The sequence below is a fragment of the Mucilaginibacter psychrotolerans genome, from assembly GCF_004519315.1.
Classification (GTDB): Bacteria; Bacteroidota; Bacteroidia; order Sphingobacteriales; family Sphingobacteriaceae; genus Mucilaginibacter; species Mucilaginibacter psychrotolerans.
This window is the reverse complement of record NZ_SOZE01000004.1, coordinates 57,672-288,357: the sequence shown is the minus strand read 5'-3', so window position 1 is coordinate 288,357 and position 230,686 is coordinate 57,672. Positions and strand designations below refer to the sequence as shown.

The 230,686-nt window shown below is 46.1% G+C and carries 196 protein-coding genes, 1 tRNA gene and 1 riboswitch (1 of these 198 running past the window's edge); of the genes, 90 read left to right on the top strand and 107 right to left on the bottom strand.

Translation table 11 applies throughout. The features are described from left to right. Positions 1-128 precede the first annotated feature (128 nt). The 16 genes from E2R66_RS06830 to E2R66_RS06755 all read right to left on the bottom strand — a co-directional run bounded on the left by E2R66_RS06830 (position 129) and on the right by E2R66_RS06755 (position 27,724). Positions 129-860 (bottom strand): copper homeostasis protein CutC, encoded by a 732-nt coding sequence (locus E2R66_RS06830; protein ID WP_133227545.1) that lies wholly within the window; start codon positions 858-860, stop codon positions 129-131. Between the two features lie 16 nt (positions 861-876). Further along, a complete protein-coding gene (locus E2R66_RS06825) occupies positions 877-1,905 on the bottom strand; it encodes a N(4)-(beta-N-acetylglucosaminyl)-L-asparaginase (protein WP_133227547.1) in 1,029 nt (342 codons plus the stop codon). A gap of 112 nt (positions 1,906-2,017) precedes the next feature. Further along, on the bottom strand, positions 2,018-4,159 hold the full coding sequence (locus E2R66_RS06820) for an alpha-galactosidase (RefSeq protein WP_240049247.1): 2,142 nt from the start codon (positions 4,157-4,159) through the stop codon (positions 2,018-2,020). Positions 4,160-4,230: 71 nt separating this feature from the next. Next, positions 4,231-7,572 (bottom strand): DUF5107 domain-containing protein, encoded by a 3,342-nt coding sequence (locus E2R66_RS06815; protein WP_133227551.1) that lies wholly within the window; start codon positions 7,570-7,572, stop codon positions 4,231-4,233. Positions 7,573-7,581: 9 nt separating this feature from the next. After that, entirely contained in the window at positions 7,582-8,922 is a 1,341-nt protein-coding gene (locus E2R66_RS06810) for a sugar porter family MFS transporter (protein WP_133227553.1), read from the bottom strand. Further along, positions 8,903-9,943 (bottom strand): aldose epimerase family protein, encoded by a 1,041-nt coding sequence (locus tag E2R66_RS06805; RefSeq protein WP_133227555.1) that lies wholly within the window; start codon positions 9,941-9,943, stop codon positions 8,903-8,905. The genes E2R66_RS06810 and E2R66_RS06805 overlap by 20 nt, the downstream gene beginning before the upstream one ends. A 1-nt stretch (position 9,944) precedes the next feature. Then, a complete protein-coding gene (locus E2R66_RS06800) occupies positions 9,945-12,161 on the bottom strand; it encodes an alpha-amylase family protein (protein WP_133227557.1) in 2,217 nt (738 codons plus the stop codon). A gap of 185 nt (positions 12,162-12,346) precedes the next feature. Then, entirely contained in the window at positions 12,347-13,663 is a 1,317-nt protein-coding gene (locus E2R66_RS06795) for a vanadium-dependent haloperoxidase (protein WP_133227559.1), read from the bottom strand. Continuing rightward, a complete protein-coding gene (locus E2R66_RS06790; protein WP_133227561.1) occupies positions 13,660-17,007 on the bottom strand; it encodes a VCBS repeat-containing protein in 3,348 nt (1,115 codons plus the stop codon). The genes E2R66_RS06795 and E2R66_RS06790 overlap by 4 nt, the downstream gene beginning before the upstream one ends. Before the next feature lie 78 nt (positions 17,008-17,085). Then, on the bottom strand, positions 17,086-18,762 hold the full coding sequence (locus tag E2R66_RS06785; protein WP_133227562.1) for a RagB/SusD family nutrient uptake outer membrane protein: 1,677 nt from the start codon (positions 18,760-18,762) through the stop codon (positions 17,086-17,088). A 4-nt stretch (positions 18,763-18,766) separates the two neighbouring features. Next, positions 18,767-21,862 (bottom strand): SusC/RagA family TonB-linked outer membrane protein, encoded by a 3,096-nt coding sequence (locus E2R66_RS06780; RefSeq protein WP_204985876.1) that lies wholly within the window; start codon positions 21,860-21,862, stop codon positions 18,767-18,769. Between the two features lie 441 nt (positions 21,863-22,303). Continuing rightward, the gene (locus E2R66_RS06775; RefSeq protein WP_204985875.1) at positions 22,304-23,158 is read right to left on the bottom strand and encodes an AraC family transcriptional regulator; all 855 of its coding nucleotides are present in this window, start codon (positions 23,156-23,158) and stop codon (positions 22,304-22,306) included. A gap of 401 nt (positions 23,159-23,559) precedes the next feature. Then, entirely contained in the window at positions 23,560-24,414 is an 855-nt protein-coding gene (locus E2R66_RS06770) for an ROK family protein (RefSeq protein WP_133227565.1), read from the bottom strand. A gap of 77 nt (positions 24,415-24,491) precedes the next feature. Further along, a complete protein-coding gene (locus E2R66_RS06765) occupies positions 24,492-26,063 on the bottom strand; it encodes a M81 family metallopeptidase (RefSeq protein ID WP_133227567.1) in 1,572 nt (523 codons plus the stop codon). A 684-nt stretch (positions 26,064-26,747) separates the two neighbouring features. Continuing rightward, positions 26,748-27,488, bottom strand: a complete 741-nt coding sequence (locus E2R66_RS06760; protein WP_133227569.1) for a phage integrase SAM-like domain-containing protein — start codon at positions 27,486-27,488, stop codon at positions 26,748-26,750. A 162-nt stretch (positions 27,489-27,650) separates the two neighbouring features. Then, positions 27,651-27,724: transfer RNA gene (locus E2R66_RS06755), tRNA-His, on the bottom strand. Positions 27,725-27,842: 118 nt separating this feature from the next. On the opposite strand from E2R66_RS06755, the gene E2R66_RS06750 reads away from it, so the two are divergent. Both E2R66_RS06750 and rnhA read left to right on the top strand, forming a co-directional pair. Further along, complete coding sequence (locus E2R66_RS06750; RefSeq protein WP_133227571.1) at positions 27,843-29,933, top strand: heavy metal translocating P-type ATPase; 2,091 nt, start codon at positions 27,843-27,845, stop codon at positions 29,931-29,933. A 93-nt stretch (positions 29,934-30,026) separates the two neighbouring features. Then, the gene (gene rnhA / locus E2R66_RS06745) at positions 30,027-30,485 is read left to right on the top strand and encodes a ribonuclease HI (RefSeq protein ID WP_133227573.1); all 459 of its coding nucleotides are present in this window, start codon (positions 30,027-30,029) and stop codon (positions 30,483-30,485) included. A 93-nt stretch (positions 30,486-30,578) separates the two neighbouring features. Here rnhA and E2R66_RS06740 read toward each other — a convergent pair whose 3' ends face one another. From E2R66_RS06740 to E2R66_RS06725, 4 genes are read right to left on the bottom strand one after another with little or no spacing between them, the layout of a single operon-like run. After that, positions 30,579-31,073: a metallophosphoesterase family protein gene (locus E2R66_RS06740; RefSeq protein WP_133227575.1), complete on the bottom strand. Its 495-nt coding sequence runs from the start codon at positions 31,071-31,073 to the stop codon at positions 30,579-30,581. Positions 31,074-31,076: 3 nt separating this feature from the next. Next, positions 31,077-31,805: a (Fe-S)-binding protein gene (locus E2R66_RS06735; RefSeq protein ID WP_133227577.1), complete on the bottom strand. Its 729-nt coding sequence runs from the start codon at positions 31,803-31,805 to the stop codon at positions 31,077-31,079. A 20-nt stretch (positions 31,806-31,825) separates the two neighbouring features. Next, positions 31,826-33,136: an MFS transporter gene (locus E2R66_RS06730; RefSeq protein ID WP_133227579.1), complete on the bottom strand. Its 1,311-nt coding sequence runs from the start codon at positions 33,134-33,136 to the stop codon at positions 31,826-31,828. Positions 33,137-33,174: 38 nt separating this feature from the next. Next, a complete protein-coding gene (locus tag E2R66_RS06725) occupies positions 33,175-33,864 on the bottom strand; it encodes an aspartate/glutamate racemase family protein (RefSeq protein ID WP_133227581.1) in 690 nt (229 codons plus the stop codon). A gap of 203 nt (positions 33,865-34,067) precedes the next feature. Between E2R66_RS06725 and E2R66_RS06720 the strand changes: the two genes are divergently transcribed. From E2R66_RS06720 to E2R66_RS29105, 3 genes are all read left to right on the top strand, one after another. Beyond that, the gene (locus tag E2R66_RS06720) at positions 34,068-35,402 is read left to right on the top strand and encodes a hypothetical protein (protein WP_240049248.1); all 1,335 of its coding nucleotides are present in this window, start codon (positions 34,068-34,070) and stop codon (positions 35,400-35,402) included. Positions 35,403-35,474: 72 nt separating this feature from the next. Continuing rightward, positions 35,475-35,861 carry a hypothetical protein gene (locus tag E2R66_RS06715; RefSeq protein ID WP_133227585.1) on the top strand — a complete coding sequence of 129 codons (387 nt, stop codon included), beginning with the start codon at positions 35,475-35,477 and terminating at the stop codon, positions 35,859-35,861. Positions 35,862-35,916: 55 nt separating this feature from the next. Next, positions 35,917-36,051 carry a hypothetical protein gene (locus tag E2R66_RS29105; RefSeq protein WP_262710292.1) on the top strand — a complete coding sequence of 45 codons (135 nt, stop codon included), beginning with the start codon at positions 35,917-35,919 and terminating at the stop codon, positions 36,049-36,051. Between the two features lie 55 nt (positions 36,052-36,106). On the opposite strand, the gene E2R66_RS06710 is transcribed toward E2R66_RS29105, so the two are convergent. The 7 genes from E2R66_RS06710 to E2R66_RS06680 all read right to left on the bottom strand — a co-directional run bounded on the left by E2R66_RS06710 (position 36,107) and on the right by E2R66_RS06680 (position 47,945). Next, the gene (locus E2R66_RS06710) at positions 36,107-37,468 is read right to left on the bottom strand and encodes a serine/threonine protein kinase (protein WP_133227587.1); all 1,362 of its coding nucleotides are present in this window, start codon (positions 37,466-37,468) and stop codon (positions 36,107-36,109) included. Then, entirely contained in the window at positions 37,469-38,260 is a 792-nt protein-coding gene (locus E2R66_RS06705; RefSeq protein WP_133227589.1) for an FHA domain-containing protein, read from the bottom strand. Positions 38,261-38,321: 61 nt separating this feature from the next. Continuing rightward, positions 38,322-42,398 carry an FtsW/RodA/SpoVE family cell cycle protein gene (locus E2R66_RS06700; RefSeq protein ID WP_133227591.1) on the bottom strand — a complete coding sequence of 1,359 codons (4,077 nt, stop codon included), beginning with the start codon at positions 42,396-42,398 and terminating at the stop codon, positions 38,322-38,324. Beyond that, positions 42,385-43,857, bottom strand: coding sequence for a PP2C family protein-serine/threonine phosphatase (locus E2R66_RS06695; protein ID WP_133227593.1), 1,473 nt, complete (start codon positions 43,855-43,857; stop codon positions 42,385-42,387). The genes E2R66_RS06700 and E2R66_RS06695 overlap by 14 nt, the downstream gene beginning before the upstream one ends. A 95-nt stretch (positions 43,858-43,952) precedes the next feature. Next, positions 43,953-44,912 (bottom strand): hypothetical protein, encoded by a 960-nt coding sequence (locus E2R66_RS06690; protein WP_133227595.1) that lies wholly within the window; start codon positions 44,910-44,912, stop codon positions 43,953-43,955. Between the two features lie 87 nt (positions 44,913-44,999). Next, complete coding sequence (locus E2R66_RS06685) at positions 45,000-46,397, bottom strand: serine/threonine protein kinase (protein WP_133227597.1); 1,398 nt, start codon at positions 46,395-46,397, stop codon at positions 45,000-45,002. A gap of 162 nt (positions 46,398-46,559) precedes the next feature. Further along, entirely contained in the window at positions 46,560-47,945 is a 1,386-nt protein-coding gene (locus E2R66_RS06680; protein WP_133227599.1) for a serine/threonine protein kinase, read from the bottom strand. Positions 47,946-48,117: 172 nt separating this feature from the next. Here E2R66_RS06680 and E2R66_RS06675 point away from each other — a divergent pair, with 172 nt between their 5' ends. From E2R66_RS06675 to E2R66_RS06660, 4 genes are all read left to right on the top strand, one after another. Further along, the gene (locus tag E2R66_RS06675; RefSeq protein ID WP_133227601.1) at positions 48,118-48,789 is read left to right on the top strand and encodes a response regulator transcription factor; all 672 of its coding nucleotides are present in this window, start codon (positions 48,118-48,120) and stop codon (positions 48,787-48,789) included. A 5-nt stretch (positions 48,790-48,794) separates the two neighbouring features. Beyond that, positions 48,795-50,195, top strand: a complete 1,401-nt coding sequence (locus tag E2R66_RS06670; RefSeq protein WP_133227603.1) for a HAMP domain-containing sensor histidine kinase — start codon at positions 48,795-48,797, stop codon at positions 50,193-50,195. Between the two features lie 144 nt (positions 50,196-50,339). Next, positions 50,340-50,843, top strand: a complete 504-nt coding sequence (locus tag E2R66_RS06665; protein WP_133227605.1) for a hypothetical protein — start codon at positions 50,340-50,342, stop codon at positions 50,841-50,843. Between the two features lie 39 nt (positions 50,844-50,882). After that, on the top strand, positions 50,883-51,806 hold the full coding sequence (locus E2R66_RS06660; RefSeq protein WP_133227607.1) for a bestrophin family protein: 924 nt from the start codon (positions 50,883-50,885) through the stop codon (positions 51,804-51,806). A 54-nt stretch (positions 51,807-51,860) separates the two neighbouring features. On the opposite strand, the gene budA is transcribed toward E2R66_RS06660, so the two are convergent. Beyond that, on the bottom strand, positions 51,861-52,643 hold the full coding sequence (gene budA, locus E2R66_RS06655) for an acetolactate decarboxylase (protein ID WP_158288347.1): 783 nt from the start codon (positions 52,641-52,643) through the stop codon (positions 51,861-51,863). Between the two features lie 212 nt (positions 52,644-52,855). Between budA and E2R66_RS06650 the strand changes: the two genes are divergently transcribed. Continuing rightward, positions 52,856-53,656: a DUF3822 family protein gene (locus E2R66_RS06650; protein ID WP_133227611.1), complete on the top strand. Its 801-nt coding sequence runs from the start codon at positions 52,856-52,858 to the stop codon at positions 53,654-53,656. Then, on the top strand, positions 53,644-54,192 hold the full coding sequence (gene rsmD / locus E2R66_RS06645) for a 16S rRNA (guanine(966)-N(2))-methyltransferase RsmD (RefSeq protein ID WP_133227613.1): 549 nt from the start codon (positions 53,644-53,646) through the stop codon (positions 54,190-54,192). The genes E2R66_RS06650 and rsmD overlap by 13 nt, the downstream gene beginning before the upstream one ends. 108 nt (positions 54,193-54,300) lie before the next feature. On the opposite strand, the gene E2R66_RS06640 is transcribed toward rsmD, so the two are convergent. After that, a complete protein-coding gene (locus E2R66_RS06640; RefSeq protein WP_133227615.1) occupies positions 54,301-55,050 on the bottom strand; it encodes a DeoR/GlpR family DNA-binding transcription regulator in 750 nt (249 codons plus the stop codon). A 62-nt stretch (positions 55,051-55,112) separates the two neighbouring features. Here E2R66_RS06640 and nudK point away from each other — a divergent pair, with 62 nt between their 5' ends. Further along, a complete protein-coding gene (nudK, locus tag E2R66_RS06635) occupies positions 55,113-55,691 on the top strand; it encodes a GDP-mannose pyrophosphatase NudK (RefSeq protein ID WP_133227617.1) in 579 nt (192 codons plus the stop codon). Then, positions 55,688-56,062, top strand: coding sequence for a DUF4406 domain-containing protein (locus tag E2R66_RS06630; RefSeq protein WP_133227619.1), 375 nt, complete (start codon positions 55,688-55,690; stop codon positions 56,060-56,062). The genes nudK and E2R66_RS06630 overlap by 4 nt, the downstream gene beginning before the upstream one ends. 422 nt (positions 56,063-56,484) lie before the next feature. Here E2R66_RS06630 and E2R66_RS06625 read toward each other — a convergent pair whose 3' ends face one another. The 4 genes from E2R66_RS06625 to E2R66_RS06610 form a co-directional block, all read right to left on the bottom strand. After that, entirely contained in the window at positions 56,485-56,982 is a 498-nt protein-coding gene (locus E2R66_RS06625) for a pyridoxamine 5'-phosphate oxidase family protein (protein ID WP_133227621.1), read from the bottom strand. Between the two features lie 238 nt (positions 56,983-57,220). Beyond that, positions 57,221-57,823, bottom strand: coding sequence for a DNA-3-methyladenine glycosylase (locus E2R66_RS06620; RefSeq protein ID WP_133227623.1), 603 nt, complete (start codon positions 57,821-57,823; stop codon positions 57,221-57,223). Then, a complete protein-coding gene (locus E2R66_RS06615; protein ID WP_133227625.1) occupies positions 57,820-58,476 on the bottom strand; it encodes an alpha/beta hydrolase in 657 nt (218 codons plus the stop codon). The genes E2R66_RS06620 and E2R66_RS06615 overlap by 4 nt, the downstream gene beginning before the upstream one ends. Further along, positions 58,476-58,952: a GAF domain-containing protein gene (locus tag E2R66_RS06610; protein WP_133227982.1), complete on the bottom strand. Its 477-nt coding sequence runs from the start codon at positions 58,950-58,952 to the stop codon at positions 58,476-58,478. Before E2R66_RS06610 ends, E2R66_RS06615 begins: the two co-directional genes overlap by 1 nt. A gap of 73 nt (positions 58,953-59,025) precedes the next feature. Here E2R66_RS06610 and E2R66_RS06605 point away from each other — a divergent pair, with 73 nt between their 5' ends. Beyond that, positions 59,026-59,733 (top strand): DUF3291 domain-containing protein, encoded by a 708-nt coding sequence (locus tag E2R66_RS06605; RefSeq protein WP_133227627.1) that lies wholly within the window; start codon positions 59,026-59,028, stop codon positions 59,731-59,733. Positions 59,734-59,830: 97 nt separating this feature from the next. Further along, positions 59,831-60,079 carry a hypothetical protein gene (locus E2R66_RS06600; protein ID WP_133227629.1) on the top strand — a complete coding sequence of 83 codons (249 nt, stop codon included), beginning with the start codon at positions 59,831-59,833 and terminating at the stop codon, positions 60,077-60,079. Positions 60,080-60,299: 220 nt separating this feature from the next. Here the strand turns inward: E2R66_RS06600 and E2R66_RS06595 are convergent, their stop codons facing one another. The 4 genes from E2R66_RS06595 to E2R66_RS06580 form a co-directional block, all read right to left on the bottom strand. Beyond that, positions 60,300-61,013: a Dph6-related ATP pyrophosphatase gene (locus tag E2R66_RS06595; protein ID WP_133227631.1), complete on the bottom strand. Its 714-nt coding sequence runs from the start codon at positions 61,011-61,013 to the stop codon at positions 60,300-60,302. Between the two features lie 122 nt (positions 61,014-61,135). After that, on the bottom strand, positions 61,136-61,816 hold the full coding sequence (locus tag E2R66_RS06590) for an SIR2 family NAD-dependent protein deacylase (protein ID WP_133227633.1): 681 nt from the start codon (positions 61,814-61,816) through the stop codon (positions 61,136-61,138). 119 nt (positions 61,817-61,935) lie between these two features. Next, positions 61,936-62,508 carry a DUF6580 family putative transport protein gene (locus E2R66_RS06585; RefSeq protein WP_133227635.1) on the bottom strand — a complete coding sequence of 191 codons (573 nt, stop codon included), beginning with the start codon at positions 62,506-62,508 and terminating at the stop codon, positions 61,936-61,938. Positions 62,509-62,559: 51 nt separating this feature from the next. After that, entirely contained in the window at positions 62,560-64,503 is a 1,944-nt protein-coding gene (locus tag E2R66_RS06580) for a TonB-dependent receptor plug domain-containing protein (RefSeq protein ID WP_133227637.1), read from the bottom strand. 102 nt (positions 64,504-64,605) lie between these two features. Next, positions 64,606-64,802, bottom strand: a riboswitch (cobalamin riboswitch). Between the two features lie 322 nt (positions 64,803-65,124). Here E2R66_RS06580 and E2R66_RS06575 point away from each other — a divergent pair. The 5 genes from E2R66_RS06575 to E2R66_RS06555 all read left to right on the top strand — a co-directional run bounded on the left by E2R66_RS06575 (position 65,125) and on the right by E2R66_RS06555 (position 70,023). Further along, on the top strand, positions 65,125-65,709 hold the full coding sequence (locus tag E2R66_RS06575) for a hypothetical protein (RefSeq protein WP_133227639.1): 585 nt from the start codon (positions 65,125-65,127) through the stop codon (positions 65,707-65,709). 278 nt (positions 65,710-65,987) lie between these two features. Next, a complete protein-coding gene (locus E2R66_RS06570; RefSeq protein WP_133227641.1) occupies positions 65,988-67,235 on the top strand; it encodes a serine hydrolase in 1,248 nt (415 codons plus the stop codon). Positions 67,236-67,306: 71 nt separating this feature from the next. Beyond that, positions 67,307-68,200: an SRPBCC family protein gene (locus E2R66_RS06565; RefSeq protein WP_158288346.1), complete on the top strand. Its 894-nt coding sequence runs from the start codon at positions 67,307-67,309 to the stop codon at positions 68,198-68,200. 445 nt (positions 68,201-68,645) lie between these two features. Next, positions 68,646-69,191 carry an REP-associated tyrosine transposase gene (locus E2R66_RS06560; RefSeq protein WP_133227645.1) on the top strand — a complete coding sequence of 182 codons (546 nt, stop codon included), beginning with the start codon at positions 68,646-68,648 and terminating at the stop codon, positions 69,189-69,191. A 379-nt stretch (positions 69,192-69,570) separates the two neighbouring features. Beyond that, positions 69,571-70,023 carry a hypothetical protein gene (locus E2R66_RS06555; RefSeq protein ID WP_133227647.1) on the top strand — a complete coding sequence of 151 codons (453 nt, stop codon included), beginning with the start codon at positions 69,571-69,573 and terminating at the stop codon, positions 70,021-70,023. 325 nt (positions 70,024-70,348) lie between these two features. Here the strand turns inward: E2R66_RS06555 and rplT are convergent, their stop codons facing one another. From rplT to thrS, 4 genes are all read right to left on the bottom strand, one after another. After that, entirely contained in the window at positions 70,349-70,693 is a 345-nt protein-coding gene (gene rplT / locus E2R66_RS06550) for a 50S ribosomal protein L20 (RefSeq protein WP_128535117.1), read from the bottom strand. A gap of 76 nt (positions 70,694-70,769) precedes the next feature. After that, positions 70,770-70,970, bottom strand: coding sequence for a 50S ribosomal protein L35 (gene rpmI, locus E2R66_RS06545; protein ID WP_133227649.1), 201 nt, complete (start codon positions 70,968-70,970; stop codon positions 70,770-70,772). Positions 70,971-71,074: 104 nt separating this feature from the next. Beyond that, positions 71,075-71,641, bottom strand: a complete 567-nt coding sequence (gene infC / locus E2R66_RS06540; protein ID WP_133227651.1) for a translation initiation factor IF-3 — start codon at positions 71,639-71,641, stop codon at positions 71,075-71,077. A 1-nt stretch (position 71,642) separates the two neighbouring features. Continuing rightward, on the bottom strand, positions 71,643-73,568 hold the full coding sequence (gene thrS, locus E2R66_RS06535) for a threonine--tRNA ligase (RefSeq protein ID WP_133227653.1): 1,926 nt from the start codon (positions 73,566-73,568) through the stop codon (positions 71,643-71,645). 710 nt (positions 73,569-74,278) lie between these two features. Here thrS and E2R66_RS06530 point away from each other — a divergent pair. Next, on the top strand, positions 74,279-74,881 hold the full coding sequence (locus E2R66_RS06530) for a zinc ribbon domain-containing protein (protein WP_133227655.1): 603 nt from the start codon (positions 74,279-74,281) through the stop codon (positions 74,879-74,881). Between the two features lie 163 nt (positions 74,882-75,044). Here E2R66_RS06530 and E2R66_RS06525 read toward each other — a convergent pair whose 3' ends face one another. Beyond that, a complete protein-coding gene (locus E2R66_RS06525; protein WP_133227657.1) occupies positions 75,045-75,335 on the bottom strand; it encodes a hypothetical protein in 291 nt (96 codons plus the stop codon). Between the two features lie 93 nt (positions 75,336-75,428). Between E2R66_RS06525 and E2R66_RS06520 the strand changes: the two genes are divergently transcribed. Then, positions 75,429-76,556 (top strand): tetratricopeptide repeat protein, encoded by a 1,128-nt coding sequence (locus E2R66_RS06520; protein ID WP_133227659.1) that lies wholly within the window; start codon positions 75,429-75,431, stop codon positions 76,554-76,556. Between the two features lie 157 nt (positions 76,557-76,713). On the opposite strand, the gene E2R66_RS06515 is transcribed toward E2R66_RS06520, so the two are convergent. Continuing rightward, positions 76,714-77,751, bottom strand: coding sequence for a glycosyltransferase family 2 protein (locus tag E2R66_RS06515; RefSeq protein ID WP_133227984.1), 1,038 nt, complete (start codon positions 77,749-77,751; stop codon positions 76,714-76,716). Beyond that, positions 77,751-78,635: a lysophospholipid acyltransferase family protein gene (locus E2R66_RS06510; RefSeq protein ID WP_133227661.1), complete on the bottom strand. Its 885-nt coding sequence runs from the start codon at positions 78,633-78,635 to the stop codon at positions 77,751-77,753. Before E2R66_RS06510 ends, E2R66_RS06515 begins: the two co-directional genes overlap by 1 nt. 38 nt (positions 78,636-78,673) lie before the next feature. Here E2R66_RS06510 and E2R66_RS06505 point away from each other — a divergent pair, with 38 nt between their 5' ends. Together E2R66_RS06505 and corA are read left to right on the top strand one after the other, a co-directional pair. Next, positions 78,674-79,285, top strand: coding sequence for a WbqC family protein (locus E2R66_RS06505; RefSeq protein ID WP_133227663.1), 612 nt, complete (start codon positions 78,674-78,676; stop codon positions 79,283-79,285). Then, complete coding sequence (gene corA / locus E2R66_RS06500; RefSeq protein ID WP_133227665.1) at positions 79,286-80,410, top strand: magnesium/cobalt transporter CorA; 1,125 nt, start codon at positions 79,286-79,288, stop codon at positions 80,408-80,410. It abuts the gene before it with no gap. Positions 80,411-80,511: 101 nt separating this feature from the next. On the opposite strand, the gene E2R66_RS06495 is transcribed toward corA, so the two are convergent. Next, positions 80,512-81,618, bottom strand: coding sequence for an acyltransferase family protein (locus E2R66_RS06495; RefSeq protein WP_133227667.1), 1,107 nt, complete (start codon positions 81,616-81,618; stop codon positions 80,512-80,514). 225 nt (positions 81,619-81,843) lie between these two features. Between E2R66_RS06495 and E2R66_RS06490 the strand changes: the two genes are divergently transcribed. Further along, positions 81,844-82,290 carry a type II toxin-antitoxin system RatA family toxin gene (locus E2R66_RS06490; protein ID WP_133227669.1) on the top strand — a complete coding sequence of 149 codons (447 nt, stop codon included), beginning with the start codon at positions 81,844-81,846 and terminating at the stop codon, positions 82,288-82,290. A gap of 256 nt (positions 82,291-82,546) precedes the next feature. On the opposite strand, the gene E2R66_RS06485 is transcribed toward E2R66_RS06490, so the two are convergent. From E2R66_RS06485 to E2R66_RS06475, 3 genes are all read right to left on the bottom strand, one after another. Next, entirely contained in the window at positions 82,547-82,747 is a 201-nt protein-coding gene (locus tag E2R66_RS06485) for a hypothetical protein (RefSeq protein WP_133227671.1), read from the bottom strand. A gap of 551 nt (positions 82,748-83,298) precedes the next feature. Further along, positions 83,299-84,303: an EamA family transporter gene (locus tag E2R66_RS06480; protein ID WP_133227673.1), complete on the bottom strand. Its 1,005-nt coding sequence runs from the start codon at positions 84,301-84,303 to the stop codon at positions 83,299-83,301. A gap of 336 nt (positions 84,304-84,639) precedes the next feature. Then, positions 84,640-85,095: a DoxX family protein gene (locus tag E2R66_RS06475; protein WP_133227675.1), complete on the bottom strand. Its 456-nt coding sequence runs from the start codon at positions 85,093-85,095 to the stop codon at positions 84,640-84,642. 83 nt (positions 85,096-85,178) lie between these two features. Between E2R66_RS06475 and pdxR the strand changes: the two genes are divergently transcribed. From pdxR to E2R66_RS06460, 3 genes are all read left to right on the top strand, one after another. Continuing rightward, positions 85,179-86,675 (top strand): MocR-like pyridoxine biosynthesis transcription factor PdxR, encoded by a 1,497-nt coding sequence (gene pdxR / locus E2R66_RS06470; RefSeq protein WP_133227677.1) that lies wholly within the window; start codon positions 85,179-85,181, stop codon positions 86,673-86,675. 233 nt (positions 86,676-86,908) lie between these two features. Further along, a complete protein-coding gene (gene proB, locus E2R66_RS06465; RefSeq protein ID WP_133227679.1) occupies positions 86,909-87,988 on the top strand; it encodes a glutamate 5-kinase in 1,080 nt (359 codons plus the stop codon). A 2-nt stretch (positions 87,989-87,990) separates the two neighbouring features. Next, on the top strand, positions 87,991-89,235 hold the full coding sequence (locus tag E2R66_RS06460) for a glutamate-5-semialdehyde dehydrogenase (protein WP_133227681.1): 1,245 nt from the start codon (positions 87,991-87,993) through the stop codon (positions 89,233-89,235). 270 nt (positions 89,236-89,505) lie between these two features. On the opposite strand, the gene E2R66_RS06455 is transcribed toward E2R66_RS06460, so the two are convergent. Further along, positions 89,506-89,946, bottom strand: coding sequence for a DUF5990 family protein (locus E2R66_RS06455; protein WP_133227683.1), 441 nt, complete (start codon positions 89,944-89,946; stop codon positions 89,506-89,508). 161 nt (positions 89,947-90,107) lie between these two features. On the opposite strand from E2R66_RS06455, the gene E2R66_RS06450 reads away from it, so the two are divergent. After that, on the top strand, positions 90,108-90,782 hold the full coding sequence (locus E2R66_RS06450) for a TIGR02117 family protein (protein WP_133227685.1): 675 nt from the start codon (positions 90,108-90,110) through the stop codon (positions 90,780-90,782). 253 nt (positions 90,783-91,035) lie between these two features. On the opposite strand, the gene E2R66_RS06445 is transcribed toward E2R66_RS06450, so the two are convergent. Continuing rightward, on the bottom strand, positions 91,036-91,632 hold the full coding sequence (locus E2R66_RS06445; RefSeq protein ID WP_133227687.1) for an FMN-dependent NADH-azoreductase: 597 nt from the start codon (positions 91,630-91,632) through the stop codon (positions 91,036-91,038). Positions 91,633-91,647: 15 nt separating this feature from the next. On the opposite strand from E2R66_RS06445, the gene E2R66_RS06440 reads away from it, so the two are divergent. From E2R66_RS06440 to E2R66_RS06425, 4 genes are all read left to right on the top strand, one after another. Then, positions 91,648-92,118: a winged helix-turn-helix transcriptional regulator gene (locus tag E2R66_RS06440; RefSeq protein WP_240049246.1), complete on the top strand. Its 471-nt coding sequence runs from the start codon at positions 91,648-91,650 to the stop codon at positions 92,116-92,118. 105 nt (positions 92,119-92,223) lie between these two features. Continuing rightward, positions 92,224-93,312 carry a tRNA 2-thiouridine(34) synthase MnmA gene (gene mnmA / locus E2R66_RS06435; RefSeq protein WP_133227689.1) on the top strand — a complete coding sequence of 363 codons (1,089 nt, stop codon included), beginning with the start codon at positions 92,224-92,226 and terminating at the stop codon, positions 93,310-93,312. Positions 93,313-93,502: 190 nt separating this feature from the next. After that, positions 93,503-95,911, top strand: coding sequence for a type I DNA topoisomerase (gene topA, locus E2R66_RS06430; RefSeq protein ID WP_133227691.1), 2,409 nt, complete (start codon positions 93,503-93,505; stop codon positions 95,909-95,911). Between the two features lie 94 nt (positions 95,912-96,005). Then, positions 96,006-96,410, top strand: coding sequence for a hypothetical protein (locus E2R66_RS06425; protein WP_133227693.1), 405 nt, complete (start codon positions 96,006-96,008; stop codon positions 96,408-96,410). Here the strand turns inward: E2R66_RS06425 and E2R66_RS06420 are convergent. After that, complete coding sequence (locus tag E2R66_RS06420) at positions 96,405-97,916, bottom strand: gluconokinase (RefSeq protein ID WP_133227695.1); 1,512 nt, start codon at positions 97,914-97,916, stop codon at positions 96,405-96,407. The two genes, E2R66_RS06425 and E2R66_RS06420, sit on opposite strands and share 6 nt — an antisense overlap. A 279-nt stretch (positions 97,917-98,195) precedes the next feature. On the opposite strand from E2R66_RS06420, the gene E2R66_RS06415 reads away from it, so the two are divergent. The 11 genes from E2R66_RS06415 (at position 98,196) to E2R66_RS06370 (ending at position 111,368) form a co-directional block, all read left to right on the top strand. Further along, a complete protein-coding gene (locus E2R66_RS06415) occupies positions 98,196-98,585 on the top strand; it encodes a response regulator (RefSeq protein WP_133227697.1) in 390 nt (129 codons plus the stop codon). Continuing rightward, complete coding sequence (locus E2R66_RS06410; protein ID WP_133227699.1) at positions 98,563-99,657, top strand: sugar transferase; 1,095 nt, start codon at positions 98,563-98,565, stop codon at positions 99,655-99,657. Before E2R66_RS06415 ends, E2R66_RS06410 begins: the two co-directional genes overlap by 23 nt. A gap of 5 nt (positions 99,658-99,662) precedes the next feature. Next, complete coding sequence (locus E2R66_RS06405) at positions 99,663-100,343, top strand: TolC family protein (protein ID WP_133227701.1); 681 nt, start codon at positions 99,663-99,665, stop codon at positions 100,341-100,343. Between the two features lie 3 nt (positions 100,344-100,346). Continuing rightward, on the top strand, positions 100,347-102,494 hold the full coding sequence (locus E2R66_RS06400) for an exopolysaccharide transport family protein (protein ID WP_133227703.1): 2,148 nt from the start codon (positions 100,347-100,349) through the stop codon (positions 102,492-102,494). A 45-nt stretch (positions 102,495-102,539) separates the two neighbouring features. Continuing rightward, positions 102,540-102,683 carry a hypothetical protein gene (locus tag E2R66_RS28665; RefSeq protein WP_192901948.1) on the top strand — a complete coding sequence of 48 codons (144 nt, stop codon included), beginning with the start codon at positions 102,540-102,542 and terminating at the stop codon, positions 102,681-102,683. A gap of 99 nt (positions 102,684-102,782) precedes the next feature. Beyond that, positions 102,783-104,192 carry an O-antigen ligase family protein gene (locus E2R66_RS06395; protein WP_204985874.1) on the top strand — a complete coding sequence of 470 codons (1,410 nt, stop codon included), beginning with the start codon at positions 102,783-102,785 and terminating at the stop codon, positions 104,190-104,192. Between the two features lie 24 nt (positions 104,193-104,216). Beyond that, positions 104,217-104,831, top strand: coding sequence for an acyltransferase (locus E2R66_RS29195; RefSeq protein WP_133227707.1), 615 nt, complete (start codon positions 104,217-104,219; stop codon positions 104,829-104,831). 15 nt (positions 104,832-104,846) lie between these two features. Continuing rightward, positions 104,847-106,184: a lipopolysaccharide biosynthesis protein gene (locus E2R66_RS06385; protein WP_133227709.1), complete on the top strand. Its 1,338-nt coding sequence runs from the start codon at positions 104,847-104,849 to the stop codon at positions 106,182-106,184. Continuing rightward, positions 106,181-107,419, top strand: coding sequence for a glycosyltransferase family protein (locus E2R66_RS06380; RefSeq protein ID WP_204985873.1), 1,239 nt, complete (start codon positions 106,181-106,183; stop codon positions 107,417-107,419). The genes E2R66_RS06385 and E2R66_RS06380 overlap by 4 nt, the downstream gene beginning before the upstream one ends. An 11-nt stretch (positions 107,420-107,430) precedes the next feature. Beyond that, positions 107,431-108,618, top strand: coding sequence for a glycosyltransferase (locus E2R66_RS06375; RefSeq protein ID WP_133227711.1), 1,188 nt, complete (start codon positions 107,431-107,433; stop codon positions 108,616-108,618). 110 nt (positions 108,619-108,728) lie between these two features. Then, entirely contained in the window at positions 108,729-111,368 is a 2,640-nt protein-coding gene (locus tag E2R66_RS06370) for a non-ribosomal peptide synthetase (protein ID WP_133227713.1), read from the top strand. Positions 111,369-111,460: 92 nt separating this feature from the next. On the opposite strand, the gene E2R66_RS06365 is transcribed toward E2R66_RS06370, so the two are convergent. Beyond that, positions 111,461-112,798, bottom strand: coding sequence for a hypothetical protein (locus E2R66_RS06365; protein WP_133227715.1), 1,338 nt, complete (start codon positions 112,796-112,798; stop codon positions 111,461-111,463). A gap of 203 nt (positions 112,799-113,001) precedes the next feature. On the opposite strand from E2R66_RS06365, the gene E2R66_RS06360 reads away from it, so the two are divergent. The 3 genes from E2R66_RS06360 to E2R66_RS06350 all read left to right on the top strand — a co-directional run bounded on the left by E2R66_RS06360 (position 113,002) and on the right by E2R66_RS06350 (position 116,035). Then, complete coding sequence (locus E2R66_RS06360; protein ID WP_133227717.1) at positions 113,002-114,627, top strand: hypothetical protein; 1,626 nt, start codon at positions 113,002-113,004, stop codon at positions 114,625-114,627. Between the two features lie 89 nt (positions 114,628-114,716). Next, positions 114,717-115,259 (top strand): hypothetical protein, encoded by a 543-nt coding sequence (locus E2R66_RS06355; protein WP_133227719.1) that lies wholly within the window; start codon positions 114,717-114,719, stop codon positions 115,257-115,259. Positions 115,260-115,261: 2 nt separating this feature from the next. Further along, the gene (locus E2R66_RS06350; protein WP_133227721.1) at positions 115,262-116,035 is read left to right on the top strand and encodes a CPBP family intramembrane glutamic endopeptidase; all 774 of its coding nucleotides are present in this window, start codon (positions 115,262-115,264) and stop codon (positions 116,033-116,035) included. A gap of 4 nt (positions 116,036-116,039) precedes the next feature. Here the strand turns inward: E2R66_RS06350 and E2R66_RS06345 are convergent, their stop codons facing one another. Further along, complete coding sequence (locus E2R66_RS06345; RefSeq protein ID WP_133227723.1) at positions 116,040-116,903, bottom strand: fructosamine kinase family protein; 864 nt, start codon at positions 116,901-116,903, stop codon at positions 116,040-116,042. Between the two features lie 87 nt (positions 116,904-116,990). Between E2R66_RS06345 and lepA the strand changes: the two genes are divergently transcribed. Further along, complete coding sequence (gene lepA / locus E2R66_RS06340; RefSeq protein WP_133227725.1) at positions 116,991-118,778, top strand: translation elongation factor 4; 1,788 nt, start codon at positions 116,991-116,993, stop codon at positions 118,776-118,778. 82 nt (positions 118,779-118,860) lie between these two features. Next, complete coding sequence (locus E2R66_RS06335) at positions 118,861-119,742, top strand: bifunctional 5,10-methylenetetrahydrofolate dehydrogenase/5,10-methenyltetrahydrofolate cyclohydrolase (RefSeq protein WP_133227727.1); 882 nt, start codon at positions 118,861-118,863, stop codon at positions 119,740-119,742. An 80-nt stretch (positions 119,743-119,822) separates the two neighbouring features. Here E2R66_RS06335 and E2R66_RS06330 read toward each other — a convergent pair whose 3' ends face one another. From E2R66_RS06330 to E2R66_RS06320, 3 genes are read right to left on the bottom strand one after another with little or no spacing between them, the layout of a single operon-like run. Next, the gene (locus E2R66_RS06330; RefSeq protein ID WP_133227729.1) at positions 119,823-120,257 is read right to left on the bottom strand and encodes a hypothetical protein; all 435 of its coding nucleotides are present in this window, start codon (positions 120,255-120,257) and stop codon (positions 119,823-119,825) included. Beyond that, complete coding sequence (locus E2R66_RS06325; RefSeq protein WP_133227731.1) at positions 120,258-120,596, bottom strand: Rieske (2Fe-2S) protein; 339 nt, start codon at positions 120,594-120,596, stop codon at positions 120,258-120,260. A gap of 6 nt (positions 120,597-120,602) precedes the next feature. Beyond that, complete coding sequence (locus E2R66_RS06320; protein ID WP_133227733.1) at positions 120,603-121,364, bottom strand: Rossmann-fold NAD(P)-binding domain-containing protein; 762 nt, start codon at positions 121,362-121,364, stop codon at positions 120,603-120,605. A 171-nt stretch (positions 121,365-121,535) separates the two neighbouring features. Here E2R66_RS06320 and E2R66_RS06315 point away from each other — a divergent pair, with 171 nt between their 5' ends. Genes E2R66_RS06315 through E2R66_RS06305 form a run of 3 tightly spaced genes read left to right on the top strand, consistent with a single transcriptional unit; the run spans position 121,536 to position 124,855 of the window. Next, positions 121,536-122,159 (top strand): 7-carboxy-7-deazaguanine synthase QueE, encoded by a 624-nt coding sequence (locus E2R66_RS06315; RefSeq protein ID WP_133227735.1) that lies wholly within the window; start codon positions 121,536-121,538, stop codon positions 122,157-122,159. Positions 122,160-122,198: 39 nt separating this feature from the next. Next, positions 122,199-124,103 (top strand): OmpA family protein, encoded by a 1,905-nt coding sequence (locus E2R66_RS06310; protein WP_133227737.1) that lies wholly within the window; start codon positions 122,199-122,201, stop codon positions 124,101-124,103. Next, positions 124,103-124,855, top strand: coding sequence for a hypothetical protein (locus E2R66_RS06305; protein WP_133227739.1), 753 nt, complete (start codon positions 124,103-124,105; stop codon positions 124,853-124,855). The genes E2R66_RS06310 and E2R66_RS06305 overlap by 1 nt, the downstream gene beginning before the upstream one ends. 64 nt (positions 124,856-124,919) lie before the next feature. On the opposite strand, the gene recQ is transcribed toward E2R66_RS06305, so the two are convergent. Then, positions 124,920-127,115, bottom strand: a complete 2,196-nt coding sequence (gene recQ / locus E2R66_RS06300; protein ID WP_133227990.1) for a DNA helicase RecQ — start codon at positions 127,113-127,115, stop codon at positions 124,920-124,922. Positions 127,116-127,360: 245 nt separating this feature from the next. Between recQ and E2R66_RS06295 the strand changes: the two genes are divergently transcribed. The 3 genes from E2R66_RS06295 (at position 127,361) to E2R66_RS06285 (ending at position 129,178) form a co-directional block, all read left to right on the top strand. Then, positions 127,361-128,446 carry a mannose-1-phosphate guanylyltransferase gene (locus E2R66_RS06295; protein WP_133227741.1) on the top strand — a complete coding sequence of 362 codons (1,086 nt, stop codon included), beginning with the start codon at positions 127,361-127,363 and terminating at the stop codon, positions 128,444-128,446. 154 nt (positions 128,447-128,600) lie between these two features. After that, positions 128,601-128,801: a hypothetical protein gene (locus E2R66_RS06290; RefSeq protein WP_133227743.1), complete on the top strand. Its 201-nt coding sequence runs from the start codon at positions 128,601-128,603 to the stop codon at positions 128,799-128,801. Continuing rightward, the gene (locus tag E2R66_RS06285) at positions 128,783-129,178 is read left to right on the top strand and encodes a type II toxin-antitoxin system VapC family toxin (RefSeq protein WP_133227745.1); all 396 of its coding nucleotides are present in this window, start codon (positions 128,783-128,785) and stop codon (positions 129,176-129,178) included. The genes E2R66_RS06290 and E2R66_RS06285 overlap by 19 nt, the downstream gene beginning before the upstream one ends. 58 nt (positions 129,179-129,236) lie before the next feature. Here E2R66_RS06285 and E2R66_RS06280 read toward each other — a convergent pair whose 3' ends face one another. Continuing rightward, entirely contained in the window at positions 129,237-129,491 is a 255-nt protein-coding gene (locus tag E2R66_RS06280) for a hypothetical protein (protein ID WP_192901950.1), read from the bottom strand. A gap of 10 nt (positions 129,492-129,501) precedes the next feature. Further along, entirely contained in the window at positions 129,502-130,275 is a 774-nt protein-coding gene (gene rlmB, locus E2R66_RS06275; protein WP_133227749.1) for a 23S rRNA (guanosine(2251)-2'-O)-methyltransferase RlmB, read from the bottom strand. A gap of 310 nt (positions 130,276-130,585) precedes the next feature. Between rlmB and dnaB the strand changes: the two genes are divergently transcribed. Continuing rightward, positions 130,586-132,139 (top strand): replicative DNA helicase, encoded by a 1,554-nt coding sequence (dnaB, locus tag E2R66_RS06270; RefSeq protein WP_133227751.1) that lies wholly within the window; start codon positions 130,586-130,588, stop codon positions 132,137-132,139. 74 nt (positions 132,140-132,213) lie between these two features. Here dnaB and chrA read toward each other — a convergent pair whose 3' ends face one another. Further along, entirely contained in the window at positions 132,214-133,413 is a 1,200-nt protein-coding gene (gene chrA, locus E2R66_RS06265) for a chromate efflux transporter (RefSeq protein WP_240049245.1), read from the bottom strand. 11 nt (positions 133,414-133,424) lie between these two features. Continuing rightward, positions 133,425-133,763: a tetratricopeptide repeat protein gene (locus tag E2R66_RS06260; protein ID WP_133227753.1), complete on the bottom strand. Its 339-nt coding sequence runs from the start codon at positions 133,761-133,763 to the stop codon at positions 133,425-133,427. A 67-nt stretch (positions 133,764-133,830) separates the two neighbouring features. On the opposite strand from E2R66_RS06260, the gene E2R66_RS06255 reads away from it, so the two are divergent. The 5 genes from E2R66_RS06255 to E2R66_RS06235 all read left to right on the top strand — a co-directional run bounded on the left by E2R66_RS06255 (position 133,831) and on the right by E2R66_RS06235 (position 139,004). Then, entirely contained in the window at positions 133,831-134,568 is a 738-nt protein-coding gene (locus E2R66_RS06255) for an electron transfer flavoprotein subunit beta/FixA family protein (protein WP_133227994.1), read from the top strand. Between the two features lie 34 nt (positions 134,569-134,602). Then, positions 134,603-135,580 carry an electron transfer flavoprotein subunit alpha/FixB family protein gene (locus E2R66_RS06250; RefSeq protein WP_133227755.1) on the top strand — a complete coding sequence of 326 codons (978 nt, stop codon included), beginning with the start codon at positions 134,603-134,605 and terminating at the stop codon, positions 135,578-135,580. A gap of 27 nt (positions 135,581-135,607) precedes the next feature. Next, a complete protein-coding gene (locus E2R66_RS06245; RefSeq protein WP_133227757.1) occupies positions 135,608-136,207 on the top strand; it encodes a bifunctional nuclease family protein in 600 nt (199 codons plus the stop codon). A 331-nt stretch (positions 136,208-136,538) separates the two neighbouring features. Then, a complete protein-coding gene (locus E2R66_RS06240) occupies positions 136,539-137,804 on the top strand; it encodes a nucleoside permease (protein WP_133227759.1) in 1,266 nt (421 codons plus the stop codon). Between the two features lie 84 nt (positions 137,805-137,888). Next, positions 137,889-139,004 (top strand): DUF3667 domain-containing protein, encoded by a 1,116-nt coding sequence (locus E2R66_RS06235; RefSeq protein ID WP_133227761.1) that lies wholly within the window; start codon positions 137,889-137,891, stop codon positions 139,002-139,004. A 39-nt stretch (positions 139,005-139,043) separates the two neighbouring features. Here E2R66_RS06235 and E2R66_RS06230 read toward each other — a convergent pair whose 3' ends face one another. The 10 genes from E2R66_RS06230 to trpD form a co-directional block, all read right to left on the bottom strand. Further along, the gene (locus tag E2R66_RS06230; RefSeq protein WP_133227763.1) at positions 139,044-140,804 is read right to left on the bottom strand and encodes a glycoside hydrolase family 9 protein; all 1,761 of its coding nucleotides are present in this window, start codon (positions 140,802-140,804) and stop codon (positions 139,044-139,046) included. A 361-nt stretch (positions 140,805-141,165) separates the two neighbouring features. After that, complete coding sequence (locus tag E2R66_RS06225) at positions 141,166-141,765, bottom strand: porin family protein (protein WP_133227765.1); 600 nt, start codon at positions 141,763-141,765, stop codon at positions 141,166-141,168. A 177-nt stretch (positions 141,766-141,942) separates the two neighbouring features. After that, on the bottom strand, positions 141,943-143,283 hold the full coding sequence (locus E2R66_RS06220; RefSeq protein WP_133227767.1) for a TolC family protein: 1,341 nt from the start codon (positions 143,281-143,283) through the stop codon (positions 141,943-141,945). A gap of 13 nt (positions 143,284-143,296) precedes the next feature. Then, complete coding sequence (locus E2R66_RS06215) at positions 143,297-143,974, bottom strand: ABC transporter ATP-binding protein (RefSeq protein ID WP_133227769.1); 678 nt, start codon at positions 143,972-143,974, stop codon at positions 143,297-143,299. Between the two features lie 343 nt (positions 143,975-144,317). Then, positions 144,318-146,723 (bottom strand): FtsX-like permease family protein, encoded by a 2,406-nt coding sequence (locus tag E2R66_RS06210; RefSeq protein ID WP_133227771.1) that lies wholly within the window; start codon positions 146,721-146,723, stop codon positions 144,318-144,320. 178 nt (positions 146,724-146,901) lie between these two features. Beyond that, entirely contained in the window at positions 146,902-149,313 is a 2,412-nt protein-coding gene (locus tag E2R66_RS06205) for an ABC transporter permease (RefSeq protein ID WP_133227773.1), read from the bottom strand. Positions 149,314-149,425: 112 nt separating this feature from the next. Further along, positions 149,426-151,852, bottom strand: a complete 2,427-nt coding sequence (locus tag E2R66_RS06200) for an ABC transporter permease (RefSeq protein WP_133227775.1) — start codon at positions 151,850-151,852, stop codon at positions 149,426-149,428. 244 nt (positions 151,853-152,096) lie between these two features. Then, positions 152,097-153,278, bottom strand: a complete 1,182-nt coding sequence (gene trpB, locus E2R66_RS06195; RefSeq protein ID WP_133227777.1) for a tryptophan synthase subunit beta — start codon at positions 153,276-153,278, stop codon at positions 152,097-152,099. Between the two features lie 5 nt (positions 153,279-153,283). Next, the gene (locus E2R66_RS06190; protein ID WP_133227779.1) at positions 153,284-153,904 is read right to left on the bottom strand and encodes a phosphoribosylanthranilate isomerase; all 621 of its coding nucleotides are present in this window, start codon (positions 153,902-153,904) and stop codon (positions 153,284-153,286) included. A gap of 1 nt (position 153,905) precedes the next feature. Continuing rightward, positions 153,906-154,895 carry an anthranilate phosphoribosyltransferase gene (gene trpD, locus E2R66_RS06185; RefSeq protein ID WP_133227781.1) on the bottom strand — a complete coding sequence of 330 codons (990 nt, stop codon included), beginning with the start codon at positions 154,893-154,895 and terminating at the stop codon, positions 153,906-153,908. Positions 154,896-155,279: 384 nt separating this feature from the next. Here trpD and E2R66_RS06180 point away from each other — a divergent pair, with 384 nt between their 5' ends. Next, positions 155,280-156,227, top strand: a complete 948-nt coding sequence (locus tag E2R66_RS06180) for an ion channel (RefSeq protein WP_133227783.1) — start codon at positions 155,280-155,282, stop codon at positions 156,225-156,227. A 9-nt stretch (positions 156,228-156,236) separates the two neighbouring features. On the opposite strand, the gene E2R66_RS06175 is transcribed toward E2R66_RS06180, so the two are convergent. Genes E2R66_RS06175 through recR form a run of 3 tightly spaced genes read right to left on the bottom strand, consistent with a single transcriptional unit; the run spans position 156,237 to position 158,493 of the window. Next, positions 156,237-157,052 carry an SDR family oxidoreductase gene (locus E2R66_RS06175; protein ID WP_133227785.1) on the bottom strand — a complete coding sequence of 272 codons (816 nt, stop codon included), beginning with the start codon at positions 157,050-157,052 and terminating at the stop codon, positions 156,237-156,239. Continuing rightward, positions 157,036-157,872 (bottom strand): glycosyltransferase family 2 protein, encoded by an 837-nt coding sequence (locus E2R66_RS06170; protein ID WP_133227787.1) that lies wholly within the window; start codon positions 157,870-157,872, stop codon positions 157,036-157,038. The genes E2R66_RS06175 and E2R66_RS06170 overlap by 17 nt, the downstream gene beginning before the upstream one ends. Positions 157,873-157,878: 6 nt before the next feature. Continuing rightward, complete coding sequence (gene recR / locus E2R66_RS06165) at positions 157,879-158,493, bottom strand: recombination mediator RecR (protein ID WP_133227789.1); 615 nt, start codon at positions 158,491-158,493, stop codon at positions 157,879-157,881. A 272-nt stretch (positions 158,494-158,765) separates the two neighbouring features. On the opposite strand from recR, the gene E2R66_RS06160 reads away from it, so the two are divergent. Then, positions 158,766-159,041, top strand: coding sequence for a hypothetical protein (locus E2R66_RS06160; protein ID WP_133227791.1), 276 nt, complete (start codon positions 158,766-158,768; stop codon positions 159,039-159,041). Between the two features lie 125 nt (positions 159,042-159,166). Here the strand turns inward: E2R66_RS06160 and E2R66_RS06155 are convergent, their stop codons facing one another. The 4 genes from E2R66_RS06155 to E2R66_RS06140 form a co-directional block, all read right to left on the bottom strand. Further along, positions 159,167-159,955: an SOS response-associated peptidase gene (locus tag E2R66_RS06155; RefSeq protein ID WP_133227793.1), complete on the bottom strand. Its 789-nt coding sequence runs from the start codon at positions 159,953-159,955 to the stop codon at positions 159,167-159,169. Position 159,956: 1 nt separating this feature from the next. Continuing rightward, entirely contained in the window at positions 159,957-160,205 is a 249-nt protein-coding gene (locus E2R66_RS06150) for a hypothetical protein (RefSeq protein ID WP_133227795.1), read from the bottom strand. Between the two features lie 306 nt (positions 160,206-160,511). Next, the gene (locus E2R66_RS06145) at positions 160,512-160,985 is read right to left on the bottom strand and encodes a hypothetical protein (protein ID WP_133227797.1); all 474 of its coding nucleotides are present in this window, start codon (positions 160,983-160,985) and stop codon (positions 160,512-160,514) included. Between the two features lie 431 nt (positions 160,986-161,416). Continuing rightward, a complete protein-coding gene (locus E2R66_RS06140) occupies positions 161,417-161,791 on the bottom strand; it encodes a hypothetical protein (RefSeq protein WP_133227799.1) in 375 nt (124 codons plus the stop codon). 651 nt (positions 161,792-162,442) lie between these two features. Between E2R66_RS06140 and hsdR the strand changes: the two genes are divergently transcribed. The 4 genes from hsdR to E2R66_RS06120 are packed head-to-tail and all read left to right on the top strand — an operon-like array spanning position 162,443 to position 168,800. Continuing rightward, a complete protein-coding gene (gene hsdR, locus E2R66_RS06135; RefSeq protein WP_133227801.1) occupies positions 162,443-164,836 on the top strand; it encodes an EcoAI/FtnUII family type I restriction enzme subunit R in 2,394 nt (797 codons plus the stop codon). Positions 164,837-164,838: 2 nt separating this feature from the next. Next, positions 164,839-165,855, top strand: a complete 1,017-nt coding sequence (locus E2R66_RS06130) for a PDDEXK nuclease domain-containing protein (RefSeq protein ID WP_133227803.1) — start codon at positions 164,839-164,841, stop codon at positions 165,853-165,855. Next, positions 165,856-167,292, top strand: coding sequence for a class I SAM-dependent DNA methyltransferase (locus E2R66_RS06125; protein ID WP_133227805.1), 1,437 nt, complete (start codon positions 165,856-165,858; stop codon positions 167,290-167,292). Further along, on the top strand, positions 167,289-168,800 hold the full coding sequence (locus tag E2R66_RS06120) for a restriction endonuclease subunit S (protein WP_133227807.1): 1,512 nt from the start codon (positions 167,289-167,291) through the stop codon (positions 168,798-168,800). The genes E2R66_RS06125 and E2R66_RS06120 overlap by 4 nt, the downstream gene beginning before the upstream one ends. A gap of 348 nt (positions 168,801-169,148) precedes the next feature. Here E2R66_RS06120 and E2R66_RS06115 read toward each other — a convergent pair whose 3' ends face one another. Beyond that, the gene (locus E2R66_RS06115) at positions 169,149-169,601 is read right to left on the bottom strand and encodes a hypothetical protein (protein ID WP_133227809.1); all 453 of its coding nucleotides are present in this window, start codon (positions 169,599-169,601) and stop codon (positions 169,149-169,151) included. 66 nt (positions 169,602-169,667) lie between these two features. Here E2R66_RS06115 and E2R66_RS29385 point away from each other — a divergent pair, with 66 nt between their 5' ends. From E2R66_RS29385 to E2R66_RS06090, 4 genes are all read left to right on the top strand, one after another. Next, a complete protein-coding gene (locus tag E2R66_RS29385; RefSeq protein ID WP_262710293.1) occupies positions 169,668-169,886 on the top strand; it encodes a virulence RhuM family protein in 219 nt (72 codons plus the stop codon). 437 nt (positions 169,887-170,323) lie between these two features. Continuing rightward, positions 170,324-171,517, top strand: a complete 1,194-nt coding sequence (locus tag E2R66_RS06100; protein ID WP_192901947.1) for a pyridoxal phosphate-dependent aminotransferase — start codon at positions 170,324-170,326, stop codon at positions 171,515-171,517. A 137-nt stretch (positions 171,518-171,654) separates the two neighbouring features. Continuing rightward, positions 171,655-173,079 carry an MBOAT family O-acyltransferase gene (locus E2R66_RS06095; protein WP_133227811.1) on the top strand — a complete coding sequence of 475 codons (1,425 nt, stop codon included), beginning with the start codon at positions 171,655-171,657 and terminating at the stop codon, positions 173,077-173,079. 42 nt (positions 173,080-173,121) lie between these two features. Continuing rightward, the gene (locus tag E2R66_RS06090; RefSeq protein ID WP_133227813.1) at positions 173,122-174,060 is read left to right on the top strand and encodes a hypothetical protein; all 939 of its coding nucleotides are present in this window, start codon (positions 173,122-173,124) and stop codon (positions 174,058-174,060) included. Positions 174,061-174,153: 93 nt separating this feature from the next. On the opposite strand, the gene E2R66_RS06085 is transcribed toward E2R66_RS06090, so the two are convergent. The 4 genes from E2R66_RS06085 to E2R66_RS06070 all read right to left on the bottom strand — a co-directional run bounded on the left by E2R66_RS06085 (position 174,154) and on the right by E2R66_RS06070 (position 181,052). Continuing rightward, positions 174,154-174,690: a hypothetical protein gene (locus E2R66_RS06085; RefSeq protein ID WP_133227815.1), complete on the bottom strand. Its 537-nt coding sequence runs from the start codon at positions 174,688-174,690 to the stop codon at positions 174,154-174,156. A 597-nt stretch (positions 174,691-175,287) separates the two neighbouring features. Continuing rightward, positions 175,288-178,470, bottom strand: coding sequence for an efflux RND transporter permease subunit (locus E2R66_RS06080; RefSeq protein WP_133227817.1), 3,183 nt, complete (start codon positions 178,468-178,470; stop codon positions 175,288-175,290). A 59-nt stretch (positions 178,471-178,529) separates the two neighbouring features. Further along, positions 178,530-179,711: an efflux RND transporter periplasmic adaptor subunit gene (locus E2R66_RS06075; RefSeq protein ID WP_133227819.1), complete on the bottom strand. Its 1,182-nt coding sequence runs from the start codon at positions 179,709-179,711 to the stop codon at positions 178,530-178,532. 9 nt (positions 179,712-179,720) lie between these two features. After that, positions 179,721-181,052, bottom strand: a complete 1,332-nt coding sequence (locus E2R66_RS06070) for a TolC family protein (protein WP_133227821.1) — start codon at positions 181,050-181,052, stop codon at positions 179,721-179,723. A 339-nt stretch (positions 181,053-181,391) separates the two neighbouring features. Here E2R66_RS06070 and spt point away from each other — a divergent pair, with 339 nt between their 5' ends. The 10 genes from spt to E2R66_RS06020 all read left to right on the top strand — a co-directional run bounded on the left by spt (position 181,392) and on the right by E2R66_RS06020 (position 193,130). Continuing rightward, positions 181,392-182,606 carry a serine palmitoyltransferase gene (gene spt / locus E2R66_RS06065; protein ID WP_133227823.1) on the top strand — a complete coding sequence of 405 codons (1,215 nt, stop codon included), beginning with the start codon at positions 181,392-181,394 and terminating at the stop codon, positions 182,604-182,606. A 96-nt stretch (positions 182,607-182,702) separates the two neighbouring features. After that, on the top strand, positions 182,703-183,821 hold the full coding sequence (locus E2R66_RS06060; protein WP_133227825.1) for a hypothetical protein: 1,119 nt from the start codon (positions 182,703-182,705) through the stop codon (positions 183,819-183,821). A 442-nt stretch (positions 183,822-184,263) separates the two neighbouring features. Continuing rightward, positions 184,264-185,586, top strand: coding sequence for an inositol-3-phosphate synthase (locus tag E2R66_RS06055; RefSeq protein WP_133227827.1), 1,323 nt, complete (start codon positions 184,264-184,266; stop codon positions 185,584-185,586). Positions 185,587-185,969: 383 nt separating this feature from the next. Beyond that, on the top strand, positions 185,970-188,519 hold the full coding sequence (locus E2R66_RS06050) for a DUF5686 and carboxypeptidase-like regulatory domain-containing protein (protein ID WP_133227829.1): 2,550 nt from the start codon (positions 185,970-185,972) through the stop codon (positions 188,517-188,519). 34 nt (positions 188,520-188,553) lie between these two features. Then, the gene (locus E2R66_RS06045) at positions 188,554-189,270 is read left to right on the top strand and encodes a CDP-alcohol phosphatidyltransferase family protein (RefSeq protein WP_133227831.1); all 717 of its coding nucleotides are present in this window, start codon (positions 188,554-188,556) and stop codon (positions 189,268-189,270) included. Beyond that, positions 189,263-189,865, top strand: a complete 603-nt coding sequence (locus E2R66_RS06040) for a DUF4833 domain-containing protein (protein WP_158288345.1) — start codon at positions 189,263-189,265, stop codon at positions 189,863-189,865. Before E2R66_RS06045 ends, E2R66_RS06040 begins: the two co-directional genes overlap by 8 nt. Before the next feature lie 5 nt (positions 189,866-189,870). Continuing rightward, positions 189,871-190,488, top strand: a complete 618-nt coding sequence (locus tag E2R66_RS06035) for a sterol desaturase family protein (protein ID WP_133227835.1) — start codon at positions 189,871-189,873, stop codon at positions 190,486-190,488. Between the two features lies 1 nt (position 190,489). Continuing rightward, positions 190,490-191,428 carry a phosphatase PAP2 family protein gene (locus E2R66_RS06030; RefSeq protein ID WP_133227837.1) on the top strand — a complete coding sequence of 313 codons (939 nt, stop codon included), beginning with the start codon at positions 190,490-190,492 and terminating at the stop codon, positions 191,426-191,428. 221 nt (positions 191,429-191,649) lie between these two features. Then, positions 191,650-192,435: a hypothetical protein gene (locus E2R66_RS06025; RefSeq protein WP_133227839.1), complete on the top strand. Its 786-nt coding sequence runs from the start codon at positions 191,650-191,652 to the stop codon at positions 192,433-192,435. Between the two features lie 119 nt (positions 192,436-192,554). Continuing rightward, positions 192,555-193,130, top strand: a complete 576-nt coding sequence (locus E2R66_RS06020) for a CAP domain-containing protein (RefSeq protein ID WP_133227841.1) — start codon at positions 192,555-192,557, stop codon at positions 193,128-193,130. 94 nt (positions 193,131-193,224) lie between these two features. On the opposite strand, the gene E2R66_RS06015 is transcribed toward E2R66_RS06020, so the two are convergent. From E2R66_RS06015 to E2R66_RS05990, 6 genes are all read right to left on the bottom strand, one after another. After that, complete coding sequence (locus E2R66_RS06015; protein WP_133227843.1) at positions 193,225-193,521, bottom strand: DUF1456 family protein; 297 nt, start codon at positions 193,519-193,521, stop codon at positions 193,225-193,227. Between the two features lie 10 nt (positions 193,522-193,531). Further along, positions 193,532-194,770 (bottom strand): beta-ketoacyl-ACP synthase II, encoded by a 1,239-nt coding sequence (gene fabF, locus E2R66_RS06010; RefSeq protein ID WP_133227845.1) that lies wholly within the window; start codon positions 194,768-194,770, stop codon positions 193,532-193,534. 71 nt (positions 194,771-194,841) lie between these two features. Continuing rightward, positions 194,842-195,519: a pseudouridine synthase gene (locus tag E2R66_RS06005; RefSeq protein ID WP_133227847.1), complete on the bottom strand. Its 678-nt coding sequence runs from the start codon at positions 195,517-195,519 to the stop codon at positions 194,842-194,844. Between the two features lie 4 nt (positions 195,520-195,523). Continuing rightward, positions 195,524-196,354 carry an MBL fold metallo-hydrolase gene (locus tag E2R66_RS06000; protein WP_133227849.1) on the bottom strand — a complete coding sequence of 277 codons (831 nt, stop codon included), beginning with the start codon at positions 196,352-196,354 and terminating at the stop codon, positions 195,524-195,526. 140 nt (positions 196,355-196,494) lie between these two features. Further along, positions 196,495-198,900 (bottom strand): M1 family metallopeptidase, encoded by a 2,406-nt coding sequence (locus E2R66_RS05995; RefSeq protein ID WP_133227851.1) that lies wholly within the window; start codon positions 198,898-198,900, stop codon positions 196,495-196,497. A gap of 27 nt (positions 198,901-198,927) precedes the next feature. Continuing rightward, positions 198,928-199,512: a HupE/UreJ family protein gene (locus E2R66_RS05990; protein ID WP_133227853.1), complete on the bottom strand. Its 585-nt coding sequence runs from the start codon at positions 199,510-199,512 to the stop codon at positions 198,928-198,930. Positions 199,513-199,578: 66 nt separating this feature from the next. Here E2R66_RS05990 and E2R66_RS05985 point away from each other — a divergent pair, with 66 nt between their 5' ends. After that, positions 199,579-200,103, top strand: coding sequence for a DUF6702 family protein (locus E2R66_RS05985; protein ID WP_133227855.1), 525 nt, complete (start codon positions 199,579-199,581; stop codon positions 200,101-200,103). A 274-nt stretch (positions 200,104-200,377) separates the two neighbouring features. On the opposite strand, the gene E2R66_RS05980 is transcribed toward E2R66_RS05985, so the two are convergent. From E2R66_RS05980 to E2R66_RS05945, 8 genes are all read right to left on the bottom strand, one after another. Then, a complete protein-coding gene (locus tag E2R66_RS05980; protein ID WP_133227857.1) occupies positions 200,378-200,731 on the bottom strand; it encodes a cupin domain-containing protein in 354 nt (117 codons plus the stop codon). Between the two features lie 4 nt (positions 200,732-200,735). After that, positions 200,736-201,023, bottom strand: coding sequence for a GNAT family N-acetyltransferase (locus E2R66_RS05975; protein ID WP_133227859.1), 288 nt, complete (start codon positions 201,021-201,023; stop codon positions 200,736-200,738). Positions 201,024-201,084: 61 nt separating this feature from the next. Next, a complete protein-coding gene (locus E2R66_RS05970; RefSeq protein WP_133227861.1) occupies positions 201,085-201,708 on the bottom strand; it encodes an alpha/beta hydrolase in 624 nt (207 codons plus the stop codon). 6 nt (positions 201,709-201,714) lie between these two features. Next, positions 201,715-202,650, bottom strand: coding sequence for a ring-cleaving dioxygenase (locus E2R66_RS05965; protein WP_133227863.1), 936 nt, complete (start codon positions 202,648-202,650; stop codon positions 201,715-201,717). Between the two features lie 358 nt (positions 202,651-203,008). Continuing rightward, entirely contained in the window at positions 203,009-205,588 is a 2,580-nt protein-coding gene (locus E2R66_RS05960; RefSeq protein WP_158288344.1) for a BamA/TamA family outer membrane protein, read from the bottom strand. A gap of 65 nt (positions 205,589-205,653) precedes the next feature. Continuing rightward, positions 205,654-206,559, bottom strand: a complete 906-nt coding sequence (locus E2R66_RS05955) for an SdiA-regulated family protein (RefSeq protein WP_134737909.1) — start codon at positions 206,557-206,559, stop codon at positions 205,654-205,656. Between the two features lie 5 nt (positions 206,560-206,564). Further along, the gene (gene ppk1, locus E2R66_RS05950; protein WP_133227869.1) at positions 206,565-208,607 is read right to left on the bottom strand and encodes a polyphosphate kinase 1; all 2,043 of its coding nucleotides are present in this window, start codon (positions 208,605-208,607) and stop codon (positions 206,565-206,567) included. 6 nt (positions 208,608-208,613) lie between these two features. Then, on the bottom strand, positions 208,614-209,864 hold the full coding sequence (locus E2R66_RS05945) for a Pycsar system effector family protein (protein ID WP_133227871.1): 1,251 nt from the start codon (positions 209,862-209,864) through the stop codon (positions 208,614-208,616). Between the two features lie 137 nt (positions 209,865-210,001). Here E2R66_RS05945 and E2R66_RS05940 point away from each other — a divergent pair, with 137 nt between their 5' ends. From E2R66_RS05940 to E2R66_RS05925, 4 genes are all read left to right on the top strand, one after another. Continuing rightward, a complete protein-coding gene (locus tag E2R66_RS05940) occupies positions 210,002-210,697 on the top strand; it encodes a phosphatase PAP2 family protein (protein WP_133227873.1) in 696 nt (231 codons plus the stop codon). A 192-nt stretch (positions 210,698-210,889) separates the two neighbouring features. Beyond that, positions 210,890-211,438, top strand: coding sequence for a hypothetical protein (locus tag E2R66_RS05935; protein ID WP_133227875.1), 549 nt, complete (start codon positions 210,890-210,892; stop codon positions 211,436-211,438). A gap of 228 nt (positions 211,439-211,666) precedes the next feature. Then, positions 211,667-212,809, top strand: coding sequence for a putative sensor domain DACNV-containing protein (locus E2R66_RS05930; protein ID WP_133227877.1), 1,143 nt, complete (start codon positions 211,667-211,669; stop codon positions 212,807-212,809). A 44-nt stretch (positions 212,810-212,853) separates the two neighbouring features. After that, entirely contained in the window at positions 212,854-215,274 is a 2,421-nt protein-coding gene (locus E2R66_RS05925) for a GAF domain-containing protein (RefSeq protein WP_133227879.1), read from the top strand. Here the strand turns inward: E2R66_RS05925 and E2R66_RS05920 are convergent. Further along, a complete protein-coding gene (locus E2R66_RS05920; protein ID WP_133227881.1) occupies positions 215,238-216,092 on the bottom strand; it encodes a pirin family protein in 855 nt (284 codons plus the stop codon). The two genes, E2R66_RS05925 and E2R66_RS05920, sit on opposite strands and share 37 nt — an antisense overlap. Before the next feature lie 139 nt (positions 216,093-216,231). Beyond that, positions 216,232-217,101, bottom strand: coding sequence for a pirin family protein (locus E2R66_RS05915; RefSeq protein ID WP_133227883.1), 870 nt, complete (start codon positions 217,099-217,101; stop codon positions 216,232-216,234). Between the two features lie 285 nt (positions 217,102-217,386). Between E2R66_RS05915 and E2R66_RS28280 the strand changes: the two genes are divergently transcribed. The 3 genes from E2R66_RS28280 (at position 217,387) to E2R66_RS05905 (ending at position 218,441) form a co-directional block, all read left to right on the top strand. Next, the gene (locus E2R66_RS28280) at positions 217,387-217,551 is read left to right on the top strand and encodes a hypothetical protein (RefSeq protein ID WP_158288343.1); all 165 of its coding nucleotides are present in this window, start codon (positions 217,387-217,389) and stop codon (positions 217,549-217,551) included. 58 nt (positions 217,552-217,609) lie between these two features. After that, on the top strand, positions 217,610-218,086 hold the full coding sequence (locus E2R66_RS05910; RefSeq protein WP_133227885.1) for a GyrI-like domain-containing protein: 477 nt from the start codon (positions 217,610-217,612) through the stop codon (positions 218,084-218,086). A 166-nt stretch (positions 218,087-218,252) separates the two neighbouring features. Beyond that, on the top strand, positions 218,253-218,441 hold the full coding sequence (locus E2R66_RS05905) for a hypothetical protein (protein ID WP_133227887.1): 189 nt from the start codon (positions 218,253-218,255) through the stop codon (positions 218,439-218,441). Positions 218,442-218,549: 108 nt separating this feature from the next. On the opposite strand, the gene E2R66_RS05900 is transcribed toward E2R66_RS05905, so the two are convergent. Both E2R66_RS05900 and E2R66_RS05895 read right to left on the bottom strand, forming a co-directional pair. After that, complete coding sequence (locus tag E2R66_RS05900) at positions 218,550-222,005, bottom strand: T9SS type B sorting domain-containing protein (protein ID WP_133227889.1); 3,456 nt, start codon at positions 222,003-222,005, stop codon at positions 218,550-218,552. A gap of 311 nt (positions 222,006-222,316) precedes the next feature. Then, the gene (locus tag E2R66_RS05895; RefSeq protein WP_133227891.1) at positions 222,317-222,967 is read right to left on the bottom strand and encodes an NAD(P)-dependent oxidoreductase; all 651 of its coding nucleotides are present in this window, start codon (positions 222,965-222,967) and stop codon (positions 222,317-222,319) included. Between the two features lie 108 nt (positions 222,968-223,075). Between E2R66_RS05895 and E2R66_RS05890 the strand changes: the two genes are divergently transcribed. Then, on the top strand, positions 223,076-223,414 hold the full coding sequence (locus tag E2R66_RS05890) for a hypothetical protein (RefSeq protein ID WP_133227893.1): 339 nt from the start codon (positions 223,076-223,078) through the stop codon (positions 223,412-223,414). 358 nt (positions 223,415-223,772) lie between these two features. On the opposite strand, the gene E2R66_RS05885 is transcribed toward E2R66_RS05890, so the two are convergent. The 6 genes from E2R66_RS05885 to E2R66_RS05860 form a co-directional block, all read right to left on the bottom strand. Beyond that, positions 223,773-224,249 (bottom strand): MarR family winged helix-turn-helix transcriptional regulator, encoded by a 477-nt coding sequence (locus E2R66_RS05885; RefSeq protein ID WP_133227895.1) that lies wholly within the window; start codon positions 224,247-224,249, stop codon positions 223,773-223,775. 45 nt (positions 224,250-224,294) lie between these two features. Then, complete coding sequence (locus tag E2R66_RS05880; RefSeq protein WP_133227898.1) at positions 224,295-226,856, bottom strand: DUF5686 and carboxypeptidase-like regulatory domain-containing protein; 2,562 nt, start codon at positions 226,854-226,856, stop codon at positions 224,295-224,297. 10 nt (positions 226,857-226,866) lie between these two features. Then, a complete protein-coding gene (locus E2R66_RS05875) occupies positions 226,867-227,166 on the bottom strand; it encodes a hypothetical protein (protein ID WP_133227900.1) in 300 nt (99 codons plus the stop codon). Between the two features lie 740 nt (positions 227,167-227,906). Then, positions 227,907-229,643 carry an OmpA family protein gene (locus E2R66_RS05870; protein WP_158288342.1) on the bottom strand — a complete coding sequence of 579 codons (1,737 nt, stop codon included), beginning with the start codon at positions 229,641-229,643 and terminating at the stop codon, positions 227,907-227,909. 8 nt (positions 229,644-229,651) lie between these two features. Then, entirely contained in the window at positions 229,652-230,629 is a 978-nt protein-coding gene (locus tag E2R66_RS05865) for a PorP/SprF family type IX secretion system membrane protein (protein ID WP_133227904.1), read from the bottom strand. Then, positions 230,630-230,686, bottom strand: partial view of a gliding motility-associated C-terminal domain-containing protein gene (locus E2R66_RS05860; RefSeq protein ID WP_158288341.1) — the end only. It continues 1,692 nt past the right edge of the window; 57 of the gene's 1,749 nt are visible here — the last part of the coding sequence; its start codon lies off the right edge, out of view — the gene reads right to left on this strand; it ends in the stop codon at positions 230,630-230,632.

Here is a 230,686-nt window from a genome sequence, read left to right as displayed (position 1 = left end):
TTAATGATGATCTTTTAAGTATTATTTTGAAGATTATGGGGCTGTTTCATAAGTATTGGAACAGCCTCTTTTCTTTAATTTATTCTGATGTCTTGATTATTACATCTTAGCAATATAACGACAGGTACTTAACTCGTTCCTTTTAAAATTGCCACCATTGCTTTTACTTCATCTTCTGCTGAAATATAAACGTTGCCATAATCACTTATACGGGTATTGATATAAGTAAGCGGGTTATTTGCCTGTGCCCTGGCCGATGAATGAAACTGGGTGGCATTACTTTCAGTTATCAAATTTTTCAAATTTGATGATTTGACACCTGCGCCAGGCATAATAATAATGCGGCCTGCGGCTTGCGTCACCAGCTTACTAAGGATTTCACCTGCATCGGGTGCGGCACTTGCCTGGCCCGAGGTTAACACACGCTCACAACCGCAACTGATAAGATCTTCTAAAGCTTTGTAAGGATCGGGGGTACCATCAAAAGCACGATTACAGGTAACACCCATTGGACCAGCCCACTCCACGATGCGTTTAAGCCACTCGGTATCAATTTCGGCATTAATGGTTTGTGCACCCACCGATATGCCATTGCAGCCCAATTCTTTGCATATCTCTATTTCATGCTTGATGATAGCATATTCATCAGCGTCGTAATAATAATTCCCGGACCGCGGGCGGATAATAGGATACAGATCGATAGAGATTTTTTCGCGCACCTGTTTTATGGTACCGTAGCTGGGGGTTGTGCCGCCCTCTACGGGGTTGTCGCACAACTCAACCCTTACCGCGCCGGCACGTTCGGCAATCAAACAGGATTGTATATTAAATGCGCATACTTCAAGAACTCTTTCTGACATTGGGTATAAATTTAGATTATGAATAATAACTTTTTGCAGGTATCACCTGGTCGATCATATTGCTGCGTACAGAATATGAGAACCCTGGCTGCAAACTGTAACCGCCTACTTCTCCCTGTTTGTTTAAAGCAATAAAGGCCACCTGTATGGTTTTTGAACGTTCGGGGCCACGTTGTACTATTCTTTCAACCGCTTTTTTACAAGCTTCTTCGGGCTTTAAGCCCTGGCGCATCAGCTCGACCACCAGATGCGAACCTACAATTCGGATCACCTCTTCGCCCACACCTGAGGCACTTGCTGCACCTACCTCATTATCTACATATAATCCTGCCCCAATTACCGGTGAATCGCCAACACGTCCGTGCATTTTATAAGCCAGCCCGCTGGTTGTACAGGCACCGCTTATGTTGCCGTTTGCATCCATAGCCACCATTCCAATAGTATCATGGTTTTTAGGCCCACCGGGCATAGGATCTGTTTTTTTATCGTATAAGCGGTTCTCAATGTTTATCTGGGGATTATATTTAGAGGTCTTCAACCATTCCTTCCAATCCTTTTTGCTTTTTTCCGTTAGCAGATTTTTTCTTTTAAACCCGTTAGCCAAGGCAAATTGCAGTGCACCCTCGCCGGCCAAAATGATGTGAGGTGTTTTCTCCATAACCAGCCTTGCTACAGATATAGGGTGAACAATATCCTGCAGACACATTACCGAACCGCAGTTATAATGCTCGTCCATTATGCAGGCATCCAGTGTTACATAGCCATCCCTGTCGGGCAAACCACCATAGCCAATGGTTTGGTTGGTTTCGTCAGCCTCGGGGATCTTTACGCCTGCTTCAACCGCGTCAAGCGCCCTGCCGCCTGTTGCTAATACATTCCAGGCACCTACATTAGCCGTTTTACCAAAGTCCCAGGTTGATAAGACCACCGGGCTTCCACTGGCTGCTTCTTTTAGCCCGCCGGATATGGCGAAGCTGTTTTTAGGGGCCAGAACTGCCGCCGACCCTATTAGACTAACTCCCAAAAATTTTCTACGTGTTTGCATTATTTTTCTAAATAAGTTATTTGCATTTCGAACCTTAATTTTGATCAAGAAAGATAGGTTGGTGCTGTAAACAACAATAGCATCATTGTGTACCCAAATAATGATCGCTTCCCTACTTGCCGGGCAGTTCTTTTAATTCCAGTACTACGCTGCGCCTGTTCGCATTTACTATTGGATCGAACCCAACGGTCATCAAGAAATCCCCTGAATACACGGTTTGCACATCCAATGCTGACTTTGTGCCTGGATAAAGATTGGTCTCTGTTACACGATATTGCTTTTGGGGATCGAGTCCTTTTAACAGTATAGGCTTACTTTCTGCTCCATACCTGTAGTTTACCAAATAATTAAATACAACGGCGCTAGCTTTAGTTGAATCCACATACATTACAGATGCAATGCTGCTCTTCCCCGGATCTGCCAGCCTGTACTGGTCACCCTGCCATACAATCGGCTTCAAGCTATTATAAGTTTTAACCGAATTTTGACAAAACAAGAGATCGCTGGGATTCAATTTACCGATAACGATATCAAACCCAAGCCTGCCCATCATCGCAACATCCACCCGGAATTTGAGCGGCTGTTTTCCCCAGTCGGTGACATGGTTGGCACTCGCAATTGCAGGAAAGAAATATGAATACTCCCACTGAATAAAGATCCGCTCCAACGGATCGGTATTGTCGCTTGGCCAGTACTCCGTAAAATACTTCATTGCGCCATAATCCACGCGGCCACCGCCCCCCGAGCAAAGCATCATAGGCACGGTAGGGTATTTTGATCGTATCCTTTCTAAAACCTTGTACAGGCCCTTCACATAATCCACATAAAACTGCGACTGCTTTTTATCAAGGTAATTAGAATGCGCATTATAAATAACAGCATTACAGTCCCATTTTATGTAAGCCAGCCCCGGATTTTTTATAAATAGGGAATCTATAATACCGTAAACAAAATTTTGCACTGCGGGGTTCGCCAGATCAAGAACCAGCTGATTTCGGAAATAGTACTCCGGCCTTTTGGGCTGTTTGATTACCCAGCCGGGATGCTTAGCATAAAGATCGCTTTTAGGGTTAACCATTTCGGGTTCTACCCAAATACCAAATTTAACGCCCTCGGTTTGGGCTTCTTTTACCAGCGAAACCAAGCCATTGGGTAATTTCTCTTTATTTTCCTGCCAGTCACCTAAACCTGCGTGATCGCCATTTCTTGGATACTTATTACCAAACCAGCCATCGTCCAGCAAAAACAGGTCTACACCCAGTTTCCTGGTATCTCTAATCAAGCCGCCCAGTTTGCTTTCATTAAAATCAAAATAGGTGGCTTCCCAGTTATTCAACAAGGTATATCTCGAGCCTTTACCGTTTGGTATTTTATAGTTGCGCGCCCAGGTATGTAGTTTTCTGCTGGCATCGCCTTTTCCTTTATCAGAAAAGGTGTACAAAAACTCCGGCGTTGTGAAATCTTCGCCCGGTGTAAGCACATATGGTGATGCAAAATTATTGATGCCGGCAATAACCCTTAAATTATCCAAGGGGTCTACCTCGAGGTCGATTTTGAAATTCCCGCTCCATTCCAGCGAACCGTATAACACACTGCCCTCATCTTCGCCGGCGGGTCTGTTAAGCGCCACCATAAACATAGATGGTTCAAACAAATTTGCGCGCGTTCCCAATTTAGAATCAAGTGTTTTTATGCCATGGGTCAACCTGGTTTCTTCGGGCTGCATCTCCCTAGCCCAATCGCCATGATATTGTGTCAGCCAGTAGCTGTCTGCTTTCAGGTATAAATTTGCTGATGCATATTTATCCAATACAACCTTTCCTTTCTCGTGATGCGCGATTACGCTCCATTGCTCAACTACGTCTTCTTTATAATATAATTTATAATACAAGGTTACTTCAAAGGCATACACCGGATCCCTAAGCAAAATACGCAGTTGCGAAACGTTAGCGCTTAGCTTATCAACCTGATGGCTGACGTATTTTAAATCAAGCGACCGGTTGCCATCTGCGTGGGTAACCGAAATGGCTGGCTCGGCCAGGTTCCTCGACCCCGACGGCGTGTATGCAGAATTTAATACACCCGTATAATCTCCAGACGAATGATATACCCCGGCTACCTTGTTATATTCAGCCTGATCTGCTAGCTTCCTGCCAAAATAAATAGTCTTCAAATCGCCGTCTTTATCTGCCTGAAGCAGCATGGCATTATGTTCGGTAATCACCGGAATAATTACCTGTGCACGAGATAACATGCCGCATACGGTAAGCATCAAGCAAATTCCGGTTCCTCTTTTAAAAAAATTCATCTTTTCAATTTTGTAAACTAATTCAATTCTTTCTGTAGCTCTTCTGTCATCTCCAGATGTATTTTGCTGCTGCTGTTACTTGCATCGTGCATTAAAATTTGGCTGAACAGCTCACTGGCCTTATCCAGTTCATCAAGCCCCAGGTATCCGAGTCCCTGTATAAAGGCAGCATGGATCCGGTTTCGCAAGTTAAGGTCATCTTCAAATATTAGCAGGTTTGGAAGCGAAACTGCGAAATAATCAAGTTTAACCTCATCATCCGAATGCTTGTTGCCATAATCAACAAGTTTGGTGAATATCTGCAACACTCTTTCATGATTACCCAGTTTCTTGTGTGCCAATCCCTGATAGAAAATTTTGTCGGGCTGCTGGTCGTTATAAAATATCGCGGCAGACGGCTCATCAAGGCCAATGGTAGCCATGGTAAAATATTCTTCAGCAGCGGCATAGCTGCCCAACCCTTGTTTTGCACATCCAAGCCAGTAAAAAATATCATTTTCCTGCGTACCGTAAAGCTTACCTTCTCCCAGGTTAAATGGATAAGTTTGAGCCATTGTTAAATAGGTAATGGCCTTTTCAAATTCGCTGTTTTTGATGCAATTGCGGGCAATTTGTATCAAACTCAAAGTATATTGACCGGATACTTTACCCTCGCCACCTTCCCAGGGGTGAAAGCGCCTCTCCTGTAACAGCCGCAGCGCGTTTTCGTAGTCGCCTGCAAAATTCAGCAGGCTGACGAGCTCCAGATAAAGGTCGTCCCGTTGCAAGGTAACCGGCAAATGGCTTTCCAGGAATTCGAGTCTTTCCTGAGGCGCCCTGTTGAGTCGCTTATAAAGTTGATCAAGTTCCATTAACACGCGGGCATCGGTAGGGTCGAGCGCAAATGCTCGTTCAAAATAAGCCAGTGCCTTTTCGGGGTTATTTTGTTTATTATAACAGGCAATACCCAGGTTCCGCAAAACAGTTGGAAATGTATCATCAAGCTTTACAGATTGTTCCCAACAACGTATCGCTTCGGTGTATTGCCTTTTGTCGTAATAAAGATTCCCCAGATAATAGGGTGCCCGCGCATCATCCGGGTCGATCTCTGATGCGGTTTGTAAAATCAGGATCTCCTCCAGCCGGTTAGGAAAGCATAGATAAGGATTGGCCTTTGCGCCCTGATGATACCAATAAGCAGCCTTCTGTTCGTCGCCTGCCTTAAAATAAAAATATCCCAGGCTATAATATACCATCGGGTTGCTGTCGTCCGTTTTAACAACTAAATAAAGTAATTCCGTTGCCTCTATAAAAAGGCCCGCCGCAGCATAATCCAATGCATACTCTATAAAGTTATGTTCATCTTTTCTGGATAATTTTAACAATGCAGCCTGTAGTTTACCGGCCTCATCACCCCGCCCAAGCGCTTGCATGGTTAATATTTCCTCATGCAAAACCCCTAAATTAAACCGGTCAACAAGCAACGCAGTTTGGCAAACCTGTAGCGCGTCATCCATCTGCCCCTGTTTGCGGTGTGCTGCTGCTTTAATGAGGTAAGCTTTACTGCTGTTTCTGTTGTTATTGAGTGCTTCGTCTGCATGTGTCAATGCCAGGGCATAGTTCTGCCGCATCATGTCAATTTGCGCTACTGCAAGATAACCGCTGTCTTTCCAGGCACTACTCCAGGTTGCTTTAAAATAGGCATCGTAAGCCTCGTCAAACCTGCCGAGGAAGCTGAGGCAGAGCCCCAGATTGTAGTAAGGTTCGCTGTCGTAAGGGTTTGGATTACTCCCTGTACACGTTTCGATGGCTTTTCTGAAATAATCTTCACTTTTGGCGAAGATCCCTTTTCGCAAGTACCATTTCCCAAGTGCATTATTGTTCCGTATGTCTGCAGGGTCGCGCTTCAGGGCCTCTTCGTAATACGCGGTAGGATCGTAAGTGGCGTGCCGGTACTGTTCCAGGTGCTGCCCGGTTAAAAATAACTGTTCTATACTGTTAATAGCTTCAGGCGGCAGGGCGGGCTTGGCTGGCTGTGGCAGCGCGTTCTTTTTGTTTTTTGAAGGTTCGTAGCGCAGCATCTCTATACCCTTGTCCGATGAGACGGTGATAATAATGTCGTTTTCGTTAAATGTTTCCTGCACATTAACCGCTTCGGCAAATACCTTTTCGGGCGAAACTGAGATCTGCTCTGTAAAGATGATTTGTCCCCGGTACAGCACGGTAACTTTGAGATTATTCCAAACAGCTGTTGCGTACACTTTCAGTTTCAACACATCGCCGACCATATCCGCTGCCAGCAGGATATCCTTGCTGGCATTTTTAATTACACCTAGTTCCTGGTAAGGTAAAAAATACTGTGTAAAAGATTTCTCCTCGTTGGGCATCAGCCAGCTAAAATCCGGCTGGTTATCGGTAAAAACACCAGTCATTAGTTCAATATAAGGTCCGTCCTCATCGGTCAGGTTGCGATCCCAGGCTTGCCCGAAATCACTGTGTCCCCAGGTCCATTGCTTTTTCCCCGGCGAAACATGGTGATCAGCCACATGAAGCAGACCTCCTTTTGAATCGTGTTCGTAACCGCCAACAAAATCATAATCAGAATTGATCGCCATATAAGACGTTGGTACCGGGATATTTTTATACATGGAGATGTCAGTACCCGGAGAATAATCTACTTTATAATAGGTGCCGGTAGCTATCGGAAAATCGGATACATCGCGCTTGCCATGATCAAAAACCGCATTTACATCGGGCGGAAATACCGACTGGTAATCGTCGTTCACTTTCACCGCCGGATTTGCCCACCATAAGAAAGTTTGCGGCAGCTGCGACCGGTTGTATAATTTTGCTTTGATCTCGATGTAGGCCTTGTCTGGGTAGAGGGTAAAACCCACCATCCCCTTGGTATGAAACATTTTTTCCACCTCGTTCACCCATACCGTTTTGCTGCCATCGCTGTTTTCGCTCAAGTCAAAATCAATCGGCTCAAAAGTACTTGGCCGGTGATGTTGCGGCCAGTTAAATTCTATGCCACCGGATATCCAGGGCCCGGTTAAGCCCACCAAAGCGGGCTTGATTACCTGGTTGTAATAAACAAAATGTCTTTGTTTTACTTTGTCAAAAGCCATTTGTATACGGCCGCCAAGTTCGGGCAGGATCAAAACCTTCAGGTACTTATTTTCAAGGAAAAGACCGATGTAATCTTTGTCCGCTTTTTCATCTTCAATCTTTTCTATCACGGCGTTGGGGTAAACCACGCCGCTGCTTCCCTGGTAAACCCGCTTTTCAAAAAACATGGGGTTTTTGTCCGGCTTACCTACGCCATAAGTAGGAATCGTTACCGTTTCCTGCCAGATCGATACAGTTAACTCGTTCATTTTATATAATTAGTGTCTGATTAAATTATCTTCAAGTTCTTCCAGCGTTTGTCCTTTGGTTTCTTTCACTTTACTTTTCACAAATAAAAAGCCCGCAAAGCATATGGCCGAATACAAATAAAACGGGCCGTAAGTACCTAGTTTTTTGGCCAGTATAGGAAACGTAAATACCAGGATAAAATAAGCGCTCCATAACGATACGATAGCCACCGAAGAGGCCGAACCCCTGATATTATTCGGAAATATTTCGGAAATGAGCACCCAGGTTACCGGGGCAAGAGAGCAGGCATAAATGCCGATGGCCAGCAAAACGAATATCGAGACCAGACCTGCAGACAGGTGTTGCTGAAGCAGAAAGGCCAGTACAATATAAACAATTGATAAACCAAGCGAGCCAATCAGCATAAGTGGCTTACGGCCAAGCTTATCTACCTGCCACATGGCCAACAGGGTAAACAGCAAATTTACAATGCCAATGGCAACGGTTTCAAATAACTGCCGGTTTAAATTGGCTCCTACCGATTCAAATATGGTAGATGTATAATTAAACACCACATTAATTCCGCACAGTTGCTGAAAAACAGCCAGGGTTATCCCAACGATAACTGCCGGCCGCACGCTTTTAGCAAAAATTTCTTTGAAGCCTCCAGCCGAACCGCCGGTTAAAGATTTGTTAATAGCAGTAATCGTTTGTTCTACAAAAACTTCCGACCCAATTTTATGCAGTACTTTTTCGGCTTGCAGGGTCCTGCCTGCTTTGATGAGCCACCGGGGACTTTCCGGAAGCCAGTTAACCCCGATTAAAAACAATACCGAAGGCACAGCACCCAGGCCGAACATCCAACGCCAGGCATCGGTGCCGCCGTCTGCCAAAAAATAGTTAACCAGGTTGGTAACCAAAATCCCGATCACCACCGTTAGTTGATTGATAGCCACATTTCTTCCCCTAACTGCGGCCGGGGATATTTCTGCAATGTACATTGGACAAAGCATCGATGCCATGCCTACCCCAATGCCTGCCGCAAAACGCATCACCAGAAAATAAACAAGCCCCTTTGACAAGGCTATGCCTACAGACGACACTGCAAAGATTATAGCAGCCAGCATCAAGCCCGGTTTACGGCCATATTTATCGGCAAGCCTGCCGGAGAACATACAGCCCACGATACAGCCTAAAGCGAGTGAGCCCGTCAAAAAGCCCTCCCAAACCGGGGTTAAGCCGAATTGCGACCGCAAAAAGGGTAAAGCGCCCGATATCACCGCGAAATCGAAACCAAAAAGGTAGCCCCCAAGTGCCGAGATGAACGAAATGCCAATAATGTAGCGGTTGTTATAAGTTGTGCCTTGCATTGTTTAAAGTTGAAAATTGGTAAATTATTTGCTGGTTGTAGCGCGTGCCTTGCTTAAGTACCGTTGTAGGAAATGTGGGATGATTTGGCGCATCCGGATAAAACTGGCATTCGAGGCAAAGCCCGTCAAATGCCCGGTAGGGTTTTGATGCCTTGCCCGGATAGGTGCCGGTAAGGTAATCGCCAGTATAAAACATTAGGCCCGGATAAGTGGTGTACACGCTGAGCCGTCGGCCCGATTCATAGTGGTCCAACACGGCCGCAGGTGTGGCTAATGCAGGCTTATTGCTTATATAATATTGATTGAAGCCCGAAATGTTCGCCTCCAAAAGTTTGTCCGCAATCTTGCTGTTACTGAACAACCATTTATCCGCATCCGTTATCCGGCCCGTTGGGATATATTGCGCATTGGTTTCCAGTACCTTTGCTGCATCCAGGGAAAGCCTGTGTTCCAATATGTTTTCGCGCTCGCCTGACAAATTAAAATAGGCGTGATTGGTGAAGTTTGCAATCGTATCCGCATCGCTAACCGCGCTGTAATTTATCTGGAGCTGCTGATCAGCTGTCCACCGATAGGTGATATTCAGTTTCATATTACCAGGAAATCCCCCTTCACCATTCAATAATTCAAGGCTGAACAGGATGCTGTCTGACTGCACAGCAAAATCAAAAACCTTTGTATCACATCCAGCGGGACCCGAGTGGTTACTGTTTGGCCCGTCGTTAGCCTCGAGCTTGTAACCTTCTCCGTTTAACGTAAACGCAGCACCAGCTATGCGGTTGGCAAACCGGCCAATAGTTGCGCCAAGATAGCATTGGTCATTTAAATAAGCTTCAGGTTCATTAAACCCAAGTACAACATGCTCCAGCTTTCCGTTTTTATCCGGCACCACTACCGATACAATACGTGCGCCGTAATTCGTAAGCTCAACATACGCTCCGTTGGCATTTTGGAGTTTTAAAAGGCAAATCTCTTTACCTGCCATAGTTCCCCAATTTTTGCTACTGATGGTAATGCTCATATCAAATCTCCGGGCTTATGGTTACCATTTGTGCATCGGCCGGCCCACTCGTTAACCTGAGCTGAAACTGACCCTTTTTAATTGTACTTAGTACTTTCCCGGTTAAAAAATCCTTCACCACATACACTTTATCTTTAGCCAACCGGAGTTTGCTTAAACTAATGTTTTGATAGAAAGCTTTTTTCATATCAAAATTAAATAAAGCAACATAACATACCTTGCCGGGGAGGTGGAACGACATTTGCTGGTCGGGCGAATCTCCGTCGGCAAATCTTAGGGGGATAAACGCTTTTGGTCTGCTAAAAAAATCAGAGATCCGTTCGTTATCCAGGAATTTCTTCGCCCTTTCAGCCGCTAATGAATCTCTAAAATCCGAACCATCCCCTAATATACTCCCCATCACCATTAATGCGTATAGGCGTATTTTTATCTCCGTATCGCTAAGGATCGGATTTTTTTGGAAACGCTTCATCACCGTGACATCCATATTAGTGAAAGGATAGAGTGTGCCCTGCACCCAACCCATATGCGAGCCGGTTGCCAGTGAAGCTTCTGTTGAGCCGTAATGTGGGAAACCTTTCTGGTCATCGCGGAGATGGGAATACACATCAGTTGAATTAAAACGGGTATGTGTAAACTGGCTTGGAAACAAGGGTGAAATTGCTGCTGTAATAAGGATATTTTTACCCATAACAGAGTCGACGAGTAATTTCAATTCTTTCATTCCCTTATTATAGGCCTGCATTCCCGTTCTAACCGAAGCATCATACCGTACGGAGCTTTCCAGCGTTCCTGCTGTTAAAAAATCAATCTTCAAAAACTTTGCGTTAATGGCTTTGGCTTTTTTTAGCTGATAAATTACGTACTGCCTGATGGCCGGATGACTGGGGTCCATTGCATAACAGCAAAACTTTCCATCCTTGTATAAAATGGGCTGATGCTTGTTGTCCCTTAGCAAAACATCACTTATTAAATAATCGGCACCCTGCAGCTTTTTCCCCTCATAAGCGTCCTTCCATGTCCAAAGTGCAAATGGAATAAAATAAAAACCCATTTGCTGGCCATTGGCACCTGCATATTCGCCCAAAGATTTTAAAACTTCGGTTGAATAGATCTTTTGGTCGTAGGAATCGATACTTAATACGGGTTTTGAATTTCTGCTCAGGTTTTTCAGGGTATGCAAAAAATCAGAGGTTTGCTTTACGCCATCCGGCATCATGATGCCGGACGCGCCCAACACATTTTCTACGCCAAAGCTGTTCCAATAAACGGGGGCGGGCCCCTCCCAGGCTAAACAGCCATTTGCCAATGCATTTACAGCCCCATACTCATTTAAAGATTTTCTGATATCGGCAGAAGCTGAAAGAAAAATATCGGGCGAACTGATAACTTGCCCAATCGTCGTACCGTGTTCTACCAGGTCATGGGTGCCATCATAGCCACCGTAAGCCGCAGGCAGTGCTTTGTTATCAGGGGTTACCGCCCCTCCAGTAACTTTCAGCGAATCAATAGTACCCTTTTTGGCCGCAGCCCGGTAAAAAATGCCGGTTTTCCAGAAATCGTGACTGATGCTCCCCAATACCAGGCCGGAAAAAGTGAAGCGGTCGTAAACTGCGACAAAATCGTAGCTGACTCCAAATACGGCAACGGCACCCGGTTTTGCCCAACTTCTTTGCACCACGCCCGCCCAATTATCGTTATCAAAGGGTGCATCCAAGATGCGCGGATCATTCCCCGCAAGAGTAAGTTTACCGCCGCTAGACGGCAGTACAGCCAGGGGACAAATTTCTCTGCTTTGCAAATTCGACTTGTCCCCTGCTGTGGCTTCGGCATTTATAATAAGGTATGGTGTTGCATGATATAAAGTAAGGTGTTGTACCAAAGTAACGGCATGTTGGCTATCACGGTGTTGGATGGTGAGCCGCAAGCCGCTGCCTATTTTATCGTGGATGACAGCGGTAGAAATTTGGTGAATGCGATAGTCGGTGGTAGCAAACCTACCAGCAACTACATCAATTACGTAGGCCCCGGCATTGTTTATTCGCACCCCGTTTTTGAACCGGTAGTTGATAAGGCCTGTGCGCTTACTTACCGATACCGATACATTGCTATTAGAGATAACAACGCTATCGGTCATTTTTTTGACCGACTGAGCCGGGCAAAAATTTACCCCCAGGCTCAATATCAGCAAAATCCAGTAACGCAGTTTTATTTCCATGTTTTTTTTAACGACCGGCAAAACACATTTTTTATTGATGCCCGGGCTATGTTGCCCGCTGCAAGTTCTATAATTGGCTTTTGTAAAACTCCCTGAATTCCACAGATTAAAAAATAGCGGATTTTATGGTATTGATGGATTATATTACTGAAAACCCCTATTCCCGTCTGACTTACAACCTACCGCTATTTTAATTTGGTTAACACCAGGTTTCCAACGCTCTTTCCTTGTATGATTCCCATTTCTATAGCGTCTTTAAAATGAATGCCTCCCCAAAACCGCGACATAGCCGCTTCGTCAGATGCCTGTATAAAGGAGCTGAAATGTCTTGGCCGGATGCCGAATTTTTCTTCAACATTATCTGTGTACTGAAATTGAGTACCAAAATAGTGCGTAAGTATCACCGCCGAGGCTGCTGATATAACGGAATGGCCGCTGATGTATTCGGGGAAAGGGGGCGTTTGCAGCAAAGGTCGCCAGGCCGGGTCGATGTATTTTCTTATCGCGGTTTCCGGCCTGATCCGGTTTGTGCGGTACTTATCGTCCCAGCAACAAATAAATCCGTCAGTTAAGCCTATGGCTACGGCTGCGTGTATCTTCATTGACTCGGAAAAACTCTTTTTTGCCTGTTTGCAGGCAATGCCGGTGATTCCCATCCAATGAGCCCCAGGCGAAATCTTTTTGAGGCCAATAAGCATGTGCCCGTTATTCTCCACAGCAAAAGGGTTACAATCCCAAAAACCGGCGATAGCACGGTGCTCTGGCGTTAAGCCCGATCCTCCTTCTTTGTAAACCAACAAGGCATACTGGTAAAAAAGCGAACGTTTGTCGGAGGAAAACTGAGCGGGTTCCCGGGGCAGGAACTGCGAGGCCGAATCTAACGTAAATGGGCGAATGGTATTGAAATAGGGCTCCACCGGGGCCATATATGCCGGCGGCGTAGGAACCCAGCTACCCCGTTTTGACGGCGGCGTATAGCGGGTATAATTACTTATGCGGTTATATTTATCGGCTTTGGCATAGGCTAGCACCATTTTGCTCACCTGCCGCGCGTAGTGAAGTGAGCTATCTATCACGCTACTACTAAATCCGACTCTCCTGCAGGAGTCAATAAGCTTCTCCTCGTACTTAGCCATCAAAAAGCCCGATGGTTGCAGGCTGGCTGAGGTTTCCATCATACACAGAATAGATGATAAGGATGCATCGTACCCTGAGGCTTGCGCTGGTTTTAATATGGCCGGGTAGCCGTTTAGTTTGCCACGCATACCTGGTAAGGCCCTATTATTTTGTGCAAGCACCTCATAGCCGGCCAAACACGTATAGGCAAAAAATCTGGCTGCCAGCGGCGGGTTGGTTACATCATGTATCATAACGGCCGACATCTGTGTAATTACTTTACTAATATCTGCGGCAGTAAGTGTAGGGCTTTTATCGTTATGGCAGCCTTGCATAAACAGCAGTCCGCATAACAGGGCAATCAGTATTCCGGATCTTCTTTTCATTTTCTATTAAATTTATAGGCCCGAAGAGCAGATTGATTGATGCCTAGCAGTATTTGATGATTGATTTCCAAAACGCTTCTAACATCGCCTTTTAGCTTAAAACCCGATTGCTTTTGCGGTATGTAATGGAAAGTACCCTTTCCATCTCCCTTTAACAGGAGTCCGTAATTAGCGTCATATTTCCCGAAGCGCAATCTGGCTTTGTTGATATTTCCGCACAACAGAAGATCGGTATTCCCATCGCGATCGTAGTCAAAGGCCGTGATGGTAAACACAGCCGAATTTTGAACCTCTACGGGCAAAGGTGCTTCTTTAAGTTTGCCGCTGGCATTACTTAAAAAGCAGGTGGTTTTAAAATGATTGGCCTTTAAATAGCCGGCACCACGCAACTCTTCGTTAGTAAACAAATCATGAATACCGGCCTGAGCAAAAGATTGATAATCGGGAAAACGGGCGCGCATCATGCTCAATTGGTCAAGCAATTCATCCCGCGTCATGTAGGGATAGCTTTTGTGGTTATTGTAAAAGCAGAATATAGGATCCATGGCGCCATTTTCATCAAAATCCTTATAGTACATTTCGGCCGGCTCCATATCGGTAGCCTTGCATTGTGTGTTTAATCCTACATTGCCAATCACCAGGTCGGGATGGCCATCATGATTAAAATCGGCAATGCATATTTTGTTCCACCAGCCATTAAATTGCTTACCCAGGTAGTTGCTGGTTTCGTCAATCAATTTGCCGTTGTGGTTTATCAAAACGGTTACCGGCATCCATTCGCCAACCACAACCAGATCCGGCCTACCGTCGTTGTTCAGGTCTGTACAGGCGGCATCGCTCACCATACCAATGTGAAGCAAAGTTGGTGCAAGCTGCCTGGTTTCGTCAACAAAATGCCCATTGCCATCGTTTAGCAGCAAAAAGCTCTGCGGCGTTTCCGGATACCTGCCCGGCACTACCCTACCGCCAACAAACAGATCTGCCCGGCCATCGCCGTTGATATCTGCCGCAACCACTGTTCCTTTGCTGGATAACATTTTTGGTAGGCTACCGGCAGCTCTTGTAAATACACCATGCCCGTTGTTTAGATAAAGTCTGTCTTGTAAAAGCGTATCATTTGCAGCCAGATTATCATAACCTCCTGACGCTACATACAGGTCGGGCTTTCCGTCGGCATTTGCATCCAAGAAAACAGCACCTGCATCCGTGTAGTTATGGTCGGCCTCAAAAGAAGGCAGTTTTTTCTCCACAAAACTTCCGTTTTTTTGCTGGAGGTATAGCCGGGCGGCCTGGCCGTAGGCGCCGCCAATGAAAACATCTTCCAAGCCATCAGCGTTCACGTCAGCTTTAACCAACAGCGGGCTTCCAAAAGACATTGGGTTTATCATTAAGGGCTGACGCTTAAAGTCATTTAATGAACTTTCCGCCTGTACATAAGATACCGGCGAAGCCGTCTCTGTAAAAATAGTAGCTGCCTTTACCGCAATCGAATTGCTTTTTATCGCATCACTTTCTTTCAGCCGCAGCAACTGATCGGCCTTAATATTTTTGATCAGCTGGGACAGCCCCAAGGGCCAAACAATCCTTACAGAATCAACCTGTGGCTCCTCACCAAGGCCAAAATGAAGCACCGGCGTTACACCCGACTGATAACCACGGTCGGGCATCTGTTCGATGTACTGCCTGCGACCATGTTGGTATAAAAAAACTTTGGCACCAATCCCCTGGGTGTTTTGCCCCGAGCCTTCCAGCCCGATTTGTAAATAGTGATTCTTTAACTGTTTAGCGGTTCTATTTTCATAAATAAATGCCTTTTTGTTAATATTATTGACCACCAGATCAAGGTCGCCATCATTATCAAGATCGGCATAAGCGGCACCATTGCTGTTCGCCGGTTCGGTAATTCCCCATTCTTTACTTTTATCTGCAAACGTTGCATTGCCTTTATTCTTAAAGAAATAACTTTTAACGTCGGTAGATGGCATGTGCTTCAGCAGCTCAACAACCTGATCTCCACGTACGCCGGCACCAAAAGTGCTCAGATAATCATTTCTGTATTTTACGAAATCATTATTAGTGAGGTCGCGCAATAGTCCGTTGCTCACAAACAAGTCTTTCCAGCCGTCGTTATCATAATCTGCCAACAGCGGCGACCAGCTCCAGTCCGTATTGGAAACCCCGGCAAGCTGCCCGGTTTCAGAAAAGGTATTATTCCCATTATTCATTTGCAGCATATTGCGCATATACTGGTAATAAAAACCTACACGCAGGTTTTGCGCAAAAAGCTCGTAATTATCCGGCGTGAACAAGTTCTTCTGCCTGAGATTATCTGCAGGTAGCATATCCAGGGTATATATATCAGGAAGGCCATCGTTATTGATATCCGCTACATCGTTCCCCATCGAAAAAAGTGAGGTATGACCAATTTGCGCAGGCAGCTGATCGGTAAAACCGCCATTTTTGTTATTGATATATAACCTATCGGGAACTGCATAATCATTAGAAACATAAATATCCGGCCAGCCATCACCATTGATATCGGCTATCCCTGCGCCCAAGCCATACGAGAGACCCGAATTATTGATGCCGGCCTGAAGAGTAATATCAACAAAATGACCACTATCATTCCTGTAAAGCTTGGTTCCGCTCATCGGGTCTGGTATCTTTTCAATGGCCGGAACCGTTGCATCATCCAGGTTGGTAAATTGCCTTGGGTTATGATTGAGCAATAACATATCGAGATCCCCATCCCTATCGTAATCAAAAAAATAGGCTTTGGTGCTAAATGCCCCGTCGGCAAGCCCGTATTTTTCAGCTTCTTCCGTAAAGACCGGGAAACCACTCATATCGTTACCCTGGTTTATAAAAAGCTGGTTCCTGCGCATTTCTATCGGATTACTGCCCGAATAACATACATATAAATCTGTTTTGTTGTCGCCGTTGATATCCACCATGGTCACGCCGGTTTTCCAACCATCGGCACGGCCCGCGACACCGGCCGTTGCGGTAATGTCCTCAAACTGCATTTTCCCCTTATTGAGGTATAGCTTATCGTCTGTTATGTTACCAGAAAAATAGATATCCTGCAGACCATCACCGTTTACATCGCCAATAGCAACACCGGCGCCGTTATAATAATATTGATATAACAGGATATTCTTATCGCCCGTCTCGGATAGCTGGTTGCTGAACTGGATATGCGTCTTCCCTGAGTCGAGCAGGGTAAAAAGCGTCTTTTTAGAAACGTCGGCACCGCTTTCGCTGGTTTTTGAGCCGCAGCCCCACGCGCCGGCAACCACCAGCACGATTAAGCAATATCTCCGTAAAATGGTTTTTGGTGACATATCATAGCGCTATAAAAAGCAATCCGCCTTACAATAAATGTACGGCGGATTGCGATTTTATTCATTTTTTATTTCCTGTTAATAACCAGGATTTTGTTTTAATAAACCACCAGAGGACAATATCTCACTTTGTGGGATTGGCATCCAATAATTCTTGTCTGCGAACTTCCTGTTTGCAAGCGCTACAAATTTGGTATAGGTTATACTTCCGTCGGCATTTTTCACCGGGTGAACACCATAAGCAGGCACATTCTCTGTAACATTTGCAATTTTCCACCTGCGCACATCAAAGTACCGGTGATCTTCGAAGCTCAGCTCAACCTGTCGTTCGTTTTGAATGGCCGTACGCATGTCTGCCTGAGACAAGCCCGGAGTAATCTCCGGCATACCGGCACGGGTGCGGATAAGTTTTAACGCCGCGTAAACGCTATTGTCTGGACCAACGGCCTCATTTTGCGCTTCCGCATAATTTAACAGAATTTCCGCGTACCTGATATATTTAAAGGGCTGTGTTTGTGTTTGATCTTTATACAGATTCAGCGGATCGTTCGGGTTGAGGTTTTCATCCATATACTTCAGCATACAGTAACCGGTAAGTGTGGTGTTCCAGTTGGCAATTCCATCTTTACTGTCTTTACCGCCCGGGAGGAAAAATTCAACCGGACGTCCCCGGTATGGGTGGCCGTTGTATAGAACGGTTTGGGCTAAACGCGGGTCGCGGTTGGTGTACGGGTCCTGCGGATTATAACCTGACGAAGGATCCGTGATCGCTTTACCATTGCTCATTTGAAAACCATCTACAAAGTTCTGCAGCGGGGTATTGCCACCCCAGCCATTATAACCGTTGGGGCCATTCAGCAGTTCCAGTTGCGAGTGTTGTACCGAGGTAGAATACACTCTTTCGTAAACGTCTTCACTGGTTTTGTTTGTTAAAAATTCGGCCTTGTAATTTGGGTATAAGGAATAAGTACCCAAATCCATCACCGCCTTGGCTGCAGCGGCTGCGGCAGCCCATTTGGTAGGATTATTTTGCCCATCGGTGTAAAGCGGACTGGCAGCATAAAGCAACAGCCTGGATTTAAGGCCCATGGCAGCGCCAACGCTGGCGCGTCCGTCGGCTAATTTTGCATTTTTTAACCCTGCAATGGCCTGGTCCAGCTCATTAACCGCATAAGCTATACAATCCTGTTTTGGGCTCCTGGTAAATAGCGGCGTATAATCCTTATCGGTTAAGCCCCATACTTTATCGCCAACCAGGGGCACATCGCCGTAGGCCCTGATCAGGTCATGATAACGGTAGGCGCGTATAAAATGCAGCTCGGCTTTGAGCCTGGTTTTGGTTCCGTTGCTCATGGGCACATTATCAATATTAGCGAACGCGTAATTGATCTCGCGGATGCTGCGGTAACTCCTGAACCAGAAGTTGGTGAGGAAACTGGCATTATCCGGCGTTACATTGCCCTGCTGAACAATAAAAGAGCCGTTGTCCTGGGTATGGATCGATTCGTCTGTTATCGAGCTTAGCCAGGGCGAATCAAAACCACGCTGAAAACTCGGACCAGCATTTTCGCTGGTAAGCTGAACGCCAGTGTACCGGCCAACAACGTAAACCTCGGTTAAAACTGAGTCTCCGAAGATAGTCTGTGCTGTCAGCAGGTTGGTGGGTGTGACATTTAAATAGTCCTTTTTACAGGCGTTGAGTAACAAGAGGCTTATTGCGCTTAGGAATAAGACTGATTTATTTATATTTTTCATTGAATTAGAATGTTATGTTAGCACCAATGTTGTAAAGCTTTTGTTGAGGATAGAAATATCCGGTTTCGTTTTGTCCCTCCGGATCGTAATCCTTAAGAGAGGTAACCGTAAGCAGATTAAACCCGCTTACATACAACCTGATTGCATGTACTTTAAGTTTTGATGCCACGTTTTGAGAGAAGTTGTAGCCCAACTGTACGTTTTTCAAGCGTAAAAAGGCGGTGTTGCGTAACCAGAAGGTGCTTCTTTGATTGGCAAAATAAGTTCCGGAGCGATCGTCTGCCCTTGGGTAGGTACCGTTGGTGTTGTTTGGCGACCAGCGGTTATCAGCCCAGGAGCTGGGGAAATTCGCAATAGTGCCGGCATCCGGCAAGATATATTGCACGGCGTTACCCTGGCCCGAAAACAACAGGCTCATATCAAAGTTCTTGTAAGACGCACCCGCAGTAATACCGTAAATAATTTCGGGAACATTTGATTTATTGGATCTCACCCGGTCGGATGCGTCTATCTTGTTATCCTTGTTATAATCCTCGTATTTAAGGTCGCCAGGTATAGTGCCGGATAAGTGCGGATAGGCATCAATTTCCGCTTGTGATTTAAAAACGCCAATAGCCTGGTAATAAAGACTTGAGCCGATGGGCAGGCCGGTGTATTTTTGATAGGACAGGGTGTTGGGTGCTTCGTCAAGGAACACCACCTTATTTTTGGAATAGGTGAAATTACCCCCTATGTTAAAACGGAAATCATTGATCTGCTTGTTGTAGTTAAGTTCCACCTCGAAGCCATTATTATTCGTTTTCCCAATATTCTCGTAAGGGATCTGTGAACTGCCAATACCGGTAACACCAGGTACACTGGCATTGCGTTGAGCCAGCAGGTTATATCGCTTCTCTTTAAAGACATTTACTGACACCGAAAGACTGTTGAATAGCAACGCATCTACAGCTACATTAAATTTCTTGGATACTTCCCAGCCCACAACAGGGTTGGCCAATGTATAATAAGTTATACCTGTTGCATTGACCTGGTTACCTGTCGCGAAAACACCTGAAGAGTAGCCAAGGTTATCAAAATACTGATTTGCCGGTATCCTGTCGTTACCAAGCTGTCCGTAAGATGCCCGCAGTTTCAGATCAGTAAAAATTTTGGAGCCTTTCATCCACGATTCCTGCGAAATGCGCCAGCCGGCAGATACACCCGGAAACAAGCCAAAACGATGCAGGGGGCCAAAATTTGATGAACCATCATCCCTCAAAGAGAACTCCAGTAAATACTTCTCGTTGTAATCGTAATTGAAGCGGCCAAAATAATTTTGGCGGGCAACGCGGGTACTGCCACCACCATTCCCCTGATCTGTTGGCAAAGAGCCGCCCTGGCTCAGTTCGGGCAGGTTGGTTGAAAGATAATTGATCCGGTAGGCGTTGAAATTCTGATCATTGATCTGGCTTTGTTCTGCAGCAACAAAGGCCGAAAAGGTATGCGGGCCAAAGGTACGTTTGTAGTTCAGTTTAAGATTGGTCGTGATCAGGTCAATCGTCTGTGTACTCTGGCTCAACTGCGGGGTAGATTGCCCGCCATGTACTGTTGTATAAGTATTGGCTACCTTGTCGTACAAATAAGTAAGATAAGGCTGCTGGAAGGTTTTTGAATTATTTGCCGACTGATCTACCGCTAAAAACCCGTCCAAACTCAGGCCCTTTACCGGTAGTTGGTAAGAACCGGTTAGTGTACCGTTAAATACGCTGGTAACACTTTTGGCATTACCAATTACATCCCCGTTAACCATCAGCGCCGGGTTTTGCCCGCCTGCGTTACCCGGTGAAGGCAAGCCATTGGGATAAAAGGCCGGTATTATAGGATATTGGTTATATACCAGGCCAAATAATGTAGCTGAGGAATTGCCGGCCGGCGAATTGCGGTCTTCGCGGCGGTAGGCAAGTTCCAAGCCCAATTTAAGGCGGTCGTTTACTTTCATGCTGATGTTGGCCAGCACATTATTTTGCTTGTATTTGCTGGCGCCATTCTTATACAAGCCGTCCTGGTATTGGTTACCTAAGGAAACGTAGTAATTAACGGCATCGCTTCCCCCTCTGATGGAGAATGACTGTTTATCCTGCAATGCCACATTTTTTAATACTTCTTTCTCCCAATTGGTGTTGGGATATTTTAAAGGATCAGACCCGTTACCAAATTTGGTAATATCGTCTGCGCTATATACTTGGTTTAAACCACCGGTTGGGTTTCTGTAATACGCTATTTCATTTTGCAAAGTGGCGAAGGTTGGCGCATCGGCAAGTTTTGGCAAATTTGCAGGCTGACTAAAACCCTGGTTATACGAATAGCTTAACGTAGGCGCGCCCGTTTTACCTTTTTTGGTAGTGATCAGGATAACCCCATTAGCTGCCTGTGCGCCATAAATAGCCGCAGCAGCATCTTTCAATACCGAAAAACTTTCGATGTCATTCGGGTCGATACGCTCCAGACCGCCCAAACGGTTAGCCACACCATCGATAACAATCAGCGGACGGTTGTCTCCGGTGGTGGCCCTGCCGCGTATCAATAAAGAAGATCCATCGGCACCGGGCTCGCCCGAAGTGTTGGATGCTACTAAGCCCGGCACCCGGCCGGCAAGGGAGTTAGAAAGGTTTTGCTGGGGGCTTTTAAGCAGCTCTTCACCCTTAACCGTTGCCACCGAACCTGTAAGTGTCGCTTTCTTTTGAGTTCCGTAACCTACTACGACTACTTCGTTCAGATTGGTGGAACGGCTGTCTGGTGCCAACTGAACATCAATTTTAGATTTGCCGGCGATGTCTTGCTCTGTTTTCAGGTAGCCTATAAAAGAAAAAACAAGTGTTTGTGCATTATCCGCCACGCGTATCGAATAAGTGCCGTTCACTCCGGTGGGAACGCCGGTGGTAGTCCCTTTAACAACTACCGAAGCTCCCGGCACAGGCGCACCTCGTTCGTCGGTTACGGTGCCTGAAATTACCCGTTCTCCACTTTGGGCGCGGGCTTGAAATGCACACATGATTATCATACCCATCAGCATGATAATTCGCAGTTGCCTGAATTTAAAAGTTTGTAAAATTGTCATCATATTAAATTTAAGTATATTATTGAATTGGTAGCGTAACGTAATCTGTAAAACCGACAGCGTCCCATCAGCGTTACCGAAAAGTTTTCCTGCCGCACAGGAAACAAAAGCTTAAACACTAATTAATGCAATCTTTACAGTTACATCGGTTAACTCCAGAAAACGGCACTAATTTGTGCGTCAAAAGTGATTTCTTTGATTTCTAAAAGAATCTGGGCTCTTACACTAAGTGATTGACTGTTTGTTAACTTATAATTAGCTGATGTAAATGTCAGCTATGCGGGAGGCAAAAAGAATGGCTATTTTTATGGAAATGATGGACTATCTTATGGCAATTGATGTTTGCAACCATCCATGTTAAGAAAGGGATCGATTTTACAATCGCAAAGCATGGCTTACAGTATAAACGGGGCCTTTGGGATTTACCAATAGGTATTAAGAGCCCTACAGGTTGGCACCCGGGCTGTTCAGTTTCTTTTTATATTCACTTGGCGAACTGCCCATTAACTTGGTAAACATGCGCGAAAAATAATACTGGTCTTCAATCCCCAGTGTGAGTGCAATATTTTTTACCGACATAGTTGTAAATGCTATATATTGACAAGCCTGCTGTATCTTCAACTGGTTAAAATATTCAATAGGTGAATGCCCTGTTTTAGATTTAAACACAAACGAGAAATGAGATGCTGATAGGTTCGAAAAAAGAGCCAAATCTTCCAGCTTCAACATTTTGTTAATATTTTCCTGCATATAAGCCACCGTGCGCTCAATAATATCGGGCTCGTTGTTGCGCTCCTTGTTATTGAACATATCATCGTACACCAGTGAAGATAGAAAATGCGTAAAAGTCATATTAACATAGCGGAGTATATCTGTACCATACCCTTTTTCCAGGTTGGTGCAAATGATCTCAAATAATTTAATCCTTTCGTTATTATAGGATAAATAAGGCTTATAATTTTGTGAGTTCTGAATAATCAGATCGATAAAAAAAGCCGAGGCCTGGCCTTTAAAATGCACCCAGTAAATGGTCCAGGGTTTATTTTCATCCGCACCATAACGGTGGGGGGTATTGGCGGGTATGGCAATGAACTGCGATGGCGAAACGGTAATTTTTTTCTTATTAATCTCCACCCATCCATTGCCTTCTGTACAATAAATGATGATATGCTGGTTAATACCTGCGGGCCGCTCCGCATAATGGAAATGTGCTTTGGGATAATAGCCAATATCGGTAATGTATATTTCTCGCGTCAGCGGATCAATACTTAAAAAATTCGTGATTATTTTCTTAGGCAAAACAATAAGTTTCTGACCCTGAAAACCCTCTCTTCTTCTGTATATAGTCGTCTTTTCTACCTTCATATAGCCGCCTCTCGCAAGGGTGGTAAAGTGAAAAAAATAGGTTGATATTTTTCGTGTTTAGTTGCCGGGAACGGTTACCCGCCAGATGATCGCGTCCGTTGAATAAATACCTGGCACTAAACAGCAATACCCCACAATAAACCGCGCGCTTCAGGCTGCACAACCGCCCCGATGCTCCGTTGGTTCCGGGTTTAACAAACAGCCTAATGCGGAAGCGCTTGAAAAACGAGGCAAGCGACCGCCTTTTTGCTCGTCCTGTATAGCATAGGCATTTGTCCGATGAATTTGCCGACACTTTTGTGTATGGACGTTCAACGCGCTGCATCTGTAAGCCGTCAGGCCAGAGAATCAAGGTACAAAGCGGCTGCGCCCACAATGCCGCTATTCTGCAGTTCAGACACTTCGATCCTAATCTTTTGTACTGATCCGGGAAATGCAAACGTATTGATCTCTTCCCACATGGTTGCTTTAAAAAATTCGAAACCATGACGGGCCGAGCCACCCAGAACAATCAATTGCGGATCATAAGTATACATAACCATTTTTATGGCATACCCAACGTGTTTGCCAAACTCCTGGTATAATTTCAGGGCGGCCGAATCACCCTTTTGCGCATCCTCAAACGCCTGCTGCCCGTTCACTCCTTTTGTAATGGTGAAGAAGGAGCCGCTTGCATGGTACTCCAAAAGATTATGCTCATATGGAATAAAACCAAATTCGCCGGCGCCGCAATTGGCTCCGGCATACAGGTGCCTGTTAATAATGGCCCCAGCCCCCAGGCCGGTGCCCATGGTTAAACCAATCATAGACGAACAGCCCTTGCCTTTGCCGTAGTAATATTCGCCAACAGCAAAACAATTGGCATCATTGTTTACATATACCGGTAAATCATAGCGTTCCTGTAAGGTTTTTTTTAGATGTACTTCCTTCCATGATGGTATGTTCAGTACGTTATAAACAATACCTTCGTCTACATCAACTATGCTGGGCACCCCTATACCGATAGCCATTACACCGCCATAAGTTAACAGTCTATCGATCACCTCGTAAATACTTATTAATACTTCCTCAACGGTACCCTCGCTGTTTATTTGCAATGCCTGTATAACCGATACCCTACCATTCTCTACTACCGCACCTCTTACGTTTGTAGCTCCTAAATCAATCCCTATAATTTTTATCTCTGCCATCTTATTTGCCTTTGTTTAGCCCATTTTACTTCGATTGCCCACCCAGGGCCCGTATGGCATAACCTGATCGGTTAAGCCTATTTACCCGATAACGGGATAAGTTTCGCGCTCAGATCGGGCGTTGCCATCGCTTTATCGAATGGAAACATAGGCCGCTGTATCCGTTTAAATTTCAGGTGCTCCAGATCCTGGTCGGCGCCGCCGGGCGTAAGTGCCAGCATCCAACCCGCTTGTGCTTTATACAGATCAGGATCCAGATAGCCCAATTTCACAACAACAATATCGGCTTTGTACATATCCAGCCCCAGCCGCTTAAAGTCAGCTTCGGTACGGTACGATTTTCGAATCTTTGTCACAATAACTTTTAGTGCGCCCACCTGCACCACCACTTCAATTTCGGCCTGCTCATCGCCTTTTACTACTGCTATAATCTTCCCCGACAGTAAAACAGGCCCTGCAAACCGATGATCAACCAACGCCCCCACGTAGCCTTCAACATGTGCCCCTACACCAGCGGCGAGTGCCTTTTCGGCAAATTCCGCACCGGGTATTGCAGCATAAATCAGCGAAGGGCCATCCTCCCGGGCAAACTCCGGCCTGGCAAGTAATGCTTTCAAAGTCCAGGTAACATCCCCGGCAGCACCTGCCGTGGGATTGTCCCCACAATCGCTGATAAAAAACGGCCTTTTGCTGCTCGAAAGTGCTGTAGATAAACATACAGCGAGACTGCCTGCCGGGGCCACAAAATGGTAACCCGACCGCGCATTCCAAAAAGTGCGGGCCAGCTTTTCGGCTGTTTGAATGGTAGCGTATTTATCATCGCCTACCGCCATAGCTGCGGCATGGTTGCGGGGTTCGTCGGCCCAGGCATAGCCAACCCACAGGGATGCATCAACAATACCGGGCTGATTTGCGGCTGGTGTAACTGCGGCATATACACTTTTGGCGGGCTCCTGCCGTGTGCTTGTTTTTTCGCCGGGTAACAAAACGGGGATACGCACATATGCCTTATAAGGGGGCTTGCCCTTTCCGGTTTCTATCCGGTTTAACAATTGAGTAATTGCGCGCTTTTTTGTTTCCAGCGCATCTTCATGGGGCGCTTTGCGGTAACAGGTAATCAGATCAGTATTTTGCGCCAGTCGATAGGATACGTTACCATGCAGATCCATTGATGTGGAGATGAGGGTGGTGTTGCCTACTGCTTTTCTAATCCGCTCCAAATAATCCCCTTCGGGGTCATCCAGCCCTTCCACGCTCATCGCGCCGTGAATATCCAGATAGACACCATCGTAAGGCAGGTGCTTTTTAAGCGAATCAATCGTTTTGTTTACCAGCGACTCATATGCCTGGCGGGTTACCACACCGCCGGGCAAAGCGCGGGCTATAACGGTGGGTATCCAAATTGCTCTATTGCGCAAAGCGGAGTCGGCACTTAAAAATGGATACGATGTAAAACCTGCAGGGCCGTATTTTGCATGAAAAGCTGCTTCATCCGTTCTGGCAGGCGAAAAAGTACTCGATTCAATTGCTATGCCCGCTATAGCAATCCGGGGCAGTTGCCAGGGCCTTTGGTGTACGTACTTGTACGATGAAATAACGAAGGTGGTAACTATAGATAAGAGCAGGATAGATAGGCTTGTTAATTTCATTTTAAACCAATATTAACCAAAACGACAGTGTTATGAAATTGAGTTTCAACAAAAAAACAAATGAAGGCAAAATAATCTGTTATATCTGTAAGCGCATCAGGCATCAACTGCTTGTGTAACTAAGTAATTACAAAGCAAACAAGTGCTGAGGCGATGTGGCAGGCTGCCAGTAGTAGCTTGGATAACGGCAAAGATGCCAGCATTTTCTTTGCCGCAGGCGGTTTATCCCAGGGGTATTACACCTAAAATCAATATCAGCCAAACCACATCAAAAAAAGCTGTGCACCATGCATAGTGATAGCTTCTTTCGATGTGTTTTGCCTTGATAATCGGAGCGAACGCACATGCCCTAATCTTCGGTAAAAACCACTATGCGCTGGCAGTAAACATGATATTATGTTAAATAGAAAAAGCTTACATATCATCTGGAAAGCTTTATTAAAGTTACTGGATTCCGCGTACCTCTCTCGCAGTCGATCTATATGTTTGAACAATAGTGGCGATGCTTCTGGAATGAGATTTATGCTTATAAACGCGCTATCGTTTCTCCGTTTTCTGGTTTTTGACCTGTTATAATTAACCCTATTCTTCACAATGGTCATAAATATCTTTAGCGTTCATACCGCACATATAAAATGACAGGAGAAAGATCTCCTTTGCTAATTCTGCACGTGAACCTGGAATTCATTTAAACTCGATAATTTTAGCTATTTGTTTGACAGTTAACGCTCTTTTTGCCGTCATCGGAGCCTCAATTACTTTATGCTTTTTAAAGGGGTAATGCTTGATCCTGATCAAGCCCAGGTCCTCATCATTAAACCTGTCCCTTGCAGCATTGAAAAGGGTTCTAAGGTCTCGAAGGTGGGTATGTAGACCGGAATCAGAAAGCCCCTTGCTAACATAATTAACATCTTTACCGAATTGATTTTTACGTTTGAACCTTCTTTCCTTTCGCAGATACCTTTCATAATCAGGCAACATCATCGAATTTATTCTTTCGATCTCCACCTTTTGACTTCCGAAATAATCACACAAGCTATTTATAACTGTTAATATTGGATAGGCGCTCCCCTTCCTGCCTTGTTCCTTTAGTTCGCTCACATATTGTCTTGCAAAAGCGATAATATCAATTACGGCGTTTTCATCGGGTTGAACCAAACGATTTGGCAGTTGCTTTACATCCAAATGTATCAGCATACGGTCCAATTCCAGCAATCTCATTCGGTATTTTGCGATTTCGGTGGAAATGACGGAAAGCAAAAACCTGTCTTTTATAGTAAGATCTTTTTTAAGTTGCTTTTCACCGGCGAAATGGTTTGTGTTAATGTAAGTAACCTTTCGATTGTGAGTCAGTCGAAACTTAATGTTGTAAGTACCGTCTTCTTTTTTGTGGTGTTTGAGAACCACTTCCTTGATTGTAGCCATACTGACGAAATCCGTTGTAAAACATTTTCGTCAAGTTGGGCAGTTTTTCGTGTTAAACACAACGCATCAGCTATCAACTGACGAATTTCATTTTTTATCGAAAAAATGCCCTGAGGGCATAAAAAAAGCCTTTTTACTGCTGTAAAAAGGCTTTTTAGAAGGGGTAAATGATGGGGCTCGAACCCACGACCCTCGGTACCACAAACCGATGCTCTAACCAACTGAGCTACATCTACCGTATTGGAGGCTGCAAAAATAGGAATTCAACTGTAATTTGCAAAGCTTTTTTAAAATTACAATCGCCTTACCTTAATTATTTAGAACAATTCTACTTAATAAGTAAATTTGTACATCATGGCAGAGCAACTGGTTGAATTGAACGTTAAGGGTATGCATTGCAATAACTGCGCAATGAGCATCCATAAGTTATTGGAAAAGAAAGGGCTGGATAATATCCTGGTCAGCTTTGCTTCCGAAGAAGTAAAGTTTTCCACTGCAGACCAGTCTCTAGTCCCGGGAATTATCACTGATATCGAAAATCTGGGTTTCCATGTTGTTGACGATATTGCGACCCATAAAACACCTTTTTACGATAAGGTAGAGAATAAATTCATCTTCTGCGCCGCGTTTACGGCCCCGCTCTTGTTGCATATGGTGCTGTCATGGCATTTGCTACACCACCCTATGGTGCAATTGTTGCTTTGCCTGCCTGTGTTTTTGGTGGGTTGCCTGCATTTTGGTAAAAGCGCCTACAGTTCTTTAAAAGGCGGCGTACCCAATATGGATGTACTGATTTTTATCGGCTCATCGTCCGCTTTTATATATAGCCTTGTGGGTACCATCCAAAACCTCGGCGAGCAGTACCTGTTTTACGAAACTTGTGCCACCATCATCACTCTGGTATTGTTAGGCAATGTATTGGAGAAACGCAGCGTAAATCAAACCACATCAGCGGTAAAAGATCTGATGAAATTTCAACAGGTGAGCGCCAACCGGGTAATTAAAGATGGCATTGAAGTAATAAGCGCCAAAGATGTATTAAGCGGCGATGTCCTGCTAGTGAACGAAGGCGGGCAGGTACCGGTAGATGGCGAAGTACTATCGGGCGATGCATCTGTAAACGAAGCCATGATTACCGGCGAAAGCATCCCCGTGCAGAAAAAGAAATATGATACCGTTATTGGCGGTACCATTGTACAGGAAGGCAACATCAAAATAATGGCCACCAAAGTTGGCAGCAACAGCACTCTAGCCCAAATCATCGATTTGATGAAGAAGGCGCAGGCAGCCAAGCCTCCCGTACAAAAACTGGGCGATAAGGTAGCATCGATATTTGTGCCGGTGGTGATACTGATAGCCTTGTTAACCTTCGTGATCACTTACTTTGCTACCGATGCCGGCCTGCAGCGCAGCATGATGCATGCCATAGCTGTATTGGTTATTTCCTGCCCCTGCGCCATGGGCCTGGCCACCCCTACTGCAGTAATGGTTGGATTGGGCAGGGCAGCAAAGAACGGCATTTTGATAAAAGGCGGCGACACCATCGAAGCTGTGGCTAACACTAAGTATGTAATATTCGATAAAACGGGAACGCTTACCACGGGTAAGTTCTGCATAAAAGATATTAAAGCAGAGCCCGGGCAGGATATAGAAAGCATCCGCGGGGCAATTACGGCTATTGAGGAGCGTTCTAACCACCCTATAGCAAAATCATTGGTAAAAGGCCTTATTGGCTTATCCAAACAAAAAGTAATACTAAAATCTGCCGTCGAAGAAAAAGGCCTGGGCATGCGTGCCGAAGACGTGGAAGGCAACAATTATTTTTTGGGCACGGCAAAGTTAAGCACCGATAACGACTACAATATTTCGCTGTATAAAAACCAGGTACTGGTAGCGCAGATAGCCATTGAAGACACCATAAAACCGGATGCCGCCGATTTGATAGCCGCGCTGATAAAGACGGGTATAAAACCGGTGCTGCTAAGCGGCGATAAAGCCAGCCGTTGCACATCCGTAGCGAAAACTTTGGGTATTACAGATGTCCACGCCGAGAAATTGCCCGAAGAAAAACTGAGCGTGGTAAATATTTACCGCAAAAAGGGCAAAACCATTATGATTGGCGACGGCATAAACGATGCCCCTGCCCTCACCCAAGCCGATGTGGGCGTATCTATGAACGATGCCAGCCACATTGCCATCCAATCTGCGAAGGTTATTTTATTAAACACAGACCTGAAATCAGTCGTGACCTTTTTGCAGATAAGCCGCCACACGTTGCTTACCATTAAACAGAATTTGTTCTGGGCATTTGCTTATAATATAATAGCCATACCCGTTGCGGCCTTAGGTTTCCTTAACCCGATGGTGGGTGCGTTGGCTATGGCCTTCAGCGATGTAATCGTTATCGGGAACTCGCTGAGGTTGAAGGTGAAGAAAGTTGATTAGCCCTTCCCCCCCTGAAGGATGAGTTTTTACCATGCTTTTCGGAGGGTAATTAGAAATTCGCTACTTTTGCTCCCCCGTTTAAGGGTTGGGTTTATGATAGAAATTTACACAGACGGTTCATCCAGCGGCAACCCGGGACCGGGCGGTTACGGAGTAATATTGCGCTCGGGACAGCATTATAAAGAATTATCGGGCGGGTTCCGCAAAACTACCAATAACCGTATGGAACTTTTGGCAGTTATTACCGGACTGGAAGCAATCAAAGCACCTAACCAGCAGGTCACCATCTATTCCGACAGTAAATACGTTATCGATTCTATAGAGAAACGCTGGTTGCAAGGCTGGGTTGCCAAAGGTTTTGCTGGCAAAAAGAACAAAGACTTATGGCTGAGGTACCTCGCCATCAGCAAAATGCACCAAATAAAGTTTGTATGGGTACGCGGCCATAATGGCCATCCCGAAAACGAACGCTGCGACGTGCTTGCCGTAGCCGCCGGTAAACAAAAAGATTTATTGATAGATTCCGTTTTTGAAGCGGAAGCGGGGAAATAAGTCCATAGTCGATGGACAATAGTCCATCGACAAAGTTCGTTTAATCTATTCGTTTTACCATGGACTATCGACTATGGTCCATAGACTAAAAAACTACTTCCCTCCCAACTCTATCACATCCAGGCCGTGTATCTTGTCATCCGAGATGCTAAACCTCACTAGCGTGCGCACTTTTTGCCAGCCTTGCTTACCTGCCGCGCCGGGGTTTAAGTGCAGGCAGCTTATCTTTTTATCGTAAACGGCTTTAAGAATGTGCGAGTGCCCGCTGATGAACAGCATGGGTGGGTTCAGGTAGATATCCTTGCGCACTGCGGGGCTGTACTTATCCGGGTAACCGCCGATGTGCGTTATCCATACATCAACGGCCTCGCATTTAAAGCGGAGGTGCTCTGGATATACCTGGCGGATATCCGTCGCATCTATATTGCCGTAAACGCCTTTCAAGGGTTTGAAGGCAGCCAGCTTATCGGCTAGTTCCAGCGTGCCGAAATCACCTGCATGCCATATCTCGTCGCAAGCATCAAAATGCTTGAATACGGCATCATCCAAAAAACCGTGCGTATCTGATATAAGGCCTATACGGGTCATACGCTAAACATTGCCCCAGCCGTGTGCCAGTACATCGGCTATGTGAATAGTTTTAATAGGCAGTTCGTTCTTATCTATATAGCCTTGTAGTTGTAGCAAGCAAGAAGCATCCGTAGAGATGATGTAATCGGCACCTGCTTCTATGGCGTTATCGACCTTTTGCTGCGCCATGGCTGCGGATATCGCATCGAACTTCACGGCAAAGGTACCGCCGAAACCGCAGCAGGTTTCGCTATCTTTCAGGTCTACCAATTCCAGGCCCAGCACTTTTGACAGCAGTTGACGGGGTTCAGCCTTTATTTTGCATTCCCGTAAACCAGCGCAGCTATCGTGATATACGGCACGGCCTTCCAGTTCAGCACCGAAGTAATCTACCTGCAATATATTCACCAAAAAATCGCTCAGCTCGTATATATTGCTTTGGATATTGCGGCATTTATTGTGCGATGTGGTATTGGTAAAAAGATCGTTATAATAGTTACGCACCATGCCAGTACAGGATGCCGAGGGAGATACGATAACGCTGTCTTCGCGGAAATCATTCAGAAATTTACTGCCGATTACCTTGGCGTCGTCCCAAAAACCAGCGTTGAATGCAGGTTGCCCGCAGCAGGTCTGTTCGGGGTTATAGTTAACCTTGCAACCCGCTTTTTCCAGCACCTTTACGGTGTTGAAAGCCGTCTCGGGGTATAATTGATCGATAAAACAAGGAATAAACAGCTCAACATTCATCAGCACATAGTTAGAGTGCGCTAAATTCCGAATTTTCCCTGAACTTTCTTCTCCGTGCCGAGCAAAGAAAATAAAAACAACAGACCGACAACGAAAAAGCCGCATAGCGCCAACGTAGAATTGCGCATACTACCGGTAAGTTCCTGGATGTAACCGAAGCTAAACAACCCGGCTACGATGGCCAGTTTCTCGGTAACATCATAAAAACTAAAAAAGGAGGCAGTATCCGGGATATCCTGCGGAAGGTACTTAGAATATGTAGAACGCGACAGCGATTGTATGCCGCCCATTACTAAACCAACAACTACGGCAATAATGTAAAACTCGGCTTTGGTTTTAGTAAAATAAGCGGCGATGCACACTCCTATCCATATAAATACCACGAAAATCAATACGCGCACATTACCATATTTATCCGAAAGGCGCGACATAACCGTAGCACCAGCAATGGCGATTACTTGAATAATCAGGATAATGGTAATTAATTCAGGCGTTTCCATATGCAGCTCCTGCGCGGCGAATGCCGTGGCCACCAGCATAATGGTTTGCACGCCCATGGAGTAAAAAAAGAATGCCGGCAGGTAACCTTTCAACATCGGCATACCTTTTATCTTTTGCCATACCTTGCCCAATTCAATAAAGCCGCCTTTGATAATGTTTTGATGGCTACCTTGCTCATTGGGGCTACCTTTAGGTAACACTTTAAATGGTATCATAGCGAAGCCTATCCACCAAACGCCCACCATTAAGAAGGAAAGCTGCGCCGCGCTGCCCTTAGTCATGCCAAATGTATCCGGCATCAGCACGAATACGAAACAAATCAGCTGCAACAATACGCTGCCTACGTAGCCGTAAATGAAACCCTTGGCACTCACCTTGTCCTGCATATCCAAAGTTGCAATCTCTGGCAGGTAAGAGTTATAGAACACGAAACCGCCGCTGTAGCCTATAGCGGCAACCGCGAAGCAAATGATACCCCATTCCAAATGAGTCTTATCGAAAAAATAAAGGCCGCAGCAGGCGAGCGAGCCCATCAGCGTAAAAAACTGCATGAACACTTTTTTGCTCCCTTTGTAATCGGCAATGGAAGTGAGGATGGGTAGCAATAGCACCATAATAAGATACGCGAAGGAAAGGGAATAAACCTGCAAAGCGGTGTTGATAAAAGTATGGCCGAAGAAGGTTACTCGGTTGCCATTAGCTGCATTATCCGTAATGGCCACATAGTACGAGGGGAATATGGTGGTGGTGATAACCAGGTTATAGGCAGAGTTTGCCCAATCGAACATGGCCCAGGCACGGATAGTTTTCTTGTTGTTTTTTTCTTGCATCGCGTTTTAAAAGTATGCAAAATAATTAAAGTAAAGTATCAAGCTAAAGCGAATTCTACGGCAACGGCGGAATGTATAGCCGCGGTATCAAACAGCATCATATCCGTGTCGGCGGGCTGGATCAGCAGCGGGATTTCGGTGCAGCCTAAAATTACGCATTCGGCACCTTGCTGCTTTAGTTTATCGATAATCCGCAGGTACGCAGCCTTAGTGTCAGGCTTAAAGATGCCTTTGCCCATCTCACGCAGTAGCGTTTCGTGGATAAAATCGCGGTCGGCTTTATCGGGTGTAAGCACGGCGATGCCTGCGGTTTGTAGTTTATCCGAAAAAAAATGATGTTCCATAGTGAAACGCGTACCCAACAAAGCAATCGTTTTGATGCCCTGTTTTTTGATGGCCGCAGCAGCAGCTTCCGCAATGTGGATGATTGGCAGCCCTATCTGTTGCTGTGCCTCTGCCGCTACCAGATGGGTGGTATTGCCGCAAAATACGATAGCTTCCGCGCCGCTGTTTTTAAGTCCGGTGCCTGCACCTACAATCATTTTCAATATCGCCTCCCAGTTGTTGGTATCGAGGTTCTTGACGATATCGGCGTAGTTGAAAGAATGCAATAGCAACCGCGCAGCATTCACCCCGCCGAACTTATCATTTATACCCTGGTTGATGAAGCGGTAATAATCTATCGTAGAAACCCAACTGGTATCGCCAATAAGGCCTAAAGTTTTCATGGATGAAAACTTTAAATAAAGATACACCAGCCGTCGGCATATGGCGAAATTTTTGTTTATTCGTGTACCCTGGCGATTGAAACGATGAACTTATTGTGCCGATCGTGCTTTTAAACTATTGATTTGACTGAATGCGTAAAGTTTACCTAGCCTTGCTTTTTCTTTTTTTGATTGTCTCGTGTAAAAAAGATGCGCGAGTGAATATGCCACTCACTAAGGATGGAATCCCCGTAACCGTAAAACTCGAGCAGAATAAACCGGGAAACTCCATTTCGCCCCAATTTGAAGGATTGAGTTATGAAACACAACTATTAATTAACAGCCCCAACTATTTAAACGTTAATAACACCTCTCTTATTCAAATGCTGAAAAGCCTTGGCCCCGGCATATTACGGATTGGCGGTAACACCAGCGATGAAATAGCCTGGCAGGGTACTGAACGCACCCCCCTCACCCCAGCTAACACTTTAACTACTTCAGATGTAGATAAACTTGCAGCATTTGCAGATGTTACTGGCTGGAAGGTTCTTTTTGGGCTTAACCTGGGCAATAACGATGTAGGGGCTGCTGTTGACGAGGCCGCGTATGTTGCCGGTAGGCTTAAAAACAACCTTTACCTATTGCAATTTGGTAATGAGCCGGATGTATTTCATTTATACAACCATCGAAGCCCTGTTTATAACTATGATGGATTTAAAGCTGATTGGGAGGCATACTATAATGCTGTAATAATGAGGCTGCCTGGCGCGCCGTTGGCGGGGCCTGACGTGGCATATAACGGCGATTGGATACGCTGGTTCGCACAGGATGAGAGCAGCCATGTAAAACTATTTTCTGGTCATCATTACAATTGTGGGCCGGCATCAAAGGCTGACATCAACTACAAAACTATCTTAGCTCCAAATTACATTTTTCCAAACTTTTTACAAACCCTTAGCGCCTCCGCGGCTAAATATAATATTCCCTTCCGCATAAGCGAATGCAACAGCGTTTACGGTGGAGGAAAGCCTGGAGTCAGCAACGTTTTCGCCGCAAGTTTGTGGGCTCTTGATATGATGTGGCAGGTAGCCGAAAGTAACGCGGAGGGCGTAAACTTTCATGGCGGCAATGGTCTGTTTTATTCTCCGATATCAACAGAAAATGGCAAAGTAGGACCTGTTTACTACGCCATGCTTGCCTTTAAATATGGCAGCAAAAATGGTGTGATTATACCGACTACGCTAATTACAACACAGGAAGTAAACTGTAAAACCTACGCATCAGCAAATACTGATAATAGCTATTCGGTAACGCTGATAAACAAGGGCGAAAAAGATATTTTATTTACATTAGCGTTAAGTAGAAATGCAAGCACTGCAAAAGAGGAAAGGCTTTCAGCACCAGCTATCACATCTGCGGATGGCATTTCTTTTAGCAATAGCACGGTTAGTGCCAATGGCACATTTACACCATCATCTACCGAAAACATCAGCATTAGCAACAAAAGCTTTACGGTAACTGTGAAAGGCAGTAGCGCGGCTGTAGTTACAATAAGATAGCAATAACCAGTTTTTTTTAAAAAAAACCAACTGCTTTACAATTGGTTATGTTTACACATTACTACCAAATATATGAAAGCGATCAGCCTAACTTTATTTCTGCTTTGCTGTGTAACCATTTGCAAAGCACAGTCTGCGCCGGCTACCGATAAAAACGCCTACTGCAGCATAGATAATGCCGCAGCCCTTAAACTTATCGGTAAGCATGCCAAAATAAGCGCCGAGGGCGGCGTTTACTCTACCCTTAATGATAGCGAAAGCCTTAAATGGCCATCCCCCGAAATCAAAGCACTAAGCGGCCGCAGCGGATGGAAAAAATACAAACCAGCCAAAGGCGATGTAGGTACGATAGTGCATGTGTTCATCGATAACGTCAGCACCTCTAAATACATTTACCTTTTGCAAATTAAAGGCATCTACGTACCGGTAGCATGTGGGTATATCGCATTAACGGAGTAGTTGGTATCCCTGACAAATCGTATCTTAGCGTACCATGAAATAGGAATAAAACAGTTTGACACCGCCAGGCAACATGGTGCTTCCCGGCGAAGAAGAGCGGTTGATAAGAGATGTCTATCGCCCCGACATGGAGAAATTCCGCTTGTTTACGCAGATGCTGCGCACGAACCTGGCACCCAAAAAGCTGTAATCCACTATGCCGAAGATAACGTTGACGAAAGAGATAGAAATCTATCCTACCTAACTTAAAACAATCCCAAAAACTTCTTCCGTTTCTTTTTTGGTTTTTCCTGTGGAATGTTTGTTGAGTCGGTCTTTCGTTTAGCCACTGCTATTGCGGCCCGCGCCTTCAGCACTGAATCCCGTAAATGCGCCGCTCTTATTTTTTTCAGGCTATCGAAATTGTAGGAGTTGACGAACAGTAAAGATTTATATGGTTTTACAGTAGCGTTAGCGGCAACGGGGTCATAAGATTTTTCAGGTGTGCTTTTACTGAGTACCGACCACGCGAATAGGCCCATAAACAACACCGTCATAAACACAAGGCCATTGAAAACCGACTTTTGCAAATGCACTACTCCCCCATCAATTTTCAAAATGCCTACCATATCGGGGTCGCTGCGCTCTTGCAACTGCGTTTGCAGCTTTTCGTTTTCGTTCAACAGCGTTGCCGGGCCTATCACATTAAGCGCACCGCCGGTTGCAAGACTACCGCTGATGATAGCGCTATGTAATTCGTTGCCATCTACGTAGCGGCTCTCCGGAGATTTTTGCAGGCATTTGTCAATTATATTCAGCAGCCAGCCAGGCACTTGCATTTCCTGTGCTTTCCTATCGGCATTCCAGGCATCAGGCAAGTTAGCTTTACGCAGTTTCATGGCATCGGGTACCGGTGCTTCGGAGTGGCTCACCATGACGTTATTACGCCCGGTTTCACCATTGCCCAGCAGCGGGAACGGTACCTGCCCGGTAAGGAGTTCGTAAAGGATAATGCCATAGCTGTAAACATCGGTCTGCATCAGCATCTTGCCCTCATGCTGTTCGGGTGCCATAAACTCTATGGCTCCGGCGTTGCGTATGCTACTGCGGCGTTGCTCCTCGCTCATAATGGCCAGGCCAAAATCAAGCAACACATAGTTGCCGGTATGTATATTGTATTTTACGTTGTTGCTTTTAATGTCGCCATGCTTTACGCCCACGGTGTGGCAATGGGCCAGCGCGCAGGCCAGCTGATCAGCCACTTTCAACAATTCCTTCAGCATGAAAATCTTCTCGTGCGGTGGCTGGAGCAGTTCGCTCAGGTCGGGGCCATCGATGTATTCCATTTCGATGAAAGGGAAAGAGCCGCTCTCGGCAATACCAAAGCTGAGTATCTTTACCACATTGGGGTTGGGTATCTCGTTTACCTTCTGCAGTTTGGCTACTTCATTCTGAAAATTACGGTAGTTTTTATCGTCGCCGTTTTCGGCGTAAACCGGCGTGGGTATCAGCTTTACGGCAGAGTATATTAGACCAGTTCGCCGCCCCTTGTACACAGAACCCTGCCCGCCGCTTCGCAACGCACCCAGGTTCTCCAACCCCTCTGCTATGGTAAAAACTTTGCTCATTTATTTGTTTAATGGCTGATAGCTGAATTCCAATACCGCCGATTCGCCTAAAATTACCTGATCGCCCTCCTCCAAGGGATGGCCTATGGTGGTAGAATGCAACTTGATTACGTTCTCACTCTTTTCCGAACGTATCTTCACTTTATTACGCGGCGGTACGCCGCCCTCATCGGCATACAGCACAAAGCGCTGGCTCTCCACGTTCCAGCCTATATGGGCATGCTGGCGGCTTACGTATTTATTGGCTGCGTCGCTGCTTTCTGAAGGGAAGGCAATATGATTCGTACGGAAGAAACCATCGTCGCCCTGGGCTTTTTTATCACGGCCAATGTTCAGCTTTTCGCTGCCCGAGGCAAGGGTATATTCCTTTTCCTCTGTTTCGCCGTTCAGCACCCGTAGGTACGCGGTAGCCGTTTGTTTAATGAAATGTTTATTGGTTTTGATAAAAAAAGCCGCATCAAGATTTGGAAGCAGGGCAGCTTCGTCGGGCACTGCCGCATCAAAGACCACATCGAGCGTCCATCGTTCAGGCAGGCCCAAGTCAAAATCATCGGCTATCCTTTGCACCTCATCCTTAAACAATTCGGGTTGTTCGGCATACACCGCAGCCTCGTACATGTGCCTGTCGGTGGTGCTGCAGTTGAGGAATAAGCTTAGCCCTTTGATGTGGCTACCCTCTCCCCCCTCAGCTTTTTGAAGTTCTTGTTTGATGAATTGCAGCAAAGCATGGCGCACACCCTTCACATCATCAGGGCGGCCTTTTGCATCGCTATTGAACAAATTAAATATCATGTTATTACCCGTATAATTTTATGTGCGATGAACCTTGCCGGTTTTTCATTCAACCCCGGCATTATTCGTTTGTTTGCGCAACGATGTTTTTAATATAGCCCTTTCTCAACAAAAAAGGTATTACGTGTTTCCCGGCCAGTTTCACCGCGTCTGAAGAGCCTTTGGTAGATTCTATCCTTACGCATACTACGATATTGCCTGTGCCTTTTTGCTTGGGCGCGAAGAATACGTACCAGCCATCGTTTATTTGCTGCTTTTTCCAAATACGCTCGGGAGTACCGGTTTTACCCGCCACGGTCAAGCCCAGCGTATAAGCCTTAGGCGCGCTCTGCTCGATCATATATTGGCGAAGCAGTTGTGCGTACCTGGTATCGTTTACCAGCTTGATGCCTGGCTTTACAACATTAACGGAATCACTAAACTTAAGCACGTAACGGTTATTAGGCATGATCCCGCCATTAGCAATACCCGCAGCCAGCCTCGCCACGGCAGCGGGCGTGGCAATCAATTCGCCCTGGCCCCAGGCCATACCCGATATGCCTTTGGCGCGAGTGCGGCGGATGTTGTTAGGATCGTACCGGGGTTTGGTATTGAACTCGGTTTTGCGCCAAAATGCGCGCCATTTATCTTCCTGTACCGGGTTCAACTGCTGGCGACCGTAATAGTAGCCCCCAACGCCATGCAAAAACATCCCGGTTTTAAGGTATAGCGTAGCCATTTCTTCTTCCAGGTGCTCCTGGTTGGCCAGTTTGATGAAGTACACGTTGTTTGATTTTACTACGGCGCGTTCCAGGCTTATCAGGCCGGTTTCATCTGGTTCGATGCCCTTGGTACGTATGCGCTCGAAATCGCTTACCTGAAACTTTTTGTCTGCAGCAGCCAGCCCCAATTTATTGAAGGATGCCAGCGAGGTAATGAGCTTTGCGGTAGAACCCGGCTGCGAGGCGTAGGTGAAGCCAAGGTCGGTAGTGGTCATCCAGTTGCTCAGTTGGTTTTGATCAGCAAGGCTCATGGTCAGCCTTTCCCAATCGTGCACAGGCGGCAGCGGATAAACCGATGAGGCCAGCACATCGCCGGTATTTGATTCCATTACCACTACCGATACGCGGTTATCCAACAGCGACGTGTCAGTTTCCATCGACCGTTGTATGCCGGTTTGCAGGCCTGCATCCAACGTTAGCTGCACATCGCGGTTTCGGTTCTTGAATGAATCTACAGCCATGCTGTTTATGCCTGCTAATAGCAAATGAGATAAAGCGCTGTAATCCTTCTTCACCACCGTCATCTCCTTCACGCCGCGGGGCAAAAAACGGTCCTCGCGGTAGCGGTTTGCGGTAACGTTATAATTGGTTGTGGGCAGTTTAAAGCCGCGCAGTTCGGCAGCATGCTCGTACTCCGCAAAGTAACCGTTGCTGCCACCTGTAAATACGCCGGAGTTTTCGTCGCCTGTCCAAAAGAACATTTGGCCTTCAAAGGGATAATATCTATCCAAACGCTTATGCATCGCCGAATCGATATTGTAGCCACCAACGCCTGCATCCGCCAGTTTGGCCATTTGTCTCTTCACCATCTCGGGCTTGCTGGTGGCCAGCAGAATGCCGTCACGGTCATATATCGACCCCGCCTGCAGCCTATTCATCAGTATGGCGATGCGTGGGTTATAGCTGAACATGCGCGCGCCGCTTTTATCGGCCACCAGTGCGGGCTGCACCACCCATTTTTTATTATTGAACAGGTAGCGCGATACGCTTACGGTAAGTAAGGTAACACCCATTAAGGCGGCAATCAAGGCCGGCACCAGGTTTTTATCCTGCTGATTGGAGATATATTTCATTTGCACAGGCGTGCCCCTTACCTGCGATGCTGATAGCAAAAAGCCAGATGCGAGCAAGTTGGCCACCAACGAGGAGCCGCCATAGCTTTGGAATGGCAGCGACACTCCAGATAAAGGCAAGGCGCCTATCGAGCCCCCCGCTATGAGCAAGAACTGTACGAATGTGGATATACCTACCCCCGCACACAAATAAAACAAGAAAGGCGTGCCCGTTCGCCGCCCGATGATAATGGAGCGGTGCAGGAACAGCAGGAACAGCACGAATATGCAGGTGATACCCGTCCACCCGAATTCCTCGCCCATCGAAGGCAATATCATATCCGTATGCGCTTCGGGAATGGTTTTGGCAAAGCCCTCGCCTACCCCCTGCCCGGATACGCCGCCACTGCTCATCGCCCATAGTCCGTTCGCCACCTGGTCGCCACCGTACACTTCGTTGTTCCAGGGGTCCTGCCAAATGGCTTTCCTATCAACCAAACGCTGCACCGGGCCAGGGAACAGCTTGCCTAAATAAGGTATCTGGTCGATAGTGAGGAATGCGGCCATGATTACGAGCACCATAATAGCCGATTCGCTGAGTTTACGGCGTTGGAAAAGCATCAGCAGAGCAACCACTACAGCAGTGGCCAAAGCCGATAACCAAACGTTCTTCAATATCCACGAACTTAGCACGTAGATAACTACGGCAATGGCCATGAACATAAAATCGCCCCGCGAAAAGGAAAACAAGGCAATAAAAGTGAAGCACACCACCATAGCCGGACCCAAATCGCCCAATAGTAAAAAAAGCAGCAGCGTAAACAAGATGGCTATCAACGCAAAAGCAAAGAACGACCAGCGTTTGGTCCAACTGGTGTATTCGCTGATAAGTTTCTCGTTCGCCGCAAAAAAACCCGCAAGGAAAAGGATGATGAGGTATTTGACGATTTCACTGGGCTGGAAACCGAATAGATTCACCTTTACTCCGCTTCCCTCAGGGCCAGTTCCGAATTTGATGGTCAAGACCAGCAAGCCGGCAGCAATAGCCACCCAGGGCCAGCCGTTTGCGGCACGGGCATTGTTCTTAAAGAGGGCAAGCCTATAAAACCAGGAATCGGCGGTAAAGCGGCGCATTTTGATGAACAGCATTACCAGCAGGGCTACGATGCCTATGCCCAGGTAAACCAGCGAATCGCGGGCCAGGAAGCGGTCGCGCAGCGGGTCTTGCAAACTTAAAAGGGTTACGAAGGATAAGCCTGTTAGTATCATCACCACCGGCAGGATTATCTGGTCGGCTAAAGGAAAACGCCAGGACAAGAACAGATGCACCAACAGGAAAGCGCCCAGGAAACTGCCGGCGATAATCCAAAACCAGCTATTGAACTCGGTCGGGGTGCGTACGATGAACGATTTCTCTTTTTTAAGGATATTGAAATCACGTGTGGAAAGCAACCTTACCGTATGCGGTGCCTGACTGAAATTGAACTCGGCATCCTCATCCAAATCCTCCGTACCCTGCGATGTACCGAACTGGTAGCCCGGCTGCAAGGGTAACACTCTGAAAGCTTTATTATCGGGCAGGTTTTTGAAATGGTATTGGCCGGCTGCATCCGTGCGGGCATATGCCGTAAGCTCCTGCAGTTTTGGCCTGTCTGCGCTATCGGCGTAAAAGGTCTTTTTATAGCCATCGCCGCTTTTTGTTCTGGATTTTACTTCGTCAGTTTCTTCATCGCTATACAGGCTATCCTGCGGCAATATCATATCAAGCCTAACCAATACGCCAGATACACCTTCGCCTTTTGCGGCAATTACCCCGCTGATGCCATGATGGCCAGCCGCGACATCTGTCTCGGCAGGCAGCTTCATTGGGGTAGTACGTTCGCTGAGGAATAACGATGAATCAGCACCGGTATAGCCTAGTAACGAGCGTGATGCCGCGACCCTGCTCTTAAACGATTCGCCACCGTTTTGGAAGGCATCATCGGCAACAATATAGTATTTCTTTTTATTCAGTTCGCCTATGTTATCTATTTTTACGCCGGTGCCTATATTGTTGCCAACGGTAGCGGTAATCAGATCGATATCGCGCTTATCATCGAAATAGTAGCCTTTGGTGAGCAGTTGATGGATCTTGCCCGCAGGGTCTTTATCATTAAGGTTTACCATGGTGCCATCGGCAAGGCGTTTTTCTACATCGGCAAAGCGGGTTTGCAAAACCGTATAGAGCCTGTAAAACAATACCGAAAACAAAATCGCCACCAGCAGCAAAAACACACGCTCTTTCGCCCTTCCGGGGGCGGTTGCTTGCTGCTTATCTCTTTCCATTTGGTGTTGTTGTGAATTTACTTGTCGAATCGGCAAAAAGCACGGTTACCGGGAAACCCTCATTGATGGGTTTGGCCGCAGGCAGCATAAAGCTGCGCAGGATGGGCTGCGCACAGTTAAGGAATTGTACGTTCTTAAGGCGGAGGTCTGTATTATAAGTACTGATTCCAACCACAAAGCCCTGTAGTTTAATATTTTCGAAACCGACAGATTTTGCACCTTTGAACGTCGAAAAAGCTGGTCCTTTATAAGCAGTATCGCATTTTAGCGTAATGGTACCCTTTACCTTTATATACAGCCTTGGCTTGCTGATATCCAGCGTATCGCTGATAATTATAGGCTGTTTAAACAAGGTATCTATAAGCGTAACCGTATCTCCTTTTGCCATATTTATAGCATTCTGCAATTGTATTTCATGCGGGTTACGAGGTGCTTTCTGGCGCACTGTATCTGTCCCAAGAGTTAGCGGTTTGGTTGTCCTATGGGCTTCCTTTTGCCATTGCATATAGCAATAGGCCGCAGCGCCTAAAGATACCAGCAAAAGTATAGTGAGTATAGCTACGGCAAAACTGCCTTTTTTTGCGGGCATCGCTTTTTGTTTATCGGGATTTATGGCGGCTTTTGCCGACGCGTATTCCTTGTTGGCTTGGGCGGCGGGTTCATCGTTTTTTTTTAGCTCAACTGTTGGCGCGATGGCCGTGTGCTGATGCGATGCTTTATCGTTTTGAACCAGAGCTACAGTAACATTATCGTGCCCGCCATTTTTGTTGGCGGAGCGGATGAGACCGGCTGCCTTATCGTGCAGAGAAACAGATTGTGTAATGATGGCCGTTATTTCGCGCTTATCCACCATATCGGTAAGGCCGTCGCTGCAGAGCAGCAGCATATCCCCCGGCAAAAATGGCGATTGCCCTGTTTCGATGAAACTATCGTCGGCATCTATGTTGGTGCCGAAACCCAGGGCTTTGTTTATCTCGTTGCGTTTGGGGTGATCCATGGCTTCGCGCTCCGTAAGCCTGCCCGAATCTTCGAGGAAGCCTACAAACGAGTGGTCCTTAGATATTTTTATCAGCGAGGCATCGCGCAGCAAGTACAGGCGGGTATCACCAACGTGGGCGTAGTAGAACTGGTTGTTAGCAATATCTACCAATGCGATGGTTGCCACACAAGCCATGCTATCCAGCTCTTTTTCTTCGAGCTTCTTGGCAGCGATGGCGTTATTGGCACGTTTAACAGCCTCAATCATAGCAGGAATAGGCTCACCCTTCTTGCTCTCCAGGTAATCCGATATCTGTTCACGGGCAATGGCTGCTGCCACTTCGCCGCCGTTGTAACCGCCCACGCCATCTATAACGCCGGCCAGAATGAGGCCGCTGCCCAGCCGTTCGGCAATAAAGGTATCTTCGTTATTGCTGCGTACCTTGCCGGTATCCGTCAGTCCAAAAAAGTTTTCAGCCATTGTGTTTACCGGAGTTTTTAATGTCAATAAAATGGGTGGCCAGCAGGCATATTACCAGTACCAATAACCCGATGGATAATATCTGCGACATACCTCTACGATTTAAACAGGTTTAAGCCAATAATGCCATTGAGCAATATGCGCGAGTTTACGGGCAGCTCTACCCATTTGGGTGCGTTTATATCACTGGTGGGTACAGCCATTTCATTCAGGGTGGTCATCTCGCCGAAAGAGGCCAGGTAAAACTTGCCATCCGCTTTGTTGAAACGCACCTGCAAATGCGGTGTATTTACCCATTCGCTGGGTACCCTGAATATATTCTGCTCATCGCGTTCCTCGTCGCTGCCCGATACGATGATATCGTCGTCCTTCATCAGGTACTCAACCTTTTTACCGGCGTACTGTTTATCGGGGATGATCGTCTCGAACCTTGCAAGGCTCTTTCTATCAGCTTTAATGGCTTCTTTCTCGCTGTACTCCAAATCCTCCTGGTAAGGTATCTCGAAATAGCCTTCGCTGTAGTAGATGAAGCCTTTCAGGATATCCTGGTTAACGTCGAAAGTTTGGGCTATACCTGTTTGGCGGGGAATGAAGGTTACGCGAAGATTCTCCTCTTTTTTGGCTGGCTGACTATTATCGGGCAGTAGTTTGCCCATGAAGCCTTTATCTCCACGTTGGTAATCAGGATGCGATACCAGCCTGAACACCCACTTAGAGCCAGATGGCTCCACCTTTTTGCCGGCTATACGGTATTCTTTCAGTATTTCGTAAAACTTCTTGACCGTTTCCTGTACGATTAGCCCAAAAAGACCCTGCTTGTTTTCTACGAACTCTTTGTAATCCTCAGCATTAAAGCTGATGATGAATTCATGGTAAAACACTACACGCTCTCCGAAGGAAAGTTCCTTTATCGATTCCCTGAATTTATCTACGATGTAAGCGTAAACATCATTGGGTGTAAGCGGCGGTATCTTGCCTGAAACGCCGCTGCTCTCTTTGGTCAGGAACCAATCCTGTATGCCTATGCGTTGCCAAAAATTCGGTTTTGATTCCATTTGTGATATAAGTTCCGATGATGATTACTGAACATAAAACGTATACAGATGTTTTTTATGTACAGGTGTAATTAAATGTTTTGTTAGCTACGGTTGGGGCGTATCTACCTGTACTTTATCCCGTTCCGCGTTTGTGGTACTGTCTATAACAGCTTGCCTGATACTGTCTGTTACATGTTTGATAGAGTCTCTGATACGCTTTCTTTCGTAAGCATCATTCGCGGGCAAATCGGTTTGTTGCTCAACCGGCGTTTGAGCAGGGGTGTCTGTAGGCGTTTTCAGCGAATCCTGGGTGATGGTCTTGGGTAGCCGCGCGTCTTTCTTATAAAATGCCGCGTAAACCGAAAAACCGATGAATAACACCAACAGGGCCACCAACGCATTGAAACCCAATTTAGATACCGTTATTTTCGATTCGTTATCAGGCATTTGCGATGCTTCATACTCAATTGTTTCGGCAGACAGGGCAGTTTGCAGCTCCAGTATCTGTTGCTGCAACCTTTTGTTCTCGGTCTTCAGTACATCGATATTAGCTTTAGAAACACCCGCAATCCCCGTACCCACCGTTCCGGCCGTCGCCGAAAGGCTGCCGGTAACTATAGCGTCGTGCAGTTCCGGCCCATCGGCAAATCGGTCTTCGGGTTTCTTTTGCAAGCATTTATTAATCAGGTTGATGAGCCAGGCGGGTACCTGCATTTCCTGCCGCATTTTTGCCTCGGGCCAGTCCTCGGGCAGGTTGAGTTTACGGGCGCGGATTGCATCAGGCACCTCTGCTTCCATATGGCCAAGCATAACGGCATTGCGGCCGCTATCTCCCTCGCCAGTAAGCGGGAAAGGCACTTCGCCGGTAAGCAATTCGTAGACGATAACGCCGTAGCTGTATATATCGGTCTGCAACAGCATTTTACCTTCGTGCTGCTCGGGTGCCATAAACTCCACTGCCCCTGCATGGCGTATGCTGCTGCGGCGCTGCTCCTCGCTCATGATGGCCAGGCCAAAATCAAGCAGTACATAATTGCCCGTGTGGATATTGTACTTTACGTTGTTGCTTTTGATATCGCCGTGCTTTACGCCAACTTTGTGGCAATGTGCTAAGGCACAGGCCAATTGATCTGCTACCTTAAGCAATTCTTTCAGGGAAAATATCTTTTCGTGCGGCGGGGCCAGGAGTTCGTTAAGATCGGGGCCATCGATGTATTCCATCTCGATGTAAGGGAAAGAGCCACTCTCGGTAACGCCCCAGCTTAATATCTTTACGATATTTGGGTTAGGTATCTCGTTCACCTTCTGCAACTTAGCAACCTCGTTCTGGAAATTTCGGTAATTTTTATCGTCGCCGCTTTCGGTATGGATGGGTGTAGGTATCAGCTTTACTGCCGAATAGATAGTACCTGTTCGTTTGCCTTTATATACCGAGCCCTGCCCCCCGGTGCGCAATGCGCCAAGGTTTTCCAGCCCCTCTGCTATGGTAAATACTTTACTCATTTATGGTGTTAAGATTTCTGCCGACCGTATAACGGTTAGCTTGCGTTGAAATTACAATAAAGCAATCGCTTTGTTGTGTGTAATGCAAAATTACCCTCGAAAATCTTTAAAAATCTTCAAAATTCTTCAATTTATCGGGTATTTAATTGTCTCACCAAAAACCTACTTTTTCGCAGCGAAAATGCTTCTGATAATAGTTAATACCAAGTTCATCAACTTAAGGGCGGTTGGGTTGTGGCGGTACACCTGCCAAAGCAAAATGGTGCTAAATAATAGCACACCTAATGCCGCTAACAAAATATAAAGCACGGGTTTCGATAACACGATTTTGGCCGGGTGGGCAAACGATTCGGGTGCCTGGAGTTTGTCTACGGCTGTGCGGATGTCGCTATCCTGTACCTTATCCCCTTTCCCGTTTGCACTCAGCAATACGTTTAGGTGGTTGTGGTGCAGCGTAACCTGCTCGTGCAGGTAGTAGGCTTTATTTTCATCGGCAAGGGCCTCGGGCGGGCGGGCATCGTAAAGCAGTATCATTTCAGATATCAACCTATCCTGCAACTGATTTTTGATGAGCTGTAGTTTCAATGCCCATTCCAGTTCGGCAGCGTTGTTCGGTGCGGTAACCGGCACTGCTGCATCAACCCGCGTTTGGTGTAAAGATATAGCCTCGTACAATTCCAGTGCATCGGCATATCGTTCGGTGGGTTTCTTTTGCAGGCATTTCTCCACCAGTTTAAGTAACCAGCCGGGCACCTGCAATTCGGCAGCCTTTTTCGCGTCGGGCCAATCTTCCGGCAAATTCGATCTTCGCTTTTCCAATACATCGGGCACGGTGGCCTCCAGATGCATCAGCATAATGGCGTTGCGGCCATTCTCTCCGTTGCCCGCCAGCACGAATGGCACCTCTCCGGCCAGCAATTCGTACAGGATAATGCCGTAGCTGTAAATATCGCTTTGCAGCAGCATTTTACCCTCGTACTGTTCGGGTGCCATAAATTCTACCGCGCCTGCATTTTGCATGCTGCTGCGGCGTTGCTCTTCGGTCATGATAGCCAGGCCAAAATCAAGCAGGACGTAATTGCCGGTGTGGATATTGTATTTTACGTTATTGCTTTTCAGGTCGCCATGTTTTACGCCGAGGCGATGGCAATGCGCCAGTGCGCTAGCCAACTGGTCAGCTACTTTAAGTACCTCTTTCAGGGTGAAAAGTTTGGGGTGTGGCGGCAGCAGCAGCTCGCTCAGGTCCGGGCCATCGATGAATTCCATCTCTATGAACGGGAAAGAGCCACTCTCGGTAAGGCCCGAGCTTAATATCTTGACGATATTGGGGTTGGGAATTTCGTTTACCTTTTGCAGCTTGGCCACCTCGTTGCGGAAGTTGCGGTAATTTTTATCGTCTTCGTTTTCGGCGTAGATGGGCGTTGGGATGAGTTTTACAGCTGAGTAAATAGTGCCCTGCCGCTTGCCCTTATAAACGGAACCCTGCCCGCCGGTACGCAAGGCACCCAGATTTTCTAAACCTTCGGCAATGGTAAATACTTTGCTCATTTATGGTGCTAATATACTGAACTGAATGTCTGAATCAGAATCTACAGAATGGGAGAATTTTCAGAATGAGAATTGCAATGTGGCATTGCTACGACGCTTAAAGACCCTCGTTTATATTCTGTTAATTCTAAAATTCTGTAAATCCTGATTCAGACGGTATATATTTGCCACAATGAAGATACTATTGATAGAAGACGAGGCCAGGCTGGTATCCATCATCCAACGCGATTTAACCGCCGAGGGCCACGAACTAAGCATTGCGCTCGATGGCACTACCGGACTGCAAATGGCACTAAAGGCCGATTTCCAGCTCATCATACTGGATATTATGCTGCCCGGTATCAATGGTATCGAAGTTTGCCGCCAGCTTAGGCAGGCCAACACCCAGTCGGCAATCCTAATGCTTACCGCATTGGGCACTACCGAAAATATTGTAGTGGGCCTGGATAGCGGGGCCGACGACTACATGGTAAAACCCTTCAGCCTGGCCGAACTGAATGCCCGTATCCGTACCCTTGCCCGCCGCAACGGCAGTAACGCCCCCGCCCCCAACCTGCTACAGGTGGCCGACCTGGTGATCAATACCGACGAACGCTCGGTAACCCGCGCCGGTAAAACCATCGATCTTACGGCTACCGAATACCGGCTGTTGGAATTCCTGGTGAAGAATCGCAACCACATGCTATCGCGCATTGAGATACTGGAAAACGTATGGAACATCGATTTTAACATGGGCACCAACGTGGTAGATGTGTATATCAATTACCTGCGCAAAAAAGTGGATAAGGATTATGAACCCAAACTGATACATACGGTGGTGGGCATGGGATATATCTTAAAATAACTTAAATGAGCATCCAGCGGAAAGTTGCCTTATTATTTTTAGCCCTTACAGTGGCCCTCATAACCATATTGAGCGGAGCGATATTCTACTTTGTGCACCAGTTTACTTTCGAGGATTTTTACAAGCGACTGGAAACAAGGGTCAACGTCTCAGCGCAGATTTACCACCATAACGATAAAGACAGTATCGGTATTTATAAAGAACTGAGGCAGCGTTACCTGGAAAAACTCACTTCTGAAAAGCACTACCTATTAAAACCTGCCGATTATATAAACGGCCATTCCCTAAAAGGCGTACCGGCCGAACTGGTGAACAGCATCATTAGCGATGGCCCAACACGCTATAACACCGACAATGTTTTTTACGCGGGCAATATCTTCAAATTTGCCGATGGCGATGTCATGATCATTGTATCGGCAACAGACCCCTATGGCTTTAATGAGCTGAACAATCTGCAACATGTATTACTCATCGGTTTCGTACTATCGGTTGTTGTAGCCTACCTTATCGGCAAACGTTTTTCTTACCTCACCTTTCAGCCGGTGCGCAAGATCATCAAACGGGTAAATACCATCACCGCCAGTAACCTGCATTTGCGGCTGGAAGATTACGACGGTAAGGACGAGGTAGCCGAGCTTACCCAAACCTTCAACAACATGCTCGACCGGCTGGAGACCGCCTTCGAAACGCAGAATAACTTCGTAAGCAATGCTTCGCATGAGTTACGTACGCCCCTGGCCGTGATAAAAGGCGAAGCGGAACTGGCACTGAAAAGCCTGGATAAACCCGGGGCTGATACCCGCAGCACCCTAAGCACGATACTCACCGGGGCGCAAAGCCTGCAGGATATTATCACCAGCTTGCTAGGCCTGGCCCAAACCGGTTTCGACGGCAAAAAACAAAACTGGGAACTGATACGCGCCGATGAACTGATCTGGCTGATCAAAGAAGCAGTGGACAACATCATCCCCGAAAACAAACTCAGTATCGATTTATCGGCCCTACCCCAGGAAGAAGAACGCCTGTTGCTGATGGGCAACCCCAACCTACTAAAGCTCGCCCTGAGTAATATTGCCCTTAACGCCTGCAAATACTCCGAAAACAAACCGGTAAGCCTAAAACTGATCGCAGAGAACAAAAGTGTTATTTTCAGCATACAGGATGAAGGCATCGGTATCCCCGAGGGCGATGTACAGCATATCTTCGAGCCATTTTTCCGGGCATCCAATACCGGCAATTTCGAAGGGCACGGCGTAGGGCTGCCACTGGCCCTGAACATCGTACGCCTGCACAAGGGCAGTATCGCTATCGCTTCCAAGGTTGATAAGGGCACCACCATCCGGGTGATGTTGCCGGTGCATGGCCCCGCAGCCCCACCTAAATCCTCCCCGGTAGGGAGGACTTAAAAATTGAAGCTAAAGTCTCCCCCACCGGGGGAGATTTAGAGGGGGCCTCATTTTTTTTTAAACTCTAATCAGTTTCTAATCCTCCTCTTAAACGGTTTTAATACCCGGTGCCGACTATTGTATCAAACAATAAAAAACATCGATATGAAAACCACAAACATCTTAATCCCGACTGATTTTAGTTTAACATCGTTGCAAACCATCCCTGCTTTGATGCAGCGCCAGCCCGGCAAAAAGTTCAATATCCTGCTGGTTAATTTCCTGGGACTGTCTGACTCTATCTCCGATTTGCTGATGCTATCGCGACGCAGCCGCGAGTACGAGCATATAACCCAGGAATTTATGGACGAATGCACCCGTTTGGCGAGGCAATATCCTAATCAAATAGAAAGCCTGCAAACTGAATTCTTTTACGGTAACACCGTTGCAGTGTTCAAGAATTACCTGGAAGCAAGAGAGGTTGACCAAATAGCCAAACTAAAAGATTATAACTGTGCGCTAATCACCCCAAACAGCTATGAACCCACGCAACTGCTGGAGCGTAGCAAATACCCGGTGCTAACCGTGCAGCCGTTTACGCCTTCGCCGCAGCTTGCCAAAGTGAAAGCATTGCACACCATTGAAGAAATGGAATGGCAGGAATTTTAAGCCAATCCGCACATCATCTAACATCTAACAAAAAACATTATGCTATTAAAAGATAATATTCCCGTTACCTACCTGGTAGGCAAAATTAAAAACGAATTGCTGCTCATTGCAGCCTATGCCGTGGCTATCGCCGGGTTCCATTACTTCTTCCCGCAGTTCCGTATATCTATACCCATTGCGGTGCCGGCCATACTGGCCACCATCATATCGCTGTTGCTGGCGTTCCGCTCTAACCAGGCTTACGACCGCTGGTGGGAAGCACGTGGCCTTTGGGGTGCCATCGTAAACGAATCGCGCTCGCTTACGCGCCAGCTGATCACCTTTTTAGATGCCGGCAACGAAGAGGAAGAAAACTTTAAAACGCGTTTTGTGCGCAGGCAGATAGCCTGGTGCTATTCCCTTAGCCAGTCTTTACGCGGGCAGAATTGCTATATCCGCAGCATCGATTTTTTGGAGGAGGAGGAAGTGAAATTTAGTCGCCGCTATACCAACGTGCCCAATAGCCTGCTTAAGCTGCATGGCATGGATACCCAATTGGCTTATAAAAACGGCTGGCTGAACGATTACCAACAGGTAGAGATAGACCGCACGCTAACCCGCCTGTGCGACGCCATGGGTAAATGTGAACGGATAAAGAACACCGTCTTCCCATCTACCTATAGCTCGTATATCCATTTTTGCCTGTACCTGTTTATTACACTGCTGCCTTTCGGGCTTATTGAGTTCTTCGGCATATTCGAGGTACCACTGATCATCGCCATAGCTGCTGCATTTTTACTGGTTGAAAAAATGGCCATCCACCTACAGGATCCGTTCGAAAACAAGCCCACAGATACGCCTACCACAGCTATATCGCAAACCATTGAGCGCGACCTGAAAGAGATGCTGAACGATAGCCAAAAAGAAACTATACCGCATCTGAAGCCCGCACGCACCGAAGAAAAGGTATTTTATATATTGTAAATAACGCTTGCTCATCAAATAACAATAACAGCTCTGCCGGCACCCGGCGGGGCTTTATTGTTTTATCGGGGTCTCGGCTTTAAGGGCATCGCCTTTCTTAACAGTTTTAAAGTCGAAATTCATGAAATCGCTGTCCTGCGGTATCTGAATATCGATGCCCTGCAACACCGCAATCTCCACCTTTACCTTGTTAACGGCCATATCTGTCATGTGACCGCCTTTGGTCATGTCGGCAGACAGGAAATGGAAGTGGTAATTGGCAATGGTAACGCTGCTGAGGTATTGCGGCAGCTTAAAGCCAATGAGCGTGCCACTGATATTGGGCATGCTGAAGAAGTGCTGCCGATCTAAAATGCTCGCCAGGGGTAAAAAAGGTTCTTTATCCGCCCTGGGGAAGGCACGGGTTTTCACTAGTGCAAATTCGCCGCTGACGCGGATGGCGTAAAGGCCGTTGGCTTTTTTGAGGTAATAGTCTATCTGGCCCAATACCGTTTTCTTATCCGCAGGCGAATTGATGTAGAAAGCGGTATCGGCCTTGAAGTTGGTAGATAATACCAGCGGTATCTTTGCGGTATCAGCCATTAGCGTAGTTTCTCCCGTTGCACGGGTTTGATAGGCTTTGCCGTTGTAGATGATCAGTTCGCCGTCCAGCACATCCGGCGCGCCAAGGCCGAAATCGCCATGAGGCAGCATCTCTTTTACGGGCAACGTACCATGGTAAAGCCCCGCCAAAAAAGCATCGGCTATGCCGTATTGATACATGTAGTTGTATTTTTTTTGCTGGGCTGAAACTTGCAGCGTTAGCAAAAGGCAAAATAAGGCGGAAAGGATTTTCATGGGCAGGTTTTTATGATTGCCCAAGATATCCAAAATAGGCAAGGTAACGAAACGGTAAAGCCGTACCGGTAGGCGAAGCACGCTGATCATCTACCTGCCTGCTCAAAATCCCCATTAAAACCTCTCGCTCTATTAACAAACACCTGATCAAAAAACCTCTCAACTATCTTAATTAAGTAAGCCGAAAAAATATTACTTTTGTTAAACCCTGCATGAGCGAGCACAACTACAAATACACCGACGAGCAACTGAACCTTAGTCAGGCTGCTGATTACAATTTGTTGTTACAGATTGACGCGCATAGTTTCAGCTATGCCATTGCCCACCATAAAAAATTATTGGCCTGGGCCGAGAATTGCCCGCTGGCCGAACTAACAAAACCGCAGTGGTTACGCGAAGTGCTTACCGCCAACTACAAAAAAGTTATCACGGGCTTAACTGCGGGCGGTTTTACGCTGATGCCCGAAAGCTTGTTTGATGATGAATATGCGGCAAAAGTGGCCCGCCTACTTGATGTGCAGGAGAACGATATGGTGTACGCCCAGCCACTCGATAGCAAAAACACCATTATTTATAAAGTAGACGAAGCCGCCGCTGCTACGCAGGGCACCTTCCAAAACGAAACCATCGTTTACCGCGCTAAAGGCTGGATAGAGGCCATAGCCAGCAACTACCCCACCAGTACCGATTTGTACCTGAACATAGAGAACGGCGTAGTAGAGATTTTAAACTTTAACTACAGCGGGCTGCGTTTTTATAACAACTTTGCCTACAAGAGCCACGAGGAACTTGCCTACTTTGCCGCCTTTGTGGCCGATGAACTGGGCCTCACACCCGAAAAGCTAACTTTGGTACTTAGCGGCGATATCAACGATTCGGATAAGAGCTTCACTTACCTGGCCGAGTTTTTCGGCAAAGTACGCATCAACGATATTAAGGTGCTTGTATTGCCGCAGCAGGTAGTGCCGCATAAAATACTAAGCCTTGCCGCTTTATCACTATGCGCATTATAGGGGGACGCTTAAAGGGGCTGCGACTTAACCCGCCAAATAATCTGCCGGTACGGCCCACTACTGATATGGCCAAAGAGGCGCTATTCAACATCCTGCTTAATCAAATTGAGTTTGAAGATATCATCGTGCTGGATCTTTTCAGCGGCACCGGCAATATCTCCATGGAGTTTGCTTCGCGGGGCGCGGCGCAGGTTACCAGCGTAGACCGCAGCCAGCAATGCGTTTTTTATTTAAAAGATACCGCCCGCCAGCACGGCCTTACCCAGATACAAACTTTTAAGGCCGACGTATTCAAATACCTGGATATGGAGAGCGAACAATACGACCTGGTATTTGCCGACCCACCTTACGACCTCAACAAGATCCCCGAGATACCTAAAATCGTTTTCGATAAGCAATTACTTAAACCAGGTGGCCTGCTCATCGTAGAACACCAATCGCTACAGAACCTAAGTAACCACAAGGCTTTTGTGGAGCAAAGGAAATACGGGCATTCGTCTTTTTCGTTTTTTAGAGCGGAGGAAGAAGCTCCTTGAATATCGAACACCGAATATCCAATGTCGAATAACGAAGGAAAAAGCAATTCGGCGTTGGGTGTTCAGAATTCATTATTCGAAATTTAATTTAGTCTTCTAAAATCCCCTCTACACCGCCCGCAGCACCTTCACCCCACGCTCCTCATAATCCTGCATTACCTCTGCCCCTGCATTTGTAATAATGGCATCCACTATATCCAAACCGCCAAAATTCAAATACGTTTCGCGGCCTATTTTGCCGGCATCGCAAAGCAGGTAGGTGTATGCACTGTTGCCGGCGAAGGCTGTGGTAATGCCTGCTTCTTTTTCGCTATTGGCGAAAAGGCCGTTTAGAGAAATACCATCTACCCCTAAAAACGCTTTGGTGGCGCGGTACCGCGCAATGTGCTCGTTGGCTATGATGCCATGCATTGCCTGTCGTGCATCGTCCAGTTCACCGCCGATGATGTTCAAACTAACAGCACTATCCTGCAACTCATAAATAACAGGCAGCGAATTGGTTATTACCTTTATCCTCTTGTTCTTAATAAACTGGCAAAGCCGGAAAACCGTGCTGCCGCAATCCATAAAAATAATATCGCCCTCCTGTATCTGCGCAGCCGCTACCCGGCAAATGGCATCCTTAACCTCGGCGTTCTGCGCCGTTTTGTTGACGAAGGCATGCGGACGCTCCTGCGGGTTCACCTTTACCGCCCCGCCGTGGGTGCGGTAAAGCAGGCCATCGGCGGCCAGTTGATTAAGATCGCGCCGGGCGGTAATTTCAGCTATGCCTAATTCGGCAGCCAGTTTTTTGATATCTACCTCGCCCCTGCTATCCAGTTCCTCAAAAATTTTTTGCTTCCTCTTTTGAAAGTTCATTTTATTATCCTGTAATTTGTTCAAATATAATCAATATCAATCAATTTCGTTCAATTTTAAATATGGATAACATCAAGATCCTTAAAACCGAGATACTTTCCGACAATTGGTACACGCTAAAGAAGATAACCTTTGAAGGCAGGGTAAAAGATGGCAGCACCATAATCCAGGTGCGCGAGGCTTACGACCGTGGCAACGGATCGGTAATACTGCTGTACAATCCCAAACAGGGTACCGTAATACTTACCCGGCAGTTTAGGTTACCTACATACATCAATGGCAATGAGGATGGTATGATGATTGAATGCTGTGCGGGACTACTGGACGATGATAACCCCGAGGAATGCATCCGCCGCGAAACAGAAGAGGAAACCGGCTACCAGATCCATTCGGTGCAAAAGGCTTTCGAACTATATATGTCGCCTGGCTCGGTTACCGAGATCCTTTATTTTTTTGTGGCCGAGTACGATAGCGACATGAAAGTGAACGAAGGCGGTGGCGCCGCAGATGAACATGAGAACATCGAAGTGTTGGAATTGTCTTTCGCCGATGCGCTGGGGATGGTAGCCACCGGAGAGATACGCGATGCCAAAACCGTTATCCTGTTACAATACGCACAAATCAATAAGCTCTTATCATGAAGAAAGCCTTAACCATCCTCATCGCCGGGCCATACCGCTCGGGCACTAATGACGATCCCACCATGATGGCCCAAAACCTGCAGCGCATGGAAGAACCCGCTTTAGCATTGTTCCGCGCCGGGCATATCCCCATTATCGGCGAGTGGTTCGCCCTCCCGCTTTTAAAGCAAGCCGGCTGCAAATATGCCGGCGACGAAATTTACGAGGAGATATCCTACCCCATTGCCCGCCGGTTGATTACCCGCTGCGATGCCATCCTGAGGATTGAAGGCGCATCAAAAGGTGCCGACGGCGATGTAGTCTTTGCCGAAAACATGGGATTGAAAGTGTACTATGATCTGGAGGAGTTATTGAACGACGCAAGGAATTAATATCGAATGGTGAACACTGAAGGAAAAAAAGAGCGGGAAATCACTTTACAATTTAGCTATTAATAAATTGATTAATAATTAATTATAAAGGTTACATAAACATAAAAAAAGTCTGTCGAATTATTTTCGGCACCCCAAGCGGCATGCAAGTTGGCCGCATGGTGGCTACCTTTATGATGGGGTTCTGAAAAAATTTCAGAATGACGGGTGTGTTAAATTCGATATTCAAAAAACGTCATGCCGAACTTGTTTCGGCACCGCACACGGCGGGTAATCGGCATGCAAGTGGGTAGCATGGTGGTTACCTTTATGATGGGGTTCTGAAAAAATTTCAGAATGACGTATGTCTTTTATTTCTGGAACGCGGGATTCAATTACTTCATCATTCAAAATTCGGGGTTCGGTATTCGATATTCAAACTGTTAAAGCTCAATCGTACCATGCCTGCCCACATCTGCACGATGCCCGGTCACAACCGCTTTGAGCATGTTGAACAATACCACCATACTGCTGCTGCCGCTATCCCAGTACTCGGCATCGGTGGGTGTAATTTTTAACAGCATCAGTTCGGGATCTTCCAACCCCTCGGGAAAAAAGGATTTTACAAAAGGGTTCCAAAGTTCCTTCATTTTTGCTTTGTCGTCTACCAGTACGGCTTCACCGATAATGCTGAGATAGGTATGGTTCTTCGGGTCGGAGTACGTAAGGGAAACAGAATTCTCTACGGAAATCTCACTGGCTTTCTCTGAGTGTTCGTTGGTGAAGAACCAGATATTGCCTTCGGCATCTACATCGGCTGTGCCCATAGGTCGGCTACTGAAACCACGCGCCGCGTTGTAGGTGGTCAGCATGGCGGTTTTCACTTCGTTGATCTCGTTGCGGAGGTACTTCAGGTTTTCGGTGGTAGGGTGTGTGCTCATCTCATTAAAGAATTTGGATGAGTTATATACGAACAAATGCGATATTTGTTAGCGATGCCTGCAAAAAATATCGGATTGAAGGAGCTGAATATGGTTCCAGTTGCCAGGAACCACACCACATCGCGCCCGCAGAACCCCCTTTAAGGCCCGCCAAGCCATCAAAAAACAATAGACGACCACGAAGAGGCATGAAGCAACTAAACTCGCCACGGGGCTTAATTAACCACTAGGGAGAACTTTACTTATTAGGCTTACTTACGAAGGCATTCCCACGCAAATAAAACCTATAGGGCAGCAAGGCATCATCGCCGGCGTAATCCACGCCGATACGGGGGCCTGCGGCCACCTCAGCCGCATCAAAATGCAATCCGCGGTCTTCTACCCATATCGTATCGCTTTGCAGGCTACAGGCGTTTATTTTGCGCGATATCCCCAGTGCCTTTGCAACCGAGCCGGGGCCGCGGGTGATATGGTGTTTGAGGGTATCCATATTTCGCCGATGCATGATCACATCAAGCCCATCGGTAGGTACGATAGCGCGGATAAGGATGGCGTGCGGCTGACCCGCTACAGAGGTGACGATGTTAAACATCTCGTGGATGCCGTAGCAAAGGTAAACATAGGTAATGCCGCCTTGCTCGAACATGGTTTTGGTTCGCGGCGTAATGCGGTTGCCGTACGAATGGGAAGCTTTATCAATGATACCATTATACGCTTCTGTATCAACAATGTATCCGCCGGTAGTTACACCATCTATGCAGGTAAAGAGATACTTCCCCAATAAGTCCCGGGCGATGGCAACCACATCACTGCTCAGGTAATATGCCTCGGGTAGCTTCATGAGGTTTGCAGGATACCGGCCAGCAATTTGTTTATCTCATCTGCCCTGTCGAACACCATGATGTGTGTACCTCCTTTGATGATAGCCGTTGGGTTTTTGATTTTCTTCCATGGGAACACCTGGTCCTTATCGCCGATGATGTGGTATAAGTTGGCAATAGGCTCGGTATTGTTAAAATACAGCACGGCATGCATGGCCCATTTTAAAAAAACAGGCGAGGACTTGCTCAGCATGCTGTTGAACAAACTCAGTTCATCGGCAGACATCTTGCCGAATATGGGCCCCGCCAAAAAACCAAGCTTATTGAACAAGGTACCGGGGATGGGTTTGTAAACCGGCACGCTTCTGAACAACTTGAAATACCAGGGTGCTTCGTCGGCAGTTTTGATGCTCGATATCAAAATTACCTTTTGCAGCTTTACCTGCTTGGCAATTTCTACCGCAATCATCCCGCCCAGCGAGTCGCCAATAACAATTGAGTTATCGGCGATAGCATAATGGCTCACAAGCTTTTGTGCATAGGTAGTTAAAGTATCCGTTTCCGCAGGAATTATCCAATCGGCGGGCACGGGCTCATAACCTTCGGGCAAAACGATGTTTTGGTAAAGGCGCGTATCCGCACCCAGTCCGGCAATCAAAAATACCTTCGCCATTAAAATTTGATGAGCTTTATAATTTCGGCCAGGTACTGCGCGTCGGTCTCATCGAACTCGGCAAGCTCGACACTATCCACATCCAGCACCCCTACTACCTCGCCATCTTTGAACAGCGGCAGCACGATCTCCGAGCGCGAAAGCGAGCTGCAGGCAATATGCCCTGGGAACTCCTCCACATCGGGCACCACCAGCGTTTCTGCTTTAGCCCAGGCCGCACCGCAAACGCCCCTGCCCTTGCCTATGCGCGTACAAGCAACCGGCCCCTGGAAAGGGCCAAGTACCAGCTCATCGCCCTTCACCAGGTAGAAGCCCACCCAAAACCATTTGAACTGTTCCTTCAGTGCGGCGCAAACATTGGCCAGGTTGGCCACCAGATCTGGCTCGCCAAAAAGCAAAGCTTCAATCTGCGGAATAAGCGATTGGTATTGTTCGGCCTTATCTGCCGAAGTGGTTATTTTGAGGTCTTCTGCCATGGTGTAAAAGTAAGTAGCGAGGTGCAAAACTAAATAAGCCAAATCTCATATTTAATATTTTATTTCGCAGTAGATGATCGTCAGCCTCACCATTGTTCGTTACCGAAAAAGCTTCGTGCCATTCGCCCTGCTGGGTATGGCCGTACACCGTTTACCCATGGCCATGCAAGCAGGCTGCACGTTTTGGAAACTGTTGGGCACAGGCCGCAATGGCACGTTCGACCTGCAACCCGACTGGCAACACTGGGGCCTTTTGGCCGTATGGGATAGCCGCGAAGACTATGAAGAATTCCAACAAAAATCCTTCGTAAGCAAGTGGTGGAAAGCACTGGGCAGCGAGCAATGGACCGTACTTTGCCAGCCCGTGATGAGCCATGGAAAATGGGATGGAAAAGAACCCTTCGGCAAACCGGATGCTAAACCGGGTACCGGGCCAATGGCCGTGCTCACCCGGGCAACCATCAAAACCAGCCGACTAAAAAACTTCTGGAGCCATGTGGATGAGGTGGCCCAATTGATGACGAAGGCACCCGGTTATATCACGTCAATCGGCGTGGGTGAGGCACCGGTTTACCGGCAAGCCACCTTCTCGGTTTGGGAGAGTATGGACCACATGAAAGCCTTTGCCTATGGCAGCAAAGAACACGCCGAGGTCATCAAAAAAACCCGCAGCGAGGGCTGGTACAGCGAAGAGCTTTTTGCCCGTTTCGCCGTCCTCGAAAGCAGGGGCACACTGAATGGGAAGAACCCTTTGGAAGGGATAAATTTGAATAACGAATGATGAATAATGAACGCGGATTTCGAAGGAAAGAACTTCATCATTCGAAATTGGGAGTTCGATATTCGACATTTAAAAATTACCAAAATCAATAATCAACATGAGAATAATAGCCGAACTGCCGCACCCCGAATTCAAGATATCCATCCTGAACATGAACCAAAAATTCATCGTGAAGATTGAGAAGGGGAGCATGGAGCAGAGTTACAAGATACCCGAGATGGACCTGACCGATGGCGTGAACAGCGTTTTTGAATTGCTTGATGAAGAATTTTTAAAGACCGTTTCCGCTCGCTTTGCCGACATGCTGAAAGATTATCGCGAAGCCTACTACAGGTACAATTACTAATTAACAAAACGGTGTTAAATACCTGACAATTAACTATTTAATTTTAGTAAATCAAGATAACAGAATTTAATTTGGCAAAACAGTCAATCTTTGCCCTGAAAAGTTTAAGTTATCTAAATAAAAAATTCAACTAATACAATTTAAATCACTGATAAATAAATAATTTATCATTTACGATATAATTAAATTTGGCCATAAAATATGCCAAATAAATGGGCGGTTAAGCGGGTAAAAGGTCGATATACCAGAAACCGGATGTTTTTTTATCGGTATCCTTTACGCAGCTATCATCGGTATTTTCAGGAGCTTTATATTCCTTAAAAACGCGCTCACCAGTTTTGTACCCTATTGCCTCTTTGAAGATCGGACCCTTAAAAGTAAAGGTATGGAACTCGCCGTTCTCGCCGCAAACGTCCACCCCATCCGGCAAACCGGCAATCAGCTCTTCCCCTATTTTCTGGCCTAAAAAAGCTTCCAGCCGTTCCTGCACGCAGGCGATAACCGTACCGAAACCAAGGCTCAAAAACTCGTTGATCAGCTCTTTTGTGTCCCGTTTCCAGAGGGGGTAAATACCGGTCATACCCACCTCGGCAAGGCGGGCATCGCGGTAGTTTTTGAGGTCTTCCAAAAAGATATCGCCGAAGATGGAATGCGTTATTCCCTCGCTTTTCAGGTACTCCAGATGCCCGCGCATGATGTTGTCATAGGCCTCCATGCCGGGCATTTCGGGCAGGCGGATGGGGTACAAAGGGATACCGATTTGGGCAGCCTGCTGCTCCAAAAGTTCGTTCCGAACGCCATGCATGGATACCCTGTCGGCGGCATCATTGATGGTGGTAACAAGGTAGCAAATGTCGATTTCAGGGTTTTGCAGGCAATGGTAAAGGGCCAGGGCGCTGTCTTTACCGCCGCTCCAATTGAAGATAGCTTTCATTTGGGGTGAGTAGTTTTTAGTGAGTGGTGAGTGGTTTACAGCCAATATTTCATGGCAGATCACACCGCAATTCCAACTTCATCTCTCCGTTTTGGGCATTCATTATTCGATATTAAACGTGCTTAACCCATCAATTCTTCCACCAACATAGGCACGCCAATGGTGGCTTTGTAGGGCATTTCTACCACACGGCTGCCGGATGAAACGGGGATATTCGGGTCGATAATATAGCGCGTTACCTGGCGCGGAACATAGTTAATGAGGCCCGCAGCGGGGTACACGGCAAGGGATGTACCGACCAAAATAAAGATGTCGGCATCGCTGCAAATGCGGGCTGCGGTCTCTATCATAGGCACCGCTTCGCCAAACCAAACCACGTGCGCCCGCAGCTGCGAACCCAGTTCGCAGGTCTCTCCCATCTTAATTTCCCAACCATTTATGGGGTATGTAAGGGCCGGATTAAGGCTAGATTGCGAGCGTGTAATAACGCCATGCAGGTGTACTACATTGGTAGATCCGGCGCGTTCGTGCAGGTCATCTATATTCTGTGTAATGATGGTTACCTGGTACTTTTCTTCCAGTTTTGCCAGGGCAAAATGGGCCAAATTGGGCTGTGCTTCCAGCACCGATTTACGCCTTTCGTTGTAGAATTGTTGCACCATTTGGGGGTTGCGGGCCCAGGCTTCGGGGGTGGCAACGTCTTCTATATTGTAGCCCTCCCAGAGGCCGTCGCTATCGCGGAAGGTTTTTAAACCGCTCTCTGCGCTAATGCCTGCGCCCGTAAGGATGACGATATTTTCCATAATTCGGTGTTATTTTTCCTTAAAAAACCTTTGAATTTCTTCAAAAATCTTTAAAAATCTTACAAAAAAGGGCGGTTTTGACCATACAAAACCGCCCCTAAAATATCAAAAATTAAGGCTTAAAGTGCCAGTTGTTTCTTGTCTTGCAATACTACATACTTGCTTTTTGCAAGTTCGAAACCACCGAAAAGGATGGTACCGAATAGCAAATCGCCATACACCATATTCATTTCAAAAGGGATGGCCGCCACTAAAGAGGTACCGTAACCTGCCAATTCGTGCGGGTAAAAAGTGCCGTATAACCATGGCAAATCCATCACCAACCAGTGGATGAGTACCGACGCGATACCGGCCAACGCAACGTTCAAAACGTTCACCTTTTTAATCAGGCTGCCCACAAATATCATCAGCGCAAAGCATCCGTACATCCAAATATCGCTACCGCTAAACAGGGTGATTTTGCCGGTGTAGAAATAGTTCACCGGGATATTGCTCAGGAATATCGATACTAAAACAACCGCATATGCTTTCCATTTATCGGTAAAATACGCACCGCCAAACAAGGCGATAGCACCCAGCGGGGTGAAATTGCTTAGCCACTGGAATTTAAAGGTAAGCAAACGCATAGCTACCGATGCAATAATCATCAGGATAAGCACGGTGTTGCGGGTATTGATCTTTTGTAACGACATAGTTGAATAATGTAAGACAAATTTATTGATTAATGCTTGTAATATAAAACACTATTTAAACCGGTAGTTTGCCCCCAGCGTAAAGTTGGTGCGGCGGGTGTTATAGCCCAACCAATCTACATATTTGGTATCGAGCACGTTGTACACATCACCAAAAAAACTAAGCTGTTTGGTGGCGCTGTATTGCAGGTGCAGGTCTACCAGGTTGTAGTTTTTAAGCGTTGCAATAGTAGCCGGATAAGTGGCAAAATCCTGTTCGGTGCGGCTGCCGGTGTACTTATACACCACCCCGAAAAGGAAATCGGCAGTTGCCTGGTACGATACATTCGCACCGAAAGTGCTCTTCGGCCTGCGGTAAAGGTTGTTGGTGGTTACGCCGTCGGCATCGGTTAATTTACCGGTTACATAAGCGTACCATGCCGATGCGCTGAGCTTTTTATCGTGGTATTTCAGCTCGGTTTCAAAACCTTTGTCCTTTTGTAAGGTGCCGTTTTTGTAGAAAGAGCTGTATGGCGGCGTAGATTCGGAGAAGAAGTAGATCACATCCTTAGCATTGCGTTTGAAGAATGCCGCATTGAACGAAAGCGTATTTTTTAAAATCTCCCAATCAAACCCGGCCTCATAGCTGTGGGTGTATTCGGGTCTCAATTGGCTGTTACCGTATTCCGACGAAAGCTGATAAAGCGAAGGTGCTTTAAAAGCCGAAGCAATGGTACCGAACACCTTAAACTGATCGGCCAGTAATACCGACGGGTTGATGGTATAGGTAAACTTATCGCCAAAGGCACTATGGTGATTGTACCTGCCACCCAACTCCATGTGGAAAATATCCGATTTGAAAAACAGCGAGGCATAAACGCTTCCGATACCGCTATGGGCCGTGGTATCGCTTGGCCCGGGGTTATAACCCGGAACTTCATACAGGCTATGCTGGTTGGTATAGCTGTATTTATAGCCCGCGCCGCTGGTAATATCAAAATACTTGCCCAGGTTGTAATTTAAAACTGCTTCGGCATTGGTAATGCGGCCATAGTTAATGGTCTCCGAGTGGGTTCCGCCGTTATCGGGCGGCAGATTGGTGAAGTTATTGTGTACCGTATTCTGGCTTACATTAAAGTTCAGCAAGCCTTTTGGCAGTTGAATTTTTGCACCAACGCCACCGAATAAAAAGGTGTTTTTGTAATCATTATTCTGATCGTCCTTAAAAGCGCCGTAGGGCAAATTACCGTTGTTGCGGCTGATCTGCAGGTTGCCGTTAAGCGCGAATTTGTTGGTGATTTGCTGGTCCACATTCACGCTGGCTGAGCGCTGGTGGAAGCCGTCTTTCCTGAAATCGCCGATACCGGCTGCATCCGTCGAGGCAGCAAAACCTTTAGAATCGGTATTGGACAGGTTGATGGCGATGCCGGTATTCTTCAATTTACCATTCAATCCGGCGGCTTCTTTAAAGGTGCCGTAGCTACCGCCAACAAACTGCAGATTGCCTTTAAGTCCCTGCCCTTGCGGGTGTTTGGTGATGATGTTAATAACCCCTGCTACCGCATCAGAGCCGTAAAGCGTAGAGCCGCTACCCTTCAGTATCTCGATATGGTCGATTTGATCTAACGGGAAAGCGTTCAAATCGTAACTACCATCAATAGAAGCTGCATTATTTGCCGGGAAACCATCAATCAATATCAATGTATTACCCGTTGATGCGCCACGCAGAAAAACTGATGTACCTATGCCCGGTGCATTTTGCGCACCCGAAAAGGTAATGCCCGGCACGGTGTTCAGCAATTGCGGCAGGCTCCTGCCCTGCGATTGGGCAATTTGCTGTGCGCTGATGGTGGTAACCACCCTGCCTATTTCGCTTTGTTTTTTTGGTGAGCGGGTAGCGGTTACTACCACTTGGTTGAGTGCCCGGGTGGTGTCCTGGGCGCGGGCTGCAGTACTATGCAGCGCCAGTTGTGCAAGCCCCAGGCTTGCAGCAACGATTACGTAATTTTTTTTCATGTTGTTGTGAGTGTTAACCCCACAGCATACAAGAAATGAACAGAATGGAAATACACTGTAACGAAGAGCATTTGCACTCAAGCTTCAATCCCCGAAAGCTATGAATAATATAATGCTGAGGCAGGTATTCTGACTTGCTCCCCTTTGTCCTGCCTTCCCATTCGCGCAAAAACGAACAGTGACTTTAAAGATTGGACTCCGGTTGATAGAGCTTACAGCTGCGGGACAGTTACAGAATTACACTGTATTCCCTTTTAATCCCGATGGCAACACCGGGAACCTTTAGCGGGTGTAAAAGTACTACAAGGTTTATAAACCGCAAACAAAAGCTTGTATATTTATCCTATGGCAAGAATTGTCTGAACTCGAATTTTAAGGAATTTTTTGAATGGGCAGAATGATTATGTTGCCTTTTTCAATTCTGGAAATTGTTCTAATTCCTTAAAATTCGAGTTCAGACAATCTCACAGCCGCGACAAGCGTCCACGCTCAATAGGCCAAATCGGTGTGGAAGTTTACCATTTTTTGCATCCAGCATCGCCCGAATGGATGATTTGTTAATATATTTAGTGCAGACCGTAACCTATTAACCTACTACTGTACCCTAATTTAATCATACGTATGAGCTTAGATTTACAAGTATTTACCAAAACCCTGGATGACAACCTTATCCCCGAAATCAACAAACAGCTAAACAATTTTGATATGGTGGTGGAAGTTCATCCTGACTTTACCTTCACCACCCCAACCGGATTTTTACCATTTAAATTCAAATTCAACAACCCGAAATTCAAAGTTCTGGAAGGCAAAGACCTAATCAGCGGATTTGAGCTTTATAAAGATGATTTTAGTTTGGCAGAAAAACTGGAAGAGCTAAATCCCAAAAAGGGTTTCATGGGCAAACTGTTAAGCAAGAAAACGCCGGAAGAAACCTTTGCACCACCGGAGTTCGAAAAACGTTTGGCAAATTGCACTAAAGAAATAACCTTTGTTTGGCATGTCGGCGATACTTTCGAATTAAGATTCGCCGCCTTAACAAGTGCTATACTCACAAAACTAACGGATGGGGTTTGCTGTTACCCGGCGGACGACATCTGGTACGACAATGATAAAATAGTGGAGAATGCCTATAAAGAAGTAAAGGAATACGAAGACTCACTTAAAGAGAAGGATTTGAAATTTCACCTATTTACCAAATGGGAGTAAAAACTCACGCCGCGACAAGCGTCCACGCTTGGATGGCGGAGGTTTGTCTAAACTCGAATTTTAAGGAATTTTAAGAATGCACAGGATTCATTGTGCTACCCTGTATTCCGGAAGTTTCTTAAATCCTTAAAGTATGCAGCATTCGTTGAGCTACTCTTTTATTCTGAAAATTCACTTAATTCCTTAAACGGCGCAGCCCTCCTTGAGCACCTAATTACAACATCAGCGAAAAAATTCGAATTCAGACAATTGGCCCGAATATCAATTAAAAAGCACATATGACCACTCGCTTTCTCCTTTTCTTCACCCTACTATCCGGCATTGCCTCCGCGCAGCAAACAGATACTGTATTCTTAAAAACGCTGTTACAGGCGCATCCCGAGCTTTTCAGCGGGATATTGAATCACCCCACCCAAAACGAGGTGCAGATACTGTACACCCAAATAGACCGGGATAAGGACAATGTACCGCACTTTACCACCTACAGTTACCACCTTAACGCCAACCGCTATTTTTACCCGGCCAGCACGGTAAAGCTGCCAACGGCCATCTTCGCGCTGGAGAAAGCGAACGAATTGGGCCTCAAAAAACTAAAAAAAGCCGCCATGCTTACCGATAGCGCCTATGCGGGCCAAAGCCGGGTATTAACGGATACCTCGGCCATGAACGGACTGCCATCTATCGATAATTATATCAAAAAGATATTGCTGGTGAGCGATAACGATGCTTATAACCGCCTTTTTGAGTTTATCGGAAGGGCCGAAATCAATACCAAACTAAAGAAATACGGGCTGAATAACACCCGTATTGTTAGTCGCCTTGCTGTTGGCGATGGTGGTGAAAGCGCGCGTAATACCAATCCTGTTGCTTTTTACGATGGCAAAAAACTACGCTACAGCAAAGCCGCCCTGCGCGATAGCCTCAATTACCCCATGACTTTAGAGAACATGCTACAGGGCAAAGGCTACCTTAACCGCAAGGACAGCCTCGTTATGCAGCCCTTCAGCTTTGCCAATATGAATGTTTACACCATCGAAAACCAGCAAATGGTACTGCGCCGGTTGCTATTCCCGGAGACTTTTCCCACAGAACAACGTTTCAATTTAACGGCTGATGACTACAAATTCATCTATAAATACATGAGCATGCTGCCCACCGAAAGCAATAAACCCGGCTACCCCGCCCCTGAATTTTACCCTGCTTACTGCAAATTCCTATATTATGGCGCCGATAGTTTGGCAACGATTAACCCCGATGTGCGCATATTCAACAAAATCGGCGACTCGTACGGGTATGATATCGACAATGCTTACATCGTAGATTTTAAGAACAAGGTGGAGTTTATGCTGGCTGCTGTAGTACAATCTAACGAAGATGGCATCCTGAACGACAACAAATACGAGTACAAAACCGTGTGCCTCCCCTTCATGAAAAACCTGGGCCAGGTATTGATGCAGTACGAACTAAGCCGCCCCAAAAAGCACCTGCCCGATTTGAAGAAATTCAAGTTTGTTTACCGCAATTGAATATTATTTAACTAAAAGAAAACTTCGGGATGCTGCGGCTGTTAAAAATGGGTAAAACATTAGCATCCACCATGACAACAGCAAACATTAACAGATACCGAGGCCCGGCAAAAGAGCAGGGCGCAAGCATAAATTTATCAACCGCCGAACGCACCATATCTATAGCAACCGGCACTAAACTGGCGCTTTCCGGCCTGAAAGGCATTTTCAAGAGTCCGTTCTCCAGCATTATTAAGATTGGTGCAGGCGGTTACCTGCTTAACCGCGGTATTACCGGGCATTGCGATTTGTATTCTGCCATGGGCCGTAACTCCACCGAGCCGGTTAACGTGAACATCCGTTCGGCCTATTTCATCAATAAACCAAGGCAGGAAGTTTACAATTTTTGGCGCAAGCTGGATAACCTGCCCTTGTTTATGAAACACCTGAAAAGCGTGGATCTGATAGACGACACGCGTTCGCACTGGGTATTGAAATTACCCTTAGGCGTACCTGCCGTAAGTTGGGATGCCGAAATAGTGCACGACGACCCGGGCTATATGATCGGCTGGAGCTCCTTACCCGGTTCATTGATTGATAATGCCGGCAAAGTGCGTTTCCAGGATAGCGAAGACGGCGATGGCACTTTGGTAGATATCACCATCTCCTACCGCCCGCCTGCAGGCGGCTTCGGCGGCGGTATAGCCCATATCCTGAACCCGGTGTTTAAAAATATGGTGGATAACGATGTGCGTAATTTTAAACAATACATGGATATTGAAGGTGGCAACGCCCCATACGCTGCGGCTTACGAAGAGCCGGAGGCATATGTGATTGAAGGCATTGTGATTGAAGAAGAAGAGACTGGCTATCAGGAAGCTGCCCGGCACGAAAAAGAACCAACTGCGGAAAACAGTGATACGTCGACAGGTGATGAGGTTGAGCAGCAAAGGCAATGGCCGAATGCGGAGGGGAATAAATACTAAATCCCAGCCGTCATACCGAACTTGTTTCGGCACCCCACACGGCAGGTAGTCGGCATGCAAGGCGGATACGCACTGCGGCTACTTTTATGATGGGGTTCTGAAACAAGTTCAGAATGACGTTTGGGGTAAGTATCGAATAAAAAGCGGCCTTCGATTACACGGAGGCCGTTCTCACCGCTGCCGCAAGCGTCCTCGCTTGTGGCCCGGATGCAAAGTACACGTCATGCAAAGCAGCCGCTGTCGCAAGTGTCCCCGCTTGTGGCCAGCATGCAAAGTTTTCGCCATGCAAAGCAGCCCCTTATAAAAGATAACCCATTGCCATATATAGCCAGCCGCTGCCGCAAGCGTCCCCGCTTGTGGCCCGCGTGCAAAGTCTACGCCATACAAAGCAGCCCCCTCATGCAGAATTACTTTGCCATATAATTGATGTTTATTATTTTTAGGCATGAGCCGCAATTACAAGTTCCACAATCCGGAGGGTTTATATTTTGTAAGTTTTGCTACCGTTTTTTGGGTAGATGTTTTTGTACGACGGCTGTACTTTGATTGCATCGTAGAAAACCTTAACTATTGCGTTGATAACAAAGGAATGGAAATTTACGCATGGTGCATTATGCCAAGCCACATTCATTTGGTTTTTAAATCGACTATCGAAAAGCCTGAAACTTTGATAGGCGGGTTCAAATCGGTTACTTCCAGAAGTCTCACTAAACTAATCGAAGGTAATATGCAGGAAAGCCGCCGAGAATGGCTTTTGAACGCTTTTAAAAAAGCCGGGGTGGCAAACTCAAACAATACCAATTACCAGTTTTGGCAACAGCATAACCAACCCATCGAACTTTGGAGCAACGAGGTTATACAACAAAAGATAGATTATACGCACAACAATCCGGTAGAAGCCGGCTTTGTTGAAAATGATTACGAATATTTATACAGAAGCGCGCGCGATTACGCCGGTATTAAAGGCCTGGTAAAAGTAATTGTTGATTAGACAACATCCGCTGATTTGCATGCGGGCCACAAGCGGGGACGCTTGCGGCAGCATGGTGGCAACATGAAAGATAAACTAATGTGGCAATGTGGTCAAAAATGGTTGGTAATAAGTTCAGATAAAATTACTATAGTTTTTTCATTCGAGAAATAAAATCTGCTTATAGCATTCCATGCGACATATTTGTTGTTGGCTGTGCTCTCTTATGGCTAAGAAAACTCGCCTTTAAAAAATCAATTGGAACCAACTTCAATTAGGAAAATACATTTAATTGATAATCAATATTATACGAGGGTTTTACCAACCATTTTTGACCAGTATGTCACTAATGTATTAATCTAATTCGCCTAAATACGGGCACGAAAATCACAAATATTAAATGAAAAAGGTAGACTTAATGAAGGTAATTAATTTGATTTTATTATCTTTTTTTATTCAAAGTAGCAAGGCTCAGAATTTGCGCCGAGATAGCAGCATCCATTTAGATATTGAATTTGGAGAACATTTTAAAAAAGACAAGGTTGATTTATTTATAAATGACTCACTGATTTTTAAAAATGCAATATTAACGAGCAATAAGTATTATGGTTTAACGTATGTTTGGGTAACTGTGGAAAAGAAAAATGGCAGATACTTTATTTCTACTTCCGAGACTAAAACGTCGTATCCCATTACTATAGATTCAGAGGTCGGTAAAATTAATCTGCGTTATCATGGGAAGCTAAAAAAATTTGAAATTAAAAGTGTAAGAGGCAAGTATGTTGTTTTTAATACTGGTCGCCATAGCGAAATAACGTGCACACAAACGGTACGTCCACCGTTGTTTGATTAAACTCTAACATATAAAGCATTAGTCAAATTCGAGGCAATTTGTTTCGGCTTTAACTGCGGGCATAGTCGTACTCTCGCCTAACTAAATGGCACGAGGTTTATCAGATTTGTCATTGCTGCGGCCTATGAGGCACCGGCGCGACTAGGCTGTCTCATCATCTGCAAATCGTTTTGCATGGCGAAGAGGTTGCTTCAAACCCTACGCGCTTTACCCCCCCCCGCCGTTTTCGCAATGAAATAGTTTAAAGCATTGGCTGGCTACTAAAACAAAAAACGGCCTCCGATTACTCGAAGGCCGTTTTTATATATTTAAAGAATTTTGATTCTTATTTCACTGCATCAATAACTGCTTTGAAAGCATCAGGATGGTTCATGGCTAAATCGGCTAATACTTTACGGTTCAAACCGATTTCTTTAGCGGCTAATTTGCCTATTAATTGTGAATAAGAAATACCGTGTTGACGGGCACCTGCGTTGATACGTTGTATCCACAAAGCGCGGAATTCTCTTTTCTTGGTTTTACGGTCGCGGTATGCGTACTGTAAACCTTTTTCTACTGTGTTTTTGGCAACGGTGTAAACCTTGCTTCTTGATCCCCAATAACCCTTGGCGAGGATCATAATCCTTTTCCGGCGTCTTCTCGACGCGACTGCGTTAACTGAACGTGGCATGTGTTGTTGTTTTTGGTAGTGAGTGTCCGGTTAAGGAGCTTTTGTACTCTAATACCTGGTTAAAAAATTTGTGTAATTACTTTCCGATACAAAGCATACGTTTTACGTTACCAAGGTCAGCCTTAGAAACTAAGCTGGTGTGACCTAAGTTACGCTTACGTTTTGTCGACATCTTGGTTAAGATGTGGCTTTTGTATGCGTTTTTACGGGAAATTTTACCGGTTCCAGTAAGCTTAAAACGCTTTTTAGCACTGGAATTGGTTTTCATTTTTGGCATAACTCTCTATTATATATATTTAATTTATTCTGTTTTTAGAAACAAGAGCTAAGAGCCAGGAATCAAGACAAAACTCCTGGTTCTTGATTCTAACAATCTTGCCTCTACTTCTTCGCTGCTTTAGGCGCTACGGTTAAAAACATCCGCTTGCCTTCCAACTTTGGCAATTGCTCTACCTTGCCCACTTCTTCCAGGGCCTGTGCAAAACGCAGCAACAATATCTCGCCCTGCTCTTTATACACAATTGCGCGGCCTTTAAAGTGCACGTATGCCCTCACCTTTTCGCCGGCCTCCAAAAAGCTGGTGGCATGTTTCAGCTTGAAGTTGAAATCGTGGTCGTCCGTATTCGGTCCGAAGCGGATTTCTTTGATAACGGTTTGCTTAGCGTTACTTTTTATCTCTTTAAGCTTCTTTTTTTGCTCGTAAATGAACTTGTTATAGTCCGTTACTTTACAAACGGGTGGATTAGCGTTGGGAGAAATCTCAACTAAATCGAGTTCCTGCTCCTGCGCTATAGCCAAAGCATCTCTTAACGAGAAGATACCCTGCTCAACGTTGTCACCTACAAGGCGCACTTCCTGTGCCCTGATGAACTGATTGATATTATGTTCGGCCTCTTTTTTCTTGAAAGGAAGCCTTGGTCCTCTGTTGAAAGGTTTGTTTAATGCCAAGTTATACTGTTATTTCTTTAATTATTTGTTGTTTCAATTCTTCTATGCTCATGCTTCCCAAATCGCCCTTGCCATGCCTGCGAACCGAAACCTGCCCTTCGGCAGCCTCTTTTTCGCCCACTATGAGCATATAAGGGATTTTTTTGACCTCAGCATCGCGTATTTTGCGACCGATTTTCTCGTCCCTGAAATCAATTAGCCCGCAAATATCGGAATTCTTTAACTCATCTGAAAGTTTTTTTGCATAATCTTCATACTTTTCAGATATAGGCAAAATAATAAACTGCTCGGGCGATAACCACAGCGGGAAATTACCTGCGCAATGCTCTATCAGCACGGCAATAAAGCGTTCCATTGAGCCAAATGGCGCGCGGTGAATCATCACCGGGCGGTGTTTCTGGTTATCGCTGCCGGTATATTCCAGCTCGAAACGCTCGGGCAGATTATAATCTACCTGTATGGTACCCAACTGCCATTTGCGGCCCAGGGCATCTTTCACCATAAAATCGAGCTTAGGGCCATAAAAGGCAGCCTCGCCCAATTCCACCACAGTAGTTAATCCTTTTTCAGCTGCTGCTTCAATGATGGACGACTCGGCCAGGGCCCAGTTTTCATCAGTACCGATATACTTGGCTTTGTTCTCCGGATCGCGCAGCGAAACCTGTGCGGTATAGTTCTCGAAACCCAGGGCACCGAATACGTATAATACCAGATCAATAACCTTCTTGAACTCTTCCTTCACCTGGTCGGGGCGGCAGAACAAGTGGGCATCATCCTGTGTAAAGCCACGTACGCGGGTTAAACCGTGCAGCTCGCCGCTTTGCTCGTAACGGTACACGGTACCAAACTCTGCCAAACGAACGGGCAGGTCCTTGTACGAGCGTGGTTTTGTTTTATAAATCTCGCAGTGGTGCGGGCAGTTCATCGGTTTCAGGAAGAACTCCTCCCCTTCCTGCGGGGTACGTATCGGCTGGAACGAATCCGCGCCGTATTTTTCGTAGTGGCCCGAAGTTACATATAGGTTTTTATGGCCGATGTGCGGAGTCATCACCTGCTCGTAACCGGCTTTTACCTGTGCCCGTTGCAAAAAGTTCTGCAGGCGTTCGCGCAGGGCGGTGCCTTTGGGCAACCATAATGGCAAACCCATACCCACCTTTTCGCTGAATGCGAACAATTCCAGTTCCTTGCCCAGCTTGCGGTGGTCGCGTTTTTTTGCTTCTTCTATCAGGTGCAGGTATTCAGTCAGCTCGCTTGCTTTAGGGAAAGTAACCCCGTAGATGCGTGTAAGCTGCTTGCGGCTCTCATCGCCGCGCCAGTAGGCACCGGCAAGGCTCATGAGCTTGGCTGCTTTTACGAAGCCTGTATTGGGGATATGCGGCCCGCGACACAGATCGGTAAAGTTACCTTGTGTGTAAAAAGTGATGCTGCCATCGGGCAGATCTTTAATCAGGTCGAGTTTGTATTCGTCGTCTTTCTCGGTAAAATAAGCAATTGCGTCGGCTTTGCTCACCGGCTTGCGGATGTACTCGTTCTTGGCCTTGGCCAGTTCGATCATCTTATCCTCGATCTTCTTGAAATCGTCGGAAGAGAGGGTTTTGTCGCCAAAATCCACATCGTAATAAAAACCGGTTTCGATGGCCGGACCAATACCGAACTTAGTACCCGGATACAAAGCCTCCAAAGCCTCGGCCAGCAAGTGCGCCGACGAGTGCCAGTAGGTTGCTTTACCTTTAGGATCGTTCCAGGTCAGTAATTTTACGGCTGAATCTTCATCAATAGGGCGGCTGGCATCCCATACTTCGCCGTTTACTTCGGCGGCTAATACGTTACGTGCCAAACCTTCGGAGATAGACAAAGCTATCTGCATGGCAGTGATTCCTTTGTCATACTGACGAACGGAACCATCGGGAAGTGTAATACTAATCATCTACAACTATGATTTGAGCCCCTCTCTAAATCTCTCCCCTCAAGGGGAAAGACTTTCCAGAAGCCCGGTTAAAAATTTATAAATAGTGAGCTATAAAAATCACATACTAACGTGATTTGCATTTGGCGCAAAGGTAGGATTAATTTTATAGGCTGGAAGTCAATTTTAATTTAGGTGGCAGAAATGTACCTTAGCCCAAGTCGTCAAGTTAAGATTTTTTATCTCGCAAAGCCGCCAAGGCCGCAAAGGGGTAAACCTAAATTCTTTGCGAGCTTTGCGGCTTTGCGTGAATTTATTTAATTCAATATACCCTTAACTCAATGACAGTGAACCATGAATCGCCGAAAGGAACCTCTATACCGAAAAGAAAATAAGGCATCGTTGCGCCTTTGTTGGTCTTGTGACCAACAAACCGAATATCGCAATCAACAACGCTAAACTGAAAAAAGTTATTAGTGACAATAACAACGGCGGCGGAGATATAATCCTTCAGGGCAGAGGGTATTTATGGCGTTCCCTGCGGGCCGCGCTATCCGTTACAACTCCTCATTCCGTCCCCACTGATAGAAGTGGGGACTTCATTCCAGGGTTTCCACTACTATCGCTAACGCGGGTTATACAGCAAGTCAAATAACTTAACAAAACCACATTAACACTCTTCACTATTTTCCTTACTTTCACCACCACCAAATTATCTTATTACAATAACCATGATTATCTACGGAACCACGGCCAAAGCGCTCACCACCGAACAGGTAGTAGATGCCTGCCCCAACTGCAACTCGCGCAACACAGTACACATCAGTGTGCTGCAGCAATGGGCGCACATTTTTTGGATACCTTTATTTCCTATCGGGAAAACGGGCGTTTCGCAATGCACGCACTGCAAACAGGTGCTGAAACTAAAGGAAATGCCCGCCGGCCTGCGCCTGAGCTACGACAACATCAAAGCGCAAACCAAAACCCCGGTGTGGACCTTCGCTGGCCTGTTGCTGATTGCGGTGGTTGCGGTGGCAATTACCGTTAATCAACAGCAAAAATCCCAAAAAGTAACCCAAATGATTCCGTCCCTAAAAAAGGGGGATATCATCCATATACGTTTAAGCGATACGGCTTTTACCGTGGCCAAAGTTAATCGTGTTAAAGGCGACAGCGTCTTTCTGCTGGATAGCAAATACCAGATAAATCACGGCTACATGGATATCAGCGACCTGGAAAGCAAGGAATTCGAGACTCAGGAAGAGGCTGTTTCTGTTGCCGATTTAAAGGCAATGGACAAAAAAGAAGAAATAATTGATATAAAGCGGGAATAATCAAACCCTTTAGTGGATGATTTAATATCGAACACCGAATGCTGAATTGCCAATAATAAAGGAAACTTCGATATTCATGATTCGACATTCAGCATTCGATATTATTCCCTAAAAACGCAAAAAGCCCCTACCAGGGGCTTTTTGCGTTAGCGGTATTTTACTACTATAAATTGTCTATCGTTTCCTGTTCTTTCAATGCAGCGATGTTGTTCTTGTCGCTAAACTCGTCGGTTTGAGTGGCGAAATCTTCCAGGATACTGGCAATGGTATCCAGGTTATCTGCTACACGCTGATGCATGTCGGGCAGGTCCTTTTCCAGGCGTTTGTTGCCCAGGTCCATATTATCCACTTCTATCTTGCCCAATTTTTGGATGATTGCCTGCTGGCTATTTTTTAAATCTTCCAATTCATGGACTATCTTCTCCATCAATCCAAATTTCTTTAACTTATCCATAATAATATTTTCTTTACGTTTAAATATGCAACACCGAAAAGATAAATTTGTTTAGCATTTGGAATTTCAGTTTACAACTAATAACTTAGTTATATGAAATACATCCTTTCTTTCCTCCTGTTAACATGCCTACGGATAAGTGCTTTTGCACAAAATAAAGCCGATGATGCGCTGCTTTTAGATTATTACCAGAACCAACGCTTTGCCGAAGCTGCCGACTACTTAAAATCTGTTTACGCCGAACCCATTACCGACCCGAAAGCCCTCTCCCAACTGGCTTATACCACCAATATGGCTGGTCGCCTGCCCGAGGCTGAAGGATATTACCAACGTATTTACGATATCGATTCAACCCGTTTGGGCACCTTGTTTAGTCTGGGCAATATCAATATGCGCCGCGGCAACTCCCTAAAAGCCGAAATCTATTATAAACGTATAGCTGCCCGCGACAGCACCAACTTTATGGTATTTAAGCAGCTGGCGCAACTGAGCCTGGATAAAGTCGACATCGGCTCACAGATTGCTTACCTGCAAAGGGCAAACAAACTCAACCCTGCCGAACCGGATGTAGCCGCAGACCTGGCCAACCGCTATATCGAGATAAAGCTACTTCCCCAGGCCGAAAAGGTGCTGACGCTGGCCGTAGCCGCCGACCCGGAAAACATCGTATTGTTGGAAAGCCTGATGAAGCTGAACTTCGCCCAAAAGAAATGGCCTGAAACCGTAGATGTTTGCAATAAGCTGATCAAAGCGGGCAATAACGCCAGCGGCATGCTGACCAAACTGGGTATATCGTATTTTAACTTAAAAAATTATACCTGTGCTATCGAGTCCTTTGCCAGCATAGCACAGCCCGCACAAAACGAATACACCTATTATTATACTGCCATGTGCTACAAAGCTATGAAGGACCATAAACAGGCAATAGCTTACCTGCAAAAAGCCATAACAGAAGGCATATCGCCCAGCATAGCATCATACTACGGCGAAATAGCGGATAGTAACGAGAAGCTTTCCCAATACAAAAAAGCGGTGCAGGCCTACCAGAAAGGATTGCAGTTTGATGAAAGCCCGCTGATATACTACTCGCTGGCCAATTTATACGAAACAAATTTAAAGGATAATAAAAGCGCACTCAAATACTATAGGAAATACCTGGCTAGTAAACCGCCTAAAGGACAGCAGGCTTATATCGCTTATGCTAAAAGCAAGGTGAAGTAATTGACGAAAAATTCGACAAGAAGAGCGGGGGTACGTGCGATTCCCCTCTTGAGAGGGGTGCAGGGGTGTGTTGGCGGCAAATGCATAGCAGACCAACACACCCCTCCCACCGCTCATATCCACCTCGCCCCCTCTCAAGAGGGGAAAAAGAAAGGCCTTACCTAAACGCCTTCCTATCCAGCTCGCTGAATTTCTTTTTCTTACCGGCGAAAAAATCCCATACGATGCTTCGGGCATAATAGCCGGTAAGGTTTTGCCAGCCGCTGCGTTTGATCTTCCGCCCCTCGCCTTTGGTTTTCCAGAACAGCCTACGCGCGAAGTTTTGGTGCGCCTTACTGATGGCCCAGGCATTTTTGCCCTTGCCCTCCAGCAGGAATTTGAGCAGTGCCAGCAAATCTAGCCAAAAGCGGATGCCGATAACCCAAAATGCCCGCCAAAACGGTAGGTTATTCTTCAGCATTAGCAGGTTATTGCGGAAGTTGAGATAAGTTTTGAAAGGACTTTCGGCATTGAGCGTGCCTCCGCCTACATGGTACACCGTTGATGCCGGGCTATACATAATTTTGTAGCCCATATTTTTCAATCGCCAGCAAAGGTCAATCTCTTCCATGTGCGCAAAAAAGGTCTCGTCGAGGCCGCCAGAGGCATCCCACAATTCCTTTCTGATGAACAGTGCCGCGCCCGATACCCAAAAAACTTCGCTTTGCGTATCGTACTGCCCCTTATCTTCTTCCAGCACGTCGAATATTCGCCCACGGCAGAACAAATAGCCAAAATGATCCATAAATCCCCCGGCTGCGCCCGCGTATTCAAAGTGTGTTTTTTGGTGGTACGATTTCAGTTTCGGTCCGGCGGCGGCTATGCGCTCGTCACTTTCCATCAGGGCAATTATCGGCTCTATCCAGTTAGGGGTTACCTCTACGTCGGTATTCAACAGTACATAGTAATCGGCCTCTACTTGTGTAAGTACGCGGTTGTAGCCGCCGGTAAAGCCGTAGTTTTCATCGTTTTCGATGATCCTTACGGTTGGATAGGTATCACGCAAAAAGGCCACCGAACCATCGGTAGAGGCATTATCGCCCACCACCACATCCAGGTTGGGATAAGTAGAGGCTACCACCGATGGCATAAACTGCTGCAGGTGCTGCATGCCGTTCCAATTCAATATAACTACGGCAACTTTTGGCGTGCGCATCATTTCCTGAAATCCTCGGGTTTAAATTTCCAGCGTTTGTGGCTCCAGAGCCAGTACTGCGGGGTTTCTTTGATCTGCTTATCCAAATAAGCCACATGCGTATTGGTTATCTCGTACTCGGCGGTATCTTTCGGGTTATCTATCAGCGGCACTAGCGTGTAGGTATAATACCCGCGTTTAACGCGTTCTATCCGGTAAAATACCACGGCGGCATCCGTCATCTTCGCTATCTTTTCTATCCCCAAAAACACGGCGGTGGGCTGATTCAAAAAGGTGGTAAAATAATTCACCTCGTTTACACCAGGGGTTTGATCTGATGCCAGCACGCTCACGATGCGCTCATTTTTTAGACCGATGATGGTGCGCAGCGTTTGTTTCATGGTCACCAGCATAGAGCCGAAACGCGCCCGCTGTTTATTTAAAAAGGCATCGAACGTGGGGTTGGTAAGCGGTTTGTAAACGATAATGGTTTTATTGGGTGTAAGCAAACCAAAGGCCAGTGCCGACATTTCCCAGTTACCATAATGCCCGGCAGCTGCAATGATGCTTTTGCCCTGGCTAAAGTAATGGTCAACAATCTCGGGGTTGGTCATGTGCATGCGTTTGCGCAATTCCTTTTCAGATATGCTGACCATCTTGAAGGTCTCCACCAGTAAATCCGCCATGTATTTAAAGTAGTCCTTTTCTATCTTCAGGCGTTCGGCATCGCTTTTATCGGGAAAGGCGTTGCGCAGGTTATCGCGCACTACACGGCGGCGGTACTTCGCTACGTAATAGATGATGAGGTAAAGGAAATCGGAAAAAAGGTATAAAAACCAAAAAGGCAGCAAGGAAAACAGGTACCAAAAAAATATACCTATACCGTCTGCCGCTTTTTTTAACATTATTTTAACCAATTTTGCCACAAACATAAAAAATATATATGATTGAGAATGGTGCTGTTTTCCCGATGTTCTACCTGCCGCCGATAGCCTATTTTACCGCGCTGCAGCAGCATAAACCCAATGTGCTGATAGAAAAGGAAGAACATTTCCCCAAGCAAACCTACCGCAACCGGGCAAACATTTACTCGCCCGACGGCTCGCTGGCCCTTACCGTACCGGTAATTAAAGGCGCCAAGAACCACACCAAAATAAAAGACGTACTCATCAGCTACGATTTTAAATGGCAGCGACTGCACTGGCTGAGCCTGCAGGCCTGCTACCGCCGTTCGGCTTATTTTGAGTATTACGAAGACGATTTTGCGCCTTTTTACGAAAAGCAATACACCTATCTTTTTGATTACAACTGCGAACTGCTGGAACTGCTGCTACGCCTGATGAAAATGAAGCTCCCCCTGCAGTTTACCGAAAGTTACGAGGCCGAATACCCAAACCTGGTTGATTTGCGTTATACCATGAGCGCAAAAAGCCCAGCAGAAATCGAACAAAAACCTTACTTCCAGGTTTTTGAGGAACGCCTGGGTTTCCTGAAGAACCAAAGCATCGTAGACCTGCTATTTAACCAGGGGCCGCAGGCCGTTAATTATTTGTAGATGAGTAATTTTAACAAACGGGTACACTTTAAGAACAAGAAACGTAAGATTGAGGTGGGTGCCAGTCCCGGTACCATAAATATACCCGATGATGCGCTGAAGCCACAAATTGTTGTTTATTCGTTCAACGAGACCGATCTGCAAAGCAGCAAGGGCTGCGATCTGAAAACGATAACGGCGCAACTGAAAAAATGCACCAACCATACCCACTGGATAAAGATAAATGGCCTTGGCGATGCCGCGCTGATAGAAGACATCGGCACCTTTATGGGTATAAACCACCTGGTTTTAGAGGATGTGGTGAACACCCACCAGCGGCCCAAATTTGATGAATACGAAGGCTACGTGTTCGGCACCAGCCGCATCATTTACTTTAACGACGAAGGCGAACTGATAAACTGCCAGTTTAGCAGTATTGTAAAAGATAACATCATTATCAGTTTCGAAGAGAGCCACCTGGATTACTTCGAGCCGGTAAAGACCCGTTTGAAAGCCGGTAAAGGTATCATCCGTACGGCGGGGCCTGGCTATATCTTTTACGCCCTTACCGATACCATACTGGATAACTATTTCGTGGTGCTATCGCAACTGGGCGACCGGATAGATGCCACCGAAGACAAACTTTACGAGCGCCCCGATAAAAGCATCATGTTTGAGGCGCAGCAACTGAAACGCACGCTCATCATCATCCGCAGATCCTGCTGGCCCGAGCGCGATAAGATCAACGATATGATCCGCAGCGAAAGCGAATTGATTACCAAAGAGGTAAAGATATACCTGCGCGATGCCTACGACCATTGCATCCAGGCCATGGATATGGTGGAAAGCTATAAAGAAGTCACCAGCAGCATCATAGATTTGTACCTGAGTATGGTAAGCAACCGCATGAACGAGATCATGAAAGTGCTTACCATCATCTCGGTAGTGTTTATTCCCCTTACCTTCATCGCCGGTATCTACGGTATGAATTTCAGCCGCCAGGACGATCACGGCCACCTCATACCCGATAACATGCCCGAGCTATACTGGCCGCACGGCTACGTGTATGCACTTATCCTCATGTTCGGCATTGGCGCAGGGCTGTTATTCGTGTTCTGGAAAAAGGGGTGGTTTAATAAGCTGTAACCCGGAATTATACGATTAAGCAGATTTATACAATTTTAGTTGGTAAGTTTCGCAAGCTACTTACCAATCAACGGAATCATTTAATCATTAAAATCAGCGGTTCAGACGAATTTTGCCTTCAACCACTTCCTCACCGGTTCATCATACAACTTCAGCGCCGCATAAGCCAGCAGGATAAAAAAGAAGAACAAACCAACCGCTACCGCGATAACAGCAACAGGCTCGGGTTTGGCTTTGGCAATCCAGAACATATAAACATAGATGAACGGGTAGTGCATAATGTAGATGGGGTATGATATATCGCCCGAAAACTTGCAGAGTGTGGCCCAACGACCGGCAATCTGCCCCCCTGCCCCGGCAGCTACAACAAGCGGGAAAAAGATGATAATGCACAGGGCATCGAAATAGCCGTTCCAGCTATAATAAGGGAAAAAGAACAACACTGCCAATAAAAGCGAACAAAGCGTATAAGCCATAGGTATGCGGATAAGCTTGCCGGTACGAAAAAGCAGCAGCCCCGCAAAGAACGGGAACATCATCCGCACCGGTGCAACCCAGATGTTGGGATATCCTTCCGAACCTTTCCCGTAAAACCAATCGGCAATAAAAGCCGATTTTATTTTCATATAACCCCAGCCGGTTCCCAAATCGCCATGATCTACCGATACCACCGTAAGCACCACCGCACTGATGATTACCAGCACCCATAGGCCGGTTTTGCTGAGCTTGCGGCCCACTATGGCATACAGGAAGTTGGCCAGGTATTCCTGCAAAAGGCTCCAGCATGGGCCATCCAGCGGGTGGGTTTCGCCCCAACCGCGCACATCGGTGGTAGCAGGGAGCAGCGTAAACCCGAATAATATTACAGCGACGAACTTACCGATATTGACTAACTGCATATCTTTATAAGGATCTAACCAAAAACAGATGGCACCTACGATGGTGCCCAATATCACCAGTGGATGCAGGCGGAAAAGCCTTATTTTGAAGAATTGCCCAACCGTCATACCCTTGGCCCAACGATCGTCATAGGCGTATCCTACTACGAAGCCCGATAGCAGGTAAAAAAAATCTACCGCAAGATAGCCGTGGTGCATAGGGTGCTTAGGCAATTCGGGAAACTTAGCTTCCAATAGGTGGAAAATCACTACCAAAAGCGCGGCAGTTCCGCGCAGGCCATCCAGTATAGGATAATGGGGTTTACTCATGAAGGTTTAAAATAATCGGTTCGGGGTACAAGATAAGTTTACGTGGGCAGATGTGCAAATGATGGTCGGCCTCTTTGAAGAAAACAAGCGCCCGGCTCATTTTTCCTCACGAAAAAGAGTTGCCCTATAGTAGAAATCAACAAATACTTAAAAGTTGCGCGCTATAAAATTCCTATTAGTTGTACGAAAAGCTTAACTTTACGGCAACCCTATACGATATTTACTATGGCTTCTTACCACTTCTCCGAGAAGATTATGATCAACAAGCCCGCCGAAGTAATTTTTGACTACACGCAGAACTACAGCAAACGGCTGGATTGGGATACTTTTTTAAAACAGGCAGAATTGATTAACGGCGCTACCGAAGCTGATAAAGGCGTAAGAGCCTGGTGCGTAGCCCGCAATGGCATTGGCATGGAAACCAAATATGTTACCTATAACCGCCCCCGCACTACTGCCGTAAAAATGACCAGGGGCCCCTATATGTTCAGCTCTTTTGCGGGTTCGTGGAAATTTAGTACCCTTGAGCCGGATAGATCCAAGGTAACCTTCTTTTACACTTACAGGCTGCGTTTCCCTTTTACGCTGGTTGGCGGCCTCATTAAAAGTAATCTGCGCGGCAATGTAAGGCAACGCCTGCGCGATTTGAAGAAATGTGTGGAGGGGGCTTAATCGCTACTTGGGGCATGCGGCTTATGAGTCTTTAAATCCGTTTCTTATCGCTCGCAGATTAACTCACCCTGTCTGCCGACACGCAGGCCCGACGACCCGCATGCGCAGGCGTAGACCCTTCTCTCTGCTCCGCAAAGAGGGTTTCAAAAAATAAAACGGAACAAAAGCCTTCTCTACGAAGTAAAGAGGTGGTCGAGCGAAGCAAAAACCGGGCCTGCCTGTCGGCAGACAGGTGAGTCCACTCGCGACGCGGACATTAAGCCCCTGGAATCAATTCTATTTGCTTCGGCGCGGCTTTGGCTGCTTTGTTAGCTTGGATATAGCTATCTACCGCCGCTTTTAAGCGGAAATAGCGTTGCTTCTCGAATAAGGCCAGCTTGGGTTTTACATCGTCCAGCATTTCTACGGCCTCGGCCAGGTACTGCCTCAGTTGCTCTGTGTCGTTTGTATGTTCCATAGCCTGGTAATTTATCGTCAAAAATAATAAACACCAAGCTTAAATACTAATATTTTTAGCTTTTTAATCAAGTTGCTTCATATGAAATTGCGGCTTAAAGACCCAACCTAAACGGTGAAGCCCTTATTAAACAATCCTCTCCAAAGGAGATATTTTTTAAGGGGCTGTCATATCATATGAACATTAACAAAAGCCGATCAAAATAAAATTGGCGTTATGTTCTTTATACTGTTACGGCTATTTAAACACGGAGTTCACGAAGACAAACACAGAGTTACGGAGCTTTTTTACCTTTAATGCGGCAAAAAACGCTGTGACCTTTGCGTAAAACTCTGCGGACTCTGTGTTTTAAATAACCGCCAAATTTTGTATTGTTGCCTATGTATGTTTTTTACTTATGGTACAGTCTATTAAGGCCGCACAATGCATGCCTACTTTCTATATATAATAAAGACACATCGCATACCGCAACGTTTTGACTAAAAAACAAAAAGCCGGAAACCTTGCAGCCTCCAGCCCTTCGAACTATTAAACAAAACTGATCTAAAAAATTATGCGCAAAGTTTCCCGGGCAGTACCGGTTCTCCCTTAATGGGCAGGGGTTCATCTACTTTAACCACCTTCGGTTTGCCAAACGAATATTTACTCAGGTTCACCAACAGCACGCTCAATAAAATGATAACCAGCCCGATAATCTGCAACCAGCTGATGATTTCGCCTGCGAATAACACGCCCAGCAGCACCGCTATCACGGGGTTTACGTAAGAGTGCGTACTCACCTGCGTGGCCGGCCTCACCTGTAGCAACCAAACGTAGGCGCTAAACGCCGCTATCGACCCGAAGAAGATGAGGTACAGCACAGCCATCCAGGCCTGCAGCGGTACCGCACTAATATGAAAAGTAGCGTATTCGTTATCTATGAACCCAACAGGGATAAAGGCAATACCCGCAACCAGCATCTGCCAGCTGGTGTTTACCCGTGCCGGTGCCCCTGTAGCCGTCTTTTTAGAATACAACGAACCAACCGACCAGGCAATAGGGCCAACAATCAGCAGTAGTAAACCTACCAGGTGCTTTGTATCCAGTCCACCTGCTATCGATTTGGAGAAGGCTTCGCCAAACAGCAGCACTACGCCGCCGAAACCAATGATGAGCCCCCAAATGGTACTGCGGCTTTTAAGGTTCACCTTCCAGTTGGCCCTATCCAATACCACAAACCAGATGGGATTTGCAGATACCATGATGGCCACCATGGCGCTAGGAATAAATTTCTCCACCCATATCACAATGCCAGTAGCTACGAATAGTGTAAGCAAGCCGCTGATCCCCGATGCCTTGATGGTTGCTTTATCGAATATCCTGTCGCCTTTTAAGTAGCACCAGCTAAGCAGCAAAATGCCCGCTGCTATAAAGCGTATGGCACCCATTATCATGGGCGGTATGCCATGCAGGGCCATTTGTATAAAAAAGTAGGTAGAACCCCACACTACATACACCGCAGCAAATGCAATTACTACTAATAAGGTGGAGGGTTTACCGGTTACTTTGGTTTCCATTGTATGCGAATTTATATATGTATTGAATAATAGAAATCTTCCAGGTTTTACGTTTCCTGTCTTGGGGTTTAACCCGTCATAACCCTGATTTCACCACACGTTCCGATGGAACGTCAAAACTGCTCTTTATTTTTCTACCAACCATGCCTTCCTACGGAACGATTTTGCTTTACGCATCCCATCGGGATGTTTGGTTGGTAGAAATACCGCAAAACCGTCTTACGTTCCATCGGAACGGCTGGTGCACCTCACCACTAAGTATAAGTAACAAAAAACGCTTCGCTGTTGGCTTCATCTGATAATATCGATCAAATGACAGCCCCCGTAATAATTCAGTCACCCGAAGGAGTTCTTTTGCCGCCAGGCATCCAGGCTCCATACATAATTAGGTATAGTAGCCAGTAAAAAACTTGCTGCGCTAACCGTAAATACCGAGTAATTAAGCGGTGCATCTATACCAAAAGAAATAGCCATCGACAGCGCGAAGCTGAGGCTCAGCAAGCCGCTGACCAACGCAGCATACCGCGTAAACAGGCCGAAAATAAGCAGCAGGCCAATAACTATTTCGAGTGAGGTTGCTATTACGGCCAAAGGTGCTACAAATACTTCGGGTAAAAAACCCATTACTTGCTTACTATAGTCTATAAAATGTTGCCAGTCGCCCCAGCCAACATGCGGTTGGCCATGCGCGCCAATAATGCCCAGCCTATCGGCCGATGCCCAGAGGTAACTGGCGGCGATGGCTATCCTGAGGAAGACGGAAGGGGCTTTGAAATTTCCGGAGAGTTGCATGATGTGATTTGTTTTAATGGTATAAAATTACGTACTTGGTGGACTATACACATAGTCCAGAAATAACAATCACCATAGTCCAGATGGAATTATTAGAAAGCCTTGTTTGCGTTGATAAAAACCTGCCCGTGCCCGTGTACCTACAGGTGGCCAATGATGTAATATGCGCTATCCGCAAGGGTATTCTAAAACCGGGGGCGGCATTGCCCGGCAGCAGGGTGCTGGCACAATCGTTGAACTTACACCGCAAAACAGTGGTGTCTGCTTACGATGAGTTGTATGCCCAAAGCTGGGTTGATGTATTACCGCGTAAGGGCATCTTTGTAGCCAAAAACCTCCCCAACGTTTCGCCGAGGGCATTGGTTGCCACACCGCCTCGCACGGGCTTTTCGCAGGAAACTTTGTACGAGGTGGATGATACCCGCGTTATTTGCCAGGACATGTTTGTGGCACCGCCAGAGGGGAACCTGGTGTTCAACAATGGCTCGCCAGATACCCGGATAGCACCGCTGGAGCTGATGATACGGGAGTACCGCAGGCTGGCATCGCACAAGTTCAATACCAAATACCTGGCGTATGGGCCGGAACAAGGCTCCGAGAACCTGCGGACAGAACTGGCTAAGTTCTTTTCGGAAACGCGGGGATTGCATGTAAGTCCGGATAATATCATCATCACCAAAGGCGTGCAGATGGCCTTATATCTAATTGCGCAGGTTTTATTGAATAAAGGCGATACCGTTATCGTGGGCGACCCGGGTTACAGCATGGCCAATGAAGTGTTTACCCAGGCCGGTGCGGTGATTGCCCCGGTGCCGGTAGATGAATTCGGCATCAACCTGAATGCCGTGGAGGTCCTCTGCAAAAAGCAAACGATACGTATGCTGTTCGTGATACCGCACCATCACCAGCCCACCACAGTTACGCTATGCTCAGAAAGGCGCATGCGCCTGCTGGAACTGGCCAAAACCTACAAATTTGCTATTGTGGAAGATGATTATGACTACGATTTTCATTACTCCAGCAGCCCCATTTTGCCCCTGGCCAGTGCCGATGATTATGGCAGTGTGATCTATGTAGGTTCGTTCTGTAAAACCATCGCATCGGGCCTGCGCATTGGTTTTATGATAGCCCCGCAAAACCTCATTAAGCAGGCTACCCGCCTGCGCCGCCTGATAGACCGGCAGGGCGAACAGCTTTTGGAGGAGGCCATGGCCAACCTGCTGAAGAACGGCGATATAGGCCGCCACTTAAAAAAAGCCAACAAACTTTACCAGGAACGCCGCGACGTGCTGTGCCGCCTGTTGCAGGAAAAACTGGGCGGCCAGGTAGCTTTCACTATCCCCAACGGAGGCTTCGCCGTTTGGATGGAGTACAAAAACGGCGTTGACAGGTTGGTAGTAACTCAAAAAGCCGCCGAAATGGGCCTAACCATCGGTAGCGGCTGCGAGCACTACCACGACCCGCTGGTGCGCCACAACTTTGTTCGCCTTGGCTTTGCCTCCATGAATGTGGAAGAGCTTGAAGAAGCGGTAGATATTTTGGCAAGAGCAGTGAAGAAGGCGGAAGTGGTGAGTGGTTGATTGGGTGAGTGGTGAATGGTTGCGTGACTGGGATTGTAATATATTAGTGTCAATAATATCGAATGATGAATTTCGAATATCCAATATCGAAGTAAACTTCGGAGTTGTCCTTCACCATTCGATATTGGGCATTCGGTGTTCGATATTAATTCTCCCTATTGCCTTTTTTTAACATAATCCGCCGCTTTTCCCCTATAAATCCCTATTATTGACGACTAATTTAATCTACATTAATGTCATTCAATTACCGGCGGGTTATTATCAAGGTGGGGTCCAACGTTATTACCAGGGCCGATGGCTTCCCCGATACGGAGCGCATAGCCCATTTGGTAGACCAGATTGCCGCTATCAAAAAACAAGGAAAGCAGGTAATTTTGGTGTCGTCGGGTGCGGTAGCATCCGGTCGAAGCTTGATTACCGTAAGCGATAAGAACGATGCCGTGGCCACGCGCCAGTTGCTGGCCTCTATTGGGCAGGTTAAGCTCATCAATACGTATTCCCAGCTGTTCGATAAATTCGGTATCCTGTGCTCGCAGGTACTGGTAACCAAAGAGGATTTCCGCGACAGGCTGCACTACCTCAATATGCGCAACTGCCTCGAAATACTGCTGCAGCATGAGGTTATCCCCGTGGTGAACGAAAACGATGTGGTATCGGTTACCGAGCTGATGTTTACCGATAATGACGAACTGGCCGGTCTCATCGCTTCCATGCTGAATGCCGAGGCCCTTATCATTCTCAGCAATGTAGACGGCATTTACGATGGCGACCCCAAACTCCCCGGCTCGGCTGTGATACAGGAAGTTACCGGTGAGGGCGTAGATTTCTCGTCCTTCGTGAGTACTGGCCGCTCGCAATTTGGACGGGGCGGCATGATCACCAAATCGACCATGGCGCAAAAAACGGCGCAGCTGGGTATTGCGGTGCACATCGCCAACGGCACCAAAGATGATATCCTTACCGATGTGTTGGCTAATAAGGCCATCCATACGCACTTCGTACCCACTAAAAAAGCGTCGGGTAAAAAGAAATGGCTGGCCCACTCAGAAAACGCTGCCACCGGTGCGGTGCAGGTAAACGAGGGAGCCAAAACGGTGCTCATCTCCAGCAAAGCTTCCAGCCTGCTGCCGGTGGGTATTATTAAGGTACTGGCCGATTTTAAGAAAGGCGAAATCATCAAAATAGTCGACGAAGACCACAAACTGATTGGCCTTGGCCTGGCCGAGTACGGTGCCGAAAAGGCCCGCGAGTTCACCGGCAAGAAAAACCAGCGCGCGCTGGTACATTATGATTATCTTTATTTACAGGGATAGAAATGGGATACACAAAATACTTTGAAGATGCCGTAAAGGCGGGCCGCAACCTTGGCCTCGCCCCTGCCGCCATAGATGCAGTGCTGCTTGATGTGGCCGAAGCCGCCGTAGCGCAAACCGCTTATCTGTTACAGGAAAACCAGAAGGATCTGGACCGCATGGACCCGGCTGACCCAAAATACGACCGCCTGAAACTGACCGCCGCCCGCATACAGGATATTGCGAATGATATCAAAAGCATAGCCGGATTGGCTAGTCCGCTGGGTGCTGTGCTGTCTGACAAAATCATGCCGAATGGCCTGCACATCAGCAAGGTGCGCGTACCGCTCGGCGTGGTAGGCGTGATATACGAGGCAAGGCCAAACGTAACATTCGATGTATTTGCGCTATGCTTTAAAACGGGCAACATCAGCATATTAAAGGGCGGCAGCGATGCCGATTACTCTAACCGCGCCATCATCAGTATTATCCACGGCGTATTGTCTAAGCATAACATTGACGTGAATGCAGCTACCCTACTCCCTGTGGAACGCGAAGCTACCGAAGCCCTGCTCAATGCTGTAGGGCATGTTGATGTGCTGATACCGAGGGGGAGCCAGTCGCTCATTAATTATGTGCGCAACAGTGCCAAGGTACCGGTGATTGAAACCGGCGCGGGCATTGTACATACCTATTTGGACGAGACCGGCGATTTAGAAAAAGCTACCGCCATAGTAGATAACGCCAAAACCCGCCGCGTAAGCGTCTGCAACGCGCTGGATTGTTTGATAATTCATGAAAGCCGCCTTGGAGACCTACTTTGGTTAGTTGAACCGTTACACGACAAAGGTGTTATATTATATGCGGATAAACCCTCATGGTGGATGTTGGTAGGATTGTGGCCGCCCGAGCAATTGCATGAGGCCCAGCCCGAACACTTTGGCACGGAGTTTTTATCCATGAAAATGGCTATTAAAACCGTGAGCAGTTTGGATGAAGCACTGGAACATATCGCTATCAACAGTTCCAAACATAGCGAAGCTATCGTATCCGAAGATGCAGATCATATCGAAACCTTCCTGAACAGGGTGGATGCCGCTGCTGTTTATGTAAACGCCTCCACCGCTTTTACCGATGGTGCGCAATTCGGCCTCGGCGCCGAAATAGGCATCAGCACGCAGAAGCTGCATGCCCGCGGGCCAATGGGTTTGGAAGAGCTGACTAGCTATAAGTGGGTGGTAAGAGGTGATGGGCAGGTGAGGAAATAGCCAATCGGCGGTCGGTTAAAACAGACGGCAATGAAGGTGGATTTTTTTCAACTCTGCACCTTCATTGCCGTTTCATTTAAGAGACGGAAGAGGAAATAGCCAATCGGCGGTCGGTTAAAACCGACGGCAATGAAGGTGGATTTTTTTCAACTCTGCACCTTCATTGCCGTTTCATTTATGAGACGGAAGAGGAAATAGCCAATCGGCGGTCGGTTAAAACCGACGACAATGAAGGCGGATTTTTTTCAACTCTGCACCTTCATTGCCGTCTCATTTATGAGACTGAGAGGTTTGCCAACCGTTAAACGGCTTCACCGTAGCACAATTCGGCATGCCGTTTTTCCCGGTGCCGGGTACGGTCGTTGAAAGTTCTTTTCCGCTTTCCGCTTGCTCCCAGGTAATCCCTGTCAACGGTATTTTAAGCCTGCCGCTCCAGCCGCCCCCACCAGCGTAGGAGCCGATGTCGAGGTAGATAAACCTGCCGCCAACGGGGCCTTGTACGAATGGGCCGCGAAAATCGGGCGCGGCAAGGGTTTGCGGTGTGCCTTTGATTTCTACAGAAAAGCTAAATTGAAGATCCCCTCCTTGCGATGGCTGCACCTGCACGGGTTCGTAATTTGAGCCGGAGCCTTTTTGCAGCGAATAAACGGTTTTTAGCGGTGGCTTATCGAGCGTGATGTGCAAGTCGATGGTATTAGGGTTTGTGGCCATATAGGAGCAGAGTAATTTGGCGATAAAGGCGAATGTTTTAAACTTTCGAATAAAGGTATAAAATTAACGTATGTAATTATTATCGCCCCAAGTTTTCACCTGAAAGGGTTACCTTTCCTTATTACCCTTATTAATACAAACCAAACCTGAATTAAACCCACATGAGAAAATTCATTAAAATATCTCTCCGCGTAGTTCTTGGCTTCGTAGCGTTTGTTGCGTTGTACCTGTTTGCCGCATGGAGCTTATCTAAAATCGCTATTTCGGCAGAACCCGTTACCACGCAGGACGTTACCATCTATATACTCACCAACGGCGTGCATACCGATATCGTTGTGCCCGTTAAGAATGAACAAGTGGATTGGAGCAAGGAGCTTAAATTCGAGAACACAGTAGGCAAAGATACCGTGGCCAGCTATGTAGGCATGGGCTGGGGCGATAAAGGCTTTTACCTCAACACCCCCACCTGGGCCGATTTAAAATTCAGTACGGCGTTCAAAGCAGCGTTTGCGTTGAGCACTTCGGCCATGCACGTTACCTATCATAAAGAGCTGATAGAAAGCGCCACCTGCAAAAAAATCATCATCAGTAAGGCGCAATACGCCCGGTTGATTACTTACGTTACCGAAAGTTTCAAGACGGATAGCGCAGGGCATTTCATCAACATCAAAACCAACGCCAATTACGGTAAGGACGATGCCTTTTACGAGGCCCATCGCAAGTACAACCTCTTTTTCACCTGCAATACCTGGGCAAATAATACCCTCAAAAGCTGCGGCCAAAAAGCCTGTTTATGGACACCGGCGGATACCCCCATATTTGATAAGTATAGGTAGGGAATTAACCAAAGCGATGAGTTTGAAATACGAGTATTAAAGACGGTATCTTGTTCCCCTCTCGAGAGGCGGTGCGCTGGTACTGCGCGATGGCAGGGGTGTGTTTTCCACAAAGCATATGGCAAAACACACCCCTCCCCCCCTCTCAAGAGGGGAATCGCACATTCCCGCGCTTTTTTTTTAGCTTTCTTTGCGCTAAACCATCACTATTAGTTTTTCGATAAGTTGGCCGATGACGGGCAAGCAATCATACTTACACTACAATACCATCAATCGCGTTTTCCAGTGCGTGTTCGCCCACGCCGGGTACTTTTAAGCCCTCGGCGCGGTAAACGGTAATATCGGTCATACCCAGGAAACCCAGCACGCCACGTAGGTAGGGTTCTATAAAATCGTAGGGCTTCATCGGGCCATGAGAATAGATGCCGCCGGAGGATATCGAAACATATACCTTTTTACCTTTCACCAGCCCTTCCGGGCCATTTGCCGAATAGCTAAAGGTTTTGTTGGCGCGACAGATATGGTCTATCCAGGCCTTCAGGGTAGATGGTATCTGGAAGTTGTAAACCGGCGCATCTATCACAATAGCTTCGGCATCCATCAATTCGGCAATGGCTTCATCAGAATGTTTAATGGCTTCCGCCAGTTCGGGCGAGTGCTGTTCTGCCGGGGTAAAGAACGAGGTAACGTGCACCTCTTCCAGGTGCGGGAAGGGGTTGAGTGCAAGGTCTTTTGTAACAAGAGTGCTGCCGGGGTTTGCTACTTGAAGTTTTTCTACGATAGCGTTCCCTAATTTCAGACTGATAGATTCTGCGCCGCGTGGGCTGCTGATCAAATGTAATATTTTCATGTGCTTTTGTTTTAAATGTTTGGCAAACCTAGGTACATTAGCTATGAAAAAGATACTACTATCCCAAAGGATAGCGGTATCCTTTGGGATAGTTCGCACCTTTGCCATATGGAACAGACCAAAAAAAACGGCACAGCAGCCTGCAAATCGGCCATGGGTTCGGTTAAGGATGCCTTGTATGTGTTGAACGGTAAATGGAAGCTGCCGCTCATCGTTGCCCTGCGCGAAGGTCCGCGCCGCTTCAACGAAATACAAAAAGAGCTAGGCGAAATTACCCCCAAGGTACTCTCCAAAGAACTGCGCGAAATGGAACTGAACGAGTTCGTTGTGCGCAAGGTATTCAACACTGTACCCGTAACCGTAATTTACGAATTGACACCCTACAGCGATTCGGTAGGCCCTATCATCGAAGCATTGAAAGCATGGGGCGAGCAGCACCGCGAGCGGATAGTAAAGCACAGGAAAGAAGAGCAGGTGACAGTTTAGGCGGTGGCAACCACTCACCACCCTCTATTCACTACTCACTAAGCAAACCATTTTACCCTCCCCTGACCCTTAATATACCCCTAAAGCCTTATCTTTGCGCCCAATATGAGTAAGCACGGAAGAATATTAGTGGCCATGAGCGGCGGAGTTGATAGTTCGGTAGCGGCAGTAATGCTGCACGAGCAGGGCTACGAGGTGATAGGTCTTACCATGAAAACATGGGATTATGCCTCTTCCGGCGGCAGCTCTAAAGAAACCGGCTGCTGTAGCCTGGATAGCATCAACGATGCCCGCGCTTTAGCCGTAGGTTATGGTTTCCCCCATTATATATTGGATATCCGCAACGAATTCGGCGATTTTGTGATCGATAACTTTGTTGACGAATACCTGGCCGGCCGCACTCCTAACCCATGCGTGCTCTGCAACACCCATATCAAATGGGAGGCATTATTGAAACGTGCCGATAAGCTGGATTGCGAATTCATTGCCACCGGGCACTACGCCAATATCCGCCAGCAGGACAGCGGTCGCTACGTAATATCTAAAGGCAAGGACGAAAACAAGGATCAATCATACGTACTTTGGGGCGTTTCGCAAAAGAACCTGGCACGTACACAGTTCCCGTTAGGCAGTTTCTCCAAGCCCGAAATACGCCAGATGGCCGTAGATATGGGCCAGTTGGAACTGGCCGGCAAAAGCGAAAGCTATGAGATATGCTTCGTGCCCGATAACGATTACCGCGCTTTCTTACGCCATAAGGTGGAAGATCTGGACGAGCGTGTAGGTCCCGGCAATTTCGTGTTGACTGATGGCAGCATCGTTGGAAAACACCAGGGTTATCCTTTCTATACCATCGGCCAGCGTAAAGGCCTGGGTATTGCTTTGGGCAAACCTATGTTCGTAACCAAAATAGACCCGGTTACCAATACCGTGGTTTTGGGCACCATAGAAGAACTGGAAAAGAAAGAAGCCTGGGTACGTAACCTTAACCTGGTGAAATACGAAAGTATCCCCGAGCCTTTGGAAGCTGTTACCAAAATACGCTATAAAGATGCCGGTACAGAAAGCAAGATCGTACAAATAGGCGACCACATGAAGGTATCGTTCGACCATATGGTATCGGGCATCGCGCCAGGCCAGTCGGCGGTTTTCTACGAAGGGAATGATTTGTTGGGTGGTGGATTTTTGTTATAAAAAGTTAGAAGCGTTGAAGAGGTTAAAAAGGTTCAAAAAGTTGCGTAATACCACGCCACATTTCCACCTGTTTTCAAACTTTTTCGACACTTCCAATCTCTCTAACCCTTCTAACATTTCCAACCTTAACTAAAAACAATTTGCGTTTCTACCGCATTTTATGTTTTCTTTGCAAAAACATCCCTGTTAAATGGCTAAAAATTTACTCATAGTTGAATCTCCGGCGAAAGCCAAAACCATCGAAGGATACCTCGGGAAAGACTTTACCGTAAAATCGAGCTATGGCCACATTCGCGACCTGGTGAAGTCTGAAGATGCCATCGATATCAAGAACAACTTCGAGCAAAGATACGAAGTACCTGCCGATAAGAAGCAGGTAGTAAGCGAGTTAAAGAAATTAGCCAAGGAAGCCGACATGGTGTGGCTAGCGTCCGATGAGGACCGCGAGGGAGAAGCTATTTCCTGGCACTTGTTCGATACCCTGAATCTTAAGGATGCCACCACCAAACGCATTGTTTTCCACGAGATAACCAAGCCAGCCATTTTACGCGCCATAGATAACCCGCGCAAAATCGACTACAATTTGGTGAATGCCCAGCAGGCCCGCCGCGTTTTAGACCGATTAGTGGGTTTCGAGCTATCGCCCGTTTTATGGAAAAAAGTAAAACCATCGCTGTCTGCCGGTCGTGTACAATCTGTTGCCGTGCGCCTCATTGTAGACCGCGAACGCGAGGTAAATAAATTTAAATCAGAAGCAGCTTTTAAGATAGTAGCCATATTCGGCAAGGGCAAAAATGCCTTTAAAGCAGAACTGGCGGAGCGCTTTACCCAACAAGGTGATGCCGAAACGTTTTTGCAGGATTGCGCAAAGGCTGTCTTTGATATCAAATCGCTGGATACCAGGCCAACCAAGCGTTCGCCTGCCGCGCCTTTTACTACCTCTACCCTACAGCAGGAAGCCAGTCGCAAGTTGGGCTATTCAGTAGCACGCACCATGCAGGTAGCACAGCGCTTGTACGAAGCAGGGCATATCACTTATATGCGTACCGATTCGGTAAACCTGTCTGACACCGCAATCGCGGCAGCAGCCAGCGAGATCGTATCGGCCTGGGGCGATAAATACCACCAGAGCCGCAAGTACAAAACCAAAAATGCCAGCGCGCAGGAGGCTCACGAAGCCATCCGCCCTACCTACTTTAACAACCATACCATCAATGGCGAATCGGGTGAGAAACGCCTTTACGAATTGATATGGAAACGCGCTATCGCATCGCAGATGAGCGAAGCGCAGTTTGAAAAAACTGTTGCCAAAATAGGCATCTCCACCCGTAAAGAAGACCTCACAGCCAATGGCGAGGTGATGAAATTCGACGGCTTTTTGAAGGTTTACCTGGAGAGCAACGACGATGAAGAAGATAACCAAACCGCCGATGGCGAAAATGCTATACTGCCCCCATTAACCAAAGGCCAACTATTGGATTTGCAGGAAATGACGGCTACCGAACGTTTCAGTCGCCCGCCTGCGCGCTATACTGAGGCAAGTTTGGTGAAGAAGCTGGAAGAGCTTGGCATTGGCCGTCCATCTACCTACGCCCCTACTATCTCTACCATACAAAACCGCGGTTACGTGGTAAAGGAAGAGCGCGAGGGCCGCGTACGCAACTTCAGGGTGCTTACGCTGAAGAACGAAAACATTACCAAAGAAGAGAAAAGCGAGAACACCGGTGCCGAGCGCGGCAAGCTGTTCCCTACCGATATAGGTGCAGTGGTGAACGATTTTTTGGTGCAGCATTTCCAGGGCATCGTAGATTTTAACTTTACGGCCAGCGTAGAGAAACAGTTTGACGAGATTGCGCAGGGCCTGCAGGACTGGACCAAAATGATCCGCACGTTTTACGACCCTTTTCATAAAGACGTACAAAGTACTATAGAAACTGCCGACAAAGCCACCGGCGAGCGCGAATTGGGCGTACACCCCGAGAGCGGCAAAAAAATGTCGGTACGTATAGGCCGCTACGGTCCGTTTGTACAGGTGGGCGAAAGCGCTACCGAAGAAAACGAAGAGAAACCGCTGTACGCAAGCTTGCGTACGGGGCAAAGTATCGAAACCATATCGCTGGAGGAAGCACTCGAATTATTCAAGTTACCTAAGGTAGTTGGCGAATTTGAAGGCAAACCCATGAAGGTAGCTATAGGCCGTTTCGGGCCATACATCAGCCACAACAGCGCGTTCGTATCGTTGCCGAAAGAGATAGACCCGCTGGATGTTACCGAAGAACAGGCCATTGAACTGATTGAGGCCAAGCGAAAAAAAGATGCCGAACGTCTGATCAAATCCTTCCCCGAAGATGAAACTGTAAAAGTATTAAACGGTCGCTGGGGCCCCTATATTGAATTTGGCAAGCTGAACGTTAAGATACCCAAAGACATTACAGATCCGCTTACGCTTACTTTCGAACAGTGTAAAGCCCTGGCCGATGCGATGCCTAAAGATGCCAAAAAAGGGCGTTTCGGCAAGGCCAGAGCGGCACCAGCGGCAAAAGCAGCGCCTGCTAAAAAGAAAGCCCCGGCTAAGAAAGCGGTAGCGAAGAAAAAATAATAGTTAGTTGTGAGGGTTAAAAGAGTTATAAAGGTTAAAGAAGTTTGTGCCTTTTTAACTTTTTTAACCCTTATAACATTTCTAACTTTAACAAATGATTAAAGACCTCCCCCAAAACGTAGTCAAAGATATTGGCATTGCCGTGGCCCTCGAGAGCGAAACGCCCGAGAGCAAAATATGGTACGTTTACCTCATCAATAAGAAAGACGTACCGTTGGAGACCGTGCTGATTACCTCTAAAGGCTACGGCGAAAAAAATGGCGAGCAGGTGAAAACTTCTATTTTGCGCCATGCATTCCCATTGATACCTGCGCAGTCGTTTAAACTGATTGAACCGATAGACGAGGCAACCTTTGGCCTCAGTAACGAGTACTGGCTCAGCTTTTATATCGGCACGGATATTTTCGATAAGAAATTTATCTTCCTGCCGGAGAGCATTGTAGATGGTAACTTCATCAAGCTGCCGTTGGTAAATAAGCCCGGGGTGATGATCTTATAAATTAAGATCGCGCATCAGCCGCATGCTATCCTTTAAATCGCTGTAAAGTTTTTTATAGATGGGGAATATCCGCCCATAGGTATGATGCCTTTGTACATTGGGCTCAACCGTGGCGCTGTTGGCGGTTTCGGTATCCAATATAGCCTGTACATCCAACCCCAGTGCCTGCATAGCCAGGTAAATGGCGCCCATAGCAGATGAGTCGCCGCCTTGCAGCAATACCAATTTCTTGCCCGTAATATCGGCCAATATCTGCACCCATACCGGCGAATTGATAAAGCCGCCGCTCACTACTATTTCTTTCACCGGCTCAGCGGACGATGCTTCAACAGCGTTCAAAACATCGTAAAGGGCAAAGCAGATACCCTCCAATGCGGCGCGCATAAAGTGTTGCTGCTGATGCTTAATATTGATACCCAAAAACGCGGCTGAGCTTTTGGCATCCCAAACCGGGGCGCGTTCGGCGTACAAGTAAGGTAAAAAGATGAGTCCATCGCTCCCGGCATTTACAGCATCTATCTTATCGAATAACATCGCATAATTCTGGTCGGTAATGCTTAATTTTAAAAAACTTTTAATAAGCCAGTCGACAGCCGCACCGCCGTTGTTCACCGCTCCGCCGCAGATAAATGTTTCGGCGTTGAGCAGGTAATTGAACGTCATGGCTTGATAATTATACACGGGTTGGGTACTCCCTACCCTAACCGCACCGCTGGTACCTATGGTAAGCGCCGCTACACCGGGGCGCACGGCATTGCCGCCCAAATTGGCGCAACAGCCATCGCTGGAACCAATAACAAAGGCGGTTTGTGCATCTACACCCAGCGCCAAACCCTGCGCGGTGGCTGTAAAACGCATATGCCCGGTGCTTACGGGCTGCGACAAGCGGTCGCGCTCTATCCCTGCAAGGCTTAGCGAGGCATCATACCAGTCTAAATGTATTATATCCAGCAAGCCTGTAGCCGAAGCGATGGAATAATCTACCTCAAAAACACCGAAAAGCCGGTACCATATATATTCTTTAATAGAGATAAACTTATGCGCCGCTGCAAATAGAGCAGGCTGGTTTTGGCACAGCCATATCAATTTGCTCAGTGGCGACATAGCGTAGATTGCAGTACCCGTATTGCGGTAAATTATCCCACCATCGACACTATCCCTAATCGCCCTGGCAATATCGCCACTGCGTGTATCTGCCCAAAGCATGGCTTTGGCTAAGGGGTGCCCGTTGCCGTCAACCGGCATAATGCTGTGCATGGCCGCGCTGAAGCTTACCGCCGCTGGCGCTGTACCCATCTGGCCGGTTATATTATTGATACATAGCAGAAATGCATCCCATACCTGTATGGCATCCTGCTCGCTTACGCCCGGCTCGGGGCTATAAGCGGTGTAATGCTGCTGCGCTGTGCAAAGGGTTTTGCCAGCCTCATCCACCGCCACAGCTTTGGTACTTCCTGTACCCAAATCAATTCCGATGAAGTATTTTTGCGTAGGTTGCAAATGCATAATAGCCTAAAATAAATACTGGCTAAGTTATTGCATTAAGTATTCCACATCGGCATTATTTGTCAACATTTTGAGAATTAACGGTAAAGCACGGGCACACTTCCAAATTAATTACTCTACTTTTAAAAAAAATACCCTGTAGGGTAATTAGTGTATCGGCCAGTTTTACAAATATTTGAGAATGAATTTAATTACCTGAAATTCGTTTTTAAGATATTTTTTTTGCCGTTTTTTGATTTAAAAGCACCATATTTATAGCAGAAACACCACACTATCGGCATGAAGAAAACACTATTAATTGTTGATGACGATTTGAGTATATTAAAGCTGCTCAACTTCATATTAAGCAAAGATTACGAAATAGTTGTTAAAAACAATGGTATAGAGGCTTTTAGCTGGCTTGAAGACGGCAACCTACCTAAACTGATCATATCTGACTTGCAGATGCCGTACTTCGACGGCCAATCCTTCATCAAAAACGTAAAGATAAGCGGCTTTTACCGCAATATACCGGTTATCATGCTATCGGCAGCGCACGACCTGGAAGAGCAGGTGGCTAATATGCCCTTTAAAGTAGAAGCCTATATCCACAAGCCTTTCAATCCAACAACCTTAAAAACAGCCATTAACCAAGCCCTACAAGTTTATGACGCGTCAGACAGCAACTGATTGGAACGAAAATTCGGGTTCGCAAATCAGGATAGCCTATGCAGGGCTTGAACTGAAGGACCTCATCGCTAAAGACCTTGGCGATAGTTTCCGCATTGTATTCAACGATACACTGAAAGACCTGGATGATTACCTGGGCGATCAGTCTATCCTCACCATACCCGAAATTATTTTGGTAGAGGTAGATAAGGATGAGAAATGCTTTGAACTGGTAGAAAAACTGCGGGATAACTTTCTAATGAACGGTCTTATCATCGTAATGCTATCTACCCGTACCGATAAAAAATTGGTACAGCGGGCTATGAAGCTTAAGCTGCATGATTTTTACACCTACCCCTTCTCCACATCTGATTTGCGCGAACGCCTCAACTTTTTAGTGAGGTTCAAACTGATAAAACCAAGGCTGCTCGAGCTATCCAAGGAAGTGGATACCACGTATAAAATGCCACCGGGCAAACGTTTTTTGGATTTGTTTATCTCCATCTCCATGCTTATCGGTCTCTCGCCGGTCATGCTTATTGTGGCCATTGCTATTAAGTTCGATTCTAAAGGCCCCATATTTTACAAAAGCAAACGTGTTGGCACCGGTTATAAAATATTCGATTTTTATAAATTCCGCTCGATGCGTACTGATGCAGACCAACTATTGGCGCAAATGGCGGTTACCAACAACCAGTACGCTGCCGAAGAAACGGGCACTACTAAATCGGCCTTCGTAAAAATAAAGAATGACCCACGCGTTACCAAACTGGGCAATTTCCTACGTAACAGTAGTTTAGATGAATTGCCACAGTTGTTCAACATACTAAGGGGCGACATGTCGGTAGTAGGTAACAGACCTTTACCTGTTTATGAAGCCGAAATGCTCACCTCCAACGAGTGGTCGATGCGCTTTTTGGGCCCGGCGGGCTTAACGGGCCTTTGGCAGATAAGCAAACGCGGCAAGGAAGATATGAGCGAACGCGAACGAAAGAAACTGGATAATTTTTATGCGCAGAAGTACTCGTTTTGGCTGGATGTTAAAATCATCCTGGGTACAGTGCCTGCTATGTTTCAAAAAGAGAAAGTTTAATTCATATGTCTGTCAGATTCAAACTATATGGCCTTTTATTGCTGGCCTTATTAACTACGCAGGGCTTGCGTGCGCAGGAATCATTAATACCCGATATCTCCTACCCGTACTTAGAAAAACTAATTGCTACAGCAAAAAAGAACTACCCCGAAATAAAATTACGCCAGGCGCAGGTAAACCTGGCCAGGGCCGCTTATCATCAGGCCAATGTTTCGTGGTTGGATGCATTTACGGCATCTTACATATACAGCCCAAAAAGTTCGCTCAATTTAATACAGCCAACAATTTTTAATGGCTACCAGCTAAGCGTATCGATAAATATTGGTCAGTTTCTGGCTAAACCGTTTGCATCGCGCGGGGCAAAAGAGGCAGTGAGGGTAGCTGAGTTTCAGCAGCAGGAGTATAACTTAACATTGGAGGCCACTGTAAAACGCCTGTACTTCCAATACCTTGCAGCCCAGGCCGACTTGCGTTTGCGATCTGGCGCTATTGTAGATGGCCAGGCTGCGGTAAAGCAATTGAAGTACTCCTTTCAAAAAGGTGAAACAACATTCCAGGTATATAACGAGGCACTTACAAGCCTTTACCAACAGGGGGGATTTAAAGTGACAGCAGAGTTGTCAATGTTAACCGCAAAAACCAACCTTGAGGAGGTTTTGGGCGTTAAATTAGAAGAGGTTAAATAAAAAATGGAGTTTGCTAATTTTCTGAAAGTTTTATGGAAACATAAAAACCTGCTGATAATTGTTCCGCTTGTTGCTATTATTATCTCCTATTTCCTGGTAAAAAATCTGGCTGATAAATACGTATCTACTTCACAGATAGCTACCGGTATTATAGACGAATCGCGCCATTTGCTGGATAAGGAAACCAATAGCGCGGCGCAGGCACAGCAGATAAACCAAAGCTTCAGCAACCTTATCGAGATAATGAAGCTAAAGAAGCTCGTTAACCAGGTGTCGTACCAACTCATCCTGCACGATCTTACCAGCCCTACCCCATTCAAACCTTACAGCAAGCTGTTCCTCAGCATGAACGCCGGGGCTAAAAAACATGCGATAGAATTGTTTTCGGGCAAATTCAAGCGCATGGAGGCCATGGACTTTTACAATAAGGACGAGAACGGGCTTAACGATTTGTTGCGAACGATGAAGTACGATGAACGCAGTTTGCGCGAAGACATACAAATTAACCGCGATGAGGATAGCGACTTTATTACCGTTGGTTATGAATCGCCAAACCCGCAGCTTTCTGCCTTTGTGGTAAACGTGCTCTGCCGCGAATTTATTAGCTACTATACCCACACCATCAAGCAAAACGAAACAGACGCGGTTACCTTTCTGGCAAAATTGCTTATAGAGAAACGCGATGCGCTGAACAAAAAAACAGCCCAGCTGCAGGATTATAAGATCAGGAACGGGGTACTGAACCTGGAAGAGCAATCAAAAGCTATTTACGACCAGATAGTTGCCTACGGCGACCGCAAACAGCAGGCTCAAAAGGATGTAGCAAGCTACAACGGTGCCTTAGCGAATATTGATAACAAATTTGACCCTAAGGATCGCGGCTACATAGAAGCTACACTTAATAAATACAACACCGCTGCTGTGGGCACGCAGGATCAATTGCATCAACTTACAGATTTGTACGTGCGCAGTAATTTTGCGCCGCAATACAAAGTACAGATAGATTCGCTAACCAGGCAGCTTACACAACAGTTAAACCTTACTTCGGATAAGTATCTTACGAATCCATTAACAGGTAAGGATGCGCTTGTTGCACAAAAACTCTCGTTAGAAGTAACGCGCGATCTGGCCAAATACAGCATATTAGCCATAGACAAATCGCTTAACGATCTTAATGCACGTTTCAACCGCCTGGTACCGTTTGATGCTACCGTAAAAACATACAATTTCGAGCTTGATATTGCCAGCAAAGAATACCTGGAAGTACTAACCAAGTACAACGAGACCAACTTAAAATCAACCTTCTCTATAAAACTAAGGCAGGTAGATTACGCCACGCCCGATGCCGCCGAGCCATCAAAAAAAATGCTGTTGATTATTATAAGCGGTGTTGGGATGTTTGTAGTTTGCGTGGTGTTTTTATTCGTGCTGTACTTTTTGGATGAAACCATCAAACAACCTGCCGAACTGGTTATTCGCACCCACCTGCCGTCGCTTGGGTACCTCAATACTGTTACCGGCGGCACGCTGGATCTGAGGAAGCTTTGGGACGTAGAGCACCGCGAAAAGATGAAGCTCTTTAAAGAGCTTATCAGGTCGTTAAGGTTTGAGATAGACCAGGAATTGAAAGGGGAAAAAGTACTGGCTATAACCAGTCTGGACAACCACGAGGGCAAAACGGTGCTGGCCATTGCCTTATCTTACTCCTACGCCATGATCAACAAAAAAGTGTTGTTGATAGATGGTAACTTTACCAACCCAACTATTACCGCTACGGCACAGCCCCGTTTATACATCGAAGATTATTTTAAAAATAATCCCGATAATTATGAGGGATTCTCTGGTGCTACTACAGTATTGGGCAACCATGGCGGAGATGTAACCCTGTTGGAGGTGAGCGACGAGAATTTCATCCGCAGCCGTTTCAACGAGTTGAAAACCAAGTATGATATCATCATCATAGAAACGCCGGCGTTAACCAATATGAATAAATCAAAAGAGTGGATGTTGTTTGCCAACAAGGTAATAGGGGTTTTTGAAGCTAACAAAGGCATCAAAAAAACACAAAAAGCCAATTTGGAATTTTTGCGTGCCATGAACGGAAAGTTTGCGGGCTGGGTATTGAACAAGGCCAGTATCCCCGAAGACTAGCGGCGGTGCTACACTTTAGTTTTTTACAAACTCTATTTCCCTGATATGAAAATAACGCCAAATAACAGAACAAAGGCCGACCCATATGCAGGCCTTACCCCACTCGAAAACAAAACGCGCAAAGTTGCGATAGCTTTTGTATTTGCCGGGGTTTTTGTGTGGGCCGTTAAAATATTGATCCTGGCATAAAACAGGGCCCTGCGTATGTTTGATAAACAATTGAGAAATACTGGCTTGAAAGCCTACCTACGCAATAAGCTGCAGCTTAATAACTTATCAACCACGCGAATGATAATACTAATGCTGCCTGCTGCTGTGTTTGTAAGCGTGGTAGTTGCTAAAGCGGGCATTATGGGCGCCGCAGGCATTTTGGCCATTGTTGTTGGCCTGCCCGTTGTTTACGGCATTATTGCCTATCCAAAATTCGGTATTGCCGCGCTGATGGTGGTATCCTTCTTGCTTAGTTACTTGTCGTCTATCTTCCCCAGCGATCAACCTACCGGCGTTTTGCTTGATGCTATTACTTACCTGCTCATCTTCGGCTTTTTTGTAAAGAAGAAATACGATGACAGCTGGGATTACTTCAAAAACCCGATCACTTACCTGGTGCTCACCTGGCTCGGTTATAATTTCCTGGAGGCTGTAAACCCGGCTTCGCCCTCTATCCTGGCCTGGGTGTACACGGTGCGCACGGTTGGTTTTATTATGCTGATGTATTTTGTTTTCCTTTACCAGATACAGAGCATCGAGTATGTACGTTTTTTGATCAAGTTGTGGCTTTTCCTGTGCCTGTTGGCGGCCATGTCGGGTTTTCAGCAAGAGAACATCGGCTTGTTTGGTTTTGAGAAAGCCTGGTACGCCGCAGACCCGCTCAGGCTAAGTTTCCTTTTCATCAACGGGCATTTGCGTAAAGTGGCAATTTTCCCCGATCCGGTTACTTTTTCCTACAATATGGTTGTGGCATCTGCCATGTGTATTTGCTTTTTTATGCTCGATATCAGCAAAACAAAAAAAATAATACTGGGGTGTTTGATACCATTTTACCTGCTTACCATGCTGTACAGCGGCACTAGGGGCGCATATGTGCTGCTGCCGGGTGCTTTAGCACTATTGGCTATACTTAAATTCAACCGCAAAATACTTTTCTCGGTACTCACGGCAGGGTTTATGCTGGTGGTGGTTATATTTATGCCAACATCCAACGCCACAATCAAACGCTTCCAATCGGCCTTCAATCCCTCAGCCGATGCTTCATTTAATGTACGCGCAGAAAACCAGCATAAAATAAAACCGTATATCCTATCGCACCCTATTGGTGGCGGGCTTGGCTCGGTAGGTATTTGGGGGCGCAGGTTTGCGCCAAACTCTATGCTGGCCAAATTCCCGCCCGATAGCGGTTACGTGCGCGTTGCAGTAGAAATGGGCTGGATAGGGCTGCTATTGTTTTGTACGTTAATGTTTGTAATTTTATACACGGGGATCAACTATTACTTCCTGATTAAGAACCCCGAGTTGAAAGTTTACTGCCTGGCCATGGTGTTGGTGCTGTTTATTTATAATATTGGCAACTACCCGCAGCAGGCAGTAGTGCAATACCCGTCGAATATTTTGTTTTATTTAGCAGCCGCGTTGCTCAACGTAACCATGCGGTTGGATATAGCAGAGCGTAAAGCAAAGGGCGATGTTCGCATTGCATAATTGAAGCATAATTAATTTTTATAGATGTCGTTACTTTCGGTAATCAAATCTCACCCCCGTATAAAAAAATTTGTGCACTGGCTTTTGGTAAGGTCAAACCACTCGCGCCCCCGTTTATGGACACGGCTGTTTGTAAATCCGTTTTACCATAAGCGTAGCCGGCATGCCATAGTTGGCCGCTATACCCGCATGGATGTGTTTCCGTTTAATAATTTCACCCTTGGCGAATACAGCATAGTAGAAGATTTTGCAGCCATAAACAACGGCGTTGGCGATGTACTGATAGGCCACCACGTAGGCGTGGGTTTATCTAATACCATTATTGGCCCGGTAACACTGGGCAACTACGTAATGATGGCACAGAACGTTGTATTATCGGGCCTCAACCATGGCTACGAGGATATTCATACACCGCCACGCACGCAAAAGGTGATTACCAGGCAAATAACCGTAATGGATGATGTTTGGATTGGTGCCAACAGTGTGATAACCGCTGGGGTAACTATTGGCAAGCACGCCGTAATTGGCGCGGGCAGCGTAGTAACAAAAGATATACCCGAATATAGCGTAGCTGTGGGGAACCCCGCTAAAGTGATAAAAAAGTATAACTTTGGAAATGGAACCTGGGAAAAAGTTTAACGCTCATCATCCTGTATGTCGTTTTTAAAAAAGATTATCAATAAACATACGATAAACTTAGCCAACAGCGCGGCAATGCCTGTGATTGGCATGCTGGTATTATCGCTTCTTGCGCGCAAGCTGGCCCCGCGCGATTTTGGTAACTACATCTTCTTCTTGCAAACGTTTCTGCTTGCAGATATGTTCCGCACGGGCTTCCTGCAAACATCGCTGGTGAAGTTTTACTCAGGTGCCGCGCGTGATAGGGCAAACAACGTGGCGGGCTCTGCCTGGGTGGTTGGCTTTATACTTACCTTCAGCCTTGCCTTTATCGATCTGATCTTATACCTGGTAGTTAAAAGCAACAACACCGATTTGGAAGACACCCTAAAGTGGTTTGGTATAATTTACATGACCACCCTGCCCTCTGCTGTTGCCGGCTGGATTTTACAGGCTGAAGAACGTTTTGATCGTTTGTTCTTTTTGCAGATACTTAACCAGGGAGGATTTTTGATATTTGTATTGATTTCGATATACCTCAAGCATGTTAGTTTCGAAACGGTAATATATAGCTATCTGGGTACCAATATAATTACAAGTGCTGTTACGATATCCAAAGGCTGGTCGCACCTTCATACCATAAAACACAAAACGGTAGCTTCTATGAAAGAGCTGGCCAATTTTGGCAAATACAGCGTAGGTACATCGCTTGGCTCTACCCTATTGCGCAGTTCAGATACGTTTATTATTAAAATGATGTTCCCTACCGCGCTGGTGGGCATTTATTACATCCCACAGCGTTTGATGGAGATTTTTGAAATACCGATGCGCAGTTTCGTATCTACTGCTTTGCCAGAACTGTCTACCGCCGCTCAGCGGAATGATAAAGCGGCTGTAGCCCAAATAATGAAACGCTATGGCGGGCTCTTAACCGTTCTACTTTTGCCGGTAGCCGTAGGTGGCTGTATATTGGGCGGCCTGGTGATACACCTGCTTTTTGGCGACAAATTTGCCAATACGGATGCCTTTAATATCTTCCGGATTTTTATGTGCTATGTAATCATTATGCCTATTGATAGGTTTTTTGGTATCACGCTGGATATCCTGAACAAGCCGCATCTCAACATGGCCAAGGTATTCCTAATGCTGATCGTAAACGTAATAGGCGATTTTGCAGGCATTGCTATTTTTCATAACCTGTATGGAGTGGCCATCGCATCATTGTTTACCTATTATACCGGCGTACTATTCGGCTATTTTACCTTGAAAAAACACCTTGATTTTAGCCTGAACGATCTGTTTAGCCTGGGCATTGACCAGCTTAAGGAGATGAAAACCAACCTATTCCACAAAAACAAGCCAAAAACAACGTGAGCATAACCGGCAAACATATCGTTGTTTTTTCGCAGATGCAGTTTGATAACAAGCTGGAGTCGACACCGTATATTATGGCGCGGTTACTGGCCAGGGATAATTATGTGTATTTTGTAGACAGGCCCTTCACCTGGAAAGATTATTTCAACGCTAAGGATACCAAAGCCTACCAACTGCGCAAGCCCCATTTCTTCTCGGCCACAAACAGCTTCATCCAGAGCGACCTGCCGAATTTCAAGATCATCATTTGCCCACCCGTGCCTTCAATCAATATGTTGCCCGAGGGTAAGGGATATCGCATGGCTGTAAAGTTCAACGAATGGATGGTATCATCGCGCCTGAATAAAGTTTTTAAGCAGTTAGGTATTACCGACTATATCTACATCAACTCTTACAATTTTTCGTACCCGCAATTGCATAAGGCTTTATCGCCTCAACCGGCGCTCAGCGTTTACCATTGCGTAGACCCTATAATAGAGGCATATCAGTTAAAACACGGCGTACATAATGAGGAAATACTGGCTAAAAGTGTGGATATGATCATCAGTACGAGCCGCGAGTTACGCAACAAAAAATCATTCCTTAACCGCAACTCCTACTTCGTGCCTAATGCAGCAAACCTTACCCATAGCCAAAAAGCATTGGATGCAGATCTGCCTGTTGCTGATATTCTTAATGGTATTAAGAAACCGATAGTAGGTTATTTTGGCGCCATAGAACGCAGGATAGACTACGCGCTGATAAAAAAGGTAATTGCCGCCAATCCCGATAAAAGTTTCGTATTTGTTGGCCCGGTAGATGCGGGCTACGTACGCGATGGCGATTTTAGCGCGCCTAACCTTCACCTACCCGGACCCGTAGCTTACGAACAGATGCCGGCCGTGCTCAAGGGCTTCGAAGTATGCGTTATCCCGTTCAAAAAAGACGAGGTGAGCAACAACATATTCCCGCTCAAGTTATTCGAGTATCTTGGGGCGGGTAAACCCGTGGTATCTACAGATTTTAACGACGACCTGCACAATTTCACCGGCGGGCTTGTACCCTATTGCAGCACAGCCGAAGAATTTACAGACGCATTGAACACGGCTTTGGTTGATCCTCAGACTATTGAAAAAGTGGCGCAACGTATAAATATTGCCGCCAATAACACCTGGGAACACCGTATTACCGATATAAAACAATTATTAACCGAAGGATTGGCGAAAAAGGCGAAAACCTTTAATAAATTTGATTAAAAAGGCTTAGAATGGAAATTATTAAAATCATCTTCTCTGTTATTTTCAGCATTATATTCGTCTATCTGGGCATTTATAGCCTTTACCTTTTTGTTTTTTCGGTAGTTGGTAAGCTCATCATCAAAAAAGCGCCACCAATGGCTACGGCTTACAGCAAATTTGTGATATACATCTGCGCTTATAAAGAGGATGCCATCATTCTAAATTCTGCTGAGCATGCGCTGACTATTAATTACCCGCTCGATAAATTCCACATATGCGTCATTGCCGATTCGCTGCAGCCGGAAACCATCGCGAAACTTAAAGAAATGCCTTTGCAGGTGGTAGAAGTAGTTTTTGACAGCAGCACCAAATCAAAAGCCCTGAATGCTGGCATCGCGGCCACGCATGAAGACTTCGATGCCGCTGTGGTGTTCGATATAGATAATATTGCCGCGCCGGATTTTCTTACCCAGATCAATAATTATTTGCAGGCCGGCGACAGGGTAGTACAAGGCCACCGTGTAGCTAAAAATACCGAGACCCCCGTTGCCATTTTAGATGCCATAAGTGAGGAAATAAATAACCATATCTTCCGGAAGGCGCAGCGTGTTTTCAACTTATCTGCAGCTATAATTGGGTCGGGCATGGCTGTTGACTACCGGTTATTCAAAACAACCATGGCTGATATAGATGCGGTGGGCGGTTTCGATAAAGAGATGGGGCTGAAATTTACCCGTCAGAACATTCATGTGGCCTATGCAGATGCTGCATTGGTGTACGATGAAAAAGTAAGCAACCCCCAGGTATTTAAAAACCAGCGCCGCAGGTGGCTTTCGGCACAGTTCAACCTGCTTAAAACCTACTTTTGGACCGGTTTTAAAGAATTGTTTGCGAGAGGCAACTTCGACTATTTTAACGAGATATACCAAACCGCCATATTGCCCAGGATACTCATGCTGGGGCTTATGCCGCTTATGCTTTTGGTGTCGCTGTTGACCCCGGGCGTTGGCCCATCGTGGCAAATGTGGCTGGCGGCAACTGCTTTTTGCTATATAGGCATACTGGCCGCCGTGCCTGGGCAGTTTTTCAACGGCAAACTGCTGGGTGCGGTATTAAAGATACCATTAATATTTTTTACGATGTTGGCCCTGTTATTCAAACTGAAGGGTGCCAACAAAAAGTTTATCCATACGCCGCACAATACGCCGGGAGCCTAAGGGATTATAGCTAACAGGTGTGGGCTGTAGCGTGTGACAATGTGTTAAATCATTAAATTTGAATTGTACGGTTTTAGCAAATTTACCCCCTGCTTACCGCTAATGATATTATGAAAGCAAAGATTTTAAACAACACCGAGGTAGATTATCCAAAGGAAAAGGCCCTGTTTGAGCTTTTTAATGAGAGCGCGCAAAGCTTTACAGATAAAATAGCGATCCGCTTTCATGATCGCTCGTTGACTTATGCCGAGGTTGCCAATACCGCTAACCGTGTTGCCGCCCTGCTGGTACAAAAAGGCATCAAAAAAGGCGATATCATAGGTCTTGCGCTGGATCGTAGCCCCGAGCTGATCATCTCGCTGCTGGCCATCATGAAATCCGGAGCTGCCTACGTGCCGCTGGATCCTGAATATCCAAAAGACCGTATCGAGTTCATGCTGGAAGATTCGGCAGCCAAAATATTGATCACATCAGCTAAATATGCCGGCCACTACGCCGCCAATACTATTGAAGTGCTGATTGAGCAGGCCCTTGCAGATGCTGCCCCGTTACTGCCCGAGCAGCCAGCGGCAGGCGTAACCGGTGCAGATTTGGCTTACATCCTATACACATCCGGCTCAACCGGCAAACCAAAAGGCGTGCAGATTGCTCACCATAGCCTGGTGAACTTCATGCTCAGCTGCCAAAAGAAACCGGGCATTACCGCTGCCGATAAAACCCTGGCCGTAGCCACCATTTCATTCGATATTGCGGGCTTAGATATATACCTGCCGCTAAGCGTTGGCGCAGAATTGGTTATTGCCGATTCACTCACCGCCAAAGATGGTCGCGCCGTGCTGGATATCGTGCGCACACAGGGCATCACCATACTGCAAGCCACTCCCTACACATGGCGCATGATGCTGGAAGTAGACTGGAACGAAAAACTGCCTATAAAGGTATTCACCGGCGGCGAAGCGCTGGCTAAAGATCTTGCTGCCAAACTTATAGAACGCAGCAGCGAGGTTTGGAACCTGTATGGCCCTACCGAAACGACCATCTATTCGGTAATAAAACACGTTACCGATGCTGAAGATGTTACCATTGGCTGGCCGATAGACAACACGCAGATACACATTGTAGATGAGGCTATGAACGACCTTACCGATGGAGAGATCGGCGAGATACTCATAGGCGGCGACGGCGTATCGTGGGGATACCTGAACCGCGAAGAACTTACCGCCGAAAAATTCATCGATAACCCTTTCTCTAACAAACCCGGCGATAAGATATACCGCACAGGCGACCTGGGCAAAATTAGGCCCACAGGCGAGATTGTATGCCTTGGCCGTATAGACCACCAGGTAAAAGTGCGCGGCTATCGTATTGAACTCGGCGAAATTGAATTTAACCTGGGTAAGCAGGAGGATATAAAAGAAGCCGTGGTAATTGCCCGTGAGGACACGCCGGGCTATCCGCGATTGGTAGCTTATTTGTTGCTGCATTCGGGCGAAACGGGGCACCCATCGGCGGCCCAACAGGATGCCTGGCAGAATGCCTTACTGGCCGAACTGCCGGAATACATGGTGCCCGATGATTTCGTACTGCTGGACGTAATACCATCAACGCCCAACGGCAAGATTGACCGCAAAGCACTACCGAAACCCGATTATAGCCACATTGTGCGTTCAGAAGCTTACGTAGCGCCACGCACCAGCAACGAAAAAATGGTGGCCGATATCTGGCAGGAAATGATGGGTCTGGATAAGATAAGCATGGTAGACAATTTCTTCCAGTTGGGAGGCCGTTCGTTGGTAGCCGTAAAAATCATGGCAAAAATTGAGGAGCAGACGGGCAAACGTCTTCCTCTGGCTACGCTCTTCGAGCATTCAACCGTGGAAAGGCTGGCAGCCCGTTTAGATGTAAACTCAGAACTGATCACCTGGGATTCGTTAGTGCCAATAAAACCGATGGGTAGCAAGATGCCCTTATACATCGTACACGGCGCAGGCCTCAACGTATTGCTATTCAATGCATTGGCCATGAATATGGACAATGAACAGCCGGTTTACGGCTTGCAGGCAAAAGGTATAAACGGTATTGACGAACCATTGGATGTAATGGAGGAAATTGCCGCCAATTATGTGGAAGAAATCATCAACCACGACCCGGTTGGCCCTTACGCCATTGCAGGCTACTCGTTGGGGGGAATGATAGCCTACGAAATGGCCAAGCAAATGCTGGCCATGGGCAAAGACGTAAAAATGCTTGCGATGTTCGACACCTATGCCGACCAAACCAAAATACACACGCCACCGCTTAAACGCAAAATAGGCGATCTTTGGTTTCTTGCCAAACAGATTGCCTATACCCCCGTTCTGTTCATAGAAGACCCAAAACGTACCATAGAATACAAAAGCCGCGAAATTGGCCGCAGGATAAGCAAGATCTATAAAAAAGCTTTCCCGCATAAGGTGAAGAAGAAAGAAGGCTTTGCTGCTTATACCGACGATATACACGAGAAAAGCGAAACCGCACAGCGCAATTATTTGCTTACCCCGGTGGATATCAAATTAGAGCTGTTCCGCGCTAAAAAGAAAACTTTTTATATGGACGACTTTAAATACCTCGGCTGGATACCTTACGCCCTTAAAGGCGTTGCCGTACACGATATCCCCGGTGAGCACAATACCATCTTCGCCCCGCCTAACGATAAGCAATTTGCACGTGTACTACAGGAATGCCTGGACGAGGCTGCCAAAGTGAAGTAAAGCACGACATTAGCCTTAGCTCATTCGGCGAGGCGTGTTGAAATAAGCTATAAAACGAATGCCCCGACCTAAACTAGTCGGGGCATTCGTTTTTATTTCAGGGTAAGTTTATAAACGCGATCTGCCCGTACGGAAATTACCGAACCATCCGGTTGTTGGTAATCGAAGCGGGCGTAAACGTCCGAGTCATCCTGTATGAGCTTGCTTTCGCCGGTTTTTAAATTGAGCGAATAGTAGCCATCAATGTTTACCCTGGTATCGTAAGGGAACCATTGGTAATAAATAACAACATCGTTTTTGATATTAAATATAATGGGAAGAGAAAAGCTTCTGCCGTACACGTAATCGGATTGAAACACCCGTACACCGCTTTTATAAGCATTAAAACCAGACAGGGGATCACCTGCCGCATTTTTTAGATAGCTGGAAGTAAATACATAACCGGTAGCATCATCAACATCAAGCAAGCCGGAGTTAGCATCTAAATTGATAACGTTTGAGAAGGCACCATTACTGGTGTTCACCAACATACCGTTGTATAAGATATGCCCGAAGCTATTTTCGTAAATGCGCGTAAAGTCGAAATCATTAAGCGGATATTGCACACGCGATAAATCCCCCAGGTTAATGAGCGATGCCGTTTTCGCCGTATAAATAGGGTTGACAACCAGCACATGGTTATTGATGACGCGTGAAATACGGCCGTATCCCGAAGAAACAAAATCAACGAACGAATACCTGTGCGTATTCACATTGTAGCGCGCCAGCACTGCCTGGTCGTTACCACCTGCCGATGTTGCCGGCACGTTTTCGGTGCTGTTGTCGCCATATCTCAATAATTCATCATCGGCTATAGCGCGTATCGGGCCTGATGTAGGGTTAGTGCCAATATCTTCAACGCCCAGTGTTTGCAGGTTGATGCGTTTCAGGTAAAGGGTATTAGCTACGTTGTCCGTAATAAACAGATAATTACGGGAAGGAGAAATATCAAAAGCATTTGTCCCCAGACTTTGGTGCAACTGCAAAACCTGCTTGTAATTATAAGCGCTGACGTATTGATGGCTGTAAGATGGGATGGTATAATGGTAGATCGTATCGGTAGCGACGGCAGCCTGTACCACAAAATTGTACGCTACGCCCGGTTTAAACGGATAGGTAACCGTGGCCGAAGATACGCCGGAGTTCTCGCTGGTTACATCTGCCACCACAAGCGTAGCAGTGTCTTGCTTTAAGATAATTTTTGATGGCGTTTTTTGTAATTGTTTCGAAAAGGAAATCTTTAATTGGTTATCGGCAAGGGGCGCAGCTTTAAAAGCGATGAGCCCGGCGTCTTTTACAACGGCTTTCGTGGCAATAAAGGGTTTGGGTGTATTATCCTTTTTACAGGAAGCAATTAGGGCAACAAAGAATAAAAGATATAGGTTTTTCATATAAGAAGAGGTTTTAGCAAAGGTTGGAATAATAAAAAGCACTAAAGTTTAAAGAATCGTTAAATTTTAATGCTGTGAACGGCGGACGTACAACCTTCGTAACTATTTTGCGTAAAAATTACAACTTCGCAAATCATGCCGTTACCTTCATTTAATACCAAACCAAACTTGTTCCCTTCTTTATGAACTTATTCTTTAATGTCATGCGGACTATTCCTGCATTTGTGGCCGTACTCCTTCTATCGGGATGCAATCCTAAAGCTTCAAAAATACACGTCGCAAAAATTGCAGCACCTATACCCGAAGGGAGCACGATAAACTTACGAAGTTTCCCTGCCGAAGTTGAGGGCGTGCCGCTGCGCAACATGTTCGGTGTAAATGGCTACGAATGGAATTTTTTGGAAAACCCAGCCGCTCCCAAAGAGCGGGGCCATATTTACGAGGATAATATGGCGCTCATCAAATGCTTCAGCGGGCTGCGGCATTACATGAACTGGAACAAACTGGAAAATACGCAAGGTAATTACACCTTCAACCCTACCAATAACGGCAGCTGGGACTACGACCTCATATACACCCGTTGCAAACAGGATAGCATACTGGTTTTGGCTAATATGAAGAACCTGCCGGTATGGATGATGAACACCTACCCTGCCGAAGACCGCAATGATGAGAACGTGCCTGTTTTTTACGGTGCCGACATTGCTTCGCCAGCTTCGTATGTGGTACAGGCTCGCACAGCTTTTCAGTTTGCGGCGAGGTATGGAGCCAACACAGCAATCGACCCCAAATTGGTTAAGGTTGATACGCGCCCGCGGTGGGCAGGCGATAAACCCAACCAGGTAAAAATAGGCCTTGGCCTTATCAAATACATTGAATGCGGCAACGAGAACGACCGCTGGTGGAAAGGCGATAAAGCAACCCAAACACCCGAGCAATATGCCGCCAACCTATCCGCCTTTTACGATGGACATAAAGGCACCTTGGGCAACAACGCCGGCGTAAAAACCGCCGACCCTACCATGCAGGTATTAATGACCGGATTAGCCACGGCTGATGTAAACTACCTGAAACGAATGGTTGCCTGGTGCAAAACCAACCGTGGTTACAAGCCGGATGGCAGTATTAACCTTTGCTTCGATATCATCAACTATCACCTTTATGCTAATGATGGTAGTGTGTTTACGCATACCAAAGCTACTACCGGCATCGCCCCGGAGCTGTCTGATGCTGGGCGTGTTGCAGACAGCTTTGTTAAATATGCCGATAGCCTCCCCGGCAAACCCGAAGTTTGGGTAACCGAAACGGGATACGATATCAACCCCGGCAGCTACCAGCGCGCGCCGGCTATCGGTAATAAATCGGCGTTGCAAACACAGGCCGATTGGATATTGCGCAGCTCGCTGCTGTATGCAAGGCATGGTGTAAAAAGGCTTTTCTTCTATCAACTATTCGATGCCTTCGCGGGTAAAGAGGAGCAATACGCCACATCGGGCCTTGCCCAAAGCCCCAAACGCCGCCCTGCCGCCGACTATATTTTACAAACCCGAAAATTGTTAGATGGCTACGTCTACACGGGTACTATCGGCAAAAACCCGCTGATAGATAAATTTGAACAAAATGGTAAAGTAATTTACGCTGTTACCATTCCCGAGCAATCCGGGCAGGTGCGCACCTATACCCTGAATTTCGGCGCCGAAAAAACGATTGGAATTTACAAACCCAAAGCGGGTGCCGAGAACATGGCGCAGAGCGTTGTTAAAGCTATAAACGGAAAGCTAACCCTGCAGGTAAGTGAAACACCACTATTCTTGCAGTTAGGTGATTAATCGCGTTTACTCCCGATATATTTTTTGAGTGCTTTGTGTATATCATATGAAGTGATTATCTTAGAGTATCTTGAACCGTAGATTATCACATGGAAAATTCAGCCACTATCACAGCCGAAACCGACGCTAAATGTGCGTCGTGCTTTACCAAAGTTGCCACCGAAGACGTATTTTGTACCAGTTGTGGTTACCCGTTAAAGGGTACCGAAAGCGAGCAACGCAGCTTTATTGCTCGCCAGGAGGTTAACAACCTCGACTATGCCGATTTTAACCAGCAAATAAAAAAAGCCGGTAACAGCCTTTATTACCTGGCGGGTATATTCACCCTCAGCGCAATTATCAATTATTTTAGATTTCAAGACAATCCCGATACGATATCAGAAGTGATCATTATACTCATTCTGGCATTCTTATTCCTTGGCCTTGGGGCTTATAGCTCTAAAAAGCCGCTTGTATGCCTTGTTTCCGGGCTGGTGCTATATATTATTGTGCAAGTGTTACTTGCCATTGATAACCCTATCAATATCGTAAGCGGGATTATCTTTAAGATCATCATTATTGGTTACCTTATAAAAGGGATAAAATCTGCGCTCGATTTTGAGCAATTTAAAAAAGAACATAATATCGTATAGCTGTGCTCTCCGAGGAAACAGTTATCGAGCCAGTACCGCTGCTGGGTAAAAAAGCCTGTATCAGCTGCACCGTGCTTATTGATAGTGACTGCAAATTTTGCAACAGTTGCGGCGCAAGGCAAACTCAGGTCCAGGGGGCCAATACTGCGGAAAAATGGCAGCTTTTGCAACAAGGAGGCGTATTCTTCGGGCTAACTTTGATAGTTTGTTGTTTAGCCAAGTTTGTAGATGCCCTTCAGAATTTAACTTCTTTAATTATCATAGACGCCTTTTTGGCGATAGGCACGGTGGCATTTTTTGCCACGGGCTGGCAAGAGAATAAGAGACTTTTACACTGGCCTAATTTTTCTATCCAAAAGCTGTCCCTCTATTGCGGTATAGCTATGGCCGGTGCATTTTTGGTACATTACTCTGTTACATGGTTAAACATCACTATTTTTTCAAAAGAGGAAAGTTATATATGGGGGTTTATTGGATATCCTTACGCTAAAGTTCTGTTGATATTTTTCACGGCCGTAACCCCGGCCATCTTCGAGGAATTAGGTTTTAGAGGATACCTGCTGCAAATACTGCTAAAGGTTGCCGACGAACAACAAGCTGTTTACATATCTGCTTTCCTGTTTGCCATAATACACCTGAGTTTCCTTTCTCTTTTCTGGCTCATACCTTTTGCCCTTTTCATTGGCTACATGCGTGTGAAAGAGCATACCCTTTGGTACGGCATATTCTTCCACTTTTGCTTTAACTTAACCGCCTGCCTTTTCGAACTGCTTTAGCACGTTATAGGTAGCTTTTAACGTAACTCCGCAATTGCTGTACATACACACCGCCAAACAAGTTCACATGCACAAGCAATGGGTAAAGGCTCCACAGCTTCAGCCTTTGTTCAAAGCCTTTGGCTAAGGGAAAATGATATTGGTAAGCGTCGTAAAACGCAGCTCCGAAACCACCGAAGAGCATCGTCATGGCGATATCCATTTCGCGGTGGCCATAGTACACTGCCGGATCGATCAAATATGGCTGCTTGTTTTTATCGATGATGAAATTCCCGCTCCATAAATCGCCGTGCAGTAAAGCCGGTGCTTCTGGTTCAAACAGGTCGGGCAGGTTGTTGTATATTCTTTCAAATTGTAGGGTGTCTGCTCGTGAGAGCTGACCATTGTCTACTGCAATCTTCAATAAAGGCTGCAGCCGTTCCGCTCTATAAAAATCGCTCCATTCTCCGTGTATCCTATTGCTTTGCTGCAATGAGCCGACGTAATTATCCTCGCCTAAACCAAACAATGGCATGGTATTGCGATGCAGTTTCGCAAGCCCCTCGCCCAGCTTTGCCATGGCCGGGTTGTCCTCCCTCCCTGCTTCTATCCAATCCATCAGCAAAAAGCTATACCCGGCTGCTTCACCTAAGGCAACTGCGCGCGGTACATTGATGGCACCTGTTTCGGCTATGGTGCTCAATCCCTCTGCTTCCCTGTTAAACATATCCGGAAAACGCGAGGCAGAATTGATTTTAATGAGGAATGGGCCACTACTGGTTTGCAGGCAGTAAACCTGGTTGATATCGCCGCCGTGCACAGGTTCTGCACGTATTATTTTTTTGGACAATACGGTTTCGGCCGAAGCAATAATCTCTTGGTGTATCATCAGGCATCTTTATTAAGCATCAGTAAGTTAGCAAATCGCCCAAAAGCATGCCAAATTATCCGCACAAAAAGTTATTTTTGCGGTTGAATGAAGCACATACGTAATTTTTGTATCATAGCGCATATCGACCACGGCAAAAGTACCCTTGCCGATAGGTTGTTAGAATACACCAAGACGATCACCCAGCGTGAATCGCAGGCGCAACTGCTTGACGATATGGACCTGGAGCGCGAGCGCGGTATCACCATCAAGAGCCACGCCATACAGATGGACTACGAACTTGATGGCCAGAAATACGTGCTGAACCTGATAGATACTCCTGGGCACGTAGATTTTTCTTATGAAGTATCGCGCTCTATAGCTGCCTGCGAAGGCGCATTGCTTATAGTAGATGCAGCACAAGGCATTCAGGCACAAACCATATCCAACCTGTACCTGGCGCTGGAGAATGACCTGGAGATTATCCCCGTACTCAATAAAATGGATCTCCCCGGCGCTATGCCCGAGGAAGTGAAAGACCAGATTGTAGAGCTGATTGGTTGCAAACGTGAAGAAATATTGGCCGCATCCGGCAAAACCGGTATGGGCGTATTTGATATTTTGCGTGCCATTATTGAGCGCGTGCCCGCCCCCGTTGGCGACCCAGATGCACCTTTACAGGCATTGATATTCGATTCGGTTTATAACTCTTTCCGTGGTATTGTTGCTTACTTTAAAGTAGTAAACGGCGAGATACGCAAAGGCGATAAAGTGAAATTCTTCGCTACCGAAAAGCAATACATTGCTGAAGAAGTTGGTACGCTGAAACTTAAACAGCAACCAAAAGATGTTATCAAAACCGGGGATGTGGGTTACATCATCTCGGGAATAAAAGAATCGCGCGAGGTAAAGGTTGGCGATACCATCACCACTATCGCCCGCCCTTGCGAAGGCGGCATACAGGGCTTCGAAGAAGTGAAACCGATGGTATTTGCGGGTATTTACCCCGTGGATACAGAGGATTACGAAGAGTTGCGCGAATCGATGGCAAAGCTTCAGCTAAACGATGCTTCGCTGGTTTTCGAACCGGAATCGTCTGCTGCGCTTGGTTTCGGTTTCCGTTGCGGTTTCCTGGGGATGCTGCACATGGAGATTATCCAGGAGCGTTTGGAGCGCGAGTTCAATATGACTGTTATCACTACCGTGCCCAACGTATCGTACATTGCTTACAACACCCGTGGCGAATCTATCATCGTAAACAACCCATCGGACCTTCCAGACCCAAGCAAAATAGACTTTGTAGAGGAGCCGTATATTAAAGCTACCATCATTACCAAATCTGATTTTGTTGGCCCGGTAATGTCGCTTTGTATACAGAAACGCGGGATGATCATGAACCAGTCGTATTTGACATCCGACAGGGTTGAACTTACCTTCGAGATGCCAATGGGCGAAATCGTATTCGATTTTTACGATAAGCTAAAAACCATTTCAAAGGGATACGCCTCGTTCGATTACCACCAGATAGGTTACCGCCAGAGCGATTTGGTTCGTCTGGATATCAAACTGAATTCGGAGCCTGTGGATGCGCTGTCGTCGTTGATATTCCGTGGTAACTCCTACGACTTTGGCAAAAAGATCTGCGAGAAATTGAAAGAACTATTGCCACGCCAACAGTTTGAGATTATCATACAGGCATCTATCGGTGCTAAGATCATCGCCCGCGAAACGGTTAAAGCCATGCGTAAAGATGTTACCGCCAAATGTTACGGTGGTGATATTTCGCGTAAACGTAAATTGCTGGAAAAACAAAAAGCGGGTAAAAAACGCATGCGCCAGGTAGGTAACGTAGAGATACCACAAAGCGCGTTTATGGCGGTATTGAAACTGGATTAATTTAGAATCAAGAGACCAGAATCAAGATATAAGAGTTTTTATTTTTTGTCTTGATTCTTGCCTCTTAAATCTTGACTCTCACATGCAATTACTCGACGGAAAATACGTATCAGAAAAACTTAAGGTAGAGATAGCCGAAGAAGCAGCCAAAATATTGGAGCGCACCGGCCGCAAGCCGCATTTGGTTGCAGTTTTGGTTGGGCACGATGGCGGCAGCGAAACCTACGTGGCCAGCAAAATGAAGAATTGCGAAAAGGTGGGCTTTAAATCGAGCCTGGTGCGTTACGAGGATGATGTTACCGAAGAAGAATTGCTTGCCAAAGTAGCCGAATTGAATGCTGATGCAGATATAGATGGTATCATTGTACAGCTCCCCCTCCCAAAACATATCGACCCTGAGAAAGTAACCGAGCGCATAGACTACCGCAAAGATGTGGATGGTTTCCACCCGGTGAATTTGGGGCGCATGCAGCGGAACCTGCCCTCGTTTATCCCTGCTACGCCTTACGGCATCACCCTGATGCTGAAAGAGTACGGTATTGAAACCGCCGGCAAGCATTGCGTGGTAGTTGGTCGCAGCAATATTGTAGGTTCGCCCATGAGTATACTGATGGCGCGCAACACGCAACCAGGCAACTGCACCGTAACCATTTGCCACAGCAGAACGCCAGATATCAAAAAATTTACGCTGGATGCCGATATCCTTATCGTAGCCATAGGCAAAAAGAATTTCATCACTGCCGATATGGTTAAGGATGGCGTAGTAGTGGTTGACGTGGGCATGAACCGCGAAACCTCTACCCAAACCAAATCGGGCTTTAAATTGTACGGCGACGTAGATTTTGATGGTGTTGCTCCAAAAGCTTCATGGATAACTCCCGTTCCTGGTGGCGTAGGTTTGATGACCATTATCGGCTTGCTGAAGAATACATTAAGCTCTGCTAATAAAGAGGTTTACGTTTAGTGAGTGGTGAATAGTGGGTAGTGAGTGGTTGTATAGTTTGTAAACCATTCACTACACACCAATCAACCACTCACCTGCCATCAAGCAACCAACTCCGCCGGTACCCGGTGATTTTCGTTCTCATCGTTCCAGGCCATGGAGCTTACACGCCAGGTATCGCCATCTTTTACGAATTGCATATAGTTGATACCGCGCGGCATTTTGCGGGGCGGAATCTCTGCAAAACTGTACTCGTAAACACTGGTTCGTTGCGCAATCTTGTCGAATATCTCTGTTTTGGAACCTATCTCCCGCTGCAAAAATTGCTTAAGGTCTCCAATAGCTATCTGCGATTCAAGCGCCTTCAGGTAACTTGCCGTTGAAAATGCAATAGGCTGGGCAAAAGTGTTGTTGATCAGTATGCCGCCTTCGTAAAAAAACTTACGCAGCTCAGCCAATTTGGGCGGTTTAGCATTACGAAAGCTGAGCGTGTGGTACAATTCATAGGTGAGCAGGTCGATAGCATTGGTTTCCATTTATTTGAGCGCTTGTTTTAGTTTATCAAAAAAGGATTCTATCCCTACATAAACCTCCTTACCTTTCACCTTAACCGGATAGCATTCCACGTAATCATTCTGCCCCGGACTGCCTTTACCTGTTTGCAAATCGTAACTGAAACGGTGGTACGGGCAAACCAGCTTGCCATCGGCGCACCAGCCGCTGCTCAAATCCTCACGCGCATGCGGGCAGGTAGCGCCAAGTGCAAATAAACCACCCTCATACCCAACTATGCATATACTTTTACCTGCAACCTTTACTTTTTTAATGAATGGCTCGCCATTTGGCGTAACGCCATCTACGGGGTACCATTTCATAATAACCTAAAAATCAATCTTCAAATTCATCAGCGAGGGGTTTTTCATCACCTCATCCATGCTGGTAACCAGGGTAACGGTATGCCTGTCGGCAGACAGGATAGCCTTAGAGCCATTCATTTTTTTTACAGGTTTCGCAAAACGTAGCACCACTTTATAGGGCATATCTATCAGCATAGCTTTTGCCATGGCAAATTTGGCCCCTGCTTTTTTCAGGAACGCAGCAAATTTCACCTTATCTATAATTCGATAAAACTTGTGGGGCGTAATGTCATAGTTATAGTAGCTTTGCCCATTGATGAGCGGCTGCGGGTCGAAACCGCCCGGCTGCTTATTCTTGGTCATCTGGCTCAGGTCGCCGTTCATGGATATATTGTTGAGGTGCTGCAGGTAATATTGCAAATCAGCCGCGTTTCTGGCCTCATGCTTCACACTCACTTTCATGATGTTATGCTTCAGGTCCATTTTCACGGCCAGGTCGCTGCCCTGGGCCATCTTTATTTCCTCGGCATTCATTTTATTGGCAATACTATCGGGCAGCGCATTATAAAAATTGAGGGTAGTATCTTTAACCAGGTTGTATTGAGGCGTTTCGCGCACCGAATCGGTCATCAAATTGGCCAAAACCGAAACCGCTTTACCCATATCGAAGCCGTATAAAACGTTGCAGGAGCCATCGGATTTGAAATCATAGCGTTCTTCGATGTCTACGCAGGAGCTTAGGCAAAACAAAAGGAAAAATACAAACGGGAAGTATAATTTCTTCATGCCCTGGGCCAAATTTAGTTTACCCCATAAAGCTAACGCCAAATAATGATATATAAAAGAGCATCAACCAATTAAATAGCAAATTTTAATCACACACCTTATCACTGTAATATCACCTTTTGCCTTCGCGTTTTAAGCTTTGCCCATAAAAGCCTACCTTTGCGCCCTATTATGGCACATCAGGTTCCGGACGACGGCACATTGCTTCCTTTAATGGAAGAATTTTATACGATACAGGGCGAAGGATACAACACCGGCAAAGCCGCTTACTTTATCCGCCTGGGCGGCTGCGACGTGGGCTGCCACTGGTGCGACGTTAAAGAAAGCTGGGACGCAGAACTGCACCCGCTTACGCTTGCCGATACCATAGTAGCCAACGCCAAAGTGCACCCTTCTAAAGCCGTAGTGGTAACCGGCGGCGAACCCCTCATCTACAATTTAGATTACCTTACCGCGCAACTGCATAATGAGGGCATCCGCACGTTTATTGAAACCTCGGGCGCGTACCCCCTATCCGGCGATTGGGACTGGATATGCCTCTCGCCAAAAAAGTTTAAAGCACCTATGCAAAACGTTGCCGACAAAGCGCACGAACTGAAGGTGATCATCTTCAATAAATCGGATTTTGAGTTTGCCGAACACAATGCTAAACTGGTTGCGCCCGATTGCAAACTGTATCTGCAGCCCGAGTGGAGCAAAAACAAAGAAATGGCTCCGCTTATTGTAGAATATGTGATGAATAACCCCCAATGGGAGGTTTCGCTGCAAACGCATAAATACTTAAATATCCCTTAATTGTGTAACTTAGCTTATTGATTAACCAATCAACAAGCGATGCGCATTTTTTACCTGCTTGCCGTCTTCGTATTACTATCCCCCGTGTATGCGTTTGCCCAGCAAAGGCAATATTCTACTACGGACAAGGAGGCTATTAAAAACTTTGCGCTCGCCAACCAAAGCCTCGACGAACACTTGTACGATGATGCCATTGTCCAATTGCAAAAAGCGGTGGATAACGACGGCAAATTTGTAGAAGCCCATGCATTGCTGGCAGATGTACTTCACTCGCGCGTGCAAAACAAGGCCGCAATACCACACTATTTAAAGGCGATAAGCCTTTCGCCCGAGTATTCGCGTTCGGTTTATCTGCGCGTGGGCGATGCCGAAGTGAGCGAGGCACAATACGTTGCGGCCAAGCAGCACCTGGAAAAGTACATCACCTACCCTAACCTGGTTGCCCGCGACGAAGCTTACGCCCGCAAGTTGCTGCGCGATTGCGAATTTGCCATAGATGCCCTTAAACACCCGGTGCCTTTTGTACCCATAAATATGGGCCCCGAGATAAATACCGCTGCCGATGAATACCTGCCAGTAGCAACGGCCGATGAAGGCACGCTAATATTTACGCGCAAAATAAACAGTAACGAGGATTTTTATAAGAGCGATAAGCTAAATGGCAAATGGAAAACATCGGTTTACTTGAGTGATGCGATCAATACGCCCACATATAATGAGGGGGCACAATCCATATCTCAGGATGGCAAATACTTATTTTTTACCGGCTGCAACCGACCCGATGGGCAGGGCCGCTGCGATATATATATAACCCAGCGTAAAGGCGACGACTGGGGCAAGCCGTTTAGCCTAAGCGCACCGCTGAACAGCGCCGGCTGGGAAGCGCAGCCCAGCATTAGTGCAGATGGGCGCACCATTTATTTCGTAAGCAACCGCAAAGGCGGTTACGGCGGTTATGATATTTGGAAATCGACCCTTACGGATAAGGGCTGGGGTACCCCCGAAAATATGGGGCCAAACGTAAACACTGTTTATGACGAGCAGTCGCCTTTTATCCACCCCGATGATAGCACCTTTTATTTTTGCAGCAACGGCTGGCCGGGCATGGGTGGCCGCGACCTCTTCATCAGCCGGATGGCAAAAGATGGTAAATGGCAAAAGCCTGTAAATCTGGGTTCTCCTATCAATTCCAGTGGCGACGAGAATGGCCTCACGCTTACCGCAAACGGCGCTTACGCCTTTTTCTCCTCAAATAATTTAAACGGTTTTGGCGGCTATGATATATACACTTTTGAACTGCCACTAAGCCTGCGGCCTAATATCGTCACTTACGTAAAAGGCAATATCAAGGATATCAAAACAAAGGCACCGTTGGAGGCCATCATCGAAATCATCGACCTGGAGAAAAACATGCCCGTTTACCAGGATTATAGCAGCGAAGATTCGGGTGAGTTTTTGGCTACGCTGGCGGCTGGAAAAAATTACGGCCTCAATATTTCGCGGCAAGGGTATTTATTCTACTCGGATAACTTTTCGCTTATAGGGCATGCACCAAAAACGGCATTTAACATATCGGTGTTGCTATCGCCAATAGAAATTGGGGGCAAGGTGATATTGAAGAATATCTTTTTCGACACCAATAAGTTCGACCTGAAGGTAGAATCGAAAGCGGAATTGCAAAAGCTTGTCGAGTTTCTAACGCTTAATCCAACTGTCCGTATAGAGATATCCGGTTATACCGATGATGTAGGCAACGACGCTACAAACCAGCTACTATCAGAAAACCGGGCAAAATCGGTATATAGTTACCTTACCTCGAGCAATATAAACGCGGCCCGCTTAGTTTACAAAGGCTACGGCAAAACCGAACCTATAGCGCCCAACACATCCGACGATAACCGCGCCAAAAACAGAAGGACGGAGTTTAAGATTATTGCTAAATAATGCAAAGGCTGTTTTCGAAATTTGCATTGATAACGCTGCTATGCATTTCTGTAACTGCGAGAGCGCAATTGACAGACAGCCTCGTATTTGAGTCGTTACAGGAAATAGATACGATAGATGCAGAGCAGATGCGAAACTACGCTGACCTGATACCCTTTACCGGCGGCGATGTACTACTGGCAAAAGCAGGGGGCGAAGACCATTATCGTTTAATACAAAAATATAGCCCGGACAGCTGGATAGTTTACGAATTGCCCGAACAACCTACAAACACCGCCGATTGCGTGATAAGCGGGCAGTTTATTATCTATCACCATCAACATGGGAATAGTACCCGAACCTCGACATGGTGGATAGAAGATGCTTTTGTTATCGATACACACAATCATGCGTTTTTCTCCCTGGAAACCGGTTATAAATTAGAAGTATGGGATGACCCACCTGTGAGGAGGAAAAAGGAAACCGACAAGCAATACGAAAAACGGGTAGATAAATCAACGGAGGTAAAATACATAACCAATTGCCTGGGCAGCCTTACCATTAACGTTAACATCTTAACGGTATCGCGTAAATGCAAGATAAATGGATTAAACATCTCTCCCATACGCAAAACCAATAATGAAGATTGGCTGCTGCAGGATGTGGGTACATACCGATACAAATACGGCGTGTTTTACAGAGTAACAACCGTTGCATCCAAGCCCCAAAACGGAAAATCCGCATTTAAAACTTCAAAAAAAAACAGCCAATAAAAAAGTCCAAAACAAAAAGCAATAAATGCTTTTTGTTTTGGACTTTTAGCTTTAAGCGAAAAACTTAATTCCCTACTTCAGACATGAATTTGATACGCATCAGCTGTACCTCTTCGCGGGTGTAATCATCCGAACCCAGGTCTACCAGTGCATCATCTATAGAGTCTACCTCTGCTGTCTTAAAGTAATCGTAAACCTCTTCCTGTTTGTCCTCATCTATAACCTCGTCGATATAGTAGTTGAGATTTAACTTGGTACCAGAGTTTACAATCGTTTCTACCTCTTTCAGTATCTCTTCGTAGGTAAGGCCTTTAGATGCGGCAATGTCATCCAAATTCAAGTGGCGATCAATATTCTGGATGATAAATACCTTTAAAGCCGATTTATTAGCGGCACTTTTTATAACCATGTCCACCGGGCGGTCGATATCGTTGTCGTCTACGTATTTCTGGATGAGATCGGTAAACGGCTTGCCAAATTTCAGTGCCTTGCCCGCTCCCACACCCGATATTTGCTTAAGTTCCTCGGTATTAACCGGGTAATGCGTGCACATTTCTTCCAAAGACGGATCCTGGAAGATAACGAAGGGTGGCAAGCCTTTTTGCTTGGCCATTTTCTTGCGCAAATCTTTCAGCATCTGTAGAAGTACCGTATCCAACGCGCCACCACCTTGCTTAGGGCCGTCCTCAGCCTCATCATCGTCTGTCGGGCCCATGTCCCGGTTTAGTACGAAACGAATGCTGTACGGATTTTCGATGAAGGAGTTGCCTGCTTTGGTTAAGTGTAGCAGTCCATAGTGGTCGATATCTTTTGACAGGAAGTTGTTAAGCAAAGCCTGGCGCATCAACGAATTCCAAAGATTCTGGCCGTCTTCTACGCCTGTTCCGAAGTAATCTTCCAGTTTATCGTGCTCATAGTTCTTCACCTGGGCATCATCTTTACCCATCAGGATATTGATGATATGCGTATCGTCGAATTTCTCGCCGATAAGCTTGATCAGGCTAAGGGCTTTGTGTAATTGCGCTTCGCCATCAAAATGAGTTTTCGGTGCCGAGCAGTTATCGCACATACAATTGCAGCCAGCCTCGTTAAAGTTTTCGCCAAAGTAATGCAGCAGCTGCTTGCGGCGGCAAACCGATGATTCGGCATAATCGATAACTTCTTTCAGTATCTGGGTACCTATCTCACGCTCGGCTACAGGCTTATCTTTCATAAACTTCTGCAGTTTATCAATATCCTTGCCGCTGTAAAAGGCAACGCAAACGCCTTCGCCGCCATCGCGGCCGGCGCGGCCGGTTTCCTGGTAATACCCCTCCATGCTTTTAGGCATATCGTGGTGTATTACGTAGCGTACATCCGGCTTATCTATACCCATCCCGAAGGCAATGGTAGCCACAATCACATCCACATCTTCCATCAGGAATTTGTCCTGTGTATCGGCACGAACCTTAGGATCTAAACCGGCGTGGTATGGCAATGCCTTTACGCCGTTAAGATTAAGTGCCTCGGCCACTTCCTCTACCTTTTTACGGCTGAGGCAATAAATAATGCCCGATTTACCCTGATTTTGCTTTACAAACTTTACAATTTCCTTAATAGCCGTGCGTTTTGCCCTTACCTCGTAAAACAAGTTAGAACGGTTGAACGACGACTTATAAACCGTAGCGTTGTTCATTTGCAGGTTCTTCTGGATATCCTGCTGTACTTTGGGCGTTGCCGTGGCAGTTAGGGCTATGATCGGGATATCATCGCCTATGTTGCTTATCACTTGCCGTATCTTGCGGTATTCGGGCCGGAAATCATGCCCCCACTCTGAAATACAGTGAGCTTCATCCACCGCCACAAAGGATACCTGGTTCAGCCTCAAAAAGTCGACGTTCTCTTGCTTGGTCAATGATTCGGGCGCAACGTATAGCAGTTTGGTTTTGCCACTCAAAACATCGTCTTTCACCCTAAGGATATCGGCTTTGGTAAGCGAGGAGTTGAGGAAATGCGCTATGCTGTCTGAGCCACCAAAGGCCCTTAACTGGTCTACCTGGTTTTTCATCAGCGCGATGAGCGGGGAAATCACAATCGCTGTGCCTTCGCTCATTAATGCAGGCAGTTGATAACACATGGATTTGCCACCACCGGTTGGCATTATCACAAAAGTATCGTTCCCTGCTAAAATGTTCGTAATTATCGCTTCCTGCTCACCCTTAAAGTTATCAAACCCGAAGAAATTCTGCAGGTTATCAAAAAGCGATTTTTTAGCTTCTATCATTTATGTACTTTAATACGTTTTAAAAATATGGTTCAAAATAACAAAAATTTATAAATAAACGATGGGTTTTGTGTAAAATTTTATATAAAAATGATTATTCTTCTGAAAACAATTTGTTTATTTATCTCTTAGAATGAAAGCATTTTTTATGATAAAATATTTAGTTCCATTTAATACTAAATTTACAAATTAATGCACACTTTTAACCAGTATTTAACAAATAAAAATTCTTCGACCCGAGCATGAATAAAAACTACTATGCCATCATTATGGCAGGCGGTATTGGCAGCCGTTTTTGGCCAATAAGCAGGACCTCGCACCCAAAACAATTTATTGATATACTGGGTACCGGGAAAACACTTATCCAAAACACCTACGATCGTTTCCTGAAAATTTGCCCTAAAGAGAATATTTATGTGGTTACCAACGAAATTTATACCGGCCTGGTAAAAACACAACTGCCAGATATGGCAGACGACCAAATACTCACCGAGCCAGTGATGCGCAACACCGCCCCTTGCGTGGCCTATGGCTGTTTTAAAATTGAAAGCCTTAACCCCGATGCGGCGATTGTAGTGGCTCCGTCTGATCATCTGATACTAGACGAGGCTGCCTTTGTTACTGCTATAGAAAAATCGCTGCAGGCAGCTATCGAAAAACAATGCCTGGTAACGCTGGGTATAAAACCATCGCGCCCGGATACCGGCTACGGCTATATCCAATACACCGATGAAATAATCAATGAGGATTTTCATAAAGTAAAAACCTTTACCGAGAAGCCAACCGTAGATATAGCCAAAACCTTTATCCAAAGCGGCGACTTTTTGTGGAACGCCGGGATTTTCGTATGGTCGGCAAAAGCTATTGTAAATGCCTTCAACAGCTACCTGCCCGAGATGCATGAGATATTTGCCGAAGCCCGCCCGGTTTACAACACCGAAGATGAAAAGGCTTTTGTTCATAAGATATACCAGCGCTGTATCAATATTTCTATCGACTACGGAATTATGGAAAAGGCATCCAACGTATATGTGCTACCATCAGAATTCGGCTGGAGCGATTTGGGTACCTGGGCATCCATTTACCAACTGGCCGATAAAGATTATGTGGGAAACGCCGTTATCCCATCAGAAAAGGTGATTATGTACGATAGCAGCAACTGCATGGTAAACGTACCCGGCGAAAAGCTGGTGATACTGCAGGGCCTGCACGATTTCATCGTTGTAGAAAGCAATAACTCCCTACTGATTTGCCCGCGCGACCAGGAACAGAACATCAAACAAGTAGTTGCCGACGTAAAGAGCAAATTCGGGGCGAAATACATTTAAGCGTGGATGTGCAGATTTCCAGATTTTAGATGTAGTGATGATGCTAATAAGCAATAAAGAGCGTCCGTTTCCATTCGAAACGGACGCTCTTTATTGCTTATGTTATTCGTCTATTTTTTTGTAGATTTGATTTACTACACATTTGATAATCGACATGGAAACAGTATTGGTAGAATTAACCAACCAAAAAGCGTATAAGTTATTGAAGGACCTTGAGGATTTAAATATTATTAAGGTTTTGAAGCAACCTGCGAGTTTATCATCATTGCGCGACAAAATTCAAACCAGGATGAGTAACGAAGATATAGATAAACAACTTGATGCGTTGCGTGGCGAATGGCAAAGAGCTATTTAATTGATACTTCGGCGATAATTAAATATCTTAATGGTTCCTTTTCGGAAACAGGTTTAAAATTTATTGATGGAATTATAGATAGCGAAAGTAGCTTGTCTTTCATAACCGAGATAGAATTACAAGTGTGGGATCCGCCGAATAAATCAGACCTTGGTGTCTATCAATTATTTGTTTATCAGGCGGATATTATTGGAATTGATGATTCTATCATTGCCGAAACTATAAGAATCAGAAAAGCTTACAAGTTGAAATTACCAGATGCCTTGATTGCTGCTACGGCATCCGTGAATCGCCTAACTTTAATTGCAGATAATGATAAAGACTTCGGAAAGGTAACGGCATTAAAGTACCTCAACCCAAACAGTATAACTATATAACGAAGAAGCCCGATTGTCCTATCAACCGGGCTTCTTCGTTATTAGAAGTTTTCTGAAGTTACCCCAAAGCTTTTAATCGACGAATCTCTGCAATTAGTAGCGGAATATCCTGTTTAGCGCCGGCTATAAAATCAAAGTCTGCATCAGTTGCTCCCATCAACTCAATATCTTCTCCTCTATTTTCATCTTCGCCGGTCATTATAAAGCTATTTCCACTCTCGTGGTCTCTATCTTCAATGTAAGATTTCCACGGACCACGTTGCGCCATATTGCACCTAAGTTCTATTTCCTTTAGTTGTTCTTCCGAAATCATAATCACACCTTTAAAGTTGCTTTGCTACTTCACGCTGCCTGATAGCTTCGTAAAGAATCACTGCGGTGGAAACGGATACATTTAACGATTCTATTTCCCCAAACATCGGAATCTTAGCTAAATAGTCAGAGATGCGGATGATATCGTTGCGGATGCCGTCTTCTTCCGAGCCCATAATGATGGCGGTTGGTGCGGTATAATCGGGCGTGTAGATGTAGTCGTTCGTTTTTTCGGTGCAGCAAACCAATTGCAAGCCAGATTCCTGTAAAAACCTAACGGTTTGCATAAAATTATCGTGGCGACAAACCGGTATCTTATATAATGCACCTGCCGATGTTTTTATCGCATCGGGGTTTATTTGTGCGGAGCCCTTTGCCGGGATTACGATAGCATGCACGCCGGCACACTCGGCGGTTCGGGCAATGGCACCCATGTTGCGCACATCCGTAATGCTATCCAAAACCAAAATTAAAGGCACCTCCCCTTTTTCGAAAATCTCCGGAATAATGTTCTCAACCTTATGGTAAGTAATGGGCGAAATAAAGGCGATAACACCCTGGTGGTTTTTCATGGTGATGCGGTTCAGTTTCTCTACCGGCACCTGTTGCGCAGTAATCTGGTACTCGTTCATCACATCGCGCAACTCGTTCAGCAAACCGCCGCCCAGTCCGCGCTGCGTGTAAAGTGCCTCTATTTCTTTCCCGGCAAGTATCGCCTCAATAACCGCACGTATGCCAAAAACCATTTGGTTGCCCTCGCGCACCGGCTTAGAATTATAACTCATTTCTTCTTATTTCGTTCGCGCAAAAGTACTTATACTATTTAACATTAAGCTGTCATTTACGTTAGCTTCTATTATACCTTTTTCCCTCCGTAAAAAGCTTAAATAATTACTTTGAAAGTTATCAACACCATTCTTAAATAACTATCATTCAAACAAATAAATAGTTATTTTATTTTTATCAACATTTTGGTGTTGATAAAAACCGGGCACAAAATGGCTTATTAGTGCTCATTAGAGGTAATTAAAAAAATGAAAGAAAAGATATCAATTCTTCGTAAGGCTGCGATTTATTAGTATATTTTTGTGGGCTATGATTTTCGAGAACGATTCTACAAATAATAAAACAAACACCGACCGTAAAAGCCGTTTCAGCAACCCTACACCAAACGGTTTGCTGGGCAAATTACCTCCACAGGCGTTAGACCTGGAGGAAGCTGTGCTGGGAGCGTTAATGCTTGAAAAAGATGCTCTTTCTTCGGTTATCGATGTGTTGAAACCCGAGGTTTTTTACGAAATCCGTCACCAAAAAATATTCAATGCTATTGCTGTCCTGTTCGAGAAAACATCGCCGGTAGATATACTTACTGTGGTTGCCCAGCTACGCCAGCAGGGCGAGCTGGAAATGATTGGCGGCGCCTACTATGTTACCGAGCTTACCAACCGCGTGGCTTCTGCCGCCAATATTGAGTACCACTCGCGCATTATCATCCAAAAATACATACAGCGCGAATTGATACGCATCTCTACCGAAGTGATTAGTTCGGCCTATGAAGATACCAGCGACGTTTTCGACCTGCTGGATAAAGCCGAGAAGAACCTCTTCGAGATTGCCCAGAACAACCTGCGCCGAGATTCGCGCATGATGGACGACCTTGTGCATGAAGCGCTAAAGGATATGGAAGCGCTGAAGGATAAAAAAGATGGACTTACAGGCGTTGCCTCTGGCTTTACCGATCTTGACCGTATGACCTCAGGCTGGCAAAAATCCGATTTGGTTATTATAGCGGCCCGCCCGGCAATGGGTAAAACAGCTTTCGTACTCACCTGTGCACGTAACGCCGCAGTGGATTTCAACAAACCTGTTGTAGTGTTCTCTTTGGAGATGTCCTCGGTTCAGTTGGTGAATCGTTTGATATCCGGCGAAACCGAAATTGAACAGGAAAAAATACGTAAAGGCACTTTAGAAGAATGGGAATGGCAGCAGATACACTCTAAAGTTGGTCGCCTGGAACAAGCACCTTTAATTATAGACGATACGCCATCCTTAAATATATTCGAGTTCCGTGCCAAGTGCCGCCGTTTAAAATCGCAGCACGATATACAGCTTATCATCATCGATTACCTGCAGTTGATGCACGGTAAAGCCGATGGCAAAGGCGGTAACCGCGAGCAGGAAATAGGTAGTATATCCCGCGCTTTAAAAACCGTAGCCAAGGAACTTAATGTGCCCGTGATTGCGCTATCACAGTTGAGTCGTGCCGTAGAGAGCAGGCCCGGTGGTTCGAAAAGGCCGATGCTATCAGATTTACGTGAATCGGGTTCTATTGAGCAGGATGCGGATATGGTACTGTTCCTTTACCGCCCCGAGTATTACGGACTTGATGTGGATGAAGACAACAACCCAACCCAAGGCGTGGGCGAAGTAATTATAGCCAAGCACCGTAATGGCGAAACCGGCCGCGTAAGGCTGAAATTCGTAGGCAAGTACGTGAAGTTTACCGATTTGGAAACCAATATGGACGGCTTCCCACCTGCCGGCAACGCCTTTGCTGGTTTAGCCCCGTCGCAGGATTTCGAGAAGCAAAGCAACTTCATCATCCGCCCTTCAAGGATGGATGATATGGAAGACGAACCACCGTTTTAGGCCAAAATCTGAAACAAGAGATAAGATACAAGAATCAAGAAAGCCCTCAGGATGCAATATCATGAGGGCCTTTTTTACATTATCAGGCCAAGCGCTACGCCTATCAAAATTATCACAGGTGCCTTTATCTTCGTAAACTGCAACAGCAGGAACGTAGCTGCCATTAAACCATAAGCCAATAAATTAAGATGGAAGGGCATCACCAGCATAATAAACGCGGTGGCCATAAAGCCTACTGCTACGGCGTTGATGCCGCTTAAAGAGTTTTTAATGCGGGTTATCTTTTTCAGGTCGTTCCAAAACGGTACGATGAAAAGGATTAGGATCAGTCCCGGCAGGTTAATGCCAATAACCGCTACCGCGCTGCCCACTATCTGCCCTGCAATGCCGTAACCCTTATCGCCCATAGCAATGCCACCAACAAATGAGGTAAACGAAAATGTTGGCCCGGGCAATGCCTGCTGCAAGGCGTATCCGCTCAAAAATTCCGAATTGGTGAGATAGTGTTTCAACTCCACAAATTCGGTATACATCAGCGGCACCAGCACCTGCCCGCCGCCAAATATCAGGATACCGTTTCGATAGAAATTCTCGAACAAACGTATGGGTAAACTGAAGGCCGAATTACGGCTCACCACAGCACCCAAAGCGGCAAAAAACAGCAGTATCCCGATAAAATAAGCCACCTTATTAGGGTTTACGTTGCTGAACAACTTTACCCTTAACTCATTCTCCTGTGGCTGCGTTTCCAATGCTGATGAAATGATACCGCCCATCAAAATCAATAAAGGGAAAGCGTAGGGGGTCTGCAATATCAGCGTGGCAACCAACGAAGCCGCCGCAAGCATTACCGTAACTTTGGTGCGCAGAAATTTGGTAGCAAAGGTATAAGTGGCGTACCCCACAATGCCCACCGCCATGGGTTGAACAAACCGCAGTATTGCGGTAAATTTCTCCTTATCGGCAAACATTTTATAGCTGATAGCCGCCGCGCACATAATAGCCGATGAGGGCAATATCCATATCAGAAAAGTAATGATAGCCAGGCGCAGCCCTCCTACTTTCCAGGCTATGCCTACCAGCGTTTGGGTAGATGAAGGGCCCGGCATAATCTGCGAAAGGGCATTCAGTTCCAGCAGTTCCTCCTCGGTAATATAACCGCGTTTCTGTACAAATTCGCGCAACAAAACGGCTATGTGCGCCTGCGGTCCGCCAAAGGCAGTAAAAGTGTACAGCAATACATCCCTGATAAATAAAAGCTCCCTGCGCCTCAAAGTACTATTAGTTAATAATCGTCGTCGTCATCGTAACCTTTGGCGGCCATATAAACGCCCTGTAATTCGCTATAGGCATGGTTATCGCGTTTCTCCTTGGTTATCTTCATGCCGGTTTCGTAAATGCGTATGGCATCATCTTTCCGGTCAAGGGCCTCGTATAATTTACCCAGGTGATAGTAAGTGCCCGTATAGTTGGGATGGTTGTTCACCAAATCCTCGTAATAGCCCAGGGCTTTTTCGGTATCGTTAAGGCGCAGGTACTCTGTTGCTAAGGCATATTTCAAAAACTCGTCGTTCGGCTCGTTCTGTATAAAAGCCAACAGCTTATCTAATCTGCTTATCTCCATTTTTTACTCTCTCTTTTTTAACTAAATTTGCATCACCAACAAATACCCGTAAAACAAACCAATTATGATGAAAATACTGGTATGTATCAGCAACGTTCCGGATACCACGACAAAAATAACCTTTACAGATAACAACACCCAATTTAATACTAACGGCGTTCAGTTCATTTTAAACCCCTGGGACGAGATAGCCCTGGCCCGCGCCATAGAATTGGCCGATGGCGGCAAAGGTACCATTACCGTTATCAACGTAGGCGATGCCGCAACTGATGCTACCATTCGCAAAGCGTTAGCGATAGGTGCTACTGATGCTGTGCGCATCAACGCCAAACCGAAGGATGCATGGTACGTGGCTTATCAGATAGCCCAATATGTAAAAGCAAACCCTTTCGATCTGATCCTGACCGGTAAAGAATCGATAGATTATAACGGCTCAAAAGTTGCCGGTATGCTGGGCGAGTTACTGGATATACCATCGGTATCTATCATCAAGAAACTGGATTTAGATGGCGGGACAGCTGCTGTAGAGCGTGAGATAGAAGGCGGCAAAGAATTACTGACTATCCCACTACCCTTTGTGGCCGGCACAGCCGAGGGCGTTGCAGAACCTAAAATACCCAACATGCGCGGTATTATGAGCGCGCGCACCAAACCGCTTACAGTGGTTGAACCTATAGCAGTTGAAACTTTTTCAAACATCATTGGTTATGAAACGCCTGCCCCTCGCGGCAAGGTAACGCTGGTTTATGCCGGCAGCCCCGCCCAACTTGTTGAGTTGTTGCACACACAAGCGAGGGTTATTTAATCGATTCATTTTACTTCAAGAAGAAAAACGATATATGTCAGTTTTAATATATGCGGAAAATGCAGGCGGGAAGTTCAAGAAATCTACCTTCGAAGCGGTAAGCTACGCCAAAGACATTGCCGACCAAAATAATACAAGTCTAATAGCCATTTCAATTGGCGATGTGGCAGCAGGCGATTTAGCTGCCCTTGGCCAATACGGTGCCGAAAAGGTGCTGAATGTAAGCAACGCTAAACTGAAAGATTTTGTGAACCAGGCCTACGCCTCGGTTATTGCCGAAGCTGCCAAAGCGCAGGGTGCGGATATTGTTGTGCTATCCAACTCCTTTAGTGGGCGCGGATTGGCACCACGCATAGCTGTAAAACTACAAGCCGGACTTGCAGATGGCGTAGTAGAACTACCGGCACAGGATGGCGGCAAATTCACGGTGAAGAAAACAGCCTTCTCTGGCAAGGCATTTGCAACAGTTGAGTTAAGCTCTGCTGTTAAGGTTATTTCCCTTACGCCTAATGCATATAAGGTAGTTCCAAATGGCACGGATGCATCGGTAGAAGATTTTAGCGTAGAAAACAAGGAGTCCGACTTTAAGGCGATGATAAAAGATATCGTGCGGTCTACAGATAAAGTTTCCTTGCCCGATGCTGAGATTGTGGTATCCGGCGGGCGTGGACTGAAAGGCCCCGAAAACTGGGGTATGGTAGAAGAATTGGCAGAGTTGCTTGGCGCAGCCACGGCCTGCTCAAAACCGGTATCAGATGCCGGCTGGCGCCCGCATAGCGAACATGTTGGCCAAACAGGCATAGCTGTCAGCCCAAATTTGTATATTGCCATTGGAATTTCCGGGGCCATACAGCACCTGGCGGGCGTAAGCTCTTCAAAGGTTATCGTGGTTATCAATAAAGATGCCGAGGCCCCGTTTTTTAAGGTTGCGGATTACGGCATAGTTGGCGATGCCTTTGAGGTATTGCCAAAACTAATTGCCGCAGTTAAGGAATATAAAACTACGGCTTAAAACTGTTTTGTTGTGATGGGTAATGATATGAAAAAAATTGAGCTGGATATCGTGGGGCTTTCTTACAGCCAAACACAATCCGGCGCGTATGCGTTGGTTTTGGGCGAAATGAATGGCCGCCGCAGGTTGCCTATCATAATTGGCAGCTTTGAGGCACAAGCTATTGCTATAGAAATAGAAAAAATGACACCGAGCCGCCCCCTCACTCACGATTTATTCAAGAGCCTGGGGCAGGCATTTAACATCTCGGTAAAGGAAATTATTATCTACAACCTGGTGGATGGTATATTTTATGCTAAGCTGGTTTGCTTTGATGGCAAGAAAACGGTAGAGATTGATGCGCGCACCTCCGATGCCATTGCGGTATCAGTACGGTTCGATTGCCCTATTTACACCTACGAGTTCATTCTATCTACAGCAGGCATTGTGATAGAGGGTAACGATTTCGTGTACCTCGAAAACATCAACGAAACATCTGAAGAAAAAACACCGGCCACACCGGCAGGGTCGTTCAATTCCGTTAGCGATGACGAATTAAAAACCCGCCTGCAGCAGGCTCTCGCCGAGGAGGCCTACGAAAAAGCCGCCAAAATACGCGACGAGCTGAATAAGCGTAAAGCATCTTAAAACCAAATTGGGGAAGATAAATTAAGTATCTTCCCTAATTTATTCGTTCACCCACTAACTTACGGCCTTTTAGAAATTAAGCCCGAAATTAATATGGGCTACACTGTTGCAGATTACCGGGCCGCTTCCTTATTTGGCATCAATTCGCACCGCGCATTCCGTTAACCTCATTAAGCAACCTTACTACGGCAAATACATGGGTATTATTCACCTGTTCCTATTTGATTATACAACTAAAAATAGGCTTACCCGTTTTATACTGTCCCATAATTTCAGTACTTTCCGCTTTTGAATTAAACATTTTACTCATACTGATCTTAAACTGTGCTATATGAATATTAAGTTCCGCTTAATGCTGATGAATTTTATGCAATTCTTCATTTGGGGGGCCTGGCTGCTTACTATCGGAGCCTATTGGTTCCAAAATAAAAATTGGTCGGGAGCACAATTCGGAGCAATTTTTTCTACCATGGGTATTGCATCCATCTTTATGCCTACCCTTACCGGAATACTATCAGACCGGTTTATAAATGCCGAAAAACTTTATGGCATTATGCATTTATTAGGCGCGTGTACGCTGTGTGCGCTGCCTATGGTTACAAACCCTACCACTTTTTTTTGGGTAATGTTACTCAACATGGCCTTTTACATGCCTACGCTATCGCTATCAATTACCGTTGCTTATTCCGCACTGAAAAGCCAGAATATCGATGTTGTAAAAGATTATCCACCAATACGTACAATGGGTACAGTCGGCTTTATTATAGCCTTGTGGACGGTTAGTTATACTGATAATGAAACGTCAGCAAATCAATTTTATATAGCAGCTGCAGTAGCCGCAGGTTTGGGTATCTATTCGTTTACATTACCTAAGTGCCCCCCACTTTTAAGCAAAGCATCTGCAACCACTAAAACCTTTGCGCAAACGTTTGGTTTAAATGCTTTTTCGCTGTTCAGGTCGCCTAGGTTTGCCATATTCTTTGCTTTTTCGCTTTTGTTGGGCGCGGCATTGCAATTAACTAATGCTTACGGCGACACGTATTTACATGACTTTAAGAAGGTTGTAGCATACCAACATTTATATGCAGTAAGACGCCCTGCGTTTATCATGTCCATCAGCCAGATATCAGAAACATTGTTCATTCTGGCAATACCTTTCTTCCTGCGCAAATTTGGTATCAAGTATGTGATGCTGTTCAGCATGATAGCTTGGGTGCTGCGTTTCGGCTTGTTCGCTTTTGGCGACCCTGCCGGCGGTTTATGGATGATTGTGCTCTCTTGCATCGTTTATGGTATGGCTTTCGATTTCTTTAATATTTCCGGTTCGTTGTTTGTTGAAACGCAAGCGGCACCCGAAATACGCGGTAGCGCACAAGGTTTGTTTATGATGATGGTAAACGGATTTGGTGCCTTCTTCGGCAGTAACATAAGCGGGTGGTTGATAGATAGGTATTTTATCTTACCAAACGGCGAAAAAGACTGGCACAATATCTGGCTGTCTTTCGCTGGTTATGCATTGGTAATCGCCATCATCTTCCCGTTTGTTTTCAGGTATAAGCATAACGCCGCTTTAAAACACGCTATAGAACACGCGTAATCCGGCGGAAAGAGTCAATAAACCAAGATACAAGAACCAAGAAAATCAGATTGGTTAGCTTAAACCCTACCTTAACAATAAGCTATGAAAAAGCACTACCGCCACGAAACGGATTGCCTCAACTGCGGTACTGAATTACAGGGCCACTTTTGCCACGTTTGCGGGCAGGAAAACCTGGAGATGAAAGAAAGCTTCGGCCACATGCTTAACCATGCCATAAGCGATTACTTCCACTTCGATTACCAGTTTTTCCATACCCTGAAACCCTTGTTTGCCAAACCCGGCAAGCTTACGGTTGATTACCTGGCAGGTCGCAGGATGCAGTACCTGCACCCTGTTAAGATGTATATTTTTATCAGTTTAGTATTCTTCGTGCTGTTCTTTCAGTTAAACGGCACAAACGGCGTTTACATAACAGAGGGAAAAGAAAACGGGGTGCATCAACTAAAAGACACCATCAAAACCAGCCTGCTTACCGATATCGATAACGACAGCAGCCTAAGCCCTGAAGAAAAAAAGCGGGCAAAAGCTGTAGTAGCTCCCTACCTACCCGCTTCATCGCAAAAAGCTGATACCGCGAAGCATAAAACGGGTAAACCTGAGTTAAATAAAGACGAAGACAGTGGTGACGAGGGCAATTTTACCACTTACCTGGGCGATAAAGATGCCAAAAACTACGATGAATATCTTGCTAACCAAAGTAAGTTAGCCTCCGCAGAACGCGACGGTTTTTTTACCAGCTACTTGAAAAAGAAAAGCTTCGATTGGAAAAACCATGGCAAAAATGCGCAGGAAATATTGATAGAAAGCATAAAACACAACCTGCCCAAAGTGATGTTCGTGATATTACCGCTGTTTGCCCTGATCTTGAAAGTAGCATTCCGGAGAAACCATAAGCTGTACGTTGAACATATTATCTATTCTATACATCTGCATTGCTTTCTATTTCTGTTCCTTACCCTAACGCTCCTCATCCAGGCGGTAATGCCCAACAGCATCGAAAAAGCTGTTGGCGACTGGCTACAACTGGTAACTTTAGGCGTTTTTGCCTGGTATATTTATCGCTCATTAAGAGTGGTTTACCAACGGAGCCGCTGGCGCACGGTTAGCAAAATGATAGGCGTATCAATCATGTATTTCCTTACCTCTATCTGCTGTTTCTTTATATTTCTGGTCATCATTGCGCTTACATCGGTTTAATCGACTACCATCAGCGAGGGGCGGAATTATACCTTGTCTTCAATGCAGTTTCTTTTGCAGGGCTTGTATGGCATTAGCCAGATAGGCCAGAGGTGCATTCCAATTAATGGCAATTTCGTTGGAGGCATAGGCCTGGTCGTCATCTATGTAGGCTTCATCCGGAAAAAGCGAGGGCAGCTGTATCTTATCCTGCATCCCCGGATTTGGGCCGCCTGCCAATAAGCCGGGGATAGGATCCACCACTCCATCTGCAATAGAAGGCCGGTGATGTGGATGCATAGTGGACTTACTGCCAAAGCCGGTAACGTAGCTGTAGCCCGTGCCGTTACGGCCAAGGATATAATCGAGGTTGGCGAGGGCATAGTCCAGGTATTTTCTATCTCCGGATAGCTTGTATGCCTTTATCAGCAACACGCCCTGGTTGGCAGCATTACTGTTGCTACCCCAGTTAAAGTTCACTTTCGATTTTGTCATTACTGTTTGGTAAGCGTTGTTGGCGGCGCTATCAATAAAAATATCCGCCATATTTAACAGCCGCGTTCTTATCTCCTTTATTTCTGGATGATTGGCCGCATCTATTCCGGAGTTTTGCGCGAGCGAGTAGTAACCCAGCAATTTCACGTTTGCCCAGGAAGGCACTCTTGCTAATTCACCTTTGCTCAATGTTATCTTGTTAAAGTAATCGTCCTTACCTGTAGCAAGGTATAATTCGGAAGCCGCCCAAAAAAACTCATCGCCTACATTCCTGTCTCCATAAGTGCCCGTAACCACCGCCGGTTTAAATTCCCGGTTCATGGCATCCTGGTTATAAATCACCACCGGGTTTTTCTCTGCCCAGGTCCAGGCATACTCCGATGCTTTGATACACGAATCTGCCAGTCCCGGCAATTGCTTGGGGAATTTTTTGAGTATTCGCGAAGCCTGCGCCATTACAGCAGCAAAATCCAACGTAGCGGCGGTGCTTTTTTGTACTATATAGCGGGCTGAATCGGCCTTATCGGGCATAATCATCCCATCGAAACGGGCGTTGGTGAGTTTGTGGTAAACGCCACCATCGTTAGGGTCCTGCATGGTGAGCATCCAGCGCAGGTTCCATAATACCTCATCCAGCACATCGGGTATTTGGTTTTGGCTTTCTGGGATATTCAGCTTTACGGTGTTCATGTACTCCGGAAAATCTTCGTACAATGAAAGCAACGTAGCCATAGTGATGCCGCTATTTACAATGTATTTATTGTAATCGCCTGCATCGTACCAACCTCGTGGTGAAGAAATAACAAACCCTGCCGGGCGTTTCTCCGATGCTGCCGAGGAATGCACAAACACCTTATCATCGGGATGCCCGGCCGCTCTGTACCATTTGCCGGCATATTGCACATCTAACTGTATCGACGCGCGCTGATAATAAAAAGCCTTGATACTGCCATCGGCCACAGGTTGAAGCACGTTAGGCTTAATTTGAAACTCATAGGAGTTGCCCAGGCCTTCCACCTCTATAAAATACCTTCCGGGCTTGTCGAACGCGGAAAAATCGGCACTAAAGGTGTAAGCACCAGAAAAAGCAGGCTGCGAATTGGGGATTAACTGACCTGTAAACCAGGTTTTTCCTTTCAGATCCTTAATCAGGAAATCAGTCTTTTTTGTCGCAACAACAATGGCCACCTTAGGTGATACCGGGTAAAAGCCCACCTGATTTAAACGGATTCGGCTTTTGGCGTTCGTTATTGGGGTTTGTGCGTTAAGGCATAAGTGTAACAGGCATAAGGCTATTATCAAAACGCCAATTCTTCGGTGTAGCATACTGCAATGTGTTTTTATAAAGGTAACGCCCGCAGATAATGGATTATAATACTTTATTAACTAATCGGGCTGTTTTTTGGGGAGGAGTGTTCGAAACATCGGGTAACTGCGTCGCGAGTGGACTCACCTGTCTGCCGACAGGCAGGTCCGGTCTTTGTTTCGCAAAGAGGGTGAAGCTGCTTTTTTTTCCATACCCTCTTTAACGAAGTTAGAGAGGGTCGACGCCCGCGCATGCGGGCCGTCGGGGTGAGTCAATATGCGAGCGACAAGTAATGAGTTAGAAAGTTTCGAACTCGCAAGGAGTATCCCACGAAAAAGGCCCGTACAAATTATGCACAGGCCCATATAATATCGGTGAGATTTACAAAAAGCTGTAGCCCAGGCTTAAATTAAACAGGCTTACGCGTGTTTTTATATTAGTAGAGCCATCAATGTACGTTTGTTTGCTTAAACCAGCTTCATAGCGCAGATCTATCGATATTTTTTGGATGTCTACCCCGGCACCTACCGTCCAGGCAAAGTTAGAATCCTTGTAGTCGAACTTAACTGCCTGACCGGCAGCGTTAAAAAAATTCTTGTCTTTATTGATGGCAAAGGACAACAGCGGACCGGTATAAAAACGACCGCCAAACCCTAAAGCGCCAACTTTACCGCCAAAAAGCAAAGGAACATCTACACTGGTGAACTTTGCTTTAGTTGATGCGTTGTTACTTGTGTTAATATCCACATTCTTACTGGTAAGGTAAAGCTCGGGCTGAAAGTTGAACCCCAGGGCACCGAAACGGGCAAAGAAGCCGCCGAGGTAACCCGCGCGGTTATCGCTGCTTAACGAGCTGCTGCCCGATAAGCTGGTAAGGTTAGCACCGGCTTTAATACCAAACTGGAATTTTGGTAAAAGCTGTGCCTGACTCTTAAATGCAAATAACGACACGATGGATAATGTAAGTATTAACTTTTTCATTTAACTGCGGTTTTAGTGTTTAACATCGCAATATAGCTTTTGTGTTTAACAGTTGCCAGTAAAAAGCGGAAAAGGAGGAGTTGGAAATACCCGGTACGCCGTTGAAAATGGTGTACCGGGTACCGGGTCAATTCTGCGATAAATGTAATATAATTTGATATTACAATGCAAATTTTATTATAATGATAATTTACCCTGGTAATAATCTAAAATTTTGTTATAAATGTAAACTTCGTAGCGGGCGTTGATGAGGTTTATTTTTGCCCTGTCGAGGTTGTTTTTGGCCACCACGAAATCTACCGAGGTAAGCACGCCTGCGTTGAACCTGATTTCCGCCGTGCGAAACGATTCGGTGTAAGCTTTCACCTGGTCGGTAAGCACATTGTACTTATCATAGGCCGAAGTCATGTTGAGGTAAGCCTGCTCTACATTCTGCTTCAGCTGTACCTTGGTGGTTTGCTCCACATAGATATTGTTCTGCAACTGTATTTTGGCCAGGGCCACTTTGTTGCGATTTTGCATGTAGTTAAGGATAGGCATCCGTAAGCTTACGCCAAACTGCGTACCGTAGTTGTTTTTAAACTGATCATAATACCCTATGGTTTGCCCGTTAAGCTGCGCCGCGCTGGAGTAGTTGGTAGATATACCACTATACAAAGACACCGTTGGGAACAACGAACCTTTTGCAACGCTAACGCCTTTCTCGGCACTTTGGCGCCTTAAAATAGCCGCTTTGATGTAAGCCAGCTGATTTAGCGCGATGTCATACACCTGGTCGGCAGAGTTTGTGGTTTGTTTCGCCAAATCGTCGGCGTTGATAGGCTGCAAGGATATGTTTTCCCGATATGGGATATTGAGTATCTGCAGCAGGTTTAGCTTAGATGTTTTTAGGGTGGCGTTTGTAGTTACCACGTTCAATTGATTATCGCCGAAGGTGCCTTTAAGGTCATACAGATCCGACGGGAGCTTATTGGCTCCCTCCTTCTCCAGTATCTCTAAACGTTCCACTTGTTTTTTAGAAACATCCAGCTGGTTTTTCACCTGGTTGAACAGTTCAGTATTGTTCAGCACCAATAAATAGGCGGTGATAACATTGATGGTTATCTGGTCCTTTGCCTGTTGCAGATCCATTTTGCCGGCCTGGTAAGCCAATGAAGTTTGCTTGATGTTGTTAAGGTTCTGCAAGCCGCTGAACACGGTTAAGTCGCCGCTGAGGCTGTAATTACCCGATTTGAACGACTGCTTTACATAGGTATTGGTTGACGGGTCGATACCGCGACCGTTGTTTATGCTGTGGTCTACCTGGCCACTGATAGTCGGTAGCATAAATTCCTTGGCCTGGTTTGAATTTACCTGCGCAGTCGCCAGCGCCAGCTCGCTCTTCTTCACATCGAGGTTGTTCTTGATAGCTATATCGATGCATTGCTGCAGGGTAAGCGTTGTATCGGCCACCTGGCTGTGCGCCAGCGCCGGGATTAGTAGGGAAAGACTAAAAAGTAGGTATTTAAAGTATCGCATTTTGTGTTGTAGTTCAGAATTTTTTTGAAGATTCTACCCTTCCATCCAGCAGGTTAATAATGCGCGAACCATATTCCGCATTTTTTTCGGAGTGCGTTACCTGGATAATTGTAACGCCGTCTTCTTTGTTCAGCTTACGGAACAACTCCATAATCTCTTCGCCTTGTTTACTGTTGAGGTTACCGGTTGGCTCATCGGCCAAAAGCAGTTTGGGTTTGGCTATCAACGCGCGGGCAATACCCACCAATTGCTGCTGCCCGCCCGATAGTTGCGCCGGGAATAGGTCTTTTTTGCCAACGATGTTGAAACGATCGAGCATATCGGCTACCATAGCTTTGCGTTCGCTGCTTTTCACGTCCTGGTATATCAGCGGGGTTTCGATGTTTTCGTAAACGGTAAGCTCATCTATTAAGTGGTAAGCCTGAAAAACGAAGCCGATGTATTGTTTGTACAAAGCCGAGCGTTGTTTTTCCTTCATCTGATGAACAGGCTGATCTACGAAGTAATGGAACCCTGTAGATGGTTCATCTAACATGCCTATGATATTGAGCAAGGTAGATTTACCCGAACCCGATGGGCCCATGATAGATACGAACTCGCCTTCATCAACATCGAGGCTGATATCGTTGATCACATAATTTTTGTTGCCGCCAACCTGGTAATACTTTGAAATATGCTGTAGTGATAACATTTTAACTGGTTAAGATTAATGGATAATTGTTTACTGGTTGCAATTTCTTGATTTCATTTTGGCATTGAAGTATCAATAATATACCAAAGTCATAATATATTGATTATCAGTACATTATATTTAATTTTCAATCGTAATACTGTACGCTTATGTACAGCGTGCGTTCGGTAATGATACAGTCTTTGGAACAGAAACAAGACCGTTAGAAACAAGAAGCAAGACAACAGCAATCAAGACGGCCTTCTTGATTACTCACCTGAAACGGCCAAGAGCCGAGACGAATAACATCCCGGCTCTTGTTTTGCCTATTGATTCTTGGCTCTTGATTCTTGTCGTCTTGCTTCTATTCCGACCGCAAGCTCTTCACTGGGTTGCTTAAAGCAGCTTTTACCGATTGGTATCCCACCGTAATAAAGGCGATGACTATGGCCATCCCTCCTGCCAATGCAAACACCCACCAGGATATTTCTATGCGAAAGGCAAAATCCTGCAGCCATTCACTCATAGCATACCATGCTAATGGCGAGGATATCACCACGGCTATCAATACCAGCTTCAGGAAATCCGAAGAGATAAGGCCCACTATACTCATTACATTGGCACCCAATACCTTACGTATGCCAATCTCTTTTACCCTTTGCCGCGTGCTAAACACCGCCAAACCAAAAAGGCCCAGGCATGATATGAATACCGTAACCAGGGTGAAGGCTTTGAGGATAGCGCCTGTGCGCTGGTCAGTTTTGTACATGCCTTCAAATTCCTGATCCAAAAAGTGGTACTCGAAAGGTGCATCCGGGTAAAATTTATGCCACTGCGTTTCTACTGATGCAATAGTGCTTGCGGTGTTTTTACCTTCGGTTTTCACCAATAGCTTACCGAACCAATCATACTCGGGAAATACTACTAAAGGCTCTATTTTGCTATGTAGCGAGGTGAAATTAAAGTCTTTAGCCACAGCTTTTATGGTGCCCAGGCGACCGTTTAAGCCCATACGCTTGCCTATGGCTTGCGCCGGTTTCCAGCCCATGGCGGCCACGGCAGTTTCGTTTAGTATAAAGCTGTATTGGCGCAGGCTGTCTTTTTGTACCTGCTGCTCGTCGCCCAAATCAAGGTCGCGGCCGGCAACCAGGGTCATCCCCATGGTTTTAATAAAGCTGCGCTCCACAGGCGTAGCAGTTACCGGGAGGTTAAAATCCGATGATTTACCGTCGGCACTATTGATAGAGTATCCCCCCGTTACGTTAACCGGCGAATTGTAGGACGCAGTTGCGCCCGTAATGCCCGGCTGCTGCGCTATGGCGTTCTTAAAGGGTTCCAGTTTATTGTAAGGCATACCGCCGATATCCAGCACCATCACTTGTGAGCGGTCCATCCCCGTATTTAGGTTTTGCATGTACCTTAACTGGTTGCCCGCAATCAATGTGCTGATGATAAAGAAAACCGATACCACGAATTGGAATACCACCAGCGATTTGCGCAGGGTGTTCCCCCCCGCTGCGCCGGTAGATTTTGTTTTGAGTATCACAACAGGCTTAAAAGCCGATAGATACAAACTTGGATATGTACCCGCCAGTAAAGTAACGATGAAGAATAATCCAACAACTGCCGCCACCAGCCAGTCCAGATTCCAGGTATCGAAACTGAGCGATTGCCCGCTGAAATTGCTGAACGATGGGAAAGAGAGGCTTGCAAAAGCAACGCCAGCCAATAACGATACCAGCGTGATAATACCGGCTTCGGTAATAAACTGGAAGAACAATTGCTTGCGTTGCGCGCCCATTACTTTGCGCACGCCTATTTCTTTAGAGCGTTCGGCCGAGCGCGCGGTTACCAGGTTAAGGAAGTTAACGCAAGCCAACACTAACAGGATGACGGCGACAACACCAAGGATATAAATGTATTTGATATTACCCCCCGGCTCTAAGCCCCCTGCGGTAGAATACAGGTGAACCGAAGTCAACGGCTCAAGCGTGTACCATATTTTTTCGCCTGCGGCAACGTTACCCTTGAACAGGTTATCCAGGTAAGTATTTATCTTTTTCTCTGCCGATGCCCTGTCCGCGCCCGGTTTCAGTAACAGGTACGAGTAATCATTGGCAGAGTCCCATTGGCGGGTAAGCGACCGCGGCATCATGGCATAACTGCCAATCATGTCGAATTTTAACTGCGAATATTCGGGCACGTCTTCTACCACGCCGGTAACCATCATGTTATTGGTTTGATCTACCTTAAGTATCTTGCCGATAGGATCATCAGCACCGAAATACTTTTTTGCTGTAGAGGCAGTGATTACGATAGAAGATGAATTGCCGAACGCGTTCCTGGCATCGCCTGCTATAAATTTAAAATCGAATAGCTTGAAGAACGATTCGTCGGCCATCAGCACGTGCTTCTCTTTGAAAAGCTTATCGCCATATTGCACAACAGCAGGGCGCATATCCGAATAATCGACTATACGCACACCATCAGCAACCTCAGCTATTTGCTGTTTAAAAACCGGCACCGGCGCAGTTGGCGTTACCGCTACGCTATTTACCTCGGCCAGGTTTGGCGATTTATGATTTTGGATAATGCGTACGATACTATCTGCTTTCTTATGAAAGCGATCGTACCGCAGTTCGTTTATCAAATAAGTAGCTAACAGCAAAAAGCAGCATATGCCTACTGCCAGCCCAGCTACGCTAATGAATGATGTGGCTTTGTTTTGCAACAAGTTGCGCCACGCTGTTTTTAAGTAATTCTTTATCATAATTTTTTGATTTTTCGCGATATTTAGCTTTTTAGTGCTCAAGAGGGCTTCTCCGTTACACCGATTTTAAAATGATTCCACTGATTATCACCAATTTCACATTGATTATTTTTGTCTTCTTCGATTCCACCGATTTTCGATAATCTGCACATCTATAATTTGCATATCTGCACATCTATCACTCGCTCTTCAGGCTCTTTACCGGGTTTACCAGCGCTGCTTTTATCGACTGCATACTAATAGTTAAGAATGCAATGAGTGCTGCCGAGCCGCCGGCTAAAGCAAACACCCACCATTGTATGGTGATGTGATAGGCAAAGTCCTGCAGCCATTTATTCATAGCGTACCAGGCCAGCGGCGAAGCAATTATCACAGCTACTATGATGAGCCACAGGTAATCTTTAGCTATCAGGGTAACAATGCTGCTCACCCCTGCGCCCAGCACCTTGCGTATCCCAATCTCTTTTATGCGTTGCTCTACCGTAAAACTCACCAGGCCGAAAAGACCAAGGCATGCCAGGAATATGATGAGGACGCTAAAGCAAGAAAATAACTGCTGTAGTTTAAACTCGGCTTTGTATTGCTCGTCTACCTGGTCGCTCACCCAGCTATAGTCGAATGGTTTGTCGGGATAAAGCTGTTTGTAAAGTTTGTTCATAGCAGTGAGTACCTGTTTTTCGGTACCGGGGATAACCCTTACCAGCATGTAGCCATAACTGGGGTTACTTAATCCCATAATTAACGTTGGTTTTATTTTGGTGCGTAACGATTCGCTATAAAAATCCTTTACAACACCCACCGGCATACCTTTAAAACTTACGGGGGCATTCAATTTGGCGTTAAGCAAAGCCGCCGTATAAGATGTGATGATTAATGGCTGCACCGCCGCTTTATCTTTGGTTTGTTTACTGGTTCCGCCCATCACAGAATCTGCATCCATAACGTCGGTAGGTGTATTCGCATCAAGCAACCGGCCCGAACTAAGCTTTAATTTTAGCACGTCGCCCAAATCCGCATCCGCCTGTATAAAAAATACGTTCACCTTCTCGCCCTTTAACTCAATGGTTGTTGACATGTTACCGGCCCCGGCTGTTGGGTACCAATTGGTGATACTTGCATTTTTAACACCGGGTAATTGCTTCACCCCTTGTTTAAACACCTGTCCGGTTTTGCCCCAGTCGGTATAAGCGATATTAATGAGGTTGCTTTTATCGAAACCCAAATCCTTTGTACCCATAAAATCGAGCTGGTTATGCACAATTATGGTGACCAGTATAATAGCAACCGATATAGCAAATTGCCCCACAACCAATGCCTTCTTCAGGAAATTGAGCTGGATATGCCCGGATGACTTGCCCCTTAATATTACGCTGGGCTGCGGGCGCGATAAATACCAGGCCGGGTACAGACCTGTGCCAATGCTCACCACCAAAACAATGATAACTGTTGCCAGCAGGAATGCCGAGTTATACAAGCTTACCGTTAAAGAATGGCCTAAATAGCTTTCAACCGGTTTTATTAAGAATTGATAAAGCACAATGGCCAGCGCAAACGACATCAGGAAAAACAATACAGATTCGGAGAGAAAGCGCATCATCAGTTGGCCGGTACCTGCACCAAGCACTTTGCGCACGCCTGTTTCCTTTGCGCGGGTAAACACTCTGGATATGGTAAGGTTTACGAAGTTAATGCAAGCGATAAGTAGCAGAAAAACGGCGACCGCACTAAAAATATAAACGTTTTGCATGCTGCCCTGCACAGTTTGCCCGCCACCAAAATCCGACTTTAGGTAAACATCCTTCATTGGCTGAAATTGGAACAGGTAATCGGCTTTTTTAGGCACCACTGCTGCTTTGTACCAATTATTTACCTTGGCATTAAATGCGGCAACCGATGTACCATGTTTCAACAAGATGTATTGTGGCGTGAATGTAAAAACACCGTTGGGTTTTGGCATTTCATTATAACCTGTAGGGAACTCACTAAGGGTAATAATATCGGCCCGTAAGTGCGTGTTTTGAGGCAACTGATCCACCACGCCGGTAATAATGCAGGCCTTTTTTTCGCCATAATCGGGTACGGTATAAACAACTTTGCCTACAGGGCTTTGATTGGGGAAATATTGCTGCTGTATTTTCTTTGTGATGATCAGGTTAGTGTAACCTTTTACAAACTTTTGGGGGTTGCCCTGTATTACATTAAAATCAAGCACGTTCCAAAGAGTTGGTTCGGCATGTATGCTTTCTAACTTCACCCCTTCTCTAGCTTCACCCAGTCGTATCCTGTCTTTATAAACAGAAATGCGGCAGTAATCTGACACTTCCGGAAAATCTTTTTTTAGCGATGGGCCCAAACCCGAAAAGGTAACGGCCATCCGCTCCTCGCCTTTTACGCTCGTATTAAGCGATATTACGCGATAAATATCATCTGCTTTTGCCCATTGCTTGTCGTACGATAGCTCGTCTATCACAACAGCGGCAACAATTAAACAGGCCGTAAGCCCGGTAGTTAACCCGATGATATTGATAAGCGAATAAGCCTTATGTTTCCATATACTCCGCCAGGCTATTTTGAGGTTTGTTTTCAGCATTTAGTTTTTTTTTACATCGATTCCTTTGCGCACAGATTCAGTTTAATTTCTCAGATTCACATTAATTACATCAACCATCTGCACATCTGAAATTTGCACATCTGCACATCTATCACTCACTCTTCAAGCTCTTCACCGGGTTTACCAGTGCCGCTTTTACGGCCTTGTAGCCTACGGTAAGCCAGGCAATAGCTACCGACGACACTATGGCCAGTGCAAATATGCCACCGCTGAGCGGTATGCGGTACGCAAAATTCTGTAACCATTGCTGCATCAGGTACCAGGATAATGGTATGGCGATGATGAAAGCGATGGCTAACAGTATCATGAATTCTTTGGAGAACATCAGCACTATGCTGGTAACCGATGCGCCCAGCACTTTGCGCACGCCAACCTCTTTGGTGCGCTGTACCGCCATATACGATACCAGGCCATACAAGCCAAGGCAGGATATAAAAATGGCTATGCCTGCAAATATTTTATACACCAGTGCGAGCTGGTTCTCCTGCTCGTAAAACCTGGCTATGCCTTCATCAAAAAAGTAGCCGGTATAGGCGTATTCCGGGTAAGTTGTTTCCCACAGGGCCTTGATATCCGCAGCGGTTTTGTTGAGGTTGGCAGTGCGCATTTTCACTGCCGACAAATACGAATATTCCTTTTGGGTCAAAATAACAGTTGGCATAACAGCATCGCGCAGCGAATTGGTATTAAAATCGGCTACCACTCCGCATATCCTCAGCCAGCTTTTTCCGCCGCCCAGTTTAAAGGTTTTGCCCACTATATCGTCGGCATTTTTGATACCCAGCTTGTGCATCAACGTTTCGTTCACCACAACCTCGCGGCTGGTATCACTCTTTTCATAAGGCTTGCCGGCAACAAACTTAAACCCAAAGGTTTTGAAGTAGTCGGCATCGCCAAACTTCATGTACACGCCAAAAGTTCGGTCTTTTGTTGAATTATTGTAGTAAAAGTTCGAGCTCCATTTATTGTCTGAAGATGGTATATCTGACGCAAAAGTAACCGACTTTACGTTGGGGTTTTGCAGTAAGCGTTGCTTAAAAGGTTCTATTTTTGCCAGGCTGATGCTATCCGTATAGCCCGGCAACACCAGTACAGCACTTTTATCGAAACCCAAATCGGCTTCGTTCACAAAATTCATTTGCTTTACAGCCACTACGGTACCTACAATAAGCAATTGCGCGATAACGAACTGGCCCACAACCAAAGCCCTGCGCAAAGGTATGCCGCCAACCGAGGCTGCCGTAATTTTATTTTTAATGGCCAAAATAGGTTTAAAACCTGATACTACTAAGGCCGGGTAAATTCCCGATAACAGAATAACGGTAACCGTGGTAGCCACCAGGAACAATACGGTACCGACATTGAATAGGCCGATATCCTCTGGCACATTGGCGATATTTTTGAGGTAAGGCAGCCCTATTTTGGCTATAACAATGGCAATAAATACCGAAAACAGGATGATAAGCGTAGTTTCGCCAATTACCTGTAATATGAGCTGCTTGCGGCTACTGCCCAACACCTTGCGGATACCCACTTCTTTTGACCGTCCCACCGATTGCGCAGTAGATAGGTTGATGAAGTTGATAGATGCCATAATGATAATAAGCACGCCGATAAAAGATAAGGTACGCAAGGTTGCTGCACTGGTAATATGATCACCGATAGTGTTGCCAAAGCGTGTATCGAAGTGCATATCTTTCAAAGCCTGCAGGAAGTGCACCCTGGTTACCTTGGTTTTATCGGACATTACTTTCGCGGTAAATGCAACTAATTGCTTGTCCATGGCAGCAGCCGTTAAGCCGGCAGGTAGCTCGGCAAATATCTGGTGGCTGCTACCGAGGGAATCCCAACTATCACTATAATGATAGTTTTGGGGATGTTGTTTCCAGGTGACATAAGATACCACTACTCTAAACACCAGATCGCTATTCTTGGGCGAGTCTTCTAACACACCGGCTACTTTTAGGGTCAGCAGGTTATCCATCCGCAAGGTTTTTCCCATGGCGTTCTTCCAATCGCCAAAGTATTTAATGGCCGTACTTTTGTTGATGACGACCATATTGGGTTGCTTCAGCACGCTCTTATCGCCCGATAGCCAGTCGGCATGGAAAATATCGAAAATCTGCGGCTCCATAAAGAACACGCCAAAGCCCTCGGTAAATTTCTTATCGTCGGCGGCGTTCGTAGGGTCAGTGCCGGGCACAGTAACCTGGCTGCCGTAACTGGAGTTTAGCGCGGCAAATTTTACCTGCGGGAAATCGATACGTAAGGCATCTGTAGCCGGTACAGATATACCCGGATTATAGGTATTGCCATCCTCACCTATTTGTTGGGTAACTACATGGTAAATGCTTTTATAATTGCTAAAATTGGTGTTGAAGCTAAGCTCGAACTGGAGGATAACGAATATGAGCAAGCAAGCTGCTACGCCCACGCTTAAGCCCGCAATATTTATGAAGGAATAGCCCTTATGACGGATAATATTACGCCAGGCTATTTTAAAGTAGTTTTTTAACATAAGGCCGATTTTGGCCTAACAAAGTTAAAAGCTATACCAATTATTTAAGTAATTGATTATTAACTATTTGAAAACAGACACAAGCAAATAGATTGTCCGCAAGCGTAACAGTTGGTGTTCGGTTATGATACAACTTAGTGAATGGTGAATAGAGGGTAGTGAATGGTTGGAAAGTGGGGAGTAGTGGTTTGCGACTGGTTTCGAATTTCGCAACCACTCACTACTCACCCAATCAACCACTCACCTAAAAATTAAAATACTTGATATACGTATCCAAATCCTTGTCCCCCCTGCCCGAAAGGCATATTACTATGTTGTCCCCTTTCTCGAAGGTCATTTTCTCGAGTTGAGCCAGTGCATGCGCGGTTTCTATCGCGGGGATAATGCCTTCCATCTGCGAACAAAGCAGCCCGGCTTGCAGGGCTTCGTCATCGGTGATGCTCACGTATTGAGCGCGGTTTATTTTATACAGGTGTGCATGCTGCGGACCGATACCTGGATAATCCAAGCCTGCGGAAATGGAGTAGGGTTCTTCTACCTGCCCGTCAGCAGTCTGCATCAATATGGTACGGCTGCCGTGCAGTACGCCCTCTTTACCCAGGAAAGTGGTAGCTGCGGAATGTCCGCTGTTCACCCCTTTGCCCGCTGCTTCTACGGCTACCAGTTTTACGTCCTCATCATTTAAAAAATGATAAAACATACCCATGGCGTTGCTGCCGCCACCTACGCAGGCCATTACGTATTGCGGTAACTCGTTGCCGGTTTGCTCCAGCAATTGCTTTTTGGTTTCGAAGGAAATGATGGATTGGAACCTGGCCACCATATCCGGGTACGGGTATGGCCCAACTACCGATCCGATGATGTAATGCGTATCCACCGGGTTACCTATCCAATCGCGCAGGGCCTCGTTGGTAGCGTCTTTAAGCGTTTTGCTGCCCGATGTTGCCGGTACTACTTTAGCGCCCAGCATCTTCATACGCGATACGTTGGGTGCCTGGCGGGCCATATCTATCTCGCCCATATATACCACGCATTCAATGCCTTTGAGCGCACAAACGGTTGCTGTGGCCACGCCATGCTGACCTGCGCCGGTTTCGGCTATGATGCGTTTTTTTCCGAGGCGCGCAGCCAACAATATCTGCCCAATGGCATTGTTTATTTTGTGCGAGCCGGTGTGGTTTAAATCCTCCCGTTTGAAGAAGATGTTGGCCCCATATTTTTCCGAATATCTTTTTGCATGATACAACGGCGAAGGGCGGCCCACATAATCGCGCATCAATTGTTCAAATTCGGCCTTAAAGCCGGGGTCGTCCATTATTTTTATATATTCCTGCCGCAGTTCTTCTACATTTGGATATAGCATTTCGGGGATGTAAGCCCCGCCAAAGTCGCCATAGTAGCCCTGTTCGTTTACGCCGTATTTCATCGTTCTTAAATATTTTTGATGGTATTGAATGCCTTTTTCAGTTTATCTATATCCTTTATCGCCGGTGCCGATTCGAACTTGCTGTTTAAATCAACCGCGTAAAGCATGGGGTGCGTAATGTTACCTACTTCGTGCAGGTTATTAAGGCCAATGCCACCTGACAAAAAGAAAGGGGTATCGCCCGTATATTGATTCAGTATGGCCCAGTCGAAACTCAAGCCAGAGCCGCCATGTGCAGGCGTTTTGGTGTCGAACAGGAAAAAATCCACCTTGTTGATGTAAGCCTCCAACCTGCCGAAATCGAATTGCTCATCTACACCGAATGCTTTTATTACGATCACTTTACTGCGCAACATAGCGCAATACTCCGGGCTTTCTACCCCGTGCAGTTGCACCGCCTCAAAATCGTACTTGTTGATCGTTTTGTTCACCCGCTCAATAGATGCGTTTACGAAAACGCCCGTTTTGAGGATGTGGTCGGGCAGCAGGGCGAGGATATCTTCGTCCAACTCGCCTATAAAGCGGGGCGACCGGCTATAGCATATGAATCCCATAAAATCCGGCGACAACGCCGCCACGGAGTTTATATTCTCAGGATACTTTAAGCCGCAAACTTTTATTCTCATGTTAGTTGGCAATAAGTGTTTTGAAGCTTTGCAGCGCTTTTTTGCTTATCAACGATTCCTCGGCCTCATAAAAGCTATCCGCAAAGCTTTTACCGGGCGACATAGTTTTAATAGCCATAGCCGCATTGCTAAGCACCACGTTTGTTTGTGCTTTGGTGGCTTCATCGTTCAGCACCTTCATGAATATGGCTGCCGAATCAGCCACGGTGTGGCCTCCGGTAATCTGGCTCTCTTGTAATTTATCGAAACCCAGACTTTCAACAGTATTTATCTTTTCTCCTTCAGCAGAAAAGGTCTTGAAGTCACAGGTGAGGGATATTTCATCATAGCCATCCAGCGCATTCAATATGGTGTATTTGATGCCCGATTTTTGGTACAGGTAGGCATAAACTCTCGCTAATTCCAAGTTGAACACCCCTACCAACTGGTTTCCCGGCTTTGCAGGGTTTACCATAGGGCCGAGCATATTGAAGAAGGTTTTAACGCCCAGTTCGCGGCGTATCGGGGCAACCGTTTTCATGGCGGGGTGGAACAGCGGCGCATGCAGGAAACAGATGTTGGCTTTGTCAATGCTTCCTTTCAGCTTATCCGCATCATTGGTGAACACGTAACCCAGGTGCTCCATTACATTAGATGAGCCGCAACCTGAGGATACACCATAGTTGCCGTGCTTGGCCACCTTGTACCCCGCACCGGCCACCACGAAGGATGCCAGTGTAGAAATATTGAAGGTATCCTTGCCATCGCCACCGGTGCCGCAAAGGTCTATGAGTTCGCCGGCCTCCAGATCGATAGGCAGGCAAAGCTCCAGCATGGCATCGCGGAAGCCCTCCAACTCGTTCACGGTGATGCTGCGCATGCAATACGCCGTCATGAAGGCAGCCATTTGCGAGTTATTGTATTTACCCAGCGCGATATTCTTCAAAATTTCTTTCGATTGCTCGCGGCTGAATGTTTTGTGTTCGAATAGATGGTTAAGTATCTGTTTCATGATGCTAGCTCGAGCCCCCCAACCCCCTGAAGGGGGAGCTTTTGATTTGTAAATTTTATATATTACTCCCTCTTCAGGGGGCCGGGGGGCGAACAAAAAAAGGGCTACCTTACGGCAACCCTTCTGTATATCTGTAAAAAACAAAAAATGAGGCTGCCTTACGAATTTTCGTTAAGCCACCACCAATTGTTGTTCAATGCTTTCATTTTCTTTTGATATGGCAAATATGGAAATACTTTTCACTAAAAGCAAGCAGAGATTAATTGAATTATTGATTTATTGAATAAGTAGCCATATTAGATTAATTTAGCTTTTGGAATCACTATAACATCCATCTAGAAAAATCCTCCTGAATAAATCATTCAATAAATCAATAATTATCCCGTGGCGATAAAAGAGCAGAAAGTAAACCCAGAGAACGACCTTGGTTTCGGCCCGCAGCCGGTAATCAAAAGCCAACCGCTCATTAATAAAGATGGCTCGGTAAATGTAAGGCGCAAGGGCCTCTCCCCTTTCAATACCGCCGATAATTACCACACGCTCATCAAAATGAGCTGGGGCAAATTCTGGGTCATCATACTCACCGGTTACCTGCTGGCCAACCTGTTCTTTGCTGGTATTTATACGCTGATAGGTATGGATAGCCTCGACGGATCTACCAGCAACAACGGATTGGGTCATTTTTTGGACGCCTTTTTCTTTTCGGCACAAACCATTTCTACGGTGGGTTACGGACATCTCAGTCCACATGGCCTGGTAGCCAACAGCGTGGCAGCTATCGAATCGATGATTGGCCTGCTGGCTTTCGCATTGGCAACGGGCTTGCTTTATGGCCGGTTCTCTAAGCCTTCGGCCAAGATTGTTTATAGCGAAAACTTGCTGGTGAGCCCTTACAGAGGCGATGGCAAGGGCCTGATGTTCCGGATGTCGAACCTGCGCAAGAATGTACTTATCGATTTGGATGTAGAAGTAGTTTTTTCCTACAACGAGATTGTGGATGGCAAAGCCACCCGCCGTTTTTTTCCCCTGGAACTCGAACGCTCTAAAGTGAGTATCCTCACCCTCAACTGGACAATCGTGCACCCGCTGGATGAGAACAGCCCGCTCGCCGATATTACGCCCGAGGAACTGGAACGCACCCAGGCTTCTTTCTCTGTATTACTCAAAGCTTTCGACGATACCTTTTCTCAAACGGTACACTCCCGAACTTCTTACACCTATGCAGATATGGTTTGGGATGCCAAATTCGTGCCGATGTTTGAGAGGGATGAAGATGGCAGGATTGTGCTGGATATGAGTAAGGTGAGTACGTTTATTTCATTAGGTCATTGAGGCATTTGCTCAATGAAGCAACGCGTTTCTCTCCTTCGCAAACACCTTATAAACCTGTGTATCTAAAAAGGCGGGGAAGAATTTGCTGAGGAACACGGTAAGCTTGCCCTGGGTAGTCATGACGAGGGTACGGCTTCGATTTTCTATGCCGTTGGTGATAATTTTGGCTACCTGCTCAGAGGTCATCATCTTGTTTTCTTCCAGCGTGCTTTCGCCTTGTTCTTTGCCGCTTTTGTCAAGGGCCGTATTGCGGATGTTAGATGCCGTGAAGCCGGGACAGGCCACCATGATATGTACGCCGGTTTTAAGGTTCTCTACCCGTAAAGCATCCATAAAGCCGTTCATAGCATATTTACTGGCCGAGTAACCTGCACGACCCGGCAGACCCTTATACCCCGCTATGGACGATACCGCCACGATGCTACCCTGAGCTTTGGCAATCTCGGGCAGGGCATATTTGGTGCAGTAAACGGTGCCCCAAAAGTTTACGTCCATTAAGCTTTTGAGCACCTTTAGGTCAACATCTTTGAAGAGCGCCCGCATGCTGATGCCGGCATTATTGATGAGCACATCTACCCTACCGAAAGTAAGCATAGCCTGTTTGACCAGCATCGCGCAATCCTGCTCAACCGTGACATCGCATTGCACCGCAACGGCACGTACCTTTTGATGGGTTTCTATATTTTGGGCAATGGTGCAGAGATTTACGAAATGACGCGCTCCCAGCACCAGGTTGGCACCGCGGCCGGCAAGTTCTATAGCGAGGGCTTTACCGATGCCCGATGAAGCACCGGTGATAATGACTACCTTATTTTTCCAGTTCATAGTTCGGGGCAAATAGCTGCGGTACTTCCGGTATTTTTATCTCGGGCATACGGAACAGATATTTGGCGGCGAATATAATCATAGCACCATAAAAATGCGTGATGTAGGCCCAGCTAAATTTGGCGCTTTGCTGTTTACGGACGTTGATGATATAACTTTTAGGGAAATAATAATTCTTATATCCGGCCAACCTGATGCGGTAAGAAAGATCGATATCATGGCCGAACATGGTCAGGCGTTCGTCCAGCCCGCCGACTTCGTTGATTACGTTTCGGCGCAACAGCATGAACGCGCCGTTTATTACGTCAACTTCGGCGGTTTCGAATTCATCCACCCAATTATCCTTGCCGTTTTTATAAAGCCTCGATTTGGTAAAATGGCGTGCTAACCCCGTAAGCTTAAAGAAAGCCTCCCAGGCCCGGTTAAAGCCCCTGCGTGACATATGCAGAAACCGCCCCTGCGGGGTAAGCATCCTGATGCCTACGCCGCCTGCATGCGTATGGGCATCCATAAAGGCCAGAGTACCCTCCAGCGCATTGCTGGCGGTAATAGTATCCGCACTGACCAGTAAAACATACTCCCCAACAGCTTTGGCTAATCCAAGGTTACGGCTTTTGGCGGTACCTAAACACTTAGCATTCACAATGATTTCGGCTTTGGGGAACTCGCTTTGCAGCATTTTTACGGAGCGGTCGGTAGAAGCATCATCAATCACAATCAACTCATAATCAATATGCTTGCATGCCTTTGTTAAAGAGCCCAGCGACGCTTTCAGCAAAGCGCACATATTGTAATTAACTACAATAACAGAGAGTTTCATAAGCGATCAGGATAATGAATTTTGGTACGGTACCCTGGTTACGATAGACCTCCCTAACGTAATCTCGTCAACGTACTCCAATTCACCACCAAAAGCTATGCCACGGGCTATGGTTGAGATATTTATATCGAATTGTTTTAAGCGCTTATGCAGGTAAAAGATAGTGGTATCCCCCTCCATGGTAGCGCTAAGGGCAAATATGGTTTCTTTCACCTCGCCGTCTTTCAGCCTTTCCACAAGCGTATCCACCTGTAAATCAGATGGACCAACGCCGTCCATAGGCGAAATAAGGCCGCCCAGCACATGGTAAACGCCGTTGTATTGATTGGTGTTTTCTATGGCCATTACGTCGCGGGTGTCTTCTACCACGCAAACCAGGGAATGGTCGCGTTTTGGGGACGAACATATCTCACAAATGGCACTATCAGATATATTGTGGCAGGTGCTGCAGAACTGTATTTCGTTGCGCAAACGATTTACCGCTGTACTGAAGCGGGCCACCTCCTCCTTTTCGCGGGCGAGCAGGTGCAGCACCAGGCGCAAGGCGGTTTTTTGGCCCACGCCCGGCAGTTTGGCAAATTCGGCAACGGCATCTTCCAGCAGTTTAGATGAAAAATTCATTGGGCGAATTTAAGGATTTTGAACGAGTTCGTTCGCAGGTGTTCCACTTTTGCGAGTGGAACACTTATTTTTAAATTAGCAATGACTATCAACCAGTTACAGTTTCTGCGGAACACTTTGAAACACCCCTTGCGCCTCAGGGTTAGTTTACATAACGCTAATTATCAATTAGTTAATAAAAATAAACGAACCATCGTTTTTAGCCTGGTGGAACACCTTTGGAACACGCGTGCAAAGCTATTTCAGGACTAAATATCTGTTTGTGAATCCCGGTGGTAAAATTTTACCACAAAGATTTTGCACCAAGGCCGCAAAGGTATAGCTGGCCAGATTTTTATTTATTCGTTAACCAAGGCGTTTATTTTGATGTAGACCCGCTACAATTCCTGGCGATTTTTACCGAAAAAAACCTTCAAAAATCTTCAAAAAATGGACGTTTTTGTTCGCCTTTTTGCCGAATTTCTTTTAAAAACATCCAAAAAAACGCACTGATTTTGGCAAAATCAGCAACTTTACGCCCGAAACCAGCAGTTTCGATGCAGCTTTAGCGCTGCATTTTCGGTACTTTCTGTCGCCGCGGGGGCTCCTCCAGAGCCCCCCGCCGCTGTAATATGCCTACCCGCCATGCATACTCGCAAGATCCTTCGTTCCGCAGGAACACCAAACGGAACACTTAAAATTTAAGTTCCAGGGCCGGTAAATCTGCGTATTCGTATTTTTCGGTAGGGTCTAGCTGTGCCTGAAACTGCGGCGATATGGTGCAGGCATCCATTTTTTTGGCATCGTATTGCGTAGCGGCTATCGCCGTAATCTGCTCGTCCGACAGGTCGCCCATCATCCATTCCCAAGCCTGCTCGTCGTCTAATATGGTAGGCATACGCATTTTAGAATTATGAACCACCTCCATTAAAGCATTTGCCTTAGTGGTTATCACCGCTACGGTGTTCACTACCTCGCCGGTTTCCCTATCCGTCCACGGTTGATAAATGCCCGCAAAGAAAAAATACGGCGCATCTTTAACGGTGATATAATACGGGAATTTATCGGGCGTTTTTAAAGGCTGACCTGTTTTGGCGTGGTTGCGGTAAATGTGCCGCCACTCAAAAAAACCGGTCGACAAAACCAGGCACCTCCCCTTTTTTACCGCGTTTGCCCACATCGATCGTTTCCCCGCCTCGTTGGTGAACAAATTTTCGGCCTTGGCATTTAAGGTAGTAAACTTGCGTTTAAATATTTCGGCTTCTTTTCTGTTGGGTACAAAGGGTGCAACAATGCCCCACTCCATTTGCACAATGTCGAAATTGGTTTCATCGCTATTGGGTATCAGTACCGCAACCGGCTTGTTGGCGAAACCACTTATTACACCTTCGTTTAAAAAGTCAAAGTCTTTCACTGCTTTTTCTAACTTTTTAAGTTCGATAAATTCTGCCCGCGAAACCTTCTGTCCGTTGTAATAACACATCTTATTTATTTTTTTTATCGTGATAATACCTACCAATAACCGGGCCTATTTCGTCGGCTATAGCTTGCCGGCCCTCCGGAATGGAGGTCCAGAACTTAAACCCCTTCCCGTTATCAACCACCGTTAAGTTAATGGGTTTAATTCTAATAGAAAACTGCACATTAAATATGCGCCTGCCCTTTATATACGCTTCGCGCACGGTTAAAACATAACCGTCGTATGCAATGGTATATGGGCCTGCTGTGGTCATATAGGGTAAATATACAAAGCTTGTATGCTATTTCATCCGGTTTGTTGGCCACAAAACCAACAAAGGCGCAAAAAAATAAGAGCCAATTTGCTGCGCACGAATGTCCTGATACCGCAGGGTTTTTTTTCAAAGAGTCCCTACGGGGACGCAAATCTAAAAATCATTAAAACGGCGAAGCCCTTGAGCAGCTTTAAAGACTATATAAAATGCGAAAAATCAACGGTTCCGTTACGATACACGCGGCACGGCTGCACCAGCATTGCGCCGGTCCGCAGGACTCCGATGGCGTATCCGCTGCAATAGGTTTTAAGGCCGAACGGCAGCCGCAGCGTCTTCTTTTTCTTTAATAAAACGGTAAGTGATGGTAGCGAAAACCGCGAACACGATATGCGCCGGGATGCGCTGTAAGTAGTAATGCGTATAATTTATAAAGGGTGGCAAGGGGTGCGCCTTAAAAGTACCCTTCCAAATGAGGTAGCCCAACACGCCGCTAACCACGCCCAGGATGAGGCCGTTTTTTAGGGTATGCTTTATTTTGCCGGTTTCCCACAGCTGAACGTAAACGGCCGCGAACACAAAGCCCATGGCATAGTGCGCGCCCCAGCCGGCAATTTTTTTGGCATGCTTACTCAGCTGCGGCGCAAGGCGGGCAATCATGGTTTCCAGGTGGTCCGGCTCGCGGAAGTTCTCGCCCATCAAGGCCGACATCAAAGCGCTGGAGGCCGTCATGAAGCTGGTACCTGTAAAGCCGCTAAGCGCCGTTTTTTGTAGTTTGTTCATGGTGGTGTTGTTTTAAAAGTGCCGCGCAACCGATACCGGGTACACGCGCTTTAGTAAATAACCGCCATCGGCAAAATTTGTTTACCACTGCGGCACACGCCACACGCGTGCAATAGCGGTGGGGGCATTTGCCGTCTCCGCGGGGACTCTCGATAGAGTACCCCGCGTAAGTTTGTAGGGCGGATATGCCCATCCCACTGCCCAAATAGTCAATTGTTTGAGAAGGCGGTTATATATCCCGTCATTTTGAACTTGTTTCAGAACCCCATCATAAATTAGCCATTCTACCTGTCCGTTTTGCATACTGATTACCTGCCGTGTGGGGTTCTGAAACAAGTTCAGAATGACGATGAAATTAAAAACTTATCACGCCCGCCATGCATACTAACAAGATCCTTCGCTATCGCTCAGGACGACAAAAGGGAAAAACCTCAGGCCTTTTTTGCATAATAGGCCATTACCCTTTGCGTAAAGGCCAGCAGCCTGGTATGCAGGCGTTCCAGCTGTTTGTAGCCCGCGTTAAGGCCGTCGACAGGGTTGCGCAGCTGCACGCGGTTAAACAATGGGTGCCCTGCAAAATACCGGCCATAAGCCACCAAAAACTCCTCGGGCGAATACCAGGTTTTGGTTTCGGGGTCGTAAACCCAGCAATTGCTTTCGCGCGCATTTACACAAACGCGCTCGGCCGTAAGCAGCGCCTGCCGCTCCAAATCTTCTTCCGCTAACCTGCGGATATGGTGCTCCAGTTCCCGCTTTTTTAGCGCTGCAAGCTCTTCTTTGGTATAAAAAGGGGGGTAACCGGCCATGCCGCAAATTGCTAATTTATTTAGCAATTTACAAGGGTTGATTTGGGTGATTTTTGCACATGGATGCCGGGAAGGTGTGGTGGGTTTTGATTAAGGTTTAAGTGGCGGACGTTTAAAATTCGGAAAATTATTGCCAGGCTTTGCCTTGCTTGATCCTCCTGTGCCCCGGCGGCCTTCACAATCCTGTTAGCCATAGCCAACAGGCCTTTAGAAGGGGTACGCTATTACCATGAGCTGATTCAGCATAAAAATTAAGGAAATACAAATATGTTTAAAATATCAATGATGGTGCTTTTCCGTCAATCGAATTTATTGCCCAACGGCAGCCCAAGTCAGCCATATCTATTCATCGCTGCCGCCGGGCTTGTGGCCCAATTGTAATGTAGCCACCATGCAATGCCGCTACAATACACGCGGCACATGTGCTCTTCACGGTAAACGCGGCACTAATGCACCGAATGGAACTTTTTGTTGCAGAATAATTGCCTACTGAACAACTTAGTATAGTTACCTTTTCTGTAGCGATGTAACTCATTTTTTTTAGGTCTTATCTTTACAGTGGCAATAGTATGGCGGATAGCGGTTAGTCTTATTTTTAAGGGCTGTTTAAAAAGTGTTATATTAGCTATTTCTAATAGTTTCGCTTAACCTATGCCCGATAAAAAGAGCCTTTCAGAACGTGATATTTGTACTAAGTACATAACGCCTGCCCTTGAAACATCGGGCTGGAATAAACACACGCAGCTATTAGAAGAAGTTTCTTTTACAGATGGTAAAATATACGTGCGTGGTAAACTTACCGCCAGGGGCAAGCAAAAGCGGGCAGATTATATTCTTTATTACAAACCCAATATACCAATTGCTATAATTGAAGCAAAGGATAATAAACATTCCATACGGGCGGGGATTCAACAAGCATTAGATTATGCTAAAATATTAGACATACCATGTGTGTTTAGTAGCAATGGTGATGGCTTTCTATTCCATGACCGTACAACTGCCGATGGCAATATTGAAACCGAAATTGATATTGATAGTTTCCCATCCCCAGAGCAACTATGGGAGAAATACAAAACCTATAAGGGCATATCCACACCTGCCGCTGAAAAGATCGCATCACAGGATTATTTTTTTGATGGTAGCAGCCGAAAGCCTCGCTATTATCAGCAGATAGCAGTTAATAGAACTGTAGAAGCTATTGCCAAAGGTCAAAACCGTATTATTCTCGTAATGGCTACCGGAACCGGTAAAACGTACACGGCGTTTCAAATCATACACCGGCTTTGGAAAAGCGGCGCTAAAAAACGCATTCTGTTTTTAGCAGATCGCAATGCATTAATCGACCAAACAAGGCGTGGCGATTTTAAGCACTTTAAAGATAAAATGACGGTTGTAAAGAACCGGCAGATTGATAAAAGTTACGAAATCTATTTGGCACTATATCAAGGATTATCCGGCACAGATGATGATGCTAACGTTTACAAACAGTTTTCGCCAGACTTTTTTGATCTGATTGTAATTGATGAGTGCCACAGAGGTAGCGCGAAGGAAGATAGTTCATGGCGTGAAATCCTTTCCTATTTTAAAAATGCAACTCATGTTGGCTTAACGGCTACACCAAAGGAAACTAAAGAAACCAGTAATACAGAATATTTTGGTGAGCCTGTTTATACCTATTCGCTAAAACAAGGTATAGATGATGGTTTTCTTGCGCCCTATCGCGTTATCAGGATTGGTTTGGACGTTGATACCGAAGGATGGCGGCCACAACAAGGTAAAACAGATAAGGATGGCGTTGAGGTGCAAGACCGAATATATAACCGAAAAGACTTTGATCGAAGCCTTGTTATTGAAGAGCGAACCGAATTAGTCGCTCAAAAACTTACGGAGTTTTTAAAGGGATATGATCGCTTTGCTAAAACCATTGTGTTCTGCATGGATATAGATCATGCCGAACGTATGCGTACTGCCTTATCCAAGCAAAATGCTGATTTAGTAGCTGCAAACTATAAGTATATCATGCAGATTACGGGGGATAACGACGAAGGCAAGCGAGAGTTAGACAACTTTATCAATCCCGAAGAAAAATACCCGGTAATAGCCACAACATCCGAACTAATGACCACGGGCGTTGATGCCCAAACTTGTAAGGTTATCGTATTGGATACCAACATATCTTCTATGACTAAATTTAAACAGATCATAGGGCGTGGCACCCGTATTAATGAAGAATACGGTAAACTCTATTTTACCATATTGGATTTCAGGAACGCAACCGACCTGTTTGCGGATAAAGATTTTGACGGTGACCCCATTAGGGTGAAACCTGTATCACAGGATACTGATTTAGGCCTTATCATTGACGAGGAAGAGCAAGATACCACGCCAATCATCGACGAAATTTCGGGTGATGAAATAGACATTGAGCCACCAGAAATCAGGAATTTAGTTTCAGAACCCGATGCCGGGTATAAAAAACGGGAGAAAATATATGTGAACGGCGTAGATGTCTCCATTTTAATAAGCCGCGAAATGTATTTTGACCAGCATGGCAAGCCGATTACGATAAGCCTGAAAGACCATACCAAAGACGTTATTAAAAAGAACTATGCATCGTTAAATGATTTTTTAACGCAATGGAACAGCACCGACCGCAAAGAAGCCATTATAGCCGAATTACAAGACCAGGGCGTAATGGTTGAAGCATTGTATGAGGCAGTAAATAAAGAAGTTGATTTATTCGATCTTATTTGTCACGTCGCTTACGACCAGCCGCCTTTAACCCGGAAGGAAAGAGCCAATAATGTTAAAAAGAGAAATTATTTTACAAAGTATGGCGACCAGGCTAAACAGGTTTTAGAAGCCTTGTTAGATAAGTATGCTGATGAAGGTATAGCCAATATAGAAAGCATGGAAGTATTAAGGGTGAACCCGTTTGATGGATTTGGTTCTGCTTTTGAAATTGTTAATGGTATTTTTGGTGGCAAAAGCAAATATCAGGAAGCGCTAAAGGAATTGGAACAGGAGTTATATCAAAGGGCATAAATATGGAGATAGGCAAAGGCGGGCTATATGCTGATATTAAATCTATATTGGAGCAAGCAAGGGGAAGTGCTGTTAGGGCGGTTAATTTTTCAATGGTTATAGCTTATTGGGAAATAGGGAAGAGAATTGTTGAGGAAGAGCAACAAGGCAGCAAAAGAGCTGTATTTGGGCAGGCAACACTTAAGCAGTTATCAGTACAACTATCAAACGAATTTGGTAAAGGATTCGATGAAAGCAACTTGCGAAATATGCGTCTGTTTTACCAGGCTTTTTTAATTCGTGACGCACTGCGTCACGAATTGAGCTGGACACATTACCGGTTCATAATGAAGGTGGATAACACTGATGCCAGAAACTATTATATGAACGAGGCTGCCGAACAGAATTGGAGTACACGGGTATTAGAAAGGCAGATTAACTCCCTTTATTTTCAAAGATTGCTGTCATCAAAAAATAAGCAGCCTTTGATCGCAAAAGCCGAAGCAGAAAACAAACAGGACCAGCCCACTATTTTTGATTTTGTAAAAGACCCTTACATACTGGAGTTTTTGCAATTACAGCCAAACGCTACGCTGTACGAAAGGGAACTGGAAACCGAGTTGCTGAATAAATTACAGCTCTTTTTGTTAGAGTTGGGTAAAGGCTTCTCTTTTGTTGCCAGGCAAAAAAGGATCTCGGCAGATAACGAGCATTTTTATATCGATCTGGTATTTTACAACTATATCTTAAAATGTTTTATCCTGGTTGATTTGAAGGTTGGCAAGCTATCACATCAGGATATCGGACAGATGGATTTATACGTCCGTTATTACGAAGACCAAATAAAACAAGAATCAGACAACCCTACCATTGGGCTTATTTTATGTACCGAAAAAAACGAAACCATCGTTAAATACTCGGTACTAAAGGAAAGCAAGCAAATCTTTGCATCTAAATATAAGCTGTACCTGCCATCCGAAAAAGAATTGATAGACGAACTGAACGCTGAATTAGCGCAGCTTAAAAACAAAAAACTATAAATGAGCAATATAAGCGGAGTAATAAAAAGTATCCAAAACATCATGTGGCAGGACACCGGCCTAAACGGCGATGCCCAACGCATAGAACAATTGGGCTGGATGCTTTTTTTGAAGATATTTTCGGATAAGGATAAAGAACTGGAACTGATTGATGATGCTTACACATCGCCCATACCGGATGAGTTTCATTGGGTAAACGAAAAGGGTAATTGGGCCGGCGATGATGAAGGAATGACCGGCGACGAACTATTGGAGTTTGTAGACCGGCAGTTATTCCCCGCCTTACGCAGCCTGGACCTGAGCACCGGCAATAAACGTGCTATTATTGTGCGCGAAGTGTTTGAGGGCAACAACAACTATATGAAAAGCGGCATCAATATACGCAAGGTGCTGAATAAGCTTAACGAGATAGATTTTAACATAGCGAAAGACCGCCATGCTTTTGGCGAGCTGTACGAAACCATTTTAAAAGAACTGCAAAGCGCCGGCAAAAGCGGTGAGTTTTACACGCCGCGCGCCATTACACAGTTTATAACCGATACCATAAACCCCAAGCTTGGCGAAAAGATACTGGACCCTGCCTGCGGTACGGGTGGCTATTTAACCTGCGCTATCGAACATTTAAAAAAACAGGCCAAAAATGTAGAGGAACGCAAAAGCATTGAAGAAAACATTGCCGGCTGGGAGTATAAACCCCTGCCGTACCTGCTGGCTACAACCAATTTAATACTGCACGATATTGAGGTACCCAACATACGCTTTGGCGATGCTTTAGACCAGCCGCTGAGTAATTTTACTGAGCGGCACCGCGTTAATGTAATACTGGCCAACCCGCCCTTTGGTGGTATTGTAGCCAATGGCAACGAGAGCAACTTCCCGCAAACCTACCGTACCAAAGAAAGTGCCGACCTGTTTTTGATACTGATGATACACCTGCTAAAACAGGGCGGCCGTGCCGGTATCGTATTGCCCGATGGCAGCCTCACCGGCGATGGCGTAAAACAGCGCATCCGGCAAAAACTGCTGGAAGATTGCAACCTGCATACCATTATCCGCCTGCCCAACTCCGTGTTTCTGCCTTATGCAACGGTGGCAACCAATTTGCTGTTTTTTGATAAGGGAGCGCCCACTAAACATGTATGGTACTATGAACATAAAATGCCCGAAGGCTACAAGGCCTATAATAAAACCCGGCCTATACAGGTGCAGGAGTTTGAGCCCATAAAGGCCTGGTGGAGTAACCGGGCAGAAAGCGATATAGCCTGGAAGGTAAATATTGATACGATAATTGAGCGGGGCTACGACCTGGATATAAAAAACCCCACCAAAAAAGAAGAAGAACACGAATACAACAGCGCCGAATTGATGGAGCTGCTGCGTGCATCGTTTGAGAAGAGTAATTTGTTGTTAGAGCAGTTAAAGGAAGCTGTGAGATGAAGATAAACTACGCCGACTACATAAAAAATGCTGATGCATCAGTTTTAGTTGCAGAAGCTATATTTTCTGAGTTGGAACTAACCTATCCGATAAAATACATTTCAGAAGTTGCAAAAACAACAAGTGGGGGCACTCCTTTAAGGTCGAACCCTGATTATTACAACGGTGATGTCCCCTGGATTAAATCCGGGGAATTGAATGATGGAATTATTGAAAATGCTGAAGAATTTATAACACAAAAAGGACTTGCCAATTCATCTGCTAAGTTACATCCGCCAAACACCTTACTGCTTGCGATGTATGGTGCAACTGCCGGTAGAACCGGCAAGGCAAAAATTGCGTCGTCAACCAATCAAGCAGTTTGCGCCTTGTTTCCAAAAGAAGAAATTGAACAAGATTACTTGTTTTGGTTTTTACGACAATATCGGCATAAGTTTATTGAAATAAGTAAAGGAGGTGCGCAACCAAATATAAGCCAGTCTGTTATAAACCTTACCAAACTTCCGGTTCCTTCAAAGGACTTGCAGCTACAGATTGTGCAGTTTTTATTTGAATTAGAGGCAAACAAAGACATTGATTTCTCTAAGGTACCAATCCAATTTAGGGCGAAAGTCACGAAAGTATTTACTGCAAAGAATAATGTTTTTAAGATAAGTGATGAAATAACCCACCAACTCCATTTAGTAAAAAAGCTACGCCGGCAATTATTACAGAATGCTGTGCAGGGCAAGTTGGTTGCGCAAAACCCAGACGACGAACACGCAAGCATTTTACTGCAAAAAATAAAAGCAGAAAAGGAGCAACTGATAAAGGATAAGAAGCTAAAAAAGGAAAAAGAATTACCACCAATTAAGCCGGAAGAAATACCTTTTGATATACCTGAAAATTGGGTATGGTGTAGGTTAGGAGAAATTACTTCGACGATAAGTAATGGATTATACAAACCAGAACATTTCTATCAGCAATCAGGTTATATTTCACTGAGAATGTTTAATATTCAACATGGACAAATAGATTTAAAAAAAGTAAGGAGAGTAGTTTTGAATGAACAAGAACTTGATACTTATTTGCTTGAAGAGAACGATATTTTAGTAAACAGAGTAAATAGTTTAGAGTTAGTGGGTAAATCTGCTATAATCAAAAACATTGGGGAACCAGCTGTTTTTGAAAGCATGAACATGAGGCTACGATTATTATTAAAAGATCAAATGGCTCAATTTGTTAATCAAATACTTTTGGAAGAACGAACCAGGGTATATTTTTATTCGAATGCAAAAGTGGCTAATGGACAAGTATCAATCAACCAAAGCCAATTATTTCATCTATTGATTCCTTTACCACCACTTGCAGAACAAAGACGAATCATAGAAAAATTAAATCAACTCATGAAAACCTGCGATGCTTTAGAAGCCAGCATTAAACAAAGCCAGCTGCAAAACCAGCAGTTGCTGCAACAGGTACTGCGGGAGGCATTAACAAAAGAGGCGGAGCCCGTGGCTGTGGCTTAATATGAAGAGCTTTCGCCATGCATCTAAATGGTACGAGCGGCTGGTGGGGAAAGCCGCCTCTGCTGGTGCGCGCGTGTCGCGCGTTCCTAACCACTTGCAAGGTGCAGATTTTGTTAACTGACGCAATTATTTAAAAACCATGCATTTGCAGTAGGGATTGAAAGGGGAAGCCGCCTGCGCGAGGGATTGTGGAAGGGGAGCAGGCGGCCGAAGCGCAGCGTAGCCCGACAAAGCCCGGACCGAAGGCACTGCCAAAAATATTTCTTTGCCCTTATTTGTGTTGTTACCGGCAATTCCTACGTGCGCAGGGTGCTCTATCTAGAGCCCCTGCGTTGGCGGGTTGAAACATTATAAACAAAGTATTTCAACATTCGCCGGCTTATTGAGATCAAACTTCCAAATGCAATCGTATGTACTCATGGCAACCACTTGATCTTGTTCTAAACTCACTTTACAAAACGGATTTGAAGACGTGAAATAAGCGATCCACATGGTATGCCATGTGGCCAAATTTATTACGGCGATAAAGCCATCGTTGCCATAACTACCCTCGCCACAAACCACTTTTAGTGCCCTTTCATTAGCTGTATAATTATCCAAAATACCACAGCCGGCCCAATAAAGTTCTCCTTTCGCCTCAAGTTCGGCAATTGACGTTATAGCTGCCTTTTGTATCTCAAATTTATACCGGGGAGCCCAAGTCGCACTTACTTCAAAAAGCTGTATGGTAGCATCAGAAAAAACGATCCCATCAACTACCGGACAACTTTGATGCGCTAAAAAATGCGTTATTCTTTTCACTCCGATTCTTTATCACGAAATAGAATTTCATTGAGTATAAAAATAATACAATAATTGCTGATTTGCATGCGCTCATGTGCTACGTGCGCAGGGTCCTCTATCGAGAGACCCTGCGTTGACGGGAAAGCGACAACTACTCGAAAAATTCGAGTAGTTCAGAAAGAAGGCAAGCGGGATGTGGGCCGCGACCTTGATTTTTATAATCTTGATGCCATCATAGCTGTTGGCTACCGGGTAAACAGCTTCCAGGCTACGCAGTTCCGTATATGGGCGCAGGGTAAATAATACAATTATTGCCGATTTGCATGCGCTAATGTCCTACGTGCGCAGGGTCCTCTATCGAGAGACCCTGCGTTGACGGGAAATTGCTGATATGCATGCGCTAATGTCCTACGTGCGCAGGGTCCTCTATCGAGAGACCCTGCGTTGACGGAAATTCAGGGTGGTGCAGGATCAGTATTTCGAAAGCGATTTTGATAAAGAGCTTAAAAGATTAAAGAACAATAAGAAAGCTGACCGATAATCCCTGCCATTAGCTTGCATGGCTCGCCACTTTGCATGCCGCTTTGCTTACCGATGGTTGCCACGCTATCGCTCGCAATGACGATGTGGTGAGACGATGCGGTGAATAGATTTGTCGACTTTCTAAATTTGTCAAATGTAAATGCGTTACCCCCACCAGCAATAGATTTTTCTATATTTGCCGCAATAACACAATTTATATGAGCGCATTAAGTAACAGGATAAATAACCTGTCGGAATCCCAGACCATTAAAATGGCAAAAATGGGTCGCGAACTGGCGGCCAAAGGCGTTGATGTGATCAGCCTGAGCTTCGGCGAGCCTGATTTTCACACCCCTGAGCACATTAAGGAAGCTGCTAAAACAGCTATGGACAACAATTTTACCTACTACACCCCTGTAGCCGGTTACCCCGACCTGCGCAAGGCCGTAGTTGCCAAACTGAAGAACGAAAACAACCTCGATTATACAGAATCTCAAATTGTAGTGTCTACAGGTGCTAAACAGGCGCTTGCCAATGCCATCCTTTCGCTGGTAAACCCCGGCGAAGAGGTCATTATCCCTACCCCTTACTGGGTATCGTACTCGGAAATTGTGAAACTGGCCGAAGGCGTGAGCGTTTTTATTGATACCACGGTTGAAAGCAATTTCAAAATTACTGCTGAGCAGCTGGAAGCGGCCATTACGCCAAAAACCAAGCTGTTCATGTTCTCGTCGCCCTGCAACCCTACCGGTAGCGTTTACAGCAAAGCCGAGCTGGAAAGTCTGGCCAAAGTTTTTGAAAAACACCCGGAAATTTACATCCTAAGCGATGAGATTTACGAGCATATCAACTTCATCGGCGGGCACGAATCTATCGCCCAGTTCGATTACATTAAAGACCGCGTTATCATCGTAAACGGCTGGAGCAAGGCCTTCGCCATGACCGGATGGCGCATTGGCTACACCGCCAGCAACAGCGAGATTGCTGCTGCCTGCGATAAATTACAGGGACAGATTACCTCGGGTACCTGCTCTATCACCCAAAAAGCGGGTGTTGCCGCTTACACCGGTGGACTGGAAACGGTACACGCCATGCGCGAGCAGTTTCAGAAACGCCGCGATATTGTGTATGCATTATTAAAAGAGATACCGGGTGTTACGGTTAACCTACCCGAAGGCGCGTTCTACTTCTTCCCGAATGTTACCTCGTTCTTCGGCAAAAGCTACAATGGCAAAACCATTACCGATTCTGATTCGCTAAGCATTTACCTGCTGGAAGAAGCCCACGTGGCCACCGTAGGCGGCGACTCTTTCGGCGATAAAAAATCTATCCGTATATCTTACGCCGCTGCCGAAGATAAGCTGATTGAGGCTGTGCGCAGGATAAAAGAAGCGCTGGGTAAACTGGCGTAAGCCATTAACCTATTACAAAAGAGCCTTATTTCATAAAAATAAGGCTCTTTTTTTTCCCTCGAAAACAGCATTCTGTTATATTTACCCATTATCTGTTAATGGATTTAATCTAAGCCCCGTTGATATAGCATTGTGTAATGGTATTTAACTCTATCCAATTTATTGTTTTTTTTATTGTTGTAACCACCGGGTATTTTTTATCGCCCCATAAATACCGCTGGATATTACTGCTCGTTGCCAGCTGTGTTTTTTACATGGCCTTTGTACCGGTTTACATTTTAATACTGGGCTTTACCATTGTAATTGATTATTTTGCAGGTATTTACATTGCACAGGCGAGCGGCCTCAGGCGTAAATATCTACTCACCATAAGTTTAGCCGCCAATATTGGTATCCTGGCCGTTTTTAAATATTTCAATTTTATCAGCATTAACTTAACGGCTGTTATGCAAACGCTGGGCTGGCATCATGCCTTACCCCTGCTGCAGATATTGCTGCCTATTGGCCTATCGTTCCATACGTTTCAGGCCATGAGCTATACCATAGAGGTTTACAGGCGCAACCAACCGCCCGAGCGGCATTTTGGTATTTACGCCTTGTATGTAATGTTTTATCCGCAGCTGGTTGCAGGCCCCATAGAACGGCCGCAAAACATGATCCACCAGTTTTACGAAAAACACCCCTTTAACTGGCTACAGGTAAATGAAGGGTTTAAACGTATTATATGGGGCTTTTTTAAAAAAATTGTGGTTGCCGATAGGGCCGCACAATATGTTAATGCCGTTTACGACAACAGCAATTACCACTCGGGGGTAGATTTTGCCCTGGCTACCATTTTCTTTGCTATACAGATCTATTGCGATTTTGCAGGCTATGCCGATATTGCCATCGGTTGTGCTCAAGTGATGGGCTTTAAACTGATGGAAAACTTTAGGCGCCCTTACTTTGCAAAAACCGTATCCGAGTTTTGGCGCCGGTGGCACATTTCGCTCTCCACCTGGTTTACCGATTATCTGTATATTTCGCTGGGTGGCAACCGGGTTAAGCTGCCGCGGGCCTACCTCAACCTCATGATCGTGTTTTTAATAAGTGGCCTATGGCATGGTGCAGACTGGCGTTTTATGGCCTGGGGCGCTATAAACGGCTTTTACCTGATATTTGCACACCTGTTTCAATCCTATAAAGATAAACTGCATACGGTTAGCGGCCTACAGCGCCTGGGCTGGTTTTATGCGTTCCTGCAAATCATCACCACGGTTATCCTGATCTCTTTTTCGTGGATATTCTTCCGGGCCACCAGCATCAGTATTGCTATTGATATTATTAAAAAGATATTTACCTCGTGGGGGCACCTGTTTATTCAGGAAAACATTATTTACGTTTTGCTGGGTGCGGGCATATTGTTCCTGTCGGAATTTATAAGCGAATACTATCCGCATAAAAAATTATTTACGCGCAGCAGGTATGCGTTCGTGAGGTGCTTTTCGTATGCATTCATCGTCATTTTAATTATGGCATTGGGCGTGTTTGATGGGGGGCAGTTTATTTATTTTCAGTTTTAATATCGAAGCATTTGCTATGGTGGTTACACTAACCTTTGAGGCATGAACAAGAATTTATGGAAAGTGCTGTTATGTATTTTATTGCTTATTGCACTTGATCGGTTAGTGGGCGCCGGACTGCGGTATTTATATTTTAAACCTGATACCGGCAAGTATCACGACCTTACCTACGCTATTGACTCTACCCGGGCCGAGGTGGTGGTCATCGGCTCGTCGAGGGCATCGCACAGCTATGTATCTCAAGTGCTGGAGGATAGTCTTGGCCTCAGCGTTTATAATGCCGGTATGGAGGGTGCTAAGTTTTTGCATCAATACGCTACTTTTAAAGGTATCACCAGCCGGTACAAACCCAAAATGATCATATGGGATTATTGGGAAGGCCTAAGCTACAGCGAACTGAATTATCTGGAATTGACTACGGTTTCGCCCTATTACTTTACCCACCCCGCTATTCAAAAACTGATAGACGATACCAGGCCGAATGAAAAATACAAGATGCTGTGTGCCGTATATCCTTTTAATTCTTCGCTGGTTTACAACCTCAACAAATCGCTAAGCGTGTATAAAAACAAGGAAAAAAGCACCTCGGTAAAAGGCTGGATCCCGCTTGAACGCACCTGGAACGAGCCCTTAGCCGTGGCAGATAGTGCCGGCGTCGGTTTACCTTTAGATACCAATTGTGTTAAACTTTACACTTCGGCTGTAAAATACTGCCGCGAAAACCATATAAAACTATACATGGTGCAGTCGCCATTTTTTATTGCTTACAGGCACCCTACTTATTACGACGTAGTTGCCCAAAAAATTGCAGCGGAAAATGGTGTGCCCTATTTTAATTTTTTTAACGACAGCACCGCCTTATCCTCGCCGAAATACTTTGCCGAGCCGCGGCATTTGAACGATGAGGGAGCGCATATGTTTACTACAAAACTTGCTATTGCTATAAAAAAAACAGAAGCAGAGCTGCGCCAAAAGCATTAAAAATAACAGGTGCTTAGATTTAACAAAAAACACTAAAAAGGAAAACCCCTCGCCGGTAAAGACGAGGGGTTTTCTTTTTTCAGGTAGCGTTGCTTACAAGCCAAAGCCGTATGCGACACGCAAACCTACTGTACCAAAGCTATTGTTTTGGCCCGAGAAGTTTTCGTAACGTGCACCTAAATCCCATGATTGATTAGCCCAACCAATACCCGGCGAAGCAAGTAATTTGGTGTTTTTGCCATAGTAATTGCGCGTTTCGAACCCGGCACCCACTTCACCACTCACGTAAACATTTTGCGATACGAAGGCTTTAATACCTAATTTCAATGGAATCATTTGGTAAGATGGTACTTTAACGCTTGGGCTGCCGCTTAGTTCTTTACCAAAATAGTTATAAAAACCAGAGGTTAATGTTAAAGCTACATCATCGGCTACGCCGTATTGCAGGCGTGGCGTAATACCCAAGCCAAAATTAGAAGCATTTTTTAAGTTCCCTGTAGGCAAAAGGGCCTCTGCACCAATACCGAAACGAAGGGCGGTTTTTGGGGTTGATTGGGCGTTAGCATTTGTTCCTAAAAATATAGCTGCTGCTGTAAATGCTGCTGCTACTAAGGTTGTCATTTTTTTCATTGTTGTGTTTTTTAGTAATACAATCTTAAATTGTGTTACCTCCCCCTTTACAAATACACTGCCACGTTGCCAAAATTAACATTGCGTTAATATCAATCGGGCTAAAAAATGTATGCGAAAAACGCAACACAACACCTTAATTATTGATAATCAGTCAGGTTTTATACGTGTAAATTTATTAGATGTGCAACACAATGCTCGTATTGGCAATATTAAGTAGGGCGAAATTGTGGGCGATAGAATACAAAACTGTATGCTGTTGCATATAGCAGCCGTTCCCGGAGAACTGTTTTTCATCTGTTTTTCATGCCACGATGGGTTAATGCGGGTATTTTTTAACACAAAACATACAGAGGGAACAATGAGCACGTTGGAAAGATAGTGCCAATGTCCGCGTCGAGAGCTGACTCACCCCGGAGTTCGCTTCGCTGCCCGCCCCTTATGCTTCGCACAGAAGGTGAGCTACAATTTTTCTTCGTCTTCTTTTTACCTTCTTTGCAAAGCAGAGAGGGTGAGTCAAATCGCCCAGCGGCAAAACTCCGCATATCTGCTAAAACAAAAAAAAAGCCCCTTTTTCAAGGGGCCCAAATTCAAAAGCTAATATACTTCAGTGTCTGTTTCTGGGTCGGGTTTGTAATTTTTTTCTAACTCGGCCAGCTTCTTTTTGCCGTAGGCAAATTTGGTGATGATGTAAAACAGCACCGGCACAATAAATATTGCCAATGATGTTGCAGTAAGCATACCGCCGAATACCGTAAAGCCGATGGTTTTACGTGCCTCGGCACCAGCACCCGATGCAAACAGCAAGGGCAGTACGCCCAGGATGAAGGCCATCGAGGTCATGATGATGGGGCGCAAACGCAGTCTTACAGCCTCAAGCGTTGCCTTTTCCAGGTCCATACCCCTATCCACACGTTCTTTGGCAAACTCTACAATCAGGATGGCGTTTTTGGCTGCCAAACCTATCAAAGTAATCAAACCAATCTGTGCGTAAACGTTGTTGGTTAAGCTTTTATCAAACAAGAGGAACAATATCGCGCCGAAGGCACCCAACGGTACAGCCAGCAGTACTGAGAACGGTACCGACCAACTCTCATATAAGGCTGCCAAAAACAGGAACACAAAGCCTATCGACAAGGCAAATATGTATATGGTTTTGGAGCCAGATAACAATTCCTCACGGCTTAGGCCCGAAAACTCGTAGCCGTAACCTTGCGGTAGTGTTTGCGCGGCAACTTCCTGCAGGGCCTTTATCGCGTCGCCGCTGCTATAGCCAGGCTTCGTGGCGCCGTTTATCTCTGCCGAGCGGAAAAGATTGTAGTGCGATATCAATGGCGCATTCTCAATCACCTGATAACTGGTGAGCGTACTCAGGGGCACCATAGCGCCGGATGAGTTACGCACAAAGTACTGCCCAATGTTCTGGATATTCGTTCGATAATTGGTGTCGGCCTGCGTAACCACCCTAAAGTTTCTGCCATATATGGTGAAATCGTTAACGTAAGCGCTACCCAAATACGTTTGCAAGGCACTGTTTACGTCGGATATTTGCACGCCGAGTTTTTTTGCTTTCTCTCTGTCGATAGTAAGCTGGTAAGCGGGCGTATGCGCACCGAAGAACGAAAACGCACGGGCAATCTCTTTGCGTTTGTTCACAGCAGCAACAAAGGTGTTCAGCACTTTTTCAAAGTTTTTGATATCGCCGCCTGCTTGTTTTTCCTGTAAGATGAACGAGAAGCCGCCCGTATTACCCAAACCCGGTATGGCCGGCGGAGAAATTACCACTACGTTGGCTTCTTTAAACCTGGCCATTTTCTTGGTGATGGTGGCAATAACACCTTGCAATTTGTCTTTTTCGTCTTTACGTTCTTCCCATGGCTTCAACTGCACAAATATGGTGGCGCTGTTTGATTTTGTTGCAAAGTTTACAGCATTTAAACCGCCCAATGCTGCATAGTGCTTTATAGCATGTACGCTATCCAATTCGGTCATCATCTCGTGCAATACCGCTACGGTACGTTCTGTAGACGCACCCTCGGGCAAATCGTAGGTAACATACACACGGCCTTCATCCTCCAATGGAATAAAGCCTGATGGTTTGCTTTTGAATAACAATACGGTACCTACTACCACACATACCAGTATAATAACCACAAACTTGGAATTCCTGATACCTCTATCTACTGAATTTCGGTAACGGCCGGTAACCCTATCAAACCATTGGTTGAATTTGAAGAAGAACTTGTTAAGTCCTGTAGATTTATCATCAATCTTGTGCGGGCGCAATAATATGGTACAAAGCGCAGGCGTAAGCGATAAGGCCACAAATGCCGATATCAGTACCGATATGGCAATGGTGATGGCAAACTGCTGGTAAAGCCTGCCCACAATACCGGGTATAAAACCTACCGGCACAAATACCGCAGCCAATATCAGCGCGATGGCGATAACCGGCGCCGAAATATCCTTCATGGCGTGCTTAGTGGCCTCCTGCGGACTCATGCCCTTTTCGTCCATATAATGCTGTACAGCCTCTACCACCACAATGGCATCATCCACCACAATACCAATAGCCAGCACGAAACCGAACAGCGTAAGCGTATTGATGGTAAAGTGCAGCGGTATAAAGAAGATGAACGTACCCACAATAGATACCGGGATAGCCAGTACCGGAATAAGTGTTGTGCGCCAGTTTTGCAGGAAGAGGAAAACCACAATGATTACGAGCACCAGCGCAATTACCAGGGTTTCTATAACTTCCTCCAGCGATACCTTTACTACCGTAACCGATTCAAAAGGCACCACGTAGTTAATATCCTCAGGGAAAGTTTTCTTCAACTCTTCCATCGTAGCTACAACGTTATCGGCCGTTTCTATGGCATTACTACCAGGTGCCTGGTATATCAAAAGGTACGATGCACGTTTACCATCTACAAAGGAGTTACCGGCGTAGTTGAATTTACCCAGCTCTACCCTTGCAACATCCTTAAGGTGTACTATCGAGCCTGTGCCCGGCTGCGTTTTAACCACAATATTTTCAAACTCTGCTTTATTGGTTAAACGGCCCTTTACCAGTACACTGTATTCGAAGGTTTGCCCCTTCATTTGCGGGGTTGCACCTACGGTACCCGCAGCCACCTGCGCATTCTGCTCGGTTAATGCTGCCGTAACATCGGCCGCAGTCATATTCAGGGCAGCCAGTTTATCAGGTTTTAACCATACACGCATGCTGAAATCATCGGCGCGTGTAAACACGTCGCCAACGCCTTTAGTACGCAGCAATGCATCCTTTATAAATACGTTGGTATAGTTATCGGTAAAAGTTACATCATGCGAACCTTTGGGCGAATACATAGCCACCAGCATCAATATGCTCGGGTTACGTTTACGTACGGTCAAACCCAGGCGCTGTACCTCCTGCGGCAGGGTTGGCTGGGCAATACCTACACGGTTCTGCACGTCGAGCGCGGCATTATTGATATCGGTACCAACTTCAAAGTTCACCGTCATGCTCATGGCACCATTACCTGTGCTGTTACTTTGCAGGTAGGTCATGCCCGGCGTACCGTTTACCTGTACTTCTACCGGGGTAGCCACTGTCTGCTCAACGGTTAAAGCATCGGCACCGGTATATGTACCCGTTACCTGTACCGTGGGTGGCGTAATTTCGGGGTACTGGCCTATAGGCAGGCTCAGCATAGACAGCACGCCCACAATCACAATTACCAGCGATATTACGATGGCCGTTACGGGGCGTTTTATAAAAACATCTGCAATCATTATCTATTTCTTTAGCTTAAAAAATGGGGATATGCTCCCTTATCCGCTTTAAGTATCTTTTATTTTTTTGGTGCCGCGCCGGGTGCCGCTGCTGCAGGCCCCTGGGTTACCTTGCCCCCATCACGCAAGCGCTGGAAACCTTCGGTAACTATCTTATCACCGGGTTTAATGCCTTGCATAATAATTACATTGCTTTGTATGCGTTGCCCAAGCACTACTTTCACCTGGTGTGCCAGGGTATCGCGGCGGTCTTTAACCGTTTTATCTGCTGCGGTATCTCTAACGGTAGTATCCCTTACGGTAAACACAAAAAACTCGCCCATTTGTTCGGTAATGGCTTTATAAGGTATCTGCACCCGTTCGCCCGAATTATCGTTCAGTACCTGCAATACGCAGCTCATACCATCACGCAGTACATCCTGCGCATTGGGGAACTGTACCCTTACTTTAATGCTACCGGTTTGGTTGTTCACACCACGGTCTATAGCGAATAACCTGCCGTTTTGGGCGTAAGTGGTCCCATCTGAAAGTTGCAGCTTAAAAGTAGTATCTGATGCATGCTGCTGTAGCTTATAAAAACGGTTGATGTCCTGCTCGTTTATCACTACGTCTACCCCCATTGGGTTACCCGTAGATATAGTGTTTAACAGTGTAGTGCCCGGCGTAACCTGCGCACCCAGCTTTACCTGCGATATACCTATACGACCGGTAAATGGCGCACGAATGGTGGCATAAGAAAGATCAGTTGCTGCAGACGACAACGCGGCCTGTGCAACCGCTACCTGGCCTTTAGCCGTTTCGAACGAGGCAGTTGCCTGGTCTACCGTTTGGCGTGCAACAGCATCTGCCTTCAGCAGCATGTTGTAGCGGTCGATATCTTTTTGTGCCTTAACCAAGTTGGCCTTAGCACTTATTACGTTGGCGTTTGCCTGCTCGTATGCGGCCACGTATTTGCGGCGGTCTATTTCATATAACGGGCTGCCTTTGGTAACTACTTCGCCTTCTTTAAAAAAGATGCCGGTAATAAAGCCGCCTACCTGGCTGCGCAGTTCAACCGAATTGAGCGCAACAGCAATGCCCTGGTATTTATCATAATAAAGGGCTTCGGATTTTTGCGCTTCCACCACGTTTACCGGGGTGGGCGGCAACACAGGCGCGCCCGTGCCTTTGTCTGAACTTTTGCATGCCGAAAGTGCCAAAACACCAGCGGCGATAATAAAGGAGATATAGCTGTTCTTCATATGCTGTATTTATTCGGCCTGCAGGGTACCCAGTGCACGTTGCAGATCGATTTTGCTTGATAATAGTTGAAATAATGCGTTGTAATAATTCAGTTCGGCGGTGCGCAGGTCGGCCTGCGATACAATTACGTCCAGGTAAGTTTTAATACCCTCGCGGTATTGCAAATCAACCACCTTATATACATCCTTAGCCAGCTGCACGTTTTCGCTCAGTACCTGCCAGTTGGTATAATTGCTTTTGTAACTGGCCAGTGCCTGCGCATACTGCGTATTGATGGCATTGCGGGTATTCTCAATATCCAGATCGGTACGCTGCACCTGCAGGCGTGCCTTGGCCAGGTTCTGCAAGCGTTTGGTACCTGTAAAAATAGGGAAAGTAAGACTGAGGCCTACATACGATGTTGGGAAGTTGGCGCTATACAACTTGCTAAAACTATCGTTGAAGTAAGCCAGGCTATAGCCGCCGGTTGCGGATAGCGATGGCAAAAAGCCCCATTTATAATACTGTACGTTGAGGTTCTGCAGGTTTTTGCTGGTCTCCAGCAGACGGTATTCTATACGGTTACTGTAGTTGATAATTTCGTTGGTATCTATCACCGCCTCGGCCTGTAAACGGGCAGAGTCGTATTGAAGCACCAGCCGCCTGGCCGGGTCATAACCCATTACCTGTTTAAGGTATGCGGTTTTGCTTTTGATGGCTTCTTCGGTTTGCTTGTGCGATGCCAGCGCGTTATTAAGCGATATGGTGGCCTGCTTGTAGTCGGTTTTATCCACCACACCGGCCTGGTAGCGTGCGGTGGCATCCTTCAGGCTTCGGCGCAACCTCAGGATGTCTTCTTTAATAATATCCAGTTGGCGCTGCGACAACAGCACATCGTAAAATGCTGTACTTACGTCTGATGCCAGATCTATCTTGTTGCTTTCGGTGTTCTGCTGATAATAAAGGCGCGAATATTTTGATGCTTTGGAAGCCAAAACCACATCATTATTATAGAGTGCCTGGCTGGCAGTAACGCCCAGGCTTGATACATTGTGCGCTATGGCCAGGTTTTGGCCGGTACCATTACCTGCGGCTGCGCCGGTTGGCCGTTGAAAATAGTGCTGCATGCTGCTGCTGCTATTAATCTGCGGCAGCCATCCCGATAGACCTATGTTGATGTCGCGTTCATTGATTTGCTCGTCAACTATTGCTTGCTTAAGCAATGGCTGGTTCTTCAAGGCAAACGCTATGCTTTGTTTTATAGTAAAGGATGTGGTTGTATCGGCAGATGTTTGCGCAAATAGTAAAGCTGGAAAAAAAAGTAGTATATTAGTAATATATATGCAGCTGTTTTTTTTCATAAATATAGTGAAGCGGTAAAAAACGGAAAACGGAGCGAGGGCCTCCGTTGAATCTTGTTTAAATAATAGAGATTGCGAATATGAGAGTTTGCAGAAACAATAGGAAATTGGCAACAGGATTTTTACGTAAATAAGATAATTATTGCATTACGGGCGTCTTTTTTTGTTTTTTTATTACAAATTTCAAAACAGTGACATTGTTTAAATAAAATTTTAATTAATTTGCCTTACGATTGTGAATAGCGCTGTATTAAGATAGTGTAAAAAAATTTGCACATCCAATGCCGCAAATAATGATATTCATGGTATTTTTACAGAAAATTAAAGAAGTGTTAATAAATGGTTAAAAAACTGCACGACAAGATTGCCCAGTTTCAGGATGCGAACATGATCCGGGCGCAGGGCCTGTATCCCTTCTTCCGCCCTATAGAAAGCGGCCAGGATACTGAAGTTATGATAAACGGCAAGCGTGTTTTAATGTTTGGGTCTAACTCCTACCTGGGGCTTACAAATCACCCTAAGATTAAGGAAGCCTCTAAAAAGGCTATTGACAAATACGGCTCCGGCTGTGCTGGTTCCAGGTTTCTGAACGGCACGCTCGATATTCACATCGAATTGGAACGCCGTCTGGCAAACTATGTAGGCAAAGAAGCTGCGGTGTTATTCAGCACCGGTTTCCAGGTTAATTTAGGTGTATTATCTTGCATCACCGGGCGTAACGATTATTTAATCTTAGATGAGTATGACCATGCTTCTATCATAGATGGTACGCGTTTATCTTTTTCCAAGGTAATTAAATATGCCCATAATAACATGGCTGATCTGGAGCGCAAGCTCAGCATCCTGCCAGAAGAAGCCGTAAAGGTTATTGTGGTAGATGGTATCTTTAGCATGGAAGGCGATATTGTAAAATTGCCTGCTATTGTTGAGCTAGCTGATAAATATGGCGTAAACATTATGGTTGATGATGCCCATAGCCTTGGCGTTATCGGTGTAAACGGTTCAGGTACCGCTTCGCACTTTGGTTTAACCAATGAGGTTGACCTCATCATGAGCACCTTCAGCAAATCGCTGGCCTCGCTTGGCGGTTTCATTGCCAGCGATTACGAAACCATTGATTATATCAAACACCGCGCACGCTCGTTAATGTTCAGCGCCAGCATGACTCCCGGCTCTGTAGCCAGCGTAATTGCTGCCCTGGATATCATAGAATCGGAACCGGAACGCATACAGAAGCTTTGGGATAATACCAATTACGCTGTAAAGTTGCTTACCGAAGAAGGTTTTGACCTGGGCGGAACCGAAAGCCCGATATTGCCTATTTACATACGTGATAATGATAGGACATTTATGGTAACCAATTACCTGCAAAACGCGGGCATATTTGTTAACCCGGTGGTATCGCCAGCGGTACCGTCAGACTCTTCGCTGCTACGCTTCTCTTTAATGGCTACGCACACTTTCGAGCAGATAGACGAAGCCGTTGAGAAACTGATAGCTGCCTTTAAAGCTGTTGGCGTTCCTTTACAAAAGTTGGCTAATACCTCCCTGTAAGAAGAAGTTAAATTTACGTTTATACCAAAAAACAATATAAAGCCGATACATTTGCACACCGCATTTGCATCGGCATTTATTTTTAAGCCCCCCAATATGAAAACAATAATTTCGGTCAAATCAAAAAAAGAGCTTGCATCTTTTATTGATTTCCCACATGAGTTGTACAAGAATGACCCATATTACGTACCGGAATTATTCATTGCACAGCGCGACATTCTGACAATACACCCCTTCCACAAGCATTCGTCGTTACAAACATTTTTGGCTTATGATGGCGACAGGATTGTGGGCCGCATAGCCGCTATCCAAAACAATAACCACAATAAGTTCAACAACGTAAATGATGGTTTTTTTGGTTTTTTTGAATGCATAAACGACCAGGAAACGGCTAACCTGCTAATTGATACGGCTATCAAATGGCTTAAAGAAAAAGGTGCCGAAACCATTGTAGGCCCCGTAAACCCATCTACCAACGAAACCTGCGGCCTTTTAGTAAAAGGGTTTGATAGCTCGCCAATGGTAATGATGACCTACAACCCCGAGTACTACATCACGCTGCTGGAAAACGCCGGGTTCAAAAAACAAACCGACCTGTTGGCCTGGCATTGGGATGGCCAGAATTATAACGATAAATCGTTGCAGATGCTGGATAGGCTACAAGAGCGGCTTACGCGCAACAGTGGCATCACTATCCGCAAAATAAACCTCAAGAACTTTAAAGCAGAAGCTGATGCGCTACGCGAGGTATATAATAAGGCATGGGACAAAAACCTGGGCTTTTTCCCCATGACGAATGATGAATTCGATTACACTGCAAAAGATCTGAAGATGATCCTGGATGCTGATTTTGCCCAAGTGGCCGAGCAGGACGGCAAGATAGTAGGCTTCGGCGTGGCTATACCCGATATTAACCAGATATTAAAGACGATTAAGAAAGGCCGTTTGCTGCCTACAGGCATATTCAAGCTTTTGCTCAATAAAAGCAAGATACAAGGCATACGTATTATGCTGCTGGGTGTGATAGATGGCTACCGTAAAATGGGTATCGAAGCTTGCCTTTACGGCAGCATCATTAAAGAGTACAGGCGCAAGGGGCTTAAATATGCCGAAGCCAGCTGGACTTTAGAGAAGAACGACATGGTGAACCGTGCTATTGAAGCTATTGGCGGCGAGCAGTACAAAACATACCGGATATACGAAAAGAAAATATAACGAAACCTTCGCTGTATTATCTAATAAGCTTGTGAAGCAATAAGATAATAATAGTACTAGCAAATTTCAATAGGTAACGGCAGGTGCATATCATTAAGAAATCGTTAAGATTAGGTTCATTTAATTTTCATCTGCCTGTAAACTTTGTAAAATAATTATGGCGGTGACAGAAAATTGACTTATTTGCGGCATCGTTCAAAAATTCAGTTGCTGATTTTTGTTTTGCACAAACCAACAAAGGACTAACCGGCATATCCAGGAGGCGCGACCAGGCATAGCTTTTCAGGCTGCAATAAATGTAGTACAAAGCTTTTAGAAAGAAAATAAATGGCTGTAAGCCTCTATTTTATATTAACAAACAAAACAATGAAAGGCTTATGGGCTTCGCACTTAACAAATCCCATGGCTATTCATTATTCGATCTTTTAAACAACCAATACAAATGAAAATCAACATTAAACCTGCCAATGGTAAACTAGGTATCTTAATACCAGGTTTAGGTGCGGTAGCTACTACGTTAATTGCCGGCGTTGAAGCCGTGAAGAAAGGTATTTCCCAGCCTGTGGGTTCGCTTACACAAATGGGAAGCATCCGTTTAGGAAAGAGAACTGAGAACCGCCATCCAAAAATTAAAGATTTTGTGCCTTTGGCCAAATTGGAAGACATCGTTTTTGGCGGTTGGGACCTATATGAAGATAACGTTTACGAATCGGCTATGAACGCCAAGGTTTTGGAAGAATCGTTATTGAACCAGGTAAAAGAAGGTTTACAGGCTATTAAGCCTATGAAAGCTGCCTTTGATAAAAACTACGCTAAAAACCTGGATGGTACTTACGTAAAAACAGGTACCCGCTACGAACTTGCGCAGCAGGTGATGGAGGATATCAAAAACTTCCAGGCAGAAAATGGTTGCGACCGTGTTGTTTTAGTTTGGTGCGGTTCTACCGAGGTTTACTTCGAAGGCTCTGAGATCCACGAAACTTTAGCTGCTTTTGAGCAGGCATTGATCGACGACGACAAACGCATTGCCCCTAGTATGATCTACGCGTACGCTGCTTTAAAGCTTGGCGTACCATTCTCAAACGGCGCCCCTAACCTAACCGTGGATATCCCGGCTATGATAGAGCTTGCTAAATTAACCCAAACCCCAATTGCGGGCAAGGATTTCAAAACCGGCCAAACTTTAATGAAAACCGTTTTGGCTCCGGGCCTTGCTGCACGTAGCCTGGGCGTACACGGCTGGTTCTCTACCAACATTTTGGGTAACCGCGATGGTTTGGTATTAGACGATCCGGACAACTTTAAAACTAAAGAAGTATCAAAACTTGGCGTACTGGAAGATATCCTGCGCCCTGAGGATAACCCGGAATTGTACGGCGAAATCTTCCACAAGATCCGCATCAACTACTACCCACCACATGGCGATAACAAAGAAAGCTGGGACAACATCGACATTTTTGGCTGGTTAGGCTACAAAATGCAGATTAAGATCAACTTCCTTTGCCGAGATTCTATCCTGGCTGCCCCTATCGCTTTAGATCTTGCTTTGTTTAGCGATATGGCCAAACGCGCCAACATGAGCGGTATACAGGAGTGGTTGTCTTTCTACCTAAAATCGCCGCAAACTGCGCCGGGTTTACATGCCGAGAACGACATCTTCAAACAACTGATTAAGCTGGAGAACACCCTGCGTTACCTGATGGGCGAAGATTTGATTACCCACCTGGGCCTCGATTACTACGACGATATGTTTGCGCAAGCATAATATTCTTTGTATCCATACAACATAAACAGGTTAGGCAGCATTGCCTAACCTGTTTTTTTATTACCTTTGTCCCACCCTAATTGCCTGCACAGTAACAATAATCTTACCCCTTCGATTATTTATGAACTTTGCAACACTACGGTAGTGTTTTCTGCGTATATAGTAACAATTATGCGCTTTAGTCGTCTATCTATCCGGTTACAAGCATGGCAACAGTCTTTCCTGATCACAGTATAAAGCTGTTTTTATTTGGGGCAAATTTTAAGGGTAGCAAGGTGTACGGGCTATGATGTGTACCGATTTTTGACTTTTTGACCACAATAGTCTGTAGGGTTTTTTACTTACCTTTGGCTTTGTATTTGTGTAACGAGCATGTTTACTAAATGATTTGTAAAAACACTTTTAAGCGTTTATTTTTTATTGCACTTTTATTTGTAAGCACAACGTTAGCTGCACAAAATACGGTGGTAACGGGCGTAGTTACCGATGCCGGCAATAAGAAACCTTTGGGCTTCGTAAGCGTTAGTTTTACGGGCAGCACCATCGGCACCAATACCAACGATGCGGGGCAGTTCAGCCTGCGCTCGGCAAAGCCATACACGCAGTTAAAAGTTACTTATTTAGGTTACAAAGATGCGGTAGTAGCAGTTGTGCCGGGTAAAGAGCAAGTAATCAATATCAGGCTATTCCCATCTGCGCAGCAGCTTAACGAAGTTACCATACAAGCCGGCAAACGGCCCAAATACACCAATAAAGATAATCCTGCAGTTGAGTTGATACGCAAGGTTATAGCCAATAAAGACAAAAACCGCCCCGAAAACTACAATTACGTAGAGTACAAAGAGTACGATAAGATGCAGTTCTCGCTCAGCAACTTATCTGATAAAATATCCGAGAAAAAATTCTTCCGCAAGTACAAATTCGTTTTCGAGAACCGCGACAGTACCAGCTACGCCGGCAAAAACCTGCTGCCTATTTACCTGGTTGAGAAGCTTTCGCAGGTATATTACCGTAAGAACCCCGAGGTTACCAAAACCGTTTTGCTTGGCGAGAAAGGCGTAAATTTTGGCCCTGCTGTTGATAACGAAGGCGTTGGCCAGTACTTTAAGCACCTGTATGAAAAGGTTGATATTTATACCAATAGCATATACCTGCTTGGCCGCCAGTTTTTAAGCCCGATAGCCGATGCTGCACCAACCTACTACAAGTTTTTCATTACCGATACCATCACCACAGCCGATAACAAAAAACTGGTTCAGCTGAGTTTTACGCCCCGCAACACCAACGATGTATTGTTCGAGGGCGATATTTATATCACGCTGGATGGCAACTACGCCGTACAAAAGGCAGGCTTAACCATCAACAAAAACATCAACGTAAACTTCGTGCGCTCGATGCATGTAGATCAGGACTTTGAGTTGAACCCCGATGGACGTTACCATCTCAGCAAAAGCAACACTTACGCCGATTTTGGCGTATCGGCCAACCGAAAGGGCGGCCTCTTCGGCATACGTACGCTTACTTACAAAAACTACATCGTTAATAAATACCAGCCCGATGTTTTATACACGCCTGATATAAACCTGGAAGACGACGAAGTAAAGCACCGAAGCGAGCAATTCTGGGCCGAGAATCGCCTGGATACCTTAACAACGGCTGAATCTAAAGTTTATAAGAATATCGATAGCCTCACGCACATGCCATCGTTCAGGCGCACGGCAGACCTGGTTACGCTTTTATTTGCTGGCTATAAAGGCTTCGGCAAATTTGAGGTTGGCCCAGCCAGTACCTTTTACAGCTTTAACCCTATCGAAGGTTTCAGGCTGAGGATAGGCGGGCGCACCACTCCCGAACTGAGCAAACGCTATTATTTTGAAGGCTACGGCGCTTACGGCTTTAAAGATGAGCGCTGGAAATACATGCTGGCTGCCACCTACTCGTTTAACGCCAAAAGTGTTTACAAATTTCCGCAGGACTACCTCCGCGTAAGCTTCCAGCGGGATACGAAGATACCCGGGCAGGAGCTGCAGTTTATATCAGAAGACAATATACTGCTGTCGTTTAAACGAGGCACCAATGATAAATACCTGTATAACGACCAGTATAAGATCGATTATGTACACGAGCTGGAGAACCACCTTTCGTTCAATTTCGGCGCGCGCAAATGGGTGCAAACCCCGGCGGGTTCGCTATACCCTTTCCAGAACGGGCCAAGCACCATATTCAACAACCTCACTACCACCGAGTTTTCGGCAGGCATTAGGTATGCGCCCAATGAGCAGTTTTACCAGGGGAAATTATTCAGGATACCGATCATTAATAAGTACCCTATCATCAGCCTTGATTATACCGCGGGTTTAAAGAATGTGCTCGACGGGCAGTACAGCTACCAAAAATTAAGGGCGCGTTTCGATAAGCGTTTTTACATTGCACCGTTCGGCTTCTCGGATGTAACGTTAGAAGGTGGTCGCATATTCGGCACCGTGCCTTATCCACTGTTGGATATCCACCGCGCCAACCAAACGTATGCCTACGTTATCGATTCGTACAACTTAATGAACTTTTTAGAGTTTGTGAGCGATAGGTATGCGAGCATCAATATCGATCAGCATTTCGGCGGGTTCTTCTTCAACAAGGTACCGTTGTTCAAAAAACTGAAATGGCGCGAAACCGCGTCGTTCAAAGCGCTGTACGGCGGACTGGGCAACAATAATAACCCGGCGTTGAATTCGTCGGTTTACCAATTTCCAACAGATGGTAACGGTGTGCCCATTACTTATGCACTTGGCAACAAACCTTATATGGAAGCAAGTGTTGGTGTTGAAAACATTTTCAAGTTTGTGAGGGTTGATTTGGTGAAAAGGCTATCGTACTTAGACCATCCGGACGTTGCCCCCTTTGGCGTTCGGGTTAAAATAAAGTTCGATTTTTAATTATTTGTAGTATTTTATTTATTTTTATTCTGAAATGGAACAGCAAACATCTATACGCACAAGCTTACAGCTTGGTATATATAAAATCATCGATCCGTTTGTTAAACTGCTGATTAAATTGGGTTTAACTCCAAATGCCGTTACTTCTATCGGCTTTATTTTGAACGTAGGCGTTGCAGCTATATTTATCATAGGCGGCGAAGACGGCGACCGCGCCAACTTGAGCTATGTGGGCTGGGCCGGCGGCCTTATATTATTTGCGGGCCTTTTTGATATGTTGGATGGGCAGGTAGCCCGTTTAGGCAATATGAAATCGGTGTTCGGCGCTTTGTACGATTCTGTACTTGATCGCTACTCGGAACTGATTATGTTCCTGGGCATATGCTATTACCTGGTATCACACCATTATTTCCTCAGCTCGATATTTGCTTTCATCGCGCTTATCGGCTCAATGATGGTGAGTTACGTACGCGCCCGTGCCGAAGGGCTTGGCGTAGAATGTAAAGGTGGCCTGATGCAGCGCCCCGAGCGCGTAATTACCATTGCGGTATTTGCAATTGCCTGTGGCGTGGCCTCAAACTACATCGGTGGCGATTACAAATTATGGATACCGGGCATACGTTTCCACGTGTTCGAAACCATGTCGATATTTACGTTCCCGATAGCTATACTGGCGGTATTAACAAATTTAACAGCCTTTAAACGCCTGGTAGATGCCAAAAAAGCATTATCAGAAACCGAAAATGAATAAAATCGGGGCAAAGCAGGCATTTGTTTTCCTGGTACTATTGGTAAGCCTTTGGCATAACGCCACGGCTCGTACTATAAGTACCCTGCAAACAGATACACCAAAAGTGCGTAAAGCTGCCGACGGTAGGGTTTACCCTACCCCGCCGCCCAACAGCAAGCGGTTATTTTACCTGCAACGCTCAACCAACATCAATGCCTTATCTTACGATATTAACATTGATGCCGGCACCGGTAAACCCAACGACGACGACCCGATACATGTATACTGGCTGAGGTATGCCGACGGTAATGGAGAACCATCCGAACTTACATTTGTACAGCGCAAATTTGCTTACGGGGTAACTGTGGCTAAAACAGGCGACGACAACTATGATATCAGAATTATGTCATACAAAAAATTTCCGCTCACGCTAATGAAGGGTGCTGACGGAAAATATCATATCTTCGCAACTGTAGCGCAAAAGCAGGCATCCCTTCAAAGTATTTTTATACAGATCGACGGTGGCTCCGTGTTTTCGCCAAACGTAACATATATTGAAATAAAAGGTGTAGACCCCGTGACAGGTAAAGAAGTTACAGAACGTTTTAAACCTTAAATGCTATGGCAAAAAATTTTGTATCAAATTCACAGGAATCTGTGAGGATGTTTAAGAGTAATTTATTAGAGAGCTTATCAAAGGTGCATTACTTTGTACCGCTTATTATTTTTATACCCGTTATTTTGGTGTGCAGTTACTTTGCATACGATAAAAATATTGGCGTGGTAAATTACATCTGGCTGTTTGTACTAGGCCTGTTCATCTGGACGCTTACTGAGTACATTATGCACCGTTTCGTTTTCCACTTTGTGCCAAAACAAGGTTGGGCATTACGTTTGCACTTCATTTTCCACGGCGTACATCACGATTATCCCAGCGATGCCAAACGTTTGGTAATGCCGCCATCGGCAAGCATACCGCTGGCCACGGGCTTTTACTTTCTCTTTAATGCCTTGCTGCCTGCAAACTATATTTTTGGCTTTTTCCCGGGTTTTATATTGGGTTACCTGGCGTACGATATTTCGCACTATGCCATACACCATTTCAATTTCAAAGGCTCGTTTTGGAAAAAGATAAAACAACACCACATGCTGCACCATTACCAGGACCCTACCAAAGGTTATGGCGTAAGTTCTCCGCTGTGGGACAAGATTTTTAATTCGGATTTTAGTAAGAAGTAGGATGGCTAATGCTGTTGATAGCGGCGTCCAGATCGATCAGAAAAGTATCAGTATTGTATCGGGTCTGTCGTTATTGTATTTGATTTTATCGTGTTTGCTGCTCGGCTTCAAGTCGGATCAGTTGGTACTGATCGGTATATTTAACGTGCTTTTCTACGCATCGGTAATTACGCGCAAGTTTATTTTAGGTTTCTCTATTTTTATCGTGTATTGGATAATCTTCGATTACATGAAGGCTTTTCCCAACTACAACTATAACGAAGTAGCCATAGACGGGCTTTACAATGCCGAAAAAAGCCTGTTCGGCATCCATTATAATAACACTATTCTCACACCAAACGAATATTTGCTGCTTAAAAGCAATACGTACACGGATATTTTTGCGGGCGTATTTTACCTTTGCTGGATACCCGTGCCACTGGGTTTTGCGGCTTACCTTTTCTTTCGCAACAAGCAGCAGTTTTTGTATTTCTCGTTAACATTCGTGGTGGTAAACCTGTTGGGTTTTGTAATATATTACACCTACCCCGCCGCGCCGCCATGGTATGTACAGGTACACGGCTTCAACTTTCATCCGCTTACACCGGGAAATACTGCTGGGCTGGCCCGCTTCGATAAATTTTTCAACGTAACAGTTTTCAAATCCATTTATGCTAAGGGGTCAAACGTGTTTGCGGCAATGCCCTCTCTGCACTCCTCCTACCCGGTTATCGTATTGTATTACGGTATCAAGAACCGGCTGGGTGCCATCAATATCTTCTTTGCAACGGTAACCGTTGGGATATGGTTCACAGCGGTATACGCCAGCCATCATTACGTGCTCGATGTTTTGGCAGGCATTACCTGTGCCAGCCTGGGGATACTGCTTTTCAACCTTATCCTTTCGCACTCGGCATGGCTTAAAAGGTCGCTCCTCAATTATGAAAAACTGATACAATAAACGCTGCGGGCTTTATTGTATAGTATAGGCTACTCTTATTTCATATTATTTATATATCGGCTGGCATTAATTGATATATTTTGCCCATTTTTACGCTACATATCAGGCACTTACAATCTATTGAATAAAAAAGCCCGGTATCTGCACTTAAGATACCTGTAATACCCATTTGGGGCATACTATTTGGGTAGCATTCAGTAAAAAAATCTATCAGCCAGCGGATGAAGAAAATTGTTTTACTTATTTTATTGATATCAGCCGCATTTAAGTTGCAAGCCGCACAGCAGCAGCAATTAAGCCCCGATACCTTGAAGCAGGAACTGCAAATCACTGCAGATTCATGTAAAGCCCCTATCTACACCCTCTTAGCCGACGTTTACCTCAGGTACGATACCGTCGCCAACCGGCGCAAACGCACCCTTTATCAAACAGAAGCACTCAATTATACCATGCAGGCCCTGCATTACTACAGCCGCTACAACGATTCGGCCGGCCTGCGGGTAAGTTTTGATAACCTGGCAAAAGTGTATTTTTCGCAGCGCAAGTTTAGCCAGGCCAAATGGTTCGTGCTCCAATCCAACAGCATATCGCGCATCAAGAAAGATACCCTCAACGTTATTACCTCGCTGGTAAAGCTTTCGATGGTAAAAATGGAAATAAAGGACTTCTCCCTCGCCATGCGCGATCTTAACGAAGCCCTCTCCCTGGCTATAGCCGGCCACATGCCGCAATGGGAAGCAACCGTGCAAAAAAACTTCGGCTTTTTATACAACCGTATGGATAACCCCGCAAAAGGAGCCATTGCTTTAAAACGCGCAGATGCCATACTGGATAGCCTTAAGCGCGACCAGGCCGTCAAAATGCTGGCCATACAACGCTTTGCGCGAGACACCATCGGAACTCGAACGATAGACTCCGCACTAAAAAAAAAAGTAGCGGTAACGGCAACCAGGAAGCCGGTGAAAGCCAAAAAGGCCCCCTTAAAAAAAGCGGTGGCCTCTTTATAGCCTTTGCGCTTGCAGTCATATTATTGATATTTTGGCTCCTGGCCCGGCGGCGTAAAAAATAAGCTCCCCTATTTCGCGTTAGGTTAAACCACAGGCCATCAACCCTGTCTGTGCCCTGTATGAGGACGTATTTTTTTGGCGCATCATTAATATTAGGCGTACTGCTGGTATGCGGCTTTACCTATACCGGGCTTGGTAACCGCGATGCCAATTTCAAACAGGAATTTTTAAGGCTGATTAATAAAACGCGTACGAAAGGCTGCAATTGCGGCAGCAAATGGTACCCGCCTGCCGCTCCATTAATTTGGAATGATCAGTTAGAGAAAGCGGCACAAGGCCATGCCGACGATATGGCCAGGCGCCAATACTTTAATCATACCAGTAAAGATGGCCGCAGTATGAGCGACCGCATTGTTTTTGCAGGCTACTTTTTTAAAGGTTACAGAAGCTTTATGGTGGGCGAAAACATTGCCATGGGCCAAAGCAGTATTGCCGAAGTGATGGCTGGCTGGTTCAAAAGCGAAGGCCATTGCCAAAACCTGATGAACCCGGGCTTTAAAGAAATAGGCGTTGCTGAAACCGATCATTACTGGGTGCAGGATTTTGGCGGCCGCGTTTCCTTTTCGCCCCAGGAGCAAAAAATGATCAAAGCAGGGAAATACCGCTTAGTTCAGAAAGAGGGCGATAAGCATTAGTGACAAATATCGAATAATGAATTCCGAACTCCCAATATCGATGGAGTTCCAGTTCATCATTCGATATTGGGCATTCGGTGTTCGATATTTTTGATTACGCTTTGCCTTCGCCTGGCTTGCCTTCTGCCGGTTTTGCGTTAGCGGCAGCTTCTTTATTCTTCTCGCGGTTATCAGGTCTTGGGCCGCGTTTGTAAATCACCAGGCCATTCAAAAAGTTACGCAGCAACTGATCTTTACAAGGCTGAAAGTTGGGGTGATCCTCGGCGCGGAAGATGGCGCTCAACTCGGTTTTGGTGGTACGGAAATTAGCGAGCTTTAATATCTCAATAATATCATCGTCGCGCAGCGAAAGGGCCACACGGAGTTTCTTCATTACATCGTTATTGCTCATATCCTTGTTGTTAAATCTTTTTAAATACTACCACGCCATTGTGACCACCGAAACCAAAGGTATTGCTTAATGCGGCATCTACACGTTTTTCAATGGCTTCGTTTATTACGATATTCAGTCCCTTCGGTATCTCCGGGTCGATGGTTTGGGTGTTGATGGTTGGCGGCACAATGCCCTCAATAATTGCTTTTAAGCTAATGATGGCCTCTACCGCACCCGCAGCGCCCAAAAGGTGCCCGGTTACAGATTTGGTTGCGCTTACGTGCAATCCGTCGTGCCCATCAAAAACGGCTTTGATAGCCTTAGCTTCGCTGATATCCCCCACCGGTGTAGATGTAGCGTGCGCATTTACGAAGCCAATATCTGTTGCGTTGAGGCCTGCATCTTCCAGGGCCAATTGCATGGCTTTTATCGCACCCTTACCTTCGGGATGCGTTGCGGTAATGTGGTAAGCATCAGAGGTCATGGCTGCGCCACCCACTTCGGCATAGATATGCGCACCGCGGGCTTTGGCGTGTTCGTATTCTTCCAAAACTAAAACGCCTGCACCCTCACCCATCACGAAACCGTCGCGCTCCACATCGAAGGGGCGCGATGCCTTGGTTGGCTCGGCATTACGGGTAGATAAGGCTTTTAAAGAATTATATCCGCCTATTGACGCTTCGCTGATAGGCGCATCAGAACCGCCGGTAACGATAACCTTAGCCTTACCAAACTTGATATAGTTAAAGGCATCCATAATGGCCGTATTGGCACTTGCGCAAGCCGAGGCCGTAGAAAAGTTGACACCCATAAAACCGTGCTTAATAGAGATTAAGCCTGCGGCCATATTCACCAGCGTTTTGGGGATGAAGAAAGGGTTGAAATGCGGCTCGAAATTCTTAGCAGCAAATTCTTTATACTGATGCTCAAAAGTATCCATACCACCTTGCGCTGTACCGAATATCACACCAATATCAAATGGCGACATCGCATTCGCATCTATCCCGGCATCGGCAATGGCCTGGTCGGCCGCTATCAAGGCATATTGGCTGTATAGGTCACTGCGTTTTATTTCGTTCCTATCCAGGTATTGGGCAGGGTTAAAATCGGCTATCTGCGTAGCGAAGCGCGTTTTGAACTTCTCGGGATTAAACCGGGTAATGGCTTTGGCCGGACTTATGCCCTCTACAATATTATTCCAAAACGTGGCAATATCCGTACCTGTAGCAGAAAAAACCCCAAGGCCGGTAACAACAACTCTTTTCATCAATTAAAATAACCGTTAAAATTTTAGTAGCGCAAAAGTACTACAGTAATATTTATTATTTTGTAAAATTTTCACCAGCCCATTATGGCCATGGCCGCAGCAAACCCCGGCTGTAGTGGTGCATCTATAACAACTTCCGCGCCAGTTATGGGGTGCGTAAAGCTGAGTTGAGCCGCGTGCAGCAGCATGGTCTCCATTTCCCATTTATCTTTAAATAGCTTGTTCTGCTTGTTGCATCCATGCGTGCGGTCGCCTATAATGGGGTGGAAAATATGCGCAAAATGCTTACGAAGCTGATGCATGCGCCCGGTTTGCGGAGTTGCCTGCACCAACGAATATCTTGAGGTGGGGTGCTTGCCCAGCGGCACTTCCAGTTCGGCGCGTTTTAGCGTAGTAAAACGGGTGAGCGCATCCTGCAGTGTGCCGTTCTCCTTACGCAGGGGGTAATCTATCTCCAATTCATCGGGCGTGTAGCCGCGCACTATGGCGAGGTATTTTTTGCTTACGCGATTTTGCATAAAGGCTTGCTGCATGGCAATTTCCGTTGGCTTATCAAAAGCAAAAAGCAGTACGCCGCCCGTTTTGCGGTCTATACGGTGCGCAGGGTTTACCTTTTTGCCGGTTTGATCGCGCAGCAATTGCAGGGCAAACTCTTCGGCATCGGCGGCTATGGATGAACGGTGCACCAGCAAGCCATGCGGCTTGTTGATGGCGATGAGGTAATCGTCCTGGTAAAGTATATCAAGCATTGGGTTATAGAGCAAATTGAAATTGGCCGGTTATTTGGTTAAGCGCTACTTGTTGGGCTATGGGCGCGCCAGCCGGGTAGATGGTGAATACTTCGCTCTCGTTATAACGCGAAGCAACGCTTACGTGGGTATTACCAGCGTGTTGCACAAAGAGCTGCAAAGCCAGTTCGGGGTCGTTGTTATCTTTGGAGAGGTGAGCCAATAACAAATGGCTCATGTAATGCGGCTTATGGTCGATAAAAAGCTGCAGGGCCTGCCTGTTTGATAAGTGCCCCTTGCCCCCGCGTATGCGCTTTTTAAGGTGGTATGGATAACGACCGCCTTCCAGCATGGCCTCATCGTAATTAGCCTCTAAGAATGCGGCGTGGCATTGGTTAAAGTGCTTGATCAAATGCTCGCAGGGCGCGCCTATATCGGTAAACACGCCAATACGGATATCGCCATCTGTAACCAGAAAACTATGTGGGTCAACAGCATCGTGGTGCTTGGGGAATGCGCTTACCTGCAGGCTACCTATACTTACGGGTGTATAAGCGTTGAGGCCAATGCAAAGCCCGGGCGGTAAATCGCCGCAATAACCTGCCGTACTATGGGTTGCATAAACGGGTATATTGTACTTGCGCGCCAGCACACCCAGGCCGCGTATATGGTCTGAATGTTCGTGCGAGATGAAGATGGCCTTAACTTTTTGCAAAGAAAGCCCGAGCCTGGCCATGCGCCGCTCGGTTTCGCGGCAGGATATGCCGGCATCTATCAGCACGGCCTCGCGCTCGTTGCCTACGTAATAGCAATTGCCGTTACTCCCCGAATTCAATGATGCTATAAAAACCGGCATAGCTTACAAAATAAAACATTTTGGCCGGTAATAGGAAACTTTGCCGAGCGGTATTTAGCTACTAAGCAAAAACAGCCGACTAATTCCTTAGCCGACTGTTGGTTTTATATATATTCGGTGGGGGGCCGAATGCTTTGTTATTATTTGCTGCCCGTAGCTACCTGCATAGGGTTTACACCGCTGGATTGGCCACGTGCCGGGCCGTTAGCGCCCACTTTTTGCTTAAACACCTGGAATTTACTCGGCTCGCCGCTTTTACCCCAGAAGTTGTTGGTTTCATCGATATCGGCTGTCTCGCGCATCGGGTCTAACTTAATAGATGCCACTTCCTTATCCAGCACGTAGAACTTGCTGCAATTTTTCTCGTTCAGGCGCCAAATCTGTACCGGGATACGGTCGGTATAAGTAGTACCATCGGTATACTTAAACTCTACGATGATTGGCATTACTAAACCGCCTTTGTTACTAAAGTTAAGCTGATACGCGTATTTAGAGCCATATTTTGCTTTATCATCCGCAGTAGGCACATCGGTTTCGAAAACCGGCGGGGTTTGCGCTTTAACCAGATTAGCAAATTTAACGGTATCTACACCAGCCAGTCCGCGTGCATATTTCCAGTAGAAATCGTGCGTAGCAGTATCCTTGTCAGTCTGGAAAACGATGCTCTTATCTGTACGGTTACGTATTTTGGAAATATCCTCGAAACTGTTTACAGACGGCGGGGCAATTTTAGGGGTAAACACGGTGCGTTTTGGCTGATTGTAAGTATCCAGTAAATCAGCTTTGCCCACTTTTACCGAATCTAAAGAGATATCAACCGGGTCGGTACCATAGAACCAACCTCTCCAGAACCAATCTAAATCCTCGCCACTGGCATCTTCCATCGTGCGGAACAAATCCGCAGGCGTTGGGTGTTTAAATGCCCAGCGTTTGGCGTATTCTTTAAAGGCATAATCAAACAGCTTGCGGCCCATGATGGTTTCGCGCAGGATGTTGAGCCCTGTAGCCGGTTTAGTATAAGCATTCGGCCCAAAGCGAACGATGTTCTCGGAGTTGCTCATGATAGGTTCCAGTTCGTTCTTAGGCAACTTCATGTAATCAACAATGGTGTACGCCGCGCCTTTTTTGCTTGGGAATTTATTGTCCCAAAGCTCTTCGGTAAGGTACTCCACAAAAGAGTTTAGGCCCTCGTCCATCCAGCTCCACTGCCGCTCGTCGCTGTTTACAATCATCGGGAAGAAGTTGTGCCCAACCTCGTGGATGATAACGCCGATCATTCCGTTCTTGGTGCTTTCGCTATAGGTTCCATCCTTTTCGGTGCGGCCATAGTTGAAGCAGATCATCGGGTACTCCATACCGTTTGATGCTTCTACGCTTTGCGCAACGGGATAAGGGTAGTTAATGCTGAAGTCTGAGTAGCTTTTAATGGTGTGCGCCACCAGCCTTGTAGAGTATTTGCTGTACAGGTTGTAGGCTTCCTTACCGTAGAAACTCATACACATCACCGGTTTGCCGGCCACATTTTGGCCCATGGCATCCCAAACGAATTTACGTGAAGATCCCCAGGCAAAATCGCGCACGTTATTGGCCTGGAAAACCCAGGTTTTCTTAGCAGCAGATGGTGCGCCTTCGGCTTTCTTAGCATCAGCAAGGGTTACGATCTCTACCGGTGCGGTTGATGTTTTGGCTTTATTGTAAAGGGCAAGCTTAGCCGGGCTTAATACAGCCGCGTAGTTTAAGCACTCGCCGGTTGCGCCAATCACGTGGTCGGCAGGTACAGTCATTTGTACGTGGAAGTTACCGAAGGTAAGCGCAAACTCGCCACGACCGGTAAACTGGTGATTTTGCCAGCCCTGGAAATCGCTGTACACGCAAAGGCGTGGGTACCATTGCGTCATAGTGAACAGGTAGTTACCATCGCCCGGGAAAAATTCATAACCACCACGACCGCCAACGGTGTTACGATCGGTTATCTTGTAGTTCCAATCGATGTTGAATATAAACTGCTGTCCCGATTTCAACGGTACAGGCAGCTCAATGCGCATCATGGTTTTGTTGATGGTGTAGGCCAGTTTTTTGCCGGTACCATCGGTAAGCTTGGTAATGATATCGCCCAGGCCGTTATCTGCATCGCTGTTGCGCACTTCCGTACGGTCTATACCTTGCAGCGTGGTTTGCTTAGGCATGGTAGAGCTGCTTTGGTAGCCGGAATTGTTTGTGGAGCTATGCTCATTCTCGTCAAGCTGCAACCAAATGTAGGTAAGTACATCGGGCGAGTTGTTGAAATAAGTAACCGTTTCGCTGCCTTTGAGCATCAGGTTCTTCTCGTCGAGCTCGCACTTGATGTTGTAATCGGCACGCTGCTGCCAATATTTTACGCCCGGCGCGCCGCTTGCCGTGCGTTGTTCGTTCGGCGTGTTGAGGATGGTACCCAACTGCTCGAATTTGTTGCCGTGATTACTGCCCGGGTTGTTCTGGATATCCTGTGCAAAGGATGCTCCAACGGTGCCCATCACGAATAAAATCCCTGTAAAGATCCGCTTCATATGTCTGTTTAAGTTTAAAAAAAGTTTTTAATGCAAAAAGGGTAGTCTTTCCACCGCCATTTTTATGGCTAATGCAAATACTCCCGAAGATATAAAAAATATCCAATCGCGCCGCCGCAAGCGCAGCAAATTCATGAACAACCAGCCCAACACCAGGATGATGGCTACCACGACGATCTGCCCGGCTTCTAGCCCGATATTGAAGCCAAAAAGCCCCATACCCACGCCCTGATCCTGCGCCAGCATAATGCGGATACTGTTGGCGAAACCCATGCCGTGTATCAACCCGAAACCGAGGGCCAGGTAGTAGTTTACCTTTGCGCTTCCCTCCTTTTTATCCACCCGCAGGATGTTGTTGAGGGCGGTGATAAAAATGGTACAGGGTATCAAAAATTCTACCCATTTGCTGCTGAAGCGAATTACATCCAGCACGCTGAGGGCTAAGGTTAAGCTATGGCCGATGGTAAAGGCCGTGACCAGAATTAATACCTGCCTGATATTTTTGAACGTGTACACCGCCGCCAGTGCTAAAATAAACAGCTGGTGATCCAGCGCATCCGGGCTGATGATATGATGCCACCCTAACCCGAAATAAAAAACAAAATCAGACATGCAATAAACAGGCGTTGAAACCGTAAATTTAGCAGGTTTTAATTATAAATAAAACCGGGGACTGTTATGACTGCTTTATTGGCCAAACCGCTATTATATTGTTACATTTTACTGGGTACTTCCTGGGCAGATAAGCCCGCCCCCACGGCGTTTCACCCGCTACACGTAAGCACATCTGATATCAGCTACAACGCTAAGGACGGACAGATGGAGGTTATCCTCACCATTTTTACCGACGATTTCGAACTTGCGCTGACCAAGCAATTCAATACCCGCACCGATCTGACCAAGCCCGATATGCACGCCGCTATGGACGACCTGGTGAAAAAATACGCCGCTGCACACCTGCAGGTTCGCAACGGCGGAGCAGCGTTGCCTCTGAGCTACCTTGGTTACGAAATCAATAAAGAAGCGGTGAACGTGTACCTGGAATCGGCCAAGATAGCCACACCCAAAAAGATTGATGCCGACGTAAGTCTGCTGCAGAATTTGTATGATGACCAGTTGAATATCGTACACATGACCGTTGGCGGCATACGAAAAAGCGCCAAGCTGGATAGCCCGGCGCGGAAGGTGACGCAGGAATTTTAATTAACAAGAATTGAGTGAACACTAATTTCACGAATTAAGGGAATTTCACGAATTAACTTTTCGCTCTGGTGCTTTATTCCTACAAAACCTCTGTGTCCTCAGTGTATTATTTGCGCACTCTGTGTTAAAAAAATGGATAAACACGAAGTCCACGAATTGAAGCGGATTTTAAGAATTGATTCGAATTTCACAAATAAAAAAGCGTGTTGGCCCGGAAGCTGAACATGCTCGTGAACTTCCATTCTGAAAATTCTCAAATTCTGAAAATCCTGATTCAGAAAATAATAAACAACGAACTCCGCTCTTTCTGCTCCAGGTTGCTGCTGCGATGCCCCTTACCTGTAGTATCTTCCATCAATAACACTTCGCCCTGCTCAAACCTGCGTTTTTTGCCGAGGGAGGTTTCTATCTCTACGCCGCCATCCAACAATACTACGTATTGCTTCGCCGGCGCGGTGTGCAAATCGTTATAGCCGGGTGGTACTTTGCGAAAGATAACTTCCTTTACCGCCACCCTTTCGGATAACTGCCCAATCGGGCCACCATCGGTTAGCGGGTAATACACTTCGTCGAAATGGCTGTCGCCGTTTGCGTCTGCATAAACGCGGGTTACTTTAAACTGCTCCATTTGATTATGCTGCTAAGAGTCTGTCCCATTCCGGGTGTTTCCGCAGGAAGACCTGTACGTAGGTACATAGCGGTATCAATATTAAATGATGCGCTTCGATGTATTTAAAGGCCTTCTCTACAATGGCCTCCGCAACGCCCTGGCCCTGCAGTTCTTTGGGCACTTCGGTATGGATAAGGTAAATTTTGTTATCCTTGGTTTTATAATCGATAAAGGCACGATAGCCATCCACAAAGAGTTCAAAATTGTGGATGGCTTCGTTGTTGATGAGTGCTATATTGTCGTAGTTCATTGCCTTACTTTTTTAAAATTGCTCGCCGTCCATTTGGCTAACAGCCATGCTATGAGTTTGTTCATATAAATATGGTGTTATTGGCCAGGTCTATTTCTTCCCTGCTGATCGTATGCGGCCTGCCGTTATATACTTTCAGCGTAACTGCGGCATCCATACTTTTCAATACTTTCACGCTTTCTTCTACCCTGCTCAGCGGCACGTGCGGGTCGGGGTTGCCGGTGGTAATCAGCACGGGCATGCCAATGAAATCGCCCTTGTAGTTATCCAAATTCACATGCTCGCCAATCAATCCGCCGGTAAAAGCGACTGCGCCGCCAAAAGGCTGGGCATGGCGGGTGATGTACTCCAGCGTTAAGCAGGCCCCTTGCGAAAATCCCAGAAAGTATATCTTATGCGCCGGGATACCATCTGCCAATGCCTGTTTTACCGTTTCATCTACCATTTCCAATGCCGAATCTAAGGCGGGCTGGTTCTGTTCATCGGGTGCTAAAAAACTTAAGGGATACCAGCTGTTATTGGTGGCCTGCGGCGCGTATAGGGCAAAACCATCTACATCCAGCTCGTTTGCTATACCTATAATATTGGCTGCGGTGCCGCCCCTGCCATGCAGCAGTATCAGCGCGCCTTTAGCAACGGCGGGTGCTGCACCCGCCGTTTTAATTTGCTTTGTGTGACTGTACATAAATAATTAGAACAGTTTTGGTAATGATTTTTCTAAAGCCGACCTGAATCGTTCGTGCTGTGCAGGTAATTTCAGGTTCTGGCCCAATTCTTCAACCGATTCGTCTACTGCGAAGCCCGGATTATCGGTAGCAATTTCGAACAACACGCCTCCCGGTTCGCGGAAGTACAGTGAATAGAAGTAGTTACGGTCTATCTTGTCGGTGATATGCAAACCTAAGGCTGCTATCTTTTCGCGGTATTGCATCAATATTTCTTCGTTGGCTACCCTGAAGGCTACGTGGTGTACGCTGCCACCGGCTACGTGGCCTGCAACTTCGCCGGCAACTTCAACCAGGTCTACAATGTTGGCATTTTCAACCGCATCGGTTATAAAACGGTAACGGTTTACGTTTTGTTCCAACAATTTATAGCCGAATACGCCAGTCAAAATATCGGCAGTAGGCTGCATTTTATTGGTGGTGATAGTTACGTTGTGGAAACCCTTGATAGCGTTCTCGGCTTTAACTTCGTCGGTTTCCCAAGGCAAACGGTTATCAGCAGTTTTAGATGCTGTCAATTCCAGTTTCAAACCATCCGGGTCTAATACGGTTAAGTATTCTTCGCCAAATTTTTCGGCTACCTTGTTGTAAATTACGTTATGTTTTTCGAAACGGTTAACCCAAAAATCAAGGCTTCCTTTTGGTACCGAGTAACCAATTTCGGTAGCCTGCCTTGCACCTCTGCGGCCTGTTTGGATGCCTTCCCAAGGGAAGAATGTAAGGATACTGCCGGGGGTACCTTCTTTATCACCGTAGTATAAGTGGTAAGTTTCAGGGTCGTCGAAGTTTACGGTTTTCTTAACCAGGCGCTGGCCCAAAACATTGGTGTAAAAATTATAGTTGCGTTTGGCATTGCCAGCAATTGCTGTGATGTGGTGGATGCCGTTTATTGTATTTTCCATGATGTTGTTTCCTTTAAATTGTTTGTGTTTTGTTCTTGTTTGTTGATATCAAATGTCGGTATAAACACGGTATTTCAACTTAATGTAGGTTAAAACGGAAAGTTAATGTAGGTTAAGAAAATGTGCAGATGTGAAGATTTCAGATGTGCAGATGAGTTAGGCGGGCGTTGGCTTTGCCCCGCGCTATCCGCTCATACGCGCACAAGGCCTTAGGCTCAGGGCCGGTATCCGCTACTATCGCTAACGCTTTGTCTGAACCATGATTCGCTTGATTAAAGGATTTCAGGATTGTCTTAATACGTTCTCTTTCCGCATCAGAGCCATCCTTAAATCAAGAAAATCATGGTTCAGACAAGCATCATATTCTAAAATTCAAGCTCACATACGGGTACCAGCCCTCCACCGAGTGGCCGGCCAATACTTGTATTACGATAAGCGCCGCAGGCGAAAAATACGCCCCGCCGCCTACGCCATGGTGCAGGCCGCCTGAGTTGTAGTTATCGGCCCATACCCTGCCCACGTCATAAAACCCACTGATGCCCAGTTGGCCTGGCAATAGGTAACCCTTGATGTTGGCCAGTTTTAGCCTCGCCTGAAAGTTGTTATACACCATATGCTTACCTGCGAACCTGTTTTGCAAAAAGCCCAGCAAATTACCCTGCCCGCCCAAAAACATGCCCTGGTAAAAAGCAGGGCGACCAACGGTGATGCCGCCACCTACGCGGTCGCTTAGTACCAATGCGCCATGGCTGGTAAGATTTCTATAGAAAGTAAACTCCGAGCGTAGCTGCCCGTACGATTTGGAATAGCTGTTCAAGCCCCGGTAACCGGTTAAGCTAACGGTAAAGTAATGCCCATCATTGGGGAACACGCCGCCTTTGCGTTCATTATCTATATAGTTTACCGTTATGCCCACATGCATCTTGTCTTTATCTACAATCAAACTATCGTACGAATTGACGAGTGGTGGGTTGGTAATCAACCTGCCTGCGTTGCCCTCTCCATCGAAATGATAATATTGGAACGATGGGCCAACGCTGATACTTTGCACGCTATCCAGCCGCCAGCGCAGTGCCGGGTCGAACTGGTAGGTATCAAACCTGGTGCGGTAAAACCTGCGGTAATTAGGCCCTTTCACCAGCGGCGTACTATTGCCAAAACCAAAGAAGTTCATGGTATTATCAGGTGCCTGTATTTTGGCATTCATCAGCAGGTCGGTTTTACCGAAGACATGTATCCATTCGCCGCTATAGCGTATCCTGAACGCATCTGTAGAGAAAGAGTGGGTTACCATTAGTTGCTGCAGGCTGGTATAAGGCAGCTTGCGGAAGCCATCGTTTTTAGTGTACTGCACGCCCAGACCCAGCAAAAAGCCATCATCGGCATTGATGGCGGCGGTTGCCAGCGGCATCCAAACGTTATAGGGATAGGTAGGAACGAATTTGGTATTGAAAGTATCGCGCGAAAGGTGTTTGCTGAAGATATTTTCGTCGCCAATAAATTTGAGGCTATCCGGTTTATCATAAAGCTTTACCCGCCCATTCGATTTGATACCCTCGTAAATTTTGTTGCCCGTTCCGCCCACAACACGCAGGTTGATGGGCGAGTTTGCGGTATTAATGGTCACATGGTCGTCTCCGCCGGATACAAAGAGCCTGATCTCATGGGTAATGGCAGGCTTGTAAACCATATCCAATAAGGTATCGCCCAGCTTACCTTCCTTGGTTATTTTTTGGATCAGCACCCGCATGCCGTTATCGGGCGCATCGGTAATGGTTACCTGTTCGTTCTTATCGCTGGTGCGTATATCTACCAGGCGGTTGATGAAGTAATAATACTCCTCCATCGCTTTGGGAATGGCATCGCGGCGCTGCTTCAACTCGGCAAGCAGCTTATCATGCCTGACGTTGTAAGCCTCAACCGGCATTTTGCGTAAGCCTGCTTCCAGCACGGCATCGGTTTCGGCAGCTACGAAGGCGTTGGTTATGCGCATCCAATCTTCAAAGGGTATCTGCGCATCGGTATAAGGTTTAATGAAACGGGTTTTGAAGATGGAGTATTTCACCCGAGGTATCTCTCCGCTGAAATTATCTATGGCGGGACTAATAAATGGCAATGATGCGATGGTCGGGAACAGCCCCTGTGCTACATGCAGCACCTGGTCGCGGTCGCGGGGTACGCCTATATACATTTTGCCGTCGCCCTTTTGGCGGTCGAGCCAGCGCCATTGGTCCTCGTGGCGGTCCCAATCGGCCACCAGCAGATCCAGCAAACGTGCCCGCAGGAATGCTTCGCCGTCGAAATGGTTATCGTTATCTGCTATGATCTTGCCCAAAGCCTTGGGGGTGTTGTCAGATTCGCCGCCCGGTTCCCGTTCTTCTAACAGGCAAACAATGTTGGCAAATTTCTGCCGGAATTTGCCCAGCGCGGGGTCGTCCGCCACTACGCCTATTACCGGATTGGAGTGCGGTACGTTAGCCGCCTCGGCCATTGGGCCCACTATCAATGCCGAAAAAGGATGCTGCCCGCTGATGGCATCGTCCAGCCAATCTATAGCAAAAGTGCCGGCAAAATTTGACGGGAGCAATTTATCCGGCGATTTCTCTACGCTCCTGATCACCCACTCGCGCCCCGTTTTATCTTTAAGCCTTAGCGATTTAGATTGATAACCTCCACCCTCTTTTTCGGGGGTAAGGCCGCCGTACACTTCGCTTATCCTGATTATCGGCAGCTTAACCGGCACAGCCCATTCTTCGCGGTAATTTTTGCCAAAAAGCCATTTATGGGCACCCGTAACATCGTTATAGGAAGGGTGTACTTTTACCACCATACTGTCCCTGAATTTAGGGGCGGGTAACTCATTAACGGCATTTTGTTGCGCGTAACCGGCAGTGGCGGCGGCAACTATGGTGGATAGGGTAAGTAGGTATTTACGCATAGAATAGGGGTGTTTATGAGCAGCATGTGACGGGCACATGCTGCTGTGTTATCGGCATTTTATCATTAGGGTTTTGTGTACTTAAAAAACAATATATTCCCGCTATCCAGTTCATCACCTTCGTTGGATATGTACAGGTTGCCTTTGCTATCGAACGCGATGCCCTCGGGCTGCAGGAAACCCTTTAGCGGATAACTCGCCTGTACTTTCCATTTATCGTCGGTAACCAGCAGCAGCTTGTTTATAGATGATACGATAAACCACTGTTTGGTGAGCGGGTTACGCGCCAGTGCCGAAGGGCGGAATTTGAATTTTTTTATCTCGCCTTCATCATCAACCGTTGTTGCATTTACGGTAAATCCGCCGGTTTTGGTGATGCTACCATCGGTGCCGAGGTTGAATATATACCCCGAGTTATTATCGGTAGATTTATCTATAGTACATTGCTTGCACAGAATATAGAGCTTGCCGCTTTCATTGTCGAAGTGCATGCCCTCATATTCGCCCGGTGGCATCTGGTTTTTTACCTTTTGGCTCTTTATCTGCCCGCCCTTCACCTCGGTAAGCGGGAAGCTGTGCAACTCGCCATCGCTACGGAGGATTACCGCCTGGCCGTTGCCAACGGCTACGTCTTCGTAATCTCCATGTTTACCAAATTTAGCACTTTTTGGTGTTTTATCGCCCGGATGCAGGTAATAGATGTTGCCATCCTCATCCTGTTCGGCATAAATCAGGTTATCGTCGCCCTTGTTAACCGCAATGCCCGATATCTCCAGCAGTTCTGACGGCATCTTGTATTTCAGCGGCTTTGTTAAATCATAGCCCGGCGGCGATACGGCAACGGCTTCCTGCTTTTCTTTATCTTTTTTATGCTTGCCTTTTTTTTGTTTGCCATCATTCTGGCTGCATGATGCGCCGATGAGGCCTAAAATAACTATCGAAAATAAAATGGCTACCGTTTTCATGCTCATGGTATTTATACAACCTCTTTTTGACTTAAGTACCGGTAAATGGCTAATTGCGATTGTACCGGGGTACCGGTTAATTCCGGCTTAATGTTTTGCAGTTGTGCATTTAGCAACACCGCCTGCACATTATCGTTTAGCTGCAGTGCAATTATTTCTGTTATCTGCTGCTTTATGGCTTCATCATATACCGGGAAACAAACCTCTATGCGGTGGTAAATATTGCGGTTCATCCAATCTGCCGATCCCATAAATATGTCGGGCTGGCCGTTGTTATTAAAGATGAACACCCGCCCATGCTCCAGGTAACGGTCAACTATGCGCTTGATATTGATATTCTCGCTCAGGCCCGTTACGCCGGGTGTCAGGCAACATATCCCTCTGATGAGCAGCGATATTTCAACCCCCGCCTGCGAAGCCTCGTACAGCTTATTGATCATCACCTTTTCTTCGAGGTTATTCATTTTGATGGTGATTGTCGCTGGAAGCCCCTGCTTTGCAAAAGCTATTTCGCGGTCTATCAGTTCCAGAAAACGGGTTTGCAGGTTAAACTGCGCTACTAGTATATATTTAAAATCGATGTGGTTATCCTCAGTAGGCTTCTCGCGTTTAGCCAGGAATATAAAGAGCAATTCCACCTCGCGCAGCAATTTAGGGTTGGCGGTGAGCAGGATATGATCGGTATACAAACGGGCGGTCCCCTCGTTGAAATTGCCCGTTGCCAGCAGACCCGTATAAGTAATACGCTCGCCTTTGCGCGTTTTAACCAGCGCAACTTTGGCGTGCACCTTTAGCGCTGTAACACTGTAGATGATATCCACGCCTGCGCTCTTCATCTTTTTGGCCCATTTGATATTGTTCGCTTCATCAAACCTGGCTTTCAATTCTACCACCACCCTTACCTTTTTGCCGTTTTTGGCTGCGCTGATGAGGGCGTTCACAATTTTAGAATCGCTGGCTACGCGGTAGAGCGTTACGCTTATCTCCACTACATCGGGGTTATTGGCGGCTTCGTTAAAAAACCGCAGAATGGTATCGTAGGATTGGTAGGGAGCGTTTATCAGTAAATCCTTGCGGACCAATGCATCCGAAATCAGTTCATCCGGACTGATATCCTCCAGCATAACTGCCGGCCATTTATCATAAGCAAGGTTCGGCGCGCCAATGGGCAGCGTAAAAAAGTCTTTTAAATTATGGTAGCGCCCCCCCTCCATGGCAGTGGGCTTATTCAAGTTGAGGTAGTTGCTCAGGTTATCCAGTATCCACATGGGCATATCGGCCTGGTACAGGAAACGCGTAGCGAAACCAAGGTCGCGCTTGTTGAGCTGTTTTTCTATTTGTTCCGATAGGTCGCCCGAGTATTCGTCTTTCAGGTCGAGCTCTGCATCGCGGGTAATCTTAAAGCTATAGCAATTTTTGATTTCGGCATGCCGGAACAGCTTATCCAGATTCCAGCGGATAACATCGTCTATAAAGCAGATATACTGCAGCCCATCGGCCTTTGCCGAATAAAAGCGCGGCAGATTATCAGATGGTATATTGATCAGCACCAACTTATCGGTATTGTTTTCGGGCAGCTCTACCAAAAAATACAGCTTATTATTTTCGGGGAAGAAGCCGTGCGTGGCATCTAATGCAATCGGCTGCAAAAAGGCCAGTATCTCCGCCAAAAAGTAATTGCTCACCTGCGCCTGCAAAAGCTGTGGGAGCGGGCGGTTATATATCAAGTCGATATTTTCCTCGCGCAGCAGCGGTATCAGTTGGGTAGTCAATAGCTCGCCGAAATGCTGCTGCTGTGCCAGTATAAGTGACGATGCCTGCTGTAAGATATCAGCCTGCTTATCGGCATCCACATCACTACTCTTCTTCTCGCCTATTTTTTGGAGGGCACGCAGCACGGGCATGCGCACGCGATAAAACTCATCGAGGTTGGAGGAGTATATTGCCAAAAATTTGATGCGTTCCATTAGCGGCACAGCCGTGTTAGAAGCCTCGTCCAGCACGCGCTGGTTGAAGCCAAGCCAACTCAGATCGCGGTTGAAATACTTTTGCATAAGCCTTTACAATATAGGTTTACCCGCAAAAAATGCCGACGATACGATGAACGCCAATACCGATACAATAAGCCCGAACATGAAGATATTATAAGCGATGCGCAGCAACCGGTATTTTTTACCCAACACCACGCCCTGTGCGTACACATCACGTATCAGGCTGCCGTACAAAAAGTCTTTATCGTCCATCATCTTCTCCATCCCATAGGTGTACTCCTCTAAGGTTGCTTTGTAGAAATTACCAAAAAACAGTAGGTTCACCGTTTTTTTATCTACATCCTCGCGGGTAAACACCCCTGCGGGGATTGACGGCCGCGTAGCCAGGATAGAAAACGTAATAGCCAACAAGCTGATGGATAGCAATATAAAAGTAGGAATAACCAAAAACTCATTCTCACTGAGGCGGCGCAGCACCAAACTAATAATGGCCGATAGGATGATAGAGTTTACGGTAATCATAATATGGGCCTTATTATCGGCCATATCGCTCAATCGCTGATGGTTGGATGAAGTTATCCTGAACATCGTTTCGATACCTTTCTTCGGCTCTTCCATCTTTTCGTTGTCTTTATCTTTGTTCTTTTTGACAGCTTTATGATCAGTTACTACTGGTACAAGGGCTATCCTCGCAACAGCCTGATCATTGGAATCTTTCTCCTGCACCTTGGCCAGTTTACGCTTTAGTTCTTCTATATTTTTGCGTTTGGTGTTGTTCAGCAGTACCTGGCAATAATCGGTATGGTATTGGTGCGCCGATAAAAACGCAATGCTTTTGCGCCACCATTCGGGCTTTTTCACTTCTACGCCATGTAGCGTAGCGGTTTCTTTACGCATCTTCTTGTCGGTATCAAAAAAGTCGTCGGTGCCTAAATTGTACAAATCGGCATCGCAAATAATCTTCTCCAGTAAACTTAATGGTGACTGCGGCATGCGGGTAGCCATGATACATCCTTTTACATCGGCCATATCTTCCTCTGGCAGGCCGGCTTTTTTAAGGAAGGCCAGGGCCAGCTCGGCACTTTTTTCTTCATGATTGTTGACATCCACCATGTACCCGGTATCGTGGAACCAACTGGCGGCCACTACAACAAAGTAGTCGCGATCGTTCACCTGGTAGTGGTTGGCAATTTCTGTTGCCCGGGCCACTACCGATTCGGTGTGCTTTTTATCGTGATAAACAAGGCGCGGATCGCCATGGGTTTTGTAATAGGCCAGCACATGCTCGCTAACCTGTTTTATCAATTGCTGGTAGTTCATAAATAGATGCTGCTATAACAACCCTTGCCTAACATTGTATGCAAACCTATTAGGTGCAAAACAATTTATTGAGTACTTTGCTAACACAAATACCCGGTTTGGGATAAATATATATATTAAAACAAAGCCGTACACCTATGAAGATTTTTTTTTACAAGCGCACGATCAAAATAGCCCTAACGGCACAGTTATTAACATTATTTACCGGGGCCACCAACCTTTTGGCCCAAACTGTGGTAGTGCCGGCTAAGGATACCGTAGCCGCCCTGCCCGACCCTAAGCCTAAAGTGGCCGTAGTGGTACCCAAAGCCGATAATTTTATCCAACGGTTTGATGACCGTACCATGGTGAGCCTTGCCCTGCACCGTACGCCAGAGGTAACACCCACCATGCGTTTCCTCTCGCGCAATATCATGTACGGCAATATAGGGGTGCCGGCGGCCCTATTGGTAGGCGGCATTATTACCAATGATCGAAATATGCGCGAGAATGCCGGCTACGTGGCCAGCAGCACGGCCATTACCTTTGTGGCCACTTACCTTATTAAGAAACTGGTGGGCCGCCCCCGCCCTTTCATCCGTAATTTAAAGATAGTGCCTGTTTATATCCCCGGCGAAAGCTCATTCCCGTCGGGGCATACCTCTACCAGTTTTTCCACCGCCATGGCCATATCAAGGGCCTACCCTAAATGGTATGTGGTAGCGCCTGCGTTTTTGTGGGCGGGCGGCACGGCTTACTCGCGTATGTATTTGGGCGTGCATTACCCTACCGATGTGTTTAGCGGTGCGGTATTAGGTACAGGCACGGCATTGGCTTTGAAGCCGGCGTTTTAACGGGGGACTTTTCTGAACTCGAATTTGGGGGAATTTGAGGAATGGGCAGAAGGTATGGTCAACGAATTTCTGTAAAATTTGGCTAATTCCTTAAAATTCGAGTTCAGACATTGCTTTGCAGATATGATATTTTTTTTCTTAAATTTTGTTAACTAGCCGCCCGGCTTAGCTCAAAAGATAAACCTAACCGACATGAAAAAGATATTATTCTTTATCCTGATTCCATTTGCGTGTTACAGTCAAGATAGCACCAACGTGCCGACCAGAATTAACAGGTTTATCATTGAATGCATAAGTGGAACTGACAAATCTCTTGCCGATTTTTTTTACATGGGAGGGCAATATCATTATAGAGATAGCGCTGAATACGTAACTATGGAATACGACTCCCTCCGTCGTAAGCTAACATTTTTTATACAAAAAGAAACTGTGGCTTTCTACAATTTGGACCCCAAAAACAAAAACCGCATTACCAATAGCATATTCTACCACGATTGGTGTTGCATGCAAATGCCGGGGTATGATTATACACTAAAGGTTGAAAACATTGAAGGTAATGTATTTAGAATCACTGTTAAACCAAATTGGTGGACGGATCTCTATCTACGGAGATATAATAATATTACTATTACCGCCCGTTTAACATCGGGGGTATTTGCACTTCAGCAGAACACCGACAGCAGTTCATTTAAACCTCCCTTGCTCACTGTGGCGCAAAAAAAGAGGCTATTTTCATTTTAATACTTTCCTTTTCTGAACTCGAATTTGGGGGAATTTGAGGAATTTTACAGAAGCATTGTACGCAAAGCCATTCAATTCTGTCCATTTTAAAAATTCCCTAAAATTCGAGTTCAGACAATTAGTCAACCAATAGTCAACACTCCCTCCTAATTAAGTCATAAAGAATATTTTATAGGTAAAAAGGGCAGTAATTAGTTAATTTTGCCTTAACATACTATCTGCCCCGAAATGCTATCAGAACCTACCTACTTGCCGGCCCGCATTGTTGCACCTGTTATTGAGGCGCACTTTAAAAAGCACCTGCTTGACGCGCAGGATATTATAGGCGTAAACCTGGCTACCGCGCCTGATAGTATGATTATAGAGGCCGTAATCGATATCGGCTTTTGGGCAAGCCTAAGGCGCGAGGAAGGGCATTCGCCGAAGATTTCATTGGCGTTGCTGAGTCCCCCGCAATCCGACAAACCCTTGATATTCGGGCAAAAGCTTAGGCTTACGCCGCAGAATTTGATAAAACTAGCCCCCGCCGTGGAGCAGCCGGGCATACACCTGGGTGTTTGGCCCGAGGGCGACGACTTGTTCATTTGGGGCACTACGCATAGCATCCCCTCTATTTGTTTCGTACTGGAAGTGGTGGAGCCGGGACTGCTGGTAATCAAACACCGCAGGGTGGATGGTTTCGGCAAATTCGTAAACATTGCCGTGTTGCAGGGCGACCAGATAAAGGTGCTGGACGAGGTTACCATGGGCGTGGCAGATTGCCCAGTACTGCTTAAATCGCTTGCGAATATGCCGCTCCCTTCCTTTATGGGCGAATCGTTCAACGTGCTGGTGCAGCTGGCCTCCTCTATGCGCTTGCATGGCAAGGGGGGCCTGGTGGCTATAGTTCCGGTGGGTACAGATAGCTGGCACGAATCTGTAGTACATCCGATAAAATACCCGGTTACTCCTGCCTACAGCGCCATACCGGAGCTGCTGGCATTGAACGATGCCGAACGAAAGAAACGCGAGTGGCAGGAATCGCTTTTAGAGGCTATAGATCTTATTGGCGGTTTCACTGCGGTTGATGGCGCTACCATCATCACCAATAAATACGATTTGCTTGCTTTTGGGGCAAAGCTAACCCGGGCAGAAAAAAGCGCCCGCATTGGCCAGATTGTATTAACCGAACCCCTTGCCGAAGCAAAGGCCACCAAGGTACACCCCGCCCAAAACGGCGGCACCAGGCATTTGGCAGCGGCCCAGTTTGTTTACGATCAAAACGATGCCATTGCACTCGTAGCTTCACAGGATGGACAGTTCACCGTGTTTGCCTGGTCTGTAGAGATGCAGATGGTGCATGCGCACCGTATTGATGTATTGCTGTTGTAACATTTTAACTTAAGCGTTAGTCTACCGTACTGTACTATATAATTATGAATTTAAATGCGTTAGCAGATAGCCCTTTTAGCCTTCATATCTCATTCCATAAGTTGATTGAGCATTACGAAGAAATCGCCGCAACCCAAAACGGACCGGCAGCAGCTTATGCGCGGGCTATCCTCGAAGAAATAAAGCCCTTTCCCGAACTGCGGGACGGCATCACAAAGAAAAGTCAAATCATTGATAATACCGAAGTCATTGGCCACCTGCTGGATAGCCTGTTTCCCAAGGCATTAACCAATAATGAGATAAAAGCGGTGAGCATCCCTTACCAGGATATTCTTTTTAACCAAACCAACCGCTTTAAAAATATCCTGAATGCCGCCGGGTCGGAATTCAATATATCTTTCAGGGATTACGACGAGCCATCGTTCTACATTATGGCCTGCTGTATTATACTGGATGCCATTTACGGCACCCACCTTAATTTTTCTAAACCGCTTTACTATGATATACCCGATGCCAACGGCATCATCAAGCATTACCGCATATTGTATAATGCCGATTTCCTGGAGATTTCGCCGACCGAAAAGGCTGTTGAGATAACGCCGGAAGATATAACTTTGCTTACCGATAATTTCAGCAATATCGACCTCTGGAAAGAAAAATTCCCTGTCGGCAGCTGGAATTTGAGGGGTTTCAGTCTGATTACGCTGTACGATGCCACGGTAGAGAGTGCCGTTTCATCCTTAAAAGGTGCCTTGCTTGGCCGCGATTCTGAAGAGTTAAACGCTTACGATAACATCCTATCGGTATTCCGTTCCATATACCGTATCGCCGACTTGCGCGTTGGGTTCATTGAGTTCGACCCCGAGGAGCAGGTGTTCAGCCTGCCTAAAATCGGTCCGCAATTGAGCAGTTTCTTTTTGCCGGAAGATATCGAAGAGGAATTTTGCACAGACACGCTTTGCATGAATTCGCTCACTGATGTAGCAACTGATCGTATTTACTTTGCCGTTGCCGACACGCAGCAATTTTGGGCAAAAAACCCCGATAGCAAATTGGCTAAACGACTGAAAGAGCAAAATATCAATAGTTTTATACTGGCCCCGGTAATTAAGGATGGTAAAATGCTGGGTATTATAGAATTGGTATCGAGCCGTAAAGGTGAGCTGCACAGCGTAAACGCCAACCAGTTAGATGTGGTAATGCCGTTTTTAACCGATACCATAGCCCGTAAGGTTTCCGAAAAGCAAAACCAGGTACAAGCCATTATACAAAGCGAATACACCAGCATACACCCCAGCGTTTACTGGAAATTTAAGAAGGAAGTGGATAAGTTCCTTTACCTGAGGTCCGAGAAGAAGCCTTACGCCCTGCGTGAGATCACCTTTACCAACGTTTACCCCTTATATGGGCAGGTTGATATCAAAGGCTCATCAGACACACGTAACAATAGCCTTCAAAACGACTTGAAGAATCAGTTGACTGCCGCCATCATCCTGGTAGACAAATTGGCCGTTTCTTCGGGCGTAGAATCATTGGAAAGCGTACTGCAGCATTTAAGATCTTACGAAATGGAGCTCGGCACCGCGCTGAAGGCAGATACCGAACAGCAGTTGCAAAACTACCTGGACCACCACGTGCACCCGTTATTTAAGGAAGCCCTGGTGATGGAGGTATCCAATAGCCCGGCAATAGAAAAGTATTTTGAGGACGCCGATAAGATGGGCGATTTTCACTTGCAGCGTCGCAAATACGAAACCACCGTGGCCATTATCAACGAGCGGATGGCAACCATGCTTGATCGCTGGCAAACCGAGGCACAAAGCTATTACCCACATTATTACGAACGCTTTAAAACCGATGGCGTAGAGCATAACCTTTACATAGGAGAAAAAATATCTCCGTCGAAGCCCTTCGATATGAAATATGTGTACAACCTGCGCTTATGGCAATTGCAGGTTTTATGCCAAATGGAGCTTGAGCACCACTTTAACCGCGAGATACTGCCCTACCCGCTAGAAGTAACCTCGCTGATACTGGCATTCAGCCTGCCGCTATCTATCCGTTTCCGGATGGATGAGAAACGTTTCGACGTAGACGGTACCTACAATGCCCGTTTCGAAATCGTAAAAAAACGCATAGACAAAGCTTGCATAAAAGGGACTACCGAGCGTATTACTGCGATAGGCAAACTCACCGTTGTGTACTCTAACCACGATGAGGAGATAGAATACCTCACCTACATCCGCTTTTTGCAGATGAAGAGAATGGTAGCAGAAGAAGTAGAAATGCTGGAAATTGAGGATTTACAGGGCATATCCGGCTTAAAGGCCATCCGTATTAAGATACTGTACGATAGCAGCCTGCCATCAAAAAAATGTTACACCTATGATGAACTACTGGAAGTGATAGACCCCGAGGAGATGCAGTATCAAAAAGCCAACGAGCCGAACACCCCGACTTTATAATCGGCCATGGCCTGCTCAATTTCTTCGGCGGTATTCATCACGAAGTTGTCTTTAGCGGCAATAGGCTCGTTGATTGGTTCGGCAGAAAGGAATAGTATTTGAGTATCTTCCTCGGCAGTGAGGATAATTTCTTCGTTGTCCTGTTCAAATACAACCAGATTGAATTGATCAACCGTTTCCAGGTTTACGCTCAAGCTTCCTTTTACGATGTATAAAAGTGTCCAATAACCGGGGGTGGCAGCCATCTGCACGGTTTTGCCTTTTGCTATTTCGCCCACTATGGATATTACGGGGGTGATGCTCTGCAAAGGCCCTGTTTTACCATCAAAATGCCCGCTTACCAATCGCAGGCTCACGCCCCCCTGCTCCAGAACAAAAGGTTGCTGCTCTTTTGTGGCCGATTGATAGCTAGGCTCATCAAATTTATTGGCCGCGGGTACATTCACCCAAAGTTGTAGTAATTCTTGTACGCCGCCTCGTGTCAACAACTCTTGCGTCGGACCCTCGCTGTGGAGTATGCCTTTGCCTGCAAACATCCATTGCGCGTCGCCGGCTTTTACGGTTTCGTCATGGCCGGCACTGTCTTTATGGTAGCCCTCGCCCTGCAACATAAAAGTAACCGGCGCAAAGCCTCGATGCGGATGCGGATGGATACGCAAAGCCTGCCCGGGCTCTATTTGCTTAGGCCCCAGGTGGTGCAGCACGATAAAAGGATTGGCAAACCTGAAATCCATATGCGGAAGTGGTTGCCTTACAACTTCCTCCCTGGTAATCTGCTTCTCGCGGCCTAACAGGATATGCTTTATCTTCTTCTTCATCTGCTTAGTTTTAATTTTACCAAAAACGCCACAAAGTCAGAGGGCACAAAGCCCTTCCCTTCATCAATATTAAAGAATTCAATCTTTGCGCGCTTTGTGGTTTTCCCTTTGTGTTCTTTGTGGTTAACTCACCAACTTATTAGTTTAATACACCGTATTTCCCCGATTGAAACTCCTGTATGGCTTCCATTATTTCCTGCTGGGTGTTCATTACAAAGGGGCCATAACTGGCAATCGGCTCGTTAATGGGTTCGCCACTTAATACCAGCACTACGCTGTCGGTATCAGCCTGGATGCTGATTTCTTCGCCATCGTTTTTGAATAATATGAAGCTGTGCTCCTTAGCCTGCTGGCCATTTACTTCAACGTTGCCGTTAATCACCAGCAATGCAGTGTTATGCCCGGCAGGTACGTTGAAATCTGCAACGCCATTGGCATTCAGCTTTATATCGAACAAATTTACGGGTGTAAAGGTGCTGGCAGGGCCTGTTGTATCATTATAAGTACCGGCAATAACGTTTACCATGCCTGCATCATTGGGCAATTGTACTTTGCCCATCTGGTCGGCAGTAATGGGTTGGTACCCAGGCTGCGCAGCTTTATCTTTTTTGGGCAAATTCACCCAAAGTTGCACCATCTCAAATGGGCCTCCCCTGCGCGAAAATTCCTGTTCGTGATATTCCTTGTGCAGGATACCGGCTCCGGCTGTCATCCATTGTACATCGCCGGGGTTGATAATGCCGCTGTTGCCCGCGCTATCGTGGTGGGCAACGCTACCTTTATAGGCTATGGTAACCGTTTCGAAGCCTTTATGGGGATGCACATCTACCCCGCGCAAATGTTCCGACGGACCGAAATCAAACTCAGCATTAAAATCAAGCATCAAAAACGGACTGATGCGCTGTTGGCTAATGCCTGCACCGGGTATCATATTGTAAACCCTGAAACCATCGCCAACCATACCTGGCCTGGCGGGGCGTGGGATTATTCTTTCTATCGATTTTTTCATGGTGTATTTCCTCTCTTAGTAATGTAAAAGTAGGCCATTTACCATACGCGCCCAATAAGGTAGGTTAAGGAGAATTGTTAATGTAGATTAAGGTTTGCTGAGTGGATCTTCCCCGGCCTTGTTTCCATCAGATTAACTCCTCATTAAGTAATTAATTAATCGGAAATGCCGACAAATTGTATTATATATTTGCAGGGTAATTTTAGAGTTTAAGCAGAGTGCTGAAAAGGCAGCATATTGAAGGTTCGACCCCTTCCTCTGCATCTGCCAATTAATCTTAAACATATGCAAATCGATTATACCGTTGTGGCCATTGTTGCCACATTAGCCTTGCTGGTTATTTTTTTGCTGGTGCGCAAAAACATGAAAGACGAAAAGCAGTTTGAGAGCGATCTGAACCAACAAGGCACCCAACCCGAAAAACACGACCGCGACGAGAAGCGGATGTAGCTACCTTTCTTCCAAATAAATTTCTATTCCCGGCCATGCTTCGCGAGATTTGCCCGCTATGCAACCACGTTTTGAAACCCTGCCCGCTAAACTATTCTGCGGCATACGCATGAGTATGTCATACGTCGATAACAAAACCGGACAGCTTTGGCGCAGATTTATGCTAAGGCGCATGGAAATAAGCCAGGCCATTGGTACTGAACTTTACTCGATGGAGGTTTATCCGGCAACATTTTTCGAGAACTTTAATCCTGAAGCCATCTTTGAGAAATGGGCTGCGGTAGAGGTTGCCGAACCCAATGATGCACCTGCGGATATGGAAATCCTTAACATACCAGCGGGCCTGTATGCCGTTTTTACCCATTATGGCCCTGCCGCAAACGGCCCCGAAACCTACCGCTATATTTTCACCGAATGGCTGCCAGCCTCGGGCTACCGGGTTGCACACAGGCCCCATTTTGCCGTTATGGGCGAGAAATATAAAAGCGACAGTGCCGATAGCGAAGAAGAAATATGGATACCTATATGCAAATAGCTTCCGGGGTGTTTATATAACAGAAATGTAACATTTATCGCCAGCCAGCAGACTAATAATTATTCGGGCCAACAAATTGTCGCTAACACATGTTATGGAACTAAAATGGCATATTTTAAGGATGCTATTTCCTTAAAATGTACTTCATAAACAAACGGCCTGTTTTATGGATATGGAAGATGTAATTATACAAATCATTGTTACCTGTTTTTTGGTTTTAACGCCCTTGATCGGCTCACGTACCAAACGAAGCGAACCGGATTTTAAAGCTCAAACAGAAATACATTCTATCTACGGTGTCAATGCAGATGGCAAACTAGAATTGCTTAACAGAGAGAACGAGGAGCGCGCCTGATAATCACCTTCAGCGCACTTATAGTATCATAAACAACAAACGGCCAACAGGGAAATCCATGTGGCCGTTTGCCGTTTATAAATACCTCCATCGGGCCACCTGATTATCTCAATATTTGATCACCAAATAACCGGTCTTGCGTATCGTATCGGCACCTTTCTTATATTCCAGTGCATAGAAATACGTTCCTGCTTTTTGCAAATCTCCTTTTGCAGAATGTCCATCAAATGCTTTTAGGTAATTATCATAGCCGATGGCTGTGTATATTACATCACCGTTGCTATTCATTATCTTAACGGTATTCTGCGGATAAGCACCTATGCCATCTATCGTGAACACATCGTTGGCACCATCCCCATTGGGCGACATCCCCTGGTGGATATTCAAATCAGGCGTGGCGTTATCTGCCAGTACCTCCTGCTCTACCAGCATCCGTTTTTGGTTGGTGGTAAGCACCAGGGCCGGTGCTACGGTAGTGGTAACATTTGCGCCGTTATACCGGCTTAGGTTATAGCCTTCTGTGCCTGCAACGCCTGTAACTTTATTATACTCAAGCACAATTGCCCTATAGGTGGTTGATGCACTTAAGCCGGCTATGTTTACGCTGCTGCCAGTGCCGTTATAAATACAGTACCAGCCATTAGTGCCTGCCATATCGCCCAGGCCAAATGTGTTACTGGCTGTGTAAGCATGCCCTTGCAGTACGTTAAGTGCGCCGCTCGTGCCTTTTTTTAGGAATACCGCACGCGCAGCGCCGTTACTGCTTGTCCAACTTAATGTAGTTGATGTTGGTGCCGTATTACTGAATGCGTAAGCAGTTGCGTAGCCTGTTGGCGGTGTAGCAGGTGCGCCAACGGGCGCCGGGGTAGTTACATTTGCGCCATTAAAACGCGCCACAAAGGCTGCTGGTGCGGCACCGTCGCCGCCATTGTAATCAACCACCACAACGCGATAGGTGGTTGAAGGTGATAAGCCTAATAAATTTACAGAACTGCCTGTACCTGCATACACGCAATACCAATCTGTGTTACCCGATTGCTGGTAAACTGGGTTACCTAGCGTATATGGATTACTTGCTTCGGGGCTATAATATCCTTCATAAATCACGGGCGCACCTAACGAACCTGCTTTGATAAATACTGCGCGCGAGGCACCGGTGCCGTTAGTCCAGCTTAAAGTACTGGATGTTGCTGTTGTATTGCTGAATGTTAAAGCCGTTGCATATCCTGTTGGCGGGTCGAAGCTATTTGTTCTATAGGTATCACCCGTACTACCCCTATCGTCTGGCTCAGTGTAAACCGGTTTTGATTTGCTTCCGTTATAGTTAACAGCAACAACACGGTAATATGCACCGGGCCGCAAACCGGTTACGCTTACCGCGTTCGGCGAAGGTACGCCGTTGTAAACGCAAAACCAGCCACTACCGCCTATTTGTTCGCCTGTACCAAATTTATTGTTTGCCGCGTAAGATGCTGTTCCGGGCAAAGGTATTTCACTATAATTATATGGGTAAAAAATACTGCTGGCTAAACCTATTTCTTTCACAAATATGGCGAGCCCTACCGGTATCGGCCCATTAGGATAGTATTCGATGCTCATCATCGTGGCAGGGTTTTTACCGGGATTAGCGCGTACAGACGTTGCGTAATTAGGAGCAACAATGGGTGTAGTTACCTTCGTTTTAACCCCGGTAACCCGGTAGGTTTCGGCTCCGGCGCTGCCGGTGTACTCCACAACCGATGCCGTGTAGGTGGTACCGGTTCTAAGTCCTGAAATATTTACATAGCCTCCTTTTCCGTTGTAAACACAATACCAACCGGTAGCGGCCACACTGGCTATTTTTGGCCAGGAGTTAAACGACATAAACGAGCTATCGGGGGTATATGCTGTACCGTTAATAGCTGCAGGTACACCATCAGTACCCATCTTTAAAAACACCGCCCGGTTGGTAGTTCCGTTGCCGCGTGGCCAGCTTAAGGTGGTGGTGGTAGCGGTTGTGTTTGAAAAAGTTATGGTTGTAGCGTAATCAAGTGGGTTATAGGGAACAGTACCGTAAACTGTTACCGAACCAAGTGGCTGATTATTATATTGGCTTTTGCGTGTAGCATCGTCGGGGATACCGAAAAATGCAGTGGAGCCATCTGCACTGAGGGCAATATTGTTCAGTCTATCCTCTGTTGCAACAGCTGCCGGGTTTGGCGCAGGTATTTCTTTTTGCACCCAGCCATTGCCTGCACGGATAAAAGCCGCTGGCGTTGGGGCGGCAAACACAATGGTGTTGCCGTCGGCACTCATAGCCCCCCCGCCGTAGGGTAAATACTGTTGGAGGCTCCATGTATCCCCGTTCCGTGTGTAAACAAGCCCGCCTGCCAAAAAAGTATTGCCATCGGCACTAAACTTAAAATCACCATATTGCGGCAGCACTGCCTGCACTTCCCACCCCGTTGACGATAGCTTGTAAATAGCGGTGTAACCCAGGTTAAAAAGGCGGTTGTAACGGCCGGCGTTTTGAAAAGAAGATGCTGCGGCCGTTTTGCCATCGGCGCTTATGGCCACGCGGTTGCCCGGAGATCCCCTGCCCACCGTATAATATTGAGGGGTGTTGGTCACGTTACCCTCTTCATCAAAACGAATCATGCCTAGGTACACATGCTCTTCTGTGTAGTTTGGAACATCCGCTACCTGTTGTTTCTGCCAGGTATTGCCAACAAGTTTCATGATGGTGATACCAAGGCCCGTTTCGCCGCCACTATAACTGCCACCATAGCTATTTTTACCTAATATGGCTGTTTTGCCATCTGCTGAAAGCCCTACTACGTTACCTAAAGAATCGTTTAGCGTACCGGCATCCTGCCATGCGCCATTAGTGCGTTTGTACAACTTAGCGGGTCCCGCGTCGTGTCCTGTTAATGCGGTGCTGCCATCTGCGCTTAAAGCAAGGTAATTGCTAAGTGTTCTGAATGGGGTATTGCCTACAAATACTGCGGATACCGTCCACTTGTTGTTTTTACGGGCGTAAAAAAGATAGCTTGAGCTGCTGCCTACAACTGCTGAGTTCCCATCAGCAGCCAGGGCAGCTGTTTTCCCCTGGCCGATACTTTCGAACACCGAGTTGTAAGGGCCATACTTTATCGTTGTATCGATAAGTTTTGCGCCTTGTTGGAAGACCGGGTATGGCGTTTCGGTTACTGTAAAATCGGTGGAAGAACTTACACTGGCAATTACCACTTTACCGGTAATAGCGCCCGGCATTACCATACCCACAATTTGCGTAGCGGTATAAGAAGTTACTATGGCAGGTTTCCCGCCAATGGCGAGTGTCGAAGCCGATGTAAATCCACTGCCTGTTACGGTAACCAAAGTACCGGGAGCACCCGATGCCGGTGAAAAGGAAGTTATGGTATATGCAAAGGCCGCACTGCGAACATGAACCACAGCGGGTATAGGTTTTGCAGCGAATGCACATGCACTAACTACTGCGATAATGAGCGTTAGCGTAACTGCCTTTGTTCTTCTGTAGACAAGTTGAGCCAATAAAATTGTGGATGAGGTAAGGTTATTCATCTTAGAATATGATAAGGTTGTACTAAATTTGAATTATGATCACCGCGGCTTTTTTGCCAACATTCATAATATTGCAACTATGACAATATAACACTGCGTTTAAAAAACCTAAACAACAGCAGCTTACGGCTTTATATACGCCAAATATATACGTTTAAACCAGTATATTTTAATAAATAACCATAAAATTCATTTGTAATAAATATGCTACAAATAAATAGGATCTATAGAAAAAAACAACCCGTATATCAAAAAAAATAAACACTCATAGTTAATTGGCGGTATCCTGAAACGGGCTGAGTTAGGTATTTTCAGGAAGATATGACCGGCATCTGCCGCGCGAAAAGATTCCCCAGCAATGCATCCACCATAAACTTCGCTACATCGCCCCGGCTGATGGTGAGGAGGGGCTTTGGATTATTGGCCAGGCTAACCAAAACGGTTTTACTTTTTGAAGAATTGGTAAGACCCACAGGCCGCACTACAGTATAATTTAAGCCGGATGCAGCGAACATATCCTCCTGCCGTTCATGGTCGCGATAGGCAACGCCTACGTTGCTGTTTTCGATAACCCATTTAAACCACCAGGGGATATCTTTCAGGGTATCGTTAGTGCCCCATGCGGAGGTGAGGATAACCCTGCTGATACCGTGCTGCAGCGCAAGCTCGATAATATTCTTCGCCGTCTCAAAAAGGAAATTTGCAGGCGTGCGCAGCTTAGCCCAAGGAAAATCAGAATTACGGGAAATATTTAATGCACTCAGGATAGCTTCGCAACCTACCATAGCCTTATTTAGGGCTGCGGCATCGGTGGGCAAGCCCTCGAACAGTGTTAATGCGGGATGCATAGCAACCTTGCTCTTATCGCGCACTAATGCGTTTACTGCATAGCCTCGCGCCAATGTTTCCTGCAAAAGCAATTTACCGGTGCGGCCTGTAGCACCCAAAATCAATACACGCATAATAAGTTGGTTTATAAAGCTCTAATCTAGCTATTTTATGCCGATACAAAAGATTGTCCCGGCGACAAAATCATTGCAGATTGATTGGAAAACCCTACCTTGCATCCAATGATGGAGTATTTGGAAATGTTTAAAGATTGGCTGTTCAGCCTAGGCGAAGAGCACGATGTTAACCCGTTGCTGCTTGCCATTCTTTATTTGGTAAGCAAGCCGCTGTTCTTTTTCTTTTTGGGCTGGGTAATCAAAAACATGCGCAAGAAAAAACCATTCATGACACAATTGCTCATTGCCTGTGTATGTTTCAGCATCCCCTACTCCTATTTAATATTCGCCGGAAGAAATATATCCATTTGGGTATATGTATTTATTGCTGTGGTTTACGCTTATGGCGGCTTCTCTATCTACAAAAAGGTTACCGCAAAGGTTGACCCGACGATGCCGGTGTAGTCATACAATTACCAACTACGTCGTTGCGAGCGACAGCGCGGCAATCTTCGGCAGGCTAGGTCTGCGATTGCAAGGTGACTCTGCTTGCCGGGGGCTATTAATATTTCTATCGTTTTTTCAAGGGATTAATGAGCTCCCTTCGGTCGGTTTGCGCTAATTTTTCTTAACTCGTGGAATTCTTGTTAGCTCAACTTGTCTTTTATAAAACGTACCTATCAATTCGTGAAATTGGCCTTATTCGTGGAATTAGTGTTAACTCAATTCGTGAAATTCGTGTCAATAGCAAAGGCCACAGGTTTTATACCCATGGCCTTCTTTTTGAAAACTATATATTCCCTAAATTATTTCATTACTATCACTAAACCGGCTCTCCCGCGCAATTATAATCCTCGTGGAATTTTACCAGTTTAAGCATTACATCTATAGCAGCTTCGTAGTTTTTTACGCCTACTACCTTTTTGTATTCGTTCTCTAAATTATCAACCTGCTTTTTTAAGTGCAGGTAAAATTTCTCACCTTGCGGGGTTAAGTAAAGCATAGATGCCCGGGCATCGTCGGGGCATTTTTCACTCCGCACCATGTTGGTAGCTTCCAATTCCTTAACAATTTTACTGGCTGCCTGCTTACTTACACCCATCTTAGCCGCCAGTGCGTTGTTGGTTATGCCGATAGTTCCTATGCTCATAAAAAATGGAATATGCGCATTGTTAAAATCGGGGTTATCCAAGCGGCAGAGCTTTTTCATGCTCCAATCGTCTATAGAACGTTTCAACAGGTACACCAATTTACAGGTGATCCTTTTAGAATCTTCAATTGCATTGCAGTCTTCTGCCATGATTATATAACGCTTAAAGGTACAACTGGTTTAAACGAAATTACATTAAAAATCGAACTTAACAAATGCCCTTACGCCGTACTGTGATACACCCGGATTATCCAGGTAAGTAAAGCGTTTCACCAAATCGATACGCAGCAATTTAAATATGTTGCCTACCGCGATGCTTCCTTCGATATACGGGGTTGAGCCCAGGGCATAAGTACCCCCGTTTGCCCCTGATGGGAAACGCAGCAGGTTGGCGTTGTTGGTTGGGTCGTTCTCACTACGTACGCCGCCCCAAAGTGCCTTAAAGTCGATGATCTCGCGCAGCTTCAGTTTCTTAAGCAATGGTACGCGGTTAAACAAAAAGCCGTTGAAGTTATGATCGATAGTAACACTGGCGTAATGGTCGCTCACGAATTCCTGGAAATTCATGAGGTTATACGAGTAGAGCTGGAACGCATAACTTTGGTTGGCGTGGTGAATATCCAGCAATGGGAAAGGCACCTGGCCAAATAAATAGCCGCCCTCTGTACTTACATCGGTAAAGCCCAATTGCGACAGGTAGAAACGCTTGGTGATGTTGGCCGTTACGTTTTGGTAATTGTAATCGCCGCCTGCCAGGCCCTTAACGCCTTGTGCATAGTTCAGCGTAAAAATGGGGTACTTATCAGGTATAGGCGTGCGGTACAGCTTGCCCTGGTAAAATTTTTCGTGCGGGGCCCAGCGTAATTGTGCCGAAAGCTCGGAAGTATGTATAGTGCCCACATCGTTTAGGTTACCGTTGGGCAGCAGGTTTTGAAAACGCAAGGCACCGGCGGCATCCTGGTTCCATTTTTTGAAACCGATAGTATACGAAAGGTGGTTGCTGAACTCGTGCACGTAATCTAACCTGAAGATATCATTATACAGCCAAATATCGTTTGCACCGCGTTTGAACGACAGCAGCACGCTGCTCTCCTGCACGAATTGCAGTTCCTGCCCCGGCACCTTGGTATCGTGCTGGAAGCTGGCCCTGATATAGTTCTGCGGGAACGAATAGATGGATTTATTGTTGATGGAATAAGTGCTGCTTAAGAAGTATTTCCACTCTTTATCCTTGGTACCATAAGCACCATAGGTTTCAAAGTAGTAACGTTTGCTTAGCTGCGGCGTGCTGCGGCCACCTAAACGCAAACGGAAGCCTTCTACCGGGTTAAAGCTGTAGAAGGTATTTGCCGGGCCAACCTCAAACTTGCCGTAATTTTTGTAGCCGGCAAGCACCAGCGTAGCAATATCCATCGTTTTTTTGAACGATGGGATGGTTTGCAGGCTATCTATATTTTTATAGATGCTTGCAGCGGCTGCATCCAATGTATCGGGGCGGGTCATCAGCCAATAGGTATCGTCTTTTTCATCGGCATTGGCAGCTAAAACCTGCGCCGGGCCTTTGTAGGTATCATCTGTACGCGGCGAGTTTACCACGAAGTTGTTAATAGATACCAAACGCTCGCCAAATACGCCTCCACCTTTGTTTTTATTGATGCCGAAATCGATCTTCAGATCGCTTTGGCTCAGGTGATATTTGCCGTCGTTGTTTTTCTCGAAGGCAAGTGTGGCCTGCATCTGGCGCACAAAGTTAAGGTTGATGTTTTTATTAACGGTAAGCACGGCGTTCTGCACGGCGTAGTTGCCGTCCATTGTAATGTATATCCTGCCCTCAAACAGCATGCCGTTGGTATTGCGCGGCGTAAAGCTCAGCTCTATCAGATTCGGTTTTTGATCTTTAAGCGTATCGGTGATGAAGAATTTATAGAAATCGGGCGAGTGATCGGCAATAGGGCTTAGCAACTGGTTGCTCAGCAACGACACGTTGTTATCATAGATATTGATATCCTGATACATACGATTAAAGTAGGTAGTGAGGCCCTGGTTATCCACAAAGCTTTCATCGTACTTTACTTGTTTATTGGCCGATATCACCTGCTTTTTTGCGTAGGGTGATTTGCGATAGTAGTTATCAGATAGTTTTTCTTCCTGATAAAGCGGCAGCAATGTTTTGCCGCCAATGAGCGTAGAATCCTGCTCGCGGAACAAGAACTGGTAATTTTTGAATATGCGTTTGTTTTTAAATTTTTCGCTTAGGTTACTCAGCGAAAAGCTCATACGCTCGTACTGTTTGTACTCGGCAAAGTTATAATTCTCGAGCTGGTTTTGACTTTTATGCGCAATAACCTTACGGATAAGCTCTACTGCGGGGTTATCTTTATTGGTATATTTTTTCTTCTTGCCCGATTTTACCACCACTTCGCTCAGTGTTTGGTTATCTTCTATCAGGGCGATGTTGATTTCCTGTTCTTTGCCTGCCTCTATAGTGCGGGTTGCTGTTTTAAAACCAACAAAGGTCACCTGTATCTGGTTGTATTTTTCGGTGGTGCTGATGCTGTAGCGGCCCTGTGTGTTGGTGCCGCCGCCTATGGTGCTGCCTGCAAATGTTACGGTTACGTAAGGCATTGGCTTATGCGTTTTGGCATCGGTTATGGTACCTTTTACTACGGTGTTTTGCGCCCGCAACCCAATGGATGCTGTAAGCAATAGCAGTAATAACAGGGTGCTTTTATAAAGCTGTTTATGAATCGTTTTCATTGTGTTGGTATTAGGAATGAGATAGTGTAGTTGTAGTATTATAGTGAAAGCGTTTTTGGGCTACCTGGCGGCCCGCTGCGCTGTATTTTTCAATTAGTTTTTTTACGCCTTTGCCAGAAGCCTGCGCAACGCTGCGTACGGTTAGGGTGATGAACTCTACGTTGATATCCATACCGTTAAGGCTTTGCTTTATACCCTCGCCCAGTGCATCAACCATGTATTTAGTGGAGGCTTTTAGCAGCGTAGAAGTTGCGGCCCTGTTAGCAGCGACTGCGGCGGTATCTGTTTGGTAGGTAGCAACGTTTTTCATGACTTTGTAAATGATAACACAAAGGTAAACTAAGTTGACTAATATAGTCAACTTAGTTTACGATTATTTTGATGGTTAGTGTGTTTGTGACACTAAAATGAATTTTGTAGACATCCTGTGTTTTTTGCTGTTACGATTGTAGACGGCCAGCCTGGACAAACATTTCAAACCTGGTGTGTTTGTGACACTAAGATGAGAAAAGCCCCCTATTTAAGATGGTTATGGGGCCGACGATAGATTGGTTGGGATAGATGACATGCGTTTGCAAATGTTGATTTGAAAGAGTACAACCCAACAAGATGCCAAACAATCAACTAATTGATAAACAATTATTTAAGTTCTAAAATCGCAAATTAACATCGGCGATATTTCGGTAATCAACGAAAACAGTGTTTATTCTGTTGCAACAGCGGCGGTAGAAAAACAACAAAGCCCCGGTCTGATAAGCAGAGCGGAGCCAATGATTAAACAGGAGGAAAAAGAATGGTATCAGGCCGGCGAAAATAATATAGTAAATAGCTGCATTCTTAGGACGAGTCTCCACACTGTCGCCTGTTTCTGAAGACGCAGCGGCAGCAGTATAATACTTAGACGGGTTCCAGTTGGTGCCGTGGTGCGATGTATTAAAATCGGTTGCGCCCCATTGCCCCGTATTGTGGCTATGCTTTTTTAAAGCATAGCCCTTATAGGTGCATACGTTATTGCCGTTATGCCCACCGGGATGTTGGTGTTGCCGGGTTCTACTTTAACACCCCATCATACACCACCTCGGTACGGCGGTTCAGCTGATGCTGGGCTTCGGTGCAGGAACTATGGTCGGGGCAATCGGCTACGAGGTTCTCTTCGCCGAACCAACCTGCGGAGAGCCTGGCCGGTGCAATGCCTTGCTTAACCAAATACGCTATAGCCGATTCGGAGCGCCGTTTGGATAGGCCGATATTATAATTGCCCGATGCCCGCACATCAGTATAAGAAGCCAGCTTCACCTTTACCAGCGGATTGGCCTTTAACACCTCGGCCAGTTTATCCAGCTCCGCGGCGGCATCGGGCCGGATGTTAGATTTATCCAAATCGTAATAAATAATCGCATGGATATCCTGCGGATCGAACAGCGGCTTTGGCGTGGATACGATAACGGTCGGAGGTGCAGGCATTACAGGCTGCGCTTGTGGTTGATATTTGAAGCTATAAATATCATCGTTCCCCGCTCCGCCTGCGCGGTTGCTGGAAAAGTAGCCGCTTAGCCCATCAGCCGTCAGGAAGTAAAAATCATCCGCCGTACTGTTGACGGGATATCGGTGGTTGACTGGCGTGCTCCATTCGGCCATTTTGCCTTTGGCCTCAAATAAATCATAGCCTCCCATACCCGGTAAACCATCGGAAGAGAATTCCAAATCGCCATCATTACGAATTACCGGGAAAGCCTCATCGCCCTTTGTATTAATGGTATTGCCGCAGTTAGCAGGCTTGCCCCAGGATCCGTCGCTTTGTTTTTGGCAGTACCAAATATCGGTTCCACCCTCGCCACCCGGCATATCCGATGTAAAATACAGCAAAGAGCCATCGGGAGATAAAGCCGCATGCCCAACAGAATAGGCCTTAATATTATTATAAGCGAAATTCTTAAAAATACCCCATACGCCATCTTTTTCTGTCGCCATCATAAGCATCAGCCTGCGGGTGTACAGGCGTTGGTGGCTTCCTTTATCGCGCTTATCCACAGGTAGTTTTCCGCGTGGCACGGTTGTGGTAATGGTTATCCAGGCAGTATCGGCAGCGGCATTAAAAGTGGCCGGCCCGGCATGGTAATCGCCATTGAATATTTTGCCACCCTCGCTGCTCATCGGCAACAGTAAAACGCTATCCTTATTAGCCCTAAACAATTTAAAATAGGCATTGCCCGTACGGTTATCCGTTTGTTTGGCGTCTTCGCTCCCGGCAATACGGTCTGACGTAAAAACGACACCATTCCCACCGTAGTAGGTTACACCCCATTCGGCATAAATGCCGTTAAGCTTTTTATCTTGGTTAATCGTATATCCTTTATTTGGCGCGGCCATCCATTTAGCGGCAGAATCGCAGGTAGCCAGTTTGAATTGCAATTCTTCGGGTTTGCCCACGCTGTTGTAATAGGCCGTATATTGCGTTCTGGCTTCCTTTAGCTTATTGTTTTGCAACAGGGCCTCAGCGTAGTAATACCAATCTATTGCCTGCGCGTTATAGTAAGTAATAGCGTTGGCGTACCAGTTTCCGGCATTTTTGCTATCGTTCATCAGTCGGTAGCAATCGGCTACGCGTTCTACCACGCGCACGTCGGGGTTATTCTTGTCGGTAAGGGGCAGATACAGGTTAAGAGCCTTGTAATATTCGTATCGCTCGAAAAGTTTATCAGCCAATTGCTTTTTGCTGAGCTGCTCCTGCGCGCTTACCAGCGTAACGCATTGTATCAACACCAGAAATATCTGTATCTTCTTCATATTGCTCATCAAAAAAAGCGTGGACTAATTACCCTTGGCTGTTTCCGCCGGAAACTGATACTTAGCGAAACCTCGTGCGTGCCGCTTTGGTAGGTTGCGAGCGCACTGGTACTAAAATCATACGAATAACCGAAACGCAGGAAACCGTTGATATTGAACTGCGCTATGGCGGTTATCGTGTTGTTCTTGTCTACCCCCTTATATTGGTTGTATTTATTGTTGATGTTTACCCCCGTATTGTACGACGCACCCAGCCACAACTTTTTATCGAAGAGCAGGTAGGTAGTTAAATCTAAACCCGCCGGACTTTTCAGGTCTCCTTTCAGCATGGCCGAGGGCTTGATATCGATGGTGTTACTCAGCGCGATTACCGTACCTGCGGTGAGGTACACGTGCGGAACCGGGTCTATTACTAAAGTATTCGCACCAGATATTGGTTTAGAAAACAAATTCAATGCCGATGCGCCGACGTAAAACGAAGGTGTAGTGTAATATACCCCCAGCCTGAAATCGGCTATCAGCGTGTTCTCATTGCCGATGATGCCGCCATCGGTTGGATCAATAGGACTGAATTTTGAACCATCAATACGGTACTGCACCAGCCCCGCCCCAAAGCCAAAACTGAGGCGTTTGGTGTCCTCATCATCCAGCCGGAGGCGATAAGCGTAATTGCCGTAAAAGGAGGTATTATTTTCGGGACCTAACCTGTCATTAGTAACTAAAAAGCCCAGGGCAGCGTTCTTGCTATCCGGGTCCAGCACACCATCTACAGATATGGTGTTGGTTCGCGGTGCGCCATCGATACCGGCCCATTGCAGGCGGCTGGCCAGGTTCAGCGTCCAGTCTTCTTTATAACCTGCATAAGCGGGGTTAACCACCAGGCCGTTGAACATGTACTGGCTAAACTGCACGGTTTGCTGCGCCCGGGCCTGCTGCAAAGCAAACGCCAGCGCAAATAGCAGTATATATTTATTGAGCCTGTTCATTTACCGTCTGTTGATATATAGCCAGCCCTTGTACACCGTGCGTTTGGGTTCGCCGGT

Coding starts and splice junctions, on each gene's coding strand:
- E2R66_RS06070 (WP_133227821.1), bottom strand. CDS start 181,052: ATGAAAAAAAACAGCTGCATATATATTACTAATATACTACTTTTTTTT.
- E2R66_RS06095 (WP_133227811.1), top strand. CDS start 171,655: ATGGTATTTAACTCTATCCAATTTATTGTTTTTTTTATTGTTGTAACC.
- E2R66_RS05945 (WP_133227871.1), bottom strand. CDS start 209,864: ATGAACTACCAGCAATTGATAAAACAGGTTAGCGAGCATGTGCTGGCC.
- E2R66_RS06005 (WP_133227847.1), bottom strand. CDS start 195,519: ATGCTTGATATACTTTACCAGGACGATTACCTCATCGCCATCAACAAG.
- E2R66_RS06145 (WP_133227797.1), bottom strand. CDS start 160,985: ATGAACAAACTACAAAAAACGGCGCTTAGCGGCTTTACAGGTACCAGC.
- E2R66_RS06295 (WP_133227741.1), top strand. CDS start 127,361: ATGAATAAAAACTACTATGCCATCATTATGGCAGGCGGTATTGGCAGC.
- E2R66_RS06605 (WP_133227627.1), top strand. CDS start 59,026: ATGATCGTCAGCCTCACCATTGTTCGTTACCGAAAAAGCTTCGTGCCA.
- E2R66_RS06035 (WP_133227835.1), top strand. CDS start 189,871: ATGGCAAAAAATTTTGTATCAAATTCACAGGAATCTGTGAGGATGTTT.
- E2R66_RS06640 (WP_133227615.1), bottom strand. CDS start 55,050: ATGAACTTTCAAAAGAGGAAGCAAAAAATTTTTGAGGAACTGGATAGC.
- E2R66_RS06320 (WP_133227733.1), bottom strand. CDS start 121,364: ATGAAGAAATTATACTTCCCGTTTGTATTTTTCCTTTTGTTTTGCCTA.
- E2R66_RS06475 (WP_133227675.1), bottom strand. CDS start 85,095: ATGCAACTCTCCGGAAATTTCAAAGCCCCTTCCGTCTTCCTCAGGATA.
- E2R66_RS05865 (WP_133227904.1), bottom strand. CDS start 230,629: ATGAACAGGCTCAATAAATATATACTGCTATTTGCGCTGGCGTTTGCT.
- E2R66_RS05995 (WP_133227851.1), bottom strand. CDS start 198,900: ATGAAGCGGATCTTTACAGGGATTTTATTCGTGATGGGCACCGTTGGA.
- E2R66_RS06245 (WP_133227757.1), top strand. CDS start 135,608: ATGAAAAAAATTGAGCTGGATATCGTGGGGCTTTCTTACAGCCAAACA.
- E2R66_RS06495 (WP_133227667.1), bottom strand. CDS start 81,618: ATGAGTAAACCCCATTATCCTATACTGGATGGCCTGCGCGGAACTGCC.
- E2R66_RS06355 (WP_133227719.1), top strand. CDS start 114,717: ATGGAAAATTCAGCCACTATCACAGCCGAAACCGACGCTAAATGTGCG.
- E2R66_RS05890 (WP_133227893.1), top strand. CDS start 223,076: ATGATGGAGTATTTGGAAATGTTTAAAGATTGGCTGTTCAGCCTAGGC.
- E2R66_RS06615 (WP_133227625.1), bottom strand. CDS start 58,476: ATGGCGAAGGTATTTTTGATTGCCGGACTGGGTGCGGATACGCGCCTT.
- E2R66_RS06815 (WP_133227551.1), bottom strand. CDS start 7,572: ATGAACGAGTTAACTGTATCGATCTGGCAGGAAACGGTAACGATTCCT.
- E2R66_RS06770 (WP_133227565.1), bottom strand. CDS start 24,414: ATGGCAGAGATAAAAATTATAGGGATTGATTTAGGAGCTACAAACGTA.
- E2R66_RS06190 (WP_133227779.1), bottom strand. CDS start 153,904: ATGAGAATAAAAGTTTGCGGCTTAAAGTATCCTGAGAATATAAACTCC.
- topA (WP_133227691.1), top strand. CDS start 93,503: ATGGCTAAAAATTTACTCATAGTTGAATCTCCGGCGAAAGCCAAAACC.
- E2R66_RS06400 (WP_133227703.1), top strand. CDS start 100,347: ATGGAGTTTGCTAATTTTCTGAAAGTTTTATGGAAACATAAAAACCTG.
- E2R66_RS06075 (WP_133227819.1), bottom strand. CDS start 179,711: ATGAAGAACAGCTATATCTCCTTTATTATCGCCGCTGGTGTTTTGGCA.
- E2R66_RS06630 (WP_133227619.1), top strand. CDS start 55,688: ATGAAGAAAGCCTTAACCATCCTCATCGCCGGGCCATACCGCTCGGGC.
- E2R66_RS06720 (WP_240049248.1), top strand. CDS start 34,068: ATGCCACTCACTAAGGATGGAATCCCCGTAACCGTAAAACTCGAGCAG.
- E2R66_RS06740 (WP_133227575.1), bottom strand. CDS start 31,073: ATGACCCGTATAGGCCTTATATCAGATACGCACGGTTTTTTGGATGAT.
- E2R66_RS05885 (WP_133227895.1), bottom strand. CDS start 224,249: ATGGCAGAAGACTGCAATGCAATTGAAGATTCTAAAAGGATCACCTGT.
- E2R66_RS06800 (WP_133227557.1), bottom strand. CDS start 12,161: ATGGAAATAAAACTGCGTTACTGGATTTTGCTGATATTGAGCCTGGGG.
- E2R66_RS06045 (WP_133227831.1), top strand. CDS start 188,554: ATGGAACAGCAAACATCTATACGCACAAGCTTACAGCTTGGTATATAT.
- E2R66_RS06560 (WP_133227645.1), top strand. CDS start 68,646: ATGAGCCGCAATTACAAGTTCCACAATCCGGAGGGTTTATATTTTGTA.
- E2R66_RS06565 (WP_158288346.1), top strand. CDS start 67,307: ATGACAACAGCAAACATTAACAGATACCGAGGCCCGGCAAAAGAGCAG.
- E2R66_RS06725 (WP_133227581.1), bottom strand. CDS start 33,864: ATGAAAACTTTAGGCCTTATTGGCGATACCAGTTGGGTTTCTACGATA.
- E2R66_RS05990 (WP_133227853.1), bottom strand. CDS start 199,512: ATGTCTGATTTTGTTTTTTATTTCGGGTTAGGGTGGCATCATATCATC.
- rsmD (WP_133227613.1), top strand. CDS start 53,644: ATGCGCATTATAGGGGGACGCTTAAAGGGGCTGCGACTTAACCCGCCA.
- E2R66_RS06685 (WP_133227597.1), bottom strand. CDS start 46,397: ATGAGTAAAGTATTTACCATAGCAGAGGGGCTGGAAAACCTTGGCGCA.
- E2R66_RS06555 (WP_133227647.1), top strand. CDS start 69,571: ATGAAAAAGGTAGACTTAATGAAGGTAATTAATTTGATTTTATTATCT.
- mnmA (WP_133227689.1), top strand. CDS start 92,224: ATGAGTAAGCACGGAAGAATATTAGTGGCCATGAGCGGCGGAGTTGAT.
- hsdR (WP_133227801.1), top strand. CDS start 162,443: ATGCCCGATAAAAAGAGCCTTTCAGAACGTGATATTTGTACTAAGTAC.
- E2R66_RS29385 (WP_262710293.1), top strand. CDS start 169,668: ATGCGCTCATGTGCTACGTGCGCAGGGTCCTCTATCGAGAGACCCTGC.
- E2R66_RS06260 (WP_133227753.1), bottom strand. CDS start 133,763: ATGGAGATAAGCAGATTAGATAAGCTGTTGGCTTTTATACAGAACGAG.
- E2R66_RS06520 (WP_133227659.1), top strand. CDS start 75,429: ATGAAATACATCCTTTCTTTCCTCCTGTTAACATGCCTACGGATAAGT.
- E2R66_RS06335 (WP_133227727.1), top strand. CDS start 118,861: ATGCAATTACTCGACGGAAAATACGTATCAGAAAAACTTAAGGTAGAG.
- E2R66_RS06460 (WP_133227681.1), top strand. CDS start 87,991: ATGGGATACACAAAATACTTTGAAGATGCCGTAAAGGCGGGCCGCAAC.
- E2R66_RS06120 (WP_133227807.1), top strand. CDS start 167,289: ATGAAGATAAACTACGCCGACTACATAAAAAATGCTGATGCATCAGTT.
- E2R66_RS06510 (WP_133227661.1), bottom strand. CDS start 78,635: ATGTTAAAAAAAGCGGCAGACGGTATAGGTATATTTTTTTGGTACCTG.
- E2R66_RS06455 (WP_133227683.1), bottom strand. CDS start 89,946: ATGGCCACAAACCCTAATACCATCGACTTGCACATCACGCTCGATAAG.
- E2R66_RS06215 (WP_133227769.1), bottom strand. CDS start 143,974: ATGTTATCACTACAGCATATTTCAAAGTATTACCAGGTTGGCGGCAAC.
- E2R66_RS06345 (WP_133227723.1), bottom strand. CDS start 116,903: ATGATACACCAAGAGATTATTGCTTCGGCCGAAACCGTATTGTCCAAA.
- E2R66_RS06315 (WP_133227735.1), top strand. CDS start 121,536: ATGGCACATCAGGTTCCGGACGACGGCACATTGCTTCCTTTAATGGAA.
- E2R66_RS05970 (WP_133227861.1), bottom strand. CDS start 201,708: ATGTACAGTCACACAAAGCAAATTAAAACGGCGGGTGCAGCACCCGCC.
- E2R66_RS06425 (WP_133227693.1), top strand. CDS start 96,006: ATGATTAAAGACCTCCCCCAAAACGTAGTCAAAGATATTGGCATTGCC.
- ppk1 (WP_133227869.1), bottom strand. CDS start 208,607: ATGCAAAAGTATTTCAACCGCGATCTGAGTTGGCTTGGCTTCAACCAG.
- E2R66_RS06600 (WP_133227629.1), top strand. CDS start 59,831: ATGAGAATAATAGCCGAACTGCCGCACCCCGAATTCAAGATATCCATC.
- E2R66_RS06730 (WP_133227579.1), bottom strand. CDS start 33,136: ATGCAAGAAAAAAACAACAAGAAAACTATCCGTGCCTGGGCCATGTTC.
- rlmB (WP_133227749.1), bottom strand. CDS start 130,275: ATGAGTTATAATTCTAAGCCGGTGCGCGAGGGCAACCAAATGGTTTTT.
- E2R66_RS06450 (WP_133227685.1), top strand. CDS start 90,108: ATGAGAAAATTCATTAAAATATCTCTCCGCGTAGTTCTTGGCTTCGTA.
- E2R66_RS06650 (WP_133227611.1), top strand. CDS start 52,856: ATGAGCGAGCACAACTACAAATACACCGACGAGCAACTGAACCTTAGT.
- E2R66_RS06675 (WP_133227601.1), top strand. CDS start 48,118: ATGAAGATACTATTGATAGAAGACGAGGCCAGGCTGGTATCCATCATC.
- E2R66_RS06665 (WP_133227605.1), top strand. CDS start 50,340: ATGAAAACCACAAACATCTTAATCCCGACTGATTTTAGTTTAACATCG.
- E2R66_RS06230 (WP_133227763.1), bottom strand. CDS start 140,804: ATGCTACACCGAAGAATTGGCGTTTTGATAATAGCCTTATGCCTGTTA.
- proB (WP_133227679.1), top strand. CDS start 86,909: ATGTCATTCAATTACCGGCGGGTTATTATCAAGGTGGGGTCCAACGTT.
- E2R66_RS06175 (WP_133227785.1), bottom strand. CDS start 157,052: ATGAACTGGAAAAATAAGGTAGTCATTATCACCGGTGCTTCATCGGGC.
- E2R66_RS06015 (WP_133227843.1), bottom strand. CDS start 193,521: ATGAGCAATAACGATGTAATGAAGAAACTCCGTGTGGCCCTTTCGCTG.
- E2R66_RS05920 (WP_133227881.1), bottom strand. CDS start 216,092: ATGAAGAAGAAGATAAAGCATATCCTGTTAGGCCGCGAGAAGCAGATT.
- thrS (WP_133227653.1), bottom strand. CDS start 73,568: ATGATTAGTATTACACTTCCCGATGGTTCCGTTCGTCAGTATGACAAA.
- E2R66_RS06440 (WP_240049246.1), top strand. CDS start 91,648: ATGTTTGGCAAACCTAGGTACATTAGCTATGAAAAAGATACTACTATC.
- E2R66_RS05940 (WP_133227873.1), top strand. CDS start 210,002: ATGAAGATTTTTTTTTACAAGCGCACGATCAAAATAGCCCTAACGGCA.
- E2R66_RS06310 (WP_133227737.1), top strand. CDS start 122,199: ATGCGCATTTTTTACCTGCTTGCCGTCTTCGTATTACTATCCCCCGTG.
- E2R66_RS05915 (WP_133227883.1), bottom strand. CDS start 217,101: ATGAAAAAATCGATAGAAAGAATAATCCCACGCCCCGCCAGGCCAGGT.
- E2R66_RS06785 (WP_133227562.1), bottom strand. CDS start 18,762: ATGAAAAATATAAATAAATCAGTCTTATTCCTAAGCGCAATAAGCCTC.
- E2R66_RS06735 (WP_133227577.1), bottom strand. CDS start 31,805: ATGAATGTTGAGCTGTTTATTCCTTGTTTTATCGATCAATTATACCCC.
- E2R66_RS05905 (WP_133227887.1), top strand. CDS start 218,253: ATGGATATGGAAGATGTAATTATACAAATCATTGTTACCTGTTTTTTG.
- E2R66_RS06620 (WP_133227623.1), bottom strand. CDS start 57,823: ATGAAGCTACCCGAGGCATATTACCTGAGCAGTGATGTGGTTGCCATC.
- E2R66_RS05895 (WP_133227891.1), bottom strand. CDS start 222,967: ATGCGTGTATTGATTTTGGGTGCTACAGGCCGCACCGGTAAATTGCTT.
- E2R66_RS06485 (WP_133227671.1), bottom strand. CDS start 82,747: ATGGAACATACAAACGACACAGAGCAACTGAGGCAGTACCTGGCCGAG.
- fabF (WP_133227845.1), bottom strand. CDS start 194,770: ATGAAAAGAGTTGTTGTTACCGGCCTTGGGGTTTTTTCTGCTACAGGT.
- E2R66_RS06585 (WP_133227635.1), bottom strand. CDS start 62,508: ATGTCGTTACAAAAGATCAATACCCGCAACACCGTGCTTATCCTGATG.
- E2R66_RS06415 (WP_133227697.1), top strand. CDS start 98,196: ATGAAGAAAACACTATTAATTGTTGATGACGATTTGAGTATATTAAAG.
- E2R66_RS06220 (WP_133227767.1), bottom strand. CDS start 143,283: ATGCGATACTTTAAATACCTACTTTTTAGTCTTTCCCTACTAATCCCG.
- E2R66_RS06330 (WP_133227729.1), bottom strand. CDS start 120,257: ATGGAAACCAATGCTATCGACCTGCTCACCTATGAATTGTACCACACG.
- E2R66_RS06515 (WP_133227984.1), bottom strand. CDS start 77,751: ATGCGCACGCCAAAAGTTGCCGTAGTTATATTGAATTGGAACGGCATG.
- E2R66_RS06790 (WP_133227561.1), bottom strand. CDS start 17,007: ATGTCACCAAAAACCATTTTACGGAGATATTGCTTAATCGTGCTGGTG.
- E2R66_RS06020 (WP_133227841.1), top strand. CDS start 192,555: ATGAGGACGTATTTTTTTGGCGCATCATTAATATTAGGCGTACTGCTG.
- E2R66_RS05935 (WP_133227875.1), top strand. CDS start 210,890: ATGAAAAAGATATTATTCTTTATCCTGATTCCATTTGCGTGTTACAGT.
- E2R66_RS06130 (WP_133227803.1), top strand. CDS start 164,839: ATGGAGATAGGCAAAGGCGGGCTATATGCTGATATTAAATCTATATTG.
- E2R66_RS06680 (WP_133227599.1), bottom strand. CDS start 47,945: ATGAGCAAAGTATTTACCATTGCCGAAGGTTTAGAAAATCTGGGTGCC.
- E2R66_RS05880 (WP_133227898.1), bottom strand. CDS start 226,856: ATGAAAACGATTCATAAACAGCTTTATAAAAGCACCCTGTTATTACTG.
- E2R66_RS06590 (WP_133227633.1), bottom strand. CDS start 61,816: ATGGAAAATATCGTCATCCTTACGGGCGCAGGCATTAGCGCAGAGAGC.
- E2R66_RS06000 (WP_133227849.1), bottom strand. CDS start 196,354: ATGCCGGTTTTTATAGCATCATTGAATTCGGGGAGTAACGGCAATTGC.
- E2R66_RS06715 (WP_133227585.1), top strand. CDS start 35,475: ATGAAAGCGATCAGCCTAACTTTATTTCTGCTTTGCTGTGTAACCATT.
- E2R66_RS05875 (WP_133227900.1), bottom strand. CDS start 227,166: ATGAAAAACGTTGCTACCTACCAAACAGATACCGCCGCAGTCGCTGCT.
- E2R66_RS06760 (WP_133227569.1), bottom strand. CDS start 27,488: ATGGCTACAATCAAGGAAGTGGTTCTCAAACACCACAAAAAAGAAGAC.
- E2R66_RS06360 (WP_133227717.1), top strand. CDS start 113,002: ATGCGGACTATTCCTGCATTTGTGGCCGTACTCCTTCTATCGGGATGC.
- E2R66_RS06155 (WP_133227793.1), bottom strand. CDS start 159,955: ATGTGTTATTACAACGGACAGAAGGTTTCGCGGGCAGAATTTATCGAA.
- E2R66_RS06795 (WP_133227559.1), bottom strand. CDS start 13,663: ATGAAAAGAAGATCCGGAATACTGATTGCCCTGTTATGCGGACTGCTG.
- E2R66_RS06625 (WP_133227621.1), bottom strand. CDS start 56,982: ATGAGCACACACCCTACCACCGAAAACCTGAAGTACCTCCGCAACGAG.
- E2R66_RS06085 (WP_133227815.1), bottom strand. CDS start 174,690: ATGAAAAAAATGACAACCTTAGTAGCAGCAGCATTTACAGCAGCAGCT.
- E2R66_RS06285 (WP_133227745.1), top strand. CDS start 128,783: ATGGCAAAGAGCTATTTAATTGATACTTCGGCGATAATTAAATATCTT.
- pdxR (WP_133227677.1), top strand. CDS start 85,179: ATGGAATTATTAGAAAGCCTTGTTTGCGTTGATAAAAACCTGCCCGTG.
- E2R66_RS05910 (WP_133227885.1), top strand. CDS start 217,610: ATGCAACCACGTTTTGAAACCCTGCCCGCTAAACTATTCTGCGGCATA.
- E2R66_RS05955 (WP_134737909.1), bottom strand. CDS start 206,559: ATGAGCATGAAAACGGTAGCCATTTTATTTTCGATAGTTATTTTAGGC.
- corA (WP_133227665.1), top strand. CDS start 79,286: ATGAGTAATTTTAACAAACGGGTACACTTTAAGAACAAGAAACGTAAG.
- E2R66_RS06570 (WP_133227641.1), top strand. CDS start 65,988: ATGACCACTCGCTTTCTCCTTTTCTTCACCCTACTATCCGGCATTGCC.
- E2R66_RS06325 (WP_133227731.1), bottom strand. CDS start 120,596: ATGAAATGGTACCCCGTAGATGGCGTTACGCCAAATGGCGAGCCATTC.
- dnaB (WP_133227751.1), top strand. CDS start 130,586: ATGATTTTCGAGAACGATTCTACAAATAATAAAACAAACACCGACCGT.
- E2R66_RS06525 (WP_133227657.1), bottom strand. CDS start 75,335: ATGGATAAGTTAAAGAAATTTGGATTGATGGAGAAGATAGTCCATGAA.
- E2R66_RS06370 (WP_133227713.1), top strand. CDS start 108,729: ATGAAAGCAAAGATTTTAAACAACACCGAGGTAGATTATCCAAAGGAA.
- E2R66_RS06700 (WP_133227591.1), bottom strand. CDS start 42,398: ATGGAAAGAGATAAGCAGCAAGCAACCGCCCCCGGAAGGGCGAAAGAG.
- E2R66_RS06750 (WP_133227571.1), top strand. CDS start 27,843: ATGGCAGAGCAACTGGTTGAATTGAACGTTAAGGGTATGCATTGCAAT.
- E2R66_RS06305 (WP_133227739.1), top strand. CDS start 124,103: ATGCAAAGGCTGTTTTCGAAATTTGCATTGATAACGCTGCTATGCATT.
- E2R66_RS06100 (WP_192901947.1), top strand. CDS start 170,324: ATGAGCGCATTAAGTAACAGGATAAATAACCTGTCGGAATCCCAGACC.
- E2R66_RS06040 (WP_158288345.1), top strand. CDS start 189,263: ATGAATAAAATCGGGGCAAAGCAGGCATTTGTTTTCCTGGTACTATTG.
- E2R66_RS06530 (WP_133227655.1), top strand. CDS start 74,279: ATGATTATCTACGGAACCACGGCCAAAGCGCTCACCACCGAACAGGTA.
- spt (WP_133227823.1), top strand. CDS start 181,392: ATGGTTAAAAAACTGCACGACAAGATTGCCCAGTTTCAGGATGCGAAC.
- E2R66_RS28280 (WP_158288343.1), top strand. CDS start 217,387: ATGCAAATCGATTATACCGTTGTGGCCATTGTTGCCACATTAGCCTTG.
- E2R66_RS05900 (WP_133227889.1), bottom strand. CDS start 222,005: ATGAATAACCTTACCTCATCCACAATTTTATTGGCTCAACTTGTCTAC.
- E2R66_RS06445 (WP_133227687.1), bottom strand. CDS start 91,632: ATGAAAATATTACATTTGATCAGCAGCCCACGCGGCGCAGAATCTATC.
- E2R66_RS06375 (WP_133227711.1), top strand. CDS start 107,431: ATGGAAATTATTAAAATCATCTTCTCTGTTATTTTCAGCATTATATTC.
- E2R66_RS06290 (WP_133227743.1), top strand. CDS start 128,601: ATGGAAACAGTATTGGTAGAATTAACCAACCAAAAAGCGTATAAGTTA.
- E2R66_RS06385 (WP_133227709.1), top strand. CDS start 104,847: ATGTCGTTTTTAAAAAAGATTATCAATAAACATACGATAAACTTAGCC.
- recR (WP_133227789.1), bottom strand. CDS start 158,493: ATGAATTTTTCATCTAAACTGCTGGAAGATGCCGTTGCCGAATTTGCC.
- E2R66_RS06125 (WP_133227805.1), top strand. CDS start 165,856: ATGAGCAATATAAGCGGAGTAATAAAAAGTATCCAAAACATCATGTGG.
- E2R66_RS06695 (WP_133227593.1), bottom strand. CDS start 43,857: ATGGCTGAAAACTTTTTTGGACTGACGGATACCGGCAAGGTACGCAGC.
- E2R66_RS06505 (WP_133227663.1), top strand. CDS start 78,674: ATGATTGAGAATGGTGCTGTTTTCCCGATGTTCTACCTGCCGCCGATA.
- E2R66_RS06205 (WP_133227773.1), bottom strand. CDS start 149,313: ATGCTGAAAACAAACCTCAAAATAGCCTGGCGGAGTATATGGAAACAT.
- trpD (WP_133227781.1), bottom strand. CDS start 154,895: ATGAAACAGATACTTAACCATCTATTCGAACACAAAACATTCAGCCGC.
- lepA (WP_133227725.1), top strand. CDS start 116,991: ATGAAGCACATACGTAATTTTTGTATCATAGCGCATATCGACCACGGC.
- E2R66_RS05975 (WP_133227859.1), bottom strand. CDS start 201,023: ATGAACTACGACAATATAGCACTCATCAACAACGAAGCCATCCACAAT.
- E2R66_RS06240 (WP_133227759.1), top strand. CDS start 136,539: ATGAATATTAAGTTCCGCTTAATGCTGATGAATTTTATGCAATTCTTC.
- E2R66_RS06820 (WP_240049247.1), bottom strand. CDS start 4,159: ATGTTATCTCGTGCACAGGTAATTATTCCGGTGATTACCGAACATAAT.
- E2R66_RS06080 (WP_133227817.1), bottom strand. CDS start 178,470: ATGATTGCAGATGTTTTTATAAAACGCCCCGTAACGGCCATCGTAATA.
- E2R66_RS05930 (WP_133227877.1), top strand. CDS start 211,667: ATGCTATCAGAACCTACCTACTTGCCGGCCCGCATTGTTGCACCTGTT.
- E2R66_RS06490 (WP_133227669.1), top strand. CDS start 81,844: ATGGCTTCTTACCACTTCTCCGAGAAGATTATGATCAACAAGCCCGCC.
- E2R66_RS05980 (WP_133227857.1), bottom strand. CDS start 200,731: ATGGAGCAGTTTAAAGTAACCCGCGTTTATGCAGACGCAAACGGCGAC.
- E2R66_RS06575 (WP_133227639.1), top strand. CDS start 65,125: ATGAGCTTAGATTTACAAGTATTTACCAAAACCCTGGATGACAACCTT.
- E2R66_RS06595 (WP_133227631.1), bottom strand. CDS start 61,013: ATGAAAGCTATCTTCAATTGGAGCGGCGGTAAAGACAGCGCCCTGGCC.
- E2R66_RS05925 (WP_133227879.1), top strand. CDS start 212,854: ATGAATTTAAATGCGTTAGCAGATAGCCCTTTTAGCCTTCATATCTCA.
- E2R66_RS06610 (WP_133227982.1), bottom strand. CDS start 58,952: ATGGCAGAAGACCTCAAAATAACCACTTCGGCAGATAAGGCCGAACAA.
- E2R66_RS06420 (WP_133227695.1), bottom strand. CDS start 97,916: ATGCATTTGCAACCTACGCAAAAATACTTCATCGGAATTGATTTGGGT.
- E2R66_RS06810 (WP_133227553.1), bottom strand. CDS start 8,922: ATGCAAGGCACAACTTATAACAACCGCTACATTATTGGCATTTCGTTC.
- E2R66_RS06225 (WP_133227765.1), bottom strand. CDS start 141,765: ATGAAAAAGTTAATACTTACATTATCCATCGTGTCGTTATTTGCATTT.
- E2R66_RS06480 (WP_133227673.1), bottom strand. CDS start 84,303: ATGGAAACCAAAGTAACCGGTAAACCCTCCACCTTATTAGTAGTAATT.
- E2R66_RS06060 (WP_133227825.1), top strand. CDS start 182,703: ATGAAAACAATAATTTCGGTCAAATCAAAAAAAGAGCTTGCATCTTTT.
- rnhA (WP_133227573.1), top strand. CDS start 30,027: ATGATAGAAATTTACACAGACGGTTCATCCAGCGGCAACCCGGGACCG.
- E2R66_RS06170 (WP_133227787.1), bottom strand. CDS start 157,872: ATGAAACTCTCTGTTATTGTAGTTAATTACAATATGTGCGCTTTGCTG.
- E2R66_RS05960 (WP_158288344.1), bottom strand. CDS start 205,588: ATGCGTAAATACCTACTTACCCTATCCACCATAGTTGCCGCCGCCACT.
- E2R66_RS06365 (WP_133227715.1), bottom strand. CDS start 112,798: ATGAAAAACCTATATCTTTTATTCTTTGTTGCCCTAATTGCTTCCTGT.
- E2R66_RS06055 (WP_133227827.1), top strand. CDS start 184,264: ATGAAAATCAACATTAAACCTGCCAATGGTAAACTAGGTATCTTAATA.
- E2R66_RS06025 (WP_133227839.1), top strand. CDS start 191,650: ATGAAGAAAATTGTTTTACTTATTTTATTGATATCAGCCGCATTTAAG.
- rpmI (WP_133227649.1), bottom strand. CDS start 70,970: ATGCCAAAAATGAAAACCAATTCCAGTGCTAAAAAGCGTTTTAAGCTT.
- E2R66_RS06255 (WP_133227994.1), top strand. CDS start 133,831: ATGAAAATACTGGTATGTATCAGCAACGTTCCGGATACCACGACAAAA.
- E2R66_RS06250 (WP_133227755.1), top strand. CDS start 134,603: ATGTCAGTTTTAATATATGCGGAAAATGCAGGCGGGAAGTTCAAGAAA.
- E2R66_RS06030 (WP_133227837.1), top strand. CDS start 190,490: ATGGCTAATGCTGTTGATAGCGGCGTCCAGATCGATCAGAAAAGTATC.
- E2R66_RS06280 (WP_192901950.1), bottom strand. CDS start 129,491: ATGATTTCGGAAGAACAACTAAAGGAAATAGAACTTAGGTGCAATATG.
- E2R66_RS06140 (WP_133227799.1), bottom strand. CDS start 161,791: ATGGCCGGTTACCCCCCTTTTTATACCAAAGAAGAGCTTGCAGCGCTA.
- nudK (WP_133227617.1), top strand. CDS start 55,113: ATGGATAACATCAAGATCCTTAAAACCGAGATACTTTCCGACAATTGG.
- E2R66_RS29195 (WP_133227707.1), top strand. CDS start 104,217: ATGTCGTTACTTTCGGTAATCAAATCTCACCCCCGTATAAAAAAATTT.
- E2R66_RS06710 (WP_133227587.1), bottom strand. CDS start 37,468: ATGAGCAAAGTTTTTACCATAGCAGAGGGGTTGGAGAACCTGGGTGCG.
- E2R66_RS06805 (WP_133227555.1), bottom strand. CDS start 9,943: ATGAGCATTACCATCAGTAGCAAAAATTGGGGAACTATGGCAGGTAAA.
- E2R66_RS06235 (WP_133227761.1), top strand. CDS start 137,889: ATGAAAAAGCACTACCGCCACGAAACGGATTGCCTCAACTGCGGTACT.
- E2R66_RS05965 (WP_133227863.1), bottom strand. CDS start 202,650: ATGGAAAATACAATAAACGGCATCCACCACATCACAGCAATTGCTGGC.
- E2R66_RS06150 (WP_133227795.1), bottom strand. CDS start 160,205: ATGACCACAGCAGGCCCATATACCATTGCATACGACGGTTATGTTTTA.
- E2R66_RS06210 (WP_133227771.1), bottom strand. CDS start 146,723: ATGATAAAGAATTACTTAAAAACAGCGTGGCGCAACTTGTTGCAAAAC.
- E2R66_RS06830 (WP_133227545.1), bottom strand. CDS start 860: ATGTCAGAAAGAGTTCTTGAAGTATGCGCATTTAATATACAATCCTGT.
- E2R66_RS06090 (WP_133227813.1), top strand. CDS start 173,122: ATGAACAAGAATTTATGGAAAGTGCTGTTATGTATTTTATTGCTTATT.
- rplT (WP_128535117.1), bottom strand. CDS start 70,693: ATGCCACGTTCAGTTAACGCAGTCGCGTCGAGAAGACGCCGGAAAAGG.
- E2R66_RS06670 (WP_133227603.1), top strand. CDS start 48,795: ATGAGCATCCAGCGGAAAGTTGCCTTATTATTTTTAGCCCTTACAGTG.
- budA (WP_158288347.1), bottom strand. CDS start 52,643: ATGAAAATCCTTTCCGCCTTATTTTGCCTTTTGCTAACGCTGCAAGTT.
- E2R66_RS06660 (WP_133227607.1), top strand. CDS start 50,883: ATGCTATTAAAAGATAATATTCCCGTTACCTACCTGGTAGGCAAAATT.
- E2R66_RS06825 (WP_133227547.1), bottom strand. CDS start 1,905: ATGCAAACACGTAGAAAATTTTTGGGAGTTAGTCTAATAGGGTCGGCG.
- E2R66_RS06050 (WP_133227829.1), top strand. CDS start 185,970: ATGATTTGTAAAAACACTTTTAAGCGTTTATTTTTTATTGCACTTTTA.
- E2R66_RS06690 (WP_133227595.1), bottom strand. CDS start 44,912: ATGGAATCAAAACCGAATTTTTGGCAACGCATAGGCATACAGGATTGG.
- E2R66_RS06765 (WP_133227567.1), bottom strand. CDS start 26,063: ATGAAATTAACAAGCCTATCTATCCTGCTCTTATCTATAGTTACCACC.
- E2R66_RS05870 (WP_158288342.1), bottom strand. CDS start 229,643: ATGAAGAAGATACAGATATTTCTGGTGTTGATACAATGCGTTACGCTG.
- E2R66_RS06780 (WP_204985876.1), bottom strand. CDS start 21,862: ATGATGACAATTTTACAAACTTTTAAATTCAGGCAACTGCGAATTATC.
- E2R66_RS06580 (WP_133227637.1), bottom strand. CDS start 64,503: ATGAAAAAAAATTACGTAATCGTTGCTGCAAGCCTGGGGCTTGCACAA.
- E2R66_RS06395 (WP_204985874.1), top strand. CDS start 102,783: ATGATAATACTAATGCTGCCTGCTGCTGTGTTTGTAAGCGTGGTAGTT.
- E2R66_RS05985 (WP_133227855.1), top strand. CDS start 199,579: ATGACTGCTTTATTGGCCAAACCGCTATTATATTGTTACATTTTACTG.
- trpB (WP_133227777.1), bottom strand. CDS start 153,278: ATGAAATACGGCGTAAACGAACAGGGCTACTATGGCGACTTTGGCGGG.
- E2R66_RS06705 (WP_133227589.1), bottom strand. CDS start 38,260: ATGATATTTAATTTGTTCAATAGCGATGCAAAAGGCCGCCCTGATGAT.
- E2R66_RS28665 (WP_192901948.1), top strand. CDS start 102,540: ATGAAAATAACGCCAAATAACAGAACAAAGGCCGACCCATATGCAGGC.
- E2R66_RS06410 (WP_133227699.1), top strand. CDS start 98,563: ATGACGCGTCAGACAGCAACTGATTGGAACGAAAATTCGGGTTCGCAA.
- E2R66_RS06200 (WP_133227775.1), bottom strand. CDS start 151,852: ATGTTAAAAAACTACTTTAAAATAGCCTGGCGTAATATTATCCGTCAT.
- E2R66_RS06405 (WP_133227701.1), top strand. CDS start 99,663: ATGTCTGTCAGATTCAAACTATATGGCCTTTTATTGCTGGCCTTATTA.